The 224,978-nt window shown below is 58.3% G+C and carries 219 protein-coding genes and 2 tRNA genes (2 of these 221 cut by a window edge); 108 read left to right on the forward strand and 113 right to left on the reverse strand.

Features of this window, described 5'->3' with window-relative positions; all coding sequences use genetic code 11:
* Nucleotides 1-201: the 5' portion of a response regulator gene (locus B0E33_RS00255; protein ID WP_006934912.1), read on the reverse strand. The gene continues 171 nt to the left of window position 1, outside the view; the window shows 201 of its 372 coding nt (coding positions 1-201); the start codon lies at nucleotides 199-201; its stop codon lies off the left edge, out of view.
* A gap of 161 nt (nucleotides 202-362) precedes the next feature.
* Here B0E33_RS00255 and B0E33_RS00260 point away from each other — a divergent pair, with 161 nt between their 5' ends.
* From B0E33_RS00260 to B0E33_RS00270, 3 genes are read left to right on the forward strand one after another with little or no spacing between them, the layout of a single operon-like run.
* A complete protein-coding gene (locus B0E33_RS00260) occupies nucleotides 363-638 on the forward strand; it encodes a DUF3572 domain-containing protein (protein WP_436839708.1) in 276 nt (91 codons plus the stop codon).
* Nucleotides 631-1,323, forward strand: a complete 693-nt coding sequence (locus B0E33_RS00265; protein WP_023004045.1) for an HAD family hydrolase — start codon at nucleotides 631-633, stop codon at nucleotides 1,321-1,323. Before B0E33_RS00260 ends, B0E33_RS00265 begins: the two co-directional genes overlap by 8 nt.
* A 34-nt stretch (nucleotides 1,324-1,357) precedes the next feature.
* Entirely contained in the window at nucleotides 1,358-2,671 is a 1,314-nt protein-coding gene (locus B0E33_RS00270) for a DNA polymerase IV (protein ID WP_075281596.1), read from the forward strand.
* A 42-nt stretch (nucleotides 2,672-2,713) separates the two neighbouring features.
* Here the strand turns inward: B0E33_RS00270 and B0E33_RS00275 are convergent, their stop codons facing one another.
* On the reverse strand, nucleotides 2,714-3,586 hold the full coding sequence (locus B0E33_RS00275; protein ID WP_208997737.1) for a cell envelope integrity EipB family protein: 873 nt from the start codon (nucleotides 3,584-3,586) through the stop codon (nucleotides 2,714-2,716).
* Between the two features lie 276 nt (nucleotides 3,587-3,862).
* On the opposite strand from B0E33_RS00275, the gene B0E33_RS00280 reads away from it, so the two are divergent.
* The 3 genes from B0E33_RS00280 (at nucleotide 3,863) to B0E33_RS00290 (ending at nucleotide 6,614) form a co-directional block, all read left to right on the forward strand.
* Nucleotides 3,863-4,330, forward strand: coding sequence for a RidA family protein (locus B0E33_RS00280; RefSeq protein ID WP_023004042.1), 468 nt, complete (start codon nucleotides 3,863-3,865; stop codon nucleotides 4,328-4,330).
* Nucleotides 4,331-4,417: 87 nt separating this feature from the next.
* Nucleotides 4,418-5,197 carry a glycerophosphodiester phosphodiesterase family protein gene (locus tag B0E33_RS00285; RefSeq protein ID WP_023004041.1) on the forward strand — a complete coding sequence of 260 codons (780 nt, stop codon included), beginning with the start codon at nucleotides 4,418-4,420 and terminating at the stop codon, nucleotides 5,195-5,197.
* Nucleotides 5,198-5,288: 91 nt separating this feature from the next.
* Nucleotides 5,289-6,614 carry a GNAT family N-acetyltransferase gene (locus B0E33_RS00290; RefSeq protein ID WP_206051399.1) on the forward strand — a complete coding sequence of 442 codons (1,326 nt, stop codon included), beginning with the start codon at nucleotides 5,289-5,291 and terminating at the stop codon, nucleotides 6,612-6,614.
* Nucleotides 6,615-6,628: 14 nt separating this feature from the next.
* Here the strand turns inward: B0E33_RS00290 and B0E33_RS00295 are convergent, their stop codons facing one another.
* From B0E33_RS00295 to B0E33_RS00305, 3 genes are all read right to left on the reverse strand, one after another.
* A complete protein-coding gene (locus B0E33_RS00295; RefSeq protein WP_077290074.1) occupies nucleotides 6,629-7,483 on the reverse strand; it encodes a GNAT family N-acetyltransferase in 855 nt (284 codons plus the stop codon).
* Between the two features lie 125 nt (nucleotides 7,484-7,608).
* Entirely contained in the window at nucleotides 7,609-7,929 is a 321-nt protein-coding gene (locus B0E33_RS00300; RefSeq protein WP_055653719.1) for an antibiotic biosynthesis monooxygenase family protein, read from the reverse strand.
* A 139-nt stretch (nucleotides 7,930-8,068) separates the two neighbouring features.
* Nucleotides 8,069-8,998, reverse strand: a complete 930-nt coding sequence (locus tag B0E33_RS00305) for a LysR substrate-binding domain-containing protein (RefSeq protein WP_077290075.1) — start codon at nucleotides 8,996-8,998, stop codon at nucleotides 8,069-8,071.
* Between the two features lie 122 nt (nucleotides 8,999-9,120).
* Between B0E33_RS00305 and B0E33_RS00310 the strand changes: the two genes are divergently transcribed.
* From B0E33_RS00310 to B0E33_RS00320, 3 genes are all read left to right on the forward strand, one after another.
* Nucleotides 9,121-9,306 (forward strand): YdcH family protein, encoded by a 186-nt coding sequence (locus B0E33_RS00310; protein ID WP_031270751.1) that lies wholly within the window; start codon nucleotides 9,121-9,123, stop codon nucleotides 9,304-9,306.
* Between the two features lie 32 nt (nucleotides 9,307-9,338).
* Nucleotides 9,339-9,542 (forward strand): hypothetical protein, encoded by a 204-nt coding sequence (locus tag B0E33_RS00315; RefSeq protein WP_055653717.1) that lies wholly within the window; start codon nucleotides 9,339-9,341, stop codon nucleotides 9,540-9,542.
* 192 nt (nucleotides 9,543-9,734) lie between these two features.
* Nucleotides 9,735-10,562 carry a bifunctional allantoicase/(S)-ureidoglycine aminohydrolase gene (locus B0E33_RS00320; protein ID WP_077290076.1) on the forward strand — a complete coding sequence of 276 codons (828 nt, stop codon included), beginning with the start codon at nucleotides 9,735-9,737 and terminating at the stop codon, nucleotides 10,560-10,562.
* Nucleotides 10,563-10,813: 251 nt separating this feature from the next.
* On the opposite strand, the gene B0E33_RS00325 is transcribed toward B0E33_RS00320, so the two are convergent.
* The 4 genes from B0E33_RS00325 to B0E33_RS00340 form a co-directional block, all read right to left on the reverse strand.
* Nucleotides 10,814-13,918, reverse strand: coding sequence for an efflux RND transporter permease subunit (locus tag B0E33_RS00325; protein ID WP_077290077.1), 3,105 nt, complete (start codon nucleotides 13,916-13,918; stop codon nucleotides 10,814-10,816).
* 33 nt (nucleotides 13,919-13,951) lie between these two features.
* Entirely contained in the window at nucleotides 13,952-15,046 is a 1,095-nt protein-coding gene (locus B0E33_RS00330; RefSeq protein WP_077290078.1) for an efflux RND transporter periplasmic adaptor subunit, read from the reverse strand.
* A gap of 13 nt (nucleotides 15,047-15,059) precedes the next feature.
* Complete coding sequence (locus B0E33_RS00335; protein WP_023004031.1) at nucleotides 15,060-15,623, reverse strand: TetR/AcrR family transcriptional regulator; 564 nt, start codon at nucleotides 15,621-15,623, stop codon at nucleotides 15,060-15,062.
* Between the two features lie 235 nt (nucleotides 15,624-15,858).
* Nucleotides 15,859-17,586 (reverse strand): EAL domain-containing protein, encoded by a 1,728-nt coding sequence (locus B0E33_RS00340; protein WP_023004030.1) that lies wholly within the window; start codon nucleotides 17,584-17,586, stop codon nucleotides 15,859-15,861.
* A gap of 77 nt (nucleotides 17,587-17,663) precedes the next feature.
* Here B0E33_RS00340 and B0E33_RS00345 point away from each other — a divergent pair, with 77 nt between their 5' ends.
* Both B0E33_RS00345 and B0E33_RS00350 read left to right on the forward strand, forming a co-directional pair.
* Nucleotides 17,664-18,563, forward strand: coding sequence for a sugar kinase (locus B0E33_RS00345; protein WP_023004029.1), 900 nt, complete (start codon nucleotides 17,664-17,666; stop codon nucleotides 18,561-18,563).
* 177 nt (nucleotides 18,564-18,740) lie between these two features.
* Nucleotides 18,741-19,916: an aq_1923 C-terminal domain gene (locus B0E33_RS00350; protein WP_023004028.1), complete on the forward strand. Its 1,176-nt coding sequence runs from the start codon at nucleotides 18,741-18,743 to the stop codon at nucleotides 19,914-19,916.
* A 72-nt stretch (nucleotides 19,917-19,988) separates the two neighbouring features.
* On the opposite strand, the gene B0E33_RS00355 is transcribed toward B0E33_RS00350, so the two are convergent.
* From B0E33_RS00355 to B0E33_RS00365, 3 genes are all read right to left on the reverse strand, one after another.
* Complete coding sequence (locus B0E33_RS00355; protein WP_077290079.1) at nucleotides 19,989-21,776, reverse strand: ABC transporter ATP-binding protein; 1,788 nt, start codon at nucleotides 21,774-21,776, stop codon at nucleotides 19,989-19,991.
* Nucleotides 21,777-21,896: 120 nt separating this feature from the next.
* Entirely contained in the window at nucleotides 21,897-23,678 is a 1,782-nt protein-coding gene (gene aspS, locus B0E33_RS00360; RefSeq protein ID WP_077290080.1) for an aspartate--tRNA ligase, read from the reverse strand.
* 163 nt (nucleotides 23,679-23,841) lie between these two features.
* Nucleotides 23,842-24,468, reverse strand: coding sequence for a nucleotide-binding protein (locus tag B0E33_RS00365; protein ID WP_077293086.1), 627 nt, complete (start codon nucleotides 24,466-24,468; stop codon nucleotides 23,842-23,844).
* 146 nt (nucleotides 24,469-24,614) lie between these two features.
* Between B0E33_RS00365 and rnd the strand changes: the two genes are divergently transcribed.
* Nucleotides 24,615-25,799, forward strand: a complete 1,185-nt coding sequence (gene rnd, locus B0E33_RS00370; RefSeq protein WP_023004024.1) for a ribonuclease D — start codon at nucleotides 24,615-24,617, stop codon at nucleotides 25,797-25,799.
* Nucleotides 25,800-25,846: 47 nt separating this feature from the next.
* Here the strand turns inward: rnd and B0E33_RS00375 are convergent, their stop codons facing one another.
* The 5 genes from B0E33_RS00375 to B0E33_RS00395 form a co-directional block, all read right to left on the reverse strand.
* Entirely contained in the window at nucleotides 25,847-27,367 is a 1,521-nt protein-coding gene (locus tag B0E33_RS00375; protein WP_077290081.1) for a Ppx/GppA phosphatase family protein, read from the reverse strand.
* 1 nt (nucleotide 27,368) lies between these two features.
* A complete protein-coding gene (locus B0E33_RS00380; protein WP_055656448.1) occupies nucleotides 27,369-29,591 on the reverse strand; it encodes an RNA degradosome polyphosphate kinase in 2,223 nt (740 codons plus the stop codon).
* Nucleotides 29,592-29,724: 133 nt separating this feature from the next.
* Nucleotides 29,725-30,405: a P-loop NTPase family protein gene (locus B0E33_RS00385; protein WP_055653703.1), complete on the reverse strand. Its 681-nt coding sequence runs from the start codon at nucleotides 30,403-30,405 to the stop codon at nucleotides 29,725-29,727.
* A gap of 3 nt (nucleotides 30,406-30,408) precedes the next feature.
* Nucleotides 30,409-31,506 carry an AI-2E family transporter gene (locus B0E33_RS00390; protein ID WP_077290082.1) on the reverse strand — a complete coding sequence of 366 codons (1,098 nt, stop codon included), beginning with the start codon at nucleotides 31,504-31,506 and terminating at the stop codon, nucleotides 30,409-30,411.
* Between the two features lie 133 nt (nucleotides 31,507-31,639).
* On the reverse strand, nucleotides 31,640-31,831 hold the full coding sequence (locus B0E33_RS00395; protein WP_077290083.1) for a hypothetical protein: 192 nt from the start codon (nucleotides 31,829-31,831) through the stop codon (nucleotides 31,640-31,642).
* A gap of 103 nt (nucleotides 31,832-31,934) precedes the next feature.
* Here B0E33_RS00395 and purM point away from each other — a divergent pair, with 103 nt between their 5' ends.
* Both purM and purN read left to right on the forward strand, forming a co-directional pair.
* Nucleotides 31,935-33,011: a phosphoribosylformylglycinamidine cyclo-ligase gene (gene purM, locus B0E33_RS00400; RefSeq protein ID WP_055653699.1), complete on the forward strand. Its 1,077-nt coding sequence runs from the start codon at nucleotides 31,935-31,937 to the stop codon at nucleotides 33,009-33,011.
* Nucleotides 33,008-33,655, forward strand: coding sequence for a phosphoribosylglycinamide formyltransferase (gene purN / locus B0E33_RS00405; protein WP_077290084.1), 648 nt, complete (start codon nucleotides 33,008-33,010; stop codon nucleotides 33,653-33,655). The genes purM and purN overlap by 4 nt, the downstream gene beginning before the upstream one ends.
* 86 nt (nucleotides 33,656-33,741) lie before the next feature.
* Here purN and B0E33_RS00410 read toward each other — a convergent pair whose 3' ends face one another.
* Nucleotides 33,742-35,238 carry a phage tail sheath family protein gene (locus B0E33_RS00410; RefSeq protein ID WP_077290085.1) on the reverse strand — a complete coding sequence of 499 codons (1,497 nt, stop codon included), beginning with the start codon at nucleotides 35,236-35,238 and terminating at the stop codon, nucleotides 33,742-33,744.
* A 219-nt stretch (nucleotides 35,239-35,457) separates the two neighbouring features.
* Here B0E33_RS00410 and B0E33_RS00415 point away from each other — a divergent pair, with 219 nt between their 5' ends.
* A complete protein-coding gene (locus B0E33_RS00415) occupies nucleotides 35,458-37,074 on the forward strand; it encodes a Na/Pi cotransporter family protein (protein ID WP_077290086.1) in 1,617 nt (538 codons plus the stop codon).
* Between the two features lie 32 nt (nucleotides 37,075-37,106).
* Here the strand turns inward: B0E33_RS00415 and B0E33_RS00420 are convergent, their stop codons facing one another.
* From B0E33_RS00420 to B0E33_RS00430, 3 genes are read right to left on the reverse strand one after another with little or no spacing between them, the layout of a single operon-like run.
* Nucleotides 37,107-37,865 carry an ABC transporter ATP-binding protein gene (locus B0E33_RS00420; RefSeq protein WP_077290087.1) on the reverse strand — a complete coding sequence of 253 codons (759 nt, stop codon included), beginning with the start codon at nucleotides 37,863-37,865 and terminating at the stop codon, nucleotides 37,107-37,109.
* The gene (locus B0E33_RS00425; RefSeq protein WP_062489027.1) at nucleotides 37,859-38,923 is read right to left on the reverse strand and encodes a FecCD family ABC transporter permease; all 1,065 of its coding nucleotides are present in this window, start codon (nucleotides 38,921-38,923) and stop codon (nucleotides 37,859-37,861) included. The genes B0E33_RS00420 and B0E33_RS00425 overlap by 7 nt, the downstream gene beginning before the upstream one ends.
* A gap of 1 nt (nucleotide 38,924) precedes the next feature.
* A complete protein-coding gene (locus tag B0E33_RS00430) occupies nucleotides 38,925-40,004 on the reverse strand; it encodes an ABC transporter substrate-binding protein (RefSeq protein WP_156912500.1) in 1,080 nt (359 codons plus the stop codon).
* Between the two features lie 187 nt (nucleotides 40,005-40,191).
* On the opposite strand from B0E33_RS00430, the gene B0E33_RS00435 reads away from it, so the two are divergent.
* On the forward strand, nucleotides 40,192-40,989 hold the full coding sequence (locus B0E33_RS00435; protein ID WP_075281578.1) for a class I SAM-dependent methyltransferase: 798 nt from the start codon (nucleotides 40,192-40,194) through the stop codon (nucleotides 40,987-40,989).
* Between the two features lie 446 nt (nucleotides 40,990-41,435).
* On the forward strand, nucleotides 41,436-42,281 hold the full coding sequence (locus tag B0E33_RS00440; protein ID WP_167579473.1) for a FecR domain-containing protein: 846 nt from the start codon (nucleotides 41,436-41,438) through the stop codon (nucleotides 42,279-42,281).
* A gap of 30 nt (nucleotides 42,282-42,311) precedes the next feature.
* On the opposite strand, the gene B0E33_RS00445 is transcribed toward B0E33_RS00440, so the two are convergent.
* On the reverse strand, nucleotides 42,312-43,049 hold the full coding sequence (locus tag B0E33_RS00445; protein WP_077290090.1) for a GntR family transcriptional regulator: 738 nt from the start codon (nucleotides 43,047-43,049) through the stop codon (nucleotides 42,312-42,314).
* 259 nt (nucleotides 43,050-43,308) lie between these two features.
* Between B0E33_RS00445 and B0E33_RS00450 the strand changes: the two genes are divergently transcribed.
* From B0E33_RS00450 to B0E33_RS00470, 5 genes are all read left to right on the forward strand, one after another.
* A complete protein-coding gene (locus B0E33_RS00450; protein WP_077290091.1) occupies nucleotides 43,309-44,301 on the forward strand; it encodes an ABC transporter ATP-binding protein in 993 nt (330 codons plus the stop codon).
* Between the two features lie 65 nt (nucleotides 44,302-44,366).
* Entirely contained in the window at nucleotides 44,367-45,677 is a 1,311-nt protein-coding gene (locus B0E33_RS00455; protein WP_023014488.1) for an ABC transporter substrate-binding protein, read from the forward strand.
* A gap of 103 nt (nucleotides 45,678-45,780) precedes the next feature.
* A complete protein-coding gene (locus tag B0E33_RS00460) occupies nucleotides 45,781-46,710 on the forward strand; it encodes an ABC transporter permease (RefSeq protein ID WP_023004007.1) in 930 nt (309 codons plus the stop codon).
* A gap of 2 nt (nucleotides 46,711-46,712) precedes the next feature.
* On the forward strand, nucleotides 46,713-47,552 hold the full coding sequence (locus B0E33_RS00465) for an ABC transporter permease (protein WP_055653687.1): 840 nt from the start codon (nucleotides 46,713-46,715) through the stop codon (nucleotides 47,550-47,552).
* An 8-nt stretch (nucleotides 47,553-47,560) separates the two neighbouring features.
* Entirely contained in the window at nucleotides 47,561-48,223 is a 663-nt protein-coding gene (locus B0E33_RS00470; protein ID WP_023004005.1) for an aspartate/glutamate racemase family protein, read from the forward strand.
* Between the two features lie 15 nt (nucleotides 48,224-48,238).
* Here B0E33_RS00470 and B0E33_RS00475 read toward each other — a convergent pair whose 3' ends face one another.
* Nucleotides 48,239-49,132, reverse strand: a complete 894-nt coding sequence (locus tag B0E33_RS00475; RefSeq protein WP_055653685.1) for a LysR family transcriptional regulator — start codon at nucleotides 49,130-49,132, stop codon at nucleotides 48,239-48,241.
* Nucleotides 49,133-49,358: 226 nt separating this feature from the next.
* On the opposite strand from B0E33_RS00475, the gene B0E33_RS00480 reads away from it, so the two are divergent.
* The 7 genes from B0E33_RS00480 (at nucleotide 49,359) to B0E33_RS00510 (ending at nucleotide 57,326) form a co-directional block, all read left to right on the forward strand.
* Complete coding sequence (locus B0E33_RS00480; RefSeq protein WP_077293087.1) at nucleotides 49,359-50,171, forward strand: HAD-IIA family hydrolase; 813 nt, start codon at nucleotides 49,359-49,361, stop codon at nucleotides 50,169-50,171.
* Complete coding sequence (locus tag B0E33_RS00485) at nucleotides 50,165-51,091, forward strand: ABC transporter permease (RefSeq protein ID WP_167579474.1); 927 nt, start codon at nucleotides 50,165-50,167, stop codon at nucleotides 51,089-51,091. The genes B0E33_RS00480 and B0E33_RS00485 overlap by 7 nt, the downstream gene beginning before the upstream one ends.
* Before the next feature lie 4 nt (nucleotides 51,092-51,095).
* Entirely contained in the window at nucleotides 51,096-51,998 is a 903-nt protein-coding gene (locus B0E33_RS00490) for an ABC transporter permease (RefSeq protein ID WP_077290092.1), read from the forward strand.
* A 63-nt stretch (nucleotides 51,999-52,061) separates the two neighbouring features.
* Complete coding sequence (locus tag B0E33_RS00495) at nucleotides 52,062-53,609, forward strand: ABC transporter substrate-binding protein (protein ID WP_077290093.1); 1,548 nt, start codon at nucleotides 52,062-52,064, stop codon at nucleotides 53,607-53,609.
* Nucleotides 53,610-53,678: 69 nt separating this feature from the next.
* Nucleotides 53,679-54,551, forward strand: coding sequence for a metallophosphoesterase family protein (locus B0E33_RS00500; RefSeq protein ID WP_077290094.1), 873 nt, complete (start codon nucleotides 53,679-53,681; stop codon nucleotides 54,549-54,551).
* On the forward strand, nucleotides 54,548-56,230 hold the full coding sequence (locus tag B0E33_RS00505; RefSeq protein ID WP_077290095.1) for an ABC transporter ATP-binding protein: 1,683 nt from the start codon (nucleotides 54,548-54,550) through the stop codon (nucleotides 56,228-56,230). The genes B0E33_RS00500 and B0E33_RS00505 overlap by 4 nt, the downstream gene beginning before the upstream one ends.
* A 121-nt stretch (nucleotides 56,231-56,351) precedes the next feature.
* Nucleotides 56,352-57,326 (forward strand): DUF808 domain-containing protein, encoded by a 975-nt coding sequence (locus tag B0E33_RS00510; protein WP_023003997.1) that lies wholly within the window; start codon nucleotides 56,352-56,354, stop codon nucleotides 57,324-57,326.
* A 155-nt stretch (nucleotides 57,327-57,481) separates the two neighbouring features.
* On the opposite strand, the gene B0E33_RS31595 is transcribed toward B0E33_RS00510, so the two are convergent.
* The 3 genes from B0E33_RS31595 to B0E33_RS00520 all read right to left on the reverse strand — a co-directional run bounded on the left by B0E33_RS31595 (nucleotide 57,482) and on the right by B0E33_RS00520 (nucleotide 59,225).
* Nucleotides 57,482-57,595 (reverse strand): hypothetical protein, encoded by a 114-nt coding sequence (locus B0E33_RS31595; protein ID WP_369126932.1) that lies wholly within the window; start codon nucleotides 57,593-57,595, stop codon nucleotides 57,482-57,484.
* A 168-nt stretch (nucleotides 57,596-57,763) separates the two neighbouring features.
* Entirely contained in the window at nucleotides 57,764-58,486 is a 723-nt protein-coding gene (locus tag B0E33_RS00515; RefSeq protein ID WP_077290096.1) for a type 1 glutamine amidotransferase, read from the reverse strand.
* A gap of 40 nt (nucleotides 58,487-58,526) precedes the next feature.
* Nucleotides 58,527-59,225: a GNAT family N-acetyltransferase gene (locus B0E33_RS00520; RefSeq protein WP_077293089.1), complete on the reverse strand. Its 699-nt coding sequence runs from the start codon at nucleotides 59,223-59,225 to the stop codon at nucleotides 58,527-58,529.
* Nucleotides 59,226-59,461: 236 nt separating this feature from the next.
* Between B0E33_RS00520 and B0E33_RS00525 the strand changes: the two genes are divergently transcribed.
* The 3 genes from B0E33_RS00525 (at nucleotide 59,462) to B0E33_RS00535 (ending at nucleotide 62,820) form a co-directional block, all read left to right on the forward strand.
* A complete protein-coding gene (locus tag B0E33_RS00525; protein ID WP_077290097.1) occupies nucleotides 59,462-60,619 on the forward strand; it encodes a WD40/YVTN/BNR-like repeat-containing protein in 1,158 nt (385 codons plus the stop codon).
* A 226-nt stretch (nucleotides 60,620-60,845) separates the two neighbouring features.
* Nucleotides 60,846-62,240: an aminotransferase-like domain-containing protein gene (locus B0E33_RS00530; RefSeq protein ID WP_077290098.1), complete on the forward strand. Its 1,395-nt coding sequence runs from the start codon at nucleotides 60,846-60,848 to the stop codon at nucleotides 62,238-62,240.
* A gap of 172 nt (nucleotides 62,241-62,412) precedes the next feature.
* A complete protein-coding gene (locus B0E33_RS00535; RefSeq protein WP_023003992.1) occupies nucleotides 62,413-62,820 on the forward strand; it encodes a DUF983 domain-containing protein in 408 nt (135 codons plus the stop codon).
* Between the two features lie 271 nt (nucleotides 62,821-63,091).
* On the opposite strand, the gene B0E33_RS00540 is transcribed toward B0E33_RS00535, so the two are convergent.
* From B0E33_RS00540 to ndk, 4 genes are all read right to left on the reverse strand, one after another.
* Nucleotides 63,092-65,191, reverse strand: coding sequence for a molybdopterin-containing oxidoreductase family protein (locus B0E33_RS00540; RefSeq protein WP_077290099.1), 2,100 nt, complete (start codon nucleotides 65,189-65,191; stop codon nucleotides 63,092-63,094).
* Between the two features lie 104 nt (nucleotides 65,192-65,295).
* Entirely contained in the window at nucleotides 65,296-65,733 is a 438-nt protein-coding gene (locus B0E33_RS00545) for an EF-hand domain-containing protein (RefSeq protein ID WP_077290100.1), read from the reverse strand.
* 82 nt (nucleotides 65,734-65,815) lie between these two features.
* Nucleotides 65,816-66,961 (reverse strand): YHYH protein, encoded by a 1,146-nt coding sequence (locus tag B0E33_RS00550; protein WP_077290101.1) that lies wholly within the window; start codon nucleotides 66,959-66,961, stop codon nucleotides 65,816-65,818.
* A 170-nt stretch (nucleotides 66,962-67,131) separates the two neighbouring features.
* Nucleotides 67,132-67,554, reverse strand: coding sequence for a nucleoside-diphosphate kinase (gene ndk, locus B0E33_RS00555; RefSeq protein ID WP_031270733.1), 423 nt, complete (start codon nucleotides 67,552-67,554; stop codon nucleotides 67,132-67,134).
* 245 nt (nucleotides 67,555-67,799) lie between these two features.
* Between ndk and B0E33_RS00560 the strand changes: the two genes are divergently transcribed.
* The gene (locus B0E33_RS00560) at nucleotides 67,800-68,693 is read left to right on the forward strand and encodes a DUF4344 domain-containing metallopeptidase (RefSeq protein ID WP_077293090.1); all 894 of its coding nucleotides are present in this window, start codon (nucleotides 67,800-67,802) and stop codon (nucleotides 68,691-68,693) included.
* Here the strand turns inward: B0E33_RS00560 and B0E33_RS00565 are convergent.
* Nucleotides 68,678-69,706, reverse strand: coding sequence for a helix-turn-helix transcriptional regulator (locus B0E33_RS00565; RefSeq protein WP_077290102.1), 1,029 nt, complete (start codon nucleotides 69,704-69,706; stop codon nucleotides 68,678-68,680). The two genes, B0E33_RS00560 and B0E33_RS00565, sit on opposite strands and share 16 nt — an antisense overlap.
* Before the next feature lie 153 nt (nucleotides 69,707-69,859).
* Between B0E33_RS00565 and B0E33_RS00570 the strand changes: the two genes are divergently transcribed.
* The 4 genes from B0E33_RS00570 (at nucleotide 69,860) to B0E33_RS00585 (ending at nucleotide 75,032) form a co-directional block, all read left to right on the forward strand.
* Nucleotides 69,860-70,930 carry an alpha/beta hydrolase family protein gene (locus tag B0E33_RS00570; protein ID WP_077290103.1) on the forward strand — a complete coding sequence of 357 codons (1,071 nt, stop codon included), beginning with the start codon at nucleotides 69,860-69,862 and terminating at the stop codon, nucleotides 70,928-70,930.
* Between the two features lie 113 nt (nucleotides 70,931-71,043).
* Nucleotides 71,044-72,927, forward strand: a complete 1,884-nt coding sequence (locus B0E33_RS00575) for an ABC-F family ATP-binding cassette domain-containing protein (protein WP_077293091.1) — start codon at nucleotides 71,044-71,046, stop codon at nucleotides 72,925-72,927.
* The gene (locus B0E33_RS00580; protein ID WP_077290104.1) at nucleotides 72,927-73,625 is read left to right on the forward strand and encodes an HAD family hydrolase; all 699 of its coding nucleotides are present in this window, start codon (nucleotides 72,927-72,929) and stop codon (nucleotides 73,623-73,625) included. The genes B0E33_RS00575 and B0E33_RS00580 overlap by 1 nt, the downstream gene beginning before the upstream one ends.
* A gap of 162 nt (nucleotides 73,626-73,787) precedes the next feature.
* On the forward strand, nucleotides 73,788-75,032 hold the full coding sequence (locus B0E33_RS00585; protein WP_077290105.1) for a hypothetical protein: 1,245 nt from the start codon (nucleotides 73,788-73,790) through the stop codon (nucleotides 75,030-75,032).
* Between the two features lie 25 nt (nucleotides 75,033-75,057).
* On the opposite strand, the gene B0E33_RS00590 is transcribed toward B0E33_RS00585, so the two are convergent.
* The 3 genes from B0E33_RS00590 to B0E33_RS00600 form a co-directional block, all read right to left on the reverse strand.
* The gene (locus tag B0E33_RS00590; RefSeq protein ID WP_077290106.1) at nucleotides 75,058-75,450 is read right to left on the reverse strand and encodes a rhodanese-like domain-containing protein; all 393 of its coding nucleotides are present in this window, start codon (nucleotides 75,448-75,450) and stop codon (nucleotides 75,058-75,060) included.
* Nucleotides 75,451-75,537: 87 nt separating this feature from the next.
* Nucleotides 75,538-75,990 carry a DNA polymerase III subunit chi gene (locus B0E33_RS00595; protein WP_023003980.1) on the reverse strand — a complete coding sequence of 151 codons (453 nt, stop codon included), beginning with the start codon at nucleotides 75,988-75,990 and terminating at the stop codon, nucleotides 75,538-75,540.
* A gap of 516 nt (nucleotides 75,991-76,506) precedes the next feature.
* Nucleotides 76,507-78,006, reverse strand: coding sequence for a leucyl aminopeptidase (locus tag B0E33_RS00600; RefSeq protein ID WP_077290107.1), 1,500 nt, complete (start codon nucleotides 78,004-78,006; stop codon nucleotides 76,507-76,509).
* Nucleotides 78,007-78,243: 237 nt separating this feature from the next.
* Between B0E33_RS00600 and lptF the strand changes: the two genes are divergently transcribed.
* From lptF to rsmA, 6 genes are all read left to right on the forward strand, one after another.
* Nucleotides 78,244-79,431, forward strand: coding sequence for an LPS export ABC transporter permease LptF (gene lptF / locus B0E33_RS00605; protein WP_023003978.1), 1,188 nt, complete (start codon nucleotides 78,244-78,246; stop codon nucleotides 79,429-79,431).
* Complete coding sequence (gene lptG, locus B0E33_RS00610; protein ID WP_023003977.1) at nucleotides 79,428-80,522, forward strand: LPS export ABC transporter permease LptG; 1,095 nt, start codon at nucleotides 79,428-79,430, stop codon at nucleotides 80,520-80,522. Before lptF ends, lptG begins: the two co-directional genes overlap by 4 nt.
* 58 nt (nucleotides 80,523-80,580) lie before the next feature.
* A complete protein-coding gene (locus B0E33_RS00615; protein WP_077293092.1) occupies nucleotides 80,581-82,902 on the forward strand; it encodes an LPS-assembly protein LptD in 2,322 nt (773 codons plus the stop codon).
* A gap of 148 nt (nucleotides 82,903-83,050) precedes the next feature.
* On the forward strand, nucleotides 83,051-83,971 hold the full coding sequence (locus B0E33_RS00620; protein ID WP_077290108.1) for a peptidylprolyl isomerase: 921 nt from the start codon (nucleotides 83,051-83,053) through the stop codon (nucleotides 83,969-83,971).
* A 6-nt stretch (nucleotides 83,972-83,977) separates the two neighbouring features.
* Nucleotides 83,978-84,997 carry a 4-hydroxythreonine-4-phosphate dehydrogenase PdxA gene (gene pdxA, locus B0E33_RS00625; RefSeq protein ID WP_077290109.1) on the forward strand — a complete coding sequence of 340 codons (1,020 nt, stop codon included), beginning with the start codon at nucleotides 83,978-83,980 and terminating at the stop codon, nucleotides 84,995-84,997.
* Nucleotides 84,998-85,011: 14 nt separating this feature from the next.
* Complete coding sequence (gene rsmA, locus B0E33_RS00630) at nucleotides 85,012-85,863, forward strand: 16S rRNA (adenine(1518)-N(6)/adenine(1519)-N(6))-dimethyltransferase RsmA (protein ID WP_077290110.1); 852 nt, start codon at nucleotides 85,012-85,014, stop codon at nucleotides 85,861-85,863.
* Here the strand turns inward: rsmA and B0E33_RS30745 are convergent.
* Nucleotides 85,841-86,128, reverse strand: coding sequence for a hypothetical protein (locus B0E33_RS30745; protein WP_156912296.1), 288 nt, complete (start codon nucleotides 86,126-86,128; stop codon nucleotides 85,841-85,843). The two genes, rsmA and B0E33_RS30745, sit on opposite strands and share 23 nt — an antisense overlap.
* A 14-nt stretch (nucleotides 86,129-86,142) precedes the next feature.
* On the opposite strand from B0E33_RS30745, the gene B0E33_RS00635 reads away from it, so the two are divergent.
* Nucleotides 86,143-87,093: a LysR family transcriptional regulator gene (locus B0E33_RS00635; protein WP_077290111.1), complete on the forward strand. Its 951-nt coding sequence runs from the start codon at nucleotides 86,143-86,145 to the stop codon at nucleotides 87,091-87,093.
* A gap of 44 nt (nucleotides 87,094-87,137) precedes the next feature.
* On the opposite strand, the gene gmk is transcribed toward B0E33_RS00635, so the two are convergent.
* The 7 genes from gmk to fabD all read right to left on the reverse strand — a co-directional run bounded on the left by gmk (nucleotide 87,138) and on the right by fabD (nucleotide 93,634).
* The gene (gene gmk / locus B0E33_RS00640; RefSeq protein ID WP_023003971.1) at nucleotides 87,138-87,845 is read right to left on the reverse strand and encodes a guanylate kinase; all 708 of its coding nucleotides are present in this window, start codon (nucleotides 87,843-87,845) and stop codon (nucleotides 87,138-87,140) included.
* A 5-nt stretch (nucleotides 87,846-87,850) separates the two neighbouring features.
* Nucleotides 87,851-88,744, reverse strand: a complete 894-nt coding sequence (locus B0E33_RS00645; protein ID WP_077290112.1) for a YicC/YloC family endoribonuclease — start codon at nucleotides 88,742-88,744, stop codon at nucleotides 87,851-87,853.
* 54 nt (nucleotides 88,745-88,798) lie between these two features.
* Nucleotides 88,799-89,929, reverse strand: a complete 1,131-nt coding sequence (gene mltG, locus B0E33_RS00650; RefSeq protein ID WP_023003969.1) for an endolytic transglycosylase MltG — start codon at nucleotides 89,927-89,929, stop codon at nucleotides 88,799-88,801.
* 124 nt (nucleotides 89,930-90,053) lie between these two features.
* Nucleotides 90,054-91,319, reverse strand: coding sequence for a beta-ketoacyl-ACP synthase II (gene fabF, locus B0E33_RS00655; RefSeq protein WP_031270725.1), 1,266 nt, complete (start codon nucleotides 91,317-91,319; stop codon nucleotides 90,054-90,056).
* An 84-nt stretch (nucleotides 91,320-91,403) separates the two neighbouring features.
* Nucleotides 91,404-91,637, reverse strand: coding sequence for an acyl carrier protein (locus B0E33_RS00660; RefSeq protein ID WP_006931822.1), 234 nt, complete (start codon nucleotides 91,635-91,637; stop codon nucleotides 91,404-91,406).
* Nucleotides 91,638-91,882: 245 nt separating this feature from the next.
* On the reverse strand, nucleotides 91,883-92,620 hold the full coding sequence (fabG, locus tag B0E33_RS00665; RefSeq protein ID WP_031270724.1) for a 3-oxoacyl-[acyl-carrier-protein] reductase: 738 nt from the start codon (nucleotides 92,618-92,620) through the stop codon (nucleotides 91,883-91,885).
* A 69-nt stretch (nucleotides 92,621-92,689) separates the two neighbouring features.
* Nucleotides 92,690-93,634 carry an ACP S-malonyltransferase gene (gene fabD / locus B0E33_RS00670; RefSeq protein WP_023003966.1) on the reverse strand — a complete coding sequence of 315 codons (945 nt, stop codon included), beginning with the start codon at nucleotides 93,632-93,634 and terminating at the stop codon, nucleotides 92,690-92,692.
* 575 nt (nucleotides 93,635-94,209) lie between these two features.
* On the opposite strand from fabD, the gene rpsF reads away from it, so the two are divergent.
* The 12 genes from rpsF to B0E33_RS00730 all read left to right on the forward strand — a co-directional run bounded on the left by rpsF (nucleotide 94,210) and on the right by B0E33_RS00730 (nucleotide 104,978).
* Entirely contained in the window at nucleotides 94,210-94,656 is a 447-nt protein-coding gene (rpsF, locus tag B0E33_RS00675; protein WP_023003965.1) for a 30S ribosomal protein S6, read from the forward strand.
* Between the two features lie 5 nt (nucleotides 94,657-94,661).
* Nucleotides 94,662-94,910 (forward strand): 30S ribosomal protein S18, encoded by a 249-nt coding sequence (gene rpsR / locus B0E33_RS00680; protein ID WP_023003964.1) that lies wholly within the window; start codon nucleotides 94,662-94,664, stop codon nucleotides 94,908-94,910.
* A gap of 116 nt (nucleotides 94,911-95,026) precedes the next feature.
* The gene (gene rplI / locus B0E33_RS00685) at nucleotides 95,027-95,611 is read left to right on the forward strand and encodes a 50S ribosomal protein L9 (protein ID WP_023003963.1); all 585 of its coding nucleotides are present in this window, start codon (nucleotides 95,027-95,029) and stop codon (nucleotides 95,609-95,611) included.
* A gap of 366 nt (nucleotides 95,612-95,977) precedes the next feature.
* Nucleotides 95,978-97,462, forward strand: a complete 1,485-nt coding sequence (locus B0E33_RS00690; RefSeq protein WP_023003962.1) for a replicative DNA helicase — start codon at nucleotides 95,978-95,980, stop codon at nucleotides 97,460-97,462.
* Nucleotides 97,463-97,740: 278 nt separating this feature from the next.
* Nucleotides 97,741-97,941 (forward strand): PilZ domain-containing protein, encoded by a 201-nt coding sequence (locus tag B0E33_RS00695; protein ID WP_158514193.1) that lies wholly within the window; start codon nucleotides 97,741-97,743, stop codon nucleotides 97,939-97,941.
* A gap of 157 nt (nucleotides 97,942-98,098) precedes the next feature.
* Entirely contained in the window at nucleotides 98,099-99,241 is a 1,143-nt protein-coding gene (gene alr / locus B0E33_RS00700) for an alanine racemase (protein ID WP_077290114.1), read from the forward strand.
* 28 nt (nucleotides 99,242-99,269) lie between these two features.
* Entirely contained in the window at nucleotides 99,270-100,664 is a 1,395-nt protein-coding gene (gene radA / locus B0E33_RS00705) for a DNA repair protein RadA (protein WP_023003959.1), read from the forward strand.
* A gap of 74 nt (nucleotides 100,665-100,738) precedes the next feature.
* Complete coding sequence (locus tag B0E33_RS00710; RefSeq protein ID WP_023003958.1) at nucleotides 100,739-101,347, forward strand: CvpA family protein; 609 nt, start codon at nucleotides 100,739-100,741, stop codon at nucleotides 101,345-101,347.
* A gap of 221 nt (nucleotides 101,348-101,568) precedes the next feature.
* Nucleotides 101,569-103,041, forward strand: coding sequence for an amidophosphoribosyltransferase (gene purF, locus B0E33_RS00715; protein WP_023003957.1), 1,473 nt, complete (start codon nucleotides 101,569-101,571; stop codon nucleotides 103,039-103,041).
* Nucleotides 103,042-103,123: 82 nt separating this feature from the next.
* Nucleotides 103,124-103,852, forward strand: a complete 729-nt coding sequence (locus B0E33_RS00720) for an SDR family NAD(P)-dependent oxidoreductase (RefSeq protein ID WP_077290115.1) — start codon at nucleotides 103,124-103,126, stop codon at nucleotides 103,850-103,852.
* A gap of 92 nt (nucleotides 103,853-103,944) precedes the next feature.
* Nucleotides 103,945-104,559, forward strand: a complete 615-nt coding sequence (locus B0E33_RS00725) for an HAD family hydrolase (protein ID WP_075281550.1) — start codon at nucleotides 103,945-103,947, stop codon at nucleotides 104,557-104,559.
* Nucleotides 104,560-104,606: 47 nt separating this feature from the next.
* Nucleotides 104,607-104,978 carry a VOC family protein gene (locus tag B0E33_RS00730; RefSeq protein WP_077290116.1) on the forward strand — a complete coding sequence of 124 codons (372 nt, stop codon included), beginning with the start codon at nucleotides 104,607-104,609 and terminating at the stop codon, nucleotides 104,976-104,978.
* 6 nt (nucleotides 104,979-104,984) lie between these two features.
* On the opposite strand, the gene B0E33_RS00735 is transcribed toward B0E33_RS00730, so the two are convergent.
* From B0E33_RS00735 to B0E33_RS00775, 9 genes are all read right to left on the reverse strand, one after another.
* On the reverse strand, nucleotides 104,985-105,782 hold the full coding sequence (locus B0E33_RS00735; RefSeq protein ID WP_077290117.1) for an inositol monophosphatase family protein: 798 nt from the start codon (nucleotides 105,780-105,782) through the stop codon (nucleotides 104,985-104,987).
* Between the two features lie 107 nt (nucleotides 105,783-105,889).
* A complete protein-coding gene (der, locus tag B0E33_RS00740; protein ID WP_023003952.1) occupies nucleotides 105,890-107,311 on the reverse strand; it encodes a ribosome biogenesis GTPase Der in 1,422 nt (473 codons plus the stop codon).
* A gap of 47 nt (nucleotides 107,312-107,358) precedes the next feature.
* Nucleotides 107,359-108,711 carry an outer membrane protein assembly factor BamB family protein gene (locus tag B0E33_RS00745; protein ID WP_077290118.1) on the reverse strand — a complete coding sequence of 451 codons (1,353 nt, stop codon included), beginning with the start codon at nucleotides 108,709-108,711 and terminating at the stop codon, nucleotides 107,359-107,361.
* On the reverse strand, nucleotides 108,708-109,391 hold the full coding sequence (locus B0E33_RS00750) for a tetratricopeptide repeat protein (RefSeq protein ID WP_023003950.1): 684 nt from the start codon (nucleotides 109,389-109,391) through the stop codon (nucleotides 108,708-108,710). The genes B0E33_RS00745 and B0E33_RS00750 overlap by 4 nt, the downstream gene beginning before the upstream one ends.
* A 201-nt stretch (nucleotides 109,392-109,592) precedes the next feature.
* Nucleotides 109,593-110,177 carry an NnrU family protein gene (locus B0E33_RS00755; protein WP_062489062.1) on the reverse strand — a complete coding sequence of 195 codons (585 nt, stop codon included), beginning with the start codon at nucleotides 110,175-110,177 and terminating at the stop codon, nucleotides 109,593-109,595.
* Between the two features lie 100 nt (nucleotides 110,178-110,277).
* Nucleotides 110,278-111,417: a Gfo/Idh/MocA family protein gene (locus tag B0E33_RS00760; protein WP_077290119.1), complete on the reverse strand. Its 1,140-nt coding sequence runs from the start codon at nucleotides 111,415-111,417 to the stop codon at nucleotides 110,278-110,280.
* An 86-nt stretch (nucleotides 111,418-111,503) separates the two neighbouring features.
* Nucleotides 111,504-111,911: a Fur family transcriptional regulator gene (locus tag B0E33_RS00765; RefSeq protein ID WP_023003947.1), complete on the reverse strand. Its 408-nt coding sequence runs from the start codon at nucleotides 111,909-111,911 to the stop codon at nucleotides 111,504-111,506.
* Nucleotides 111,908-112,735: a zinc ABC transporter permease subunit ZnuB gene (znuB, locus tag B0E33_RS00770; RefSeq protein WP_023003946.1), complete on the reverse strand. Its 828-nt coding sequence runs from the start codon at nucleotides 112,733-112,735 to the stop codon at nucleotides 111,908-111,910. Before znuB ends, B0E33_RS00765 begins: the two co-directional genes overlap by 4 nt.
* Nucleotides 112,725-113,555 carry an ATP-binding cassette domain-containing protein gene (locus tag B0E33_RS00775; protein WP_077290120.1) on the reverse strand — a complete coding sequence of 277 codons (831 nt, stop codon included), beginning with the start codon at nucleotides 113,553-113,555 and terminating at the stop codon, nucleotides 112,725-112,727. Before B0E33_RS00775 ends, znuB begins: the two co-directional genes overlap by 11 nt.
* A gap of 171 nt (nucleotides 113,556-113,726) precedes the next feature.
* On the opposite strand from B0E33_RS00775, the gene B0E33_RS00780 reads away from it, so the two are divergent.
* Together B0E33_RS00780 and pcaF are read left to right on the forward strand one after the other, a co-directional pair.
* The gene (locus B0E33_RS00780; protein WP_077293093.1) at nucleotides 113,727-115,130 is read left to right on the forward strand and encodes a mannose-1-phosphate guanylyltransferase/mannose-6-phosphate isomerase; all 1,404 of its coding nucleotides are present in this window, start codon (nucleotides 113,727-113,729) and stop codon (nucleotides 115,128-115,130) included.
* Between the two features lie 118 nt (nucleotides 115,131-115,248).
* Nucleotides 115,249-116,451, forward strand: a complete 1,203-nt coding sequence (pcaF, locus tag B0E33_RS00785) for a 3-oxoadipyl-CoA thiolase (protein WP_077290121.1) — start codon at nucleotides 115,249-115,251, stop codon at nucleotides 116,449-116,451.
* Between the two features lie 11 nt (nucleotides 116,452-116,462).
* Here the strand turns inward: pcaF and B0E33_RS00790 are convergent, their stop codons facing one another.
* Both B0E33_RS00790 and B0E33_RS00795 read right to left on the reverse strand, forming a co-directional pair.
* The gene (locus B0E33_RS00790) at nucleotides 116,463-116,888 is read right to left on the reverse strand and encodes a hypothetical protein (protein ID WP_156912297.1); all 426 of its coding nucleotides are present in this window, start codon (nucleotides 116,886-116,888) and stop codon (nucleotides 116,463-116,465) included.
* 539 nt (nucleotides 116,889-117,427) lie between these two features.
* Nucleotides 117,428-117,814 (reverse strand): hypothetical protein, encoded by a 387-nt coding sequence (locus B0E33_RS00795; RefSeq protein ID WP_075281543.1) that lies wholly within the window; start codon nucleotides 117,812-117,814, stop codon nucleotides 117,428-117,430.
* 307 nt (nucleotides 117,815-118,121) lie between these two features.
* Here B0E33_RS00795 and B0E33_RS00800 point away from each other — a divergent pair, with 307 nt between their 5' ends.
* The 4 genes from B0E33_RS00800 to B0E33_RS00815 all read left to right on the forward strand — a co-directional run bounded on the left by B0E33_RS00800 (nucleotide 118,122) and on the right by B0E33_RS00815 (nucleotide 124,477).
* On the forward strand, nucleotides 118,122-118,679 hold the full coding sequence (locus B0E33_RS00800; RefSeq protein ID WP_023003940.1) for a helix-turn-helix transcriptional regulator: 558 nt from the start codon (nucleotides 118,122-118,124) through the stop codon (nucleotides 118,677-118,679).
* Between the two features lie 27 nt (nucleotides 118,680-118,706).
* Entirely contained in the window at nucleotides 118,707-119,810 is a 1,104-nt protein-coding gene (locus B0E33_RS00805) for an efflux RND transporter periplasmic adaptor subunit (protein ID WP_023003939.1), read from the forward strand.
* Entirely contained in the window at nucleotides 119,807-123,370 is a 3,564-nt protein-coding gene (locus B0E33_RS00810; RefSeq protein ID WP_077290123.1) for an efflux RND transporter permease subunit, read from the forward strand. The genes B0E33_RS00805 and B0E33_RS00810 overlap by 4 nt, the downstream gene beginning before the upstream one ends.
* A gap of 153 nt (nucleotides 123,371-123,523) precedes the next feature.
* Nucleotides 123,524-124,477, forward strand: a complete 954-nt coding sequence (locus B0E33_RS00815; protein WP_077290124.1) for a helix-turn-helix domain-containing GNAT family N-acetyltransferase — start codon at nucleotides 123,524-123,526, stop codon at nucleotides 124,475-124,477.
* 97 nt (nucleotides 124,478-124,574) lie between these two features.
* Here B0E33_RS00815 and B0E33_RS00820 read toward each other — a convergent pair whose 3' ends face one another.
* The 4 genes from B0E33_RS00820 to B0E33_RS00835 form a co-directional block, all read right to left on the reverse strand.
* Nucleotides 124,575-125,324 carry an SDR family oxidoreductase gene (locus tag B0E33_RS00820; RefSeq protein ID WP_077290125.1) on the reverse strand — a complete coding sequence of 250 codons (750 nt, stop codon included), beginning with the start codon at nucleotides 125,322-125,324 and terminating at the stop codon, nucleotides 124,575-124,577.
* Between the two features lie 81 nt (nucleotides 125,325-125,405).
* Nucleotides 125,406-126,191: a CDP-alcohol phosphatidyltransferase family protein gene (locus B0E33_RS00825; RefSeq protein ID WP_075281646.1), complete on the reverse strand. Its 786-nt coding sequence runs from the start codon at nucleotides 126,189-126,191 to the stop codon at nucleotides 125,406-125,408.
* A 94-nt stretch (nucleotides 126,192-126,285) separates the two neighbouring features.
* On the reverse strand, nucleotides 126,286-126,990 hold the full coding sequence (locus B0E33_RS00830; protein WP_265733508.1) for a phosphatidylserine decarboxylase: 705 nt from the start codon (nucleotides 126,988-126,990) through the stop codon (nucleotides 126,286-126,288).
* Between the two features lie 137 nt (nucleotides 126,991-127,127).
* Nucleotides 127,128-128,069 (reverse strand): LysR family transcriptional regulator, encoded by a 942-nt coding sequence (locus B0E33_RS00835; RefSeq protein WP_077290127.1) that lies wholly within the window; start codon nucleotides 128,067-128,069, stop codon nucleotides 127,128-127,130.
* A 96-nt stretch (nucleotides 128,070-128,165) separates the two neighbouring features.
* Here B0E33_RS00835 and B0E33_RS00840 point away from each other — a divergent pair, with 96 nt between their 5' ends.
* Complete coding sequence (locus tag B0E33_RS00840; protein ID WP_156912298.1) at nucleotides 128,166-128,357, forward strand: hypothetical protein; 192 nt, start codon at nucleotides 128,166-128,168, stop codon at nucleotides 128,355-128,357.
* A gap of 171 nt (nucleotides 128,358-128,528) precedes the next feature.
* On the opposite strand, the gene B0E33_RS00845 is transcribed toward B0E33_RS00840, so the two are convergent.
* The 3 genes from B0E33_RS00845 to B0E33_RS00855 all read right to left on the reverse strand — a co-directional run bounded on the left by B0E33_RS00845 (nucleotide 128,529) and on the right by B0E33_RS00855 (nucleotide 132,762).
* Nucleotides 128,529-130,412, reverse strand: a complete 1,884-nt coding sequence (locus B0E33_RS00845; protein WP_062491729.1) for an ABCB family ABC transporter ATP-binding protein/permease — start codon at nucleotides 130,410-130,412, stop codon at nucleotides 128,529-128,531.
* A gap of 111 nt (nucleotides 130,413-130,523) precedes the next feature.
* Complete coding sequence (locus tag B0E33_RS00850; protein WP_062489073.1) at nucleotides 130,524-130,922, reverse strand: ArsR/SmtB family transcription factor; 399 nt, start codon at nucleotides 130,920-130,922, stop codon at nucleotides 130,524-130,526.
* Nucleotides 130,923-131,166: 244 nt separating this feature from the next.
* Nucleotides 131,167-132,762 carry a LysM peptidoglycan-binding domain-containing protein gene (locus tag B0E33_RS00855; protein ID WP_077290129.1) on the reverse strand — a complete coding sequence of 532 codons (1,596 nt, stop codon included), beginning with the start codon at nucleotides 132,760-132,762 and terminating at the stop codon, nucleotides 131,167-131,169.
* 243 nt (nucleotides 132,763-133,005) lie between these two features.
* On the opposite strand from B0E33_RS00855, the gene B0E33_RS00860 reads away from it, so the two are divergent.
* Both B0E33_RS00860 and B0E33_RS00865 read left to right on the forward strand, forming a co-directional pair.
* On the forward strand, nucleotides 133,006-133,641 hold the full coding sequence (locus B0E33_RS00860) for an LOG family protein (protein ID WP_439126678.1): 636 nt from the start codon (nucleotides 133,006-133,008) through the stop codon (nucleotides 133,639-133,641).
* 125 nt (nucleotides 133,642-133,766) lie between these two features.
* On the forward strand, nucleotides 133,767-135,020 hold the full coding sequence (locus tag B0E33_RS00865; RefSeq protein WP_055653596.1) for a GGDEF domain-containing response regulator: 1,254 nt from the start codon (nucleotides 133,767-133,769) through the stop codon (nucleotides 135,018-135,020).
* A 40-nt stretch (nucleotides 135,021-135,060) separates the two neighbouring features.
* Here B0E33_RS00865 and rarD read toward each other — a convergent pair whose 3' ends face one another.
* The 6 genes from rarD to cysS all read right to left on the reverse strand — a co-directional run bounded on the left by rarD (nucleotide 135,061) and on the right by cysS (nucleotide 140,703).
* Nucleotides 135,061-135,966: an EamA family transporter RarD gene (rarD, locus tag B0E33_RS00870; RefSeq protein WP_055653595.1), complete on the reverse strand. Its 906-nt coding sequence runs from the start codon at nucleotides 135,964-135,966 to the stop codon at nucleotides 135,061-135,063.
* Nucleotides 135,967-136,006: 40 nt separating this feature from the next.
* On the reverse strand, nucleotides 136,007-137,602 hold the full coding sequence (gene cimA / locus B0E33_RS00875) for a citramalate synthase (protein ID WP_077290130.1): 1,596 nt from the start codon (nucleotides 137,600-137,602) through the stop codon (nucleotides 136,007-136,009).
* A gap of 32 nt (nucleotides 137,603-137,634) precedes the next feature.
* Nucleotides 137,635-138,132 carry a GFA family protein gene (locus B0E33_RS00880; RefSeq protein ID WP_077290131.1) on the reverse strand — a complete coding sequence of 166 codons (498 nt, stop codon included), beginning with the start codon at nucleotides 138,130-138,132 and terminating at the stop codon, nucleotides 137,635-137,637.
* On the reverse strand, nucleotides 138,129-138,623 hold the full coding sequence (locus B0E33_RS00885) for a GFA family protein (protein WP_077290132.1): 495 nt from the start codon (nucleotides 138,621-138,623) through the stop codon (nucleotides 138,129-138,131). Before B0E33_RS00885 ends, B0E33_RS00880 begins: the two co-directional genes overlap by 4 nt.
* Nucleotides 138,623-138,991: an endonuclease domain-containing protein gene (locus B0E33_RS00890; protein ID WP_077290133.1), complete on the reverse strand. Its 369-nt coding sequence runs from the start codon at nucleotides 138,989-138,991 to the stop codon at nucleotides 138,623-138,625. Before B0E33_RS00890 ends, B0E33_RS00885 begins: the two co-directional genes overlap by 1 nt.
* 296 nt (nucleotides 138,992-139,287) lie before the next feature.
* Nucleotides 139,288-140,703 carry a cysteine--tRNA ligase gene (gene cysS / locus B0E33_RS00895; protein ID WP_077290134.1) on the reverse strand — a complete coding sequence of 472 codons (1,416 nt, stop codon included), beginning with the start codon at nucleotides 140,701-140,703 and terminating at the stop codon, nucleotides 139,288-139,290.
* Nucleotides 140,704-141,142: 439 nt separating this feature from the next.
* On the opposite strand from cysS, the gene B0E33_RS00900 reads away from it, so the two are divergent.
* The 3 genes from B0E33_RS00900 to B0E33_RS00910 all read left to right on the forward strand — a co-directional run bounded on the left by B0E33_RS00900 (nucleotide 141,143) and on the right by B0E33_RS00910 (nucleotide 143,591).
* Nucleotides 141,143-142,750 carry a L,D-transpeptidase family protein gene (locus tag B0E33_RS00900; protein ID WP_077293095.1) on the forward strand — a complete coding sequence of 536 codons (1,608 nt, stop codon included), beginning with the start codon at nucleotides 141,143-141,145 and terminating at the stop codon, nucleotides 142,748-142,750.
* A 139-nt stretch (nucleotides 142,751-142,889) separates the two neighbouring features.
* Nucleotides 142,890-143,078, forward strand: a complete 189-nt coding sequence (locus B0E33_RS00905; protein WP_023003917.1) for a hypothetical protein — start codon at nucleotides 142,890-142,892, stop codon at nucleotides 143,076-143,078.
* A 171-nt stretch (nucleotides 143,079-143,249) separates the two neighbouring features.
* A complete protein-coding gene (locus B0E33_RS00910; protein WP_062489081.1) occupies nucleotides 143,250-143,591 on the forward strand; it encodes an ArsR/SmtB family transcription factor in 342 nt (113 codons plus the stop codon).
* A 27-nt stretch (nucleotides 143,592-143,618) separates the two neighbouring features.
* On the opposite strand, the gene B0E33_RS00915 is transcribed toward B0E33_RS00910, so the two are convergent.
* Nucleotides 143,619-144,134 carry a CreA family protein gene (locus B0E33_RS00915; protein WP_023003912.1) on the reverse strand — a complete coding sequence of 172 codons (516 nt, stop codon included), beginning with the start codon at nucleotides 144,132-144,134 and terminating at the stop codon, nucleotides 143,619-143,621.
* A 136-nt stretch (nucleotides 144,135-144,270) separates the two neighbouring features.
* Nucleotides 144,271-145,521, reverse strand: coding sequence for an MBL fold metallo-hydrolase (locus tag B0E33_RS00920; RefSeq protein ID WP_208997739.1), 1,251 nt, complete (start codon nucleotides 145,519-145,521; stop codon nucleotides 144,271-144,273).
* Nucleotides 145,522-145,891: 370 nt separating this feature from the next.
* On the opposite strand from B0E33_RS00920, the gene B0E33_RS00925 reads away from it, so the two are divergent.
* Both B0E33_RS00925 and B0E33_RS00930 read left to right on the forward strand, forming a co-directional pair.
* Nucleotides 145,892-146,392 carry a MarR family winged helix-turn-helix transcriptional regulator gene (locus B0E33_RS00925; protein ID WP_077290135.1) on the forward strand — a complete coding sequence of 167 codons (501 nt, stop codon included), beginning with the start codon at nucleotides 145,892-145,894 and terminating at the stop codon, nucleotides 146,390-146,392.
* A 136-nt stretch (nucleotides 146,393-146,528) separates the two neighbouring features.
* Nucleotides 146,529-147,869: a DUF2865 domain-containing protein gene (locus tag B0E33_RS00930; RefSeq protein ID WP_077290136.1), complete on the forward strand. Its 1,341-nt coding sequence runs from the start codon at nucleotides 146,529-146,531 to the stop codon at nucleotides 147,867-147,869.
* Here the strand turns inward: B0E33_RS00930 and gltX are convergent.
* From gltX to B0E33_RS00955, 5 genes are all read right to left on the reverse strand, one after another.
* A complete protein-coding gene (gene gltX / locus B0E33_RS00935) occupies nucleotides 147,832-149,193 on the reverse strand; it encodes a glutamate--tRNA ligase (protein ID WP_062489084.1) in 1,362 nt (453 codons plus the stop codon). The two genes, B0E33_RS00930 and gltX, sit on opposite strands and share 38 nt — an antisense overlap.
* 52 nt (nucleotides 149,194-149,245) lie before the next feature.
* A complete protein-coding gene (locus B0E33_RS00940) occupies nucleotides 149,246-150,463 on the reverse strand; it encodes an MFS transporter (RefSeq protein ID WP_075281526.1) in 1,218 nt (405 codons plus the stop codon).
* A 178-nt stretch (nucleotides 150,464-150,641) separates the two neighbouring features.
* A complete protein-coding gene (locus B0E33_RS00945; RefSeq protein ID WP_077290137.1) occupies nucleotides 150,642-152,309 on the reverse strand; it encodes an NAD+ synthase in 1,668 nt (555 codons plus the stop codon).
* Between the two features lie 144 nt (nucleotides 152,310-152,453).
* Nucleotides 152,454-152,987, reverse strand: coding sequence for a response regulator (locus tag B0E33_RS00950; RefSeq protein ID WP_082809771.1), 534 nt, complete (start codon nucleotides 152,985-152,987; stop codon nucleotides 152,454-152,456).
* 165 nt (nucleotides 152,988-153,152) lie between these two features.
* On the reverse strand, nucleotides 153,153-154,535 hold the full coding sequence (locus B0E33_RS00955; RefSeq protein ID WP_023003903.1) for a class II 3-deoxy-7-phosphoheptulonate synthase: 1,383 nt from the start codon (nucleotides 154,533-154,535) through the stop codon (nucleotides 153,153-153,155).
* Nucleotides 154,536-154,813: 278 nt separating this feature from the next.
* Between B0E33_RS00955 and B0E33_RS00960 the strand changes: the two genes are divergently transcribed.
* Nucleotides 154,814-155,545, forward strand: a complete 732-nt coding sequence (locus tag B0E33_RS00960; protein ID WP_031270701.1) for a VIT1/CCC1 transporter family protein — start codon at nucleotides 154,814-154,816, stop codon at nucleotides 155,543-155,545.
* Nucleotides 155,546-155,559: 14 nt separating this feature from the next.
* Here the strand turns inward: B0E33_RS00960 and B0E33_RS00965 are convergent, their stop codons facing one another.
* The gene (locus B0E33_RS00965) at nucleotides 155,560-156,156 is read right to left on the reverse strand and encodes a gamma-glutamylcyclotransferase family protein (protein ID WP_077290138.1); all 597 of its coding nucleotides are present in this window, start codon (nucleotides 156,154-156,156) and stop codon (nucleotides 155,560-155,562) included.
* A 53-nt stretch (nucleotides 156,157-156,209) separates the two neighbouring features.
* On the opposite strand from B0E33_RS00965, the gene B0E33_RS00970 reads away from it, so the two are divergent.
* From B0E33_RS00970 to B0E33_RS00980, 3 genes are all read left to right on the forward strand, one after another.
* On the forward strand, nucleotides 156,210-157,403 hold the full coding sequence (locus B0E33_RS00970; RefSeq protein ID WP_062489088.1) for an aminotransferase class V-fold PLP-dependent enzyme: 1,194 nt from the start codon (nucleotides 156,210-156,212) through the stop codon (nucleotides 157,401-157,403).
* A gap of 92 nt (nucleotides 157,404-157,495) precedes the next feature.
* On the forward strand, nucleotides 157,496-159,031 hold the full coding sequence (locus tag B0E33_RS00975; protein ID WP_156912299.1) for a diguanylate cyclase domain-containing protein: 1,536 nt from the start codon (nucleotides 157,496-157,498) through the stop codon (nucleotides 159,029-159,031).
* A 202-nt stretch (nucleotides 159,032-159,233) separates the two neighbouring features.
* On the forward strand, nucleotides 159,234-160,781 hold the full coding sequence (locus B0E33_RS00980) for a sensor domain-containing diguanylate cyclase (RefSeq protein WP_208997740.1): 1,548 nt from the start codon (nucleotides 159,234-159,236) through the stop codon (nucleotides 160,779-160,781).
* Between the two features lie 58 nt (nucleotides 160,782-160,839).
* On the opposite strand, the gene gor is transcribed toward B0E33_RS00980, so the two are convergent.
* The 3 genes from gor to rpiA all read right to left on the reverse strand — a co-directional run bounded on the left by gor (nucleotide 160,840) and on the right by rpiA (nucleotide 163,737).
* Nucleotides 160,840-162,216, reverse strand: coding sequence for a glutathione-disulfide reductase (gene gor / locus B0E33_RS00985; protein WP_077293098.1), 1,377 nt, complete (start codon nucleotides 162,214-162,216; stop codon nucleotides 160,840-160,842).
* Nucleotides 162,217-162,473: 257 nt separating this feature from the next.
* The gene (locus B0E33_RS00990) at nucleotides 162,474-162,989 is read right to left on the reverse strand and encodes a DUF2059 domain-containing protein (protein ID WP_031270696.1); all 516 of its coding nucleotides are present in this window, start codon (nucleotides 162,987-162,989) and stop codon (nucleotides 162,474-162,476) included.
* Nucleotides 162,990-163,044: 55 nt separating this feature from the next.
* On the reverse strand, nucleotides 163,045-163,737 hold the full coding sequence (gene rpiA / locus B0E33_RS00995; protein WP_023003895.1) for a ribose-5-phosphate isomerase RpiA: 693 nt from the start codon (nucleotides 163,735-163,737) through the stop codon (nucleotides 163,045-163,047).
* A gap of 353 nt (nucleotides 163,738-164,090) precedes the next feature.
* On the opposite strand from rpiA, the gene B0E33_RS01000 reads away from it, so the two are divergent.
* Nucleotides 164,091-165,734: a methyl-accepting chemotaxis protein gene (locus tag B0E33_RS01000; RefSeq protein WP_208992146.1), complete on the forward strand. Its 1,644-nt coding sequence runs from the start codon at nucleotides 164,091-164,093 to the stop codon at nucleotides 165,732-165,734.
* Nucleotides 165,735-166,058: 324 nt separating this feature from the next.
* On the opposite strand, the gene B0E33_RS01005 is transcribed toward B0E33_RS01000, so the two are convergent.
* Nucleotides 166,059-166,490, reverse strand: coding sequence for a hypothetical protein (locus tag B0E33_RS01005; protein ID WP_156912300.1), 432 nt, complete (start codon nucleotides 166,488-166,490; stop codon nucleotides 166,059-166,061).
* A 412-nt stretch (nucleotides 166,491-166,902) separates the two neighbouring features.
* Between B0E33_RS01005 and B0E33_RS01010 the strand changes: the two genes are divergently transcribed.
* The gene (locus tag B0E33_RS01010; protein WP_167579475.1) at nucleotides 166,903-167,565 is read left to right on the forward strand and encodes an HAD hydrolase-like protein; all 663 of its coding nucleotides are present in this window, start codon (nucleotides 166,903-166,905) and stop codon (nucleotides 167,563-167,565) included.
* An 18-nt stretch (nucleotides 167,566-167,583) separates the two neighbouring features.
* Here B0E33_RS01010 and B0E33_RS01015 read toward each other — a convergent pair whose 3' ends face one another.
* The gene (locus B0E33_RS01015) at nucleotides 167,584-169,539 is read right to left on the reverse strand and encodes a DUF4139 domain-containing protein (protein ID WP_077290141.1); all 1,956 of its coding nucleotides are present in this window, start codon (nucleotides 169,537-169,539) and stop codon (nucleotides 167,584-167,586) included.
* Between the two features lie 387 nt (nucleotides 169,540-169,926).
* Between B0E33_RS01015 and B0E33_RS01020 the strand changes: the two genes are divergently transcribed.
* The 3 genes from B0E33_RS01020 (at nucleotide 169,927) to B0E33_RS01030 (ending at nucleotide 172,661) form a co-directional block, all read left to right on the forward strand.
* Nucleotides 169,927-170,001, forward strand: a tRNA-Val gene (locus B0E33_RS01020).
* A 243-nt stretch (nucleotides 170,002-170,244) separates the two neighbouring features.
* Nucleotides 170,245-170,679: a hypothetical protein gene (locus B0E33_RS01025; RefSeq protein ID WP_077290142.1), complete on the forward strand. Its 435-nt coding sequence runs from the start codon at nucleotides 170,245-170,247 to the stop codon at nucleotides 170,677-170,679.
* Between the two features lie 125 nt (nucleotides 170,680-170,804).
* Nucleotides 170,805-172,661, forward strand: coding sequence for a tetratricopeptide repeat protein (locus B0E33_RS01030; protein ID WP_077290143.1), 1,857 nt, complete (start codon nucleotides 170,805-170,807; stop codon nucleotides 172,659-172,661).
* Between the two features lie 72 nt (nucleotides 172,662-172,733).
* Here B0E33_RS01030 and B0E33_RS01035 read toward each other — a convergent pair whose 3' ends face one another.
* The 6 genes from B0E33_RS01035 to B0E33_RS01060 form a co-directional block, all read right to left on the reverse strand.
* Complete coding sequence (locus B0E33_RS01035; RefSeq protein ID WP_077290144.1) at nucleotides 172,734-173,636, reverse strand: class I SAM-dependent methyltransferase; 903 nt, start codon at nucleotides 173,634-173,636, stop codon at nucleotides 172,734-172,736.
* A 116-nt stretch (nucleotides 173,637-173,752) separates the two neighbouring features.
* Nucleotides 173,753-174,934: an acylneuraminate cytidylyltransferase gene (locus B0E33_RS01040; protein ID WP_055653552.1), complete on the reverse strand. Its 1,182-nt coding sequence runs from the start codon at nucleotides 174,932-174,934 to the stop codon at nucleotides 173,753-173,755.
* Nucleotides 174,935-174,965: 31 nt separating this feature from the next.
* Nucleotides 174,966-175,715 carry a class I SAM-dependent methyltransferase gene (locus tag B0E33_RS01045; protein ID WP_077290145.1) on the reverse strand — a complete coding sequence of 250 codons (750 nt, stop codon included), beginning with the start codon at nucleotides 175,713-175,715 and terminating at the stop codon, nucleotides 174,966-174,968.
* Between the two features lie 64 nt (nucleotides 175,716-175,779).
* Entirely contained in the window at nucleotides 175,780-176,643 is an 864-nt protein-coding gene (locus B0E33_RS01050; RefSeq protein ID WP_023003886.1) for an N-acetylneuraminate synthase family protein, read from the reverse strand.
* Nucleotides 176,644-176,887: 244 nt separating this feature from the next.
* Nucleotides 176,888-177,700 (reverse strand): ferredoxin--NADP reductase, encoded by an 813-nt coding sequence (locus B0E33_RS01055; protein WP_023003885.1) that lies wholly within the window; start codon nucleotides 177,698-177,700, stop codon nucleotides 176,888-176,890.
* Nucleotides 177,701-177,913: 213 nt separating this feature from the next.
* Entirely contained in the window at nucleotides 177,914-178,354 is a 441-nt protein-coding gene (locus B0E33_RS01060; RefSeq protein WP_023003884.1) for a hypothetical protein, read from the reverse strand.
* A gap of 106 nt (nucleotides 178,355-178,460) precedes the next feature.
* Between B0E33_RS01060 and B0E33_RS31065 the strand changes: the two genes are divergently transcribed.
* Together B0E33_RS31065 and B0E33_RS01070 are read left to right on the forward strand one after the other, a co-directional pair.
* A complete protein-coding gene (locus B0E33_RS31065) occupies nucleotides 178,461-179,306 on the forward strand; it encodes a LysR family transcriptional regulator (protein ID WP_077290146.1) in 846 nt (281 codons plus the stop codon).
* Nucleotides 179,307-179,423: 117 nt separating this feature from the next.
* Entirely contained in the window at nucleotides 179,424-180,458 is a 1,035-nt protein-coding gene (locus B0E33_RS01070) for a GlxA family transcriptional regulator (RefSeq protein WP_023003882.1), read from the forward strand.
* Nucleotides 180,459-180,710: 252 nt separating this feature from the next.
* Here B0E33_RS01070 and B0E33_RS01075 read toward each other — a convergent pair whose 3' ends face one another.
* Both B0E33_RS01075 and B0E33_RS01080 read right to left on the reverse strand, forming a co-directional pair.
* Nucleotides 180,711-181,478: a sulfite exporter TauE/SafE family protein gene (locus tag B0E33_RS01075; RefSeq protein ID WP_077290147.1), complete on the reverse strand. Its 768-nt coding sequence runs from the start codon at nucleotides 181,476-181,478 to the stop codon at nucleotides 180,711-180,713.
* A 37-nt stretch (nucleotides 181,479-181,515) separates the two neighbouring features.
* Nucleotides 181,516-182,322: a substrate-binding periplasmic protein gene (locus B0E33_RS01080; protein ID WP_167579476.1), complete on the reverse strand. Its 807-nt coding sequence runs from the start codon at nucleotides 182,320-182,322 to the stop codon at nucleotides 181,516-181,518.
* A gap of 212 nt (nucleotides 182,323-182,534) precedes the next feature.
* On the opposite strand from B0E33_RS01080, the gene B0E33_RS01085 reads away from it, so the two are divergent.
* Entirely contained in the window at nucleotides 182,535-183,752 is a 1,218-nt protein-coding gene (locus tag B0E33_RS01085; RefSeq protein ID WP_077290149.1) for a winged helix-turn-helix domain-containing protein, read from the forward strand.
* 64 nt (nucleotides 183,753-183,816) lie between these two features.
* Here the strand turns inward: B0E33_RS01085 and B0E33_RS01090 are convergent, their stop codons facing one another.
* Nucleotides 183,817-185,223, reverse strand: coding sequence for a nicotinate phosphoribosyltransferase (locus B0E33_RS01090; protein ID WP_077290150.1), 1,407 nt, complete (start codon nucleotides 185,221-185,223; stop codon nucleotides 183,817-183,819).
* Nucleotides 185,224-185,279: 56 nt separating this feature from the next.
* Nucleotides 185,280-186,344: an NUDIX domain-containing protein gene (locus tag B0E33_RS01095; protein WP_077290151.1), complete on the reverse strand. Its 1,065-nt coding sequence runs from the start codon at nucleotides 186,342-186,344 to the stop codon at nucleotides 185,280-185,282.
* A gap of 253 nt (nucleotides 186,345-186,597) precedes the next feature.
* Between B0E33_RS01095 and B0E33_RS01100 the strand changes: the two genes are divergently transcribed.
* Nucleotides 186,598-186,801, forward strand: coding sequence for a YgaP-like transmembrane domain (locus B0E33_RS01100; protein WP_031270681.1), 204 nt, complete (start codon nucleotides 186,598-186,600; stop codon nucleotides 186,799-186,801).
* Nucleotides 186,802-186,925: 124 nt separating this feature from the next.
* On the opposite strand, the gene tdh is transcribed toward B0E33_RS01100, so the two are convergent.
* The 4 genes from tdh to B0E33_RS01120 all read right to left on the reverse strand — a co-directional run bounded on the left by tdh (nucleotide 186,926) and on the right by B0E33_RS01120 (nucleotide 190,364).
* On the reverse strand, nucleotides 186,926-187,966 hold the full coding sequence (gene tdh, locus B0E33_RS01105; protein ID WP_062489103.1) for an L-threonine 3-dehydrogenase: 1,041 nt from the start codon (nucleotides 187,964-187,966) through the stop codon (nucleotides 186,926-186,928).
* A complete protein-coding gene (locus B0E33_RS01110) occupies nucleotides 187,963-189,150 on the reverse strand; it encodes a glycine C-acetyltransferase (protein WP_077290152.1) in 1,188 nt (395 codons plus the stop codon). The genes tdh and B0E33_RS01110 overlap by 4 nt, the downstream gene beginning before the upstream one ends.
* Nucleotides 189,151-189,307: 157 nt before the next feature.
* On the reverse strand, nucleotides 189,308-189,934 hold the full coding sequence (locus B0E33_RS01115) for a LysE family translocator (protein WP_075281506.1): 627 nt from the start codon (nucleotides 189,932-189,934) through the stop codon (nucleotides 189,308-189,310).
* A gap of 46 nt (nucleotides 189,935-189,980) precedes the next feature.
* The gene (locus B0E33_RS01120) at nucleotides 189,981-190,364 is read right to left on the reverse strand and encodes a RidA family protein (protein ID WP_077290153.1); all 384 of its coding nucleotides are present in this window, start codon (nucleotides 190,362-190,364) and stop codon (nucleotides 189,981-189,983) included.
* Between the two features lie 84 nt (nucleotides 190,365-190,448).
* On the opposite strand from B0E33_RS01120, the gene B0E33_RS01125 reads away from it, so the two are divergent.
* The gene (locus B0E33_RS01125) at nucleotides 190,449-190,979 is read left to right on the forward strand and encodes an Lrp/AsnC family transcriptional regulator (RefSeq protein WP_077290154.1); all 531 of its coding nucleotides are present in this window, start codon (nucleotides 190,449-190,451) and stop codon (nucleotides 190,977-190,979) included.
* Nucleotides 190,980-191,003: 24 nt separating this feature from the next.
* Here the strand turns inward: B0E33_RS01125 and B0E33_RS01130 are convergent, their stop codons facing one another.
* A complete protein-coding gene (locus B0E33_RS01130) occupies nucleotides 191,004-191,564 on the reverse strand; it encodes a helix-turn-helix domain-containing protein (protein WP_075281503.1) in 561 nt (186 codons plus the stop codon).
* 132 nt (nucleotides 191,565-191,696) lie between these two features.
* On the opposite strand from B0E33_RS01130, the gene B0E33_RS01135 reads away from it, so the two are divergent.
* Nucleotides 191,697-192,065, forward strand: coding sequence for a hypothetical protein (locus B0E33_RS01135; RefSeq protein WP_062491737.1), 369 nt, complete (start codon nucleotides 191,697-191,699; stop codon nucleotides 192,063-192,065).
* A 146-nt stretch (nucleotides 192,066-192,211) separates the two neighbouring features.
* Nucleotides 192,212-193,882, forward strand: coding sequence for a formate--tetrahydrofolate ligase (locus tag B0E33_RS01140; protein WP_077290156.1), 1,671 nt, complete (start codon nucleotides 192,212-192,214; stop codon nucleotides 193,880-193,882).
* Between the two features lie 185 nt (nucleotides 193,883-194,067).
* On the opposite strand, the gene B0E33_RS01145 is transcribed toward B0E33_RS01140, so the two are convergent.
* Nucleotides 194,068-194,580: an anthrone oxygenase family protein gene (locus tag B0E33_RS01145; protein ID WP_077290157.1), complete on the reverse strand. Its 513-nt coding sequence runs from the start codon at nucleotides 194,578-194,580 to the stop codon at nucleotides 194,068-194,070.
* A gap of 88 nt (nucleotides 194,581-194,668) precedes the next feature.
* Here B0E33_RS01145 and B0E33_RS01150 point away from each other — a divergent pair, with 88 nt between their 5' ends.
* The 7 genes from B0E33_RS01150 to B0E33_RS01180 all read left to right on the forward strand — a co-directional run bounded on the left by B0E33_RS01150 (nucleotide 194,669) and on the right by B0E33_RS01180 (nucleotide 201,416).
* Nucleotides 194,669-195,286, forward strand: a complete 618-nt coding sequence (locus B0E33_RS01150) for a TetR/AcrR family transcriptional regulator (RefSeq protein WP_055653522.1) — start codon at nucleotides 194,669-194,671, stop codon at nucleotides 195,284-195,286.
* 177 nt (nucleotides 195,287-195,463) lie between these two features.
* The gene (locus tag B0E33_RS01155; RefSeq protein ID WP_031270674.1) at nucleotides 195,464-196,168 is read left to right on the forward strand and encodes a corrinoid protein; all 705 of its coding nucleotides are present in this window, start codon (nucleotides 195,464-195,466) and stop codon (nucleotides 196,166-196,168) included.
* A gap of 5 nt (nucleotides 196,169-196,173) precedes the next feature.
* Nucleotides 196,174-196,842 (forward strand): DUF1638 domain-containing protein, encoded by a 669-nt coding sequence (locus B0E33_RS01160; RefSeq protein ID WP_077290158.1) that lies wholly within the window; start codon nucleotides 196,174-196,176, stop codon nucleotides 196,840-196,842.
* A gap of 113 nt (nucleotides 196,843-196,955) precedes the next feature.
* Nucleotides 196,956-197,258 carry a virulence factor gene (locus B0E33_RS01165; protein WP_031270670.1) on the forward strand — a complete coding sequence of 101 codons (303 nt, stop codon included), beginning with the start codon at nucleotides 196,956-196,958 and terminating at the stop codon, nucleotides 197,256-197,258.
* On the forward strand, nucleotides 197,251-198,144 hold the full coding sequence (locus B0E33_RS01170) for a methylenetetrahydrofolate reductase (RefSeq protein ID WP_077290159.1): 894 nt from the start codon (nucleotides 197,251-197,253) through the stop codon (nucleotides 198,142-198,144). The genes B0E33_RS01165 and B0E33_RS01170 overlap by 8 nt, the downstream gene beginning before the upstream one ends.
* The gene (locus B0E33_RS01175) at nucleotides 198,145-199,101 is read left to right on the forward strand and encodes a methyltetrahydrofolate cobalamin methyltransferase (protein ID WP_023003861.1); all 957 of its coding nucleotides are present in this window, start codon (nucleotides 198,145-198,147) and stop codon (nucleotides 199,099-199,101) included. It abuts the gene before it with no gap.
* Between the two features lie 278 nt (nucleotides 199,102-199,379).
* Nucleotides 199,380-201,416, forward strand: coding sequence for an ASKHA domain-containing protein (locus B0E33_RS01180; RefSeq protein WP_077290160.1), 2,037 nt, complete (start codon nucleotides 199,380-199,382; stop codon nucleotides 201,414-201,416).
* 54 nt (nucleotides 201,417-201,470) lie between these two features.
* On the opposite strand, the gene B0E33_RS01185 is transcribed toward B0E33_RS01180, so the two are convergent.
* Nucleotides 201,471-202,343, reverse strand: coding sequence for a DUF1194 domain-containing protein (locus B0E33_RS01185; protein ID WP_228148047.1), 873 nt, complete (start codon nucleotides 202,341-202,343; stop codon nucleotides 201,471-201,473).
* A gap of 111 nt (nucleotides 202,344-202,454) precedes the next feature.
* On the opposite strand from B0E33_RS01185, the gene B0E33_RS01190 reads away from it, so the two are divergent.
* Together B0E33_RS01190 and B0E33_RS01195 are read left to right on the forward strand one after the other, a co-directional pair.
* Nucleotides 202,455-203,276: an enoyl-CoA hydratase gene (locus B0E33_RS01190; RefSeq protein WP_077290161.1), complete on the forward strand. Its 822-nt coding sequence runs from the start codon at nucleotides 202,455-202,457 to the stop codon at nucleotides 203,274-203,276.
* A gap of 35 nt (nucleotides 203,277-203,311) precedes the next feature.
* Nucleotides 203,312-203,746 (forward strand): DUF3052 family protein, encoded by a 435-nt coding sequence (locus tag B0E33_RS01195; RefSeq protein ID WP_077290162.1) that lies wholly within the window; start codon nucleotides 203,312-203,314, stop codon nucleotides 203,744-203,746.
* 42 nt (nucleotides 203,747-203,788) lie between these two features.
* Here B0E33_RS01195 and B0E33_RS01200 read toward each other — a convergent pair whose 3' ends face one another.
* A complete protein-coding gene (locus B0E33_RS01200; RefSeq protein ID WP_077290163.1) occupies nucleotides 203,789-204,661 on the reverse strand; it encodes an AraC family transcriptional regulator in 873 nt (290 codons plus the stop codon).
* A 183-nt stretch (nucleotides 204,662-204,844) separates the two neighbouring features.
* Here B0E33_RS01200 and B0E33_RS01205 point away from each other — a divergent pair, with 183 nt between their 5' ends.
* From B0E33_RS01205 to B0E33_RS01215, 4 genes are all read left to right on the forward strand, one after another.
* A complete protein-coding gene (locus tag B0E33_RS01205) occupies nucleotides 204,845-205,375 on the forward strand; it encodes a CoA-binding protein (protein ID WP_055653510.1) in 531 nt (176 codons plus the stop codon).
* Nucleotides 205,376-205,479: 104 nt separating this feature from the next.
* Entirely contained in the window at nucleotides 205,480-205,665 is a 186-nt protein-coding gene (locus B0E33_RS01210) for a hypothetical protein (protein WP_023003853.1), read from the forward strand.
* A 398-nt stretch (nucleotides 205,666-206,063) separates the two neighbouring features.
* Nucleotides 206,064-206,189 carry a hypothetical protein gene (locus B0E33_RS31490; RefSeq protein WP_023003851.1) on the forward strand — a complete coding sequence of 42 codons (126 nt, stop codon included), beginning with the start codon at nucleotides 206,064-206,066 and terminating at the stop codon, nucleotides 206,187-206,189.
* Between the two features lie 159 nt (nucleotides 206,190-206,348).
* Nucleotides 206,349-207,629, forward strand: coding sequence for an O-acetylhomoserine aminocarboxypropyltransferase (locus B0E33_RS01215; RefSeq protein WP_023003850.1), 1,281 nt, complete (start codon nucleotides 206,349-206,351; stop codon nucleotides 207,627-207,629).
* A gap of 177 nt (nucleotides 207,630-207,806) precedes the next feature.
* Here the strand turns inward: B0E33_RS01215 and B0E33_RS01220 are convergent, their stop codons facing one another.
* Nucleotides 207,807-208,901, reverse strand: coding sequence for a COX15/CtaA family protein (locus B0E33_RS01220; protein WP_077290164.1), 1,095 nt, complete (start codon nucleotides 208,899-208,901; stop codon nucleotides 207,807-207,809).
* 150 nt (nucleotides 208,902-209,051) lie between these two features.
* Between B0E33_RS01220 and B0E33_RS01225 the strand changes: the two genes are divergently transcribed.
* Entirely contained in the window at nucleotides 209,052-209,267 is a 216-nt protein-coding gene (locus B0E33_RS01225) for a DUF2842 domain-containing protein (protein ID WP_077290165.1), read from the forward strand.
* Here the strand turns inward: B0E33_RS01225 and B0E33_RS01230 are convergent.
* Nucleotides 209,227-210,321, reverse strand: coding sequence for a polysaccharide deacetylase family protein (locus tag B0E33_RS01230; protein ID WP_208997742.1), 1,095 nt, complete (start codon nucleotides 210,319-210,321; stop codon nucleotides 209,227-209,229). The genes B0E33_RS01225 and B0E33_RS01230 overlap by 41 nt on opposite strands.
* Before the next feature lie 205 nt (nucleotides 210,322-210,526).
* Here B0E33_RS01230 and B0E33_RS01235 point away from each other — a divergent pair, with 205 nt between their 5' ends.
* A complete protein-coding gene (locus B0E33_RS01235; RefSeq protein WP_156912301.1) occupies nucleotides 210,527-211,696 on the forward strand; it encodes a GNAT family N-acetyltransferase in 1,170 nt (389 codons plus the stop codon).
* A 33-nt stretch (nucleotides 211,697-211,729) separates the two neighbouring features.
* Here B0E33_RS01235 and B0E33_RS01240 read toward each other — a convergent pair whose 3' ends face one another.
* Entirely contained in the window at nucleotides 211,730-214,210 is a 2,481-nt protein-coding gene (locus B0E33_RS01240) for an exopolysaccharide transport family protein (protein WP_077290168.1), read from the reverse strand.
* A 197-nt stretch (nucleotides 214,211-214,407) separates the two neighbouring features.
* Between B0E33_RS01240 and B0E33_RS01245 the strand changes: the two genes are divergently transcribed.
* The 5 genes from B0E33_RS01245 (at nucleotide 214,408) to B0E33_RS01265 (ending at nucleotide 219,329) form a co-directional block, all read left to right on the forward strand.
* Nucleotides 214,408-214,965: a polysaccharide biosynthesis/export family protein gene (locus B0E33_RS01245; RefSeq protein ID WP_023003844.1), complete on the forward strand. Its 558-nt coding sequence runs from the start codon at nucleotides 214,408-214,410 to the stop codon at nucleotides 214,963-214,965.
* Nucleotides 214,966-215,071: 106 nt separating this feature from the next.
* Nucleotides 215,072-216,301, forward strand: a complete 1,230-nt coding sequence (locus B0E33_RS01250) for a glycosyltransferase family 4 protein (protein ID WP_228148048.1) — start codon at nucleotides 215,072-215,074, stop codon at nucleotides 216,299-216,301.
* Nucleotides 216,301-217,908, forward strand: a complete 1,608-nt coding sequence (locus B0E33_RS01255) for an undecaprenyl-phosphate glucose phosphotransferase (RefSeq protein WP_077290170.1) — start codon at nucleotides 216,301-216,303, stop codon at nucleotides 217,906-217,908. Before B0E33_RS01250 ends, B0E33_RS01255 begins: the two co-directional genes overlap by 1 nt.
* Nucleotides 217,905-219,173 (forward strand): O-antigen ligase family protein, encoded by a 1,269-nt coding sequence (locus B0E33_RS01260; RefSeq protein ID WP_077290171.1) that lies wholly within the window; start codon nucleotides 217,905-217,907, stop codon nucleotides 219,171-219,173. The genes B0E33_RS01255 and B0E33_RS01260 overlap by 4 nt, the downstream gene beginning before the upstream one ends.
* 79 nt (nucleotides 219,174-219,252) lie before the next feature.
* Nucleotides 219,253-219,329: transfer RNA gene (locus B0E33_RS01265), tRNA-Pro, on the forward strand.
* Between the two features lie 138 nt (nucleotides 219,330-219,467).
* Here the strand turns inward: B0E33_RS01265 and B0E33_RS30755 are convergent.
* The 9 genes from B0E33_RS30755 to B0E33_RS01295 all read right to left on the reverse strand — a co-directional run bounded on the left by B0E33_RS30755 (nucleotide 219,468) and on the right by B0E33_RS01295 (nucleotide 222,722).
* Nucleotides 219,468-219,701 (reverse strand): hypothetical protein, encoded by a 234-nt coding sequence (locus B0E33_RS30755; RefSeq protein WP_156912302.1) that lies wholly within the window; start codon nucleotides 219,699-219,701, stop codon nucleotides 219,468-219,470.
* Nucleotides 219,702-219,718: 17 nt separating this feature from the next.
* The gene (locus B0E33_RS01270; RefSeq protein WP_156912303.1) at nucleotides 219,719-219,970 is read right to left on the reverse strand and encodes a hypothetical protein; all 252 of its coding nucleotides are present in this window, start codon (nucleotides 219,968-219,970) and stop codon (nucleotides 219,719-219,721) included.
* A gap of 17 nt (nucleotides 219,971-219,987) precedes the next feature.
* Complete coding sequence (locus tag B0E33_RS01275; RefSeq protein WP_206051402.1) at nucleotides 219,988-220,311, reverse strand: hypothetical protein; 324 nt, start codon at nucleotides 220,309-220,311, stop codon at nucleotides 219,988-219,990.
* A 13-nt stretch (nucleotides 220,312-220,324) separates the two neighbouring features.
* On the reverse strand, nucleotides 220,325-220,720 hold the full coding sequence (locus B0E33_RS01280; RefSeq protein ID WP_077290173.1) for a hypothetical protein: 396 nt from the start codon (nucleotides 220,718-220,720) through the stop codon (nucleotides 220,325-220,327).
* A gap of 129 nt (nucleotides 220,721-220,849) precedes the next feature.
* A complete protein-coding gene (locus tag B0E33_RS30760; RefSeq protein WP_156912304.1) occupies nucleotides 220,850-221,017 on the reverse strand; it encodes a hypothetical protein in 168 nt (55 codons plus the stop codon).
* Between the two features lie 12 nt (nucleotides 221,018-221,029).
* Nucleotides 221,030-221,290: a hypothetical protein gene (locus tag B0E33_RS01285; RefSeq protein ID WP_077290174.1), complete on the reverse strand. Its 261-nt coding sequence runs from the start codon at nucleotides 221,288-221,290 to the stop codon at nucleotides 221,030-221,032.
* 11 nt (nucleotides 221,291-221,301) lie between these two features.
* Nucleotides 221,302-221,478 (reverse strand): hypothetical protein, encoded by a 177-nt coding sequence (locus B0E33_RS30765; RefSeq protein WP_156912305.1) that lies wholly within the window; start codon nucleotides 221,476-221,478, stop codon nucleotides 221,302-221,304.
* 432 nt (nucleotides 221,479-221,910) lie between these two features.
* Entirely contained in the window at nucleotides 221,911-222,105 is a 195-nt protein-coding gene (locus B0E33_RS01290) for a hypothetical protein (RefSeq protein WP_077290175.1), read from the reverse strand.
* Nucleotides 222,106-222,116: 11 nt separating this feature from the next.
* Nucleotides 222,117-222,722: a hypothetical protein gene (locus B0E33_RS01295; RefSeq protein ID WP_077290176.1), complete on the reverse strand. Its 606-nt coding sequence runs from the start codon at nucleotides 222,720-222,722 to the stop codon at nucleotides 222,117-222,119.
* 141 nt (nucleotides 222,723-222,863) lie between these two features.
* On the opposite strand from B0E33_RS01295, the gene B0E33_RS01300 reads away from it, so the two are divergent.
* Both B0E33_RS01300 and B0E33_RS01305 read left to right on the forward strand, forming a co-directional pair.
* Nucleotides 222,864-223,184, forward strand: coding sequence for a hypothetical protein (locus B0E33_RS01300; RefSeq protein WP_077290177.1), 321 nt, complete (start codon nucleotides 222,864-222,866; stop codon nucleotides 223,182-223,184).
* A 16-nt stretch (nucleotides 223,185-223,200) separates the two neighbouring features.
* On the forward strand, nucleotides 223,201-223,545 hold the full coding sequence (locus tag B0E33_RS01305; protein WP_077290178.1) for a hypothetical protein: 345 nt from the start codon (nucleotides 223,201-223,203) through the stop codon (nucleotides 223,543-223,545).
* A 38-nt stretch (nucleotides 223,546-223,583) separates the two neighbouring features.
* On the opposite strand, the gene nusG is transcribed toward B0E33_RS01305, so the two are convergent.
* The 4 genes in view from nusG to B0E33_RS30770 are tightly spaced (each overlapping or abutting the next) and all read right to left on the reverse strand, a layout consistent with a single transcriptional unit that may run on beyond the window.
* A complete protein-coding gene (nusG, locus tag B0E33_RS01310) occupies nucleotides 223,584-224,117 on the reverse strand; it encodes a transcription termination/antitermination protein NusG (protein ID WP_156912306.1) in 534 nt (177 codons plus the stop codon).
* Nucleotides 224,114-224,662, reverse strand: coding sequence for a deoxynucleotide monophosphate kinase family protein (locus tag B0E33_RS01315; protein ID WP_077290180.1), 549 nt, complete (start codon nucleotides 224,660-224,662; stop codon nucleotides 224,114-224,116). The genes nusG and B0E33_RS01315 overlap by 4 nt, the downstream gene beginning before the upstream one ends.
* Complete coding sequence (locus B0E33_RS01320; RefSeq protein ID WP_077290181.1) at nucleotides 224,659-224,844, reverse strand: hypothetical protein; 186 nt, start codon at nucleotides 224,842-224,844, stop codon at nucleotides 224,659-224,661. Before B0E33_RS01320 ends, B0E33_RS01315 begins: the two co-directional genes overlap by 4 nt.
* A protein-coding gene (locus tag B0E33_RS30770; RefSeq protein WP_156912307.1) for a hypothetical protein crosses the window boundary here: on the reverse strand, nucleotides 224,841-224,978 show its 3' portion. Its footprint extends 30 nt past the window's final position; only the last 138 of its 168 coding nucleotides appear in the window; its start codon lies off the right edge, out of view — the gene reads right to left on this strand; its stop codon occupies nucleotides 224,841-224,843. Before B0E33_RS30770 ends, B0E33_RS01320 begins: the two co-directional genes overlap by 4 nt.

Raw genomic sequence — 224,978 nt, forward strand, 5'->3', positions numbered from 1 at the left:
CCATTTCGTGACTTCCAGCCCCGACACTTCCGGCAGCTGAATATCCATCAGGATCAGATCGGGATGATGCTCACGGGCCAACTGCAAGGCTTCGATGCCGGTCCGGGTCTGCAATGTATTATAGCCGTGCGCTTCGAGCAGATCATGAAACAGCTTCATGTTCAGCTCGTTGTCTTCGACGATCAACACGGATTTTGCCATATGTCCGGCCCTTTACCCGGCCTCTTGCCGGTCCCATTTTATCTTCGCAGCACATTTTAGTCCGCGGTAGAACCCTTCCCCGGTCCGCATTAAATTTCTTCTAACCCGGAATCGTTTCAGAAAGGCAAAAAAACACAATGAAAAATATACAGAGCAAGTCATTGTCCGTTGAAGAAGCACAAGGAATTGCTACTGAAGCTCTTCTCCAGCTCAGCCGTGACCCGGAACAGATCGGCAGGTTTCTTGCTTTTTCTGGAATTGGACCGGAAATGATTCGAGAAGCGGCGGGAGAACCTGGGTTTCTTGCCGGTGTGCTCGAGTTCTACATGATGGACGAAGCGCTGCTGCTTGCCTTTTGTGAAAATGCCGGGATACGGCCAACGATGATGGCCGCTGCACGCTACGCAATTGCCGGCGAAGACGAAGACCATGCCTGAACCGACGCAAGTGCTGCCCGAAGTTCTTGCGCAGATCCAGGCACTGCCGTTTTCGAACCGCCCTTTGATCATCTGCGATGTGGATGAAGTGATTTTGCATCTGATCGCTCATCTGGAAGACTATCTTCACGCTCGTGACCTGGCTTTCCTGAAGTACGAGTACAGGCTGACCGGCAATATTGGTCGGCGGGACAATGGTGAACCTCTGTCGTCCGACGACGTTCGCAGACTGCTTCTGGAGTTCTTCGACGAGGTCAGCCATCGTCAGGACATGGTCCCCGGTGCAGGCGATGCGCTCAATGCACTTGCACAGCAATGGGACGTTATCCTGCTGACCAATCTGCCCGGAGGTCACAACAAGCCAGTGCGGGAAAAGCTGCTCACCGGGCTCGGTATCACCTTTCCGTTGCTGACGAATTCCGGTCCCAAAGGTGGTGCGGTTGCTGCTCTGTCTCGTGGACGTCCGGAGCCGGTTGTCTTCATTGACGACAGTCCGACCAACCACACCTCCGTAAACGCGACCCTGCCGTCTGCTGTCCAGATACAGTTCATCGCTGACGCCAGATTTCTGCAGACCACTGAAAAGGCAGGTTACATCGATCTGTTGAGCAGCGATTGGCAGGAGACGGCCGCCTTTATCGGAGCTATTCTGCAGGGCTCGAACCGAAACCAGCAGAGCGGCTGATTGCCCATCCGCACCGCAGCCGATTGCCAACGCCGTGTCCCAACCCGTTCCGCCCTTACGTGCCCTTTGCCGAGACTGCGGTGCACGCCTCGCCCCGTCGGCAGCCAGGTGTACCCGCTGCGGCAGCCCGAGGCTGGTCAAGCATCCGGAACTCGACACGCTGGCCATTGCCCACATTGATTGCGACGCCTTTTATGCTTCTATCGAAAAACGCGACAATCCGGAGCTGCAGGACCAGCCGGTAATCGTTGGCGGAGGTCAGCGCGGTGTGGTTTCCACATGCTGCTACATCGCCCGCATCTACGGTGTGCGGTCCGCAATGCCCATGTTCAAGGCGCTTGAGGCTTGCCCGCAAGCGATCGTGATCAAGCCTGACATGGCCAAATACGCGAGCGTCGGCAAGGAGATACGTGAACGCATGCGTGCGCTCACACCCCTGGTGGAGCCTTTGTCCATCGACGAAGCCTTTCTTGATCTGACGGGCACCGAACGCCTTCACAAGAAGTCTCCGGCGGAAACACTCGCCGGCTTCATACGCGACATGGAAGCCGATATCGGCATATCGGCGTCTGTCGGCCTTGCCCCCAACAAGTTTCTGGCAAAACTTGCGTCCGATCTCGAAAAGCCGCGTGGTTTCTCCGTCATCGGCGCAGCGGAAGCCGAAGACGTGCTGGCGGCCATGCCTGTGGGCCGCATCTGGGGTGTCGGCAAGGTGTTCCAGCAGAAACTGGAGAGGGACGGCATTCGGACAATCGGACAGCTGCAGGAAATGGAAGCGACGGATCTCGCTCGCCGATACGGCACCATCGGCCTGCGTCTGGCGCGTCTTTCGCATGGAGACGACAGCCGTGAAGTCACTCCTGAACGGGGTGCAAAAAGCGTTTCTGCGGAAACCACCTTCTTCACCGACATCTCGAGTTTCGATACCCTGCGCCCCATTCTCAGAAACCTGGCCGAGAAAGTGTCTGCGAGGCTCAAGAAGGCGGAACTCTCAGGGCGCGGTGTGACTTTGAAACTGAAAACCGCCGACTTCAAGACGATCACCCGCGCCAGGCATTTTTCCGATCCGACCCAATTGGCCGACAAGATCTACGCGGCGGGTGAAAATCTTCTTCAGATCGAAGCCGATGGCCGCCGTTTCCGGCTTATCGGCATAGGCGTCAGCGATCTGGAAAATGCGGACCGCGCCGATCCGAGAGACCTGCTCGACCAGTCAGCCGAACGACGGAAGAATGCGGAACTTGCCGTGGATCGGCTTCGGGACAAGTTCGGAACGTCAGCTGTCGAACTCGGCCTCACGCACGCAGCGCGCGCGGCGAAGGAAGCCAAGAAGCAGGGTGACAAGTAGTCCGCCTGTCACCCGATTATTTCAAGAAGCGGTCTTGCCCGGTTACTGCTGCGGGCACTCGGTCTCATCGTAAAGCTCCAGCGATGCCATCTTGCCTTGGATGGTGAAATCGCCGTAGTCGAGCTTCAGGTGTCCGCTGATGCCGTTTTCATACAGCCAGAATGACAGCTGATAGACCGGCAGAAGCTCTCCACTTGCGTCTTCGGCACTCGGGTCGAAGTAGGCGACGGTAACGGGCCAGTAGCCCTTGCCGGACAGCGGTGCATCCACGTGGTCAGCATCGGTTTTTGCGTCGTTGACGGCTTTGGCACCGATCACCGTCGTCGTGGCATAAACCTTTTCCCCGGTTTCGGCGCCGTCATAGATGTCGGCTGCAACAAAATGGACGCCCGCCTCGGCCGACTTCATGATCGTCAGAAGATGCTCCGTCGGAAACAGCACTTCCCGGCCAATCTCCAGCGATTTTTCCGAAGGTTCCTTCAGTTCGACAGTGCGTGCTTTCTTTCCGCTCCGTGCCGTTCCACGGGTCGCTTCGACCAGTTTCTGATCGACAAAGGTCTTGGAGAGGAACTGGTAGCTCTCGGCGCGTGGCTCTTCGAAGGAAGTCGTCTGCAGATCAGTGATCTGTGAACCACCGTCGGTATTCTGGAACTCGGTGACAAAGCGGAAGTTTACGCTGTAGCCCTCGCAGGCGCTTCCGGAGAAATCGTAGACCATGCGTCCGTTGAGGCCCGCGATCCCGGCTTGCTCCTCGCTGTCTCCCAGGTTCATGTCGTAAACGGCGCGATGGGGCACGAGTTTAAAGCCGACAGTGCCGCTCGCATCGGCGTCGGTCGCGCCAGACACCGCAAAAGCTGCGGTGGCCAAAACGATCGCACCAACGGTCGAGGACACGGACTTCGGAACGCATTGCATCAAAAAAACCTCATTCTCGTCCTGGTGGAAACGCCACCTGGACCGGTTCCACACATTATGCGGCAAACTGCACATTCCGCCACCGCGAATGTGCAGCCATGCCCCAAGCCCCACTGGCCTGTTATTTCACAAATCGTCCTTCTCAAGTGGTGACCGTGGCAATCGAAACCAAGCTCCTCCACAGTTTCCTTTTACCGTACACACCCCATTTTGACCTTGTCACCTGTGACGAATTACGCCAAGACACGCTGAAAGCTCTCAAACTTGGAGACCCCCATGAGCAGCGCGATCGAAGCCCGGCTGAACGAACTTGGCATCACCCTTCCGGAAGCGGCGGCACCCGCGGCCAACTACGTGCCTTTCCTGCAGACCGGCAATCAGCTGTTCGTTTCCGGCCAGTTGCCGATGGCAGGCGGCAAGCTTCAGATCTCCGGCAAGCTGGGTGACGGTCTGGGCATCGATGAAGGCAAGGCCGCTGCCAAGCTGTGCGCCATCAACCTGCTTGCTCAGGCTAAGGCTGCCACCGGAAATCTCGACAAGGTTGCCCGACTGGTGAAGATCGTCGGCTTCGTGAACTCCACGGCCGAATTCGTCGACCAGCCGCAGGTCATCAACGGCGCATCCGACTTCCTGGTAGAAGCGATGGGCGAAAAGGGCCGCCATGCGCGCTCCGCCGTCAGCGCCGCGTCCCTGCCCTTCGGTGCTGCTGTCGAGATCGAAGCGATTTTCGAAATCGAAGACTGACTACTTGCGGGGAGCCTGGCCTCCCCCACTCTCTTCCCGAAGCCACACCGGCCGGTGAGGCATTTTCCTTCCTGACGAGCCCCCGCCATGACACCGGAACTCGAAGCCATCTTCGCCCGCCCGATCGCCCATCGGGGTTATCACGATGCCGACAACGGCGTCATTGAGAACACGCCTACCGCAATTCAGCATGCGATCGACAAAAATTTCGCGATCGAGGTGGATGTTCAGGAAACGGCAGACGGCGAAGCTCTTGTGTTCCATGACTACACGCTGGAGCGCCTTGCGGAGGGAACCGGCAGGGTTATCGATCTGGCCGCATCCGAGCTCACCAGCATTCACATGAAGACCGGCACAGACAAGCTCTGGCTCCTGAAGGATCTGTTCGATCTTGTCGACGGCCGCGTCCCGCTGGTGGTCGAGATCAAGTCGTTGATGCGCCGTGATGCGCAAATGGACTTTGTCCGGCACGTGACGGACCAGGTGGCGGGCTATAAGGGCCCTGCATGCATCAAGTCATTCGATCCGGACATGTTGTCCATAGCAAAGGCACGCAACGCCTCGGTGCTGCGCGGTATCGTCGCCGACGGCGCCGAGCCCGGACCTGACTATGCCCGCTACAGCCGTGTCGACCGGTTCATCCTGCGCCATATCCTGCATGCACCGCGCACGCGCCCGCATTTCATTTCCTACGGTGTCAAGGACCTGCCAAAGGCCGGACCCAGTCTGCTGCGCTCTGTGTTCAAGGTGCCGCTGATGTCCTGGACGGTGAGGACCACCGAACAACGTGAAAAGGCTGATCGCTACGCAGACCAGATCGTTTTCGAGGGCTTTGATCCGGACAGGAGCGCAGCCCGTTCCCTTTAGAAATAACCATTACACGACATCAACCTCTTGCACTGCAAAATGCCAGCGCTACATCAAGAGTATGGTTTCAAACTTTGGTTTCTTCTGACGCATGACCTCCTCCCGGTCCACGGACGGCAACTCCCCGGCTACAGATGACGGCGGACAGACAGCGACCTTGCGAATCCTGTCTTCCTTGAAGGATGTCACTGCCTCCAACTGGGATCAGGTGGCCAATCCAGGCTGGCAGCTTTCCGGACGGGGGCTCTTGAAGAAAGACCCGAAATGCGAGGCGCTGGCCGAGCTTTCCGGGGCACTTGGCGGCAGTTCCGAATTTGCCGGTGAGGACATCGATTTCAACCCGTTTCTGTCCCACGCTTTTCTGGAGGCTCTGGAGGCTTCCGGATGTGCAACGGAAGCGACAGGCTGGCTGCCCAGACACATGGTGCTGGAAGATAGCGGCGGCGAGGTCCTCGGTGCCGTGCCGGCCTATCTCAAGAGCCATTCGCAAGGCGAATATGTGTTCGACCACGGTTGGGCCGACGCCTTCTACCGTGCAGGCGGTGACTATTATCCCAAACTTCAGATCAGCGTGCCCTTCACGCCGGCAACCGGACGCCGGTTTCTGACAGGTGCCGGCGTCAACCGTGAAGCGGGCCTGCAAGCGCTTGCCGCCGGTCTGGTACAGGTGTGTCAGCGCTCCGGGGCTTCATCCGTGCATGCCACTTTCCTGACCAAACCGGAATGGGACAGTCTGGGTGAACTAGGATATCTGCAGCGGACCGATCAGCAGTTTCACTGGGAAAACCACGGTTACGACAATTTCAACGGCTTTCTGGCAGATCTGGCGTCGCGCAAACGCAAGGCCGTCAAGAAAGAGCGGCGCGAAGCCCTGAGCGCAGAGGGCATTGAGGTGGAATGGGTCACCGGGTCCGATCTGACCGAGGCCCATTGGGACGCCTTCTACAAATTCTACATGGACACGGGTTCACGGAAGTGGGGCCGCCCCTATCTGAACAGAAAATTCTATTCGCTGATCAATGAGAGGCTGGCTGACCGCACCTTGCTGGTTCTTGCCAAACGGCATGGCCAATACATTGCCGGGGCCCTCAACTTCATCGGCTCGCACACCTTGTTCGGGCGCCATTGGGGCTGCACCGAGCACCATCCGTTCCTGCATTTCGAGCTCTGCTACTACCAGGCGATCGACTTTGCCATCGCCAACAAGTTGAAGCGCGTTGAAGCCGGCGCTCAAGGCGCCCACAAGCTGGCGCGCGGCTATCTGCCGACCACAACCTATTCCGCCCACTGGATCGCCCATGAAGGGCTACATCAGGCTGTCGCCGATTTTCTGGAACACGAACGCCTTGCCGTCGAACGCGAGAACGAGGCGCTGGCCGAACACGCACCATTCCGCAAGATCAACCAAGAGACCTGAACCTTGGTGTGCACTTAGCAATCAAGCCGCATTTCGTATTGTTGCAGCAGCTCTTCCGCACCTGACAGGCGCAGGAATGCGTTGGCGCTTTGCGCAGCGGTGTCGACGTTGACAAACCGAAGTTCGGATCCGCCCAGGGCCTCCATCAGCCCCTGCAACAAGGCTCGGCCAATGCCTTGGCGACGATGGTTCTTGTGAACGGCGATCTGCGCGACCGCGCCATCGGCAAAACTCGCCCCCCACCCCAGAATTTCATCGTCCTGACGAACAGCCAGAAGATGGATATCCGGGCTCAAACCACGAAGCCCGGCAATACTGTTCTGGGGGGTCGGCAAGGTATCGAAATAGGGGCCGGTATCATCGGGAAGATCGTTCAACCCGATCCGCTCCAGCACCCACTTTCCGACATGCGCCTTGAGCGCCTTGCTGTTCACGAGCCGAAAGACACCAAGTGTCCTTTCGCGGCGAAAGCCAAAGGCTTCATAAGCAGCAACCGCCTTTTCGTTTGTCGTGATGACCTCAAGCTGCAGACCTTTCGCGCCGGCCTCAAGCTGCTTTTCGATGACCGCTGCAAGAAGCTTTCTCGACAGGCCTTTGCGACGATGCGCAGGACTGGTCCCGACGGACAACGTATAGGCCCTGTCGCCATATCTGGAGTTTGGCAAGCTCGAAAGCCAGAAGGCTGCAATCTCTTCCCCTGCCATCGCCACGAAGGAATGCTCTGCCGAAAACCCGCGCTGGCGCTGAAACTCACGGAAATCCTTCTCGCTCAGATGCAGTGGCGTGACGTAATCCGAGAAAGCAGTGTTCAAGGCCTCGCACAGCTGGTCAGCACCAAACGAGCGGCAATCGACAATCTGGTAGGACATGGAAGTTTCCGAGAAATGCGGGAGGTCGCAAGGAACCTCCGGTCCCTGTTCCAGGAGCCCGGAGCAATGTGCAACGTCGGTCGTTCATGACCGGCGCCATCACGATTTCTGTCATGAAGGTGAGGTCAGTCGTAGGCGTCCACGACGTCGTACATCACCGGTTCGAAACTCTTGCACAATGAACTGATACGCCGGTTGCGCTCACGCATTTCCGGTGAACGCAACATGGCCAGGAAATCCTCCCGTCGCCGCCACTGCGAATAATTGGCGATACGGGTTTGAGCATCGTTGACATGCAGCCCGGCACCAATGAAGCCCGGCTGATGGCTAATGAAATTCTCGTAGGCGTCCTTCAGTTCGTCCAGAAGGTCGTAGCATGTGCCCGGTGTCATTTCGAAAGTGGTAATGACGGTCTGGCAATCGCGGTCGCTTGAAATTTCAGGCATGGGGCTCTCCTCCTCCGCCGGTACCTCCGAGGCTGGCACGTTTTTAGCGGACCGGCAATATGGGGAGGATTACGTGGCACGGTGGATCATCCATCCTGCTTTACGGCTTTACGCTTCCAATTACCTTTGTGAGCCTCTTTCAGGCCGGCTCGACCCCCTCAACTTTCATGCTGTTCACCGCCTGGAGCGCAAGGGACAGCAGGTTTTCGAAATGGGTGGTTCGGGAAGACCCGCATCGCCAGACGAGATGCATCGTCCGGCGCATCGGCAAGCCCTCGATCTTCTTCAACAGAAGATCCGGCTCCTTTCCGAACTCGGACGCAATGTAAGCGGCGGGAAAGAGAGCCAGCCCCATGCCGATCGAAGCCATCTGGCGCAAGGCATCAAGGCTTGTGCCTTCATAGTCCTGCCGGAAGTCCGCTCCCGCGGCATGTGCCAACGCCTGAACATCGTTGTGGAGGCGAAACCCCTGACCGAGTGCAAGCAGCTTCTCGCCGCGCAACATATCCACCGGGATCACTTCGACGCCAGCCAAGGGGTGCGACTTCGGCACGGCAAGTGAAACGCTTTCCCGGCACAGCACCTGTGCCGTCCACTGATCCGATGACGCAAAATCCGGTGTCAGAATGCAGTCGAGCGCACCGGACATCAGTCCCTCTTCCAGGAGATTGGGCCTGTCTTCGCGGATGTAGAGCTCGAGAAGTGGAAATTCACGTTTCAGGATTGGCAACAGGTAGGGCATGAAATACGGCCCGAATGTGGGCGAGACCCCAAGGCGGATCAGACCGCCGAGATTGGATTGCCCTGCCTGGGCGACAGTCACGATTTCGTCGAGATTTTCGAGGGTACGCCGTGCAAGCGGCAGCAGGCGCTCACCGGAGGCCGTCAGGCTGATCCCCCCACTGCCGCGCTCCAGCAAGGTGCAGCCAAGTTGCTCTTCAAGCAGCTTGAATTGCGCCGAAAGCGTCGGCTGCGAGACGTGGCAGCGAGAGGCAGCCCTGCCGAAGTGCAAGGTTTCTGCAAGTGCAACGAAATAGTCCAGCTGCCGTGACGATGGCCGGAACCGCATGTCGCCTCCCTGTATGATAGATAAATTCTATCAATTCAATCGAAACAATGTATTTCATCTATTCTCTCCTCGTATCCATATCAAGGGTGTCGAAGACACAGCCCACGAAAGAGGAGCAGGCGATGTACAACAGACTGAAGTCGCTGCGCAGCCAGCACAACACCCTGGATTCTCTGATCCGCAGAGAGGAAATGCACCCTTATCCGGATACGCAGCACATACGGTCGTTGAAGAAATTCAAGCTTCGGTTACGGGATGAGATTACCCGGATCGAGACCAACCTGAGCTCCTCTCAGCTGGTCTATTGACCGGCAACACAACGCCAATCGGGAGGTTTTGAATGAATCCGTTCCTGCCATTCTTTTCACCCTTTGCAGCCCTGCAGCGCACGCCTTCCAGACAGTCCCGCCTGAAGGATATCGATGCTCGCATGGCTTCGTTCCTGCGCGAGAAACAGACGTCGGGCGCCGCCTGCCCCAAGGTGCTCGACAACGTCAAGACCGCAAGGAGCACAGTCCAGCGCGAGATGGTCTCGGCACGTTAGAACCACGTCCCGAAAAGAGGACGGGTTCTCGGCCCCAACCGGATTTCCGCCATCCGGACCACGCTGACCATCCAGCTGGACATCCCGCCCGCAGGCCTCGCGGGCGGGTTTTCTTTTTCGTTGCCTTACCGTAAGCCGCGCTTTCTAATTCAGCTCGAAACAGTGTTTCGGCAACGGCTCAGGGAAACCCGCATGACCTCATCGCCCTACTACTCTCCAAGCGGCGGTCACCCGCCACAAACCCAGCTGCTGACCGACCGGGCCGTCTTCACGGAGGCTTATGCCGTCATCCCGAAGGGAACGATGCGTGACATCGTCACCAGTTATCTGCCGTTCTGGGAAAAGACCCGGCTTTGGGTGCTGTCACGCCCCCTCTCCGGATTTGCAGAGACCTTCTCCCAATACATCATGGAAGTGCAGCCGGGCGGCGGCAGCAAGAACCCGGAGCAGGACGCCGATGCAGAAGCCGTTCTCTTCGTGGTGCAAGGAAAACTGACACTGACAATCGAGGGGACTGTGCACGTACTGGAAGACGGTGGATACGCCTATCTACCGGCCGGTTGTGCCTGGACGGTCGAAAATTCGGCCGATGCTCCAGTCCGGTTTCACTGGATCCGAAAAGCCTATGAAGCAGTCGAGGGACTGGCTGCCCCGGATGCATTCGTAACGAACGAAAAACAGATCAAGCCGACCGAAATGCCGGGGACGGACGGCAAGTGGGCAACCACCCGTTTCGTCGCGCCGGAAGACCTGCGTCATGACATGCATGTGACCATCGTTACCTTTGAACCGGGTGCCGTTATCCCGTTTGCCGAAACCCATGTGATGGAGCACGGGCTTTACGTGCTGGAGGGCAAAGCCGTCTACAGGCTCAATCAGGACTGGGTCGAAGTTGAAGCCGGTGACTACATGTGGCTGCGCGCATTCTGCCCGCAAGCCTGTTACGCCGGCGGGCCAGGCAAGTTTCGCTATCTGCTCTACAAGGACGTCAACCGGCACATGAAACTCAGTCGTGGCTGAAAGGCAGACTGAGAAAATGAGTCCGGATACGTCGACAAGATATTGATATCACGAGACTAGATGCCTCTAGAGGCCATAGTGAAACCCGGAACTGCATTTCCGTGTTTCCTGCACTCCCTGGCGTAACGGGTTGGGTCCCGTGATCAAGCCATGGGGGGCCGGTGTTGGTTGGCGTTGGGATGTCATTTGAGAGAAAGACAAAAGGCGGCTCGAAGGCCGCCTTTCAAGTTTGTGAGTGAACGCGTTCGGGGTTACTTCGCCGGAACAGCATCCGCCGGAACTGACGGCTCCGCCTTCGTCTTGTTTTTCTTCGGCGGGCGAACCCGGAAGAACAGGGCATAGAGCACGGGTGCGGCAATCAGGGTCAGCACTGTAGCAAACGCCAGACCGCCCATGATCGTCACTGCCATGCCCCGGAAGAAGGCATCCGACAGGAGCGGTGCCATGCCGAGGATGGTAGTGATCGCCGCCAGCATCACCGGCCGCATACGCGAGACGCTTGCATCGACGATTGCCTGGTATTTGTCCCTGCCCTCGCCAATCAGAAGATCGATCTCTTCCAGAAGCACGATGGCATTCTTGATCAGCATGCCGGAAAGCGACAGGAAGCCAAGCAGCGACATGAAGCCGAAGGCTGTGTCCGTGGCGAGCAAGGCAATGGCAACACCATTGATCGACATGGGCACCATCAGCCAGATGATCAGTGGCTGCCGCACGGAGCCGAACAACAGGATCGAGATGATCAGCATGACCAGGAACCCAAGCGGCAACTGCGCACCCAGAGATTCCTGCGCATCGTTGGTGCTTTCATATTCACCGCCCCACTCCAGCGCATAGCCCGGCGGCAGCTCAATTGCCTCGATTTGCGGACGGACCCTTGCAAGAGCAGCAGTCGCGGTTTCGCCCGCAGTCGTCTCAGCCTTCACCGTAAGCGTGCGCACGCGATCACGGCGATGGATGAGCGTATCCTGAGGCTCCATCACGAATTCCCGCACAACCTGCTCGATTGGCACATAGCGGCGTTCATTGCTGCTCAGGACCAAAGAGTCCGACACGCTCTCGTTGACGGAGATGCCGTTCTGTTCGGCCTTGCGGGCGACAATCGGAATGCTCTCGTCGACATCTCGGTAGGAGCCGACACGAATGCCTTCGGTCGAAAACTGCAGGGCGACCGACAGCTCCTCGCGGGTCACACCGGAAATACGGGCACGGTCTTCATCGAAGATCGGCCGCACGACAAGTTCGCGCTGGCGCCAGTTCGTGTTGACGTCTGCAAGCTTGTTGTCAGGCATCGCGAAGATCGCCTGCGCCTCGTTGCCGAGCCGCTTGAGCTCATCCGCATCCGGACCGGAGAACCGTGCCTCGATCTTGGCACCGCCACCGGGACCGAACACCAGGCGCTTGGTGATGATCTGAGCAGACGGGAAACGTTCGGCGAACTGCTCCCTCAACTCAAGCGCCAGCATGTCGATCTCTTCACGATCATGCGTCCGGATGATCATGTGGCCATAGGCCGGGTTGGCGTCTTCCGGTGCGTAGGTCAGCATGAAACGCGTTGCACCACCGCCCGCAAAGCTTGTGACGGTTGCGACCCGCTCATCCGAAAGGACGATTTTCTCCATCTCCTTCAGGTCCGCCTCGGTCGACCGGATATCGGTTCCCTGGGGTGACCAGTAATGGACATAGAAGATCGGTGTGTTGCTGTCCGGAAAGAAGGCCTGCTTCACGTTGCCGAAGGCCATGACACAGACAACCGTTATCCCGACAAGGGCGGCAACGGTCAGCAGCCGGACATGCAGGGAACCGATCAGAATCCCGCGATAGGCCTTGTAGAGAATGCCCTTGTAAGGATCATGATCGTCCAGATTGCCGGTGGCGGTTCTGAAGAAGTACTTGCCGAACAGCGGGGTCACAGTGATCGCGAAGACCCACGACAACAGCAGCGATATCCCGATCACGGCAAACAACGAGAACAGAAACTCACCGGTAGCATCCGGCGACAGGCCGATGCCGGAAAATGCCATGATGCCGATGACAGTTGCCCCCAGCAACGGCCACATGGTCTGAGCGACGACGCGGCTGGCCGCCTCAATCGCCTTCTGGCCACGCTGCATGTTGATCATCATGCCTTCCGCCACCACGATGGCGTTGTCCACCAGCATGCCCATGGCAATGATAAGCGCACCGAGCGAGATGCGCTCCATCTCGATAGCGAAGATGCGCATGAACAGAACGGTGGCCATCACGGTCAACAGAAGCACAGTGCCAACCACGATTGCCGCGCGCCACCCCATGAACAGCGCCAGAACACCGATCACGATCACGACGGAGGCCGCAAGGTTCATGATGAAGCCGTTTACGGATTCATCGACCACGATATTCTGCTCGTAGATGGGATGGATCTGCATGCCGACCGGCAATTGCGCTTCGACGGCGGCAAGCTTCTCGATCACCCGTTCGCCGACTTCGACAATATTGGTGCCATCGACCTGAGACACGCCAATCGTCACTGCCGCGTGGCCATCATGGCGTATCAACCTGTCCGGCTTCTCCGGCTCGCCCAACTCCAGCGTCGCGATGTCGGACAGGCGGATCATTGCCGTCGACCCTGCCCTGCCGATGACGAGATCCTGAATGCCGCGGAAGTCGTCAAAGGCGGAAGCCGTCATGAGGCGAATGCGTTTGTCACCTGAAACACCCGACCCGTTGGTCTGAATACGGTTTTCCGCATCCAGCACACCGATCACATCGGTGAAGGTGATGCCGAGCCCGGCCATCTTGTCCTGATTGACATTCAGGTAGATGACATCCTGCGGTTCGCCGGCAACTTCCACCTTGCCGACCCCGGGAACCGTCAGGAGTTCGCGCCGGATACGCTTGACCGTGTCGCGAATGTCCCGGTTGGTATAACCGTCAGCAGTGAAGGCGTAGAAAAGGCCATAAACATCGCCGAAATCGTCATAGACCAGCGGCGTTCCCGCCCCTGTCGGCAGGTTCCGGACCTCGTCATTGACCTTGCGCCGCAATTCGTCCCAGACCTGAGGTAATTCCTCGCCGTCGTAGGTTGGCTTGATTTCGACGCTGATGCGCGACAAGCCGGGCTCCGACACGGATGTGATCAGATCCAATTGCGGCATCTGCTGGATAGCCGTTTCAAGGTTTTCGGTAATTTCGTTTTCGACTTCAGCCGCAGTTGCGCCTGGATAGCTGGTGATCACCTGAGCCTGTTTGATGGTGAACGCAGGATCTTCCAGCCGCCCCACAGTGGACAGGCCCCAGAGCCCGCCCAGAAGCGACATGATCACGATCATCCAGGTGTTGACCGGCTTTTGAATGGAGTAGCGTGCAATATCCAAGGTTTCTGATCCTCTTGCCTGTCCGGAACCGGATCAGTTCAAACGCCGTACGACCTGGCCGTCGCTGAGATAGGCGACGCCGGCGGAAACGATGTCATCGCCTTTTTCCAGGCCGGAGCGGACCGGAATGAAGTCGCCCATGACCGTGCCGATTTCGACCGGGTTCTTGGACACGGCGCCCGTGTCGGCATCGAATTTCCAGACGTAGGCGCTGCCATCACCGTCGACGGCAATTGCACTTGAGGGCACCAGGAACTGTTCTCCCAGTTCCAGACCTTCCGGCAGAAACTTCACGGTGACAGAAGCCGTCATGCCGGGTGACAGCTGCTCTGCGCCGTCGCGAGGCATGGCAAGGGTGATACGATAGGTTTGCGCCACATCGTCGACCTGGCTGGAATGCTCGCGGTAGGTCAGCGGAAACAGCTTGTCGCCATAGGCCGGGAACCTTGCCTCGATCGAGGCCACTTCAGACTCGGATACCCGTCCGAACAGCGCCTCGGCAACGTTGATGTCCACCTGCACTTCCGACACATCGTGAAGCCGCACAACCGGTGTTCCGACACTGACCGTGGTGAAATTGTCGACCAGTCGTACAGAGACGATCCCGTCGAAAGGTGCTTTCAACGTGGTGTATTCGAGGTTCTGCTTGGCTTCCTTCAACGTCTCAAGCGCAAGGTCGTGCTTGTTCTTCTGTTCGTCGTAGGCGGACTGCGAGATCACGGAGCGTTCGCGCAGGGTTTCCAGCCGGTCGAGTTCCCTCTTTGCCTGCTCGGCATTGATCGTCGCCTCGCGGACGGCACGGTCGTAGTCAGTCGTGTCCAGCGTGGCGATCAGGTCGCCCTCTTTCACGCGCTGGCTTTCTAGAACCGGAAGCGCCACAAGCTTGCCCGGCACCTGAAAGGACAGGTCGACGGTCTTTACCGCCGCAACCCGGCCCGCGAACCGCCGCTCCAGCAGACCTATCTGGTCTGTCACCGTAAAGATCTTCGCAGGTCTCGGCGCGGCGTGAAGCTTTGCTTCTGCTTCGGAAACCGGATCAACTGCGTCTTCCTGGCAGGCCGCGAGTATCCCCGCAGCAAACAGGAGGGCGACCCAACGGCGGATTGGGGCTTTGTGAAGTGCCAGCATTTGGTCTTCCGTTCTAGTCTTGGAGTTGGGTCAGACGCTTGCGCAGTTCCTGAAAAACCAGCGCGCGTTCTTCATCTGTGAAAATCGTGACGCAATGCGCCTCGGAGAAATGCAGACCTTCCAGGCACGCCCAGATTGCCCAGGCTTTGCCGCGGTCGGAAAGTTCGGCTTCGATGGCCGCCTTCATACGGGATTTCACGCCCATGAAGGGTTCACTCAGGTCGGGACGGTCTGCTTTCGTGGCCAGCATGGCCTGCGCAAGATCCCGCTGCTCACTCAGCCAGCCTTCGGTGACTTCGATCATGGCGCTCAAGGTCGGGCATTCGGAAGAAAGGTTCCGCTCCCGCGCAGCGGACACTTCGGCTTCGAACTGGCCCGCAAGGAATTCCACCATGCCTGTAATCAGCGCGTCCTTGGTGGGAAAGTTGTAGAGCACCCCACCCTTCGAAAAGCCGCTTTCCTCGGCCACGGCATCCATGGTGAGGCTTTGCGCTCCCGAGCGTCTCACGACTTCGAGTGCAGCCTTCAGTATTTCCGATTTCGATTCATGCGAGTTGCGTGTCGAACGCGCGGCCATTTCTATACCGTCCAGTCAGTACAGTTTCGCGCTATTTATACCGTCCAGCCGGTACAGACAAGAGGGCACACTGGCATAAGTTCGCCAGCTTTTTCATCCTGCTCACACTCAAAGTGCGTCCAGGCAGCCGGACACTCCAAAAACTGGCACGGGCAAGAGCCTGTCCCAACCGACAGAACCTGATTTTTTTCGAGATCGATCCAGGTAAAAAACAAGAGCCAGCCGGAAGGCAGGATCAGGCTGCAGCGTTCTTGCGCATTGCAGCTTCGTTTGCCGCCTGTTCTGCGGCGGCAGCTTCCGCTGCAAGCCGCGAACGCTCATTGGCTTCTTCATCGGTACGTTCTGCGAAGGCGATGAATTCATCGGCCGGCATGGGGGCTGCGAAGAAGTACCCTTGGGCAGCGGTAACGCCAAGTTCAAGCAACCGGTCGATCTGCTCCTCCATCTCGACACCTTCGGCAATGATGCCCATGCCCAGATTGTCAGCCAGTTCAACCATGGAATCGACAATGGTCGTCGAGTTGTCGTCCGACCCGATGGTATCGATGAACATCTTGTCGATCTTGATGATATCGACGCCCAGTTTCTGCAGGTAAGCCATGCCGCCGTGGCCGGTGCCAACGTCGTCCAGCGCCACACGTACACCCAGGGCCTGCAGTTCCGCGATGATCTTGCGGGCGAGTTCCATATCTTCCAGCGGATGGCGTTCGGTCACTTCCACGACGATCTGCTGGAAGGAAATCCGGGACTTTTCGAAGATCGAACGGATGTCGGAAATGATTTCGCGATCCAGGAAGTGCCCCGCGAAAAGGTTGATCGACAGCTTCAGGTCCGGATTGTCGCCATAAAGATCGCCGATTTCCTCCGACGATACGCGCATCATGTGGCGGGTCATGTCGAAGATATGGCCGTTGTTTTCGGCATAAGCCATGAACTGGCCCGGTGAAACAATCATGCCGTTTGGACGGCGCCAGCGCATCAGGATTTCGCAGCCGCGCAACCGGCCACTCTCGATGTCCATGACAGGCTGATAATAGGGAATGAATTCGCCATTGCGGATCGCGGCGATGAATTCGTCGTCGGCCTCCCGCTCCGGACGCCAAGACAACCAGACGCCGATGGCAACGAACAGAAGTGCAATGCCGGCACAGGCGGCGGCCGCAACAACCTTCAGATCCTGCACGACATTGCCGGCGGCCGAAATCGGTGCGGTGATCGTCGCGACCAGCGGATAAAGCTGCGAGGAGACCTCGACAGACAGGATTTGCGAAGGATCGGTCGCCTCGGAGTTATAACCGCCGATACTGTACCAGAGAAGATTGTTGCCGAGGCGCAGTTCGGCTCTGCGATAGGAGCGCAGATATTCCGGGCCGGGATCGATGGCAATGACGGCGGGCGTAACTTCCGCGAACAGACGGGTCTGGTCCTTGAGATCCCAGCTGATTACCGCTGCGCGAGCCCCGAGGTAGTTGCGGTCCAGCATGCCGATACCGACCAGCGGGCCGTCTTCGCGCATCGGAGGAAGAACGACCTTCCCGGCCAGATCTCGATCCGGAATGATGCACATGCGTTGACCGGCCGCGTCCGCCAGCCCGATGGCGTCAATCATGCCGTGCTCTACGATCTGTTTTTCGTAGATACCCCGGTCTTCGGCGCTACAGGTTTGCACGTCGTCACGGTCCAGTCGCTGCAGCAGCGAGACGGTCGTGGAAATTGCCTCTTCGGCGCGATGGATAGCCACATTTCCCATGGCTTCCATTTCGACGACAGCGCGGCGTTCCGCATATTGGTTGAGGATGACATTGATCGCAAAAAGCGGAGCAGTCGCCAGCGCAAGGGCGATCAGCACCGTTTTTACAAAACCAACATAGCGGAAAGACAAGTCGCAGGCCTGTTCGTGAATAAACTCTTTCTGACCATGGCTGATCTGGGTAAACAAGGACTGAAGATTCAGCAGTTTCATTCAGATCAAAGCGACCTGCCTCATTGCCGTGTTAGCTGCAGGACAGACGAGAAAAAGCCGGACTTCGGGAGGGGTACATGCAGGCATTGTTTATTGGACAAGCCTATATCGACGTTACGTTTTTGACCGACCAGCTGCCGACGGGCGACGAAAAGACAATTGCCCGGGATTACGCGATCAGTTTCGGCGGCAATGCCGTAACAGCAGCGTTCTGCTGCGCCAAACTGGGTGGCAAGCCGGAACTGTTATGTTCGCAGGCGGATGACTGGCTGGCGCGGATGTTCCTGGACATGGCCGCGGCCTACGGCATTTCCATTCACGGGCGCAAGGTGCGCGAGAGTTCGCTCTCCTTCATCATGCCGAAGGGAGGCAAGCGTGCCATCGTGCGCTGCCGCGACAACGAATTCCTGCATCCTTTCCCTCCCCTCACGCTTACCGGCATGAAGGCATTGCATCTGGATGGCCACATGCCGGATGCAGCCCTCCACTATGCGACCACATGCAAGAACCTCGGTATTCTGACGTCTCTCGACGGAGGTGCGGTGCGCGAGAACACGGACGAGCTTTTGAACCAGATCGACATTGCGGTCGTTTCCGAACGGTTCTGCCAACAGCTTGGCATGTCGACCGGCGAGACCCTGGCGTATTTGCGTACCAAGAACTGCCCTGTCGGCGCTGTCACGCTCGGCGACGAAGGCATGGTCTGGTACGAAGCCGGCGGTCCGGACAAGGTTATGCCGGCCTTGAATGTACCCTTGTCGAAAGTGGTCGATTCCAATGGGGCCGGCGATGTGTTTCACGGCGCCTATGTTGCATCCTACCTGCAATGGCCGGAAAGAAGCTGGGATCAACACTTCCGCTTTGCACGTGGTGCCTCGACCCATGCGATCCAGCACCTGGGCAACGAAGCCAGCCTGCCGACACTGGAAGACATCGAACGCGCCAACAGCACCTTCCTGGAAAAGGCAGCTGCCTGACACAATCAGCCCCGGTAAAGCACTGGCTACAAGGCCTTCGCGTTTCAACCGGGGAAAGTGTGACGCAGGACATATTTTGTTCGAATAAGCCCGGCTATTGCTTCAACCGGCTTTCGCCTTGCCACACTGTGGAACTTACCCCAGAGTGGGATCACCTCTATTTCGTGGAGATTTTCAATGATGTTTTCCCGTTCGCCCCGGATCGCAGCCGGTCTGACAGCCGCTGTCAGTCTGCTCGCTCTACAAGCCTCTCCGGCTCTTGCCTTCGATCCGTCCGGGAACGAGATTGCCGATGCGTTCCTGTCGCTGCTGGACGCTGAAAAAGGCACCGTCGAGAGCTACGGTTCGGTTGACGAAGCAGGTGGCGCCGTCACGCTCAGCGACATCGTCATCAGCAAGGAAGACGAGGAAGGCGCCAGCGTCACCATCGCTTCCACCGTCCTGACAGGCGGCGAAATCCAGGCTGACGGCCGGCTCAAACTGGCAAGTCTCGACATGAGCAACCTTCAGCTCACGGCGGAGGACGGCGGCATGTCGCTGGCAGACCTCAAGGTTACGGAACTTCTCCTGCCCACACCGGAAGAAGCTGCGTCCGATACGCCGCCGGTAGGGCCCGGCTACAAGACGTTTGAAGCCAACAGCATCCAGATCCGCGATGAAGACAACCAGATTGCCGACATCGTAAAAATCTCCTCTTCGATCGATGCCATGGACGGCGATCTTCCGACGGCCGGCAGTTTCGCCGTGACCGGCGCCACGATTGATGTGAAGGAACTGGAATCGAAGGAAACCAAGTCGCTCACGGATCTCGGTTATGAAACCCTGACTGTTGATGTTGCCGGGTCAGGCAAATGGGATCCGGAAGCAGCCACGCTTGTGGTGCCGGAACTCAAGATCGATGCCAAGGAAGCCGCCAGCCTGTCGCTTTCCTTCTCCATGGGCGGGGTTACCCGCGAAGTGGTCACCCAGCTCAACGAAAAGTCGGAGAAGCCGGAAGAAGCGATGGCGCTTCTGCAGAACGTGACCATCGAAAATGCCAAGATCCGGCTGGACGACGCCTCTTTGACCGGACGCGTTCTGGATCAGGAATCGAAAAAGGCCGGTGTTGACACGCCGACCTATGTAGCTGGCCTCACCGGCACCCTGCCGATGATGCTTGGCATGCTGCAGAACAAGGAACTGGAAGGCAAGGTCGCTCAGGCTGTGACCCAGTTCCTGAACACCCCAGGTTCGCTGGAACTGACGGCGGCACCTGGTGCACCGGTTCCCCTGTCCCAGATCATGGGAACGGCGATGTTCGCGCCCCAGATGATCCCGCAGATCCTTTCGGTCGGCATCACCGCCAACCAGTAACTCTGCCTTCAAACAGCAAAAAGCCCGGACCTTGTCCGGGCTTTTCTTGTTTGTGCGTTCAAGAATGTAGGTTTACTCGGCTGCCTCGTTCCGGCTCTGGAACTGCAGTTCGCACAGGCGCCGATATATGCCGTCATGCTCGAACAATTCGTCATGCGTGCCGCTTTCAAGGACGCGCCCCCTGTCCAGAACGAGTATCTTGTGCGCGTGGCGAACCGTGCTGAGCCGGTGGGCGATCACAAGCGTTGTGCGGCCTTCCATCAGTGTTTCGAGCGCGGATTGGATCTTGGCCTCGGATTCAGCGTCGAGAGCGGAGGTCGCCTCGTCCAGCAACAGGATCGGCGCATCAAGCAGCATGGCGCGCGCGATGGCAACTCGCTGACGCTGACCGCCGGACAACCGGCCGCCACCGTCGCCTGCCAACGTGTTGTAGCCTTCAGGCAATTCGAGGATGAAGTCATGGGCGTTTGCCGCCTTTGCCGCCGCCTCGATCTCTTCCTGCGTCGCATCGGGCCTGCCGATTGCGATGTTGTCGCGGATGCTGATGTTGAAGAGGTAGGAGTCCTGACTGACGTAGGCAATGTTACGGCGCAGGGAACCCATCGTCACCGATTTGATCGGCTGACCGTCAACGGAGATCGTACCTTGCTGCGGATCGTAGAAACGCTCGATCAAGGCAAAGACCGTTGATTTCCCGGCGCCGGATGCACCAACCAGTGCCGTTGTCTTGCCGCCCTCAGCCGTCAAGGTCAGCCCGTTCAGGGCAGCACCTTCGCCATAGGAGAACTTGACGTCCTTCAGTTCGATCTGCCCGCTATCAACCTTGAGGTCCGGTGCATTTTCGACCTGCTCCAGGTCCGGCTGCTCGTCGATCAATTCGTACATCAGACGAACCCCGACCAGTGCCTTGCTGAGATTGACATTCAGGCGGGCCAGACGGCGCGCCGGATCATACGCAAGCAACAGGGCGGTGATGAATGCGAAAAACGCGCCGGGATCCTTGCCCAGTTCCACCACCGAATATCCACCGTAGAAGATAACCAGTGCAATCGCGAACCCGCCGAGGGATTCCATCAGCGGGGATGTCCGCGCCGTTAGCGCCGCAATCTTGTTGGACTGGCGTTCGACTTCAGAGACGGATGTCGCCATCCGCTGCTGCATCGTCTGCTCCATTCGGAATGCCTTGACGATGCGAATACCCAGCACGGTTTCCTGCAGGGTCGAGCCGATCTTGGCGTTCGAAACCACCTGCCGCTTGGCGTAGGTCTTCACCCGCTTGACCAGAAAACTGACACCGACGACGATCGGCGGCATGATCACCAGTGCGAGCAGGCTCATCAGGGGATCCTGGACAATCATCACGCCGACGAGACCGATCAGGGTCAGAATATCCCGGCCAAGGCTGAGCACGATCATGTCGATGACCGAACGGGCACTGCCCGCACCCGTGTTCACGCGAATGCCCAGTTCCGGCAGGGACATCCGGTCGTAATAGGCCTGGTCCTGCATGGTCAGCCGCTTGAACAAGCGGTTCTGAAGGTCGGCAACAATCGCATTGCCTACCCTTGAGAGAACAACCATCTGACCGTAGGTCGAAGCGCCCTTGAGGGTGAAGATGCAGATGACCGCTCCGGCGATGACATAGATCATCGCCTTGTCGCGGTTGATGAACACCTCGTTGATGACATCCTTCATGATCCAGGCACTTGCGGCGGTCGTCGCCGCTACCATGCCCATGAAAACGAAGGCCACCATGTAGCGTGGTATGTAGGCCCGGAGATTTTCGCTCAACAGGCGCTTGATGACTTGGACCGTGCCATCCGGATCGTTCCAGATCTCCCATTTTGCAGGGTTGAGCACTGTAAGCCGCCTTTCCAAAAACTCGCTAAGCTTAGCATGACTGAGGCCGGCTAGGCCGGCCTCAAGCCTCTGTTGCAGAGGGTTATCCCTATTTAACGGTTACCCGCAAGTAGGTTGTTATCAGGCGTCCGGCAAGTTCAGACGCAAATGCAGATCGCGAAGCTGAGCCGATGTCGCTTCGCTCGGTGCGCCCATCATCAGGTCTTCCGCCTTCTGGTTCATCGGGAAGAGCATGACTTCACGGATGTTGGCTTCATCAGCCATCAGCATGACCATGCGGTCGATGCCGGCCGCGCAGCCGCCGTGCGGAGGAGCGCCATACTGGAATGCATTGACCATGCCGCCGAAGCGCTTGTCGACTTCCTCAGCCGGATAGCCGGCAATTTCGAAAGCCTTGTACATGATCTCCGGCTTGTGGTTCCGGATCGCGCCGGAAACCAGCTCGTGACCGTTGCAGGCCAGATCGTACTGATAACCGCGAACCTCCAGAGGATCGCCTTCCAAAGCTTCCATTCCGCCCTGAGGCATGGAGAACGGGTTGTGTTCGAAATCGATCTCGCCGGTTTCCTCGTCGCGCTCGTAGATCGGGAAATCCACGATCCAGGCAAATTCGAACCGGTCCTTGTCGGTATGGCCGAGCTCTTCGCCGATGATGACACGGGCCTTGCCTGCGACCGGCTCGAACTGCTTCGGCTTGCCGCCGAGGAAGAAGGCCGCATCACCGACGTCGAGACCCAGCTGGGTGCGGATCGCTTCGGTGCGTTCCGGACCAATGTTCTTGGCCAGCGGACCGGCAGCTTCCATGGAACCGTCTTCAGCCTTGCGCCAGAAGATGTAGCCCATACCCGGCAGGCCCTGCTCCTGGGCGAACTTGTTCATGCGGTCGCAGAACTTGCGGCTTCCGCCCTTCGGTGCCGGGATAGCGCGGATCTCGGTGCCCGGCTGCTCCAGTAGCTTGGCAAAGATTGCAAAACCGGATCCTGCAAAATGCTCGGAGACGATTTCCATCTTGATCGGGTTTCTGAGGTCCGGCTTGTCGGTGCCGTACCAGAGCGCTGAATCCTTGTAGGAAATCTGCGGCCAGTTGCGGTTGACCGGACGGCCGTTGCCGAAACGCTCGAAGCAGCCTGCAATCACTGGCTCGATGGTATCGAACACGTCCTGCTGGGTGACGAAGGACATTTCCATGTCGAGCTGGTAGAAGTCGGTCGGTGAACGATCGGCACGCGGGTCTTCATCGCGGAAACACGGCGCGATCTGGAAGTACTTGTCGAAGCCGGAGACCATCAGCAGCTGCTTGAACTGCTGCGGTGCCTGCGGCAGGGCGTAGAACTTGCCGGGGTGCAGACGAGAGGGAACCAGGAAGTCACGCGCGCCCTCAGGGGAAGAGGCCGTGATGATCGGCGTCTGGAATTCGTTGAAGCCGATGTTCCACATGCGGTCACGCAGATCGCGCACCACATTGGAGCGCAGGATCATGTTCTGGTGCAGCTTCTCGCGGCGCAGATCCAGGAAACGGTACTTCAGACGAACTTCTTCCGGATAGTCCAGATCACCGAAGACCGGCAGCGGCAGTTCCTTCGCCGCACCCAGGATTTCCATCTCGCGGATGAAGACTTCAATGTCACCGGTCGGAAGTTCGGCGTTGATGGTTTCGTCGGTGCGCTTCTTCACGTTGCCGTCGATGCGGATACACCATTCGGAGCGCACGGATTCGGCCAGTTTGAAGGCCGCAGAGTCGGGGTCGACCACGCATTGTGTGACACCGTAATGATCGCGCAGATCGATGAACAGCACCCCGCCATGATCGCGGACCCTGTGGACCCAGCCGGAAAGACGGATAGTCTGGCCTTCGTCGGACAGACGGAGGTCACCGCATGTGTGACTACGGTAGGGGTGCATTCTAATTCCTCGACATTTTTCTTGGCATAGAAAATCGTTACGGCCCGCTGGAGGCAGGCCGAGTCCGGCTGCACAATCCATGTTGCGGGACGAAAGTCAAGGGAAAGGCTTGCGGTAGGCTTGCCTCTCCCCTTTTGAACGCGAAACGGTTCGGGAATTTCTCTCAGGCGTCGACTGCTTGCAACAGTGGATGCCACTGGCCGCGGATCTCGTGGGAACTGGCATCGGAATAGTCGAAAACGCCAGACCCGGCTGCGGCATGGCGGGCATATATCACCCGATCAGAAATCCGGGCAAGCAGCGGATAGCCCTTCTTGGCGAGCAACTGCTCGAGATCGGCAACCTGGTTTGACCGACGATCGATCCGGTTTGCAACCACGTGAATATCGGCCTTGCCCTTGCGCACGCGCTTTATATCGGAAATGCCGTCGAGAAACTTCAAGGTGGCGTCCCAGTCGAAGGCGGACGCAAGCACCGGAACGATGATATCGGACGACTCTGCGATCAGGTTCTTGGCCAGCTCCGATCGAAGCCCGCCGGGTCCGTCGATGACAATAGCGTCCAGATGCTTGTCCTTGTCACCGATAGCGTCCTCCTTGCTCCAGTTGAGACCTTCGATCTGCGCCAGGTCCTTTGGGCGGCGCTTGACCCAGGAAAGGCTCGACTTCTGCCGGTCCGCATCGGCAAGGGCAACATCTTCGCCACGGGCGGCGAGCGCAACGGCAAGATTCGTGGCGAGGGTCGTCTTGCCGCAACCGCCCTTTGAATTCACCACCAGTATCTTGCGCATTTCCACTCCCATGTGTGTTCTTTTGCGGACGCTCGCCTAAGCTTCAACATAGGCGCACAAAATGCGCCTTTTCAAGAGCTTCGAGCGCGAAAATTACCATTTCGTGGCGACAAAGCGGCAGAACTCGGGTATAGCTGTCCGTCACCATGCATGTGATTACAAAAACAAAAGATCTCGCCGCTGCGTGCCAGCGTCTTGCCGCTCATGATTACGTGACTGTCGACACGGAGTTTCTCCGTGAGACAACCTTTTGGCCCAAGCTCTGCGTCATCCAGATGGCAGGGCCTGACATGGCCTTCATCGTCGATGCCCTGTCCGAAGGGCTGGACCTTGAGCCCTTTTTCGAGCTTATGCGCGACGGCAATGTGACAAAAGTTTTTCACGCTGCCCGCCAGGACATTGAAATCATCTATCATCTGGGAGAACTTATCCCAGCCCCGCTGTTCGACACTCAAGTCGCGGCCATGGTTTGCGGCTTTGGTGATTCCATTTCCTACGACCAGCTTGTCTACAAGGTGACCGGTGCCCGGATCGACAAGTCGTCCCGCTTCACCGACTGGGCCCGCAGGCCGCTGACGGCAAAGCAACTGGATTATGCGCTGGCGGACGTCACGCATCTGCGCGACGCCTATCAGTTCCTGAAAGCGAATCTCGCCGAACAGGACCGCAGCCACTGGGTTCAGGACGAAATGCAGGTGCTGACATCCATCAACACCTACCGTACGGATCCCGAACAGGCCTGGAAACGGCTGAAGCTTCGAGTGCGCAAGCCGGTTGAACTGGCCGTGATGATGGAAGTTGCAGCCTGGCGCGAACGGGAAGCGCAATCACGCGACGTTCCGCGCAGCCGCGTCATCAAGGACGATGCCATCTACGAACTCGCAGCTCAGCAGCCCCAGGACGCAGAATCGCTCGCGCGCCTCAGGACCATTCCGCGCGGCTTCGAGCGTTCAAAGTCCGCAGACGAGATCCTGAAAGCCGTCAGACGGGCCGTTTCGCTTCCCAAGAACGAAATGCCGAAACTGCCGAAAGGTCGACAGGCACCGGACGGTTCAGCCGCCGCTGTCGATCTCTTGAAGGTTCTTCTGAAACTTGTCAGCGAAGCACATGGCGTTGCTGCCAAGGTCATAGCCACGGTGGATGATCTTGAAAAGATCGCTGCGGATGATGCTGCCGATGTGGCAGCCATGAAGGGCTGGCGGCGCGAGCTTTTCGGCGAAACCGCGCTCAAGCTGAAGCGCGGTGAAGTCGCCCTCGCCTTCCAGGATCGTCAGATCGTCGCGATTGATCAGCCGCGGCAGGCGAACGTTGAATCGGAAGCGGCAGAGTAAACTCTGCCGCCTGCCTTCTCAGTCTCAGTTCCGCAGCACCCCAGAAATTAGCCGGCGTTTACAGCAACATCGACATCGATGACCTTGCTGAGCTGGTTCGCACGCTTGCGCAGACGTTCACCGTCGAGATCGGCAAGGTCCTTGCCGAGATCCAGTGACAACCCTGTTTCCGATTTGGTGATGCCGACCTTCGGCAACATGCCGGCAATGGAAGCACTCAAAAGAGACGCCACCCGCATGGTCGCGCCAAGAACCTTGGCACGGATGCGCAGACGGTCGGTAAACAGCTCCCGGATGACCGGCGAAAGATCGCCCTCGCGCAGACCCTGGTGGCGATAGAAAACGGCTGCTGCAAGATAAGCGCGACTGGCATGATCCAGCCCGACGAAAGATGCGTTCGAAATGATATTGAGGCTCTGCTCGCCGCGATAGTCGGGATGGGCGCGCCAGCCGATGTCGGAGAGAAGACACGCCGCGTGGCGAAGCCGTGTCTCGTTGGCGGTTTCCTCGATGCCAAGTTCCTTGAACAGCTTGTCCGTCCAGACAATCAGCTCTTCCGCGTGCGCAGGTGAGCGCGCACGCAGCGTGCACAGTTCACGCGCGGCTTCAATTACCGGGTCATGAGCCTGCATTTCCAAAGGCAGCTTTTCATGGAGCAGGCCTTCACGAACACCGGTTGCGGAAAAGACCAGGCGCTCCGCCTTCATCGACGTCAGCACCTGTTCCAGCACGACTGCACCGATCGGCACCAGAGGACGGCGCTGTTTGGAAACGATCTCCGCCAGTTCCACCCCTTCAAGGTTGGGAATGGCGATACGCTTGCAGAAGGCAATCGCCTCTTCCGCACTGATTTCATAATTGTGCATCACGTGCAGTGGGTAATTGTTCTGCATCAGATGCAGACGGCCCAGCGAACGCCACGTGCCGCCAACGGCATAGAATGTCCGTTCACCGGGAGCCAGGTCAGGCCACTGAAAGTCCTTGAGAGCCGCTTCAGTGATCTTCTGTGCCTTGGCAATCTTGCCTTCGGCCTCTTCCGAAAGCCGCAGCCCGCCAAGGGGGAACGTCGCTCCCGTGCCGGGCTTGTTGTCGGCAATTTCCACCAGCTCCAGACTGCCGCCCCCCATGTCGCCGACAATGCCGCGCGGCTGCCAGAACCCGGCAATCACACCAAGAGCGGAGTAATAGGCCTCTTCATTGCCATCGAGGATGCGAACCGGTGCCTCCAGAAACCGTTCGACCTCGCGCACGAAATCAGGCCCGTTTTCCGCATCGCGCGCCGCAGCCGTCGCTACGATATAGATGTCCTGACAGCCGGTATGCTTGATGAGGGTCTTGAACCGGGTCAGTTCACCGAGGGCCAGGCTGACGGAATCGTCGGCCAGACGGCCGGTCGCCGCAATGCCCTTGCCAAGCCCTGCCAGCAGCTTTTCGTTGAACAGCATGGTCGGTGTGCGGGCCTTGCGCTCGTAAATCACGAGGCGCACGGAGTTGGAGCCGATGTCCACGACTGCGACAGGTCCGGACCCGTTGAGCCGGCCACGTGCCGGATGAAACTCAGCAGTCATGCTAACCTCGTTTTTGCCGTTCCAGGAACGGCCTCGGCCGATCGCTCTTCAATGATTTGCCTCTGCCGGAAAGCGAGGGGTTCGTCATGAAATACTGATGCGCATTGAAGGGTTCCTCATTGGCGTTCGGAACGATGCGCTCATGGCTGCCGTCCGACAGAATGCGCCAGCTTTGCTGGTTGTCCTTCAGGTTGGCCACCATGATCTGGTCCAGAACCTGTTCGTGCACGGTCGGTGTCTTGAGCGGTGCCAGGACCTCGACCCGCCGGTCGATGTTACGCGGCATCAGATCGGCTGAACCGATATAGACGTGAGCCTCGGGAGACGGCAGTCCCTGGCCGTTGCCAAAGCAGTAGATGCGAGAATGCTCCAGGAAACGTCCGACAATGGATTTCACCCGAATGTTGTCGGACAGACCCGGAATGCCCGGACGCAGGCAGCAAATGCCGCGAATGATCAGATCGATCTGCACACCTGCCTGGCTTGCGCGATAAAGGGCATCGATGATCGCCGGATCCACGAGGGAATTCATCTTCCACCAGATCTGCGCGGGGCGGCCTGCGCGGGCGTGCTCGATCTCGTTCTCGGTCATTTCCAGCATGCGCTGACGCAGGTTGACCGGAGACACCATGAGGTTGTTCAATTCCGCCGGTTGAGCGTAACCGGTGATGAAGTTGAACACCCGGGCCGCATCCTCGGCAATGCCGGGATCATCGGTGAAGAAGGAAAGATCCTCATAAATCCGCGCCGTGATCGGGTGATAGTTTCCTGTCCCGATGTGGCAATAGGTCTTGAGCTGACCGTGCTCGCGCTTGATGACCATGGAGAGCTTGGAGTGCGTTTTAAGCTCGATGAAGCCGAAGACAACCTGCACCCCTGCCCGCTCCAGATCGCGCGCCCACTTGATATTCGCTTCCTCGTCGAACCTGGCCTTGAGCTCCACCAGTGCGGTAACGGATTTGCCGGCTTCGGCCGCCTCAGCCAAAGCCTTCACGATGGGGCTGTCGTTGGAGGTACGATAGAGCGTCTGCTTGATCGCCACCACATCCGGATCACGCGCAGCCTGCCGCAGATACTGAACCACAACGTCGAAGGATTCATACGGGTGGTGGACGATGATGTCCTTCTGGTGGATCGCCGCCAGACAGTCGCCGCCATGTTCGCGAATGCGCTCCGGAAAGCGGGCGGTATAGGGCTGGAACTTCAGGTCAGGCCGCTCAAGGTCTACGATCTGGGACAGGTTGTTGAGCGCAAGCAACCCGTTTGCAAGGAAGATCTCGCTTTGCCCGACATGCAGCGCCTCCCCCACGAACTCACGCAACGCCGGCGGTGTGGTTTCCTGGATTTCCAGACGGATCACCGAGCCCCGGCGGCGGCGGCGCAAAGCGCTTTCGAACAGACGCACGAGGTCTTCCGCTTCTTCTTCGATTTCAAGATCGCTGTCACGAATGACGCGGAACGCCCCCTTGCCCCGGATCTCGTAGCCTGGAAACAAGCGCCCGATGAAAAGGCTGACGACTTTCTCGATTGCGATGAACCGGGCAGCGCCATCTTCGCCGTTTGGCAATTGAACGAAGCGATCAACCTGGCTCGGAATTCTGAGCAGAGCAATCATGCCGCGCCCACCGGAAGTTGGCGCCAGTTCAAAGACGATGGAAAAGCCAAGGTTCGGAATGAACGGGAACGGATGCGCCGGATCGATGGCAAGCGGCGTCAGAACCGGGAAGACATAAGCAAGGAAATAGTCTTGCAGCCAGGCCTTGTCCGCCTGGTCGAGCGTGTCGCCCTGCGGGATCTCGATACCCTTGTCGGCAATCTCCCGGCGCAGCTCCACCCAGATCTTCTGCTGGGACGCCTGGAGATCACGCACTGCTTCGCTGATCTTCTGAAGCTGTTCGGTCGGCGTCAGGCCGTCGTCGGACAGATTGGTAACGTCGGCCCGTTGCTGGCCACGCAGGCCGGCCACACGCACCATGAAAAATTCGTCGAGATTGTTGGCGGAGATCGACAGGAACCGAACGCGCTCAAGCAGCGGATGGTTCGGGTTCATGGCTTCTTCCAGAACCCGGAGATTGAACTGGAGCCAGGACAGCTCCCGGTTCATGAACCTGGCCGGAGATGTAGCCAGCTCACCTTCCGGTGTCAGTTCCGGCACGGCTCCCTTTGCATCGGAAGCAACGGTGGAGGCAGGCAGAATGTCCGAAAGATCAGGGGCTTCGTTCATGGCATCATCCCTTGTTCCGCGCAGCTTCCGCTTCAATCCGGCAAAACCGGGCACGCCCATTCTGCCTCAACGCCGCCGTGACTAACATGAACTTCTGAGCGGGCAAATGACAGTCCTGTGGCAGCATCGGCGATTATTGGCCTTTATGCACATTTTCCAAGACCCGCCCGGCAAGTGGTTTCGTGATCTTGACCCGCCCGGCAAGAGCCTCCTGATCGATCGCCTCCACAGCGCGCATGGCGACCTCTAGCGAACGTTCCATTCGCACCACAAGATAGTCGACGACACCTTGATCGACCGCAATCTGCCGGTCGGCAAACAACTTCACCAGAACACGGCGAAGGAGATCATCGTCCGGCTCCAGAATTTCGACAGGAGTGGCCGCGCGCAGGCGGGACTGCAGATCGGGAAGAGAAATTTTCCAGCTGGCAGGCCAGGTGCGGCTGGTGATGAGCACCGTCTTCCCCGCCTGACGTGCAGCGTTGAGAAGGTGGAACAAAGCCGTGTTGTCGATGCCCAGGTGCGCATCCTCGATCACGGCAGCGGGTGCGGCAACGAGGGTTTCCACGGACTGCGGATCGAGCTTGGAAGCAGCCAGAACGGCAGCGCCGGTCTCATCCTGAAAGGCCTGGACAAGATGGGTTTTTCCCGCGCCGACGGGGCCTGCAAGGACAACGACCGGAGAAGGCCAATCCGGCCAGCGTTCCAGCAATTCGAACGCAGCCCGGTTGGAGCCTCCAACCAGATAGTCGTCACGGCTCAAGGCCGCTTCATGCGGCAATTCCAAAGGCAACTGGCGCGGTGTTTCCACCATTTTCTACTCTGATACCTGTTCTTCTTGCCCCGATACGGGATGATCGGTTCCCTGATAGACCGGGCTTGCGAGATACTGCTTCAGGGCAAAGCGTGCAAGCACGCCGATCATCGCGGCGGCTGGAACCGCAATCAGCATCCCCACAAATCCAAAGAGATATCCAAAGGCAAATAACGCAAACATAAGCGTAACAGGATGCAGGCCCGTGCTTTCGCCAACAAGTTTGGGCTGCAGGATATTGCCCTCCAGAAACTGACCGACGCCAAAGATCGCGGCAACTGCGATAATCCAGGGCCATTCCGGCCAGAATTGGACAAGCGCCACACCGATGGACAGGACAAGCCCCAACCCGGCCCCGACGAAGGGAATGAAACTGACGAGACCAGCCACCATTCCGATCAGGAGACCGAAGTTCAGCCCGATCAGGGCCAGAGAAACAGCGTAAAACGATCCCAGGATAAGACAGACCGACACCTGCCCGCGCACGAAACCGGCAACAGCCTGATCCATTTCCTTTGCAAGGCCGCGGATTTCTGCCAGATGATCACGCGGCAGCCAGCTGTCGATACGCGCGACCATACGGTCCCAGTCGAGCAATAGATAGAATGCAACGACCGGCGTAATGACGAAGAGCGACAGGATCGACAGCAACGCCTGACCGCCGCTCCAGAGCGACTGTGCCAGCTTGCCGACGAAAGAAGCCCCCTGCCCGATGAGATTGGACATGGAGGACTGGAGGTCTTCCGCATTGATGCCCGCAACGGACGCAAGATCGGCCGGAAAGTTATCCGACAGCAATGCCTGCAGCTTGCGGATCAGCTCCGGGAACTTTTCCAGGAAAAGGGCAAGCTGATTGCCCAAAAGTGGCAGAAGCAGGATGAAGAACATCACGAGGATGAGGACGAAGGCGAACAGGATTGTCAGCGTCGCCCACATCCGCCCCATGCCCAGCTTTTCCAGCCGGTCGCAAACCGGATCCAGCAGATAGGCCACCGCCATGCCGGCAACGAAAGGGAGAAGCACGCTGGAGAAGACATACAGAAACAGGCAAAGAACAACGAGGGAAATCAGCCAGAACTGGACCTGACGGCGAAGGGTCATGTATGGCGCTCCTCGGTTGTGCCGGTGCGTAGGAATGGCTTTCTTCCGGACATGGAATTAAACCCCGCCTCCGGTCAAGTCCAGAAGAAGTCGGCTTTTCGCGGCATTGGGCCATCAAGGAGCCACTTCTGCCTCATGAGGCAAAGCCTATGACCACGTTTTCAAACAGGCCAGCAAGACCGATTTCCGGCAACAGGCTGTCTGCAGCACTCTTGCGCTGAAGGTTGATCCAGATGCTCCATGACCTCTTTTTTCGCCGGCAATACACTTTGAGCCATTCAAATTGGCCTGGTTTTGAAGAAAAATGCGGAAGTTGGCCTGCCATCTGTTCTTAAGCCCTGCGCAGAACCGCTCGCCTCTTGTGTTCCTTGGCGGCAGACTGTAATCCGCACTGGCACAGCCAACCGCACGCAGTCTCGGAGTGCCCCATGAGCGAATCCTCTGGTCCCAACGGCCTGACCTATGCCGATGCTGGTGTCGATATCGACGCCGGAAACGAACTGGTGAACCGCATCAAGCCGCTGGTCAAGGCAACTTCCCGCCCCGGGGCCGACAGCGATATCGGCGGTTTCGGTGGTCTTTTTGACCTGAAGGGCGCAGGGTTTCAGGATCCGATCCTTGTTGCCGCCAATGACGGCGTCGGTACCAAGTTGAAGATTGCGATTGAAACCGGCCAGCACCGCACTGTGGGCATCGACCTTGTTGCGATGTGTGTCAACGATCTGGTGGTCCAGGGCGCTGAACCGCTGTTCTTCCTCGACTATTTCGCGACCGGCGCGCTGGATGTGACCACTGCAACGGATGTGGTTGCCGGCATTGCAGACGGCTGCAAGATGGCAGGCGCCGCGCTGATCGGCGGCGAGACAGCTGAAATGCCGGGCATGTATGTGGAAGGCGACTACGATCTGGCAGGCTTCTCCGTCGGCGCCGTTGAGCGTGGCGGGATCCTGCCGCGCCCGGACGTTGCCGCTGGCGACGTACTGCTTGCTCTGGCCTCCTCCGGCGTTCATTCCAACGGCTATTCCATGGTGCGCAAGATCATCGAACTGTCCGGCATGAACTGGTCGGACGCGGCACCGTTTGCAGCCGGCAAGACACTGGGCGAAGCCCTGATGGAACCGACCAGGATTTACGTCAAACCGCTGCTGGCCGCACTGAAGGAAACCTCCGGCATCAAGGCCCTTGCCCACATCACCGGTGGCGGCCTGCCGGAAAACCTGCCGCGCGTTCTGCCGAAGAATTGCTCCGCTCGCATCGATCTTGGCCAGATCAGCGTCCCGCCGGTGTTCGGCTGGCTCGCGAAATCGGGCGGCGTTGCCGAGAAGGAAATGCTGCGCACGTTCAACTGCGGCACCGGGATGGTGATTGTCGTGTCTGCGGACCAGGCCGATGCGGTTGCCGACGTCCTGCGCAATGCCGGTGAAACGGTCAGCAAGATCGGCGTCATCGAAGCTGAAGGCGCTGCACCGGTGCTGTTTGACGGCAGCCTGGACCTTGGCGCATGAGCCGCAAGAAGACTGCCATCCTGATCTCGGGACGCGGCTCCAACATGGGCGCGCTGATTTCCGCGGCAATGTCTCCCGACTATCCCGCCGAAATCACGCTTGTCCTGTCCAACCGGCCTGACGCCAAGGGACTGGAACGGGCCGCTGAGCTGGGCATTGCAACGGCAGTTGTCGACCACAAGGACCATGCGGGTGATCGGGAAGCGTTCGAAAAATCGGTAGATGCCGTTTTGAAGGACCACAAGATCGACCTGGTCGCCCTTGCCGGTTTCATGCGTATCCTGACCCCCTATCTGGTCAATGCCTGGGCGGGCAGGATGATCAACATCCATCCGGCTCTCCTGCCCTCTTTCAAAGGCCTTGCCACACATGAGCGGGCCTTGCAGGAAGGTGTCAAGTTGCATGGTGCCACCGTGCATTATGTGTCTGCTGAAATGGACGATGGTCCGATCATCATGCAGGGAGCCGTACCGGTTCTGGACAATGACACCCCTGACACGTTGGCTGCCCGTGTGCTGGACGTTGAACACCAGATCTACCCCAAGGCTCTTTCCATGGTTGCCAGCGGCAAGGCCAAGGTGTCGGGAGCACGGGTAACCGGCAGCGGCAACACCAACGAGACGGAAACGCTCATCTGGCCGTAGCCCGGACGGCTTTCTCCGCTTGCAGCAAAACGATCGCAGATTTTTCAGACCGATCCTGACGCGCCTAACGGATCGGTTTCCTCTGGCTAGCCTTTCCGGACCTTCTGCTGGAACGACAGGACAATGAATTCCGCCGGCCGCAAGAGCGAAACCTTCACCACGACGTTCATGCAACCGGCCTGAACATCGGCGCCCGTCATCGTCGTCCCAAGGCCGACTTCGACACCGTAGGCATCTTCTGACGAAGCGCCCGCGAGAGCCCCTTGTTTCCATAGCCCGTTCAGGAAATTTTCGATCACCGATTTCACCATAAGCCAGGTCGGAGCGGCGTTTGGCGCAAAGACAAAAGGATCCAGCGCCGCCTTGATCGATTGTTCCAGCATGATCGCGGTTCGGCGGATATTCACATAGCGCCATTCCGAGCTGTTACCGTCCAGCGTGCGTGCTCCCCAAACCACATTACCTCGCTCGGGAAACGACCGGATTGCGTTCACGGCTTTTCCGTCCAACGGAGTGTTCAGGTCTTCCTGCTCAGCATCGGAAATAGATACGCAAGGCGACACGACTGAATTAAGGCTGAGATTTGCCGGCGCTTTCCAGACACCATCCTGGGCGTCTGTCGCTGCATATGCACCTGCCAACGCGCCTGACGGAGGCATGGCACTTACTGCTTTTACAGCTTGCGAGAGAAGCTCGTTGTAGCGCTTTGAAAGACCCCGCATGATCTTGTGAGTAGTGCATTTCTCCTCTTCGGAGATGTCGTCGCCCTCCAGTGATTTCACCGCCTTATCGAAAGCGGCTTTCCGGGCCTCATTGGCCTGAATGGCAGTCTCCTGGCCAACATGTTCGAAGAAGGCCTTGCGCGTACCAGCCGAAACATTTTCAAAGGTTATCGATCCCGCACCGAAGTGAGACGTATTCAACCAGGGATAATAGGCGGCAGCAAAGCTCATATCTTCCGCTGCGACCAAGGTGCGCAGGCCGCTTTTTCCCGAGATCACGTCATTCTCGTCTAAAGTTCGCTCCCTTTCCCCATCGAACACGTCGACAATGGCGAAACGGTTTTGCAAGTCTGTACAATGGGCAAGGCATCTATTGCTGACGGTCTTGTAATCTTCTGACGACAACAACACCGCGTCGGGTATCACGATGACCGACGGCTCCTGCAGCTTGGCGAGCTCTCGCCAGACAGGTTCACCGAAATCCTCCACGGACTTGACGAGAACGGGCTCTCCCGCGCCGTAACATCCAACCGACAAGATCCAGCAACCATGTCCTCCATTTTCGAAGAAAAGTCCCATGGCCGCATGCAAATTGAAGCGGCTTGCTTCCTCCAGGTCCAGAGCCGGCTTGCCATCCTGCAGGCTGAAGTCGAAACGAAACATGGGCCCCACGCCGAAACGGGCCTCGAATTCCGACATCGAGGAGATCCGCACCGGAATGCCGGTCACATCCTTGCCATCCACAATTGCTGTTTCCGTGTAGCCGACAAAGACCGCAACGCTCGTCGGGACCTGCACGACGGTGTTTGGGAAGGAGTTCAGCTCGGTGACATAAACACCCGGGGCCTCATACTTCTTCATTTCTCTCTTCCTCGTAGCGCGTCATCCGGCAGAAGCTTGATAAGCCTGACAGGTTCAAGCTCCCACAGTCGTGCCGGCGAGCAAAGGACTTTCTGCCTCAAGTTGCAGATGCTCCATGAAGCACCCTTCGCTTCAATCTGAAGCTCAAGGATCGCAAATGCGAAGCCGATAGTATCTTGACTGATTGTGGGCGCTTAACCTGTCGGATAACGTGCCTGCATGTTTTTGAGTTTCATGTCCGCGCTTGGTGGCGTCGGGTTGTTTCTGATCGGTATGCTGCTACTGACCGACGGGCTGAAAGCCCTGGCGGCACAGCGCATGCGCGACGTGTTGTCCAGGTTTACCTCAACGCCCTTGTCGGGCGCCGTGACGGGTGCTCTCACCACTGCAGTCATCCAGTCATCCAGTGCAACCACTGTTGCCGCTGTCGGCTTTGTCGCTTCCGGCCTCCTCACCTTTCCCCAGGCGCTCGGCGTCATCTTCGGTGCCAACGTCGGCACAACCCTGACAGGGTGGCTGGTTGCGGTTCTCGGCTTCAAGCTGGATCTTGGCCAGATCGCCCTGCCCTTCGTTTTTTTTGGCGCGATTGCGCGGCTGGCATTCCGGGGCCGGATCGCACTCGCAGGCCAGGCGCTCGCGGGCTTTTGCCTGATCTTTATCGGCATCGAACACATGAAAGACGGTCTGGACGCCTTCAGTGGCGTGGTAACCCCGACCGACTTTCCGCCGGACACACTCTTCGGCCGGCTGCAGCTGGTGTTGATCGGCATGCTGATCACCGTCGTGACACAGTCCTCCAGCGCAGGCGTTGCAACAGCGCTGGCTGCGCTTGGTGCCGGTGCGATCAACTTTCCACAAGCAGCGGCGCTGGTAATCGGCATGGACGTCGGAACCACATTTACGGCAGCTTTGGCGACCATCGGCGGCGGTACCATGGCCCGACGTACGGGCTATGCGCATGTGATCTACAACGTCATGACCGGTGTCATGGCGTTTTTCCTTTTAGGGCCGTTTCAGCTTGTGGCCGGGGCGTTGACCGGAAACGGCGACAGCCAGATTGCGCTTGTCGCTTTTCACAGTTTCTTCAATGCGCTTGGCGTCGTCTTGGTGCTTCCACTTGCGCGGCCATTCGCCCGGCTGATCGAACATCTCGTTCCCGAAAAAGGCTCCGATCTGACCAGCCGTCTGGATCCGCTCGTATTGCGGGACCCGCACGCAGCCGCGTCCCTGGCGGGGCAGACCGTCGCACATCTGGAAACCTTGATCATCGAACGCCTGCGCAGTCGGTTGGGCGCAAAGTCATCTGCTTATGAAGAACTGGATCGGGAGGACCTGGCCAAGGCCATCGCAGAAACACGGACATATCTGGACAAGATCATCGTTCCGCCGAACGACATGGCCTTTCAGGAGGAACTGAAAGGCCTGTTTCACATTCTCGACCATTTGAGCCGCCTTCTCTACCGTTGCGACCAGCGGCAGAGGATCGACGAGCTGTCTTTGGATCACCGGCTCAAGCGCCTGGCGGGCCTGCTTCTCGGCGTCACGGACATTTCCACCAGACAGAAGGACGCCAAGACACAGGAGAGGACGCTGGACCGGTTGCGGTTGCTGATGCGCCGACAACGCCGCCTCAATCGTGACCGGCTGATTGCAATGGCCGCTGCCGATGCAGTCCCGGCGGAAACAGTCTGGCTGAAGCTGGATGCCCTACGCTGGCTGCACAGGGTGTCCTATCACCTGTGGCGGATCCGATTGCACCAGAATGTGCTTCTGGATGCGAACCGGGATCTGGCCTCGACCGTCGAAGAAGCCCGCATAGACGTCGACCAGGATTAATCGGCGTTGGCCATCGGCCGATCCACACACCGTCAGGCAGCGGACCGGTCGATGATGACGTGATTTTCGCCGCGCGAACAGGCCTCCACGCGCGCCTCCACACGGTAGATGTCACGCAGCATCGCTGACGTGATGACATCTTCGGACGGGCCGGCGGCAACGAGACGCCCTTCGGCAATCACCATGGTGTTCCGGCAGAACCGCAGGGCATGATTGAGATCGTGCAAGGCAATCAGAACCAGGGTGCCCTGGCGGCGTGCCAGATCGCGCATAAAGTTCAGCACCTCGACCTGCCGGTAGAGATCCAGCGCGGAGGTCGGTTCGTCCATCATCAAAACTTCCGGACGGCGTACCAGTGCCTGCGCAATCGAAACCAGCTGACGCTGACCGCCGGAGAGTTCGCCAAGGTTCCGGAACGCCAGGCTATCAATCTGAAGCGCCTTCAGGATCTGGTCGATTTCGACGAGTTCAGAGTCCTTTACACGCCAGCCCTCACCCTGTTTGGCAGCGAGCAGAACGGATTCATAAACCGTCAGGACGGCATTGGCGTGGGTATCCTGGGGCATGTAGCGGATGGCATCCCGGGGTGCTGCCCGGCTGCCGGCCAGCACGACATCGCCAGGGCCTTTCAATAGACCGGAGATGCGCTTGAACAAGGTCGATTTGCCGGCCGCGTTGGGACCGATCACCGCCGTCAGTTCACCGCCGGAGAAGACCGGCGTCGTGACCCCTTCGACCGCAAGAGTGGAGCCATAGCGTGCGCCAACCCCTTTCAGCTGCAACGTTACCATGACTGCCTCCGGTCGGCGAAAATGAGCGCGAAGAAGAATGGAACCCCGACAAGCGCGGTGATGACGCCGATGGGCAGGATCGCCCCCGGAAGTATGATCTTGGAAACGACCGATGTTGCCGACAGCATCAAGGAACCGCACAAGATGGCCGCAGGCAGGAAGAAACGCTGGTCTTCTCCGACCAGCATCCTGGCAATGTGCGGTCCGACAAGCCCGACAAAGCCGATCGTCCCGACAAAGGACACGGGGATCGCCGCCAGCAGGCTGACGCCGAGCAGCGTTTTCAGCCGAAGCGACCTGATGTTGACGCCGAAACTCGCCGCCTTGACGTCGCCGAGCCGAAGGGCTGTCAGAGCCCAGGAATGCCGTGCGAAGAACGGAACGCAGACAACAAGAATGATGAAGGTCGCCAGAACTTTGCCCCATGTCGCCTTGGTCAGCGACCCCATGGTCCAGAAGACGACCGCAGCCAGCGCCTGTTCGGAAGCAAGATATTCCAGCAGCGACAACAGAGCGTTGAACGTGAACACCAACGCGATCCCCAGAAGAACGATGGTCTGAACAGTCACGCCCCGTACCGTGGACAGCAGATAGATGAACAGCGAAGCCGCCATGGCCATCAGGAAGGCATTGATCGGGACCATGTATTGCACTGCGGCCGGAAAGATCGCGACGCCGGCGACAAGTCCCAGGGCCGCGCCAAAGCTGGCAGCAGCGGAAATGCCTAGCGTGAAGGGGCTGGCCAGCGGATTGGCAAGGATCGTCTGCATCTGCGCACCCGCAAGGGACAGGCAGGCCCCAACGGTGATCGCCATCAGCGCGATCGGCATGCGAATGTCCCATAGGACGACGCGTGTCTGAAGATCGGCGCCGGACGGATTAACCAGGGCGGAAAGCACTTCCGACAGCGGATAGCGGGCCGGTCCGAGGGCCAGATCCAAAGAAAAGCTGAACGCCAGAGCGACGATCAGCCCGCAAATAACCAGAATGCGCCTGAACGCAAGGGCGCGGTAAAGACCGCGCCCCTCCTCAGCCGGAATGATTTCCGAAACCGCCATCTTATTTACTCGAGTTCAGCGAAACGAAGTAGCCTGGCCGGTAGTCGATCGGCAGGAAGCGGTCGTGCAATTCCTGGAAAGTCGCTTCCGGGTCAAGGTCAGCAAAGAGCTCCGGATGCAGCCATTTGGCGATCTGCTGAACAGCGACGAACTGGTAAGGGCTGTTGTAGAACTGGTGCCAGATGGCATGGACATTGTTTTCCCGGACCGCCTTGACGCCTGTAAAGCCCGGACGTTCCATCAGGCCCGCCAGCTTGTCTGCAGATACTTCCGGATCCGCGCCGGCGCCGACACCAACCCAATTCCCTCCGGGAACATACAGCTCCCAGTTTGCACCGGTCACGATGATCTGGTCCGGATCGGACGCGATGATCTGCTCCGGGTTGACGGTGCCGAAGGTGCCGGGAATGATCTCGGCAGCCATGTTGATGCCACCGGCCATTTCAACCATCTTGCCGAAATTCTCGTTGCCGAACGACATGCAGCAATCATCGGAATAGCCGCCTGCACGCTCCACGAACACAACGGGTTTGGCGAGGTCTGACTGTGCCGCCAGCTTGTCAGTCACCTTGGCGATCTCGGATGCCCGGAATTCGATGAATTCCTCGGCCTTGTCTTCCTTGCCGTAGAGCTTGCCGATCAGGCGCATGGACGACTCGGTGTTTTCCATCGGCTTTTCGCGGAAGTCGACATAGACAACCGGGATGCCGACCTTGCCGAGTTTCTCGATGTAGCCGCCTTCTTCGGTGGCAACCTTGGCGTCGAGGTTCAGGATGATCACGTCAGGCTGGAGTGCAACGGCCTGCTCGACATCGAAAGTGCCGTTCTTCATGCCGCCGAAAGTCGGCAGATCGGCCATTTCCGGGTACTTCTCGAGATACTGATGGTACCCGTCGTTGTCCGCCTTCTCGAAATCGTCTCGCCAGCCGACGACACGTTTGAAGGGGTCTTCACCATCCAGCGCGGCGGTGAAATAGATCTGGCGCCCCTCGCCCAGGATGACCTTTTCCACCGGCACTTCGACCTCGACCTCACGGCCGGTAATATCCGTGACCGTTACCACGTCGCCGGCAAGTGCCATTGCCGGAAGAAAAGTAGCCGTTACCAGCAAAGATGCTGCCAAGCTTCTGATTTTGCTCACATCCGCCTCGATTTTTTATTGAGGTTATAAGTTGAGTTTTAAATTCTTGTTTTTCGTATTTTTCCTGAGTATATGAGTCAAGAATTATCTTTTGGAATGGTTCCAAGCAACCGGAGCAATACGCCTGATGAGCGACGCAGACACACTCTCGAATTTCGATCTGCGTGAAGAAATCAAGGAATACTGGGGCAAGCGGGCCGAGACCTTCGACACCCAGCCGGGCCACGAGATTTTTTCCGACGAAGAGCACACCGCCTGGATAAGGCTGTTCGAAAAGCATCTGGGCCCGGGCGGCTCCAGACGCGTTCTTGACCTTGCTTCCGGAACCGGCGTTATCTCGCACCTGCTCGACGACCTAGGCTTTGAGGTGACCGGCATGGACTGGGCGGAACCCATGCTTGCCAAGGCCCGAGAAAAGGCAATGAAACGCGGGCGCACGATCCGCTTTCTGCTTGGCGATGCCGAACGCACGATGGAAGCGTCCGAAAGCTACGATGCCATAACGTGCCGGCACCTTGTCTGGACCCTGGTCGATCCTGCGGCCGCCTTTGCGGAATGGCACCGGGTGCTGAAACCGGGAGGACAGCTGCTCGTCGTCGACGGAGACTTTGTCAATCCTGGCTGGTTCGCAAAGTTGCTTGCAACGTTTTCAAAAACTCGTGCTCGCTTTGGATTGCTCGCGCAACCGGACGCAAAACCGGCAGACATGATGGAAACACATCGCAGCATCCTGTCCCGCGTTCATTTCTCGAGGGGAGCAAGGGCAGAAGCAGTCGTGGAACTATTGCGACAGGCCGGCTTCACTCAAATCGTTGTCGATACGGACCTGAAAGCCGTTCACCGGGCACAACGGCGTCACCTGCCTTTCTTCAAGGGTCTGGAAAGGGCAACGCAGCACCGCTACGCAATCTGTGCCAGGAAATGAACCACCCGACCTGGGTTGCCGATTTGAATACCAAACCAACTATTCTTGACATGATGAAAGAATTATTACCTTCAGTACAGCAGAAGAAATAAAATCAACTCAAAAAATCTAAGCCAAACTATTTAAACTTACAATTGCAAGAATAAATTGAACCTTTATTCTTCACCCTACGTTAAGCCGGTATCGATAAGAGTGCATGACAACACAACTATCGAGTATTGCCGATGCACGCCGGCCACGCTGTTTACTGCCTTCCTTTTAACAGCCTTCCGGCTTTGTGCAGGACGCTGAAAACTCGTGCCGCAGCTGTTCTGCTGGCTCTGCTGCTTATTCCCCTGTCTGCAGGACTGACAAAAGCTTGTGCAGCCGAATGGGTGATCACACGGATTTCCGGAACGGTTTATCTCGTAGCACCAGGCATTCAAGCGCATCGGGCAAGCAAGGGGATGACACTTCACAAGGGCCATACCATTGCGACGCGAAAGGGCGCACGCGCCGTGCTTCAACGAGGCAAGGACAGCATCACAGTCGGCCCGAACACGGAATTTGCGCTTTCGCAATTTCGCAGCAACGACAGCCAGACCACGCTGCTTCAACGCAAGGGAACAATCGATGTCGATGTCGAGACGCGCGGCAGACCGTTTTTCAGGGTTGAAACGCCTTATCTTGCAGCCGTCGTCAAGGGAACCCGCTTTTCGGTAACCGTAACCGGCAACGAAAGCCGGGTTTCGGTTCAGCGCGGAGTCGTTGGTGTTCAGGATCTTGCATCCGGGCAGCAAAGCGACCTGCGTGCAGGCCAAACCGTCCAAAGCGCACCGGGGAGGTTCAACGGTCTCAAATCCGTCGGCAAGAGCCGCGCCGCCATCCAGCAAGGTACACCTGGCAAGCCCAGCTTCGGCGATACCCCGGCAAGCCTCTCACCTGCGGGCTCAAAAGCTCAGAACACCACCACCAGCGGGCGTGACAATGCCGCTAGCGGTAACGGCAACGCAAATGCCTCCTCCGGCAACTCAGGCAATCGCGGGTCGAGTGGCAACGCCAATGAGAATTCAAGCGGGAACTCGGGCGGGAACTCGGGCGCAAATTCTGGCGGAAACTCTGGTGCAAATTCCAGCGGAAGCTCTGGTGGTAACGCCGGCTCAGGTTCTGGTAACGCCGGTTCCGCAGGCGCTTCAAACAGCGGCGGGGCAAGCGCCGGCGCGTCAGCTGGCGGGGCCAGCGCAGGCGCATCCGCCGGAAACGGTGGCGCAAACGCAAATGCCGGTGGCGCCGGAGCTTCTGCCGGACGCTAACCTTCTCTCGCTTCTTCCGGGTTCCGCTCTTCAGCCGTTGCCGAGCGCTTCTCCAAGAGAGCGGCCGAGAGCTGACTTCTCTCGCAAATCCAGACCGGAATGCAGATCGACGATGTGGCTCTTCTGGATCTTCTCGGCTGCTGCGCCGTCGCGCTTTTCAAAGGCATTCATCAGGGCGTGATGAGAGTGGCTTTCACAGGCAGTGTCCGAGCGCTTCCAGTAAAGAGCGATGATCAGCGAAGAGCGCGAGATCAGCGATCGGATCATGCCGGCGAACACCCGATGGTCGGCGATATCGGCAATCTCCGTATGAAAGCTTCCGGACAGGAACAGTGCCTTGCCCATGTCACCGGCATGAAGAGCTGCATGTTCCGCATCCAGATGTGCGTGCAACTGCGCGAGCTGCCTGTCGGTGATGACATCGGCTGCCAGCCTGGCCACGGCAGGCTCGATCAGGGCACGGGCCTGAAACACCTCGTGGGCTTCGCGGATCGACGGCTTTGCGACGAAGGCACCACGGTTCTTTTCCATGGCGACAAGCCCGGAATGGGCGAGCGCCTGCAACGCAGCGCGCACGACGGTACGGCTGACGCCATAAATTTCGCCCACCTCATCTTCAGACAGTTTCAGCCCCGGTGTCAGTTTGTGTTGCAGAATGGCAGTCTGAAGCTTCAGGCAGATTTCAAGGGCCCGGCCCTGAGGTAGGGCAAAGACTTCATGCAGCTTGCTGCGTTGATCAAGATCGGCTGTGGTCAAAGGTTTGGTCATTTTTCTTGAAGTGCCCAATGGGGGTTGAGCGGTGCCATGATCCTACTCCCCTCCACCCGAAGCGGCAATCTAGGATCGTATACAATTTTTGTTCATATCGTATTTAATTTGCCAAAATATTGTGCACTTTTACCGATGAGAATTTGCTCATTGCTCCGCCTTCTCATCAGGATCTCCGGAATTCCGCCAGTTTTTCGCGTTGGCACGGCACTTGCTGTCTCAGGAGCCGAAAACGGTTTTCTGAAGGAGACGTCCGGCCATGGCGAAGTCCCTGGACCTTGAACTGGCAGCCACCACCAAGATCTATGGCGAGACCATTGCGGTCGACGCGATCAATCACAAATTTGCCGCCGGCACCTATTCCTGCCTGCTGGGGCCATCGGGCTGCGGCAAGTCTTCAACCCTGCGAATGATCGCCGGCCATGAAAGCGTCTCTATCGGCGACATCGTTCTGGGCGGCACCAACATCACCGATCTTCCACCCGCCCGGCGCGGCACGGCGATGATGTTCCAGAACTATGCGCTGTTTCCGCATCTGTCCGTGGTCGATAACGTCGCCTTTTCCCAGAAGATGAAGGGTGTCGAAAAACCTGTCCGGCTGAAGAAGGCCCGTCAGTTGCTGGAACTGGTGGATATGGCAGCCTATGCGGAACGGCTGCCTTCGCAGCTCTCCGGCGGTCAGCAACAACGTGTTGCCCTGGCCCGTGCCCTGATCACTGAACCTTCCGTGCTTCTGCTTGACGAACCGCTGTCGGCACTCGATCCGTTCCTGCGTATCAAGATGCGGCTCGAGTTGAAGAAGCTGCAGCGCGAGCTCGGCATTTCCTTCATCCACGTCACGCACAGCCAGGACGAAGCCCTCGCGCTGGCAGACGACATCATCGTCATGAACGGCGGCAAGATCGAGCAGGCAGGCAGCCCGCGCGACGTGTTCAACACGCCAACAACCGAGTTCGTCGCCCGCTTCATCGGCGGCCACAACGTGCTGCAGCAGAAAGGCGCTGCGGTCGCGCTGAGGGCAGACAGGTTGAGGGTGAAAAAAGCGGCCGGAGAGGACGGCGCCGTTCTGACGGCCTTCGTCAAGGACGTCGAATACCTCGGCTCCACCGTCAATCTCGCGCTTGATGCGGGGGGCGCCGGCGATCTGACGGCCGCACTCACCGACGAAGCCTTTTTCCAGGACCCGATCGAAATCGGCGCAACCGTCTTCCTGACATGGAAGCCGGAAGACGCACACCAACTGGCTGCCTGAAGGCTGCCGATCGCAGGCCTTCTCCCGAGGCCGAACAAACTCCAGAGGGGAACAGGAGTAAGAACATGACAGATACAGTGGGAAAAACTGAACAGATGACCAAGAAAGGCGTCAGCCGCCGCAGCATCCTGAAAGGCGGCGCTGCTGCTGCCGGTGCGGCCCTGGGTTCGGGAGCCATCACCGGCTTCCCGACCATCTGGGCACAGAACATCAAGGACGTGACCCTGCGCCAGTTCGGCACCGGCGTGTCCAACCTCAACGAAGTAGCGCAGAAGGTGAAGGAAGATCTCGGCTTCACCCTGGAAATGACCGCTCTGGACAGTGACGCCGTCACCCAGCGTGCGGCGACCCAGCCGGACAGCTTCGACATTGCGGACATCGAATACTGGATCTGCAAGAAGGTCTGGCCGACCGGCAACCTGCAGGCTATGGACACCTCCAAGATCAAGAACTACGACAAGATCGTCGGCATCTTCAAAAGCGGCAAGCTGACGCCGGAATCCGTGATCGCACAGGGCACCGCGCCGCATACGGTCGGCTTTGTCGACGGTCCGGACGGCAAGGCGTTCGCCACCGAAGAAACCGGCTGGATGACACTCATCCCGACCATCTACAACGCCGACACACTCGGCATCCGTCCGGACCTGATCGGCCGCCCGATCGAAAGCTGGACCGAACTGCTGAACCCGGAATTCAAGGGCAAGGCATCGATCCTCGACATCTCTTCCATCGGCATCATGGATGCGGCCATGGTTTGCGAAGCCATGGGCGAAATCCAGTATGGCGACAAGGGCAACATGACCCGCGAAGAGATCGACAAGACCATGGCGATCTTCACCGAAGCCAAGAAAAACGGCCAGTTCCGCGCCTTCTGGAAGACCTTCGACGAAAGCGTCAACCTGATGGCGTCCGGCGAAGTCGTGATCCAGTCCATGTGGTCTCCGGCGATCACCGCCGTGAAGTCCCGCGGTATCGATTGCGTCTATCAGCCGCTCAAGGAAGGCTACCGGTCGTGGGGTGGTGGCATTGGTCTTTCCAAGAGCCTGACCGGCCTCGAACTGGAAGCAGCCTACGAATACATCAACTGGTATCTCGACGGCTGGGTCGGCGGCTTCCTGATGCGCCAGGGCTATTACTCGGCCGTGCCGGAAACCTCCAAGAACCACATGGACGAGAACGAGTGGGGTTACTGGTTCGAAGGCAAGGAAGCCACCGGCGACATCACCAACCCGTTCGGTGACGTTCTGGCGAAAGCCGGCGAAACCCGCGACGGCGGCTCGTTCTACGAGCGCATGGGTGCCGTTGCCTGCTGGAACGCTGTCATGGACGAGAACCAGTACATGGTTCGCAAGTGGAACGAGTTCATCGCCGCCTGAGGCTGAGCCGACACACTGGTGCCCGGGAAACTTTTCCCGGGCACTTCAAGACACCCGGGGCTAGCATGACACCCGCCTTCTCTACTTACCGGACCCGACCTTCATGACGGATCAGACACAGTCCATTTCCAGCGTGGCCCCGGCTGCGAAAGCTCGTGCAAAGGCTCCCTTCAGCCTCAGTCGCCTGCCCGATGCCATGACCGGCTGGCTACTGTCGCTGCCTCTGGCGCTGGTGCTGTTCTTCTTCCTGGTTCTGCCGATTGCCATGATCGTCGTGGTGAGTTTCTGGGGGGCGACGGAATTCTCGATCTACCCGGCCTTCCAGTTCGACAACTACGAATTCCTGCTGACGTCTCCAGTGACCTACCAGGTGTTCTTCAACACGGTGAAATACGCGTTGATCACCTGGGCGATCACACTGGTGATCGGATTTACCGTTGCCTATTTCCTCGCCTTTCACGTGCGCACGCTGACCTGGCAGATCGTTCTGTTTCTGTTGTGCACGATCCCGTTCTGGACATCCAACATCATCCGCATGATCTCCTGGATCCCGTTCCTGGGCCGCAACGGCATCGCCAATTCCACGTTGATCTCGATGGGCGTCATAGACGAGCCGCTGGATTGGCTGCTCTTTTCCGATTTTTCGGTGATCCTGGCCTTTGTCCACCTCTACACGCTGTTCATGGTGGTTCCGATCTTCAACACCATGATGCGTATCGACCGCTCGCTGATCGAGGCAGCCTATGACAATGGCGCCACCGGTCTGCAAACACTCACCAACGTCATCATTCCGCTGACCAAACCCGGCATCATGATCGGTTCCATTTTTGTCGTCACGCTGGTGATGGGCGACTTCATTACCGTGCGCTTCATGTCCGGCAGCCAGAAGGCCAATGTCGGCAGGTTGATCTCCAACGACATCGCGCTTTTGCAATATCCCTCTGCCGCGGCAACAGCGGTCATCCTGCTGATCACGGTGCTTCTGGTGATCTCGATCCTGCTGCGCTTCGTCGACATCCGGAAGGAGCTCTGATCATGGAAAAACGTTCCCGCTCCTTCTATGCGCTTGCCGCGTTCTTTGGCCTTTTCCTGGTTTTCCTCTATGGCCCGACAGTCACCATCGCGATCCTGAGTTTTCAGGGACCGCAGGGCGGGCTGACCTTCCCGATGCGCGGCGTCTCGCTGCACTGGTTCCACGACCTGTTCGAACAACAGGCCGTCGGGGATATCTGGGGCAGTTTCTCGCGCTCGCTCGTGCTTGGTCTCATGGTCATGGTGACAACGGTCGTTGTCTCCGTCATGGGCGGCCTTGCCTTCCGCAAGCGGTTTCCCGGGTCCGGTGCGATCTTCTATCTGATCATCACCTCGCTGGTGATCCCGTCGATCCTGGTTTCTCTTGGTGTCGGCCTGATCTTCTCCCAGTCAGGCCTTGCCGTGCATTGGTCGACCTCGGGCTTCGGCGCGCAGCTGACGTGGACCTTGCCCTTCGGTCTGCTGATCATGTTCGCGGTTTTCAACCGTTTCGACAAATCCTACGAGGAAGCCGCGCGCGACCAGGGCGCAAGCGCCTGGCAGACTGTCCGTCATGTCGTGCTGCCGATAATCGCGCCGATGCTGATCGGGGTCGCCCTGTTCGGTTTCACCCTGTCCTATGACGAGTTTGCCCGCACGCTTCTGACGGCAGGCAGCTACAACACGCTGCCGCTGGAAATCTACGGCATGACAACAAACGTCACGACGCCAGTGATCTTTGCTCTCGGCACTCTGACAACCGCCTTCTCCTTCGGCATCATCGGCCTGTTCCTGGCCATTGTCGTCATCCTGAACAAACGCAGGTCACGGCACGGCTCGGATGCCGGAAAGGGCATGGTCTAGGGCCTTACATGCGCGACATACACATCCTCGTCATCAATCCGAATTCCACGGCTTCAATGACGCAGAAGATCGCGGCGGCTGCTCGCGCCGCAGCCGGTCCCTTCAGCCGGATTACGGCCATCAATCCACTGGAGGGACCGGCAGCCATTCAGGGACCAGCGGATGGCGAGGCTGCCCTGCCCGGCCTGTTCGATCTCTTCGAGCGCTCGCTGAAAACCGACCCAAGCATCAGCGCGGTCATCATCGCATGTTTCGACGATACCGGCCTGTGGGAACTGAAGGCGAAATCCCGTGTCCCGGTGGTTGGCATCGGCGAGGCGGCCTACCATGTTGCCTCCGTGGCGGCCGAACGGTTTTCGGTGGTTACCACCTTGTCCGTCTCCGTACCGGTGCTGGAAGAGAACCTGCAGCGCACCGGCCTTGCCGCCCGATGTGTCAGGGTGCGTGCATCGGACGTGCCGGTTCTGGAACTGGAAAACCCCGAGAGCGATGCCCGCCACAAGATCGAAGCGGAAATCCAGGCCGCTCTCAGACTGGACGGCATCGGCGCAATCGCACTCGGTTGCGCGGGCATGGCGGATCTGGCCGCCGACCTGACGGCACAATTCAAGGTACCCGTCATCGACGGTGTAGCGTCCGCTGTGCGTCTTGCAGAGGCGATCACCGCCTAGGCGTCCCCTCGCCTGCTAGTGGTCCAGAATGACGTCCGCCTCCGTGCGGAAACTTTCCACGGCCGAAAAGAAGACGTCGAACAGCATACTGCGCTCGTCGCCGAGCGAGAAAACCACTTCCTCGTATTGGCGCTGCATGTCCGAGACCGGAACCCGGTGAACGACATCGGTTCGCCCGGTTCCGAACCGCCACATGAAACCGACCCCAAGGCCATTGACCACTGCTTCATAGACCGCGTCACGTGTGTCCAGGGTCAACAGCGGCGACGGCTCGAACCCGGCGGAACGAAAGGCCCTGTCGACCACCCGTTGGGTGGAAGATCCCCTTGTTCGGAAAATCAGGGGTTCGGCCATCAGCCGTTCGCAGGTCACGGCCGCCTCCCGGGACAGCGGGCTGTCGGGATGGACGATGGCAACGACATTCTGCCTTGCAAGCAAGGCGCGCCGGAAGCGGCCATCCGCAGGCACATCCGGCAGCACACCTATGTCGACTTCGCGGGTCAGCACTGCCCGCGTGATCCGCTCATGCGAACCTGTTTCCACCGCGATTTCGATGCCTGGGTGCCGCTTGAGAAACTGCGCGATCAATGCCATGCCCGGCATCGAATTTCCCAACCCGATTTTCAAACGACCGTTCAGCAAGGTGTTGTGACGGGTCAAAAGCCGTGTTGCAGCGCGTTCGGCTTCTGCCATGCGCTCGGCGACGTCACATAGCTCGTTGCACAGCGGTGTTGGCGACAAGACACCGTTTTTCCGGTCGAACAGGCGTACGCCGAATTCCGCTTCAAGGTCTTTCACATGACGCGCGACGGCCGGCTGCGAAATCTTCAGCGCCCGTGCCGCTGCAGCATATGAGCCTCCGGACGCGACCGCGTTGACGGCCCGAATGCGCGACAGGGAAAGGGTCATTCCAGGTTTTCTCCGATTAGCAAAGCCAAAGGTTTGATCACCTCAAACCATAGGTTCGCTCTGTTACGGCAGCGTCACAGAGTGACGACAATTTGATTGCGACTTCAGCGGGCCACGCCAACGGAACACGGCCCTTCCTGACCAGAACAATCCGCCTGCCGTACCGGCGGATCCTCAATGCCGATCGGTGGTACCGAAAGGCAACCGGACAGATATGGACTTCGCAATGCGGGCTCGCAAAACAACAACAATTCAATGGCTTGGCGCCGCGGAGATTGACGGCTATGCCGCAATCCTGTGCGATCTGGACGGCTGCCTGATAGCCGCCGGACGAGCATTGCCGGGCGCGGAAGATTTTGTCCGGGCTGCCGGCAAAAGACTATCGATCGTTTCAAACAACTCGGCCGACACATGCGTCACGCTATCGGCAAAACTGAACGCAATCGGCCTGTCGTTGCCGCAGGAAAGCATCTTTCTTGCAGGTGAGCTGGCTGTGCGCACGATCGCAGCGGAACGTCCGGGCGCGCGCATCCACGTAATTGCCGAACAGCCGCTTCACGCTCTTGCAGCGGAACTCGGCCTTGAGCGCGCAAACGACCGGACAGACGTCGTCCTGCTTGCCCGCGATACAAAGTTCACCCTGACCGGACTGGAAAAGGCGTTGCGACTGCTGGAGCAAGGCGCAGAGCTGGTCGTGACCAATCCGGATCTTTCCCACCCGAATGCGGACGGTCGCCCGGTGCCGGAAACCGGCTCCCTGCTTGCAGCTTTCAAGGCGTGCTGTCCGGAGATCGCACCAAGGGTTATCGGCAAACCTCAGCCGTTCCTCATCGGCGCGGCACTTGAAGCTGCGGGCGTTCCGGCGAGCGAGGCTGTCTTTGTGGGCGACAACGCCGCGACCGACGGCGCGGCGGCAACCCTTGCCGGTCTTGATTTCATTCACCTCGTCGCAACGCCCTCGCCGATCGTGAACGGGGCTCCCGTGAAAGAGCCGATACCGTCCGCTCACCCATCGCCAGTGGAGGCGAGCGCATGCTGACCTACGTTCTGCGAACCCTTTTGCGGATGGCGATCACCCTGTTCCTCATCGTGACGCTCGTCTTCTTCGCGACCAGGCTTTCCGGAAATCCGGTCGATTTCGTTCTCGGCGAAGGCATCACCAAGGAAGACCGGGCTCTCCTGATCGCTTACTACGGTCTGGATTCCTCCATCGGCACCCAATACTGGCGCTATCTCAGCTCCGTGTTTTCCGGCGAGTTCGGACTGTCCTTCCTGGAAAGGCGGCCGGTTTCGGAAATCGTTCTCGAACGTGCCTGGCCATCCTTGAAACTGCTGCTGAGCGCGGTGTGCTTCACACTGATAGTTTCCATACCGCTTGGCATTTTGGCCGCCATCTATCGCACCAGCATCGTCGGCAGCGTGGTGATGGTGGTCGCCTTCCTCGGATATGCCGTGCCGTCCTTCATAATCGGCATCCTGCTGGTGCTGATCTTTGCCTACACGCTCAACTGGCTTCCCGTCATCGGTGATGGAACTGCGCTGCATTTCATCATGCCGACGCTTGCCATTTCCGGCACGCTGGTTGCTGCGATCACCCGCTTCACCCGCAACGCCATGCTGGACGTGCTCGGCCAGGACTACATGCGCACAGCCCGTGCCAAGGGCCTGCCGGAGTGGATCGTCATTCTGAAGCACGGACTGCGCAACGCGTCGATCACGCTGCTTTCCGTGGTCGGACTACAGATCGCCAGCCTCGCGGCGGCGGGTAGCGTTGTCGTGGAATCGATCTTCGCATGGCCCGGTATCGGCGATCTCCTCGTCCGGTCCGCCATCCTGCGTGACTACCCCGTCCTCCAGTTCGGTGTCCTGTCCGTCGCTGTCGCGGTCATCGTGATCAACGCAGTGGTCGACATCGCCTACGCCTTCGCGGATCCGCGCATCCGCCTTGCCAAGGGATAAGCGCATGACCGACGCAACGCACAACCTGTCTTCGCCGCGTAATACCGGCACAAGAACATACCGTCTGCCGATCTGGTCGGATGCGAACTGGATTGTCCGGATCGCGTTTCTCATCGGCCTGATCCTGATCGTGACGGCACTCGCCGCACCCTGGGTAGCCCCCTTCGACCCGAATGCCCAAAGTCTCATTTCCCGGCTGCGTCCGCCAATCGGGTTCGAACGCTACAAGGACGGCTTCTATTTCGGCACCGACGAACTCGGCCGGGACATCTTCTCCCGCTGCATCTACGGCCTGCGGCTGACCTTCGCACTCGCCCTTGCGGGAGCCGTCATAGGTCTTCTGATCGGCGGTACATTGGGTCTGATGGCCGGCATCATCGGCGGTGTTTTCGAAGAGGTCATCATGGGCCTGGTCGACGCGCAGATCGCCATTCCCTTCACCCTGATCGCCCTTCTCATTCTGGCAGTCATGGGCTCATCCCTGGACGTGATGATCCTCGTGCTCGGTGTCTACGGCTGGGAGCAATACACGCGGATCGTGCGTGGTGAAGTGAAGAAGCTGATCCAGATGCCCTTTGTCGAAGCGGCACGTGCAGCAGGTGCAACGCCGCTCCGGATTGCGGTGAGGCACATCCTGCCCAATGTCGTCTCGCCGATCGTCGTCCAGTTCACACTGAACTTTTCCAACATCGTCATCCTGGAATCGACCCTGTCTTTCCTCGGTCTCGGCGTTCAACCGCCAACCGCAACGCTCGGATCGATGGTCGGCATCGGCCGCGATTACTTGCCGACGGCCCCCTGGATCGTTCTCGCCCCCGCGATGGTGATCCTGCTCCTCACATTCGCAGTCCAGATCCTTGGCGACTGGCTGCGCGACAAGGCGGATGTCCGTCTCAGGTCCCGCTGACCGAACCCAACCACAGAAGCCGGAACGGCCGACGCTCCACCCTAGCAGCCTTGGAGGCTCGATATGACCAAACTACTGGCAACCACCGCTCTTGCTTCGCTCATGGCGACAAGTGCCTTCGCAACAGAACTCACCGTTGGTGCAGCCAACGTGTCCAGCTACCTGGATCCGGGCCGCGATCACTCGAATGTCGGCTCACAGTTCTACTACAACGCCTTCGATACGCTGATCGCAAAGAACCACGACACCACCGACACTGAATGGCAGCCGGGCCTTGCGACTGAGTGGAAACTTGTCGAACCGACGATCATGGAACTGAAACTGCGTGAAGGCGTGAAGTTCCACAATGGCGCCGACATGACCGCCGACGACGTCGTGTTCTCGCTGAACCGGATGTATCAGGCCGACTTCCCACCCTATCAGGTGCGTGCCCGGGACCGTCTTGAAAACTTCGAGAAGGCCGAGAAGGTCGATGATCTCACCGTACGCATCCATGCAAAGCGCCCGGAGCCTCTTTGGGAAACACTGCTGAACCTGCAGCAGGTCATGATCATTCCGGAAGCTTACACCAAGAGCCTTGCAGGCGACCCGGACAAGCTTGAGCATGATGACTTTGAAGCCTTTTCCCTGAAGCCGGTCGGCACAGGCCCATACAAGGTTGCCGAATTCGTGCCGGGCGAAACAGTGGTCTGGGAACGTTTTGACGACTTCTGGGGCAAAAAGGCACCCCTCGACAAGGTCACTGTCCGGCATATGCCGGAGACTGCTTCACGCATCACGGCCCTGAAAACAGGTGAAGCCGACATCGTCACCAACATCGCACCTGACCAGCTTCAGCTGATCGAGAACGATCCGGACATGAAGGCCGCCGGCAGCGCCACTGCCCTCTTCCACGTCATGATCATGAATGTGAACCATCCGAAACTGAAGGATGCCCGCATCCGTCAGGCCCTGTCGCTCGCCATCGACCGTGACACGCTGAACGAAGCCCTGTGGGGTGGCAAGGCCGTGGTTCCATCCACGCACACGCTTGCGGAATTCGGCGAACTGTACCAGCCGGAGCTGACCACCTTCGAATACAATCCGGAGAAAGCCAGGGAACTGCTCAAGGAAGCAGGCTATGACGGCTTCGAAATCACCTACGACACCGCGCCGGGCTACTACACCAACGGCCTTCTGGCGGCCCAGGCCATCATGGAGATGTGGGCGGAAGTCGGTATCAAGGGCAAGGTCAACGTCCAGGACAAATGGAGCGGCAACTCACCGGACATGATGACCCGCAACTGGTCCAATCCGATGTATTTCGCCGACCCGTTCGGCAGCTTCGGCGTCATGTGGGCTCCGAATGGTCCGTCTGAATCCGAAGGCCGTTTCAACACCGACGAAGACTACGCCAAGAGCTGGGAGCAGTTCCGCTTTAACGGTGATGTCGAGTTGCGTCGCGCAGCCTATGCGGAGCTGATGGAGCGCATCAAGCAGGATCCGCCGGTGCTGCCGCTGTATCGCCCCTATGAAAGCTGGGCGATGAAGACCAACGTCAACTGGGCTCCCAAGCCGGGTCACATTCCCTACGTGCTCGACTTCCGCGCCGGCTCCATTTCGTTCAACTAAGCAAAAAAAAGCGCCGCCGGTACACCGGCGGCGCTCTCCCTACCCTTTGATCAATTCAGGAATTTCAACGTGTCCGTACGCATTGCTGTTGTCGCCGACATCCACCACGGCAAACCTTCCGCGACCAAGCGCGGTGACACTGCCCTCGAGCTGATGGCCGAGTTTGCCCGTTTCGCCAACGATGTTGCCCCCGATTTCGTCGTCGACCTGGGCGATCGGATTTCCGATATGGACCGCGACACGGACCTTCAGCTGGAACGCGAAGTCGCAGAGGCCTTCAAGGCCGTCAATGCTCCGGTCCACCACATCAACGGCAATCACGACCGCGATCACCTGGATGTTTCGGACAACGAGGAAATCCTCGGTCAGTCCCTCGCCAACGCGACCTTTGATGCAGGAGACTGGAGAATTGCGCTGTGGCGCGCAGACAGCAAGATCCATCGGACGCCGGAGCATTCCGGGTTCATTCTCCATGAGGCCGATCTCTTGTGGCTGTCACGCGTTGCACAGAACACGGACAAGCCTCTTCTGGTTATCAGCCACGTTCCCGTTTCCGGTCATGGCCAGATCGGCAACTACTACTTCGAACGCAATCCGTCAGCTTCGACCTACCCGATGGCAGAACGTGCCCGCGCGGCACTGGCGCAGTCCCGGCAGCCGGTGGTCTGTCTGTCCGGCCACGTTCACTGGAACACAATCACCACGGTGGACGGCATTACCCATCTGACACAGCAGTCGCTCACCGAAAGCTTCACCACCAAGGGCCAACCTGCCGGTGCCTTCGGTTTGCTTGAGCTTGGCGAAACCGTCTCCTGGCAGGTACAGGGCCTCGACCCGATTGCCCATTCGTTCAAGCCTCATGCCGACCGCTGGACACCGCCGCTACCGGACTTCAAGCAGCATCCGGAATTTGCCGCAAGACGCCGCGGAGACCTCAAATGACCAAGCCGGTACTGGACGTTCAGGACCTCAGGATTTCTTTCGGTGCTCATGAAGCCGTGAAGGGAATTTCCTTTGCAATTCATGCGCGCGAGACACTTGCGCTGGTCGGAGAGTCCGGTTCCGGCAAATCAGCCACGGCACTTTCCATCCTGCGGCTGATCGAACGAGAAGGTGGAACGATTGGCGGGGGCAGCATCCGCCTGAACGATGGTGATCGCTCCCATGACTTGCGAAGCCTGTCGGATGCACAGCTGACAGCTCTGCGGGGCAATGCCATTTCCATGGTTTTTCAGGAGCCGATGACCTCACTCAACCCGGTTCTGAAAATCGGCGACCAGGTTGGCGAGGTCTTCATCCGCCACCGGAAGTTCGACAGGCGCAAGGCCATGCAAGCCGCAGAAGAAGCCCTCGATCAGGTACGCATTCCGGATCCGGCGCGGCGGCTGCAGCAATATCCGCACGAACTTTCCGGCGGCCTGCGTCAACGGGTGATGATTGCAATGGCGCTCGCCTGCAGGCCCAAACTGCTGATCTGCGATGAACCGACAACGGCTCTGGATGTCACCACCCAGGCAGAGATCCTGACACTGATCCGGAACCTTCAGGCCGAAATCGGCATGGGCGTTCTGTTCATCACCCACGACATGGGCGTCGTTGCCGAGATTGCCGACCGAGTCGTCGTGCTTCGCAACGGCGAAAAGATGGAAGAAGCCAGCGTTCACGATCTTTTCGAAAGGCCGAAGGCTGCCTACACAAAGGCGCTGATGGCGGCAACGCCGAAACCGGGTTCCGGAACCAGCACGCAGCAGGCCGGGACCGAGACAGTGCTGGATGTTGAGCAACTGTCGACACGATTTGCCGGCAAATCCGGCCTGTTTTCAAGGAAATCCGGCGGCGTTCTGGCCGTGAACCGCGTTTCGCTGAAGGTTGCGCGTGGTGAGACACTTGGTCTGGTAGGCGAGTCCGGTTGCGGCAAGTCGACCCTGGCGCGGTCCATTCTGCACCTGATCGAACCTGAAAGCGGATCTGTCAGGCTTGACGGCAATGTTCTGAACAGCTCCTCCCGGCAGGCGCTCCGCGAAACGCGGAAGGACATGCAGATGGTGTTTCAGGACCCTTACGCGAGCCTCAATCCGCGGCTTCCGGTACATGAGCTGATCACGGAGCCGGCGCGGATCCACGGCCTTGTCTCGCGGAAGGACCAGAAGGAACTCGCAGCGGATCTGGTTGAAAGGGTTGGACTGGAGCGCGATGCCATCAATCGCTTCGTGCACCAATTCTCCGGCGGACAACGTCAGCGTCTGTGCATTGCGCGTGCCTTGTCGGTGGAACCGAAACTCATCATTGCGGACGAAGCGGTTTCCGCGCTGGATGTTTCCATTGCCCGGCAGATCACTGATCTGATGCTGGAACTGCAACGCACGGAAGGTCTGTCGTTCCTGTTCATCTCACACGACATCGGCGTGGTGGAGCGGGTCAGTCACCGCATTGCGGTGATGTACAAGGGCGAGATTGTCGAAACCGGTCCAACCGAACAGATTCTGAAAAACCCGCAGCACCCGTACACGCGGCGCCTGTTGTCTGCCGTTCCAAACCCGATGCCGAAGCAACGCCGCAAGTCTGCGGAGGCCTTCACGGCATTTCCGCAGGAAAGCACGACACTGGTGGCGATGGCCTAACCAACATCGGGCCAATTCGTTCCGGTGCAATCTGTTTCAGGAATATGGGGTCTCTTTACTGGCCCCTCACCCGGCAACACGCTATATCCTTGCGCCGGACGGACACAGACCTGGAGCTGCCATGAGCGGATTGCTTGCCCTACTCGATGACGTTGCCGCAATCGCCAAGATTGCCGCGGCCTCCGCGGATGACGTGATCGGCCAGGCGGCCAAGGCGGGCGCGAAAGCGGCCGGAGCCGTGATCGACGACGCAGCCGTCACTCCGAAATATGTCGCCGGATTTTCCCCTGCACGCGAAATTCCGATCGTCTGGCGGATCGCGAAGGGATCAATCAAGAACAAGCTGATTTTCCTGCTTCCTGCCGGCCTCGTACTCAATGAGTTTCTACCAGGCATCATTACACCGTTGCTGATGCTGGGTGGCGCCTACCTGTGTTTTGAGGGGGCGGAAAAGATCTATCACATCTTCAAGCCCCATCATCATGACGCCGACGAGCCGGAAGGCTTCGTTGCCGACCCGTTGCATCTGGAAGAACAGAAGGTTTCCGGCGCCATCAAGACCGACTTCATCCTGTCGGCGGAAATCATGACGATCGCCCTCGCCGAGATTCCTGAAAGCACCATCTGGATGGAAGCCGCCACGCTTGCAGTGGTCGCAATCGGCATCACCGTTCTCGTTTATGGCTCCGTTGCCTTGCTGGTAAAGGCGGACGACTTTGGCCTGATGCTGACGCGCAGAGGCCGCCTGTCGCTGACCCGCGCCATCGGCCACGGCATTGTGAAAGCCATGCCCGGCTTCATGAAACTGCTGATGACAGTTGGTACCGCCGCCATGCTTTGGGTCGGTGGCTCCATCGTGCTGCATGGTATGGACGTTCTGGGCTTCGGGCAGATCTACGGCATCATCCACGACATTGCCCACAACGTGGCTCATTCGGTACAGGTCGCTCAAGGCTTCCTCACATGGGTGGTAACGGCAAGCCTGGACGGTCTGTTCGGCCTCGCACTCGGCATGCTGCTGATCCCGGTCACCAGCAAGGTGATCCTGCCGGTCTGGCGGCTCGTCAGAGGCAAGTCAGCCGCGAAGAGCCACTGACGTTCCAGCGGTCGGCCCGGAAAAAACAAAGGCAATCGACAGGAGCCAGTCGATTGCCTTTTTCGTGAGAGAGCAAAGCGTAGGATTTTCTGTACGCCGACGAAACCGGGACATGTCAGCCCGACAGCCTGCTCCCAGTCGCTCAAGGTCAGTTCCTAAAACGTATTGAAGCTTGAGGGGCCTTCTGGTTGAGCAAACGTGGTGTAAGGCGCAACGGTAAGTGCCGTACCGACGAAGCCAGACTTCATGATAACATTGGCATAGGCCATGAAGGTGCGGTCATAGGGCACCTACGGGTCCTTGTCGCAGTCAACGATCCGCCACGCCCTTAAACACCTGCAAGCGCGAGAAGTTCAAATTAGCGTTTAGATCCAAATAAAATTCTACCTTCGCAAATTCGAGCATTGCGATTGAACGGGCATGGTTGGCTCTGCAGATCAGGCTTCGGCGTTACCGGGCAACAGCATCCCGAGTTCTTCGCCCGACAGGAACATTGCAAAGAGATCTGCCGCCTTGCTCGCATCAAGAGGCATGGTCTCGATCCGTTTCGGCAGATCAGCGCGCTGCGTGTCGTTCAAAACATATCCGCGCAGCTTCACAATGCCCGCAAGATAGTCCGGATCTATTTCCGGATGCGGTTGGCATGTCAGGATCTGACCAGGCAGATGAAGCCCGGCAATCGGGCAACCTGAACTGCTTGCAACAACTTCAAGCCCCTTGGGCGCCATTGTGACCTGGTCCTGATGCCAGGCATTGAGCACCAGTTTTTCGTGACCGAAACCGCGATAGGTTTCCGGTCCGGCGGTAAATCCCCTGGGCGACCTCTCCACTTTACCACCAAGGGCCTGAGCAATGATCTGGTGACCGAAGCAAACACCGATCAGAGGGCGCTCGCTCTGGTGGATAGCGCGGATAAGTTCCTCAAGCTGCGGAATCCAGTCGTGGTCTTCGTAAGCTCCGTGGCGGGATCCGGTTATCAACCAGGAATCCGCTGCTTCCGGCCCATCGGGGAACTGGCCTGCCTCGACATCATAGGTCGTGAAGGAAAACCCGCGACCGGCCAGCAACTGCCGGAAGCATGCGTCGTAGTCGCCCAATTCCTGTGCCAGTTCGTCGGGGGCATGCCCGGGCTGCAAGATGCCGATATGTCTGGAGTTCATCGATAGGTCTCGTCTGGCGAATCCGGCTGGCGCCGATCGCTCATGATTGACCGCTCTTTGCAGCATCCGCAAGACACGCGCCAAGTTTGCGCTTCTGCTCTCCGGATGGCTCGAAATTCTCCGCGGCCAACCAGGCTTCATAGCCCTTTTTCAGCGCCGGCCATTCCTTGTCGATCATGGAGAACCACGCCGTATCGCGATTGAGACCCTTGACGACAAGATGCTGCCGGAAGACGCCCTCCTCGCTGAAACCGAAACGCAAGGCGGCCTGTCTGGACGGTATGTTGTCGTTGTTGCACTTCCATTCGAAGCGCCGATAACCGAGATCATCGAACACATATTTCATGAACAGATAGAGGGCTTCGGTCGCCCCGCGTCTGCGCGAGATCAGCGGCCCCCAATAGATATTTCCAATTTCGATGACGCCGTTGGCCTCGTCGATCCGCATAAGCGTCTGCCGCCCGGCAACTTTACCGGTTTCCTTGTCCACGATTGCAAAAAACAGCGGATCCTTGCTGGCTGCAGCCTTTTCCACCCACCCGCGGAATTCAGTCTCCGTCTCAGGCGGACACTCAGGAAGCCAGCGGAATTTCTGATCGCCGTCCGGCACATCGGAAGCTTCGAATAGCCCGGACGTATGATGCACCGGGTCAAGCGGCTCCAGAACAACGTAACGGCCCTCAATCGGCTTGTGCTCCGGCCGGGGACGTGCGGTCCAATGGCTAAGGTTTTCAGGCATGATCATCTCCGGAAAGGGCATGGCTTGCTTGCATGTGCCGGCAGTTTGCTACCGGCAGGCTCCCACTGTCTACCGTTTCACTGGTACCGCGAGAAGATCCAGTTCCTCGAGACCAACAGAACCAGTTAGACGTCTCTTTTCCTTTAGGCCACACCACGCCGTAAAGGAGCAACGAAGCCCATCTGCAACCAACAAAACTCGTGTTAAGCTCCACCGGTTTCTGGAGGAGGCAAACCATGACTTCGGGTGTAACGGTGCTTGTCGGAACCACCAAGGGAGCGTTTCTGCTGAACGGTGGAAGTGACCGTGGAGGCTGGAAGGTAAAGGGACCTTTCTGCGATGGCTGGCCGATCAATCACGTGATCGGCGATCCGGAAAGCGGCACGATCTGGGCCGGCGGCGGCGGCGAATGGTCCGGCGCGGGCGTCTGGCGTTCTGTCGACGGCGGCGAGACATGGGAGGTCACCCGACTGACCAAAGGGACGCTCGACGACTGGGCAGCCAATGACCCCGAGACGGCCAAGTTTCTGAATTGGACACCTCAGAACCTGCCTTTTGCGGACGACTTCTCGCAAATCTGGTCGCTCGGGTATGCACACGGCACGCTCTACGCCGGCACCAAGCCTGCAAGATTTCTCGCCAGCCGGGATGGCGGCAAGAGCTTCGCGCATCTGGAGGGGCTTGCCAATCATCCGTCCGCAGACAGCTGGAACCCGGGTGCGGCCGGCCTTGTGCTGCACACGATCGTTTCCGACCCGGACAATCCGAAAAAGCTCTGGATAGGCATTTCTGCCGCAGGCGTTTTCGCCAGCGAAGATGGCGGCATGACGTGGGAGCGACGCAACCGGCTGTCCAACGCGGCCGCCTGTGAGGGACATGATCACCCTGCCTCCCCGCGCGACGGCGAGACCGGCCATTGCGTTCACAACATGATGCGTGCACCTGGCGACAATGACCTGCTTTATCAGCAGAACCACCACGGCGTCTGGCGATCCGCAGACGGCGGGCTCAACTGGGACAACATTACCGACGGCCTGCCCTCCACCTTCGGCTTCCCGATCCGCGTTCATCCGCGAGATCCTGACACCATCTGGACGCTCCCGCTTAACGGAGACACCGAAGGCCGGTTTCCCCCCGGTGCGGCGGCAGCCGTCTGGAAGTCCGATGACGGTGGCCGAACCTGGCGGGACAAGCGCGAGGGCCTTCCGCAGGAAGCCTGCTTCTTCACGGTTCTGCGTCAGGCGATGGGCGGCGACACACGAGACCCCGCCGGGCTCTACTTCGGCACAAACTCAGGCTCGGTTTTCGCCAGCCTGGATGAAGGTGAGACCTGGCAGGAAATTGCCCGCCATTTGCCGACTGTGCTGGCCGTCGAGGTTTTGGACCGAGCATAAAACCAGCTGATATCGGGAAGGCCCTGCTGCCAACTCGCTGCCACGCGTGCGTTTGCCTCGACCACATCTTCCTGGAAACAAAGACCGTTCAGCACGCGCGCTGTTCGCCAGCCGTCCATTGTTCGCAAGCTCCACTGGGTGCCCCACCCTGAAGCGAATGATTGGTGACATTCCGGCACGAGCTCTGTATACAGTCAATATCCAGTCAATTTGAAAGCAATTCTTCATGACCGAATGGTGTCCGGACCTTTCCGCCAGCAGTGCTCCGCGCTATGCCGCGATCGCGGACGCCATTGAAGAAGATATTCGCGCCGGACGCCTTTCGCCTGGAGACCGGCTTCCAGCGCAGCGCCAGTTGGCAGCCCGGCTCGGGCTTGACTTCACCACCGTTGCACGCGGTTACACCGAAGCCCGCAGGCGTGGCGCTATCTCCTCCATGGTTGGCAGCGGCACATTCGTCACCGGCCCCGACAGCGTGCTGGGCGGCGGCGTTGCAACACGTGATGCCAAGCGGCTGTCACCTCCGGACTTTTCCATGAACCTGCCGCCGGAAGTCAGTGACCCTGGCCTGATTGCCCGTATGAAAGAGGGGCTCGCGGCGCTTTCGGCCGACCTCATTCCGCTGCTTCGATACCAGACAATTTCTGAAAAAGACCCGGACCGCCAGGCTGCAGCACGCTGGCTTGCCGGGGTTGGCCTCAAACCCGACCCGGAAGATATTCTGTTTGCTCCCGGCGCTCAGGCAGCCCTTGCCGGCATTCTTGCAACGCTTTGCGAGCCGGGTGACCGGATCGCATGCGAAGCCGTCACCTATCCCGGGATCCGATCCATCTGCGGACAACTCAGACTGGAGCTTTTCGGCTTGCCGAGCGACGAAGAAGGCATTGATCCGGAGGCCTTTCGCAAAGCCTGTCTCGACGGTCGCCTGAAGGCACTCTATCTCAATCCTACTCTGCACAACCCAACCACTCGCACCCTCTCCGAGCAGCGGCGCCGCGACCTTGCAACCGTCGCGCAGCGCCACGGCGTGCCGATCCTGGAGGATGATCCCTACGGCCAGCTCAGCCGCAAGCAGGTCCCGTCGATAGCCGCTCTTGCTCCGGATATCACCTGGTACATCGGCTCTCTTTCGAAAAGCGTTGGAGCCGGTCTCCGGCTCGCCCACGTCCTTGCCCCGGACCGGAGCGCTGCATGGCAGTTCGCTCGTTCACAGCGCACGTCCAGCGTCATGATTTCCCCGCTCACGACAGCCCTGGCCACGCGCTGGATCGAAGATGGCACTGCCAGAGCGCTGCTTCGGCACATCCGAAGCGAAAGCTCGGCCCGGCAGGAGCTGGCCGCCCGCTATCTGAAAAGCCAGAAGTTTGAAGCCGACCCTGACGGATTTCATATCTGGCTTGCCTTGCCTGAAGGCTGGTCTCGTCCGGCCTTTGTCAGCCAGATGAGGAACCAGGCTGTCGGCGTTGTGGAAAGCGACGCCTTCACGATTGCCGGAAAGGCGGATGAATCCGTGCGGCTCTGTCTGGGCGGACCACATGATCGCGCTCAGATCGATAGCGCGTTCAGGGTCATTTCCGAGGCATTGGCGTCAACGCCGGACAAGACCTCCACCTACTTCTGAACGAAAAGGCAAAGACTGCACACATCCCTCTGCCAATCTGCCGCAGGCGATTGGCTTGCCATGCAAGCAATTTGCTTTATCTTTGACTGCAAACATATCCATTCATTCAAATATTGACTGGATTAACGTCTCCGGCTCGAACCGGAAGACCTCGCGCAGGAAAAGGTGTTCCATGACCACTCCACAAAGCTGGCCGCAAATTCCGCCGATCCGCACCGGCATCAAGGGCCGCTGCCCGCGTTGCGGCGAAGGTTCCATCTTCGACGGCTTCCTGAAGCTGAAGCCGAAATGCGACCACTGCGGACTTGATTACAGCTTTGCCGACCCTGCGGACGGGCCCGCGTTTTTCGTGATCTGCTTCGGCTGCATTCCCGCAGTCGCCTTTGCGATCTGGCTCGAAATCGCCTTTACAGCCCCTTACTGGGTGCATTTGGTGACGACCCTGCCGCTGATCCTGGTGACTTGCATTCCTATGCTTCGACCGCTCAAGGGCTGGCTGGTCTCAAGCCAGTATTTCTACAAGGCGGAAGAAGGCAAGCTGGCCACACCGGTTTCCCAATCCTCGGAAAGCCAGGTCTGACATTCGGAAGCCCCAAGCCGGACCGACGACCAGACTTTCCCGAGGCAGGCGGTGACATCGGACGGGCGATGCACCGCCTTTTCTTTTCTTAAATTGAGAGGCTATGGAGCAAGTGGCCCATCCTTCGAGACGGTGCTTCACACCTCCTCAGAATGAGGATGAGTGTGTTGCTCTGCTTGCGTCTGAATGCACGTCCGCCTCATCCTGAGGAGCGAGTTTGCTCGCATCTCGAAGGATGGGCCGCAATTACCTGACAAACCGGCAGTCAGCGTCAGACGGCCCTCACCCACACGGCCGTGTCGTGAAACGCCGCGCCGCCATAGGGCGCCACTGGGTCGGCCCCGGTGAGCGTGTTGATGCCGCGGCCATCCTCGAATGCATCGTTCGGCCAGATCCCTTCCGAGATCACGGTTCCGGGCGCGACGGTCGCAACATATCGCGCATGCAATGTCACGACACCGCGCCGGTTGCCCATCTTCACCTTGGCACCGTCTTCGATGCCGAAACGCTCTGCCTCTTGCGGACGCAACCAGACCTCCGGTCGGCCTTCCTTCTTCTTCGAGCTGTCGGTCTCGTTGAACGTGGAATTCAGGAAAGAGCGAGCTGGCGATGTCACCAAGCGGAACGGATGCTGCTCGTCTGCAAGTTCGATGCTGTCCCATTGGTCCGGCAACTCCGGCATCGTCTGCCAGGGACCGAAAATTGTGCCATCTTCCGGCTTGTTGGGAGCAGAGGAACGACCCCAGTCAGCCTTGAAGTGGAACTTGCCGTCTGCGTGACCGAAACCGTTGAGATAATGCGCCGTTTCGAAATCAGGCTGCAGATCGATCCACTTTCCAGCTTCCAGGTCTGCGAGCGTTCCATAGTTGGAATTGCGCAACAGCCAGTCGATATGGTCGCGTGCGCTCATATCGAATCCGGGGTGAGGTTTTGAGTCAACGCGTCTGGCTATCTCGTTGATAACAAATATATTTTCCCTAGGACCTTCCGGCGGCTCAACAGCTTTGGGACCCAACATCAGATACTGATGTCCGCCGCCTTTATAAAGGTCGTCATGTTCCAGAAACTGAGTTGCCGGCAGCACGATGTCTGCCATCTGCGCTGTCTCTGTCAGGAAATGCTCATGGACGACGGTGAAGAGGTCCTCACGCGCGAACCCCTGCTTTATCAGGTCCTGCTCCGGTGCCACGGAAACCGGGTTGGTATTCTGAATCAGCATCGCTTTCACCGGCGGACCACCAAGCAACGCCGCTTCGTCGCCCGTGAGAATACGGCCGACCAGGCTCTGGTCGAGGGCACGCACAGCCGGATCCTTCAGCGAGCCGGCTTCGATCATTTCCTTGTTGAGCTGATAGATTGCACCGTTGTTGTGGAAGGCGCCGCCACCCTCTTCCTTCCAGCAGCCGGTGACAGCGGCAATGGAACTGGCAGCATGCATGCCGACTGCACCATTGCGGGACCGGGTGAAGCCGTAGCCGAGCCGGAAATAGGTCTTCTTGACCGAACCGATCAGCTGCGCCAGCTCCTCGATTCTTGAGACGTCCAACCCCGTGATCGAGGCAGCCCACTCCGGTGTCTTCGTTTTCAGATGCGCTTCCAGCTCGGCTGGACTATCCGTGTAGGTTTCCAGGTAATCCCGGTCGGCATGGCCGTCGCGGAAGAGCACATGCATGACAGCGCAGGCAAGCGCGGCATCCGTGCCGGGTTTCAGGATGATGCCGATGTCCGCCTGCTTCATCGTCTCGGTCTCATAGACGTCAACAACGATAATGCGCGCGCCGCGTTTCTTGCGGGCGGCAATGGCATGGGTCATCACGTTGACCTGGGTCGCGACCGGATTTGTGCCCCAGATGACGATCTGGTCGGAAACCGCCATTTCACGCGGATCAGGCCCTGCCAACTTGCCGGTGCCGGCAACATAGCCTGTCCAGGCCATGTTGGTGCAGAAACTGTCGAACTGACGCGAGTAGCCCTTGGTATGACGCAGCCGGTGGATACTGTCCCGCTGCACCATCCCCATCGTACCGGCATAGTGATAGGGCCAGACGCTTTCGGCTCCGAATTCGGCTTCCGCAGCCAGGAACTTTTCAGCGATCAGATCCAGCGCCGCATCCCAGGAGATTTCCTCGAAACGGCCTTCACCTTTCTTGCCGGTGCGCCGCAGCGGCTTCAATAGCCGGTCCGGGTGGTAAAGCCGTTCGGGATAACGCGCGACCTTGGCGCAGATAACGCCTGCGGTATAGGCATTGTCCTTGGCACCATTCAGCCGGCGTACGTCGCCATGCGGATAAAAATGCACCTCCAGCGCGCAGGTCGACGGACAATCGTGCGGACAGGCGGAAAAAGTGCTCTTGGGCGGCTGCTGGGTCATGATGCCTTACTGAATTCCTCGAACATGAGCCCGGCAAGGTTCCCCCAGCGCGGCCACCTGTCAAGTCGGATGGCCGCTTTTACCCATTATCCGGGTGGTTCGTTTCACCCGCGTGGGCCGAAATCCGCAACTGTTACGACCCCGTCGCCGTTGCGGTCGATCATTTTGATCCAGGAGGCTGCGTTGTCGAGAAACTCGACTTCAGAAACCTTGCCGTCGCCGTCGGTATCATTGACTTCAAGGCGCATGCCGTTTGCCGGGTTTCTTGCACCTTTCCCCATTCCCTTGGGCTCATTCTCAGCCTGATCCTGGGCTCTTGCTTCATCGAAGAGGACATATTCCTCTGCATCCAGAAAACCATCGTCGTTGGCGTCGAAACTGGCAAAGACATTGCCGCGCCGTTCCCGTGCTTCTTCAGCGGTCACTGCACCGTCACCATTCAGATCCCAGTTTTCGATGAAATGCGCCCCAGGCCCTTCTGCGGCAAAACATGAGCCCACGGTTGCCAGAATGAGGGCGGCTCCGAGCGTGATCGATTTCATGTGATTTCCTTTCTTTCCAAGTTTCGAATTTTTGAATGTTTTATTTCCAAAAAAAGTGCGTGGATGTCACGCACTTTTCCGTTCAGCTGCCGCTGCAGGGAGACCTCCCCCCACGCCCGGCTTCCGGCCTTGCGCCGGGTGGAGGACCTCCGTTGCGCGAGCCAAAGCCTGGTCCATGGCCAGAGCCAAGGCCCGGGGGCGGTGGGCGACCTCCATGCAGAAAACGTGGTGGGTGTCCGCCCTGCGCCTGAACAAGCACGACGGCAGCCTCGCTATTGTCCGACAGCGCCGCAAAATCGACCGTGGGAAGATCGCTCTCGTTCTGGATCTCGCCTCTCATGCCACCGCGTTTCAAGCGCATGAAGCTGCTGTCGGGATTGCCCATCCAACAGCGCGGAATGAAAGGAAATGCATCCGTCAGCACATAGTGATACGTGCCGTTCGGATATTCCGGCGTAACCGCAAAACGCCCGTTGCACTGGTCAAGATCGCCGGCGCCGGCAACATAGGCCCAATCCTTTGTGAACTTGCCGTTGTAGCGCCCGCCCGGCCCGCCCGGCCGATTGCCTTTCTTCACCCTGTAGCTGCTGTTCAGCTTCTTGAGACCCGAATTCCGCTTGGGGTCGGAATAGCCGTAAGGGCCGTAGATGGGAAAGCCGTCCGCGGCAAACCCCAGAAGGGCGGGCACTGACCTGCCATCCTTGGAGGCCATGACCCCGGTCGGAATGCCATGATAATGGTAGGTGCCATCCGGTTGGACATGGGCGTTGTACCGATCAAGACCCAGCTTGCAAGCACCGCCCAGCGCCTCGTAGTTCCATCCCGAGCGACGGTCGTTTTGCCAGAACTCCGCCGTGCCAGGGTCCATGACCACACCGTTCACCGCAATGCCAAAAACCGCCCCCTGCGCCCTGGTTGCGCTGGAGTTCTTGTGCGGCACCAGAGGGACCTTCAGACTGTAGTTCTTTTTCGAAATGGAATGCGGGTTCCCGCGGTTGGGAAATTTTCCGGGTGGTTTCACCGGATAGCCGTCGGCATGAATATGGCGATAGTTGCTGTCGACTGAAATGTCTGCCGACGCTTCGGCCTTCGGCAACAAGAGGTTCCAGACTTCCTCCAAAACATGCGGCTGCTCGACGGCTTGTTCACCTTCCAGTGGCGCCTTGCTGTCATGCGCGGCGGCCGGTGCTGCAATCAGCGCTCCGGCCAGCGCTATGGATATGCGCATCGCTCTCTCCCGATCTCTTCGCCCACGAATTGAGTATGAGGCCTTTGGAAGCAGAACGCTGTCAGACAATCGCATCAAAGTGTAACGCGATGTAACGGTTGGGAGGCTGCACAAACAGAAAAAGCCGGCCCCGTCGGGACCGGCTTTCAAGTCAACTCATCGCCCGCAGGTTAGCCGACGAGTTCAACACCGGAGAACCAGAACGCGATTTCTTCAGCAGCGGTTTCAGCTGCATCGGAACCGTGTACGGAGTTTTCGCCGATGGACAGGGCATAGGACTTGCGGATTGTACCTTCTGCAGCGTCAGCCGGGTTGGTTGCACCCATGACTTCACGGTTCTTGGCAATGGCATTTTCGCCTTCCAGAACCTGAACGACGGTCGGGCCAGAGGACATGAATTCAGTCAGTTCGCCGAAGAACGGACGTTCCTTGTGAACCGCATAGAAAGCTTCAGCTTCGCGCAGGGACATCCAAACGCGCTTGGAAGCAACGACGCGCAGGCCGGCTTCTTCAAGCTTGGCGGTGATGGCACCGGTCAGGTTGCGCTTGGTGGCGTCCGGCTTGATCATGGAAAACGTGCGTTCAATCGCCATGGTTTCATCTTTCTCGTTTCAGCAGCGGGCCGGCGGAGTGCCGGTTCCGGATTTTTAAAAATTTCGCGGCCTTAATAACGGGGTGCCGTCACGCCCGCAAGGGGGCCGGGTCATGACATTTTGATGTCGGTAACCGGTTTGTGGCTCAATATGGTGCTGGCCAACATACGAACGGCTGCCTAGTCTGCGCGCAAATGCAAAGGTCGAGCGGACGGTTTGCGGCGCTCCTCTTCGGGAATGACACCATGGTCGAACTCTTCGCCATCCTGCCGACGCTGCTTTATGCGGCCGTCGCATCGCTCTGGCTCAGCCTTGCCGCACCCTCGGTGGCGGCCAATACACATGGGACCGATAGCCCGCAAACTTTCCCCACTTTGGCAGGGCAACTTGCCGCCCTTTCACCCGAACAGCTGGAAGAGCTCTTCGTTTTCGTTGCGGGCAACACGCTGTTCACGCTCTACCACGAAAGCGGACATATGCTTGTCTCGGAACTGGAACTGCCCGTTCTGGCCCAGGAAGAAGATGCCGTCGACAATCTGGCCACCGTTTCCATGCTCGGCGCGGACACCGACGACATGGATCTTTATCTCACACAGGCGATGATCGGTTGGTTCCTGATTGCCGAGGAAGACTACGACGACCTGGTTTTCTACGATGAGCACGATCTGGACCAGCAACGCGGCTACAAGATGCTGTGCCTGATGGTAGGGGCCGACGAAGACGCCTTTCTGGATCTTGCAAGAGACCTGGAGTTGTCGGAGGAGCGGATCGAAAGTTGCGCCTTCGACTATGAACAGGCCTCGGCTTCGTGGGAAATCGTGACCGATCCTTATCTGAGGGACAGCGATACGCCTGGGGGCAAGATCAAGGTCGTCCACGATCCGGCAACAAGAGACCTGGAAGCCATGGCCGTTTTCCTGAAGGAAAGCGGACTGGTGGAGATGGTCGCCAAGGAATTCGACACTTTCTACGAGCTGCCGAAGACAGTCACCTTCCGCTCGACCGCCTGTGGCGAGGAAAACGCCTTCTGGGATCCGGAGACTCGGGAAGTGATCCTCTGCCATGAACTTCTCGCCGGCCTGGCCGAGATCTATCTGAGTGTTCCGGAAGAAGATGAAAAAGCTCAGAGCGAGGACTGAGCATTCTTGCGATAAGCGCCTGGCGCTTCGCCATATGCCTTCTGGAATTCCCTGTAGAAGTTCGAACGGGTCAAAAATCCGGCCCGCTCCTGTATCCGGCCGACAGGTTCATCCGTCGTGACCAGCAGTCGTTCCGCTTCCGTGAGGCGGACCAGATTGACGAACTGGCTGACATTGACGCCTTCAACTGCGTTGACGGCTCTGGATAGATCCCGATCAGGAACCCCGACCCGCCGGGCCAGCCGCGTAAGTGTGAGCGATGGATCCCGGAAGAACTCCTGGTCGATCAGAACCGTTCTAGCAGCTTCAACCAGTTCTGCCTGTCGCGCTTCGCTTGCAGCAAACTCCTTCCCAGTATTCCGGGATCGCCCGAACCGAGTGCCTAGAAATCCAATGGCGGCTCCCACTGCGATCACCAGGAAAAACAGGCTTGCCCCGGAAATAGCCAGAGCTGCTGCGCCCTGTTTTTCTTGCGCAAACAGATACGCGACGAGAGCATCGATCAGGAGCGTGGCCACCATGACCAATATGGAGAAGAGAAGCAGCTTGTGCAGCAGACCGCCCATGTTGGTCGGCGCCTCGGCAAAGACGTCCTGCCCGTTGATCCAGATTCGTGCGAGAGCCAGCGAATAGACCGCATAGCTCATCCCGATCACCCCATCGACATACCCGGTCACCGGCACCGGCAAATTCAACGCTACCGTCAAAATGGCTGCCGCCCCAAGGTTCCAAGCAATCAGTCGCCGGGCTCTTTCGGCGAGTACCGTGAGGGAAATGAAGGCCAGATAAATGAGCGGCGCTATCCACACGGGCAGAACCCGTTGAACCGCAAGAAACTCGAAATGCCCATAGGCAAAACGCATTCCGACCAAGGACGCCTCGACCGCCATCAGGCAAAACACCCCGGCAAACATTCCGCGTGCCTGTCCAGGCAGAGACCGCCAGGCCAGAGTCGCCAGGGCGAGCCCTCCGAACAGTGCGGCTAGCAGGAAAGACACCGGAATGCTGATCATCTTTGGTCCAACGCGCTCGACTGTGGAGACACAACAACCTGTAGGTTCTGTCCTTTATCACGATTGAGGACAGGACATCGCCTCCGAGGCAATTGTCAACTGGTCTGGCGCAGAGCATCTCCAGGACTTCCTGCTAACACCCCTGGAGGTTCCATGTATCCGTCATCCAACCGCCTCTTTTGGCCCATCCGGCTGTGCTGGTTTGCTGCGTCACTTGCCGGTGTCTTAGGGCTCGCGTCAAGTGCGCTTGCCGAGGACACACTTCGCTACGGGCCGGGTGTCACCAAGATCACCGTCGAAGATGCGCGCAAAGACCGGCCCCTTGAAGGTGACATCTGGTATCCAACCGCAACGCCAGACATTCTACCCCGGGCAGACACGAGCAAAGTCTGGCAAATGGCGCTGGCCGATCCTGACGGCAAAGCCGCCGAAGGCATATTTCCGCTCGTTGTCGTATCGCACGGTATGTACGGCAACACGTTCAACCAGGCCTGGCTCGGCTCCGAACTTGCCCGGCGCGGCTATTTCGTTGCCATGGTCAATCATCCGGGCACCAGCTCTTTCCTGCGCGATCCCGACCAAACCCGCAAGCTCTGGGAGAGGCCCGTCGATCTGTCTCGCCTTATCAGCTTCCTGATCGAGGACAGCCCTTACAAGGACAGGATCGACCCGGAACGGATCTATGCGGCCGGCCATTCCCTCGGCGGCTTCACAGTCCTGCTTTTAGCTGGCGCTGAATTCGAACCTGACCGGTATGAGCGTGAGTGTTCGGGTGAGAAACTGCCGGTTGCCTGCCAAGTGCTGACCGGTTGGTCTATCGCGAAAACGGAGGCCGACCGGAGCGAGATGGCAAAATCTAGAAAGGACCCGCGGCTGACCAAGGTCATCAGTCTGGATCTTGGTGGAACTCCGGTCCTTTCCCGCGACAGCCTGAGCGCCATCGACATCCCGGTTCTCGTTCTGGGTTCGCAGCGTGCCGACATGCTGAACCAGGAGATCGAGTCGCGAGCGCTGGCCGCTGCCCTGCCGGCCGACAAGGTCCACCATGTGGAAATGTCTGATGCCGGGCATTTCGACTTCATGGGTGTGTGCAAGCCGGAAGGGTTTGCCATCCTGGAAGAATATGAGCCGGGCGACGAAATCGTATGCATCAAAGGCAACAAGGAACGCGAAGAGCAACATCAACGTATCCTCGCGGAAATTCTTGCCTTCCTGGAACATTGAGACAGGGCGCGGCGGGCTCAAAAGTGCAGCAATGCCACAGCCTGCTGCCCGAACGAGGTTTTGCTCCGGTTTCCGCTTGCATCCGCAGGGGCGCTCCGCCAAACATCCGCTTCATGTTGCAGATTACGGACCTTACATATCGGATCGGAGACCGCCTCCTGATCGACAGAGCCAGCGTTACGCTTCCCGGCAAGGCCAAGACAGGTCTTGTCGGTCGAAACGGTGCGGGCAAATCAACACTTTTCAAGATCATCACCGGTGATCTTTCCACCGAGACAGGCTCTGTGCAGATCCCGAAGCGTGCGCGCATCGGTCAGGTCGCACAGGAAGCGCCGGGGACGGAAGAAACCCTGATGGAAGTGGTGCTGGCCGCGGACAAGGAACGCAGCCAGCTGCTGGCAGAAGCCGAAACACAGACAGACCCTGCCCGGATTGCCGAAATCCACACACGGCTCGCCGACATCGGCGCCCACACGGCTGAAGCCAGGGCAGGCTCGATCCTGTCCGGCCTTGGCTTTGATGCCGCCGCGCAGCAAAGGCCGTGTTCGTCGTTTTCGGGCGGATGGCGCATGCGCGTTGCCCTGGCTGCGGTTCTTTTTTCCGAACCCGACCTTCTTCTGCTCGACGAGCCGACGAACTATCTCGATCTTGAAGGCACGATGTGGCTGGAAAACTATGTTGCCCGCTACCCGCATCAGGTGCTTCTGATCTCCCACGACAGAGACCTTCTGAACAAGGCTGTCGACAGCATCGTCCATCTCGACCGGGGCAAGATGACCTACTACTCCGGTGGCTATGACAGTTTCGACAGGCAACGTCGCGAAGCGATGATCCTTGCCGAAAAGGCAAAGGAAAAGCAGGACGCCCAGCGCAAGCACATGCAAGCGTTTGTCGACCGGTTCCGCTACAAGGCCAGCAAGGCCCGGCAGGCGCAGTCACGCCTGAAAATGCTTGAAAAGATGCAGCCGATTGCCGCCCTCACGGATGAGAGCAGCAAGCCGATCCATTTCCCCGATCCGGACAGCCAGCTGGCGCCGCCCATCCTGAAACTCGAAGGTGTGGCGACCGGCTATGGCGATACCAAGATCCTGTCGCGGCTGACGCTGAATATCGACACCGACGACCGGATTGCGTTGCTGGGCGCCAACGGCAACGGCAAGTCGACATTCGCCAAACTGATTTCCGGACGCCTGGGCGCCATGGATGGTGAGATCACCAAGGCGTCGAAACTGAAAATCGCCTTCTTCGCGCAGCACCAGCTTGACGAGCTCAAGCCTGCTGAAAGCGCCGTTGCGCATGTGCGTGCCCTCATGCTGGATGCGCCGGAGGCAAGGGTTCGGGCTCGTGTTGCACGCATGGGTCTTCCGACCGACCGGATGGACACGCCCGCGAAAGATCTGTCTGGTGGTGAAAAAGCCCGCCTGCTCCTGGGGCTGGCGACATTTGACGGTCCGCATCTGCTGATCCTCGATGAACCGACCAACCACCTCGACATCGACAGCCGGGAAGCGCTCGTGATGGCGCTGAACGACTTTCAGGGAGCCGTCGTTCTGATCAGCCACGACAGGCATCTCGTCGAGGCTTGCGCCGACCGGCTTTGGCTGGTGGCAGACGGCAAGGTGGAACCCTATGACGGCGACATGGAAGACTATCGCCGACTGATCCTGCAAGGTCCCGAGGCGGTTCAGAAAGCCCGTGACAAGGCCGCCGCGGAAGCCGACAAGGCAAATGCGCAAGAAAAACGCCGCGATGCTGCCGTCAAACGCGAACTTCTGAAACCGTTGAAACAGAAGATCGATGCCGCTGAAAAGGAAATGAAGCGTCTGCAGGAAAAGATCATCAAGCTGGACGAGGCCCTTTCCGATCCGGAATTCTTCACGAGGGAACCCGAACGGGCTGCGAAATTCGCCAAGGAACGAGCCTTCTGCGAGAAGAAGCTGATCAACACCGAAGAGGAATGGCTGGAGCTTTCCGCCGAATTCGAGGAGGCTTCCTGATGGCCAAGATCACGACACTCGGCTTCGATGCAGACGATACGCTCTGGCACAACGAACGGGTGTTCAGGCTGACGGAAGAACGGTTCGCCTCATTGCTCGGCGACTACACCGACAAGGATCACCTGGCCGAGCGGCTGCTGGCCGCGGAAAAACGCAATGTCCTGCATTACGGCTACGGCGTTAAGGGCTTTACCCTTTCCATGATCGAGACAGCGATCGAGGTCACCGACAGGCAGGTGCCCGCCGATGTCATCGCCGAAATCCTGGAAGCCGGGCGAGAGATGATGTCCCATCCCGTCGAGCCTCTCCCTTACGTCGAAGAAACGCTGAAAAAGGTGAAAGCGTCTTTCAAGCTGGTCCTGATCACCAAGGGGGACCTGTTCGACCAGGAACGCAAGGTGACGGCCTCCGGCCTCGATGTCTATTTCGACGCAATCGAGATTGTCTCTGAAATGACCGACGAGACATACCGCTCACTGTTTTCGCGTCACGGCAGTGGCCCGGGTGAAGCGCTTATGATCGGCAATTCACTGAAATCGGACATCCTGCCGGCGCTGGACGCAGGAGCATACGGTGCTCACGTGCCCTATGACCTGACCTGGGCACTGGAAGAGGCGGACGAGCCACGTGGCCATGACCGGTTTTACCGATTGGACCACATCGGCAAGGTGCCGCAACTGCTCGCTCGTCTGAGTTGAATTGCGGTTTTTCGACCGAAAAATTCCTGTCGGAAGTGAAACCAATTAAAGTCTGACGGGTTGTCGTAAGCGAACATTCAGACACTGCGGGCACGTTTGCGGAGTTACCGCGGGCGTTTTCGCAAAGCTCGATTTTTCGCACGCTTCAGACCAGGATACGTAATGTCTCTCTCCAGAACCGTCACCCTATTCCTTGGCGCAACAGCGCTCGTTGTTGCCCCTTCCCTGTCGCCGGATGTGCCTTCGCTTTCCTTCCATGTGGACAAGGCGTTCGCCAAGAATGGCAACGGAAACGGCAATGGTGGTGGCGGCGGCGGAAATTCCGGCGGCAATGGTGGCGGCAACAAGGGAAATTCCGGCAACAAGGGCAATAGCGGCAACTCCAACCGCGGTGGGAACTCCGCTTCCAACGGCAACGGCAACGGCAACAAGGGCCTTGGGATCTTCAACCGCGGCAATGGTTCCAAGCAGGCCAAGTCGAACAACGGCAACGGAAATGGAAAAGGCCTCGGTGGCTTTCTGAATTCCGTATTCGGAACCGAAAATTCAAAGAGCTCCGGCAAGCGTCAGACCGCCTCCAGAGGCAATAGTGGCACCGCGAGCCACCGGCTACCAAAGGCTGAACGCGCGACACTGGCAAGCATTGCCGTGACCCCACAGGCAAGCCCTGCAGGCAAACCGAAGAACTTCAATGCAAAGCTTGGTCGGTTGAATTCCCTCAATCGCAATTACCACGCCTATATCAATTCCAACGACCCGCATCTGGCTGCCATTCAGGCCTACATAAATGACAGCCTTGCCTACGAGCGACTTTCCGCAGATCTGGAAGGCCTCGAACAGGACCTCCTGACCGCACGTACGCTGTTCGACGGGTTGCTTCAGGACGTGGACAGCTATGACGGCTTCGCCTACGAAGGCCTGACCTCGCAACAGCTCGAAGACCGGCTTGCCGAACTTGAAAGCCTTGATACGGCTGAATTGTCAGATGACGAGCTGACCGCTCTCGAAACTGAAAGACTGGCGCTTGAAACTGCTCTTCAGAGCGACGCCTATTCGGATTTCAAAACGGCTGAAACCAACTACGAAACGGAAAAGACCGGCCTGGATGGGCTGGCCGCTGATGTTTCTGACGAAGCGCTGGAAGAAGCACTTCTGGCGATGGCAAACGAGAACCGCGTCCGGGAATATGGCGACGACTACGTCGACGAGGAAATGCTCGACTGGGCCAAGCAGGTTCTCGGGGTTGGCGATTACGACGGCAAGATCGATGAAATCCGCGAAGCAACCGAGACCCCGGACGACGGCACGGACCCGATTGATCCCGAAGAAACCGCCGTCAACGACGATGGTACGGACGGTTCGGACGCCGGTCCGGATGAACTGCGCCTGATCTCGACGTCCAACTAGCACCAATACGGCGGGGCGGTCTGTTTCAGTCCTTTTGCTCGACAGGACCGCCCTTCTCGACCCAGTCTGCGAACCCATCGGTCAGATGGGCAGCTTCAAAGCCCATATCCTGAAGCGCCGCGACAGTGAGTGCAGAGCGCCACCCTGCGGCGCAATGGAAGATGAAGCGTTTTTCCTGCGAGAAGACCTCCTTGTGATAGGGGCTCTCCGGATCCACCCAGAACTCGATCATGCCGCGTGGACAATGAATGCTGCCCGGAATGAACCCGAGCTTCTGACGTTCACGCACGTCTCGCAGGTCCACGAACACCACATCCGGGTCTCCTACCAGGGCGATGGCAGCGTCGGTGTCGACTTCCTCAATCCGCGCCTTGGCTTTGGCGACCATGTCGGCCGATGACATCTTCAGCTTCTTCATGAGGCTTTCCTCCAATATTGGCATCTCACACCGGTGCGCGTCTCACTTTTTAAAAGATTGCTCGCCCATCTCAGGGTCTGTGCCGGCCTAGGCCTTGCGTTCCCAACCGCCGGCTTCGGTCTGCTGCCAGTAAGCGATTTCAAACCCTTCCGCCTTGGCTTCCTTCCAGCGATTGCGCGCTTCCTGAACAGCCTCGGTATCGTTGCCATCAAACATGTAGATCGCCCGCTTGTAGGCGCTCAGCGGTGGCGGCGCTGCCCTGTCCACCAGGAAGCGCACGTCGGCTTCGTTCGGATTATCCTGTTCGGACGTGAGATATATCGGCTGATGTTCGGCGTAACCGTCTGCCTTGGTGCCATGTGGCAGAAAACCGTCGTCGGTGAAAGTCCACAAATGGGCATCAAGGGCGCTGCATCGCTCCTCGGTTCCCGTTTGCACGACAACTTTCCAATCCCGCTCCAGGCACTTTTGCAGAAGCTGCGGCAAAGCCATCTCCAGCGGCTTGTGCAAAAGGTGATAGAATACAACTTCAACGCTCATGCCGGACCCTGTCTAGACACATCCTTGTACCTTCGCTTTCCGTTTTCCACCGCCATGCCGGAATGTGGTGCAGGCCTGCAACACTTGCCTGTTCAAATTCCCCCGACGGCAAACATGACATGGACAGGCCATAAGACTCGTATCATTAACCCTTCGAAAATGTCGATTGGCTAGGGTTCGTCCCCGGGGACGATCCAATGATCATTTGATTTGGCCATGGATCAAAAAATTTGGCTGGTGAGCGGTTTTCCCGAGCCGGCGCAAAAGGGGATTTGGTGAATGCTTGCGCGTGTCGTTGTGTTTTTCGCATTGGTTGCTGTCGTTGCAGGCGCGACACTTGGCATGGGTCTTCTGGTTGAACCGGCAACGGCCTGCCAGACCTACAAGACCTGCTGATCCAAGGTCGACAGTCAGTTACGAAAAACCCGCCTTCCCGGCAGGTTTTTCTTTGCCCAGCGGCATTCCAGTCCTGGCGCCCTCCACCAGTAGAAAATGCGAAGGGCGCCACGATGGACCTCAGCCTTCGTAGTGATCTGCGACAAGCTGGTTGAGCAGACGCACGCCATAGCCCGAAGCCCAGCTCTGGCAGATATCGTCCTTCGGAGCGCCGAATGCGGTTCCAGCGATGTCCAGATGCGCCCAAGGCACGTCATTCGTGAAACGCTGCAGGAACTGGGCAGCGGTGATGGACCCAGCCCAGCGGCCACCGGTGTTCTTGACGTCTGCGTTGGGCGTATCGATGATCTTGTCGTATTCCTTCGACAGCGGCAGGCGCCAAAGCGGCTCACCGCTCGACTTGGCAGATGACAACAACTTGTCTGCCAGAGCGTCGTTGTTGGAAAAGAGACCGGCATTCAGGTTGCCGAGAGCGACAAGCACGGCACCTGTGAGCGTTGCCAGATCGATCATGATCGCCGGTTTGTACTTTTCCTGCGTGTACCAAAGCGCGTCGGCAAGAACCAAACGGCCTTCCGCATCGGTATTCAGGATCTCGATCGTGGTTCCGGACATGGCCGTGACGATGTCACCTGGTCGTTGCGCGTTACCGTCCGGCATGTTTTCGACGAGGCCGATGACACCGATCACGTTTGCCTTGGCCTTGCGCCCCGCGATCGCATGCATGGCGCCGATGACTGCGGCAGCTCCGCCCATGTCGCCTTTCATATCTTCCATGCCCGCGGCCGGCTTGATGGAGATACCGCCAGTGTCGAACACAACGCCCTTACCGACGAACGCAACCGGGGCGTCACCCTTCTTGCCTCCGTTCCAGCGCATCACGGCCAGCTGCGGTGGGCGGGTCGAGCCTTGGGACACGCCAAGCAAAGCAGCCATCTTAAGCTTCTTCATTTCCTTTTCGCCGAGAACCTCGACTTCGACACCAAGGGCCGTCAGTTCCTTGGCCTTCTCGGCAAACTCCACCGGACCCAGCACATTCGCCGGTTCGTTCACAAGGTCGCGGGCCAGAATCACGCCGTCGGCAATAGCTTCAGCAGAAGACCAGGCCTTCTTTGATGCCTTGGGATCGGCAACGGCCAAGGTCACCTTCATGTTCTTGGGTTTGTCATCGTCTTTCTTGGCAGTCTTGTAGGTGTCGAAGGCATAGGCCCGTAGCTTCACGCCCATTGCAAACTCTGCCGCCAATACACCGGACGGATCTGCATCGCCCGGGACATCCAGAAGCACCGTTGCTGCGTCTGCCTTGGTCTTCTGCAATTCTGCAAACACCGCGCCGCCAAAAGCCCGCCAATCGTCGCCAGTCAGCTCGCCGGCATCGCCAACGCCGAATACGATCAGCCGGTCGAGACCCGATCCGGCAGGAGCGACCAGATCAAGACTTGCCTTCTTCTTCCCGGTGAAACCTGCGATACCGGCCGAACGTTGCAAGCCTCCCTCGAGACCCGAGACAACTTCTGCAGCAACCGGCCCGAGGCTAAGGTCGCTACCGGCCAGGATTACCGCCACCCCACCCTTCGGCGTTTCGGCCTTGGAGAAGTTCAGTTTTGCAAGCTTGGTCATGCTTCGGTCCCGTTGGTTTTTCTGGTTGGAGCGGTTGGGCAGTGGAAAGAAAAGGCGCCCTAACCCGTAGATTGTGATTTTCCTGTCAAATCATGGGGTTTCAACAGCTTTTCGGCAAGGGCGACAAAAATTAATGTATATTTACCATTCTTATTCATGAGCCATTCACCACATTCCGTGTTATTCGGTCTCAGGCCGATTATCGTCATTTTTGCAGGGACATGTACCGGCACCGTTATGAAAACGCTTGAACGTTACATCATCCGCCGGACTGTTTACGCTTTCACCCTCACGATTGCAGCGATGACGGGTGTGGTTTGGGCAACCCAGGCCTTGCGCCAACTGGACCTGGTGACCTCAAAAGGTCAGACCATCGTCCAGTTCATTGGCATAACCATGCTTGCCCTGCCCTTCCTGATCGTCATCGTGGCTCCGTTTGCCCTGATGATCGCGCTGATACTGGTTCTAAACTCCTTGTCCGGCGACAGTGAGCTGATCGTGATCGATGCCAGTGGCGGCTCCAGGTTCCTTGTCTTGAAACCGGTCATGCTCTTTGCCTTCGTGGTCATGTTGCTGACCGCGAGCATGTCACTTTATGTGGCTCCGACAGGACTGGCTCAGCTACGCACCGAGATTACCCGCGTGCGCGCAGACCTTGTTGCCAACATCGTCAAGCCGGGCCGCTTCATCACCGTCGAGGACGGATTGACGTTCCATATCCGCAACCGTTCAGGCAAGGGCACTCTTGACGGTCTTTTGATGCACGACACCCGTGACCCGGAGACGGCCTTTACCTATCAGGCAGACACCGGGCTGATCGTCGAAGCTGCCGATCGCACGCTTCTTGTCATGCAGAACGGAACAATTCAGAGACGTCCAAAGCAGCAGGGCGATATTTCGATCGTTCGCTTCCAGTCCTATGCATTCGATTTGTCGAACCTTATTCCTGAAGCTGGCGAGCCAGTGTTCAAAGCCAGTGAGCGGACCACCCTTAACCTGATGTCACCAGGCAGGAACGACGAATATGCGCTGAAGAATCCGGACAAGTTGGCGCAGGAACTCCACGAACGCTTCAGCCAGCCGCTTTACTGCCTTTCCTTCGGCCTGATCGTGTTCGCGTTTCTTGGCAAGGCCAGAACGACACGCCAGGGGCGCGGGTTCGCCGTGCTCGGGGCAATCTGTTCCTGTGTCCTGTTGCGGACCACGGGCTTCGGCGTAACCGCCATTTCCGGTGGTTCCACCGCGCTTCTCAGCCTGCTTTACATTGTTCCCGTTGCGGGCGCGGTGTTCGCCCTCGTCTCCATCTTCCGCGAACAAGGCGGGTCGCAGCCACGCTGGCTGGTCGATCTGCAACATTCTGTTCAGGACAGGATTGATGCACTGAGTGATCGCTTGAACGGTCGCAAGCCGGGAGGCGTCGCATGATCCTTGGACGGACCCTGTCGCTGTATTTTTCAGGGCGTTTCCTGAAGGCTATCCTCGGTCTCTTCCTGTTTGCCGCCGTCCTGATCTATCTGTTCGACGTCCTGGAACTGGTTAGACGTGGTGGTGACCGCGAAGGATTTTCCGTCCTGCGCGTTGCCATGATCTCGGCCTTGCGGGTGCCTCTGCTGCTGGAACAGGTTATTCCCTTCACCGTCCTGTTCGGTGCAATTGCTGCCTTCGTGACGCTGAGCCGAGGCCTGGAACTGGTCGTGGCACGGGCTTCCGGCATCTCGGTCTGGCAGTTTTCTCTTCCCGCCATCCTTGTCGGGATCGTTCTCGGTATCCTGTCCATTACTGTCTACAATCCTGCGGCTGTCTGGTTTCAGCAGAAATCGGACGAGGCAGCTGCCGGTTTGTTCGGCTCGGAACAAAGTTTCCTTCTGCAGTCCTCGAACGACGTCTGGGTTCGGCAGGACGGCCTGGACGGAGAATCGGTGTTGCTTGCCAAGCAATTGCTGGAAGGCGGCACGCTGCTGCAGGGCGTCACCATTTTCACGTTCGACAAGGACGGTACCTTCCGCGAGCGGATCGAAGCTGACGAAGCGCGGCTCGGAGACCAGATCTGGTACCTGGACAATGCCATCGTCTACACGACCGAACAGGATCCACAGCCTTACGGGCAATATCAGATCAGCACATTCCTGACTGCGACTGAAGTTCGTGAAAGCATCGGATCCCCCGAATCGATTTCGTTCTGGAATCTGCCTCGTTTCATCGAACTGGCCAGAAACGCTGGGTTACCTGCCTATCGCTACAATTTGCAGTATCAGACTCTCCTCGCCCGCCCGCTTCTTTTGGTCGCTATGATTTTGATCGCAGCGGCGGTTTCCCTTAAAGTTTCGAGGTTTGGCGGTTTGGGAAGTATGATTCTGGGTGGAATCCTTTCCGGGTTCGTGCTTTACGTTCTAACCGAACTTGCCAAGGACTTCGGGGGTGCGGGTATTGTCCCTCCCTTGGTGGCGGCCTGGGCGCCGGGAATATTTGGAGTACTCATGGGTTTGACAATTCTCTTGAATCAGGAAGACGGGTAAAGCGATGACTTTTCCGGTTTTTCTGACAACAGAGACTTGGGCCAAAAAAGGCAGACTGTTGGCTGCGGCGAGCTTGTGCGCCATTGCAGCAACCCTTTGCCATGGGTACGGATCACCCGCCGCGGCACAGGACCTGACAGCAGGTCTGGCCGGTCAAGTCGATCCCGATGCCGAACTCCTGCTTGAATCAAGTGAGATCACCTACGATTTCGACCGCGATCTCATCGTCGCGACCGGAGATGTGCAGGTCTACTACGACGGCAGCACCGTGCAGGCGCATCAGGTTGTCTTCGACCGCAAGAGCCAGCAGCTCAAGGCGTCGGGCAATGTGATCTTCATCGAATCCAACGGCAATGTCGTGCGCACGGAAGAAATGGTCCTGTCCGAGGACTTTTCAGAAGGCTTCGCACGTGCCCTTCAGATCGACACGACGCGGCGCACACGCTTCCTGGCCGAGCAAGCCCGGCGCGAAGGCAACAACATCACGACCATCGATAACGGCGTCTATACGGTCTACACCAAACCGACCACCCCGCCGGACAAGCCGCCGCTCTGGCGCGTGCGGGCCGAGAAGATCATCCACAATCAGCAGGAAAAGATCATCCGGTTCGAGAACGCAGCCTTCGAGGTCTACGGTCAGCCGATTGCCTACCTGCCCTATCTGTCGATGCCGGATCCGTCCGTCACCCGAAAGTCCGGTTTCCTGATGCCCAGCGGCATTGTGTCCGACAAACTCGGGTATGGCGTAAGCGTTCCCTATTACTGGGCGCTCAGCCCCTATTACGATGTGACGACCATTCTGACGCCGCTCACCAAGCAGGGCGTGTTCGGCGATGTCGAATATCGTCATCGGTTTGCCGCTGGCGAAGTGAGTGTTTCTGCGGCTGGCCTGTTTCAGGCACAGCCGAGCAATTTCACGACGGACCGCGCTGACGATCGCTGGCGCGGTGCGGTCAATTCGACCGCCTCCTTCAGCATAGCGCGCGACTGGACCCTCGGCTGGAACCTGACCTACAAGAGTGACCGTCAGTTCTTCAAGGACTACTCGTTCACCAGTTTTGGCGACAACGGCGAGACCTCCACGATCTATCTGGAAGGCAAGACCGACCGTAACGCGCTGTCTGTCAAAGCCTATGCGTATCAGATCTCCCAGGAGGACTATACGGACAGCCAGTTCAACGCCAATGGCTTCTCTCCGGTCGGCAGCTCCCTGCAGGACAAGCAGCCGCTCGTTCTGCCTGTGATCGACTATGACTATGTGTTCGCGGATCCGATCCTCGCCGGTGAGTTGGCACTGACTGCCAACTTCACCTCGCTGACACGCGATGAAACGGATGCTTTCTCCATTGATGGCGGCACAACCGCGAAATTCCGTGGTATCGACGGCACCTTCTCGCGCGTATCCGTCAAGGGGAACTGGCGCCGCACATTCATCGATCCGCTTGGACAGTCGTTCACGCCGTTTGCCTATATGCGCGGTGACCTGTTCTTTCTGGCCTCACCCGATTCTGATGTGACCGCTCTCACTGGCGAAAGTTTCGTCGGCCGTGCAATGCCCGCAATCGGCCTGGAATACCGCTATCCGTTCATTGCAACCTTCAACGGCGGCAACCAGATCCTGGAGCCTGTCGCCCAGGTTGTGGCCCGTCCGAACGAGCAGCGGATCGGCGAACTGCCGAACGACGACGCGCAAAGCATCGTCTTTGATACGACGACCCTGTTCGACTACGACAAGTTCTCGGGCTTTGACCGCGCCGAAGGCGGCACACGTCTTAACGTCGGCCTGAACTACAAGCTGCAACTGGACAGTGGCTACTATGTCAGCGGCCTGTTCGGCAGGTCCTATCAGCTTGCCGGCGACAACTCCTATGCCATTCCGGACATACTCGGTGCGACGCAGGATTCCGGTCTGGAAACTTCCTTGTCCGATTACGTCGGCAGCCTCTATCTGGACACGCAATACGGTGTGAAGGTCGGCGCCCAGGCCCGGCTCGACAAGGAAGATTTCACCGTGAACCGGATACAGGCACAGGCCAGCGGTATCTACGGCCCGGTCGTATCTTCCCTTGCCTATGCGTTCCTGAACGCTCAGCCGGATGTCGGGATCGATGATCCGCGCGAGGAACTGCTAGGCTCCGCAAGCCTTCGCCTTGAGGAAAACTGGCGCATTTTCGGCTCCATGCGATACGATCTGCAAAACAGCAACATCGTGCAGGACGGTCTCGGGATCGGTTATGACGACGAAGGTTTTTCGCTGTCCGTCACCTATGCTGAAGACCGCAGCCGCAACGATGGCGATGACGTCAACCGGACGCTTTATTTCCGCATCGGGTTGAGGACCATCGGCACGACACAGGTTTCAAGCGGCGCTCTCAACTAGGCCATCTGACTGACCGTAGGTCATCATGCCGCCATGAAAAAAGGCATGATGCGTGGAACCTTTGAAATTTCGGGCATGATATGCGAAACATCATGTCATAAAACAACGAACTTCGGTTTGGCCTCAAGCCAGCACGGATGGTTATTCAATGCGACTTCGTATCGTTCCGGTATTCTTTGGACTAGCTTTGATCCTGGCAGCGCCGCTGGCAACGCCTTCACATGCAGCGATCAAGATCATCGTCAACGATGTGCCGATTACCGACTACGACATCAGCCAACGCGCCCGGCTGATTACAATGACACAGCGCAAGTCCGCATCCATCGCCAAAAAACAGGCGGAAGAAGAACTGGTCGACGACCAGGTCAAACTTGCCGAAGCCGAGCGTGTCGGCGTTGACGTCAGCCAGTCGGATGTCGACAACGCTTTCAACAACATTGCCCGCAATGTGAAGATGTCTCCGGCCCAGCTTTCCAAGGCGCTTCGCAGTGGCGGTGTTCAGCCGGATACCTTGAAGGAGCGCCTCAAGGCGCAGCTTGCCTGGAACCAGGTGTTGCGGTCCCGTTTCAGTGGCCGGATCGAAGTGGATGAATCCGACGTGATCGCGGCCCTGAAGAAGACCGATGAGGAAGACCGTCAGAAGTCCGTGGAATATGACCTCAAAAGGGTCATTGTCGTGGTACCGAAGAACTCTTCCGGTGGCTTCAAGTCCAAGCGCAAGAACGAGAGCAACCAGATCCGGGCTGCTTTCAACGGCTGCGATGAATCCGGCGCCATTCTCGGCAAATACAGCGAAGTGGTTGTGCAGCCTATCGGACGCCGGCTCGAAACCGAGCTTCCGGAAAACATGCGCGCCGAAATCGAAAAAATGACACCGGGCAAGTTGACGAAACCGTCCACCACGCCCGTCGGTTACGAAATGATCGCGGTTTGCGGAAAACGCGAAATCGCCTCGGACATAGCCGTTCGCACGGAACTTGAAAACGAGCTGCGACAGAAGGAAGGCGAAAGCCAGTCCCGTCGGTATCTCCTGGAAATCCGCCGTCGTTCCACCATCATTTATCGCTGATCCTACATGCGCTCCAACCAGAAGCCGATCGCCGTCAGTATGGGAGAACCTGCCGGGATCGGCCCGGACCTGGCTCTGATTGCATGGGCTAATCGCAAAGCGCTCGGATTGCCGCCATTCTACATTCGCGGTGACGAAGCCCTGCTGCAGGAACGGGCACAGAAAATGGGCCTGAACGCGCGGCTCAGGCTGGTGGCGCAGGACGAAGCCGTTGCGACTTTCACCAAAGCTTTGCCTGTTGTACAGACCGGGCCGGCCCTACTCGACCAGCCGGGTGTGGAAGCACCTGAAACGGCAGCTTCCGTTGTTGCTGCTATTGAAGGGTGTGTCGACGATATAAAGTCCGGCCATGCCTGCGCCCTCGTGACCAGTCCGATCAACAAGGCTGCGCTTTACCGAACCGGCTTCGCCTTCCCCGGCCATACGGAATATCTCGGCTCCCTTGCAGAGATGCACTGGCCCGGAGAACCGGCAAAACCCGTGATGATGATTGCCGGACCGGAGTTGATGGTGGTTCCGGTCACCATTCACATTCCAATTCGCGATGTTCCGACATCTCTAACGACTGAACTTATCGTTGAGACTGCGGAAATTACCGCACGCGACCTCAAGACCAGGTTTGGCTACACGTCGCCACGATTGGCGATTTGCGGGCTGAACCCTCATGCGGGTGAAAACGGCTCGATGGGAACAGAAGACCGCGACATTATCGAGCCAGCCATTTCTCGCCTGCGAGCGATGGGCATCGAGGCGACAGGTCCGCATCCAGCCGACACTCTGTTTCACCCGCCCGCACGGCAGCATTATGACTGCGTGCTTGGCATGTACCACGATCAGGTGTTGATACCGGCGAAGACCATCGGTTTCGACGAGAGCGTCAATGTCACGCTAGGTCTGCCTTTCGTGCGCACCTCTCCCGACCATGGCACGGCATACAACCTGGCTGGAACCGGCACCGCCCGGGTCGACAGTTTCGCTGCGTCCTTGCGCATGGCGGATGTGCTTGCCAACCCCGAGCGGTTCTAGGGCGACAGCGATCAATGGCTCAGATAGACGACCTGCCCCCGTTGCGCGACGTCATCGCCGCTCATGGTCTCAATGCGAAAAAGTCACTGGGACAGAACTTCCTTCTCGATCTCAATCTCACCTCTCGCATCGCCCGATCTGCCGGCAGTCTTGAAGATTGCACCGTTCTGGAAGTCGGCCCTGGTCCCGGTGGGCTGACACGTGCCCTTCTGGCCGCCGGAGCGAAGCGGGTGATCGCGATTGAAAAGGACAGCCGCTGCCTGCCGGCTCTTGCCGAAATCTCGGCACACTATCCAGGGCGCCTGGAAGTCATCGAAGGCGATGCCCTTGAAATCGATCCGGTGGCTCTGACTGGAGGAGACAAGGTCCGCATTGCCGCGAACTTGCCTTACAACGTTGGCACCCAGCTGCTTATCAATTGGATCACGACACCGCAGTGGCCGCCATTCTGGTCGTCGCTGACGCTGATGTTCCAGAAGGAAGTCGGTGAACGGATCAGCGCGCCCCCCGCGTCCAAGGCCTATGGCAGGCTTGCAGTTCTGGCAGGCTGGCGCTGCAAGGGCGGGATCCTGTTCGACATCAGCCCAAAGGCGTTCACGCCGCCCCCGAAAGTGACGTCGGCTGTGGTTCATCTGACGCCAAATCCTTCGCCCCTGCCCTGCGACCTGAAAGCCCTTGAAAAGATTACCGCTGCGGCCTTTGGCCAGAGACGCAAGATGCTGCGTGCCAGCCTCAGGTCACTGACACCGGACGCAGAAGACCTCGTCACGAAGGCCGGGTTGAAGCCGACGGCCCGTGCCGAAGAAATCGACATCGCAGGGTTCGTTGAACTTGCCAACACGTTCAGGGCCGCTCAGGCAGTTTGACGACTGGCAGGATGCTGGAAAGTTCCGGTTTACGGCACTTGCCCGCCTGAACGGCTTTCAGGTTGTCCGGGTTATCCAACCCGAGATCCCGCATCATCCAATCCGGCATTTGGTTTCTTCGGTCAGCCTTGTCCGGACCGGTGTACCAAACGTTTCGTTTTCTTGAAAACAGGACCCTTAAAAAGCTGACCATTGTCTCATCTCCCGTTGATGACGGGCAGAAGATGTCAGAACCTTTTCTGAATGTAATTGAATGATGCTGCATGATATCATTCAAAAATGAATGAAATCGATTTTGACTGGGATGCCGTACGCGTCTTTCTTGCTGTTGCCGAGAATCAGAGCCTCAGCAAAGCCGCCCAGGTTCTTTGCCTGTCCCAACCAACCGTCGGCCGCCATATTGCGCGGTTAGAAGAACAGTTGGACGTACAATTGTTCGATCGACGCCAGACCGGCTACGAACTGACGGGTGGTGGCCGACGTTTGATCAAGATTGCCAGATCCATGGCACGCGGAGCGGCGGACTTCAGGCGCGCGGTTGATCTGGAAAAGGTCGGCTCAAAAGAGCAGGTCTGCAGGATCACGCTCGGTGAATGGGGGCAGCATTATCTGACACGGCACGTCGACCAGATAACCGATGGTCTTGACGGTGTCCGGATAGAATTTTTCGCGGACGATGCCTTCTGGGATCTCAGCCGGAACTCCGCCGACATCGCCATCGGGAACAGACAGCCTAAACATCCGCACCTGATTGTCCAGAAACTGGGTGAGATCCAGTTTCACGTCTACGCCTCAAAGGACTACTGCCGAAAGCGGCCGGACGCTGTTGACCCCTCGACCTGGCAGGAACAGATCTGGGCGGGATATTGCGGCAGCCGGGCGCGGCTCAAGTCCTCGCAGTTGCTCAACGCCATTCTGCTGGGCAAGACATGCCGCTACGCCGTCAACAATTCCGTATCGCTCTGCAATATTCTGAACGCCGGGCACGCCATGGGCGTTCTACCAGACTGGATCGCGGAAACGGAGGGGCTGACACGCCTGACCGCTTCCCCACTCGCTCAGGGAGAGTCATGGATGAGCTTTCACGAAAGACTGCGTTTCCACCCGATGCTGTCGGAGGTCAAGGATCGCGTCGCCAAGCTCTTTCGGCAGAGGTTTTCAGAGACAGCCTCTCGAGCAGAGCAAAGGGATACAGCTCATGTCGCAGGTGCAGGTTCTTCGTCTTCCTAGCTTCTATTGACGCTGAATGGCCAGTCCAAACAGCGCTTGAGACGTCAGGATTTTTCGGCCAGCTCGTTTTCCAGATCATCGACCATGCCCTGAATGAGCGGACCGATTTTCGGCGAGCGGAACTGCTTCAGTCTTTCTGCTTTCAGGATTGCACGAACGTTTTCGTAAGCGCGTTCCAGGTCGTCATTCACCACAACATAATCGTATTTCGACCAGTGGCGCATTTCACCGACCGCAGTCTTCATCCGCTTGAGGATAACAGTGTCCTCATCTTCAGCACGCCGCTTCAGCCGTGATTTCATTTCCGCGATGGACGGCGGCAAAATGAAGATGGAAACGACATCGTCACGCATCTTTTCATAGAGCTGGAAGGTTCCCTGAATATCGATGTCGAACAGGATGTCCTTGCCATTTTCAATAGCATTTTCGACCGGTCCACGCGGTGTGGCGTAGTAGTTGCCATGCACCTCGGCCCACTCCAGAAGCTCATCGTGCTCGCGCATCTGCTCGAACCTGCCGGCATCAATGAAGTGGTAGTGCACGCCGTCAACTTCGCTGGACCTGCGTGGCCGCGTGGTCACGGAGATCGACAGGGCAAGATTGTCTTCGTTCTGCAGCAGGAGGCGCGCGATCGTCGACTTTCCGGCTCCGGACGGTGACGACAGCACCAGCATCAGGCCACGGCGCTGCTGCTCGGCCTGTTCCGCACTGACAGTGGTTCCCGTTGAGGTACCGGCAGGTGCGTCGGTCATGTGGCTCACTCCAGATTCTGTATCTGCTCACGCATTTGATCGATAACGGACTTCAGGTCCAGCCCAATGGCTGTCAGGTCCACGTCGTTGGACTTTGAACACAAAGTGTTGGCTTCCCGGTTAAATTCCTGAGCCAGGAAATCCAGGCGCCTTCCGATTGCTCCACCGGTGTCCATCAATTCACGCACGGCTGCCACATGGGCATGCAGGCGATCCAGCTCCTCACGGATGTCAGCCTTGGTTGCCAGGAAGACAGCTTCCTGATGCACGCGCTGTGGATCCAGTTGACCGTCCGAGGCATCCATCAGCTCTGCGAGCTGTCGCTTCAGCCGTGCCTTTATGGCGTCCGGTTTGCGCGCAGGCAGATCCTCGGCGGCCTGGGTCAGTTCGGCGATCCTGTCGATCTGATCTCGTACCACCCTGCCAATTGCCTGCCCCTCGCTGTGGCGCATGTCGACAAGGTCAATCAGCGCAGCATCCAGGGTCGTCAGAAGAGTGTTGTGAAGCGCTGCCTGAACCGCTTCGTCTTCTTCGGGCTCCTTGAGCTCAAAGACGCCTTTTTGCGCCAGAATGGCGTCAAGCGACGGCGGAGCAAGATCAGGTACCCGGTTCTTGAGGAGATCGATTGTCGCAAGGACAGCTTCAAGAGCCGATTCATTGACCTGGAGCTGCTGTTCGGACTGGTCTCTCTGCATGGAGAGCCCAACGGAAACATTTCCGCGCCGAAGAAGCTTGCCGCAACGCTCGCGGATCTTCGGTTCGAGCGTCTCCAAACCCGTCGGGATGCGGATACGAAGGTCAAGGGACTTGCCGTTGACAGATCTCAGTTCCCAGGTCCAGCGAACCGATCCGGATTCTCCAAGGGCCCGTGCAAAGCCCGTCATGCTGGCAAGTGCCATGTGCCCCCCTTTGCGAATGTGCCGCCACCGGCCCGCCGCAAAGGCGGGCTCCTGTCAATTGGATGTGGCTGGCTGCGTTTCCTGGTTCTGCTCCGCCTGACGACGGTCTCTTTCCACCTGACGCCACTTGCGGACGTTTGCCTGGTGCTGCTCGTAGGTCTCGGCAAAGATGTGGCCACCGGTTCCGTCGGCCACGAAATAGAGATCCTGCGTGCGGGAAGGATTGGCGACCGCTTCCATGGCTGCGCGGCCCGGATTACCGATCGGTCCTGGCGGCAAGCCGTCGATCTGGTAGGTGTTGTATTTGTTGTCCGCCTTCAGCTCGGATTGCTTGATTGCCGAGCGGTCCTTGAGCCACGCTTCACCGCCATAAAGACCGTAAAGGATCGTAGGGTCGGACTGCAGGCGCATGTTCTTGTTGAGACGGTTCACGAAAACACCGGCGACACGCGGTCGCTCGTCTGCCAGGGCTGTTTCCTTTTCCACGATCGACGCGAGAATAACCAGGTCTTCCGGCGTTTCGACCGGCAGGCCTTCCGTCCGGCGACCCCAGATTTCGCTCAGCAGCTTGGACTGCGCCGCTTTCATCTGGTTGAGAACTTCCTGGCGCGAGGCGCCGCGTGCAAAGGTATAGGTTTCGGGAAGCAGTGCACCTTCTTCCGGAACTTCGGTAATCTCGCCTACAAGCACTGGGTGCTCGCGCACGCGCTCGATGATCTGGGCGGTGGTCCAGCCTTCCGGGATCGTTACCGAATGGGTGACGGCATTGCCTTCCACCAGATCGGTCATGATCTCCTGCATCGAGACGCCGGGCGCAAAAGCGTATTCACCGGCTTTCAGTTTGGTGGCGTTCTTGTAGAAGCGGATGCCCAGGTTGAAGATCCACTCGTCCAGCAGATTGTCGCTGATGACGCCCTGCCCTGAAAGCCTGTCGGTAATACCGGAAAGCCCGGCACCTGAAGAAATCACCACGGTGGCGTCCTTCTGCAGCGGGCCTTTTTCCTCGAATTTCTGTTTGCCGAAATAAAGCGCGCCCCCGAACGCGGCAAGTCCGAACACGGTCAATGTGATGACCATGTTGATCAGAATGACGAAGGGGTTGCGTACGTGCCTGGAGCGTTGCGGAGGCGCAGGCGCCGGTTCCGGCTGCAAGGCTTCACGCGGGCTTTTGGGCTTAATGCGCATATTGGGTCGCACCTCCAAGATTGAGCCCCCAAATCCCTGACTTAGGCTCAAACGGACCAGTTGTCACAATCAAAGTTTCAGGCCGGCCCGAGAGAATCGGACCGGCCTGAAGAACTTGAATGGGTTATGCGGCAACTTTGCGGAAGACAAGCGAGGCATTTGTGCCGCCGAAGCCGAACGAGTTCGAAAGGGCGACATTGATATCCAGCTTCTTCGGCTTGTGCGGCACCAAGTCGATAACCGTCTCGACAGACGGATTATCGAGGTTGATCGTCGGCGGAGCCATACCGTCACGCATGGCCAGAACCGAGAAAATGGCCTCGACCGCACCAGCAGCACCGAGAAGGTGACCGATGGAGGACTTGGTCGATGACATTGTCAGATCGGCGGCATGTTCTCCCGCAAGCCGGGTGACAGCGCCAAGTTCGATCTCGTCACCAAGCGGCGTCGAGGTTCCATGAGCATTCACATAGTCGATGTCGGCCGGCGTGACCTGGGCGCGCTTCAGCGCAGCTTCCATGCAACGGTAGGCACCATCCCCATCAGAGGACGGAGCGGTGATGTGATATGCATCGCCGGATAAGCCGTAACCGATGATCTCACCGTAGATCTTTGCGCCGCGGCGAACTGCATGCTCGTATTCTTCGAGCACGACGACACCGGCACCTTCGCCCATCACAAAGCCGTCGCGGGCGACGTCGTAAGGGCGGGAACCTTTTTCGGGAGTGTCGTTGAAAGCCGTGGAAAGCGCACGGCAGGCAGCAAAGCCCGCGAGTGCAAGACGACAGACCGGAGATTCCGTACCGCCGGCAACCATGACATCCGCATCACCGAAGGCAATCAACCGCGATGCATCGCCAATGGCGTGCGCGCCGGTCGAACACGCGGTCACGACAGCGTGGTTCGGGCCCTTCAGGCTGTGACGGATCGAGACATACCCGCCGGCAAGGTTGATCAGACGGCCGGGAATGAAAAACGGAGAAATGCGGCGCGGGCCTTTTTCGGCCAGCAGATTGGCGCCCTGCTCGATGCCCTGAAGACCACCGATGCCGGAGCCGATCAAAACGCCAGAGCGCACCTGTTGTTCGTAAGTCTCGGCCTTGTAGCCGGAATCGGCCATTGCCTGATCGGCAGCCGCCATCGCGTAGACGATGAAATCATCGACCTTGCGTTGTTCCTTGACGTCCATCCAGTCATCCGGATTGAACGCGCCTTCAACGGACGAGTCACGCGGGATCTGACATGCGATCTGGCAGGCCAGATCGTCAACTTTGAAATTCGTGACCTTGTTGGCCCCGCTCTGTCCTTCAAGGATCTTTTTCCAAGTGACATCGACACCACAGCCAAGCGGCGTCACCATGCCCAACCCAGTTACGACAACTCGCCTCATACACCCGCACTTACGTTGGAAGGGCCAGGCGGGGTTTCGCCCCGCCGGCCCGATCTTCAAACATTCACAAGAAAGGGGTTACCCTTACTTGTTGGCTTCCAGGAATTTGACAGCATCGCCAACGGTCAGGATGGTTTCTGCTGCGGTGTCCGGGATTTCTACGCCGAATTCTTCTTCGAACGCCATGACCAGCTCGACCGTGTCAAGGCTGTCTGCGCCCAGGTCGTCGATGAAGCTTGCACCTTCAACAACTTTGTCAGCATCTACGCCGAGGTGCTCAACGACGATTTTCTTTACCCGATCCGCGATATCGCTCATCTTTCACTTCCTTAGTTTTCATCTATTCGTCACTCGCGAAACTGCCCCCATCCGGTTTGCAAACAAGCGGTGGCGCGAACTCGCGGTCTTTAAGATGTCGCCGCACACCAGGCCAGTTTATTTGGCCAACTGTGCAATTCGAAACAATCGGCGGGTTGGTAACACACTTTGTTGACCTTTACCAGCCGATCCAGACCGCTTGTGAGCGGCCCGGATTCTTTTTGCCTGCTCGGCAAAAATTCCTTTTAAATCATAGCCATGCCGCCATTAACGTGCAGGGTCTGCCCGGTCACGTAAGCGGCTTCATCGCTGGCCAGGTAGACGGCGGCTGCGGCAATCTCTGCGGAAGTGCCCAAACGCCCTGCAGGCACGCTCGTCAAAATCGATTCTTTTTGCTTGTCGTTCAGCGCATCGGTCATTGCCGTTTCGATGAAACCGGGCGCAATCGTATTGACCGTGATGTTGCGGCTGGCGACTTCCCGGGCAAGCGACTTGTACATGCCGATCATGCCGGCCTTGGCCGCCGCATAATTGACCTGACCGGGGTTTCCGGTGACGCCAACCACGGACGTGATGCCGACGATGCGGCCAGACCGACGCTTCATCATGCCCTTGATTGCGGCGCGGCACAGACGGAAGCCGGACGACAGGTTCACTTCCAGAACCTGATCCCACTCTTCATCCTTCATGCGCATGAAGATGTTGTCGCGCGTGATCCCGGCATTGTTCACCAGGATGTCGACAGAGCCCATTTTCTCTTCAGCCGCCGGCAACAAGGCATCAACAGCCGCGCGGTCGGACAGATTGGCCGGCGTCACATAGGCGCGTTCGCCGAGATCAGCAGCAAGCGCTTCCAGCTTTTCAGCCCGCGTGCCGGACAAGGAGACGGTTGCGCCCTGTGCATGGAGCGACCGGGCGATTGCTTCGCCGATCCCACCGGTGGCACCGGTGACAAGCGCGTTTTTCCCTTCCAAGCTGAACATTTGGGATCCTTCCATTGTTCCTGTTTGGGTCCGCGACGGACCAAATCGTCGCCTCGGCCGATATAAGCCTTATCCGGAGATCTTTTCCATAAGGGCGTCGATGTCTTCCGGAGAATTGACCGCCATGCCGGTGGCTTCCTTGGCGATCCGCTTGACCATGCCGGTCAGCACCTTGCCTGTCCCAACCTCGACAAAGGTGTCGACACCGTTGTCGGCAAGCCAGGTGATGCTTTCGCGCCAACGCACGGTACCGGTCACCTGCTGAACAAGACGATCGCGAATTTCATTTGCGTCAGTGATCGGGCGCGCCAGCACGTTTGCGACCAGCGGCACGACAGGAGAACGGATTTCGGCATTCGCCAGAGCTTCGGCCATCTTGTCGGCAGCCGGGCCCATCAGGGAACAATGGAACGGCGCGCTGACCGGCAGCATCACCGCACGGCGCGCGCCCCTGGCCTTGGCAATCTCGACGGCGCGCTCGACGGCGGCCAGATGCCCGGAAACAACCACCTGCCCCGGCGCATTGTCGTTCGCGGCCTGGCAGACTTCGCCCTGTGCGGCAGCCTCGGCCACTTCCGCGGCAACATCAAACTCCAGCCCGAGCAACGCAGCCATTGCGCCCTGACCGGCCGGAACCGCATCCTGCATGGCATCTCCGCGCACGCGCAGGAGCTTTGCAGCGGTCGCAATATCCAGGCTGCCGGCAGCAGCCAGCGCGGAATATTCACCAAGAGAATGTCCTGCGACAAAGGAAACACTGCCGGCAAGGTCGAGGCCGCGGGCTTCCAGAACGCGCATGGTCGCAAGGCTGACCGCCATAAGTGCAGGCTGAGCATTTGCTGTCAGCGTCAGCGTTTCTTCCGGACCAGTCCACATGACATCGGACAGCTTCTGGCCAAGCGCCTCGTCGACTTCGTCGAAAACGGCTTTTGCCTCCGGGAACGCATCGGCAAGGGCTTTGCCCATTCCAACGCCTTGACTGCCCTGGCCGGGAAATGTGAATGCAATGGTCATCTGGAAACGCCTCCGTGACTCGTGAGCGGACCTTGTTGTTCTTATAGCGAAAGGTCGACGGCTTATTAGAAAGCGGAGAAGACAGCCCGTGCAGGCTGAAATCGAACTTGGCGCGAGGCTATGATACGGTCTTGACCAAACTGTCAAGGCCCACAGGGCAATCATTTCCGCTTTTCGGGCGGTTTTGCCGGTTTTCCTTTGTCCTGATTATCCCTGAAATGCCCGGCAACCCGATGGGCGTTGTCTTGCGCGCGAAACCGGTCCTCCCCTTACCTGCTTCGGGAACTCGATATATATAGACAGTCAGGCAATCTTCCAAATCGGGAGCGTTCGTGTCGTCTTCCGATTTTCGATCCTTTCGGGCGTATGCTGCTTGCAATTTCCGCAAAACAGAGTATAGAGCGCGCTTCATCCGGGGTTTGGCCGGGGGCTGAACGGAAGGGCATGACGCCAGGATCCTTGATCGGATCCGACTTCCCGTGTTCCCGCTCTCGTTAGAATTCTCGTGCCTTTCCGGGGCTACGAGGAGGCTCTGCGCCGATCCCGCGTTGTCAACACGAAGAAAGGCTATTTCCATGCCTCTTTACGAGCACGTATTCCTGGCTCGCCAGGACGTTTCGGCCCAGCAGGTCGAACAACTCGTCGAACAGTACAAGGGCCTCATCGAAGGCGCTGGCGGTACTATCGGCAAGGTGGAAAACTGGGGTCTGCGTTCCCTCGCATACCGCATCAAGAAGAACCGCAAGGCTCACTACACCCTCATGAACATCAACGCTCCGCACGCCGCGGTTGCCGAGATGGAGCGTCAGATGGGTCTGAGCGAAGACGTTCTGCGTTTCATGACCTTCAAGGTCGATGAACTCGACGAAGAGCCGTCTGCAATGATGCAGAAGCGCGACCGTGACGACCGCCGTGGTGGCGATCGTGGTGGCCGCTTTGGTGGTGGCGATCGCGGCGGTGACCGCGGTGGACGCGGTGGCGACCGCGGTGAGCGCGCTCCGCGCCGCGCAGAAGGGGAGTAAGATTGATGGTTGATATTGCACAGCTCCCGAGCCGCCGTCCGTTCTTCCGTCGCCGGAAGACCTGCCCGTTCTCCGGCACCAACGCGCCGAAGATCGACTACAAGGACATCCGTCTGCTGCAGCGCTACATTTCCGAGCGCGGCAAGATTGTTCCGAGCCGCATCACCGCGGTTTCCGCGAAGAAGCAGCGTGAACTGGCCCGTGCGATCAAGCGCGCCCGCCTGCTCGGCCTGCTGCCGTTCGTGATCAGCTAAGCGTTTCTCGAAAATCTTGAGACGTTTCTTTCGGGGCTTCCCGGAAGACCCGAATTGGGGCCGCGGGCAAACGGCCTCTAACCATCCTCAACGGGTGGGACAGTAGGAGAAATGACATGCAAGTTATCCTTCTTGAGCGCATCGCCAAGCTCGGCCAGATGGGCGACACCGTTCGCGTACGCGACGGCTATGCCCGTAACTTCCTGCTGCCGCAGGGCAAGGCACTGCGCGCCAACAAGTCGAACCTCGAGCGTTTTGAGCGTGAACGCGTTCAGCTCGAAGCTCGTAACCTTGAGCGCAAGAACGAAGCTGAAGGCGTTGCCTCCAAGCTCGACGGCGAATCCCTGGTGATGATCCGTTCCGCTGGTGAAACCGGCCAGCTCTACGGTTCCGTTTCCACGCGCGATATTGCTGACGGCCTGACCAATGCCGGCTTCTCCGTTTCCCGCAGCCAGGTTGAACTGCGCAACCCGATCAAGACGATCGGTCTGCACAGCGTTCTGATCCAGCTGCACCCGGAAGTCGAAGTCGCCATCAGCGTCAACGTCGCCCGTTCTGAAGACGAAGCTGTCCGTCAGGCTGCCGGCGAAGATCTCTCCACGCCGGAAATGGACGTCTTCGAATTCGAAGAAGACGAAGAAGCAGAAGACACCGAAGAAGGTGCAGAAGCTTCCGAAGAAGCAGCGGAAGAAGAAGCCTAAGCACTTCGCTTCCCTTGTGGACTTTAGAAAACGGCGCTGGCTTCAGCGCCGTTTTTTTTGTTTGCCGGCAACTTTTTGGAATGATGGCAAGCCACGCCTAATCCTGGCTTTTCAGTTTCCGGTTTAAGGCCTTGAAACTGCTCGAAAATTCATTAACCAGCTATTAATCTTCTCGAAAATATCATAAATTTCAATAACTAAGAGGTAGGCCCTTGAGTCTTCAATCGAGTTCAGAGTCAAGCTGGATTCGATTCTTTCCCCGCTGATTTGTCCAAGCCGGTGGGAATCGAAATCAGCCATTTTTGAACCTTGAGCCCTCCCCCGTCACAGAGTATTCCCAATGAACTTGGGTCAACGGGGGTCGTTATGAAGGGCACGCTACAGAAGGTCGAAACGGAAGAAGACATCCAGCGCTTGGCACCACACAATGCCGAAGCGGAACGTCAGCTTCTGGGAGCGATTCTCGTTAACAACGAGACGTTCTACCGGGTCTCAGACTTTCTGGAACCACATCATTTTTTCGTGCCTGCTCACCAGGATATCTACGAGAAGATCAGCCATCTGATCCGCGCCGGCAAAACCGCGTCGCCAATCACACTGAAGACCTTCTATCCCGCCAACGCGAAGATTGCGGATCTGTCCGCGACCCAGTTTCTTCTGCGACTGGCCGGTGATGCCGCCTCGATCATCAACGCCGAAGACTACGGCCGGACCATCTACGACCTGGCGATCCGTCGCAATCTGATCCGCATCGGCGAGGACATGGTCAATATCGCCTTCGACGCCCCGATCGATGTGCCCCCCTCCCAGCAGATCGATGATGCCGAGCGCCGCCTGTTCGAACTTGCAGAAACCGGCCGCAGCGAAGGCGGGTTCGTCGCGTTTGGCGACGCCCTGACCGAAACCATCGAGATGGCGCACGCCGCCTATAACCGCGAAGGTGCCCTTTCCGGTATTTCCACAGGCCTGCGCGAACTGGACCGTTTGATGGGTGGTCTGCAGCATTCGGACTTGATCGTGCTTGCCGGTCGTCCCGCGATGGGCAAGACCTCCCTGGCAACCAACATCGCCTACAACATCGCCCAGTCCTACAAGTCCGAAGAACAGCCCGACGGCTCGATCAAGACCGTCAACGGCGGCGTTGTCGGCTTCTTCTCTCTGGAAATGTCGGCCGAACAGCTGGCCACCCGTATCATTTCCGAACAGGCGGAAATCTCGTCCTCGAAAATCCGCCGCGGCGATATCACCGAAGCGGAATTCGAGAAGCTGGCCGCCTGTGCCCAGACCATGCAGGCCGTCCCGCTTCATGTGGACCAGACCGGTGGTATTTCCATCGCCTCGCTGGTTGCCAAGGCGCGGCGTCTGAAGCGTCAGCGCGGTCTCGACCTGCTCGTGGTCGACTATATCCAGCTATTGTCGGGCTCGAACAAGAACTCCGGCAACCGCGTTCAGGAAATCACCGAAATCACAACGGGTCTGAAGGCGCTTGCGAAGGAACTTCACGTCCCCATCATCGCGCTGTCACAGCTCTCCCGTCAGGTGGAATCGCGTGACGACAAACGACCGATGATGTCGGATCTGCGTGAATCAGGCTCCATCGAGCAGGACGCCGACGTGATCCTGTTCGTGTTCCGTGAAGAATATTACCTGTCCAAGACCGAGCCGGAATTCGGAACTGTCGAACACGAAAACTGGCAACGGGACATGGAGCGGCTCAAGGGCAAGGCAGAAGTCATCATCGCCAAGCAGCGTCACGGCCCGACCGGTACGGCGAACCTGCACTTTGAAGGCCAGTACACCCGCTTCTCCGATCTTGCCGAAGAAGATCACCTGCCCGAACGCTACGAATAACAGGCGTCTTCGCGATTTCGGACGGTCCTTGAGACAAGATGCCCCGATAGCCGCCTGATGCTGCGTTCAAGCTCTCGTCTGCGGCTCACTTGCGGCATTTGGCAATGGACACGCCGTCGCTCACGATTAAGCCACTGTTAAAACTCCTCACTTACTTTAAGTAGAAAGAATTTCGCCTAAAATCTTTTCCAGGTGACCGCATCTTGTATTCGTCGGCACAAAAACTCCTCGAAGAAGCTCGCATCTTTCCGCGCAAAAGATGCAAGTGGTCCGGCCTTTTGAAGCAGGACGCGACCCATCGCCCCTGTGTGGTCGAAGACATCAGCGTCGGTGGTTGCCGCGTTGCGACCAACACCAAGGGTCTTGAACGGCATCAGCGTATCACCATCGAAATCGAAAGCCGGAAATTGCGGTTTTACGGTGAAATTCGGTGGGTGCGCTCCGGCGAAGCCGGCGTCGAATTCCTCTATATGGATTGAGCTTCCGCTCTTCAGCGCACTTCCCGGGGGGAGCGCTGCAGTGCGCTTCACTTGGTCACGGTTTTGGCGGTTTGGCCGTTGGTGCAAATGCGCCTCGATGCGCTAAGCTCACTCTCGAATTTCAGACATTGATTCTGACTGGAGAGATATCCGGACCGTGCCTGCGACGATTGAACAAGCCTTCCCATCTGATCTTTACGGCGGACGACTGACGATCGACCTCGATGCGATCGTGTCGAACTGGTCCTTGCTGAAAGGCAAGGTAAGCGACAGCACCGATTGCGCTGCCGTTCTGAAGGCCGATGCCTATGGAACCGGACAGGACAAAACCGCTGCAGCCCTCTACCAAGCGGGATGCAGGACGTTTTTCGTCGCGGTGCCGACCGAGGCCCTGACGTTACGTGCAAGTCTTCCGGACGCCGTCATCTACGTGCTCGACGGGCTGTTTCCGGGAACGGCCGACCACTTTCTGACCCATGACATCCGTCCCGTCCTCGGCAGTCTGGAAGAACTCCTGGAATGGGCAGAAGTCTGCAAGGCGTCGGGCAAGAACAATGCCGCCGCTGTCCATGTCGATACCGGCATCCACCGTTTGGGCCTGTCTCCGGCTGAACTCACCCGCGCTCTGGGTGACAACGCCGTTCTGGGGCCGTTCCAGCCATCGCTGGTGATGAGCCATCTTGCCTGTGGCTCGACGCCCGACCACGAAATGAACCGGCGACAGCTCAAGCTGTTTACAGAGACAACCGCCCCCTTCCCTCATATTCCGCGGTCGCTGGCAAATTCCGCCGGGGTGCTGCTTGGTCCGGATTACCACTTCGACCTTGTCCGTCCCGGGATCGCGCTTTACGGCGGGCTGGCCATCGAAACCGAGCCCAACCCGATGAAACCGGTCGCCAAGGTGGAAGCACGCATCATGATCGTGCGCGACGTTCCACAGGGCGATACGATCGGCTATGGCGCGAAACAAACCGCAAGGCGCCCCTTGCGCAATGCCGTCGTGGCCGCCGGTTATGCCGATGGCATGATCCGCCGTGCCGGCTCCACGGACGACCACCCGGGCGGCTTCGGGCTGATCGGCGGTTACAAGGCGCCGATCCTCGGCCGGATTTCAATGGACATGATCACGCTCGACGTGACGGATGTGCCTGAACACCTGCTTCAGCGCGGCGCGTTTGTGGAAATGCTGGGGCCAGGTGTTGCAGCTTCCGATCTTGCCGCTTATGCGGAAACCATCGACTACGAATATCTGACAAGCCTCGGACGTCGGTTTGAGCGCGTCTATGCGCCCCTGACCTGACCGGAGCCGAGAGCGAAAGGCAATTTGCATGGCACGGCGCTCCACATCCTTCGTCTGCCAGTCCTGCGGCGCGGTTACCGCCAAGTGGGTTGGCCGTTGTGAAAGCTGCGGTGAATGGAACACCATCGTGGAGGAGCAGACCGGCGGCGGCGTCGGTGGCGGCCCCGGCAGGGCTTCCCGCAGCAAGGGCCGTGTCATTCCCCTTGTCGGCCTTTCCGGCGATGCCAAGGAAGCCCCGCGCATCCAGACGAAGGTGCCTGAACTTGACCGGGTGACCGGTGGCGGCTTCGTACGAGGGTCTGCCCTGCTTGTCGGCGGCGACCCCGGCATCGGCAAGTCCACATTGCTGATCCAGGCGGCTGCGCAACTGGCCAACCTCGGGCACAAGACCGTCTATATTTCGGGCGAAGAAGCCATTGGACAGGTTCGGCTCCGGGCCGAAAGGCTGGGTCTCGCCCAGGCACCCGTGGCACTGGCTGCGGAAACGAGCGTTGAAGACATTCTGGCGACGCTGGAAGCCGACACGGCGCCGGCCCTACTCATCCTCGACTCCATTCAGACGCTCTGGACAGACCAGGTGGAATCTCCTCCCGGCACCGTGACGCAGGTGCGTGCGTCCGCCCAGGCGATGGTGCGTTATGCCAAGAAGAACGGCACCACCCTTGTTCTTGTCGGCCATGTGACCAAGGACGGGCAGATTGCAGGTCCGCGCGTGGTTGAGCACATGGTCGACGCCGTGCTCTATTTCGAGGGCGACGGCGCTCACCAGTATCGTATCCTGCGCTCGGTCAAGAACCGCTTCGGCGCGACGGATGAAATCGGCGTTTTCGAGATGACCGGCAAGGGGCTGCAGGAAGTCCCCAATCCTTCCGCCCTGTTCCTGGGAGACAGAAACACGTCTGCGCCCGGTGCAGCCGTTTTCGCCGGTCTGGAAGGCTCAAGACCTCTCCTGATCGAGATCCAAGCACTGGTGGCGCAGTCTTCGCTGGGAACACCGCGCAGGGCCGTCATTGGCTGGGACAGCGCGCGGCTTTCCATGATCCTGGCCGTGCTTGAAGCGCGGTGCGGCGTCCGCTTTTCACAACATGATGTCTATCTGAACGTCGCCGGTGGTCTCAAGATCAACGAGCCTGGAGCCGATCTTGCCGTGGCAGCAGCGTTAATCTCCTCACTCAGCGGACTTGCCCTTCCGGCCAATTGCGTCTATTTCGGCGAAGTCAGCCTGTCGGGGGCCATCAGGCCGGTCGCCCAAGCCCCTTCCAGACTGAAAGAAGCCGAGAAACTCGGCTTCGATCAGGCTTACTGTCCGGAGGGCAATCTCAAGGACGGCACCGTGTCTTCGTTCAGGACGACAGGCGTGCCGGAACTTGGGGACTTTGTTGCCAAACTTTCGGCGGAGGCTAGTGCTACGGGGCAGACCTGACGCAAGATGGTGACGGGTTTGGGCAAAAAGTTTAAGCTCTTGAAAGAGCGCCAGACAGAGGATTTTTCAGGAACATGCCGATAACGCTGCTGGACGGACTGCTCTTGGTCATCATGTTCATCTCGGCGGTCCTTGCGATGATCCGCGGATTTGTCAGGGAAGTTCTTTCCATCGTTTCCTGGGTGGCTGCGGCAGCTGCGGCATTCCTGCTGTACGAACGGGTTCTTCCTTACACCAAGCAGTATATCAACCATGACCTGGTTGCCATGGGCGTATCTGCCGCGGCAGTCTTTCTGGTCACGCTGCTTGTTGTCAGCTATATCACCATGCGGATTTCCGATTTCGTGCTCGACAGCCGGATCGGCGCCCTCGACCGGACCCTCGGGTTCGTGTTCGGAGCTGTGCGCGGTCTGCTGCTGGTCGTCGTCGCGATGATGTTCTTCAACTGGTTCGTCCAGCCGGAACAGCAGCCGAACTGGGTCAAGACCGCCAAGTCGCGGCCGATCCTGCTGTCCATCGGTGAACGGCTGGTGGCTGTGCTGCCAGAAGACCCGGAAAAGGCGATCCTGGACAAGATCCGGCAGAACAACCAGGCCGGAGGGGGAGCAACCCCGACTGATGAACCGGCCTACAGCGATTCAGAACGTCAGGGACTTGAACAGCTGACGACGGATAGTAACTAACAGGCCTTGGGCATAAACCAGGGACACTAACCGAGACTGGGGCAGTAACGGGCACCGCTTGAGGTGCAGCGTTGAATGAGGCATCCCGCACCCAAATATGTGCGGGACGATGTACCATTTGCAAAGCGGCCAATGTTTCGTCCACCTGAGTGACGATGACAGACTTTTGACCGCAAGACCCGGCCGGTCCTCCCACCGGCCAGAACGAAGGAGTGTTCGCCATGGCTGGCGGAACCGACGTGCACGAACCGTTCGACATCAATGCAGATACCTTGCGCGAAGAATGCGGTGTTTTCGGCATTCTGGGTCATGAGGATGCCAGCGCGCTGACCGCGCTCGGGCTTCATGCGCTCCAGCACCGCGGGCAGGAAGCAGCGGGGATCGTCACCGTTGACAACGAGCAGTTCCGTGCGGAACGCCATCTCGGCCTTGTGGGCGATCATTTCTCCGACGCCGACACCATCGAACGGCTGAGCGGAAAGGCCGCTGTCGGCCACGTTCGGTACTCGACGACCGGTGAAACCATCCTGCGGAACGTGCAGCCGCTCTTTGCCGAGCTGGACGGTGGCGGCATTGCCGTTTGCCACAACGGCAACTTCACCAACGCCCTCACCCTGCGCCGCCAGTTGATCCGAGACGGAGCAATCTGCCAGTCGACCTCCGATTCAGAGGTGGTCCTGCAGCTCGTTGCCCGCTCGCGCAAGGGGAAGATCGTCGAACGTTTCATCGATGCGATCACCCAGATGGAAGGTGCCTATTCTCTGGTGGCTCTGACGTCGAAGAAACTGATCGGCGCGCGTGACCCGCTCGGCATTCGCCCGTTGGTCCTGGGCGACCTGAACGGTGCTCCGATCCTGGCCTCGGAGACATGCGCTCTCGATATCATCGGGGCAAAGTTCATCCGCGAAGTGGAAAACGGCGAAGTTATCGTTTGCACGTCAACAGGGATTGAATCCTTCTTCCCGTTCGGCAAACGCCCGGCTCGTCCGTGTATCTTCGAATACATCTACTTCTCCCGCCCCGACAGCGTTGTCGGCGGTCGCAGCGTCTACGACGTTCGCCGGGAAATGGGGCGCCAGCTGGCCCGGGAATCCAACGTCGAAGCCGACGTGATCGTTCCGGTGCCGGACAGCGGTGTGCCGGCGGCCATCGGCTTCAGCCAGGAAAGCGGCGTGCCGTTCGAACTCGGCATCATCCGCAACCACTATGTCGGCCGCACGTTCATCGAACCGACCCAGCAGATCCGCGCACTTGGCGTGAAGATGAAACACTCCGCCAACCGGGCTCAGATCGAAGGCAAGCGCGTCGTGCTTGTGGACGACAGCCTTGTGCGCGGAACAACATCGGTCAAGATCGTGCAGATGATCCGCGAAGCGGGTGCGAAGGAAGTTCACTTCCGCCTGGCCAGCCCGCCGATCAAGTATTCCGACTACTACGGCATCGATACGCCGGTGCGTGAAAAACTGCTGGCTGCAAAATACGGTCTTGAGGAAATGCGCGCCTATATCGGTGCCGACAGCCTGGCCTTCCTGTCCGTCGATGGCATCTACAAGGCCATGGGCTACGATGGCCGCGACGATGCCAACCCGCAGTTCACGGATCATTGTTTCACCGGCGATTACCCGACACCGCTGACCGATCTTTCCGAGGATCAGGACTTCGTCAGCGCCCCTCGCCTGGTCGAGGTCGGCTAAAGCGCTCAAAACTCTTTGGACCGCTTCAATTTATGCCTTTCGGCGGTACCGCCGGAAGGCAAATTGATCTAAGAGATCACGCATGATCAAAGACTTTGAAGGCCGGGTCGCTCTCGTCACCGGCGCCTCCCGCGGAATTGGCTATCAGATCGCAAAGCAGCTCGGCGAACGTGGTGCACATGTCATTGCGCTTGCGCGGACTGTCGGCGGCCTGGAAGACCTCGATGACGAGATCCGCTCCGCAGGCGGGGAAACAACGCTCGTCCCGCTTGACCTGACCGACTTCGACGCGCTCGACCGGCTTGGCGCCGCGATCTACGAACGCTGGAAGAAGCTCGATATCTTCGTTGCCAATGCCGGCATGCTGGGTGTTCTGTCGCCGATCGGCCACATCAGCCCGAAGGACTTCGAGAAAGTGACAGCGGTGAATGTCGTTGCCAACTGGCGGCTGATCCGCTCTCTGGACCCGCTCCTGCGCCAGTCGGACGCGGGCCGTGCACTGTTCCTGTCTTCCGTTCATGCAAGCACCTGCACACCTTTCTGGGGCCTTCAGTCCATCAGCAAGGCTTCCGTGGAAGCCATGGCGCGGACCTGGGCGAATGAAAGCCTGAAGACGAACATGAAGATCAACCTGGCCGACCCGGGCCCTACCCGTACAGGGCTGCGTGCCAAGGCAATGCCGGGCGAGCTTGCCACCAATCTTCCGACGCCAGATTATGTTGCGGCAGATCTTCTGCCCTTGCTGATGCCGGACGTTCTGGAAACCGGCCGCCTGTACGACCGCGTCAGCGGAGAATGGATTCAGCCCTAAGGCGGATCCTGCTGGGCTGATCCAATCAAGGGTTGCATAGCCCGTTCATTCGCTTTACGCCTTCCGGTCGATGATCGGAAGGGAAGCATGCCATGCGGTCAGATATCAGTGTCATCGCCTGGGATTTCGACGGCGTTCTAAACCGCAATGTCGTCGACGGCAGGTTCATCTGGGCTGACACGCTGGAGAGCGACCTCGGAATTGCACTCGATGCATTCGAACGCGGCGTGTTCGATGCCTCCTTCCTGCAAGTCATCTCCGGGAAACGGGACATAAAAACTCACCTGCAAGACTGGCTTGACCGGAGCGGCTACCTTCTGGATGCGGGAGAACTTCTCGACTACTGGTTTGCCAAGGATGATCTGCGGGATCCCTTCACCTGCAGCCTGCTTGAACATCTGACAAGCCATGACGTCGTTCAGGTGATTGCGACGAACAATGAAGATCGCCGCTCCAGCTACATCGAGCACCAGTCCGGCTTCGGCTCGCTGGTTAGCCGGATTTTCTCTTCCGGCCGCATCAAGTCAGCCAAGCCGGACACCGCGTTCTTCGCCCATGTCAGCGACACTCTCAAGGTTGCCCCGTCCGAGATCTTGCTGATCGACGACAGCGCCACAAACGTTCGCGTAGCGAAGGCGCTTGGCTGGAAGGGCTTTCATTTTACCGAGAAGACCCGCCTGGAACTTGCTTCCTTTCTGGAACTTTGAAAGCATGCAGGGTATCCAGCGGCGGTCGCTGCAGAGGAGCCAGGAAGATGAAACTCGGCGCGTTCTCGGTCAGTCTGGCCGTCAAGGATCTCGAAAAATCGAAGGCGTTCTACGAAGGACTTGGCTTCGTGGATATCGGCATCTCGGACGCGGACAACTGGTCGGTCCTGAAGAATGGCGATACCATCATCGGGCTGTTTCAGGGCATGTTCGACAAGAACATACTCACCTTCAATCCCGGCTGGGATCAGGATGCCAGGACACTGGAAGATTTTCAGGATGTACGGGACATCCAAAAGGTGCTGAAGGCGAAGGGATACACTTTCGCATCCGAAGCTGACGAGGCCGGCAGTGGTCGGGCCAGCTTCATGCTGGTCGACCCGGATGGAAACCCGGTTCTTGTCGACCAGCATGTGTGAGGCTGATTAAGCAGCTTCGAAAGGCGCAAAGGAACTTTCGGCGATTTCCTTCAGATCGGCAAAGACGCCGGGAGCGCCAACAACGACACGTGCGCCGTTGTAAAGGGACTGGTTGATGTCCTGTTCCAGAACTTCACCACCGGCTTCCTTGGTGATCAGCATGCCTGCAAGGCAGTCCCAGGCGTTCATGTGGGATTCTACATAGCCGATTAGGCGCCCGGAAGCCGCGTAGGCAAGCATCAGACCGCCCGAGGCGTTGCGGAAGAACACACCGCCCTTGGAGACCAGAGCACCGACGACGTTGACCGCATCCGTAACGGCAGTGCGGCCATTGAAACCAACACCGACTGAACCGTGAGAAAGGCTTTCGCTGTCGGAGGCACGGATCGGCTTGCCATTGAGGAACGCACCGTGACCGGCGGCAGCCTTGAAGGTTTCCTTGGACACCGGATCATGGATCACACCGACAATCACCTGGCCCTGATGAACGCAGGAGATGATGACGCACCACTGCGGAATGCCGGCAACGAAATTTGCCGTACCGTCGATCGGGTCGGTAACCCAGGTGTAGCCCGAAGACCCTTCTTCCATGCCATGCTCTTCGCCCAGGATACCGTCGTCCGGATAGCTCTTTGCGAGTTCCGCGCGGATGAGCGTTTCCACATTGCGGTCCGCTTCCGAGACGAGGTCCTGATGACCCTTCTGCGTAATCGTCAGCGTGTCCAGCTTGTGAAAATAGTCGAGACCGAGCTCGCCAGCCTTTTCGGCAAGGGCAACGGCGAATTCCAGCCGGTCGATGGACATGGTTCAAACTCCCTTAAGTGTCGATAGCGCGGCGGGAAGCTGCTTTCCCGCCAGGAAAGAAGAATACTGGCTGGCAGCCTGGCAAAATGGCAGGCTGCCCTCCCCACTCAGCCCCGTTTTCTCTTCGGGGCGTAAGGGTTTTCGCCTTTGCGATAGGACAGGCGAATGGGAGTTCCGTGTATGTTGAAGGTCTGGCGCAGCGAGTTGACCAGATAGCGCGTGTAGCTTTCCGGCAATTGTTCGGGACGCGAACAAAAAACCACGAAATGTGGCGGCCGCGTCTTGGGCTGGGTCATGTAACGCAGGCGCACCCGGCGTCCGGCAACTGCGGGGGGCGGATGGTTCGCGGTAACCTTGTCCAGCCAACGGTTCAGTTTGGCGGTCGAGACACGCGAATTCCAGGCCTCGTAGGCGGTAAAGACGCTTTCGATCAGGCGATCGACGCCCTGCCCTTGCTGGCCGGACAAAGTCGCGATCTGAACACCGCGGATCTGGTTGAAATACCGCTCGTTGGCATCCTTGATTTTCTTCCAGGCTTCTTCCCGGTCTTCGATCAGGTCCCACTTGTTGATCGCAATCACCAGCGCGCGGCCTTCGCGCGCGACCAGATCGATGATCTGCAGGTCCTGCTTCTCGAAGGACATGGTGGCGTCCAGCGTGACAACGACCACTTCGGCGAACTTGATCGCACGCAGAGCGTCAGCCACGGAAAGCTTTTCGAGCTTTTCCTGAACGCGCGCCTTTTTCCGGATACCGGCCGTATCGAACAGCTTGATATGCCTGTCGCGCCAGACCCAATCTACCGAGATGGAATCGCGCGTGATGCCTGCTTCCGGTCCGGTCAGCATGCGGTCTTCACCCAGCATGCGGTTGATCAGCGTCGACTTGCCCGCATTCGGGCGGCCGACAATGGCGACGCGCAGCGGTCTTTCAATGGTGCCAACCGGCTCTTCGTCCTCGACGAATTCACCGTCCTCGTCGACATCCACATTGGTGATCGCCTCTTCGCGCTTTGCCTCTTCTTCTTCCGTGACCCGGTCGACATGAGGTTTCAGAGCGTCATAGAGATCAGCAAGCCCTTCGCCGTGTTCAGCGGAGATTGCAATCGGATCACCAAGACCAAGCGAATAGGATTCGTAAAGTCCGCTCTCTCCAGCCCGGCCTTCCGCCTTGTTGGCCAGCAGGATCACCGGACGGGTGGTCTTGCGTGCGACTTCGGCAAAATGGGCATCAAGCGGCGTTACACCAGCACGAGCGTCAATCACGAACAGAACCGCGTCGGCGGTTTCGATCGCCTCCTCGGTCTGCCGGCGCATGCGGCCCTCAAGGGATTCCTTGTCCGCATCTTCGAGACCGGCGGTGTCGATGATCGTGAAGCGCAAGTCGCCCAAACGGGCATCGCCCGGCCGCCGGTCTCGCGTCACACCAGGTGTGTCGTCTACCAGCGCCAGGCGCTTGCCCACAAGGCGATTGAACAGGGTGGACTTGCCGACATTCGGCCGTCCGATAATGGCGACAGTAGCGCCCACAGCAGATTCTCCTGATAGGCGGGCCTCTTCGGGCCCTGCCTCAAATGCTAGTTGAAGGCAGCGACGCCGTCATTGCCTGTCAGCACGATAATCCGGCCTCCGGCGACAATCGGTGTCACATAGACATCCGTATTGGTCCGCTGCGTCAACATGGTTTTTCCAGAAGCGGCATCCACGATTGCGATCTGACCGTCGCTGGAAAAGGCAACCAGTGCCCCATTTGCCAGGATCGGGCCAGCCCAGTTGCGGCGCTTCTTCTTCTTTTCCGGACGCGGCAAGGCCGTTGCCCAGAGGGTTTCCCCGTTTTTCAGATTGAGGGCGACCATACGGTCGTCGAGATCAACCATGAACAACGCGCTGCCGGAGACAACCGGCGTGTGCACGCTGCCGAGATCCTGTTCCCAGCGACGCTGGCCGGTGCGGGCATCCACCGCAACCGTGCGGCCGGCAACACCAGTGGCATAAACCGTACTGCCGGAGACAACCGGGCTCGCAGAAACGTCCGCGAGACCTGACAGGGCAAGTGTCCTGAAGCCGCGCGACACGCCATCGATCCAGGCCGGTTCGCCCGACTTGATGTCGATTGCCATGATTTCACCGGAGGAGAACGGCACGATGACACGGTTGCCGGAAATGGCCGGATTGGCCGCAGACAACAGACCAGCGGTTTCCTCGATACCTGCATAAGTCCAGGCAACGCTGCCGTCAGACTGCTTCAGGGCATAGACTTCGTTGGACTGGGATACAACGATGACATGACCGGCACCGGCAACAGGCGCACCGCGAGCCGGCGTGTCGATGTCGACTTTCCAGATTTCCCGGCCGGAGCCCGCTTCAAGAGCCGCCACCTGACGATAGCTGGTGGCTGCGTAGACAACGCCGCCTTCAACGGCGACACCACCACCAGGCCCCACATCCCTTTCGCCTTCCGGACGCAGGTTCTGGGTCCACTGGCGTCCACCGCCCGTCGACAACGCTACGACTTCGCCATTCGGCTTGTAGACGTAAATACGGTTGCCATCGCTGACCGGACGGGAAGACACCCGAAGTGCGGATGTTGTCAGCCCGCCGCCGGACGAGCCGACCTGAGCGCGCCAGGCACGATTGCCGGAGACGGATATGGCGACGTTGCCCGGATCGTTGGTCAGGCCACCACCGGCTGTTGACCAGGACTGCCCGCCGGTCGCAGAACCGACCTTTGCTGCCTGGCCAAGCGCTTCGGCTGCCGGATCGGCACCGTCGAAAACGGGCTGGCGCTCACCCTTGAGGATTTTCTCGCGAGCAAACGGGTTTATGTTCTCGGTAAATTCGCTGACCGACCCGCAACCGGTGAGGACGAGCGAAAGCGCAATGGCACCAAAAACACCGCGTCTGCGGAAAGAAACGGTTACAAAACTCACTGGTTGTTTCCTTCACTGTCCGCCTTGGCTTCGCCGTTGCTGGACCGGATCACGTCACTCAGGATCGACACGCGTCGGCTCACGTCTGCCGGTGTTTCCGCGTCGTCTTCAAGAGCGGAAATCCACTGACGGGCTGTTTCAATATCGCCGGCTTTCCATGCACTTAGGGCAAGAAGTTCGCGTGCAGCTGCACGGAACGGACCTGTGTCGCCGGTCAGCTTCTCGACCCGGTCGGCAATATCGCCGTAGCCTTGGGTGTCGACGGCAAGATAAGCAGCACGCAGCGCTGCAACATCACGCAGAGCATCCATGATGCTGGTATCGCGCGACAGGGCATCGAATTCGGCCAGGGCTTCTTCAGTCTTGCCGGAATTGGAAAGATCGGTTGCCTGACGCAGTTTCGCCAAGGCCGGGTATCCGCCAAGGGCGTTGTCCAGTTCACCGTAAAGAGCTGCTGCTTCTTCGTAGTTCTGGGCTTCGGAAAGCCTCACGGCTTCAAAGAACGTGTCGCCAGCGCTCTGGGACTGCTGTTCCTGCCAGTAGAGCCAGCCGCGATAGCCGCCGGTTCCGACAATGATCAAGACCGCAACGCCAAGCACCCACGGACCGAAGCGGTCCCAAAGCCGACGGTATTTTTCCTGGCGGATATCTTCATCGACTTCACGAAAAATGTCAGACATGCGTGTCTATTTCCTGCATTCACTTCTTCGGCCCGGCACGTCTGCCCGGGCACGGCCCCTTCATGAGTGGCGCACATTATCCACTTGATCCGGCTCGGGCAATTCCCTGAAGGGGCTTAAATCGGTCCTTCATGGCGCAAGTGGGGCAATCCGGCACGGAATGCCGGATTTCTAACGTAATTTCAAGCTCCGCGACCGCTATCAGGCCACCGGAACGCCGATCAACAAGGCGTGCAGCTTCCACGCAAACAGTCCGTAGAGAACCAAGCCCAACAGAATCACGACAAAATCGGAGTATTTTCCGGGCTTGGCCGTTGCCAGTGCACCTATCTGCCCGGCGCCGGGCCCGCGGCGCTTGACCGAAATCCGGTCTGCCACTGCCCAGGCGAGAAAACCGCCAAACAAAAGCACCGAAGCCAGATCGCCATTTGCCAGAAGGTGAGCCAATGCCCAAAGCTTTACGGCTACCAGCATCGGATGTTTCAGGACTGTCTTGATCCGCGACGGCACATAGGCAGCGACAAGGAAAATGAAAACAGGAACCATGAACAGCATGGTGACGTGGCGCAGCCAGAACGGCGGATCGTACAGCACCGGCGGGCCTTCAAAACGGGCCACGCCATAACCGTAAACGATCAGCCCCAGACCGACGAACGACAAGAGCGTATATAGCCCCTTGTACGGTGTTTCGCCGAGCCTTGAGACCAGCCCATTGCGCGTTGCCGGAAACATCGGCAACGTGTGAATTCCCAAAAACAGCACAAGGCCGGCGATCAACAAGGCCATTCCCGCTCTCCCTCTTTTGCCCGCAAGCGGCCGGGTGCCCTCAGACCCGGACATCCCTTGCGGCGAAGATAGGTGGCTGGCGGTACACCTGCAACCAGCTTCAGACGAGCAATTTGACTGCCTCAGCGGCAGCAAGCGCCTGTGGACGGCTGGCCTGGTGTTCGATTTCGACGAACGTTCCCGTTTCGGCGGATTTCAAAATCGACACCATGACATCGACCGCATGCAGTGCCCGTTCGAGCGAACAGCGGAACTCGGTATCGTCTCCACTCAGGATCGACTGGGCCATGTCTGCCAGGCCGGCAGCGCGGTAGTTCGCACGCGGCAGGCCGTTGTCGTCGACATTCGCCAAACCGAACGGGTGCATCGCATCGTCCAGTGCTTTTGTCGCTCCATCTTCGGTGACCAGGCTGACGTCTCCGCCGAAATAGTTCGGATCAGCCAGAAAAAGTGTTCCCCGGGTTCCGTAAAGCTCCATAGGCTGGTGCCTGTGTGCCCAGACGTCCCAGCTCGCCGTCAGCGTTACTTTTGCACCGGACACGAACTCAAGAATCGCATGGATCGTGGTGAGGGTGGTGACATCGATCTTTTCACCAATTCGAGTGCCGCTCCCGATCGTCCGGGTCTTGAACGGCATGGCTGACATGGCGCACACACGCTTTACCGAGCCGATCAGATTGAGCAGAGCGGCAATATAATAAGGTCCGAGGTCGAGAACCGGGCCCCCTCCCGGCTTGAAGAAGAAGTCCGGGTTGGGATGCCAATGCTCCATACCGTGGCTCATGACATGGCACGTGCCGCCAACGATTTCTCCGATCAGTCCTTCGTCAACTGCCTTGCGCGCAATCTGATGTGCCCCTCCCAGAAACGTATCCGGTGCACACCCGACCCTCAGATGTTTTTTGCGTGCAAAATCGGCAAGCGCCTGCCCGTCCCGGATCGACAGAGCCAGAGGTTTTTCCGAGTAGACATGCTTCCCGTGTGCCAGGATTTCATGGGAAACGAGATAATGGGCATCGGGAACAGTCAGATTGACAATCAGATCGACATCATCCGCCAGAAGCAGGTCGTGCACGGTGAGTGCACGCACGCCGTATTCGGATGCGCGCTCTTCCGCAGCATGACGGTTCAGATCCGCACAGGCCCTGATTTCAAGGCCATTGAACTTTGGCGCCAGATCAAAATAAGTCTTTGAGATGGTGCCGCATCCGATGATGCCGATGCCCAGTTTGTCTGCCATGAACCTCTCCGCGGATTCGATGCAGACATCCTAGAACAAAGACAGTGTCTCGGAAATCAAATGGATGCCGGGAAACACCGCCAGGGTTACATCGGCATGGTGCACTGCCGGCAGGTGCCGCGCAGTTCGATGGTCGTCCGGGACAACTGGAAGCCTTCGCTCTGCGTCCATTCCCTCAGGAGGGAAATGGCCTTGTCCGGCGTAAACTCGCTGACGACACCACATTTTTCACAGATGGCGAAGGCAGCCGTGCCATGACCGGAGCAGCCCTTGTGGGAACAGGCCACAAAGGCATTGAGGCTTTCCAGCCGGTGGACCATTCCGTATTCCACCAGCTTGTCGAGAGCCCGGTAGACCTGCAGCGGCGCACGGAAACCGCTGTCGCGCAACAGATCGAGAATCGCATAGGCCGTCAAAGGTCCACCCGCGTCCGACAACGAGCCGAACACCAGGGCCTGGTTCTTGGTCAGTTCGGGATGTGTCTCAACGCTCACGGACGATCTCCTTTCGTGCTCGATCTCACCCTTCTCACGATTTGCACGCCCGGGACAAGACTGACGACAAACAGCGCCATCGCCGCAACGACGATGGAGGGGCCGGACGGGGTATCATAGGCCAGCGAACTATAGAGCCCGCCGACGACGGCGGCGGCTCCGGTCAGAGCTGCAATCACCGCCATCTGTTCCGGCGATGCCGACAGGCGCCGGGCGGCGGCGGCGGGAATGATCAGCAGCGCGGTGATCAGCAGCGCGCCGATGATCTTCAGAGAAATGGCAATGACGATTGCCGTCAGCAGCATGAAGATCAGCTCGGTCCGCTCAGGCTTCAGCCCCTCGCCAGCAGCAAGGTCCGGACTGACCGTTGCTGCGAACAGGCGGCGCCAGATGACCACGAGGACACCGAGCACGATCGCACCGCCAGCGTAGATCATGGCAATGTCCATGGGTGTGACGGCCAGGATATCGCCGAAGAGCAGCCCCAGCAGATCGACCCGGACCCATGTCATGAAGGCCAGACAGACCAATCCCAGGGCGAGCGCGGAATGGGACAGCAAGCCAAGCAACGCATCGGAAGACAGCGTGTCGCTACGCCTCAGTGCCATCAGCACGATCGCCAGAAGGATGGAAACAACCCCGACGGCCAACGTGGTGTTGACATTGAGGAGCAGCGACAGGGCAACGCCCAGCAAGGCTGCGTGCGACAGCGTATCGCCGAAATAGGCCATGCGACGCCAGACGATGAAACAGCCAAGCGGTCCAGCAACAAGTGCCACACCTATGCCGGCAATGAGTGCACGGGTGAAGAAATCATCCAGCATTTCGAATGCCGCCTTCTTTCTCCGCAGGTGCGTGATGATGCTCGCCGGAACAGGAGGAACACAGCGAACCGTCCGCGTGGCGCACCTTTCCATCCGGCAGATGCACGTGGTCATGGTGATGTTCATAGACGGCAATCGCCGCATTGCGCCGGTTGCCAAACAGCGCATGATACCGGTCGTCACGGCTGACGTCAGAGGGGGTTCCGCGGCAGCAAACGTGACCATTGAGGCAAATCACCTGATCTGCTGCGGCCATGACGACATGAAGATCGTGAGAGATCATCAGGATGCCGCAGCCAATCGTGTTGCGGATTTCGGAAATGAGGTCGTAGATCGCGATCTCACCGGCATAATCCACGCCTTGCACCGGTTCGTCCAACACCAGCAGCCCGGGATTGCGGGCAATCGCGCGCGCCAGCATGACACGCTGCATTTCACCGCCGGAGAGCGTGCGCATCTGAGAAGTCATCAGCCTTTCAGCGCCGGTGCGCGCCAGCGCAGCGCGGCATTCGGCATCGGACAAGGGGTTCGTCAGCCGCATGAACCTGGCGACCGTCAGCGGCAACGTCCAGTCGATGGCGAGCTTCTGCGGCACGTAGCCAATCTTCAGGCCGGGCTTGCGTTCGGCACGGCCTTCGCTCGGGCTCAGGATACCAAGCGCCATCTTGGCCGTTGTCGACTTGCCGGAACCGTTGGGCCCGATAAGCGTTACGATTTCACCCGGAGAAACCGATAGATCTACGCCGCGCACCAGCCATTCACCGCCCTTGCGGATGCCTGCGCGGTCAAGCTGAACAAGCCTGGTATCCGAATTTGTCATAGTCCTGAAAGCCTGTTGCGCTCTTTGGGAACCAACGCCCTGGCGTTACGTTATTACGTATGTAGCGTTCAAGCCACTTGCTTGCAACTTGTCCCGGTGCTGATTAACACTCAAAGCAACACCGGCGCGCCCGCAAGCGCCCGAATGTGCCAGCAGAACAGGAAGCAAAGCATGATTTTCCCTTGTATTTTGTCCGGTGGTGTCGGTTCGCGGCTGTGGCCGCTGTCACGCACCGACCGGCCAAAACAGTTTTTGCCACTGTTTGGCGGGGAAAGTCTGTTCCAGAAGACCTGCAAGCGCGTCAATCGGCCGGACTTTGCCGCTCCGATCGTGATCGGCAGCAATGCCCACCGGTTTCTGATCGGCGAGCAGCTCAACGAACTGGGGCTGGAAGCCCAATCGATCCTGCTTGAGCCTGTCGGCCGAAATACAGCGCCCCCTGCCCTGATGGCAGCGTTGATTGCCGCTGAAACCGACCCGAACTCCCTGATCCTGCTGTTGCCCTCCGACCACCTGATCCGGAAGGAAGATCTTTTCCTGACTGCCGTCCATCAGGCGGAGACAGCCGCTCGCGCAGGCAAGATCGTGACCTTCGGCATCGAACCCAGCGAAGCCAATACCGGATACGGATACATCAAGGTTGCAAGTGGCAGCGAGCCTGTGCGGCCTGTGGAAGCCTTTGTCGAGAAGCCTGACCAGGACCGTGCCGATGCCTTCCTGAAAGACGGCAGCTATGTCTGGAATGCCGGCATCTTTCTTTATGCCGCCAACACGATGATTGATGCTTTCAAGAAGCACCAGCCGGAGCTTTACGAGACCATCGTCGCCGTCATGAAGACACGGCATGGGGATCTGGATTTTACGCGACTGAACCAGGAAGCCTTCGAAGCACTGGACAACATTTCCATCGACTACGCCATCATGGAAAAGGCGGACAACGTCGTCTGCGCGCCCGTTGCACCGGAATGGGACGACCTGGGTTCCTGGTCGGCGATCTGGACGGTCCTGGACAAGGATGCCCAGGGCAATTCCGGATTGGGCGATGCCCGCTTTCTCGATAGCAACAACTGCCTGGCCTATGCTGAACGCGGGCTCGTATCCGTTATCGGCCTTGAGGATGTCATGGTGATCGCCACGACCGACAGCGTTCTTGTTGCCCACAAGGACAAGGCGCAAGACGTCAAGACCGTTGTGGAGCAACTGAAGGCAGAAGGCAGGCATGAGGTGGATCGGCACCCGAGGTCCTACCGTCCCTGGGGCTATACCGAACGCATCAACGCCGGCGAGCGTTTTTCCGTTCAGTCGATGATGATCAAGCCGGGCAAGAGGCTCAGCCTGCAAAGCCACCTTCACCGGACGGAGCACTGGGTGGTGGTGTCCGGTACGCTCGAGATCACGATCAACGGCGAAACGCGCCTGCTCAGCGAAAACCAGTCCGCATATGTGCCGCTTGGAGCGCAGCACACTTTGCATAACCCGGGCAAGATTCCGGTGCGGATGATTGAGGTGCAGTCCGGAACCTACTTGCAGGAAGACGATATCCGGCGCCATCCAGAAACATCACAAAAACTCTGACGAGATCGATTTCTCTGTGATGCGTTCTTGCCCTGCCAGATGATTTCCGGCAAGACTTCACGTCAATTCGCGACCATGCCCCAGAGGCCAACGCCACGCGACGGAGAGGAAAACGCTCATGCATCATGTCTTCATTTGCGATTATGTCCGCACCCCCATCGGACGCTATGGCGGCATGCTGTCCTCTGTCCGCGCTGACGATCTAGGTGCAATCCCCATCAGCGCCCTCATGGAGCGCAATCCGGACACGGACTGGGCCGAGGTAGATGACGTCTTTTATGGCTGTGCCAACCAGGCCGGTGAAGACAATCGAAACGTCGCGCGCATGTCGGCACTGCTGGCGGGCCTGCCGGAGACAGTTCCCGGTCTGACGCTCAACCGGCTTTGTGGTTCGGGAATGGACGCCGTTATGACTGCGGCCAGGGCGATCAAGGCCGGCGAAATCGATCTGGCCATCGCTGGCGGCGTTGAAAGCATGTCCCGCGCACCTTTTGTCATGCCAAAGGCAGACACCGCCTTTTCCCGCTCGGCTGAAATCTTCGACACGACAATCGGCTGGCGCTTCGTCAATCCGCTTCTCAAACGCCAATATGGTATCGATTCCATGCCGGAAACGGCGGAAAACGTTGCCGAACAATTCCAGATCTCGCGACAGGACCAGGATGCCTTCGCGCTGCGCAGCCAGCAGCGAGCCTCCGCCGCTCAGCAATCCGGTCGGTTCGCTGAAGAAATCGTTCCCGTCATGATCCCGCAACGCAAGGGCGACCCTATTCTGGTGGACAAGGACGAACACCCCAGGAACACAACCCTGGAGGCCCTTTCGGCACTCAAGACGCCGTTCCGTGAAAATGGTTCGGTGACCGCCGGCAACGCGTCCGGTGTCAACGACGGTGCTGCGGCTTTGCTGATCGCGTCGGAAGCTGCGGTGGCCAAGCACAATCTCACGCCGATCGCCCGCGTCGTCGGTGGAGCCACCGCCGGCGTTCCGCCGCGGATCATGGGCATTGGCCCCGCGCCGGCGACGCGCAAGCTCTGCGCGCGCCTCGGAATCGCGCTGCCGGAGTTCGACGTGATCGAACTCAACGAAGCTTTCGCTGCCCAGGGCATTGCGGTCATGCGAGACCTTGGCCTGCCCGAAGACAGCGAAATCCTCAATCCGAATGGCGGTGCGATTGCACTCGGCCATCCGTTGGGGATGTCTGGCGCCAGAATCACGGGAACAGCAGCCCTGGAACTGAAAAAACGGGATGGAAACCTGGCGCTTGCCACCATGTGCATCGGTGTCGGCCAGGGTATAGCGCTGGCTCTGGCATCAGCGTAAGGCGTTTCTGATCAGATCGACAGTTTGGCGTGCCGGTCTTCACCAGTGCGCCAATACCGGCTCGGGCCAGTCCCCACCGGCACCGGCCGATCTTTTGCGGCAGTTGTTGCTGTCTGAGGAAAAGGCGCTGACTGCACCCTCTTTTCCATCGTGTCGCTGACTTCGCCCAGTTCATCCGACAGCCTTTCGAAGAGCAGGCTGGGCATGCGCAGCGTCGCGACATAGTAGGAAATCGCCTCATCTGCCGCTTTTTCCAGGTCCAGTTGACCGATCTCGCGCAGGGCATTTTCCGCCATCACATGAAGCTCGACCGCGTCTTCGACCAGTGGCTGCGCAACCTCTACCGCCTGGTCGGAATGGCTAGCAACCCAAAAGGCGATTGACGCTGAAAGGCTAACAAAAACAAAAACGTGCAAGTTTCTAAAAAGAAATCGCATTGCAACCCCAATGAATAATTAACAAAACGTTAATCTACCATTGGTCGTACAGGGCGCGTGTGAGATCTGCAACCTGTCCTTGCAGTTCTCCCTTTTTTTCGAACGCCATGGTTAACAGCGGTCTGCGCTGTTCGGAGACCTACCCTTCTTCGCTTCCCGATCCTGGAACGGACCACTGCGGACGTACTGACAGTCCTTCAGCTACATGACCTGGCCGCCCCTTCCCGGCACCGGAAATGGGGCACTGTCAGATTTGCCTGTAGGTATTTGCAGGTACGTAAAATTTTACATGCGGTATTACCGGGACTTTAGATCCTGCGACTGTATAAGCGCGGCATCAAAACGGAGGACGTCATGATCGAAAGGACCGGTGAGATGAGGCTCTCATCCCTGGGATTGCTGCTACTTTTAGCAGCTGCGGCCATGACCTTGTTTGCTGATTTGGGGCCACAGCCCTCGACTTCCGCCAAGGCCAAGTCAGTTTACCAGCAACTCGCTCATTGACCGTTTACGCAAGGTGCCGAACTGACCGAGAAGGTTCACCGGCGCAGATCGTGCCCGCGATTTGCTCTGGCTGGAACCGGCACCGGTTTCATTTGCCCGGTGAAAGATATCGGCAGTCTGCGCCTTGCGGCCCCACCTCCGCCTTTTCCGCTTCGGCCGGTTTCACCCAACAACATGATGGCTGAGCCCATGACCACGGACCCGAGCGTGATGAACAGGCCGAATGCCAGCATGATGACCGGCAGCACCGGGTCCTCTGCCGACATGACAAGCACTCTCAGATTACCGATATTGCCGAGGAAAATGCCGCCGAGCACGAGGCCGGCAATTGCCGTTCCCGCCAGGCCGTTGACTGCAAGCAGACGAAACAAGGGATCTCTCGGAAGCTTCAAGCGAACCGGCCCCTTCATCGACAATGCCATGGCGCGCACTCCTCGCTCTGCGATTGCTGTTGCGATGCATGATCAGCCTAGCGCCGATCGATACCTGCCAACAACCTGTCAAATAGACCGATTAAGATCATTTTGAAGATCAGCTCATAGTTTATTCATCTTCGACGCAAGATTTGTGCAGCGCACTCTTGATTACAAATGCGTGAGCATATATTTGTTCGATATATCGAACCAACATATGACACTTCTTACGATGCCTATAGCGTCATCCGGATCGCAACCGGGCTCGTATGAAGGCCGTCATGCCGGGAGGACGCTCCCAGGCACGGAGTTGTCAATGAGTGTACGCAGTCTCTGCCTCGCAATCCTTTCTTTCGGGGATGCCACCGGATACGAAATCCGGAAGGAGTCGACCGAAGGCCGGTTCAGCTATTTCGATGATGCGAGCTTCGGCTCGATCTATCCGGCGCTGGCGCGTCTGGAATCGGAAGGGCTTGTAACCGTGCGCGAGGAGCCGCAGGCAGGCAAACCTGCCCGCAAGGTCTATTCCATCACCGATGCCGGCCGGGAAGACTTCATCCAGTCCCTGTGTGATCCACAGGCGCCGGACACTTTCAAATCACCCTTTCTGCTGATCGCCCTCAACGCCGCGCAACTGCCTCCCGAGGTCATCCGCCGCGCGGTCGAACGGCGCAAGGCGCAGGTACACGCTGAGTTGCGCCTGCTGACAGACAACGAAAAAGACCAGGAATGTTCGCACCCCGGGTCAAACTGGACCCGTGAATACGGCATTGCCTGCATGAATTTCACCCTCGCCTATCTGGAAGAACATGGCGAGGCACTGATCAGGATTGCTGAAGAAGCGGCGCAGCCGGTTGCGGCAGCCGCAGAGTAAGCGCAAGACGTTTCGGAGCTTTAGACAATGCGAGTGAAGTTTTCCTACCTCCTGGCGACCGGCATCGCGGCCGGTATCGGTTTCTGGATGTATAGCGGCACGATGGTGATCGGTGGTGTCGGCGACAGCGAACATGCCACCCCGCCCCCGGCGCTCAGGGTCAGCCAGGCGTCCACGGAGACCTTCCGTGTTCAGGTGGAACGTCTTGTGGCGCAAGACCGTCGAGCCGTTCTGGAAGTGCGCGGGCGCACCGAAGCCGAAGCCACGGTGGCTGTCAGATCCAAGACAACCGATGATGTGGTGGAGCGCCCGGCGCAGGAAGGCGCGCATGTCGCCGCCGGCGATGTGCTTTGTGTCCTCGACAAGGGATCGAGACAGTCACGCATTCTGGAAGCCAAGGCTGCCCTGGCTCAGGCGCAACTGGACCATGAGGCAGCAACTCAGTTGAACAGCAAGGGCTTTACCGCTCAAACCCGTGTGGCTGCCCTGCAGGCCCAGCTCGATGCTGCAAAGGCACGCCTGATAGAGGCCGAGCAGGAGCTGGAACACACAGTTATCCGGTCGCCGATTGCCGGCGTCATCCAGAGCCCCATGGCTGAAATCGGCGCACAGCTTGAACAAGGCGGCATCTGCGCGACGGTGGTTGATGCGGATCCGATGATTGCCATCGGCGAAGTGTCGGAACTGAATATCTCCGAGATCTCGCTGGACATGCCGGCAACGGTCACGCTCGTGACGGGTGAATCGCTCAACGGCAAGGTGCGTTACATCTCGCCGACGGCAAATCCGGACACGAAAACCTTCCGTATCGAGATCGAGCTTCCCAATCCTGATGGCAAGGCCAGGGACGGCGTGACGGCAGTCACCAAGCTGGAGCTGGCTGCGGAGAAAGCACATAAGATTTCGCCAGCAATTCTGACGTTGAACGACGCCGGCCAGGTCGGCATTCGTGCAGTCGATGAAAACAACAAGACTGTCTTCTACCCCGTCAAGGTGCTGGGTGGAGAACAGGACGGAATGTGGATCGGCGGTCTTCCCGACGAAGTCGTCGCCATCACCGTGGGGCAGGAATACGTCTCGGATGGAGAACTCGTGCAACCGGTCTTTGAGACGGCAGAGGTGAGTCAATGATAGACATGCTTGAAGGCGTCCTTCGGCGCCCCAAGACGGTATTCGTGATGATGCTGGCGCTGATCGTTGCCGGTGTCGCCACCTATATCTCGATCCCGAAAGAAGCCAGCCCGGACATTGATCTGCCGATCTTCTACATTTCGATCACCCAGCAGGGCATTTCTCCGGAAGACTCCGAGCGCCTGCTCGTGCGGCCGATGGAAACGGAGTTGCGCGGCCTTGACGGGTTGAAGGAAATCACCGCGATCGCGTCGGAAAGTCATGCCGGCATCGTGCTGGAGTTCGACATCTCGTTCAACAAGGACGAGGCGCTGGCGGACGTGCGCGACAAGGTCGACCAGGCCAAGAGCAAGCTGCCGGACGAGGCTGAAGAGCCGACGATCACGGAAATGAACTTCGCACTTGCGCCGACCATGATCATCGCCTTGTCGGGCAACGTGCCGGAGCGCACGCTCTACAAGCACGCCCGGCGTCTCAAGGACGAGATCGAGGCTATCGACACCGTCCGGTCGGCGGATCTGACCGGGCACCGCGAAGAGCTGCTGGAAGTCCTGATCGACACCCAGAAACTGGAATCCTACTCGATCACCCAGCAAGAGCTCCTCAACTCGCTGCAGCTCAACAACCAGCTTGTTCCTGCGGGCTTTATCGACGGCGGCAAGGGTCGCTTCAACGTGAAGGTACCCGGCCTCGTAGAGACCGCAGAGGATGTCTACACACTTCCGCTGAAACAGAGCGGTGAAGGTGTGGTGACCCTTGCAGATGTCGCCGAGATCCGGCGCACCTTCAAGGATCCCAACGCCTACACACGCGTCAACGGCAACCGGGCAATTGCTCTTCAGGTCGTCAAGCGTATCGGCACCAACATCATCGAGAACAACGCGGCAGTCCGTGAAGTTGTCGAACATGCCTCCAAGGACTGGCCGGAAACCGTTCGTGTCGACATGATGCTCGACCAGTCCAACAACATCTTCGAAGTGCTTGGCTCGCTGCAATCTTCGATCCTGACGGCGATCTTCCTGGTGATGATCCTGGTTCTGGCGGCGCTTGGCATGCGCTCCGCACTGCTCGTGGGTCTGGCGATCCCGACCTCCTTCATGGTTGGCTTCCTGATCCTTGGCGGCGTTGGCTACACGGTCAACAACATGGTCATGTTCGGCCTCGTTCTGACCGTTGGCCTGCTGGTCGACGGCGCCATCGTGATGACCGAATATGCCGACCGCAAGATCCAGGAAGGCATGGAAGACCGCGAGGCCTATATCCGTGCCGCGAAGCTGATGTTCTGGCCGATCGTCTCCTCGACGGCCACCACACTTGTAGCGTTCCTGCCCATGCTGCTGTGGCCGGGTGTTGCCGGCGAGTTCATGAGCTACCTGCCGATCATGGTGATCATCGTCCTGACCGCCTCGCTGTTCACCGCCATGGTGTTCCTGCCGGTGACAGGGGGCATCCTGGCCCAGGTCTCGCATTTCCTGAACAGGTATGCCGCTGGACTTCTGGCACTGACATTTGGCGTTCTGGCCGCCGTCATTGTCGGATTCGGCCCGTTCGTACCGATGGCTCTCGAAGGCGTCGTGCCAGCGGTGGCTGCAACCGGCATCGCCATCCTGTGCGGCCTGGTGGCCCTCGCCCTTGTCGGCTTTGTTTCCTACAAGCTGCTGCGTCCGTTTGTGCGCTGGTCTCAGGCACGAGCTGCCAAGAGAGCCGAAAAGGAACGTGCGGAAGCTGCCGCCCTTTCCGGTTCCGAAGCTTTCGATGTCAAGAAAGTAAGCGGGTTCACCGGCATCTATGTTCGCATCCTGAAGATGTTTGCAGGCAACCCGATCGGCAACATCGCCGCCATCGTGCTGCTGATCGGCAGTTGCTTTGCGATCGTCGGCGCGTTCATGGCGAACCCGACCGGTGTTCAGTTCTTCATCGATGAAGAACCGGAACAAGCGGTGGTTCTTGTTTCCGGCCGTGGCAACATGTCTGCCTCGGAAGCGCGCGATCTCGTTGTGCAGGTTGAAGACAGGATCATGTCCATTCCGGGCGTCGACAATGTCATCACCAACGCGTTCACACCCGGCGGTTCGTCCGGCGGCCCCTCCGTCGGCGACGTCCAGGACAAGCCTGCCGACGTGATGGGCGAGATCAATATCGAGCTTGCAGACTTCTGCTGCCGCCGGGTGGCGAAGGAGATCTTCGCCGACATCCGTAACGCGACCAGTGACATCCCCGGCATCAAGGTGGAGACCCGCAAGATCGAAGGCGGTCCGCCAACGGGCAAGGACGTTCAGCTGGAGATCAAGTCCACCGATTACAACGACATGGTTGCTGCTGTCGCCCGCATTCGCGAGCACATCAACGGCATGGATACGCTGATGAACCAGGAGGACGACCGTCCCCTGCCCGGCATCGAATGGCAGATCTCCATCGATCGGGAACAGGCCGGCCGCTACCAGGCAAGCATCGCTTCCGTTGGCAACATGGTCCAGCTGGTCACTAACGGTGTTCTGATCGGTACCTATCGTCCCGGAGACAGCGAGGACGAGGTGGACATTCGCGTGCGCCTGCCGGAGAACGAGCGGACCATCGACCGGTTCGACCAGCTGCGGCTGCAGACCTCGCTTGGACTCGTGCCGCTGGCGAACTTCGTCAGCCGCGAGCCGGCCCAGAAGGTGTCGGAAATCGTGCGTCGTGACGGGCTCTATTCCATGTTCGTGAAGGCGGCGGTCAATCCGGAAAGCGGTTCCACGCCGACAGAACAGGTTGCAGCTCTTCAGAAGTGGCTGGATACGCAGGAATGGCCTGCCAACGTGTTTCTGAAATTCCGCGGCGCGGATGAGGACCAGCAGGAGTCAGGCGAGTTCCTGATGAAGGCGATGGTGGCATCGCTGTTCCTGATGTTCCTGATCCTGCTGACCCAGTTCAACTCGTTCTACCAGACGATCCTGACGCTCTCGACGGTGGTTCTGTCAGTGTTCGGGGTGCTGCTCGGAATGCTCGTCACCAATCAGCCGTTCTCGATCATCATGACCGGAACCGGGGTGGTGGCGCTTGCCGGGATTGTGGTCAACAATGCCATCGTTCTGATCGATACCTACAACAGGTTCCTTCATGACGGCCTTCCCCCGCTGGACGCGATCCTGAAAACATCCGCTCAGCGTATCCGGCCGATCCTGCTGACCACCATCACGACCATCGCCGGCCTGGTGCCCATGGCAACCATGATCAACTTCGATTTCTTCAATCAGGTGATCACCTATGGCGGCATCACGGCGGTTTGGTGGGTGCAGCTGGCAACGGCGGTCATATCCGGCCTTGCTTTCTCCACCTTGCTGACGCTGCTGATGATCCCGGTCATGATCGCGCTGCCGAGTGTATGGTCAAGCACCTTCTGGAAGGTGGTGTCCTCTGTCCGGCGCAAGCCAGGTACTGCCACCGAGGAGGTAACTCCGGAACCTGTGGCTCTTGGCGATCAGCCCGAACAGCGCCCGGCTGCAAAGGTGGTTTCCATGCCGAAGCCGTCGCAACCGAAAATCCCCCCGCAGGAGGAACTGCCGCACGCGGCAGAGTGATCCTAAGCACCTCCAAGCAGAAAGGCCGCCGGTATCCGGCGGCCTTTTTGTTTGCAACATGCAGCGTGTCTTCACTCGAATTCCAACCACTGCCCCTTGAATTGCGGCCCATCAATCAATATAGTTGCAATATACAACTATATAGGCTTTTGCATGTCCCAGCATTCCCCCTCCCTCGTCAACGATATCCGTGCAGCGTCCCGCCAACTGGTCCGGGAATTCGGCTTTCTGGACAAGACCATCGCCGGTACGGATCTGTCCGGTTCAGGTGTCCATGCAATGATGGAAATCGGTTTGAACCCCGGCATTACCGCCAAGGAAATCTCGACGAGACTGAAGCTCGAGAAATCGACCATCAGCCGTTTGCTGAAGTCACTCGAGGCCCGCGGGGAAATCACGCAAACCCGGTCTGACAGCGATGGCCGATCATTCGGACTGACTTTGACCGGAACCGGTAAGGCCACCTTTGCGAAGATCGACAACTTTGGCGACGCCCTTGCCCGAAGGGCGCTCAACCGGATCAACGGGGACAAGGCACAAGAGATTTGCGATGCCATGTCCGCCTATGCGGAAGCGCTCGCCATGCCGCAGGAAACGCCGGCAGATTACCAGCCACAATTCACGGTCGCTGAAGGTTATCAAACCGGAATGATCGGCGACATTGCCGGAATGCATGCCCGCACACACGGCCACATCGTCGGTATGGGGCCAACCTTTGAAAGTGTGGTCTCAAACGCCATGGCCGAATTCATGCCGCGCATCGGCAAACCGATGAACAACAGCTGGAGCGTGCTCGAAAACGGAGCCGTTATCGGATCGATCACCATCGATGGCGAAGACCTTGGCAACAACATCGCACATTTGCGCTGGTTCATTTTGTCCGAACGCCTGCGAGGCAAAGGACTGGGAAAAGTGCTGCTCCAGAAAGCCCTGGAACACTCGGATGCGCTTGGCTTCGATGAAATCCACCTTTGGACGCTCAAGGGGCTTGAAGCCGCACGCGTGCTCTACGAAAGGAACGGGTTCACCCTTGCGGAGGAATATGTCGGCGACCAATGGGGCAAGGCCGTCACGGAACAGAAATTCATTAGAATTCGCCCGAAATAAATTCGTAGCCCCGCAGGCCCCCTATCACTGAGCCAGATGAGCCTTTCAGCCCAAAAGGAACGGTTCGGGTCTTCGCCAGAACCGTTCCTGTGTTGACTCATCCCTTGGAGATGGAGTTCCCGCCATCACAGAGCATGGCGGAACCGGTAACGAAAGAACTGGCGTCGGACAGCAGAAACGCAGCCGCCTTGGCGATCTCTTCGGGTTCCGCCATCCGCTTCAACGCGTGGAGGCCGGCGATATACTCGCGGAATGCCGGGTCATCGCCCCCCATCTCGGTCTTCGTGCCACCTGGAAGAAGCGCATTGACCCGGATGTTTTCCGGTCCGTGTTCCACGGCCAGAACCTGTGTCAGGCCGACAAGCCCCGCCTTCGCGGCCGCATAAGCGGCCATGCCCGGAAAACCGATGGTATGGCCAACGAACGACGAGGTGAACACAATCGACCCGCCTCCCCGTTCGCGCATGGCCGGGATCTGGTATTTGGCCGCGAGAAAGGCGCTGTTGAGATTGGTGGCGACAACATGGTTCCAGGTTTCCATGCTCATGTCCGGCACCGGCCCCATCTCTCCAAGGGTGCCTGCATTATTGAAGGCTCCGTCGAGGCCACCAAAGGCGTCGAGCGTCGCTTTCACGGAAGCTTCGGAAAATGTGGTATCGCAGACGTCGCCAACGAACAGTGCGATCCGGTTGAATGCATGGGGCAATGACGACCGCAGCTCTTTCAGTCGCTCTTCCCGTCGGGCAGCCAGCATCAGGTTCGCACCGGTGTCAGCCAGAAGACGCGCGGCAGCCGCTCCGATGCCACTGCTGGCACCGGTGATCAGAATTGTTTTTCCATCAAGCATGAGAAGGCTCCTCATTTGTCGAGGAGGCCTAATTGAACCAGAAAAGCGCCTGCTGAAACCCGATTTGCGATCAGGCGCGCGTCAGCCGCCGTGGTCCTTGTCCCTGTCCGCGATATTGTCGAGATCGGTATCGCATTCGTCACCGTCGTCATCGAGGCCCAGCGAGGCGTCTGCGAGCACCAGTTTCCTGTGCGCACGCCAGGACAACGGAATGGTCAGCAGGTAAAGGACCGCTCCTCCCGCCAACATCCGGAAGGGATAGGAAACGGTCAGCGCCACCACCAGAACCGCAACCAGGAACAACGGCAATACAAAGTCGCGGCGCACCCTCGTGCCCAGCGTCTTGCCGGAATAGGTCGGCAAACGGCTGATCAGCAGGAAGGCAACTCCGATTGTATAGGCTGCAACAAAAGCTGAATCTGCGAACCAGTGCGGAAACAGGCCGAGAAAATCGAGATAAAGCGGCAGCAGCACGGTCAGCGCTCCGGCCGGTGCAGGCACGCCTGTGAAGAAACGTGACGCCCAGGCAGGCTTGTTCGGATCGTCCAGGGCCACATTGAAACGCGCCAGACGGAGTGCGGCGGAAATCGCGAAGATAAGGCCTGCGATCCACCCCATGTTGCCTGCATCCTTGAGGATCCAGAGATAGAGCATCAAGGCCGGCGTGACGCCGAAATTGACAAAATCCGAGAGGGAATCCAGTTCCGCACCGAAACGCGACGTCCCCTTCATCATGCGGGCGACACGGCCATCGAGCCCGTCCAAGACGGCTGCCACGAGAACGGCACCGACCGCGAATTCCCAGCGGCCCTCGAAGGCCATGCGCACAGCCGTCAGACCGGAGCACAGCGCCAGCAACGTCACCATGTTCGGAATGATCAGGCGCAAGGGTACGCGCCGGAAGCGCGGTGTTCTGCGGGTGTCGGCCGGTCCTTGATCGGGCGTCTCGTTCACGGTGGCCTCAGCTTACACGGGTCAGGGACTGAGCCGGGCTTTGCGGTGCCGACAGATCGGCCAGCACGGTCTCCCCGGCAATCATGGTCTGGCCGAGGGCAACCTTTGGCTTGGTTCCGACCGGAAAGTAGACATCAAGACGCGACCCGAAACGGATCAGACCAAAGCGCTCGCCGGCAGAGAGATTTTCTCCTTCACGAACGAAGCAGACAATACGGCGGGCAACAAGACCGGCGATCTGCACGACACCAATCCGGCCGTTGCCGGTATCGATGACCAGTCCGTTGCGCTCGTTGTCTTCACTGGCCTTGTCCAGTTCCGCGTTCAGAAACTTGCCGGCACGGTAGGCGACGCGCTCAATGCGCCCGCCGACAGGTGCCCGGTTCACATGGCAGTTGAACACGTTCATGAAGATGGAGACCCGCATTAGCGGTTCAGAGCCGAGTTCCAGCTCGGCAGGCGGGCGTGCCAGGCCAACAAGGCTGACGACACCATCTGCCGGAGAAATCACCAGCCCTTCGCCGACAGGCGTCACGCGCTTGGGATCGCGGAAGAAATAACAGACCCACCCTGTGAGGAAGAGGCCGATCCAGAACAGCGGATCGATGAACCAGCCGATAACGAGGGTCGCCACCAGAGCAATCGCGATGAAGGGCCAGCCTTCACGATGGATCGGCACCATGGCCTTGGAGACGGAATCGACTATCGACATCTTCTTTTCTTCGCTTTCCATTGCTGCCCGGCGGCAGGCGTATTCCCGGCCCGGGACTGAACGCACCCGTTGCGCTTTAGCTTCTGCCCCGCTTCTAGTGGCTTTTCAAGGCAAAGAGAACCTGCTTTTCATGAAAATCACACGGTTTGCGACCCATTTGAGCCAGTGGAAGCCGTCCGATAGTCGCTCTCCCAGTAGGGCGGTCGACCGTACTTTGAAATCAGGAAATCGACAAAGGCGGTCACCTTGGGCGGAACGAACTGGCTTGGCGGATAAACGGCCCAGATCGCCCCGGTGCGGGCAATCGTATAGTCTTCCATGACGGCGACCAGTCGCCCGTCGCGAAGGTCTTCCCAGACATGTGCCAGTGACTTCAGGCTGAGGCCAAGGCCGTGAAGCGCGGCGTCGTAAGTCAGGTCGCCGCTATCGCCCTTGATGACCGGCTTCTGGATTTCGAAGGCGACCTCCCCCTCCGGCCCGTTGAAATACCAGAACGGCATGGAGGCCATGGCGATGCAGTCGTGGTTGGCAAGGTCTTCCGGTGTATGGGGCACGCCCTTGCGAGCAAGGTAGGCCGGTGATGCACACAGGGCCCTTGGATTTCCGCCCAGCTTGCGGGACAGCAGAGAGGAATCGGTCAGTGGCGCTCCCCTCACCGCCATGTCATAGCCTTCCTCGATCACGTCCACGATCCTGTCGGAAAAGTCCATTTCCAGCCTGATATCCGGGTAGAGTTCGCGGAACTCCACCAGATACGGCAGAATGTGCTTTCTTCCGAAGAATGTGTTGCAGGAAAACCGAAGCGAGCCGCGCGGCGCTTCTGTGGAGGCTTCCAGGATCGAGCGGGCCTGTTCGATCTCACCAACTGCGGTGCGCGCGTGTTGCAGCAAAACACGACCGGCTTCCGTCAACATCGTGCGTCTGGTGGTGCGGGCAAAAAGCTGGGATCCGAAGGACTTCTCAAGGCCGGTCAACCGCGTGCTGGCAGCTGAAGGCGACAAGCCGATTTCCCGACCGGCTGCAGCCATGCTGCCCAGTTCCGCAATGCGGACAAAAAACTGCAGGTCTTCCAGTCTCATTATTCCAATCTTTCGAAGAATTAATTCTACACTAGCCTCATTCTTCGAAGGAACGCAATATGAGACAAATGCTCATCCCAAGCGATGGAGAGCACCATGACACATACAGGAGACGACTACGAAGCCCGCGCCCGCGCTGCCCGCCACCAGGAACTGCGCCGCCTTGCCAAGGCACTCTCAAGACTGTTGTTCAAAAGGGGTGAAGCTGCCCCAAACAACAATGTGCCGACAACAGGCCATGTGGCCTGCGACAATGATCAGGCACCGCAAACAATTCGTGCGGCCTGACCTCCGGCAAGTTTCTGCCTCTTTGTCATACAGGAAGACCGGTGGTGGAGATCCGGGATCAGTGAGCCCAGATCTCTTTCAAGGGTCAGCGTCATACCTTGAACAGGAGCATCCCCTCTCCCGGCCAGGGCTTGGCCAGGCCCGGATGACCAGAAATAGCTGTTGCTAGACCTATTTCGCCGGTACGTAATCAGCCCTCTGACCACGTGTGACGATACCAAGATCGTCATTTTCCCTTGCGGCTCGCAGCCGTTCCTCGGCCTCGTCCGCTTCGCGCTGGCGCGCCCACATGGAGGCGTAAAGACCGTCTCTGGCCAGAAGCTCCTGATGGGTGCCGCGCTCGGCAATCTCGCCACCTTCCAGAACGATGATCTGGTCCGCGTTGACCACGGTCGACAGGCGGTGGGCAATCACCAGCGTCGTCCGATCCTGCGAAACCTCATCCAGCGCCGACTGGATCTCGCGTTCGGTATGTGTGTCGAGCGCCGATGTCGCCTCATCGAGGATGAGGATCGGCGGAGATTTCAGAATGGTGCGTGCAATCGCAACACGCTGCTTTTCACCGCCCGACAGTTTCAATCCGCGCTCGCCGACTTCCGCGTCATAGCCCTGAGGTAGCCTTTCAATGAAGTCGTGGATCTGCGCCATGCGCGCAGCCTCCCGCACTTCCTCGTCGCTGGCGTCCGGGCGGCCATAGCGAATGTTGTAGGCAATGGTATCGTTGAAGAGCACCGTATCCTGCGGAACCATGCCAATGGCCTGACGCACGCTTTCCTGCGTCACGTTTCGGACATCCTGACCATCGATCTCGACTGAACCGTCGGTGACGTCGTAAAACCGGAACAGGAGACGGGAGATCGTCGATTTGCCCGCACCGGAGGGACCGACGATGGCGACGGTCTTGCCTGCTGGAACCTCAAAGTCGATCCCCTTGAGGATCGGCCGGTCGGGATCGTAGTGAAAGCGGACGTCCTTGAACGCAATCTTTCCTTCAACAGCCTTCAACGGGCTGGCGTCGGGCCTGTCCTCGATTTCGGCGGGCACCATCAGCAGGTCGAACATGGATTCGATATCCGCAAGACCCTGACGGATTTCCCGGTAGAGGAAGCCGATGAAGTTGAGCGGAATGGAAATCTGCATCAGCAGCGCGTTGATAAGGACAAAGTCGCCGATGTTCTGCTCGCCCGCCAGAACAGCCTGTGCAGACAGCCCCATGCAGGCCGCCATGCCAATGCCGAGGATAACCGCCTGACCGAAGTTGAGCCAGGAAAGGGACGTCCAGGTTTTCGTCGCAGCGCTCTCATATTTCGCCATGGAGACATCGAAGCGCGCAGCTTCCATGTTTTCATTGCCGAAATACTTGACCGTTTCGAAGTTGAGCAGACTGTCGATGGCCTTGGAGTTGGCATCCGTGTCGCTGTCGTTCATTTCGCGGCGAATGCCGATCCGCCAATTCGAGGTCTTGATGGTGAACCAGACGTAGGCAACGATCATCACTGCGACGATGACAACATAAAGGAAACCGAACTGGTACCAGATCACGGCTGCCATGATGGCAAATTCCAGAACCGTCGGAATGCCGTTCAAGATGGTGAAGCGGACAATCGCCTCTATGCCCTTCACCCCGCGCTCAATCACCCGGCTGAGCCCACCCGTCCGCCGGGCGAGGTGGAAACGCAGGGAAAGCTGGTGCAGGTGGCGGAATGTCAGGATTGCGAGCTGGCGTACGGCATGCTGGCCGACCCGGGCGAACAGTGCGTCGCGCAGCTGGTTGAAAGCCACTGCCAATACACGGGCTGCATTATAGGCAAGCACCAGCATGACCGGAGCTACCAGGAAAGCAGGCAGGTTGGAGCCTTCACCCGTCAGTGCATCCGTCGCCCAGGCGAAAAAATACGGCGACAGGACCGTCACGATCTTGGCAATGATCAGTGCGAAAATGGCCAGAAGCACGCGCTGCTTGAGATCCGGCCGATTAGACGGCCAGATGTAGGGCCACAGGTTGGCCAGCGTCGTGAAGGTGCTGCCTTCGTCTGCATTGACAGGCTTGCGGATGTGCGCTTGAGCGGAATGGCTGCCGGCAGCCGCAGCCGAGGGCTTTTGCGGCGGGGTCGCTGTCTGATCGGTCACACAAAATCTCCAGGCCGCGGAAGGCGGCCACTTGGGTTAGTCTGAAGCGGAAACCACTTGCGCACCGGCTGACTGTCCTGACTGGTCCGGCTGCGCCGCGTTCAGGCGCTCCCAGAAGTCCTTGGTCCGGCACTCCGCCAGACTGAGCACTTGCCAATTGAGCGCGTAGTGGCAATTCCTGCCCCGCGTGTCACAGCACAAGAGCCCGGCGTCCTTCAAAACCTGCAAATGCTGAGACACGGTCGACTGAGCCAACGGCAGGTGACTGACGATCTCACCGCAGCAGGCGCCCTGACGGCTTGCGAGCTGCTTGATGATTGCCAACCGGGCCGGATGTCCAAGTGCACGGAAGATAGCCGCGAGTTCCTCGCAACTTGCCAGACCTTCCTTGGAGGTCATGCAATTTCCACCGGCCGGCAGATCCGTCCCGCTCATGGGGCGGTTTCCTCATTCACGATTGTTTGTTTCATCGTTGATATGCGATGAATCATCAAAAAAACAAGGGGCTGATGCAAAAAGGCAGAGGATCATTCCGATCCCCTGCCTTCATTTTTGACATTCGACCAAGGGGTAACTGACAGAGATAAGCAGCGACAACAGCCGAGAATTTTATAAATGCCCATGGCCGTTTTCAGACGTGCCGACAACGCCCGAAGTGCCGACAGAGGCCGGTGTCACCTCAGCCGTTGTTTTCGTCAGGTTTCGGCCAGCTCAGATCGCCTTCTGGTGTCAGGAACACTTGCCCCGGGTAAATCAGATCAGGATTGCGGATCTGTTGCTGGTTGGCCTTGTAGATCGTCGTATAGCGAACGCCCTCTCCATAAAGACGCCGGGAGATCCGCCACAGGTTATCCCCCTTGCGGATGATCACGACGGGAAGAGATTTTTTCACTTCCGCGCCCTGGCCGTCGGCTCCTGCACCCTCACCGCTTGCGACGACCTTGGTCAGCACAATCTGCTTGTCCTGTTCCTTTTCAAAGGTAACGGCTGCACGGGCGTCGACCGAGCTGCCATCCTCACCGATCAAATCGGCGCGAACCTCGACATTTCCTTCAGAAATATTCTTGCCGCCTTCAATCAGCCACTTCCCGCCCGAACCGACCTTAGCCTCACCCTGAAACTCGTCGCCAACGTAGACACGAACCGATGACCCAGGTTCGCCGGTACCGGCGACAAAGACCTTGTCCTTTTCGGATTCCACGGCTTCCACGGTCACCGTCGGCGCATCCGGTGCTGCTGTGGGAACATCAGCCGGTTCATTCTGGCCGGCTTGCGCAACGTCTGCGCCACTGTCCTGTGTCGCTACAGCTGCCGGCGCTGCCCCTGATGACGTGGAAGCAACTTCGGTTTCTGCTGAAGCCGCCTGTCCCGATGCCTCAGCCGTTGAAACGGCGGCCCCGTTGCCGGCCGTTTCCGGCTCTGCGGTGCCTGTTGCAGATGAAGTCGTGTCGGCAGACGCAACAGCGGTCTGCTCAGAGGTACCGGCGGGCTGGTCGCTCGTCTCCCGGGAGGCCGTCTGCTGGCTTGCAGAGGTCCCTGCGGCAGGTTCCGCAGAAGCAGTTTCAGTTGCGGACGTCGACCCGGAGGCCTCCGCGGCGGTGCCTTCTGCAGAATCCGTTGTCGCAGCTGTTTGCGAACCTTCGCCAGTCGAAGTGATGGAAGCCACCTGCTGCTCGGCCTCAGGCTTTTGCAAGACGTCCGACGGACCGTCAGGCGTGTTCAGAACCACAAGAGGCTGTTCCTTGCCGCCTTCCGGCAGAGAAACGGCAAGCCGTTCTTCGGACGTGGCAATCGCTTTGCCGGTATCGTCATGAACTTCCAGGCCAACGTCATAGTCGCCCGGCTTCAACGGCTCATCCAGAATGATGGTCCATTCACCGACCTCATTGGCAATGCTCTTGCCGACAACCTTGCCGTTGGCAGTCAAGGCAACGATAGCGCCTGCGACAGACCGGCCCGCAACGACCGTTTCACCGGTCGGCTCAACGCCGACAACGTCAAAACTTGGGCCTGCGCTTGCCGTTTCCGCGGCAGGCGCCTCATCTGACGCATCAGCCTTATCTGTTTCCGCGGATTGCGTCTTTGTGCCTGTATCAGAGCCTGCAGCCGGTTCGGTCGTGGCACTGTCGCCGGAGACCGATGGCGTCGCGGCAACTTCGGGACCGCTCTGGAAAGGCAGACGCCCCGTATCGCGATAGATGTAGCCCGTCACGAGAGCGGCCAGCCCAACAGGCACGGCTACGATCAAAGTCCAGATGAGTGTCTTGTTATTCATTGTGTGTCCTGCCGGGAAAGCAGCCAGGCGATGCGGCGCTTTCCAAATCCGTTCCCCTGTTTGCGCCCTTTCGGGTGCTGCCTGTCTCAGCCGAACTCCTGACCTTGATGGCCATGTTTCCTTTGCCGTCGGCTCTTCTTCAGATCGTGGTTCATGCATAGCCGTCTTTTCCAGGCGCGGCAAGAAAACCCGGTTCAGAACCAAGGCCTTTCAAACAGAATGCTTGACCTTGTGGCAATCTGAATGCCACATCTTTGCGTCATGAATACGGTTTCTCAAAATCAGCTTACAAGCGTCTGTGTTTACTGCGGGTCCAGCTTCGGTTCGGACCCTGCACACGAGGCATCCGCCACCCGTCTGGGCCAGCTAATTGCCGAGGCTGGCCTTCGACTTGTCTATGGCGGCGGCTCTGTCGGTCTGATGGGAACCGTGGCCAATGCCGCCCTTGAAGCCGGCGGCAAGGTGACGGGAATCATTCCGCGTTTCCTGGAAAAACGCGAGGTGATGCTGGACACCCTCGAAGACCTGATCGTCACGCAGGACATGCACGAGCGCAAACACCTGATGTTCGAGAAAGCTGACGCCTTCATCGCGTTGCCCGGCGGAATCGGCACCCTGGAAGAAGCCGTCGAAATGATGACCTGGGCCCAACTCGGACAACACCGCAAGCCGGTGGCACTGGCCAACCTCAACGGCTTCTGGTCGCCTTTGCTGGAACTTCTGGATCATATGCGGGCACAGGGATACATCCGTCCGGACACTGAAGTTCCTTATCTTGTTGCCCGAACCGTGGACGATATCCTGCCCATGCTGCGCCGCGCGATCAACGGTGAACCCCTGCCGGCACAAGAAGCATGCGCCTCGGTAACAGATCTCTAAAACTCTACTGTGTATAGAGGTTGGGAATACGTTCCCATGACTGTGAATATTGGAACCAAATCGATTTGCAGTCTGAGGAGTTGAATAGTACCGTCGCACGAAACGCAGGAAGAACAGGCCACTAAATGCAAACTACCCTTCTTGTTGAAGATGCGGCGTTTTTCGAGAAGGCAATCGTCAAGAAACTGCATGAGGTCGGACGTCACCAGATCATGGTGGCACGTAGCTACGAAGAGGCCGAGAACTGCCTCAATCTGCCGATCGGTGAACCCGACCTTGCTCTTGTCGACCTGACCCTTCCAGACGCCCCCGACGGCGAAATCGTCGATCTTTGCGAGAAGTGGAATATTCCCACGATCGTCTTCACCAGCCGCTTCGACCCGAAAACCCGAAGCAAGTTCCTGGAAAAAGGCGTTATTGACTACGTCCTGAAGGATTCTCCCGGCAGCCTGAACTATGTTGCGGACCTGATCCGGAAACTGGCCCAGAACCCCAAGATCGGCATTCTCATTCTGGACGATTCCGCGGTGGAGCGGGACGTGATCTCCAAGATCGTCGGCAAGCACCTTTACAAGATCTACCAGGCCAGCTCTACGGACGAAGCCCTCCAGACCCTGAAGGATTACAAGGACATCAAACTTGTCCTGGCGGACTATTTCATGCCGGACAAGGACGGCTTTGCCTTTCTGAAAGCCGTCCGCAGAGTGCATGACCCGGAGAAAGTCGGCGTCATCGGCATGTCGTCCTACGCCAATCCGGACAACCGGGTGCGGTTCCTGAAATACGGTGCAGCGGATTTCGTCGACAAGAACTGCCCTCCGGAAGAGCTGCTGCTGCGCGTGTCGCAGAACCTCGACTACATCTACCGGATCGAGGAACTCAACAACATGGCAATGAGGGACTCCCTCACGGGTCTCTACAACCGCCGTTACCTTCTGGAACAGGCCACCAAGGCAATCGCGACCTGGCCGGTGTCCGAAGGACGTGCGCATTGGCTCGCGCTCCTCGACCTGGACTCCTTCAAGGCAATCAACGATTCACTCGGCCACGATTTCGGCGATGCGGTTCTGATCAGTTTTGCCCGCCACATGATGAAGCTCGCAAAGGAAGACGATATCGTCTCGCGGCTCGGCGGCGACGAATTCTGCATCGTGTTCCGGGACAAGGAAGAAGCCGAGGTTGTCGACGGACTGCAAAACCTTCTGGACAACGTTCTGGCCTCGCCCGTGCGTCACGACGGCGAGGAACATCTGATGAAGACGAGCGTCGGCGTCGCCCCGCTCGAAAGCGGCAGGTTTGGCGACGCCCTGAAGACCGCCGACCACAGGCTTTATGCCGCCAAACGCAGTGGCCGCGGCCAGCTGGTTTCTTCGGACTGACCGCATCTTCCACAGTGCTCTGGCTGCGACTAACCCAGTTTCAGCTCCGGTAGCGCCGCCAGCTGTCGTAGGTAAACACCACCAGCGCAGCCCAGATCATGCCGAACGTCATCAGCTTGGTCGGGTCCAGCGGTTCGCCCCAGATATAAATCGCCATCAGGAAGTGCATGGACGGCGCCATGTACTGCATAAGCCCCAGCATGAAGAGCGGCAGGCGCCGGGCAGCAGAAGAAAAACAGATCAGCGGCAAGGCCGTGACAATGCCTGTCCCCACGAGGGCGAGCAGAACCGGCGGATCGTTCAAGACCATTGCGTCGACACCCCAGCTGAGGCTCAACAGCATGTAGCCGGCGGCGAGCGGAAACAGCACAAGCGTTTCCACGAACAGTCCCGGAGTTGCCTTCACGGGCGTCACTTTTCGCACATAGCCGTAGCCTGCAAAGGAAAACGCCAGCACCAGAGACACCCACGGCAAACCGCCTGCCAGGATCGCCTGCAGAACCACGGCAATGGCGGCAACACCGACAGAAATCCCCTGCCAGGTCGTCAGCTTTTCCCTCAACACGAACAGGCCAACCAGAATGCTGACCAGCGGATTGATGAAATAGCCGAGCGAAATATCGAGCACGTGATTGTTGGAAATTGCCCAGACGAAGGTCAGCCAGTTGACGGCAATGAAAGTGGCAGACGCCGTCAGCCCCATGAGCACCTTCGGCTGGCGAAAAACCTCGCGCACTTCCTGCCAGCGGCCGCGCGAATAGAGAAACAGACCGACAAAAAGCACCGACCAGAGGATCCGGTGAGACACCACAAGATCTGCTGGCACGGTATCGGTCAGTTTGTAATAGGCCGGGAGGAAGCCCCACATGCCGTATGCCGCCAGGCCAAACAGAAGGCCCTGACGGAATTCGGCATTCGCTTCGGTGCTGGTCACCGTCTGCGACATGGCATTGCCTTTCTGGCGCCCGAAAGGCGCGTGACCAGGATCAGGCCACGTTGGCTTTCATCAGCGCGAATGTAATGGAGTCGACCAGGGCCTGGAAAGAGGCGTCGACGATGTTGGAGGATACCCCGATCGTGAACCAGCGCCGGTGCGTGACTGTGTCCTGGCTTTCGATCAGAACGCGCGTGACAGCGCCCGTGCCACCATTGAGGATGCGCACCTTATAGTCAATCAGTTCCAGGCCGTCGATGGCAGACTGGTATTTGCCCAGATCCTTTCGCAGTGCCATGTCCAGCGCATTGACCGGGCCGTTGCCTTCAGCAACCGACATTCGGGTTTCGCCGTCGATATCGACCTTCACCACGGCTTCCGAAACCGTGACCAGATCACCGATTGCGTTAAACCGGCGTTCCACCATCACGCGGAAGGATTCAACTGCGAAGTAACGCGGCACCTCGCCCAATGCCCGGCGCGCGAGCAGCTCGAACGACGCGTCGGCAGCCTCGTAGGCATAGCCTTCGGCTTCCCGTTCCTTGACCTTCGCCAACAGTAGGTCAAGACGCGGATCTGACTTGTCGACTTCGATGCCCACCCGGGCCAGCTCTCCCAGAAGGTTGCTCTTGCCGGCCTGGTCGGACACCAGCACCCGCCGCTGGTTGCCGACACTTTCCGGTGCGACGTGTTCATAGGTCTGCGGATCCTTCAGGATCGCGGAGGCATGAATACCGGCCTTTGTGGCGAAGGCGGTTTCGCCCACGTAGGGGGCCTGCCTGTCCGGCGACCGATTGAGGATTTCATCGAACGCATGGGAGATTGAAGTGATCTCTTTCAACTGAGCGTCGCTGACACCGATTTCGAACCGATCGGAGAATGCCGGTTTCAGCTTGAGTGTCGGGATCAAGGTGATGAGGTTGGCGTTGCCGCAGCGCTCACCCAGACCGTTCAAGGTTCCCTGGATCTGCCTTACGCCGGCATCCACTGCCGCCAGTGAGTTGGCGACCGCGTGACCGGTGTCATCGTGGGTATGGATGCCGAGATGCGTTCCGGGAACAACCTCCTGCACCTTGGTGACAATGTCGAAGATCTCATCGGGCAGCGTGCCGCCGTTGGTGTCACACAGAACGATCCACCGCGCGCCTGCATGGTATGCCGTGCGGGCACAATTGAGCGCGTATTCCGGATTGGCCTTGAAGCCATCGAAGAAATGCTCGCAGTCGATCATCGCTTCCTTGCCGGCAGCAACGGCTGCGGTAACGGTCTCGTAGATCGAATCGAGGTTTTCCTCGTTGCTGCAACCAAGCGCAACCCGGACATGGTAGTCCCACGCCTTGGCCACGAAGCAGCAGGCATCGGAACTTGCGGACAGCACGTCCTGAAGCCCCGGATCGTTCGCAGCCGAGCGGCCTGCGCGCTTGGTCATGCCAAACGCTGTGAACGTTGCCTTGCGCGTCCGCTTTTCACTGAAGAACTCACTGTCGGTCGGGTTGGCACCCGGATAGCCACCTTCGATGTAATCGACGCCAAGCCGCTCCAGAAGTTCGGCAACCACAACCTTCTCGTTGACAGAGAAGTCGACCCCGCTGGTCTGGGCGCCGTCACGCAATGTCGTGTCGAAAAGAAAAAGCCGTTCCTTGGTCATATCCGTATCCTGAGCAGCGTCGGGGCTGTCTTTTATTCGTTGTCATTTGCCCCGGTGCGAACCGGTGGCCAGGTTTCCGTGTCGTGATCGGGGTGCTGGAACGAAACGAGCGACGCCAGAAAAGGCGCTGCCTCCATATCGTCTTCCGTCACCCTTTCGGGAATTTGAGCCATGCTGTCGGCATAAGGCAGCTTTGCCTCGACGCCGAACTGGATGCTGGGCGGGATTTGCGATGGATCGTCAAAGGTCCCGATGGCCAATGCAATGCCATCCGGCGCTTCATAGGTCAGCGGCGTACCGCAATCGGCGCAAAAGCCCCGGTTTGCGTGATTGGAACTCTGGAAGTGCTTCAACGATCCACGTGTCCAGACAAGTCTGGATGTTTCGGGAACACTGACCAGTGGCGCGTAAAATCCACCAAAGGCCTTCTGGCACATGCGGCAATGACAAATGGAAGCCTCGCCCAGTGGCCCTTCCACCCTGAACCGCAAGGCACCGCACTGACAGCCGCCGGAATGGATCTCCGTCATCCGCCCCTCACTTCCCAATGATCCGTATCATGATCGGGGTGCTGATTGTTGGTTGCCGTGACATCATTGATCCCACCTGGCAGGTCGTCCCGATTTGACTGCGTTTCGTTCAGTTCGAAAAGATGCCCATAGAATGACACTCGCCCCTCGACACCGGACTGTTCAACCGGCGTGACCGCGGCGACATCGTCCAGGCTGCCATGGGTAAAGGAAATGTGGTCGTCGCCAATCGTATCAAAGGCCAGAGGCGTGCCGCAGGTTCCACAGAAACCCCGGCGGACAGGCTTGGAAGAGTGGAACCAGGAGGGTTCGCCGCGGGTCCATTCAAAATCGGACTTCGCAGCACCGATCAACGGCAGAAAGAAATTCTCCGATGCCTTCTGGCACATGCGGCAATGACACAGATGCGGATGACCGACCTCTCCCGTCACCTGATAACGCACGGCGCCGCACTGGCAACCGCCGCTCAGCCTTTGAACATTATCGCCCATCAGAAATTCTCCTTGCCACAAGCGTTCAGGATCTTGCGGCAGACACCTTCAAGGTCGTGCGTCACCTCCGCATTCCAGAAGCGCAAGGTCGTCCAGCCGAGAGCCTGAAGCTTGCGGTCGCGCGCGATGTCACGCGCCTGGCCCTGCAGTTCTGCGTGCTGGGATCCGTCCAGTTCCACGATCAAGCGATGAGCAGGTGCCGCGAAATCGACAATGACCCCTTCGATCGGCATCTGCCTGCGAAAGGAAATCCCCTCCAACCGATGCGCCCGGATCACTTGCCAGAGCTTCTTTTCAGCGTCCGTCATTTGCGAGCGCAGGCGTTTGGCGTTGTATCTGAGTTGCTTGGGAACAGTCTGGTGCGGCATGTAGCGACCTCTTAGCGATAGCCCGAAACCAGTGTTTGTTACACAAGCTGTATCCCCCCCTCTGTCCGCTTGCGCGGACATCTCCCCCTCAAGGGGGGAGACCGGAGCATGCGGGCTGATATGAGAAAACTCATACAGCTTTGGAGAGGTCTCCTCCCTGAGCAGAACTCCGGTCTTGCGCCATAGCCGGTTCAAAAATGCATGGCGGCGCGGCATACGCCCCTCTCCCCCCTTGCGGGGGAGATGTCCCCATAGGGGACAGAGGGGGGTATCCCGTCTTTCCACCTGGCTCCGTCTCACCGCTTGACTTCCCAGGTTGTCACGCGGGCACCGGTTTCTGAGTCTTTTGAATCCTTTAGAAGAATTCCCTGAGACGTCAGTTCATTGCGGATCGCGTCAGCTTCGGCCCAGTTCTTGGCATTGAGGGCCTCCAGGCGTTTTTCGATGGCTGCCAAAATGCCGGCCTCATCAACGCCAGACAAATCCGCCTTGACCGGATGAACGCCGAGGAGCGCGGCAGATGCCGAGTAAACATCCAGCTTGGCAGGGTCCTTGGAAGCCTCGACGGCGAGCGCATGGAGCGCCTGAATGGCCCCTGCGGTGTTCAGGTCGTCCAAAAGGGCATCAAGCACCTCGGCGGCAGGGGCTGCATCCGCTTCGACCGGATCCGGCCAACGGGCGAGAAGGTTTTCCGCTTCTTCAAGCTTGCGTTTGGAGAAATCGATCGGCTCTCGATAGTTGGTCATCAACATGGCAAGGCGCAGCACTTCGCCCGGCCACATGCGGCCGCCGAAACTGTCCGTTTCCAGAAGCTCCTGAATGGTGAAGAAGTTGCCCTCGGACTTGGACATCTTCCGGCCTTCCACCTGCAGGAAGCCGTTGTGCATCCAGTAGTTGGCCATGACCTTGGTGCCATGGGCGCAGCGGGACTGGGCGATTTCGTTTTCGTGGTGCGGGAAGATAAGGTCCAGCCCGCCGCCGTGAATGTCGAACACTTCACCCAGATGGTGCGCACTCATGACAGAGCACTCGATGTGCCAGCCCGGACGCCCCCTGCCCCACGGGCTGTTCCAGCCGGGCTCTTCTTCAGAAGACAGTTTCCAGAGCACGAAATCTCCGGGGTTCTTCTTGTGAGCATCAACCGCAATGCGAGCCCCGGCCAGCTGCTCGTCCAGCTTCCTCTTTGACAGGCCGCCGTAGTCGGGCATGGACTGGGTGTCGAATAGAACTTCACCGCCCGCCTGATAGGCGTGTCCTTTTTCGATCAGCGCCGCGATCATCTCGACCATGCCGCTGATATGCTGTGTCGCCCGAGGCTCGATGCTCGGCTCCAGCACACCCAGAGACCTGATGTCCTTATGGAACTGGTCCGCAGTCTTCTGCGTCACCCGGGCAATGGCTTCATTGAGCGGCAGATCGGGAAAGTCACGAAGTGCGCGTGCGTTGATCTTGTCGTCAACGTCAGTGATGTTGCGCGCATAGGTGACGTGGTCGGCACCATAAAGATGGCGCAGAAGCCGGAAGAGCACATCGAAGACGATGACCGGTCGCGCGTTACCGATGTGGGCAAAGTCATAGACGGTCGGTCCGCAGACGTAGAGACGCACATTCCCGTCATCGATCGCCCGGAAGTCCTCCTTCTGGCGCGTCAATGTGTTGGTGAGCTTCAAGCCCTTGAAAGTGCCGGATTTCTCTGTCTCAGCGGCGCTCATGTCAAACGGTCTCCTGGCCGGCTGGCCGGGCGGTCCGTCTCAAAGGAAATTTTGCCAAGAGGGAACGGCCACAGCCAGCGGTGTCGCTAGCTGCAAATAATGGTGATCGAAATGATGTTCCGTGTGGCCGTCATCATGGAGCGCTTTATGGACCGGAAAACAGAACCCGGTCAAGGCTGCAGTTGCCGCTGAAACGCCAAATTCCGTGCCTTGTGGCCGCAACGCGTCACTCCCACGAGCGTTATCGGATCGCGCGCTTTTCCTGTAGCGGCAACAAATGGGATCGGCTTTGCAATGGCAAGGAAGCTTAACGCAGTTCAATTATGCGCAAGATGCACTAGACTTTCCCCGTTGGGAATCAGAGGGGGTATTTCCGATGGGAATATTTTGCACGTGCCGTAACAGACATCTTGGTCTTCTTTTCACGCTGGCAGCGTTTTTGTCCGGACCACTTTCGGCACCATATGTCCAGGCACAAACAGCGGCACCGGCGACCAGCGAGACCCAGGTCGTTCCGCCCCCTGTTTTCGAGGAACCGCAGACGCCGATCGCCAGGGCCATTCAGGCGCAAGTTTCTACGAACCTGCCCGAAGGTCTTGCACTCTATTATGGCGAGCGCGCTTTCGCACCGGTCTGGTTCAACGAGAATGGCCTCACGGAAGACGCTCATCTGACCATTGCGGCCATGGCGGCGGCGAACGACCATGCGCTCAACCCCAACAATTACGATCCCCTCGGCTTCATAAAGCGTTCGGAAACCTCCCAGAGCGAGCAGGAATGGGCCCAGTTCGATCTGGACCTGTCCGTACAGTTCCTGCGCTATGCGACCCACCTCTCCTCCGGCCGCGTTCAACCCAACAAGGTCAACAAGGCGCTGAACGTGTTTCCGGATCGGCCTGATCCGAAAATGCTTTTTGAAAATGCCGAACAGGCCGTGGACTTCGGGGCCTTTCTGGAAAGCCTCGCACCCCAGACCGACAATTATGCCCGCCTGAAGCGGCGCCTTGCCCAATACCGGGAGAAGGCTGCTGCCGGCGGCTTTACCCAGGTTCCGGATGGTGAGGTTCTGAAACCAGGCATGAGCGATCCGCGCCTGGAGGTTTTGCGAACCCGGCTCATGGAAGAAGACATTATCGTTGCCGGAGATCACACCGGTGATGTCTATGACGGCGCCCTGGTGGAAGCCGTCAAGCTGTTCCAGGAGTACCACGGCCTTGAAACCGACGGTGTCATCGGCAAGGCGACAATTGCCCAGCTCAACATTCCGATCCAGGAAAAGCTCATCCAGATGGAGCTCAACATGGAGCGGCGGCGCTGGATGCCGGATGATCCGGGACAGTTCTACGTCTTCGTCAATCTGGCAGACCAGAACCTGAAGGTGGTGCGGGACGGAAAGACCATTCACACGGCGCGGGTCGTTGTAGGCAAGCCCTACCACGCAACGCCGGTGTTTTCCGACCGGCTGGAATATGTGGAAATCAACCCGTACTGGAACGTGCCCTACTCCATCGCGACGAAGGAGTATTTGCCGAAACTCAAGCAGAACCCCACGGCGCTCAGCAACAAGAGCATCCGGATCTTCCAGGAAGGCAACGAGGTCGCGCCGACACAGGTTGCCTGGAACAGCTATTCCGGTGGCAATTTCCCGTTTCGGCTGCGCCAGGACCCGGGTGAGGACAATGCGCTTGGTCGCATCAAGTTCATGTTCCCCAACCAGTTCAACATCTACATTCACGACACCCCGTCGAAATCCCTGTTCACCAGAGCGGAGCGCGCCTTCAGCCACGGCTGCATTCGTGTATCGGATCCTTTTGCCCTGGCGGACGTTCTTCTGGTCGATTCCGACGCCACTCCGGGTAAATGGGAAGCCATTCGCGACAGCGGCGAGCGTACGGTCGTCAAAACCAAGGTCGAAATCGACGTGCACCTCACCTACCTGACCGCGTGGATGAACAAGGACGGATCAACACATTTCAGAAAAGACATCTACGACCGCGACAAGGTGCTGCTGGAAGCGCTTCGCAGAGCGATGACAGAGAACCTCTAGATGCATAACATACTGTTCTAATTGAACTTTACTTCCGTTTAGATATCTGAACGGTAGCTGAATGCGGCACTCAGCATGGGTTCAAGCCGGCCCCACTAATCTCCAGTCAATCGAAACGGATTGCCATCTGGAGTTACCCATGCTGAACCGCCTCTTCGTCATCTTCTTCCTGGCCCTCATCCTGGGTGGCCCGTTTGCAGCCATCATCGCAATCACCGACGGCACCAAGGCGTTTGGCCAGGAAGCCCAGCAAAAGGGCATGTGCCTGACCACCGGCACCGGCTGCGGCAACGGGAATATCATTGTCACGGTGGCCAGTCGGATATAAAAGCGCGCTCGCAGGCATTGCGGGAACCGGTGAACGTTCACCTGAAAGCGCGTGTACCTTCAAAGTTGTTTCCACTTGAAAAGAGTGGGAATCTTGTCTGAGATTGGTCGCACACAGGACATTCCAGCCTCTTTGCTTGCAGTTTACTCCGATGTTTGGCAAGGTTGTCCCATGGACTACAAAGCACTTGAAGATAAAGCAGAATCCGCGGCGGAATTCTTGAAGATGATGGCATCCGCGCCGCGATTGCTGTTGATGTGTCTTGTCCTCGACAACGAACGCAGTGTTGGCGAACTTGCGGAAAAAACCGGCATGCGCATGCCGACCGTCTCGCAGCAGCTCGCTCTTCTGCGCGCGCAGGGTCTCGTCTCGACCCGTCGCGAAGGCACGACCATCTATTACCGGCTCGCCAGCGAACCGGTCAGGGACATCATGTCCGTGCTTTACAAGAACTTCTGCGCGGATGCCGAACTGCCCGGCCCAAAGCAGCTGGAAGCGCTGGACGCGGACTGATCCGCGTCCTTCGAGTACTCCCCGGCCTTAGTCCTGGACGAAATCACCGCATTTCGGAGGCTGCTGATCTCCCCAGGGCATCAACGGCACGGTTGAGGTCGAGTTTTTAGGGCTGCCTTCAATCAGCTTGTCGGAATAGACCAGATAGACAAGAACATTTCGCTTGGCATCGCAGCCACGGACGATCCGCATTTTCTTGAACATGAACGAGCGGCGCTGGCGGAACATTTCCTCGCCCTGTTCGAAGTTCTCCTTTATGGTGACCGGGCCAACCTGACGGCACGCCAACGATACGTCAGAGACTTCTTCCGCAACGCCGAGCCAACCGGAAACGCCGCCTTTCTCCGGAACGGTGAAGTGGCAGGAGACACCGTCGACAATCGGGTCGTCTATGGCGTAGGTCGCCAACTTGTGGTCGGGCGTCAGGAACTTCCAGACGGTTGATTTCTTGAAGATCAGATCAGGCTCATCCGCCGCAAGAGCAGCGCCCACGCCTTGCAGCAGCAAAGATGCGCCAAGAGCGGCAGCGACCAGAAAACGCATTAGAAATCCTCCAGATTTTCAACCGCCCAACATGTGGGGATCACGAAAGCGCGATCAAGCGTCAGACGAAAAACAAAGCGCGCGCCCATCAGGCGCGCGCCTCATAACTTCATCTTACCGGGTTTTCGACGCGATGTTAGCGAGCGTCTTCAAGAACCTTGTCTGCGGCCGCCTTTTCTTCAGGAGCCGGCGTATCTGACGGCTTTTCGTCCTCGACGATGTCCTCGGCCGATAGCTCCATCTCTTCGCTGTCTTCCGGCTGCTCCTCTTCAGAACCGAGTGCAAGCGAGGCAGCAAAATCGCTGTCCGAGACCAGATCGGATGCTTGTGCTTCACCGCCCGTTGCCGAAGCCTCTTCCGAGACTTCCGCCGCGGGCACATCGGAGACAGCCATTTCCGCCGCAACCTGCTCCGGTGCCCCCTCACTCAGGCCGGCTGTTCCGTCCAGCGCATCGTAAAGATCGGCGATCCGTTCCCGTGTCCATATCTGGGGCTGGTCGAGGCCAAGAGCTTCGTCGTAGGCCCGGGCAACGCTTATGGGCAGATGAAATTCAAAGTCGGCCTTCGAGCCGAAACGGGCAGCAAGCGCGTCACGAACAGCCTGGAAAGTATCCTTCAGACCAAGGCTCTGCTCGACACATGCAGCTGCTGCGTCCCGCAAGGTCACGACAAAATCGCGGGTGGTTTCAACAGCCGTTGCCACGGCTTGCGTACCGATGGCGGATTTCCCGCGTCCCGGCATCAGCGCAGTCGGACGAAACGCCGTGATGCGGTCGAGCGCGCGCGGCCAGTCGGCCAGATGGGCATCTCCGCAATAAGGAACAGCGGCTTTCTGAACCAGATCTCCTGCGAAGATCACGCCACTTTGCGGAACCCATACGACCAGATCGCCCATCGTATGGGCGCGGCCCAGATGCATCAGCCGGACGTCCAGCCCGCCAAGGTCGATGGTCATTGAAGATGCAATGGTCATGGACGGCATGCTAACACCGGTGTTGCCGGGTAGTCCGGCGAACAGTGCCGCATCCCGCTCCCGGGCCACACGGATTTCCTCGACGCCGCGGGTTTCCATCATCCGCCTGGTCAGATCGGAAGCAATGACCTCGCCCGGCTCGAATGCCAGGGCACCAAGTGTGTTGTCTGAATGGAAGTGCGTCAGAACGACCTGTTTGATCGGCTTGTCCGTGAGCTCGCGAACCTTCTGCAGAACCTTTTCCGCAAGGGCCGGTGTTGCCTGGGCATCGACAATCAGAACGCCTTTTTCGCCGATGACCACACCGGTGTTGGAACAGCCATCCGCGCTATAGGCATAACAGCCGCGTCCAAGCTCTTCGAACCGTTCGTTTTCACCCGGAACGGCTTCGGACCTGTTTGTCATCTCTACCATAACGGTCTCGCTTTCCTGCCAGATGTCTGACTGCCTGTTTCGGCCTGCGCGAACTTTGCCGCGCTTTTTCCTGTTGACTGAAGCGTCTCAGTTTCGGTGTCTGATTCGCAATTTTTCACGCGCCAATTCCTTAACTATTCTCTCTTTATCAACAGATAGGTCAGCTCTTTCGCCGTATTTTGACTGCACCTGACAAAGCTCTTCGCCATACTTGCTTTCAATCCTGCTACTTTTTCGTAGCTGCCCGGGGTGTCTTTCCGGGGTTATTCAACCGGATATACTTGCTAGTCACAGAAAATGGCCGGATAACGGCATTGTTCATCTGCCTGCTCAATCAGGCTTAACGAATCTCCAAGGCGTCGACTTATCCATGTCCGATCAGCAAGGATCCAAATCCACTGTTTCCCCAGGCAAGGTACCTTCCAAACCTGTCCTGAAGCTGAGCGCATTCCTGCCTTACAGGCTCAACCATCTGGCCGAGACCGTCAGCAGGTCCTTTTCCAGAATCTATGCCGACACCTACGGCATCGGGATTCCCGAATGGCGGGTGCTTGCCACTCTTGGCGAATACAAGGCCATGACTGCACGAGATATCAGCCAGGCAACCTCCATGCACAAGACCAAGGTCAGTCGGGCTGTCGCCGCCCTGGAAAAGCGCGACCTTATTGTGCGCGACAAGAACAGGGACGATCAGCGGGAACAGACCCTGTGCCTCTCTGACCAGGGCAATGCCATGTACGAAGAAATTGTCCCCCAAGCCCTCGCCTACAGCAAGAGCCTGGAAGACGCGCTGACAGAGGAACAGAAATCGGTCCTGGACGAGATTTTCGACCGTCTGCACGAGGCCACGCGATCCGGGGAAAACGACTGAAATCCTGCGTGGTCCTGCCGCTCCGCCATTAACCTAACGTGAGAGCTTTCATTGCTATTGATAGGTCCAGCAGCGATAGTGCCGGGGTCGGTTTAAGGCCGATACGGCGTGGCAAAAACGCTGTAGGGGATGGGTGATGAGACGTAGCTGGTCTGCCGGGTCCAAGGTTATGGCACGCGCTGTCGCGTTTGGTGCCGGGCTTGTGCTGTGCGCACATACTGTGAGCGCGGCCACCTGCTCCAGCCTGAAGGCTGAACTGCAGCGGCTGGAATCGCGTTCGACGGCACAGTCTCCCGCAGCCCAGAAATGGACCACCGCCAAATCCCAGCAGCAAAAGGCCATCAATGCCGCAGAACGGGATGCAAACTACTTCGGCTGCGCATCAAACGCATCCCCCAAATGCAGTGGTCTAAATGACAAGATCAAGCGCATGAAGGCCAACCTTTCTGCAATTGAACGTCAGCTTGCGAAGTCCGGTGGCGGATCGTCGAAGAATGCAAAACGTGCAAGGCAGGTCCGGGCCTCGCTGGCAAAACAGAAATGCGATGCCTCGACCCGCGAAGCACGACAACAAAATGCCAGCGGTGAGGACAAGCCGCAGTCTCTCCTGGCCCGCATCTTCAACCCGCAGCCGCGCGTCGAACTTGCCTCCGTAACGACGGGCGACCGGGAAATCGCTTCGGTGCGCCGGCAAGCCCGCAGCGAAACCAAACGATATTCCCTGCCTTCCGGTGGCGCATTCCGGACCGTATGTGTCAGAACCTGCGACGGCTATTTCTTCCCGGTAAGTTTTTCGACGGGCAAGAGCCAGTTTGCCAATGACGAAGCAAGATGTTCGGAAATCTGTCCGGCTGCGGAAACCGAGCTATACGTCTATCGCAACCCGGGTGGCGACCAGGCCCAGATGATGTCTCTGGCTGGCAACCTCTACTCCGAACAGCCCTTCGCCTATCGCTACAAGAGCGAATTCGTTGAAGGCTGCAGTTGCCGGGCAACCCGGCAATCGAAGGCACAATCGGCCTGGACGGATCTCAGCACCGGCTCGGGAAACAGGGTATTCTTCACCGACATCAGCGCCGGCCTTCCCAGGCGGACACTTCAGCCAAGCCGCGGTGGAACCTACGAACACGAAGAAGACCTTCCCTCTCCGCTGACCAGAACTCCGCTGACCAGAACGCAGCTTCCGCGCTTTGAAGATCCCGACACGCTCATGAACATGGAAAAGGGCTTCGACGTGTCGGCGCGGCTTGATCTCGCCGCGACACGACTTGAGCGCGACGAGGACAAGGTTGCTTCGAGTTCCGGTTTCAAGGACGGTTTCCCGGTCCTGTCGATCCATTCCCCGAAGGAAACGGATGACGAGGAACTGGCGGCTTTTTCGCCTGTGTTCAAGGCAGAAGACGACGGTTTTAGCGCAGCGCCGGACCGAAAGGCCCCTGTCAGGGTAGTCGGTCCAGAATATTTTGTCGCCCAATAAGAGGTAGCAAGGCCTTCATGTCCGGACCGTGATCCATCCCGGTCAGCACCCTGCGCAACGGCATGAACAGGCCACGACCCTTACGGCCGGTTTCAGCCTTCAGAGCAGACGTCCACTCTCCCCAGGTCTCCAGGGTGATGTCGCCCTCGGGCAGCAAGGCCTTTGCACCTGAAACGAATTCCTGGTCTTCGTCCTCGATGCGGCTTTCCACGGGACCCGTGACGACCTGCCAATAGGCACGCGCGTCGTCAACTGTTTCACAGTTGCCACGCACGGTATCCCAAAAGTCAGCCCCCCCACTGATGCCCATCGCTGCAAGACGGCTCTCCACCGCCTCGAAGGGCAGATCATGTACGAGGCGCGCGTTGAGGGATTTCAGCTCTTCCGGATCGAACTTAGCGGAGGACCGCGAAACGCTGGTCAGGTCGAATTTCTCGATCAGGGCATCCATGGATGCAACCGGCTCGACTGCCTGACTGGTTCCGGTCAAAACGGCCAGGGAAGCGACCGCCATTGGCTCAAGCCCGGCCTCGCGCAGCGAACCTATGGACAATGCCCCCTTGCGCTTCGAAAGGCCTTCGCCATCGATCGTCGTCAGGAGGTTGTGATGACCGAATACCGGCGGCTTTGCCCCCATCGCCTCGAAGATGGCAATCTGGACGCCTGTGTTGGAGACGTGATCTTCGCCGCGGATGATGTGGGTCACATCCATGTCGATGTCATCGACAATTGAGGTGAAGGTGTAGAGATACGAACCGTCCGCACGGATCAGAACCGGATCGGACATGGAGGCCAGATCGATCGTCTGGTCGCCGCGGCACAGATCCGACCAGGCGACATCCGTACGTCTGGTTTCAAACGGGTTGCCGTCGTGGTTCGGCAGGACAAAGCGCCAATGCGGCTTGCGGCCTTCGGCTTCGAAAGCCGCCCGCTCTTCCGCGGTCTGCTTCAGGCCTGCACGGTCGTAGACCGGAGGTCTGCCGAGCGCTCGCTGGCGCGATCGGCGGCGTTCCAGTTCATCCGGCGTTTCGTAACACGGGTAAAGCAGGCCCGCATCTTTCAGCTTCTGCGCCGCTGCATCGTAGTTGGCGATCCGGTCCGATTGCCGCTCCTTCAGATCCGGTTCGATCCCGAGCCAGTGAAGGTCGGTCTCGATGGAATCGGCATATTCCTGCTTCGAGCGGACGAGGTCCGTGTCATCGAAACGCAGGATGAACCTGCCGCCCATCTTCTTGGCAAAAAGCCAGTTGTAGAGCGCAGGACGGATGTTGCCGATGTGGATATGGCCGGTCGGCGACGGCGCGAAGCGAACAGTGACGGTCATGGCGATGAGTTAGCCGGGGTTGAACCGGACGGCAACCTCAAACTACCGGACCTTACGAAGAATGTTCGGAAGACCGGTAGGTGCGCGACACGAACCCGAGCACACCGCAGAAAACGAGGCAGTAGCCCCCCATTGCCATGACCTGCAGGTCGAACGAGACACCTTTGTCGATCAGCCAGCCGACGAGACCCGGACCTGCCGCGGAAGCAAACACCATCACCGAAAACGCGACAGACCGAATGGCCCCCATGTGCCGCGTGCCGTAAACCTCCGGCCAAAGCGCGCCCACCAGCGTGCTGTTGAAACCGTTCGAGATGCCGACAAGCAGCATGAAAACGAAAGCAGCTGCTGGCGCGTGGAAATTGGCCAGCACGAAACAGGCCAGCGTCAGGGGAACAAGGGTGAAAGGCAGCAACTGACGCGCGGAAAACCGGTCGATCAACGGGCCTATCACCAGGGATGCACAGACCACGCCGGATGCCATCAGCAGAAAGGCGCTTGCAAACAATTCCAGCGTCCACCCTCTCAGTTCCACTAGATAGACCTGGTGGAAGAAGATTGCCGTTCCGATAAAGGCCGGCGCGTTGACACCGCAGTTGACCAGCCAGAAGCGGACATCGCGCAGCGCTTCCCCTCGTGTCCACTGGCGGCCTTCCGGTTTGGCCGAGGCCGTTTCGAGCGCGGAAGGGATGCGGTCCTTTGCCAGGAGCGTCAACAAGACCGGCAGAGCGACAACAGCCAGAACGATGGCCGATACCGTCCAGGCACCGCGCCATCCGAAGGCATTGGCCAGGACGACGAAGCAAAGCGGAAACAACGCTTCAGCCGTCGGAAAACCGAGAACGGCGATCGACACCGCCCGGCCCCGCTGCGCCGTGAACCATCGTCCGGCAGCGGTCACCGACGTGTGGGTCATCATGCCCTGCCCGCACAGCCGGAGGCCATAAAAGGCAAGTCCGACCATCCATACGGAAAACGTGTTGGCCATCGCCAGGCAGAACAGGGCGAGACCGGTCATCACCACCGCTGCGATCTTCTGTACCGGGAAGTGATCAAGGCTGCGACCGACATAAGGCAGGGTCAGGGCACTGCCGAGGGTCGCCACCATGTAAAGCAGGCCAATGTCACCGTGACTGAGACCAAACTCCGCCCTGAGGTCCCCCGCCGAGAGCGAGATGAAAAACGTCTGCCCGAAGCCGGAAAAGACCGCGAGAAGGTAACTGGCGGCAAGCCAGCGGGCGTTTTCACGCAGGAAGGAGAAATAGGTCATCGAGGCAAAAGCCCACTTTCAACAAACAACTGACGATCCACAAAACAACCCACCCCGCGGAAGCGCGAAGCACTGTCTCGAAGGGTGAGGCGGTAGCTTTCTGCCACGCCCGTTCAAATTCAAACGATCAGATTCTGCGAAACATCAGCCAGGCAAGCACTTATGAATGCCCTGCCCCTCAAGAGCGATCGCGGAACCTGTTGGTGATGGGATATCGCCGGTCCTTGCCGAAGTTGCGCTCGGTGATCTTCACCCCCGGAGGCGCCTGCCGGCGTTTGTATTCGGCAATATAAAGAAGATGTTCGATCCGGTGGATCAGTGCCCGGTCGTGACCGCGTTTTTCAATGTCGCCCACCGACATCTCGTCTTCCACCAGACATTCCAGGATGTCGTCGAGAACATCGTAAGGTGGCAGGGAATCCTGGTCGGTCTGGTTTTCACGCAGTTCGGCAGTCGGCACCTTGGTGATGATATTGGACGGAATAACCTCTCCACCCGGACCAAGCAGCCCTTCCGGCAGGTTGGCATTGCGCCATGCGGCCAGGTGATAGACCTGCGTCTTGTAGAGATCCTTGATCGGATTGTAGCCACCGTTCATGTCGCCATAAAGCGTGGCGTAGCCGACCGACATTTCCGACTTGTTGCCGGTGGTCATGACCATGCGCCCGAACTTGTTGGAAACTGCCATCAGGATGACACCACGCGCACGCGATTGAAGGTTTTCTTCGGTCGTGTCTTCGTTCGTGCCGGCAAACAGATCGCTCAGCGCCGACCTGAAGCCTTCGACCGGTTCGGAAATCGGCACAGTGTCATAGCGGATACCCAGCGCGTTGGCGCAGGCGGCCGCATCGGTGATGCTTTCTTCCGAGGTATAGCGATAGGGCAACATGATCGCATGGACCTTGTCGGCGCCGAGCGCATCAACCGCCATTGCCGCGCAAATGGCCGAGTCGATACCACCGGAAAGACCCAGTACGACCCCCGGAAAGCCATTCTTGGTGACGTAGTCTCCAAGGCCCATGACGCAGGCCCGCCAATTCGCTTCATCGAGTTCCGGAAGCCTTGCAAAAGTGCCGTTCTCGCAAACCCAGGTCTCGCCCTCGCGCTTCCAGTCACTGATACCAAGAGCAGCTTCAAACTGGGGCATCTGGAATGCCAGCGAGCGATCAGCATGAAGCGCGAAAGATCCGCCGTCGAAAACAAGCTCGTCCTGCCCGCCAAGCTGGTTGCAGTAGATCAGCGGCAATCCGGTCTGGACCACACGCGAAACAACCACCTGCAGACGGTGCTCCGCCCGGTGTTCCCAGTAGGGAGAGCCATTGGGAACCAGCAGCAGCTCCGCGCCGGTTTCCTCCAGACACTCGCAAACCTCGTCGTTCCAGATATCCTCGCAGATCGGCAAGCCGATGCGCACACCGCGGAAGTCGACAGGCCCGGGCAAGGGGCCGGCAGCAAAAACCCGCTTCTCGTCAAAGACGCTATAGTTGGGCAGGTCGTACTTGTAGCGAACGGCCTTGATCTCACCCTGGTCCAGCAGCAGGGCTGCGTTATAGACTTTGCCTTCCTCGCTACGCCAGGGAGACCCCAGCACGATGCCCGGACCGCCATCCGCGGTTTCACCGGCAAGGGTTTCGGCCGCCTCCATGCAGCGCCTGACGAAAGCCGGTTTCAGAACAAGGTCTTCCGGCAAATACCCGGCGAGCATCAGTTCGGAGGTCAAGACAAGGTCGGCCCCTTGAGAGACGGCTTCCTGACGGGCCTTGCGAACGAGCTCTGCGTTGCCGGCCACATCGCCAACAGTCGGGTTTAGCTGCGCGACAGCCAGTCTGAAACGGTCTGAAATCATCGGAAAATTACCAGGAAGTGACATTGCTTTCTGGTGTAGCCGCTAGATCGGCGAACGTCCAATCTGAATTTGCATACGTCCAGAAGTAGATTTGCCGGCACCTGTCAAAAGCCCGGTCGTGATGGGCCATGCCCGTAGGCATCGTCAGAGCAAGGCGAGCCCGGCTTGATCGGCTGAAGGGTCCGATGCTGCCGTGGACGAGATGTCCGTGACATTCAGTTTGCGCAGCGGCTGCTGATGCCCGGGGCCGAGAAGACCTTTCGAGCGCCCATGCATCTCCTGCCGTTCAAGGATTTCGCCGATGTGACGATACAATATGGCAGGAGCGATCGGTTTGGCGACGAACCCGTGAATACCGATCTCGATGCCTTCCAGGATTGTCGCGCGCTTGGCATGGGCAGTCACGATCAGAACCGGCGTGGTGCTGACCACAAGGTCCCTGTCGGCACGAAGGATGCGGAGAAACTCATTGCCGCCAAAGGGGCTCATCACCCAGTCGCAAAGCACAATGTCCGGCTTGCGGTCAACGACCATTTCCAGGGCTTCCGCACCATCGCTGGCTTCATAGGCCGAACGGATGCCGAAGCCCGCCAGCACGGAGCGGAGGATCGAGCGCATATGGGGATTGTCTTCCGCAATCAGGCAGGAAACCTTCGTCAGATCCCACTTATCGCGCACAACTCAAACTCCCCACTACACCCGTTTCCCTAAAAAGAAGGTATGCGCGTCGAGCGTTAAGCGAGGCTTACCTCAGGGCACGTTCATCCGGAAAATTCCGGAAAAAACGCAAAAGGGCGGCAAATGCCGCCCTTTCAGATAACGTTACGGAAGAGGCAATCCTCTTTATGCGCTTGCCGCAAGCGGCTCAACCTGCCGGCCGTCGCGTTCCTTCTTCAGGTTTTCCGCGATCAGGAATGCAAGCTCCAGCGCCTGATCCGCATTGAGGCGCGGATCGCAATGGGTGTGGTACCGGTCGCCGAGCTGGTCTTCGGTCAGGGCGCGCGCCCCGCCCGTGCACTCGGTCACATTCCGGCCGGTCATTTCGATGTGAACACCACCGGCATGCGTGCCTTCCGCCCGATGAACCGCAAAGAAGGCTTCAACTTCTTTCAGGATCCGGTCGAACGGACGGGTCTTGTAACCGCCAGCGGAAATGGTGTTGCCATGCATCGGATCGCAGGACCAGACAACCGTCTTGCCTTCCCGCTCGACAGCGCGAACGAGCTGCGGCAGGTGGTCGAACACCTTGTCGGCGCCGAAGCGGGCGATCAGCGTCAAGCGGCCCGGTTCGTTTTCCGGGTTCAGGATGTCGATCAGCTCCAGCAGGCCATCCGGTGACATGGACGGGCCACACTTGAGGCCGATCGGGTTCTTGATACCGCGGAAGAATTCCACATGGGCGTGGTCCGGCTGACGCGTCCGGTCGCCGATCCAGATCATGTGGCCGGAAGTCGCATACCAGTCACCCGAGGTGGAATCGACGCGCGTCAGGGCTTCTTCGTAGCCAAGCAGCAGAGCTTCATGGCTGGTGAAGAAATCGGTTGACCGAAGCTGCGGAACGCTATCGGCGTTGATGCCGCAGGCCTTCATGAAGTTCAGTGACTCCGAAATGCGGTCGGCCAGTTCCTTGTAGCGATGGCCTTGCGGGCTATCGGAAATGAAGCCGAGCATCCAGCGATGAACCTGGTCGAGGTTTGCGAAACCGCCCTGCGCGAAAGCGCGCAAAAGGTTCAGCGTGGCTGCCGACTGACGGTAAGCCATGGCCATGCGGCCCGGATCCGGGATACGGCTTTCCGGGGTGAAATTGATGTCGTTGATGATGTCGCCGCGGTAGCTCGGCAGCTCGACGTCACCCTTCTTCTCGAAATTGGAAGAACGCGGCTTGGCGAACTGACCAGCGATCCGGCCGACTTTCACAACCGGCTGGCTGGCGGCATAAGTCAGCACGACAGCCATTTGCAGGAAGACGCGGAAGAAATCACGGATGTGGTCGGGATGATGCTCGGCAAAGCTTTCGGCGCAGTCACCGCCCTGGAGCAGAAAACCGTTGCCCTGCGCGACATTTGCCAGCTGGCTCTTCAGCGCACGTGCCTCACCTGCAAAAACCAGCGGCGGATAAGTCGACAGGCGCTGTTCAACATCCGCCAAAGCCTCTTGATCCGGGTATTCCGGAACCTGCAAGATCGGCTTCGATCTCCAGCTGTCCGGGCTCCACTTCTCCGCCATACTTCCTACTCCTCACTGGACCCGCAGGTTCGTTTCACACCCTAGATCACGCGGTCCGCGACATTTTCGTTCGTTTGGGCCTGCCAATTGAAGGCAAACGTGCGGCCTTATACACTTCATGGGCCGCCAAGGCCACAGGGCAATCCCCCAAAATATACCCTGTTTCAAGGATCATTTTCGCCACTTCTGCGTGGACACGAAATCCTTGCCTTTGAGGCGGATCATTGCGGGTGGTGATCCGGGGATGCATCGTGTGCGAAATCACACAGGATGACCTCATGCCGACACCTCGTCTGGAGCATAGCCACAGGCCCGATGACATCGCGAACCGGCTCGCTTCAGGACCGGACGCAAGCTACCTGAGAGACTGGGTCTACGGCGGCATAGACGGCGCCGTCACCACCTTTGCCATTGTTGCAGGGTCCGTCGGCGCGGATCTCTCTCCAACGATTATCCTCATCCTGGGAGCTGCCAACCTGTTTGCCGACGGGTTTTCCATGGCGGCAGCCAACTACACCGGTTCCAAATCCGAAATCGAGGATTACGCCCGCCTCAAGGCGGTCGAGGAAAAGCACATCGCCGTGGCGCCAGATGGCGAACGAGAGGAAATCCGGCAGATTTTCCGCGCCAAGGGTTATGACGGACCAGACCTGGAAACCCTGGTCGAGCTGGTTTCCTCCAACAAATCCATCTGGATCGAAACCATGATGCAGGCCGAATACGGTCTGTCGAACACGGCGCGATCGCCAATGAGGGCAGCGCTTTACACCTTCGCCGCCTTCGTTCTGTTCGGCTCGATCCCACTGCTGCCGTTCGTCATTCCGGTGCCAGCCAGTGCAGAAACCGCGACAATCCTCACGATACTCGCCTTTTTTACCATCGGCTCCCTGAGGGCGCGCTGGTCGCAGCGGCATTGGTTTTCCTGCGGGCTGGAAACAAGCGCAATCGGCACCCTGGCCGCGGGCATTGCCTTTGCAGTCGGATACGGCCTGCAAACGCTGCTCGGCTGACGGTTCGATAATGCCTAAGTGGCCGGGGAAAGAAAGTTGACCCCGAGGTCTTTCAGCTTGCCGTCGATCAGCTTCGCCACTTCCGGATCGAGCACAATCTTGCGCGGATAGAGCGGATTTGCCCGGTCCGGCAGTACAGGCACATGCCAGCCGTCAGTCGTTTCCAGAAAATGGTCGATCCCTGCTTCGCCCCAGAAACGGTGGAACCCGGCCAGAACACAATCCAGGTAACTTTGCAGGATCGGATGTTTGTCCGTGCCCCAGCGGCAATGTTCTGGCGCAGCTCTGAATAGAAACAGTTCGTCAGGCCCCGGCCGCATTGACGCGTCGCAACGAAATGCGCCGCCGACAGCTTCGACCTTCAGGTATCGTTTCTCGCGCAGTTCCAGCTCGGCAAGGCGGGTCTTGGGTTCACGCGCCATCACCCCCAAGATGCGTGATCCTTCCTTTTCCCGTACAGTCAGGGCGCAGCGCCCCTGGCCGTCCGGGCTCTCGCCGCACACCTTCCATTCCCGCACCCAACCGTGGAGGGTTCCGGGCGTCACTTCAACGCCAGCGGGAATAGTGTCAATATTGACTAGGGAACCATAACCAAAATATGTGATCGTCATCTGGTGCTTGTCTAGCGCTTGTATGTTTTTCTTAGATTGTTTCCGAGGGTTTCATGATCGTTCCGTCTCTTACCCAGCAGGATATCGACCTCATGAGGGACGATACTCCGGGTGTACGTCAGCTCATTCACTTTAACAATGCGGGAACGGGGCTGGCCCCCACTCCTGTTCTTGAAGCAGTTAAGCAGCATCTTGATCTTGAAGCGACCCTCGGCGGATATGAAGCCGCAGCGGCCGCCAAGACCGCAATGGACACCTTTTATACGTCTCTGGCAGCTTTGATCGGCAGCAAACCGCAGGAAATAGCCTATATCGAAAATGCCACCCGGGCCTGGGACATGGCTTTTTACGGCATCGACTTCCGCGAAGGAGACCGGGTTGTCACCGGCCGCGCCGAATACGTCTCCAACTACGTTGCCCTGCTGCAGATGAAACGCCGCAAGGGGATCGAGATCGATATTGTCGAGGACGACGAATTCGGGCAAATCGACCTGAAGGCCCTGAAAGCCGCGATTGGTCCGAAAACGCGGCTCATCGCCCTTACGCACGTCCCGACCTTTTCCGGACTGATCAATCCTGCTGAAGAGGTTGGAGAGATCGCGCGGCAAACGGGTGTCCTTTATCTTCTCGACGCGTGTCAGTCCGCAGGGCAGATCCCGCTGAATGTCAACGAAATCGGTTGCCATATCCTGTCCGGCACCGGGCGCAAATATCTGCGCGGTCCGCGCGGCACCGGATTTCTCTACGTCAGCGACGCCGTGCTTGACCAGGTAGAACCGCCGTTTGTCGATCTTCAGGCAACGGAGTGGATCGACGAGGATCGTTATGAACTTGTTCCCCACGCACGCCGTTTCGAAACCTGGGAACGCTATGTCGCGGGGCAGATCGGCCTGGGTGTTGCCGTCAGCTATGCCATCGGCTTCGGCATGGAGCGGATCGGCAACAGGATCTGCGGGCTTGGCGCTCAGCTCCGGTCTGAGCTATCTGCACTTCCCGAGGTAACCCTTCACGACAAGGGCCAGCGCAAGGGCGGCATCGTCACGTTCTCGCTGGCCGGTGAAAGCCCGGCACAGACCAAGCTACGGCTCGGGCAAGCCGGTATCAACGTTTCGGTCAGCCAGGCCAGCTCAGCCCGGATCGACTTGCCGCTCCGGGGTCTTGATGCCGTGGTGCGGGCGTCGGTCCATGCGTTCAATTGCGAAGAGGAAATTGAACGCTTTGTTAAGTGTCTCGGTAGTTTTCGCTAGGTGAGCACCCCAGAAAAGCGTCTCCCCCACCCGGTGTTAAAGTTCTTCGGCTAAACAGCTGTCGCATCCGGGTAAGAGGGGATGGCGGTTTCTTGTTCCGTTTAAAGAAAAAGACGTCTGAAGCAACACATCCAGGGCTGGAGGCTCCAGAAGCCGGCCGGCAGATCACGGTGTGGATCTACAGCCTTGCCGCGCTCGTGATTTTCCTGTCGACCGCTTCCCTCACCTTCATTGCCCACATGGCCTGGGGCGAAGCCGACAGGCGCGCCCTTGAAGCCGAGCAGATGCGCCTGACCAACACCTTGAAGGACATCCACCGCCAGGTCGCGCGAGACCAGGTGACGATGGCTCAGTGGGACGATACCTTCAACGCCCTTCAGGCCCCTCTGGACCGCGAGTTCATCGAAGACGAGCTGATCGGCGACCTTTGGGAAGATTTCAACCTCGACCGGACTTTCGTCGTGATGCCGGACGGGACCTTGATCGCGCAGGCAATAAGGGACGATGTCCTGATTGAAAATCGGCAATTGCCGGCCGAAAATCTTGTTCGGAAGCTTGCCGAACAGACGGCTGCGGCTTTCGGGAAGCGGCAGGACGGTTCCAACTCCGTTTTTGCCGAATGGTACATGCCGCAGTCCGCGTTGCTGGAAACGTCTCAATCCGCCTTTGCCCTGATCGACGGATCCCGAGCATTCCTCAGCGCCATACCGGTTCTACCCGATGAAGGTCATGTCCGGCTGGAAGGCGACTATCCGGCAATCCTGGTCAATGCCGTCTACATAGATCAGGACTGGCTGACCGGACTGAACGAACAACTCGGCTACAGGGATTTCCGGTTTTTCCCAGGTGAACCTGAACGCAAGCACCCAACGAATTACCTTGTGCAGGCGGCAGACGGGTCCACGTTCGGCTATTTCAAATGGGACCATTCCAAACCGGGTCGCGAAATCTGGATCATGGCCCTGCCGCTGATCGTCCTGTTGGCATCCATCATCGCAATCGTCGCCTTCGCGCTTGCAACGAAGATCAGCCGTCTGTCGGCCTCGCTTGAAGAAAGCGAACGGAAGAACCGCCACTTTGCGCGACACGACGCTCTGACAGGGCTGCCGAACCGGCATCATTTTTCCGACTGCCTCACTTTCTCGCTGGATGGCCTGCCGGATCGTGGATTTGCGATATTTGCTTGTGATCTCGACCGCTTCAAACCGGTGAACGACACATATGGGCATGAAGCCGGTGACCGGGTCATCTGCACTGTTGCCGACCGTATGCGGCTTCTGGTCGGCAAGGATGGTGTCGTCAGCCGGATTGGAGGAGACGAATTCATTGTCCTCTTCACCAAGCATACAGACAGGGACAGGCTTGCAGCACTGGCCGAGGAAATCCGCCGGTCGATTGCCGAGCCGATAGACATTGGTGGAGGTCAACAGGTCGACATCGGTGTCAGCATCGGCATTGCCAGCGCGCCAGAGTCCGGCACAAGTGAGAAAGATCTGATCCGCATGGCCGACATGGCGCTTTACCGGGCGAAGGAAAAGGGCCGCAATGCTTATGAATTTGCGGGCCCGCACAGTCTCGAGGCTGCCAAGGCCCGCAAGCAGATGGACCTGCAAGCATTTCCGGCGTAACGCTAACGCGCACTGCCGGAATCATCAAATTACATTGTCATTAATACTATAAAACGCTGAGCCCACCGGGAATATACCTTACTAAAACTCTCAAGTTTTTTAGTACTCCCACTTCCTGTTAAGGTATTCGTTGATACAATCACTTTACTCTTTAGTGGCAAGAATTCAGAATAACAGGCAAAGACCCAATCGGGATCGCAACTTGACCGAGTTTCGGCGTAGATATAGCGACCAGGCCGCGAAAATTCCCCGGCAGCATATTTCCCGGCTGGCGTTTCTGCTTGCCGGATTGCTGATTGCCGTCACGTCTGTTTCGTTGCTGTTCGTCGGTTTCGTTGCCTCTCAAGCTTCCCGGCAGCAGGCCATCGCCAACGAGCAACGTCTGTTCCAAAGCGCGCTGGCAGATCACCTTCGCACCATCGTTCGCGAGCAGATCGGCATCGCGTCGTCGGACCAGTCGGTGCTCAAGCTGGTGCGCAATTTCGATCCCGACTACGTTCGAAGCAGCTTCGACACCCTCTGGTCAACCTATCGTCACAGCAAGGTTATGCTGATTTCCGGAAACGGAGATGTTCTGGCTGAATCCTTCGCCGACTATACCCACATCATCCGGCGTCCGGTTTCCGAAACGCCGGAGCTTGAAATTGTTCATGAAAAACTGAAGGCGCTATACCTGCAAAACCGCGTGCGGGTGCCTGGCGGTTTCGGTCACAAGTCCCTGCAAGGAGCAGATCCCGGGGAATATGCCGTCATGGGTTTTGTCCATATCGACGGCAAACCGGCCATATTCGGCGCAATGCCGATCATTCCGGACGACTATGAAGAGACTTTGCCCGACGGGCCTCCCACCGTGCTGCTGTCAGCCCATTATGTTGACGCCTACTTGCTCGGCCAGCTCAACGCGCAGCTGAATTTCGCCAATTTCGGTTTTGAGGAAGATGCAGGCGTGCCCGGCAAAGGGCCGCGCCATCTTGTCAAGGATCAGAATGACAACCCGCTCGGAACCTTTCGCTGGGACAGCCAGACCGTCGGCGAATCTATCTGGCCAACCATCGTCCCTGTCATCGTGGTTCTGAGTGTTGCCCTTGGCGCCCTCGCCTTCGGCATTGCCTGGCGGATCGGCCAGCTGACCACATCCCTTCAGGCGAGCGAACACCAGAACAGGTACCTCGCTCTGCACGATACGTTAACGGGGCTCGCTAACCGCCTGCAGTTCAACCGTGTCCTGGAATCCTCGGTCAAAACCTTGCCGGACAAGCCCTTTGCCGTCATTCACTGCGATCTGGACAAGTTCAAGGCGGTGAACGACACCTTCGGGCATGCCGCGGGCGATATCGTCATCAAGACCATGGCGGAGCGCCTGAGCAAAGCCGTCGGCAAACCCGATCTGGTTTGCCGTATCGGCGGCGACGAATTCATGGTGATCTATCGTGGCAGTGTTGTGCGGGAAACCTTGAACACACTTTGCCGAGCTCTTGTTGCTGCCGGCGAATTGCCCGTACCGATCTCAAGTGGCGATATTGCGCAGATCGGCCTTAGTGTCGGCATCGCGATCGCCCCGGAGGACGGAACGACTTCCGAACAACTCGTCACCCGATCGGACGCCGCGCTATACCAGTCGAAGAAACTCGGCCGGGGCCGGTATTCCTTCTATTCCGATTCACTCGATCTGGAAGTCGGACCGGACGGCGTGTTGACTGACCCTGAAGACGAGCTGCTGCGCCGGGCAGCGTCAGGGCCTGCAGAATGAAACCGCTGCGGGACAAGTTGCCCCGCAGCGGCTCCTGACTTTCTGAATTGCCGCCGAACTACCCGCGCAGACGCTCGGTCGGTTCACGCATCGTGACGAGTTCTTCAGCAGCGGTCGGATGAACGGCGATCGTCCTGTCGAAGTCGGCCTTGGTCGCGCCCATCTGCAAGGTTATGCCGAGGATCTGAGCCAGTTCGCCGGCGTCCGGTCCCATGATGTGGACACCGAGCACTTTCTGCGTATCTGCATCGACGATCATTTTCATGAGCATCTTTTCATCGCGGCCCGACAAGGTGTGCTTCATCGGACGGAAGCTGGACTTGTAGATATCCAGATTGGGCGTCCGCTGCAGTGCTTCTTCCTGTGTGAGACCGACCGTGCCCATTTCCGGCTGCGAGAACACGGCAGTGGCAATCAGGCTGTGGTCGACCGTCCAGGGCTTGTTGCCGAAGACCGTGTCTGCAAAGGCATGGCCTTCCCGGATCGCAACCGGCGTCAGGTTAGCCCGGTTGGTGACGTCGCCAACGGCATAGATGGATGCCACATTGGTGCGGGAGTCCGCACCAACCTTGATCGCACCCGCCGCATCCATCTCGACACCGGCCTTCTCAAGACCGAGGTCACGGGTATGCGGGTTGCGGCCGATGGCGAACATGATCTGACCTGCGTCCAGCGCAAGCCCACCCTTGGTGTGACCTGTCAGAGTGCCGTCTGCCGCCTTCTCGATCCTGGAGAACGTGTCGTTGAGCACCACCTTGATGCCCTTCTTCTCCATTTCCTGGCGAACCGCGGTCCGAAGCTCACCGTCGAAGCCGCGCAGAATTTCCTCTCCGCGATAGATCAGCGTCGTATCGACCCCCAGCCCGTTGAAGATACCGGCAAACTCGACCGCGATGTAACCACCACCGGCAACCACGATCTTGCTCGGCAGTTCGGCAAGGTGAAAGGCTTCGTTCGAGGTGATGACATGCTCGCCACCCGGCAGACCTTCGTCCACGTTCGGAGACGCGCCGACAGCCACGAGAATATATTTCGCGCTCAAGGTCTGTCCGGTGGACAGCAGGCGGACGGTGTGGGCATCTTCGATCACCGCGCGGCTGTCGTGGACTTCCACGTCGGTCCGCTCGAGATTGCGCCGGTAGATCCCTTCGAGGCGCGTGATCTCCTGATCCTTTGCCGCAACAAGCTTGTCCCACGAGAAGGCGCGTTCGCCGACCGTCCAGCCGAAGCCTTCCGCATCTTCGAATTCTTCGGAAAACTTCGAGGCGTAGACAAACAGCTTCTTGGGCACACAGCCGCGAATGACGCAGGTACCGCCGTAACGGTACTCCTCGGCGATACCGACCCGGGCGCCGTGTGTCGCGGCAATTCTGGCAGCGCGTACGCCGCCGGAGCCGCCGCCAATAACAAAGAGATCGTAATCGTAGTCGGTCATCAGTGCCTCATCGTGATCAAAAGTCCGCCGGCTGCCGTCCGGCAGAGCCTTGCCAGCCCCGCAGATAGGCAACCGAAGCTGCGGTACAAGTCCGGATGCCCGGTCGGGCCAGGCCATCAGGGACAGCCAAAACGGGCCATTTCCAAAAGAATTGGGCCGCTTGCGCGGCCCGAAAGCCGGACATGACCCCGGCCTCACTTATTCGTGTGAAAGGCGTGTTCCCTGCCATCGGCATGGCCGACGCGGGAGCCCTGCCCTTACTGAGCTGCGTTCAGCTTGGCCAGTTCTTCCTGAACCATGGTCACCATTTCGGTGGAAACCTTGTCCTGCCATTCACGGGCAGCACCAACGGAATACTGCGTGATGGTCGGGATCTTTTCGGTCAGCTTCTGGCCGAGTTCCGTGCTGTAGAATTCAGCCAGCTGGTTCAGCTCTTCTTCGGTGAAGGCGTCTGCCCAGGCCTTGTAAACCAGATTGTTGAGCTCGGTCCGCTTCGGCGCCAGCGTCAGCGCGACATTCTGAACGACTTCGGCGATTTCTTCCGCACGGGTCGGGTCGGACTGAATGAAAGCCGTCCGGGTCTGTTCAGCAAGGATCGGAAGAATATCGTCAAATGGTTCCAGGACCTTGGTAACAACGGCAACCTGCTTGGCTGCGGCAAGGTGGCTTTCAGAAACGGCATCCTGTGCGGCTGCGCCCGAGGCGACAAAACCAGCGGCCATCATGGCTGCGCCCAATACAGCTGCCCGCGGGAAAGATTTGATAAGCTTCATTTTTCTACTCCTAGGCGGCTTTCATCTTTAGTCTGGAAAGCCAAATCCACACCACTTAGATGGGCAAGACGGTCTTTACCCCATCTGTGCCGGCCACGTAAGCTTTTGTTGCAAGTTCAATGAAGAGGCCGTGTTCGACAACCCCCGGGATGGCAACCAGCCGGTCGCCCAGGGTCTGGACCTCGGGTATGCTTTCAAGCTGCGCATCCAGGATGAAGTGACCTCCATCCGTGACGAAAGGCTGAGCCGATCCGCCGCGCAAAGCCATGTTCAACGGCAGTCCAAGATCCCCAAACACTTTCAGGATCGCGCGCCGCGTTGCTTCCAGACCGAAGGGAACGACTTCGATCGGCAGGGGAAAGCGGCCAAGCGTCGCAACTTCCTTGCTGCCGTCTGCAATGACGATCATGTTGGCCGACGCTGATGCCACGATCTTCTCGCGCAGCAAGGCTCCTCCACCACCCTTGATGAGCGACAGGTGCGGGTCCAGTTCATCGGCGCCATCGACGGTCAGATCAAGTTCCGGCAATTCATCAAGCGTGGTCAGGCGAATGCCGAGGCTCGACGCCAGTTCCCGAGTGCGCTCCGAAGTCGGCACACCGATAACGTCCAGGCCATCCTGTACCCGACGGGCAAGTGCATGGACGAAGAATTCCGCGGTCGAACCGGTCCCAATTCCAAGACGCATTCCGGATGTGACATCGTCGGCAGCGCGCTCCGCCGCCAGTTTCTTGTACTGGTCGCTCATTTACCGTTCCTAGGGCCAACCTGTCGGCGGAGAAGACCAAGCAATCATCTCCATCCGGCCGCCGGGTGCTTAACATGGCCGGCGTCCGCCGGTCCAGTGACATTCCCCCTCTTCAACGGGGAAACACCGCCATAGTGCCCATATCCGCGGTTTATTAACCATCATTTCAGACCAACAATAGATAATGCTTTCAATTGTCTAGGGTTTGGAAAGCACAGAATCAAATGAACATTCTTCGACTTAGACCAAGGCAGAAAGACGAATACAATAATTTAAACAACAAGATACCTGCCCCTGAGGAAACTGACAATACTTCCGGAAACCAGCCGGAAGCGCAGCTGGCGGCCAGCCAGATGAGCTTCGTTCTGGACAGCCTGGAAGACGATCTGCAAGTCGCGGCCAAGACCATCAACGCCGCGGCGGAGAAGGTGCAGGACCGGCTCGTCAGTCAGATGGACAAGCTGGAGACCATCCGCAGCGACAGTCAGTCTCTTGCGGACCAATCGGCCGTTGCCAATGAGAACGCTTCGGGACTGGCCACGTCCATTCAGGATCTCACCACCTCCAGCAGCGAAATCGGACAGCAGGTCGGTGTGTCCAACCAGTTGGCACAAGAGGCCCGCGACGTCGCGGCCCAGGTCAACCAGGGTGTTCTGGAGCTCAAGAACGCGATCGATGACATTGCCAATGTCGTCAGCCTGATTTCGGACATTGCCAAGCAAACAAACCTGCTGGCCCTGAACGCCACCATCGAAGCTGCCCGCGCAGGCGAAGCCGGCCGTGGCTTTTCCGTTGTCGCGAGTGAGGTGAAGGCGCTGTCGGTGGAAACCCAGTCGGCAACGGAACAGATTGTCGCCAACATCGACCGCCTCAACCAGTCCGCGGAACTCAGCCTCGGCTCGGTCAACCAGATCATCGATGTTATCGGCAGGATACGGCCCAGCTTTGCCGCTGTCGAAGATGCGGTTCAGACCCAGGTTGAGACCACGAACCGGATCGGTGACCAGGCACAGCAGACGGCGGACTTCGTTCAGGAAGTGCTGCGCACCGCGCAGACAATTACGGAGTCTGCTGCGGCAGCAGAAGAAGGAGGCATGCTGGCGCGCGAAACCGGTGCGGAAATGAGCACGGCTTCCAAAGCGCTGCAGTCCCGCTTCACCATGATGATCCGGCAGACCGAAATCGGCGATCGTCGTCAGCACGACCGATTGCCGATCAAGATTTCCGGATCGGTGACAGCAGGCGGAACATCCGCACAGATCGAGACCCACGACATTTCGGAAGGCGGCACGCTGTTCCGGCCCGAAGGTGGCTCCAACTTGAAACAGGGCATGAATGCCCGTCTTGATCTCACCGGGATCGGCCAGGTGGAAGTCCGCATCGTCGCCGTTTCCGAACATGGTTGCCACGGTTGCTTCGTCAACAAGGATGCCGGGTTCCAGGCGGCCCTGGAGCGCAAGATCGCATCCATTCATGAAAGCCACGCTGCCGAAGTGGAACGCGTCCAGACAGGGGCTTCACGCATATCCAACGCGATGGAAGATCTCATCGCGCAGCGTCAGCTGACCATGGACGACCTGTTCGATACCAATTACCAGCACATAGCCGGCACCAACCCGCCGCAAGTGTCGACGCGCGCGTTGGCTCATCTGGAAAAGATCCTGCCAACGATCCAGGAAGAAATCCTTGGCAAATGCAAAGGTATGGCCTTTTGTGCCTCGGTCGATCGCAACGGCTATCTGCCGGTACACAATCTGATCTACTCGAAGCCGCAAAAACCGGATGATGTTGCCTGGAACACGGCCAACTGCCGCAACAAGCGCATCTTCGATGACCGGGCCGGCCTCAGCGCGGCGCGCAACACGCGCCCCTTCCTGATCCAGTCCTATGCCCGGGACATGGGCGGCGGCAATATCGTCTGGATGAAGGAGATCGACGCGCCGATCATCGTTCAGGGCCGTCACTGGGGTGGCTTCCGGACCGCGTACAAACTCTAGCGTTTTGATCGCGGAGTATGATGGTCCAGTTTCCTCACAAGAACGGACATGGCACTATGGGCCAACATTAAATGAGATCGTCCAAACGAGAGAATAAACACGTCTTGCACTATCGATAAAATAGTGCCGATCAGGCGCAGGACCCGTTCGAATATTTTCTCTATCTATTGCGAAGCAGCTACCACACTTCGCAATGTCGACTTAGGGAGCCAGTATGGAAGCCCTGCCATTTTTGTGTTTGAGCCTGCCTTGTCATCGGCACCTTACTGACTTGGGCATACATCAGAATTGACTGCATGAACCTCTAAAGAATTAAAATAATAATTAATCAAAATAGTCAAAAATTTCATTGAAATTTGTAGTTACTTGAACCTGTATTACTCCACTATCAAAACCTCCCGCACCATTAAGAGCGACTTCATAAAGATATACAATTGATCCAGATTTCGAGAACTCAAAAAGGTACGACGACATGCTTTCTGAGTAATTCTTTCGTGCCAATATTCTACACTTATCGAAACCTTCTGGAAAATACCGCAAAAATGGTTCGACCACAGCATCGAAATTATCTTTAGGCGCCGAAATAATATTGTCAATTACGCCTATAAAATCTTCATAACTACCAGCCAAAAGCTTTTCACTGCTTCTTTTTACGTCTTCATGATCACTGTCCAACATTCCGTAGCAATCAGCTCGTGCTGACCCGATAGCTAAAGTTGACGCCAAGATTGCGGCTATCAACATCGGATATTTCATGTTCTTTCTCTCTTTCATAAACCAGCGACCGCGCAAGACTATTGGCATTGTTAGCGAGTAAATCATCCTGCGGGTAGTCTTTCACTGGCATTAAAAATGCGAAGTTACCGGCGTGACAAACCGCAAAACTATGTCAGGAAAAATGCGCGGATTGGCTGCATACCCAGCCACACGCTCACTGTATAAGGTGAAGCCATTTCGCGTCGTTTATGGGTCAATGCCATTTAACTTTCCAGCTCTGCCCATCACGCCCCTTGCGGCGGAGCGGCTATGCAGCTAGGCATTTAAGGCGGCCTGCGTTCGGGTGAATGCAGGCCTTTCCCACATTCCGGGGCCGGTTTACCTGCCCGCAATCATGCCTTTCAGCATGAATGCGTTCTTGCCGTCCCGCTCCTGCATTTCAGAGGGTCTCATGTCCGTTCTGGTTTTCGATCTGGATGGCACGCTGGTGTCGTCCATGGAAGATCTCGTCGCCACCTTGAACGTCGTCATGACCTCCGCAGGACATTCGGCCATTCCCCAGGACAACGTCGCCAACATGGTCGGCCTTGGTGCAAAGGTGCTGATCCAGCGCGGCCTGGAATTCAACGGCATTTCCTGGACCGATGAAACCGTGGCGCCGCTCTATGTGCATTTTCTGGAGCATTATGCCGCCAACATCGCGGTTCACACCAAACCGTTCGACGGCGTTGTCGCAGCGCTGGAAAACTTCCGTAAAGACGGATGGAAACTGGCGGTCTGCACCAACAAGGCCGAGCGGCTGACGCATCCGCTGTTGGCTGCACTCGATCTCGCCAGGCATTTCGACGCCGTCGTCGGCGGCGATACGTTTTCCGTGGCTAAGCCGCATGCCGAACCCGTGCATGGTGCCATCCACCGGGCGGGTGGAGAAATCGGCGGTTCCATCATGATCGGTGACAGCGGCACCGACATCGATGCCGCCCGTAACGCCGGCATTCCGGTCATCGCGGTCGATTTCGGCTATACGGTCGTGCCGGTCCGGGACCTTTCCCCGGACCGGGTCATTTCGCACTTCGACGAGCTGGCTGGTGCCGTCGCTTCGCTCAAGTCCTGAGGCTGGTTCTGTCAGACATCAGAATGTCCTGATGGCATCGCCCAGGGTTTCACGGATTTCTTCCCGGCGCACGGATAGTGCCGCAATTTCCGTATCGACATCCTCGATCCGGGTTTCGCTTTCCTCCAGCTTTCGGGCGGCACGCTTGTAGAGATCGGCCCCCGGCTCCAGAGCCGCCAGGTTGGCCCGGTGGCGTTCCTGGTCCCGGCTCTCCTCATCCTTTTCCAGCCGCAAGCGCTGGATCTGGCGCTCGATCTGGGCGATCTCGTTCTGCAGCTCAGACAGTTCCTTCAGCTTTGCAGCGGTTTCCTTGTCCGGCGAGCGCCTGGAGAGATAAAGCAGCTGGTTCGCATCGGTGGAGATCAGTGAATAAGTCTCCGACAAGGTCCGCTCCTGCAGGGCGGAAACCGTTTCCGTTGCTCCCGCTGGCACTTCCACCTTCAAACGGTGGTGCGTTGCGGTGCTGTCCAATTCCTGTTCGGAGGAAAACTGCCACCCGGGACGTTTGGCATGCTCGATGACGATCGTGCGGTCACCGTCCGGGGCTCCCTTGATCGCATATTGCGTCGAGGATCGCTCGCGCACCATCGCGTTCAGAACCCCGTCATTGACCTTGATCGAGACGATCTGGCTGTCTGCAGATGTTGACTGTGCAATCCTGACCTTCTTGTCGGTCGCAAAGCTTGCCATGCGGCTTTCGCCCGAAGGCATGCCGCTGATCTGCGCGTCGCCGACATATCCTTCCTTTTCGTCATAAACCGTCAGGATGCCCTGCGGCAGGCTGGTTTCGGTCTCGTTCTTGATCAGAATTGCAGCAATGGGATGCTGCAGGCCGCTTTCCGGCTGGAATACGGAAACCGTTTCGGCGGATACGACCTTGTCGACGATCGGCGCCGACAGGGTTTCCCCGCTTTCAAGGTCGACAGGCCATGGAATTGTGAAGGACGCGGTGACCGCGCCTTCGCTCACCTCGCCGACATTGGCAGCGGCCATGTTGAGAACCATTTCCGGCGCAACCGCCGAGCCAATGAAGCTGGAACGCGCCGCGCCCGGCATGCGGGCCTCGCTCTCGGCAACATCAAACTGCGGTTCCGCCCCCATGTCGACAGGAGGCACGTAGCCACTGGACACATCCACCGGCACTTCCTGCCGTTGCTTCCAGTAAAGATCGTGGAGCCGCTGTTTCAGCGTTACCGGAGCGCCGGAAGACAGCGTTATCCTGACATCGTCCCAGTCCTCGCCGCTGGCGTTTTCAAGTACGGCCCAGGCCTGCAGCCGGGCCTTGTCATCAGCCATCGTCACCACGCGGTAAGCCGTCTTCCAGATGGGCGCCGGCACGACGTAGGAAACCGCAACCTCGCGTTCGCCCTCGCCTGCCACTTTCAAGGCAACGGTTCGCGCGCCGTCCGACTTGCCGTTGCCAACGGCCGACAAGGCCTTTGCAACCTTCTGCTGAATGTCTTCATCGAGAAACGTGACTTCGGTATCTGCGGACAGGCCGACACCGGTGATGCGACCATCACTGAGAACCGAAATGACAAAGGACTGCCCCCTGTCGCCGTCATCCTGCGCCGACACGCCGAGAACGAGCCCCTCGACCGTGGACCCGGCCTTTTCCAGACGCACGCGGGTCCCTTGCAGTTTTGCCAGAAGGCGTGCGGGCGACTGCAGGTCCTCAACGGTGAATGGCAGGTTCTTGAAGGTTTCCGCCAGCGGGTTCGGGCCGGGAAGAGTAATGCCCTCGACAACGCCTGCCTCGTCGAACACGACAATGCTCTTCAGCACATCGTTCACCTGTTCGAGCGGGACCGTCATGTTGATCAGACCGCTGCTGTCAATATCCGCCTTGCGCACCACTTCGGCGAGACCACCCGAAGACAGCGTGATGCTGGTAATGGGCCCATTGTCGGCGCCAAACGCCCCGGCAGGCAGGAAAAGGCCCACGAGTGCGAGAGAAGAAACGCGTGCAATCATTTAAAAACACTCCAAAAAACAGTCAGCGGAAACGATCGTCTGCTTTAAATACGGCCTTTTCGCGAAGACTGATAACGGCTCCTGACATAATCTGTCACGCGATACGACAGCCTTCCGGATCCGACCGCTTGATGAATACCTCACCAAACGGAAGACCGCGCCGACAGGAAACCGCCCCACATGACGGCACCCCCGATTTTCCAGACATTGCCGGTCAGACGACAAATATTTTCGCCCGGGACAGCGGGTCACCTCTTTCCGTCGCATCAACACAAAAAGCAATTAGCGACGACCGGCGAACACAGTAAGCAGACGTCGGCTCCAGAAAAAGGGTGTTGCGCAAGCCGTTGATTTGCCCTAGATACGCGCCACCAGCCGCCAAGGCATGGGCGATTAGCTCAGCGGGAGAGCACTCCCTTCACACGGGAGGGGTCACTGGTTCAATCCCAGTATCGCCCACCATTTTCCTTTGATTACCTCCAGATCCGGTTTCCGCAATTTTCACTACTTTGCCGTGATCCGATTCACCACAATTGCAACTCTTGCCAGAAATCTGGGCAAATTCTCCTGAAAACCAGCCCTGCAAAAGGTGAGCGTGTATATTGGTCAGATCCGTTCCGTTGAGCGGATCCTGATGATCGGGCGAACCGGAAGTGATCCGGTTTCGTGTTGCCCGCCAGCAAAGCCCTGGCTCCGGCACTGGGCATGGATGACATGTTTCGCTCCGCGACCAAAAAAGCTGCGGCACTTTTCCTGTTGTTTGCGGTCCTTGCGCCCGCAACGGTCGCTCGCGCGCAGTCCTCGCAGAACATCCAACTGCCGTCAGCTCCTCTGCTCACCGACGAGCAACAGCGGCTCAATCAATCGCTTCTGCAGCAGCAGATGTTGATTCTGGAACTCGAGCGACAACGACTGGCGCAGGAAAGGCTTGAACTGGAAGAAGCGCAGCGCGTTCAGCAATTGCGCGAAGAAAGAGTTCGCCTTTTACAACTGGAAAGACAACGCCGGCTGGGCCAGCCGCAAAACAGGTCTTACTATCGGCGCCAGCAATACCAGCGCGAAGACTACCGGCCGCAGCGGGGCCAGCCACAACAATACCAACGCCAGCAATTCCAGTCACAGCAGTTCCGACGGCAATAAGCTCTTTCGAGCAAGAAATTCAGGTTCAATCCCCAAGGTAATCCGGACAGTTTGGCTTGTCGGCCTGCCTTTGAGACCCCTTCCTGCTATTGTTCTTCAAGTGATTCCCGAAGAGCAGATAGAAGATGGCCACGCAAACCGCTCCAAATCCTTTACGCGAAAAGCTCGTCAAGGGGCTGTCCTATCATCAGTCAGGTGAGATTGAAAAGGCGCAGCGGTGCTACAAGCTGGTATTGAAAAAGGCGCCGACCAATCCGGATGCGCTCAATCTGCTAGGCGTGACCTACAGGCAATTGGGATCGCCCAAAAAGGCCGTTGAATACATCCAGAAGGCGATTGCCCAGAACCCGAACCAGGCGTCGTTCTATGCCAACCTCGCCCGAGCGATGATGGACATCGGAACGGATTCGGAAAGCATGCTCGCCGTTTCGGAAAAAGCCCTGTCGCTCAACCCGAAAGAGCGCGAGGCACTCAACATCAAGGCAATTGCGCTGACCGGGCTGCAACAGTTTGAAGAAGCGGAAGCAATCTTCAAGAGCTTGCTTGTCTCCAATCCGAACCATGGTGAAGTCTACACGAACTATGGCCTGCTTCTGCGCAAGAACAACCGATTTGAAGAAGCGCTCACCTTCTTCAAACGCGCGGAAATGCTTGCACCGGACAACGTGGAAAACTGTATCGAACAGGCCCGTTGTCGCCTTGAACTGAAACAGTTCGACGCCTCGCTCGAGGCGATCGACAAGGCCTTGGAGCGCTTCAAGAACAACCCGCTCCTGCTCCACGAAAAGGCCCGTATCCTGTTCTCGATTTCCAGGGCACACGAGGGCTTGAAATACGCCGAAGAGGCCGTCAGAGGCACACCGGGCAACTATCACTGCAAGGTTACGCTCGGGGTTCACTACCTCATGCTCGGCCGCGGACAGGACAGTATCGACATTCTCCAGAAGGCAAAGGAGGAAGCACCTGGCGGCGTGATTTCCGGCCTCGACTGGAACCTGTCGCTCGCCTATCTGTCGATGGGCAACCTCGAAACGGGTTGGGACATTCACGCGGCCCGCTTTGAAGACAAGAAAGCAACCTCCCAACGACGTGAGTTTCCAAAGCCGGAATGGGAAGGCGAGGATATCTCGGACAAAACGGTGTTGCTGTGGGGCGATCAGGGGCTTGGTGACGCGCTCAAGTGCGGCACGATGTTTCTCGATATCCAGGCGCGAGCGAAAAAGCTCATTCTCGAAGTGTCGGCGAAGTCGGTTCCCTTCTTCCAGAATTCGTTTCCGGAGATCCTTGTCAGGCCCGGCACGCCAAAGGACGACCAGGCCCCGGAGGATGCGGATTACGACATAACGGCCAACATGGTCGATCTAGCGCGCTATTTCCGGCGGGATTTCGAGAGCTTCAAGAAGGCCCCCTACCCGGTTTACAAATTCAACCAGGAAAAGGCCCGCGAATATCTCGGCAGGCTGCCGGACGCCGACAAGAAACCGATTATCGGCGTCTCCTGGCGCTCACGGAACCTGGAAAAATACCGCGCGCGCTATTACCTGTCCGCGCCTGATTTTGCGCCGATCCTTGATGCTGAAGACGCGATCTACGTCAATCTTCAGTACATGGCCCTGCAAAAGGAGCTCGACTTCCTGGTGGCCCGCTCGGAAGGAAAGTTCACCTATTTCCCGGACGTCGATCTCTTCAACGACCTGATGGCGGCCGCCGACCTGACCGCCATTTGCGATGTTGTGGTTTCGGCAAATACCAGTGTTGCAGACATGGCGGGCATTCTTGGCGTTCCCTGCGTGCGCTTCGGCCCGGTGGAACCCGCCCTGTTGCTCGGCCAGGCCAATCCTCCCTGGTATCCAAGCATGAAGTACATCTACATCGACGAGACGCATCCGACGGTGGAGATGGTACCGCAGGTCATTCAGGTCATGCGTGAAGAACTGGCAGCCGGTTATCCTGGCAAACGGAACGAACGGCTGGGCCTGTAGAAAGCTTTGCAGGCGCTGCCAGTGAACCTGCGGCAAAGCAGTGCGAACGTTTGTTGAACTGGCCGCTCCGCCTTAGCGAGCCTTTCTGGCAATCGCAACAAGCGTATCGGTCGCGTCGATCTTGCGGAGCGCAGCCTCGTAAGCCGACCTGAGTTCCGGTGTTTCCAATGCGGACAGGCTTGACTTGTGGCCACCGGGCTTGCCGTTGGCAAGCCAGCCGAGATGGTTGGAAAGCGGATACCGCTGCACCCCTTCAATCACGACATCCGCAAAGCCGGCAGCGACAAGCAGCCGCCTCAGGCTTTCGCGTGTGTGGAGAATAAGGTGCTGGCTCCAGAGGGTGAAATTCTTGAAAGCTTCGTTCTGAAGATTGGACAACAGGAAATCGGAAGCATGCGGAACCTCGACAATCAGTGTTCCGGTGTCCGTCAGCAGTGCGCGCAACTCTCGCAAGGTTGAAAGCGGGTCGGGAAGATGCTCCAGCACATGAAAGGCAAAGACCGCATCCTGCGTTGCCGGAGAGATCTGGTTTGGATTGTCCACGCAGCGATAGCCATCGGCAACCAGCGCCTCGATGTAACCCCTGTGCAGCTCGATCCCCGTGACATCGGCACCACGACTGGCGGCCTCTCTCAGGAAAAGCCCTTTCCAGCATCCAAACTCGGTGACTGTCTTGCCCGTATAAAACTGCTTGTAGGCATCCAGACGCCGGTACTGATCCTGTTGGTATTCGTAGTCCCAGTCGATGCGCTTGTAGAAGTCGTCCTTGCGGTGTTCAGCGCCTTCGTAGGTCTCGTCGCCGACATAGTAATCATTGATATAGACAACACCTGAAACCGTGTCGCGATAGACGGTCAAACCCTCCTTGTCGCGGGTACGGGGTGCAAAAACACTCTGGGTTTCAAGGGATGCAAGGCCGAGCTGCTGCAGCGTATCGAACACCGAAAGGTTCTTTTGCAGTGGGTCTACGGCCATATTTCACCTTCTCAGTCGCAAGGTGCCCGGGGAGCGAAGACGTTTGCAGATTGCACGTATCGCGAACCCCGAACCCAAATTCTTCCATGTCACCACCTGGAGTGATGACGGTCCTGTCAGTTGGCAATCATGCCCCGTGCAATCAGCAGCTCGGAGACTTCATTCAGCACACCGGCACCGCCGGCACTTTCCAGAACCACCGTTGCCGTTGCCTTCACTTCAGCAGGCGCATTGCGCGGCGCGATGCTCAGACCGCAAGCCTTCATGCAGTCGAGATCCGCAATGTCTGCGCCGATATAGGCAATCTCGGACCACTCCAGCCCCTTTTTGGTGCGCCAGTCCGAAAGGGTTTCCATCTTGTCGAACAGATGATGCTTGTAATCCATGGCAAGCTTGCGGGCGCGCTGGACAGCGAGACTGTCCTCTTCCCGATCCAGCATCAGCAACATCATGCCGCGGCCAAGCAGACGGTCGAGACCGATTTCATCATACCGGTTGCAGACGATTGACTCCGTGCCGTCTCGATTGACGAAAACCGTATTGTCCGTGTGCACACCGGCAAAGGCGGTCACAACCGCCCGCAAGGGCTGGGTCTCAGTCTCGGTCAGGAAGCCGGTGAAGGGTTCTGACCGGATGAAAGCCTCGGCCATGTCCCAGTCCTGTGAAGTATCGATCTCGATCCAGGTCGAATCCACCGGAACCAGGATCGTCTTTCCGCAGTAACGGTTGCCCGCTTCCAGGAATTCGGGAACACGCATGGCGTAGACGGCACCGTTTTCCCTGTATCTTGCAGAGATATCCTGCCGGCGAACGCGTTGTTTGCTCGGATCATGGTTGAGACCGACGCCTTCGCCGCTGGGGCCGACTTCCCAGTAGAAGCCATGGTCATCGACCACCGAGATCGCGCTGGTCGCGTTCTTGGCCAGCAACGCTTCCACAACATGATCGACATGATGTGCCTGCGTGAAAGGGGCCGTGCACTGCAGGAAAACCAGAATGTCCGGCGGTTCGCTGACAAGGCTTGGCTCGTTCTGCAGAAGATGGATCAACGCGGACTCCGAGCTCGCGGTCGGTCCGGAAAGTTCGGTCGGGCGCAAAACGGATTTTGCCCCGTATTTCTCACCGACTGTCAGAATTTCCGCTGAATCGCTCGAAACGAATACTTCAGACACGAAACGCGACCCGCGTGCAGCACGCACAGTCCGGCCGACAAGCGGAATGCCGTTCAAGGGCCGGATGTTTTTGCCCGGAAGACCGACGGAACCGCCTCTGGCAGGAATGGCCGCTACTATTTTCATTTTCTGCTCAACCACCTCGGAGAAGCTGGGGTCACTCTGGTTTGCGCGCGAACACGGTTACGAAAGATCCCCAGAACGCCGGCGACACATCCGCGTCGGCCCGTGCCATGCTGTCGAACGTTTCGCGCGTGGCAAAACGCGTTCCGAAATAGGGATATTCGACCATTTCGATGCGGAATCCCGTGTCACGCAGCAGCCTGACAAGAGAATCGTCAGAGAACAGGCTCACATGAGTTGGGTCATGCAGCAACCGGAAACGATCACCGTAGACCCGGGCGGCCGCAGAAGCGAAATTCGGCGTGCCACAAATGAAGTCACCACCCGGTTTCAGGATCTCGAAGATGGTTTCAACAAAGGGGATCGGCTCGTCGACATGCTCGATAACATGGTTGGCGGTCACCACATCGAACGTGCTTGAAGGAAACGTACCCTTCTCCAGAACACCGTGCCGAAGCTCTGCCGAACACCATTGGCGAGCGACCTCTACCGCCTTCTCGGAAGGATCCAGGCCGAAACACTCGTTCTTGCCCGTGAGTTGCTCAAGCAATTCGCCAAGGCCGAAGCCGATATCAAGCACTCGTCCCGGCGACCGTGCGTTGACGTAGTCCGCGATATAGCGAACATCTTCCTTGCGCTGATCACGCTCGGCTTCAATGTCCCTGACCTTGCCGTCCGGATCCGTCTTTGCTTCCCAATAGTCCTGCGGGAGCGGCCGGGCTGGATAAGCCACATAATAGCTCTCCCCCCGGTAAAGATTCAGGCAGCGGTCAATGATGGACATAAATGGCTCTTGAACAAAAAAAGGGCCGACCGGTTCCGGTCAGCCCACCAATACCTCAATCGTCTCACGCCGCCTGCAGCGTGACTTTCCGGCGAAGCTTTTCCGCGATCGGCTTCTCGTCTTCATAGAAGCGCAGAACCCCGTCGCCCCGGACCACTTCCACCCGGCGCACCTGCGAAACCAGCTCAGCGACTTCCGGCATTTCAAGCGACGCCTTCTGGTCGGACCCCCAGTCCGAGCGATCCAGCGTGACATGCCGTTCAATGGAACACGCCCCAAGAGCGGCGGCACAGACGCTTGGCAGGATACCTTCTTCGTGACCGGAAAAACCGATCTTCAGATGGGGGAAAGCGTCCTTCAGGGTCGAAATGCCAAGCAGATTGATCTCGTCATCGCGCGTCGGATAGGTGGAGGTGCAGTGGTACAGGCAGGCGATCTCGCCGCCGGAGCGCTCGATCACGTCAACGAAGCTCTTCACCATTGCCATGTCGCTCATGCCGGTGGAAACCAGCAAGGGCCGGCCACTGCGAGCGCAATACTCCAGGAAATCCCGATCGGTCACCATCGCGGAAGCGACCTTGATATAGGGGGTGTCGTAGTCCAGCAGGAAATCGACTGACCCTTCGTCCCATGGCGAGGCAAACCAGTCGATGCCCAGTTCCTTCGACAGCTTGTCGATGCGGTCGTAGTCGGCCTTGCCGAATTCCAGACCGCGCTTCAGATCGCCGTTCGTTGCGCCGAAGACGTTTTCACGGGGACGTGCCAGCTCTTCAGCGGAATAGACGACGTCGATCGTACGCTTTTGAAACTTGACTGCGTCGCACCCGGCCTCCTTCGACTTGCGGATCATTTCGAGGGCCTGGTCGATATCGCCATTATGGTTGATACCGATTTCGGCAATCACATAGGTTCGACTGTCGGAGATCATGGCTCAGTACCTTGATGTTTGGCCTGCAGCGTTCAAGTGGCCCTGCTGACTTGCCATTTTTAAGACAGATTCTTGCCACTGCAGGCAATGTCTGTCCACCCGCGAACCCCATATTAGGGTGTATTGACCCTGCTTTCTTTGGAAAACCCAAAATAGATCATTAATAAAGCCGCGGGGGCACGTGTTAAACACGCGCCCCCGGCCAAAGATCTAAGCATTAATAACAGATTAAGCCGTTGCCGACTCAGCCGACAAACGCACGCTCGACAACGAACTCTGCCGGCTTGTTGTTTGCACCTTCGGTGAGGCCTGCTTCTTCCAGAAGCGCCTTGGTGTCCTTCAACATGTCCATGGAACCGCAGATCATGCCGCGGTCAACGGCGGGATCGAGCGGCGGCACGCCGAGGTCTTCAAACAGTTTGCCGGACTTGATCAGATCGGTGATACGGCCCTGACGCGGAAAGTCTTCCCGGGTCACGGAGGTGTAATGGACCAGCTTGTCCTTTGCGAACTCACCGATCAGCGGATCGTTGATGGTTTCCTGCACAAGGTCCTCGCCGTATTTCAGCTCGGAAACTTCACGGCAGGTATGGGTCAGGATCACCTGGTCGAATTTTTCGTAGGTGTCCGGGTCACGGATCAGGCTCGCAAAAGGTGCGATGCCGGTTCCGGTGGAGAACATGTAGACGCGCTTGCCGGGGATGAGCGCATCGTTCACCAGCGTGCCGGTCGGCTTCTTCTTCATCAGCACGGCATCACCCGGCTGGATCTTCTGAAGATGAGACGTCAGCGGGCCGTCCGGAACCTTGATGGAGAAGAACTCGAGCTCTTCGTCCCATGCCGGGCTGGCGATGGAATAAGCGCGATAGAGCGGCTTGCCGTCGATCATCAGACCGATCATCACGAATTCCCCGGAGCGGAAGCGGAAGCTCGCCGGGCGTGTCATGCGAAAGCGGAACAGGCGGTCCGTGTAATGCTGGACGGATTTCACTTCCTCGACGAAAGCGCCAGCCGGGGCGGCAGCTTCGAGGTCGGCGGGTTTGGCAAGTACGTTCATGTCAATCTTGGTCCGTATGTCAGCGCTCGTATTAGATTGTGCCTCATGTAGCACTAGTCCAGCCTTGACTTGAAGCAACTGCGATCCACTAAACGCACTTAGTTCAAAAAAATCATTCTAAAAATGTTCAAGATTCCGTCCTACAGGCATTCGCAGGCCTACCCTGACGGGCCATCCGGCGATGCCGGACGGCCACGCCACCTGCATTACACGTCAGCGTCTTTCTTCAATTGTCGTCACGGTTTCCCGAAAGAAATCGAGCTTTCCGTTGTCTTCGTGGCTGAGGATATAGGTGATGCTTTCACATTCGCAGTTCCTGACAGGATAGAAGAACCGTTGCTCGAAACGGGTCAGGAACCATCCCTGCCCCAATGCCTGGGAGGCGAGAGCGAGAATATGTGTTCCCTTCGGAAAAACGTCCTGTGCAAGGCGCTGCAGGACACCAGCCATTTCCTCCAGCCCGGAGGCCACCTGCCAGGCAACGTCGGTTTCATCGCGGTAGTGGTCGATACGGAAGTCCAGTTGTTCCGACAGTTCGCCGAAGAGTTCCGGTGACCCTTTTTCAAACAGATCAAGCACACGATGAATGGCGATCGGTTCGGTTCGAGGCAGCGGAAAGGTTTCTGACGGAGACAGGGGTATTGCGGAATTCATTCGGGAGTTCCTTCGGTACGGCGTTGCAATTGACCGCCCGAGTTGTGCCCTCAGCTTGTTTCGCAGTATACTCCTATGATTTCTATCGTTGATATAGGCAATTCCTATGCTTGAAGTGACCCCGCTTCGCTATTTCGTCAGCGCCTTCGAATTGGGAACGATCAGCGCAGCAGCGATGGGACACGGTATTTCCCAACCGTCCTTGTCCCAGGCCTTGCAGAAACTTGAAGACGCGATTGGAACGTCGCTGTTTGTCCGTTCCCGCACCGGGTTACGCCCGACACCGGCTGGCCGCGATTTGTATCACCATGCCCAGTCTATCCTGCGGGCTGTCGGAGAGGCCGAGAACCGCTTCCTGAAAGAACCCCCACTTCGCCTGAGCCTCTATACGGCGCCCGATATTCTGCTTCCCGCGTTTCAGGGGGCGTTCCATGCCCTGCGCACCACTTATCCGACACTGGAAATGCGTTTCGAGCAGGCAGCGGCGGACGCGGAACTTTCTCTGGTCGACAAGGCCTGTTCCCCCAGGAGCCACAAGTACCGGGAACTCTACAGCGAGCCTTATGTACTTGCCGTTGCAAGGTCTCATCCGCTGGCCGGACGCAACAGGATTTCCATGAACGACCTTCAGTCCGTTTCCCTGATCTCCCGCAGGTATTGCCCGAATTATGATGCCCTGCTGGCTGAATTCGCCCTGGCGGGCCTGCCGTTGAACGTTTCAGCTGAAGCTGTCAACGATCAGCAGGTACTGGAATTGGCCGGATTAGGCTTTGGCGCTGCCATCCTTCCAGCCGGTCATTTGAAGATGAAGGATACTTTGACGGGCGTCCCGCTCGACCATGAAGGCCTGGAGCGGCGCAGCGTCGGCATCGCGGTGAAAAAGACAGCATTTGCCGATGAAATGTTCCGCACCTGGATGACGGGCTGGGCAACGCTGCCAATTCGTTTGTGACATTTACGAGAATATCAGGTCTGTAAGCGTTTTTTATTTGACAGATAAATACAAACTGCAAAACTTGCTGAAAGCCAAAGACAAATGGCAATAATACCTTCCATAGAGGCACAGTAAATGTCCGGACGCGCGCACGATGAATCAGGCCAGAAGATAGCATTCGTGCTCATGGAGCGATTTTCCATGAACGCTTTCGCCAGCGTTATCGAACCTGTCAGAATAGCAAATCGCCTTTTGGGAAGAGAGTACTACCAATGGACAACTTATTCGCTTGACGGGAATCCCGTCACGGCGAGCAACGGCTGCGAAGTCGCGGTCAAAAAATCTATTCGCGACCTGCACGATGCCGACATTACACTTTTGTGCACCGGCATCGACGTCGAGCGCCTGCCGCTGGACACGGAACTCGGCAACAAGCTGCGCCGTCTGAACGCAATGGGCCGCACCTTTGGCGCCATCTGCACCGGTGCCTATCTGCTTGCCCGGTATCATCTTCTCGACGGTCGCCGCTGCACCATCCATTGGGAAAACCTGAGATCCCTGCGGGAAGAATTTCCGGATGTCGAAGTAACGTCCGATATCTTTGCGATCGACCGCAACTGTATCACCTGTGCCGGCGGCATGGCGTCGCTCGACATGATGCTGCGCCTGATCGCGATCCAGCATGGTGCCTATCTTGCCCATGAAGTTGCCGAAGTCGCGCTCTACCAGAACATGCGTTCCGGCGAATCTGCGCAGCGCCATGACATCGAGGCCCGGACCGGCATTTCGAATGCCAAGATCCTCGACGCGATCCGGATCATGGATTTGCATATCGAAGACCCGCTGAGCTGCCAGCAACTTGCGATGACGGTCAACCTGTCGCCGCGCCAGCTGGAGCGCCTGTTCCGGCGTCATTTCAACTGCACGCCCGGCCAGTACTACTTGCGCCTGCGCCTTGAAACCGCGCGCGACCTGTTGCGCCGGACCAGCCGCCCGGTGCTGGATGTCGCTTTGGCCTGCGGCTTTGCCTCCACCTCGCATTTCACCAAATGCTACCGCGAGCGCTTCTTGTGCACACCGACGGAGGAACGTCAGTCCTACCAGTGGGCCAACACCAAGACGACATCCGGGGTCGGCACCGCCACCCCCATGCGGCTGATCGCCAAGTAAGACACGACCTGAAAAACCAGTTCTCGAACGCCGCGGTCTTCGCGGCGTTTTTTTGTAGCCCGCCATGGTCAACCAGGACGTAGAGTAGCGAAGATCCGTGATCGGTGAGCCGAGATCTGGCGAAACAAGCCGAAGACGACAGCGAACACAACGTTTCCACTGTCCCGGCTCGCGCTTTGCTTGGCCGGAATGACATTGGAAACGCAAGTCCTTGACCGTGGTCCAAAGCGCCACGAATTCTGCTGGAAAAAGCTAGAGCAGGCGCCAGAGACCCAGTGGAATGAGGTAAAGGCCAAGGGCGAGGATTGCTGCCAGCACGAGCCGGCGGAAACCGGCCTCCGACACTTTCTTGCGCGTGTGCTGTCCAAACCAGACGCCGGACAGGGCCGGTACGACCAGCGCAGCAGAGGCCACCGCTTCCTGGCCTCCCATCAGTCCGAAACCGCCAAGTGAAATGCCGAGCGCCGTCGTCGACAGCAGGAATAGGAGACCCATTGCCTGGATAAGTTCGTCTCGCGTGAGCCCCAGCGCCTGCAGATACATGACACCGGGCACCGTGTAGGACCCCGTCAGTCCCGAAAGGACACCGTTGACCAGCCCGACGACCACTCCAACCGGGACGACCCGGTTTTCCGGAATATGCAGCACCAGCCCTGCAAGCATCGGCACCGCGTAGGAAACCATCAGTATCCCCAGAAGCAGATCGGCAGCACCTTCCGGCAACTGGGTGAGGATGAAGGTTCCGGCGGCGAGCATCACCACGGCTGACACCAGAAACGGCCAGAGACGGGGCAAGAGAACGCGCAGGTAACCACCTGACAGGCTTTGCCAGAGGTTGGTCAGGAATGCCGGCCAGAGGATAAGGACCATCGCCTTTTCGACACCGACAAACACAGTCATCAGGCCAAGCCCGATTGTCGGCAATCCGAAGCCCACAAGCCCCTTGATGAACCCTGCGCTCAGAAACACCAGCACGGCAATCAGTATCAGTCCCGGACCGGCTGCGCCTAAATCCGTCACGCCTTCACCTGTTGCTGCATGGGGTCTCTTGCTTCTTCTATCCGTCGCCCGTGGGCAGAGTGTAGCCTTCGATCAGCTTGTTCAGCTCACCGGATTCACGGCGACGCTGCAGTTCCTCATCAAAGGACTCCAGCATTCTTATACACGGTGTCGCGCGGGAGAACAGGAAATGAACCGTGTTGACAGCCGCAGACCACGGCAGGACCTCGACCTTTCCTTCGACCCCGGCTTCCTGGATCATCATCTCGCCGTCCCGGCGGGCAATGACCAGATAGTCGGCCTTATCCTCTGCCAGCAGGTACATGTTGGTCTTGAAGTCGTCGAAGGGTTGCCGATCGATGGACAGTTTGGCAGCCGCATAGGTCTCGAATTCTTCGCCAAACGATGCCCCGAACGGTGCAACGCCCCTCAGTCCCGCAAGGTCTTCAAGAGATGCAGGGCGAATATCCAGGCTGGTGCGGACAAAGACACCGACATCTTCGTGCATGACCGGCAGACTGACGCCGAACTTGGCGAGCCTTTCGTCAGTCAGATAGGCCCCCGCCAGGACGTCGATCTGCCCATGCTCAAGCAATGTCAAAAGCCGTTTCCACGGCAGATCCGGCCCCATGACCAAAGGCAAATCCAATGCTGAAAAGATTTCAATTGCGAGGTCAGGAAGCACACCATTGAGGCCGACATCGGCTTCCTGGCGCATGGAAATCGGGTACCAGACACTGGAACCGTTCAACTTGACGGAGGAACAGTCATTCGTGTCGGCACGGGCAGCAGAGGACAGTGTCAAAGCCAGGCAAGCAAGACCCGAAACCAGTATTCTCTTTCTCAAATGATTGAAAACACTCATTTTATACCGCTCAAACAAAGCCATGAATGAAGTCAGGCAAATCAGTGAAACTTCTTTTGACTAATCGGTCAATCAAAAAAACACGTTTTACGTGTGCATGCGTTGTATTTGCGGTTTCATTTTGACAACGGCATCTACGGCTCTTGCAAAAATTCACAATAAGATCCCTGCGGTCATTTTCTTTGAAACCTGGAAGATGCTAGCCTTGCCGCATGAGTGCCTCCCCCCTGCCCCGGCTGCCGAATCGTATCGCTCGGCAGCTCTTCCTCGAAAGACACGGCCTTGCATCCGCCCCCAAGGGAACCGGAAAAGGCGATGATCTTGCTGCGGTCATAGACCAGATCGGCTTCGTGCAGCTCGACAGCATCAACACTGTCGCCCGCGCGCACCACATGATCCTGGCTACCCGGCGACCAGCCTACAAGGAAAAGAACCTCAAGCTTCTTGCCGAGCGTGACCGGCATCTGTTCGAGCATTGGACGCACGATGCGTCGGTCATACCGACAGAGTTCTTCCGGCATTGGCGCCTACGCTTCAGCCGGGACAAGGAAAACCTCATCAACAGATGGCGCAACTGGCACCAGAACGAGTTCGAACGGAAATTCGACGAGATTTTGAACAGGATCAGCGACCATGGTCCGGTCACGTCGGCATCTGTTGGTGAAGACGAGCAACGCAGCAATGGCGGCTGGTGGGAATGGCACCCCTCAAAGGCAGCACTCGAGTTCCTGTGGCGCACCGGCGAATTGTCGGTAACCGGCCGGAACGGGTTTCAGAAAGTCTACGACCTGACGGAACGGGTCATTCCGGCGCAACATCTCAATGCTGCTCATGACTTTGAAGAAACGACAGATTGGGCAGCCCGCTCCGCGCTCGACAGGCTGGGCTTTGCGACCTCCGGCGAGATTGCTGCCTTCTGGGACCTGATCACGCCTCAGGAAGCCAAGGACTGGTGCACGGCAGCAAAGGCTGCGGGCACGATTACCGAAATTGAAGTTGAGTGTGTCGATGGATCCTGGCGGAAGGTGTTCGCCTATCCGGAGACGCTGGATACCGTTTCCGAGCTTCCCGAACCGCCTTCGCGGGTGCGGATCCTGTCGCCGTTCGATCCTGCACTTCGCGACCGCAAAAGGGCCGAGCGCCTGTTCGGTTTCTACTACCGGATCGAGATCTTCGTTCCCGAGCCGAAGCGCCAATACGGCTACTACGTCTTCCCTGTCCTGGAAGGCGACCGTTTGATCGGCCGCATCGACATGAAGGCACTCAGGAGCGAGAACAGGCTTCATGTGCGGGCCTACTGGCCGGAACAAGGCATCAGAGCCTCAAAGGGCCGGGAGGCCAAACTACAGGCGGAGCTGGAACGCACCGCCCGCTTTGCCGGCGTTTCCGACATTACCTACGAACCGGATTGGCAACGGACGGCCCTTTAGCCGTCCGCACCACTGTTTCCAGTGCTGGCCGTCATCCGGCCAACACCATGGGTCAATCATGTGGTCAGCTCGCTACCCTTTCCAACAGGTGCTTACGGGCCAGAGCGCGTACCTCTTCGAAAGTCCAGTCCTTCACCAGCATGCCATTACGGTAGACCGTCTGCAACTGATCGGTTCTGCCGCCAACCACTTCGAGACGAACCGCGCTCAGCACGCCGTTTTCCAGGACCGTCGCCTGCCGACCGGCCTTGGAGGCCTTGCCGGGATCGGTCGCCGGGTTCTTGGAGACATCGCGCCAGGTGCCATCAGCGGTTTTCATCGCATTTGCCTTCATGGCAAAGCGCATCGTGTCCCGGTTGACCTGCTGCAACAGTCCCCCGCCCATTCCGACGGCGATGTTGTCGACCGACCAATTGCGACGCACCAGCTCTTCCACCAGTTGCCTGATGGTGTCGAGCTTCATGCCGTCACCCTGAATGACGCGAACCGACGGATGCAACACGCGCGCACCCTTGCTGTTTTCCGAGCCGCCGTAGTGCTGCCAAAGGGTTTCCATAACCTTCAACGGCATTTCGACAGGGTCGCCGGAATCCGGGCGGATGACGACCGTTGCCCCCGATTTCCGCACCTCGTCCTTCAACCGGCCGCACCACAGGTTCTCGACAGCATTGCCGAGATCGTAGCTGTCTGAAACGACCGCCACCAGAGCATTGGGACGGCCAAACTGCACCAGCATGTTCCGGTACGCGTCGACTTCCCGCTCACGGCCCCAACTCGTCATAGTCGAGTGTTCAGCAGCCGGGATGGAAAAGCCCGCCACATCCGCGCCGTACCAGGTCATGGCCGCTTCCAGAGCTTCCATGGTGTCGGTGCCTGCAAAGTTGACCAGATGGGCCATGCCGCCAAGAGCGGCGCTTTCGGCAGAAGATACACCGCGCGCGCCAAAATCGTGCAGCTTGAACGGGATCTGGCTGTCCGGATCGTCGGACGTTTCCAGAAGACCGCGATACAGGATCTCCTTGCACTTGAAAGACAACGTCGCAACCGTCGACGGGTACCAGACCGACCGCAACAAGGCGGTTTCCACCCAGGTCGTCAGCCAGGGCATGCGCTCGTCGGTGTTTTCCACCTGAACCAACGGCACACCACTCGGTGCCAGTGTTCCTTCCGGCAGCGCCTTGATCTCCAGCGGAAACAGGCCACCATGATCTGTCAGGATCTGTTCCCAACCTTCCCGGTTGAAGGGAACGCCATGGGCGGCACAGATCCGATCAGCCGCCGCAATGTCCGATGCCGTGATCGGCTTGAGAAGCACGTCCTTCAGGTAAGTTTGCAGCCCGAAGAACAGGACGCTGTCCGAAAACGGATTTGGCCTTGCTTCCAGGTAAGCAGAAATCCTGCGGGCCTCCGGAGGGTATTGCTTGAAATGCGACTGCTTGTAGCTGTCAGTCGCCAGAAGTGGATTTGTCATTGTGAACTCCTCACGTGACAGGTGCGATTGCCTGCGGGCCTCCCCCGCGGGCGCTGTTACAGGTCCGCCATCAGCTGGATGATGGACCAGTGATCTTCGAAGAACTGCTCGGACTTCAGGTCGCCAAGGCGATGCCAATTGGCTGACCTGGCATCGTCGCCACCCGTGACTGAAAACAGTTCGCGCCGTTCAGGCAGGCGAAACAGAAACGCGTGGGTGATGATGCGGCCACGCAACGACCGGTCAGGATGGTCGAAGACCCTTGTCTTGGTTCCGTCTATGAAAGACGCCAGCATCGCCGGGGGGATTTCTCCCTTGTGGTCGCTGATGGCGGTTTCTTCCTTCAACTCGCGGATCGCGGCATCCTTTATGCTTTCACTGGGATCAAGGAAACCGCCGGGCAGAGCCAGCAATCCCTTGCCGGGAGCCTGGCCGCGCTCGACCAGAAGAATGTTTCCGGACTGGATGACGACGGCATCCACCGTCACGAACGGTCCCCTTCCCCATTGCCCGGGATAGGCATCCAGGTACTCGGCCTCTTCCAGAAGTGCACGAAAGGTCTCCGTCAGAACAAAGGCTTCCAGCCACTCCACCACGCCGGCCGACAGAACCGACCGCGATATGACCGGGATGCGCTGGAACAACTGCCTGCGCACGTCTGTCGACGAGAAGGTGCCGTATTGGCTCGCCAACTGCACATTGCCCCATTCGGGAAACAGCTTGAGATAGTAACTCGTGCGGTCCTTGCCATAGCCTGCAAGCGCGATCTCGATATCCTGCAAGCCATGCAGAACGACACCGCCCTTGTTGTAATCGGCAAGCACGGTTTCATTGACGGCTCGCTGAACCTCGGCGCACCAGGCAGCATCCGAATAGGGATGATCCGAAACAGGCTTCAGGATCAGACGGCCGGTGGTCAGCTCGTGCTTGAACACCTTTGCGAACATTTCTTCGCGTTCGGCGCAAGTGAAGGGATTTCGCGGGCTGCGCGCCTGACCGGAAGACCCGATCAGCACGATCAGCGTATCGACTTGTTCCAGAGCAGATCTGATGACGGCCTCATGGCCGGCATGCAACGGCTGAAAGCGGCCGACAAAAACACCGTAGTGAAATTTGGACATTCGAGCCTCCCTCGAATTTATGGAATGCAGCCGAACTCCTCGGCTGCATCTCATCTAATACTCATTTTGAGCATTAGCAAGAGAATAATGCTCAAAATGAGTATTATTCTCTTGTCGATCCGGAATTTGCCGCAATTACGCCGGTGAGATCCCTGCTTGGCGATATGTCACCCCGGAACCAGGGACCTGTTCAACGCGGTAAAATGGGCGCATAATTTCTCTGTTTCGAATGAATGAAACTTGGGAGAATACGATGACCGTCGAACGCGCCATTCTTCTCGTGGTCGGCCTGCTGATACTTGCGTCGGTATTGCTGGCTGTCTACGTCAATCTCAACTGGCTTTGGCTCACCGGAATTCTCGGCGCCCATCTCGTCCAGGCTTCCTTTACCGGACTTTGCCCGGTGGTGATGGTCCTGAAAAAGCTGGGATTGCCGCAGAAATCCGGCTTTGCCTGAAACGGTGCAACGCCACCAGGAAAGAAACGCGCGCGAAAAGATCGCCCTCGATCTGATCGAGAGCGATCTTGCGTCACTTGATTGTTGACGTAGCTGCTGAAGTTCCCTTCGCCATTCAGCCGGCTCATGTCCAACTGAGTACTACCTTGCCGGCTTCGCCGGACTTCATGGCAGCAAAACCTTTTTCGAAATCATCGACACCAAACCGGTGCGTGATGACATTGCGCACGTCCAGACCGTTCTGCAGCATGGCAATCATCTTGTACCAGGTCTCGAAAATTTCCCGGCCGTAAACGCCCTTGATCGTGATGGCCTTGAACACGATGCGTGACCAGTCGACGGGCGACTTTCCGGGTGGGATACCAAGCAGTGCGATCCGCCCGCCCATCACGAGGTTCTCGACCATCTGATCGAGCGCTACCTGACTGCCGGACATTTCCAGGCCGACGTCGAAGCCTTCCTTCATGCCGAGTTTCTTCTCGATGCCTTTCAGATCTTCCCGGGCGACATTGACCGGCACCACGTCGGCCACCTTCGTTGCAAGGTCGAGACGCGCCTGATTGATATCGGTGATAACGACATTGCGCGCCCCGACATGACGGGCAACAGCAGCGGCCATGATGCCGATCGGACCGGCTCCGGTGATCAGAACATCCTCTCCAACCAGATCGAAACTGAGTGCGGTATGAACCGCATTGCCGAGCGGGTCGAGAATGGCGCCGATCTCATCGTCGATCTCGTCCGGCAAAGGCACAACATTGAAAGCCGGCAAGCGCAGATATTCTGCAAAGGCACCCTGCTCGTTGACGCCTATGCCGCGGGTTTCCGGATCCAGATGAAACTTGCCCGCGCGAGACTGGCGTGAGTGCCGTCCGATCAGGTGCCCCTCGCCTGAGCATCGCTGTCCGATTTCAAGGTCGGTGACGTTCTTGCCGAGTTCGACAATTTCGCCGGCGAATTCGTGACCGGTGATCATCGGCACCGGCACGGTCTTCGACGCCCAGTCGTCCCAGTTCCAGATGTGAATATCCGTGCCGCAAATGCCGGTTTTATGGATCTTGATCAGAACGTCGTCCGGACCGATTTCCGGCACCGGCGCGCGGGTCATCCAGAGGCCCTCCTTCGGTTCGGACTTGGACAGCGCCTTCATCTGGTTGCTGGTCATGACAGAACCCCCGTCGCCTTGCCGGCCTTTTCGAAGGCTTCCAGTGCGCGGTCCAGGTCGGACCGGGTCAAGGCCGCGTTCATCTGCGTGCGAATGCGGGCCTGACCGCGCGGCACCACAGGAAAGAAGAAACCGGAGACATAGACGCCTTCCTCAAACAACTTTGCCGCCATTTCCTGGGCCAACTTTGCCTCGCCCAGCATCACCGGAATGATGGGATGCTCGCCCGGCAGAAGCGTGAAGCCGAGCGCTTCAAGGCCTGCACGCCAATAGCCGGCATTGTCGAAAAGGTTCTTGCGCAGATCGTCCCCCTTTTCCACAAGGCGGATGGCCTCAAGACCGCTCATGACCACTGCCGGTGGCAGGGAGTTGGAGAAGAGATAGGGCCTTGCCCGCTGGCGCAGCAGGTCAATAACCGGCTGAGGCCCGGCAATGTAACCACCAATGCCGCCGCCCAGCGCCTTGCCGAGTGTTCCCGTCAAAATATCGACATCGACCCCGAAATGCGCCGGGGTGCCCTTGCCCTTCGGCCCCATGAAGCCGGTCGCGTGGCAATCGTCGACCATCACCACGGCATCATATTGCCTGGCGAGTTCGGTCACGCCAGGCAAGTTGGCCAGATAGCCGTCCATCGAGAAGACACCGTCGGTCGCGATCATGATATGGCGGGCTCCGGCGGCTCGGGCTTCCTTCAGCTTCTCTTCCAGATCCGCCATATCGGAATTGGCGTAGCGATAGCGCCGGGCCTTGCACAGGCGAATACCGTCTATGATCGATGCGTGATTGAGCGCGTCCGATATGATCGCGTCCTCAGGGCCAAGCAAAGGCTCGAACAAGCCGCCATTTGCGTCAAAACAGGCCGCAAACAGAATGGAATCGTCCTTGCCTAGAAACTCGGCCAGACGCTGTTCAAGCTGGCGGTGAATGTCCTGCGTTCCGCAAATGAAGCGCACGGACGCCATGCCGTAACCCTTTGGCTCAAGTGCCTTGCGAGCAGCTTCCTCAAGAGCCGGATGATCGGCCAGACCCAGGTAATTGTTTGCGCAAAGGTTTATAACCTCGCGCCCGCCAACCGCGATCACACCGCCCTGCGGCGAGGTGATCAACCGCTCGCGTTTGTAGAGCCCTTCGGCCTCGATTTCTCTAAGCGTCTCGGAAATATGCGACAGAAAGGCATCGGACACAGGGCTTCCTCCGGCAAAATGGATATTTCCTCCACTATGCCGGATATTTGTCCGGAATAAAAGATTTGATTTCCGGTATCACGGATTCTTGCAACTGCCCTTCTGTAAGATCCAGGCGATCGCGTCAGCCTTTCCGGCCAGGAAATATCCGCAGATACTAACGCATTACAGTGACACCCGCCATTCGAAAACCTGCATAGAGCAAGGCAACCCCGGCGCATTTGTTGACGAGACCTACAACCCAGTTCTTCATCTCGCCACGGGTCAGGCGATCCCCCAGAAAGGCATATGCCGTGTAGGATGTCAGGTCGATCAGGAAAGTCGTCATGCCCATGATGAGGATCTGCGGAACAATGGGTGCATTGATGTCGAGAAACTGGGGCAAAATGGCTGCGAAATAGAGCAATGCCTTCGGATTGGCGAACTCGATCACAAAGCCCTGGGCGAACAACGCCTTCAGGCTGGACTGCCGCCCGGACCGTTTGACGCGGATTGCGCCTGCCGGCGTGAAGAGTGCGGTCAGACCCAGCCAGACGAGATATCCTACACCGGCCCATTTGATTACCGAGAACACCAGGTTGGAGGCAATGATCAGTGAGGCAATGCCGGTTGCCGAAAGCGCAAAATAAACGGCATTGGCAGACGCAATACCAAAAACGCCACCAAGTGCCCGACGCCCACCATTGGCCGCCCCTTGCGACGCAACGGCCACGGCCGCCGCACCGGGAGAGAAAACCACGACAGCTGTCGTGACAAGAAAGATCAGATAGGTCTCGAACTGCATTGCTTTCTCCTGCGCTCGCCAGATTTGCCGAGAACTGCTGCTTCGCCTAAGCGGCCGCGACAATTTCGATTTCGATCATCCACTCGGGTGTCAGCGTTCGAACCACAATGGCCGTGGTCGGGACGCGTCGGGTGCCCAGCGCCTCCAGTCGTGCGGCCTGGTTCTTTTCGGCATGGCCGGGATCTGAAAGATAACTGGTGACGCGGACGATATTGTCGGTCGTCATATCCGCTTCAGTCAGGATCCGGCGCAGGTTCACCCAAACCAGATCGAGCTGCTCTTCCAGGCTCTCTGGAGCCCGGCCGATTACATCAAGCCCCATGGTGCCGCTGACGAAGAGCAACCGCCCTGCACCGGTCACTTCCAGGGCATGCACATAATCCGGTGTTGCCGGGTAAATGCCCTTGTCCGGGTTGATTGTCCGCTCCATCAAGTCGAAGATCCTTCTTCCGAAGTCTGTTTCGGATATGACTGTTCAGACGAACACGATTCACCGCAACAAGGATCTGGCCGAATGAAATCAAATAAAGAGACCATTCAGAAAAACAGCACTCCCAGCCGCCCCGTGGACGCATTCGACCGAAGAATATTAGGCGAGCTGGTGCGCAATGCCCGGCAGACCTATGCCGAGATCGGGACCAAGGTCGGGCTGTCCGCACCGGCGGTGCATGACCGGGTAAAGCGGATGATCGCGTCCGGCACCATCTCCTCCACCAACGCCGCCATTGATCCCATGTCTGTCGGCAAACCGTTTCTGGCTTTCGTGCATGTGGATGCCAGCGGATGGGGCAAGAGCGAGCGGATGATGAAGCTGCGGGACTTTCCGGAAGTGGAAGAGCTCCATTCCGTCACGGGCGACTGTTGTGTCATCCTGAAGGTGCGGACGGCCAACGCCGACGCGATGGAACGCTTCCTTGCACAGGTCTATGCCCTGCCGGGCGTAAGGGCGACCAGAAGTTATGTGGTGCTGACGACGTATCTCGACCGGCCGGTGCAGGCGGAAGTCACGGAAACCTGGCCTGATGTGCCGCTGCCGGCTGTGTGAAGGTCAAGGAAGCGCTCGCGGCCTTCAGAACTTAATCACCATCAGGATCGCCCGAGCCGGGCCGCCAACGGCTGCAATGCAATGGGGCACGTCGGCGGCGTAGCGAGCCGTGTCCCCTTTTCCGATGACACCTTTGGCCACACCGGACGTGACTTCAAGCCGGCCGTCTTCGGCTATCAGTTGCTCCCGCGTTCCACGTTCGTGCGGCTTGCTGTCGAGCTTTCCATCTGCCGCGAATATCAGCTCATAGATTTCGAACCGGCCTGTGTCCTGCGGCGGTGACAGGATGCGGATCTTGCAGCCGTCTCCCGCCCTGTCGAGCGCCGGGGTCTGATGTTCGTGCACGATCTCGACCCGATCCTCGGCTGCCTCCTCCCCCAGAAGACCTGCAAAGTCGACATTCAGGGCCCTGGTCAGATTGAGCAGGGTCGCGACAGTCGGGTTGGACTCCCCGCGCTCGATCTGGCTGACCATGGAGCGGGAAACGCCGGAAAGCTTTTCAACGGCCTCAAGCGAGAGCCCCTGGGCACGCCGCGCTTTCTTGAGGCGGGCCGGCAAACGGGAGAGAATGTCTGAATCTGTCATTACGGAACTAAAATCCGTTTCGCCAGATATTGCAATTTACTTTTCCCGTCATCCAACTGTCACAAATCATGTAAGCTTTCTCTCGGCCAGGACCTGAAAACAGGAATGGCCATCGTCTTCCGGGGGGAACACATGAAAGCGATACCACGTCTATATTTTGCCACGGCCGCACTCTTTGCCCTGATCGGCATGGCCTGGGGCATCCACATGTCCGCGACCACTGATCACACACTTGCGCCAGCGCATGGGCATCTCAACCTGATCGGCTTCGTGATGATGGCCGTCTTTGGTGCCTACTACGCCCTGGCACCAAAGGCAGCCGCCTCGCGCCTTGCGCTCATCCACTACGGATTGTCGGTTCTCACCGTCATCGTGCTGGTGCCCGGGATCGTATTTGCGATCAACGCCGAAGGGGAAATCATGGCCAAGGCCGGCTCTGTTCTGGCGGTTCTGACCATGCTGGTTTTTCTCGCAACAGTGCTGCGCAACCGCGCCGATTGAGTTGCCGTCGCTTCCGGGGCGCATCCTGTCGCTTTCGGAACATTTGCTGCACCGCCCTCTCCCATAGCGTTCCGGCACAAGTCGGGGCGGTGCAAAACCGCATCCGGAAAACAAGAAATCGGAAACGCTTCGGAGAGAGAGAACACATGGCCAGCGATATTGAAATTGCCCGTGCAGCCAAGATGAAACCCATTCAGGAGATCGGCACACGGCTGAATATTCCCGAAGACTCTCTCCTGCCCTATGGGCGCACCAAGGCCAAGATTTCCGCCGACTACATTGCCAACCTCAATGGCCGCAAGAACGGCAAGCTGATTCTGGTGACGGCGATCAACCCGACCCCTGCCGGCGAAGGCAAGACGACCACAACGGTCGGTCTTGGCGATGGTCTCAACAGGATCGGCAAGAACGCGATGATCTGCCTGCGCGAACCTTCGCTCGGCCCCTGTTTCGGCATGAAAGGCGGCGCAGCCGGCGGCGGCTATGCGCAGGTCGTCCCGATGGAAGACATCAACCTGCATTTCACCGGCGACTTCCACGCCATCACCTCGGCCCACAACCTGCTCGCCGCCCTGATCGAGAACCATATCTACTGGGGCAATGAACTGGGCATCGACATTCGCCGCGTGGTCTGGCGCCGGGTTATGGACATGAACGATCGCGCACTGCGCTCCATCGTCTGTTCGCTTGGTGGCATTGCCAACGGCTTCCCCCGTGAAGCAGGGTTCGACATCACCGTCGCCTCCGAAATCATGGCCATCCTCTGCCTGGCCACCGATCTCGAAGATCTGCAGAAGCGGCTCGGCGACATCATCGTTGCCTACCGGCGCGACCGCACGGCGATCACCGCGCGCGAATTGGAAGCAGACGGCGCCATGACCGTGCTGCTGAAAGAAGCAATGCAGCCGAACCTGGTGCAGACGCTGGAAAACAATCCCGCATTCATTCACGGTGGCCCCTTCGCCAACATCGCACACGGCTGCAACTCCGTGGTAGCTACCCAGACAGCCTTGAAGCTGGCCGACTATGTGGTGACGGAAGCAGGCTTTGGCGCAGATCTCGGTGCCGAGAAGTTCTTCGACATCAAATGCCGCAAGGCAGGCCTCAGCCCGGATGCGGTTGTCATCGTCGCCACCATCAAGGCCTTGAAGATGAATGGCGGCGTTGCCAAGGAAGACCTGGGCAGCGAGAACGTCGAGGCCGTGAAAAAAGGCTGCGCCAACCTTGGCCGCCACATCGAGAACGTCAAGCAGTTCGGTGTTCCGGCAGTTGTGGCCATCAACCACTTCACAGCAGACACGGAAGCGGAAGTTCAGGCCGTGCGGGATTACTGCGCCGAATTCGGCGTTGAAGCGATCCTGGCGACTCATTGGGCCAACGGCTCTGCAGGCACCGAAGAACTTGCCACCCGTGTGGCAGCCCTTGCCGAAAGCGGCGCGGCGCAGTTCGCACCGCTCTACGACGACAGCCTGTCCCTGTTCGAAAAGATCGAAACCATCGCAAAACGGATCTACCGGGCAGACGAAATTCTGGCAGACAAGTCTGTGCGCGACCAGCTCAAGCGTTGGGAAGCCGACGGGTTCGGTCATCTTCCGGTCTGCATGGCCAAGACCCAGTATTCCTTCACGACCGACCCGCAGCGCCGAGGCGCACCGACCGGCCACAGCCTGCCGGTCCGCGAAGTTCGCTTGTCGGCAGGGGCCGGTTTCATCGTGGTGATCTGCGGTGAAATCATGACCATGCCCGGCCTGCCGCGCGTGCCGTCAGCCAACCACATCAAACTGGACGAAAAAGGTCAGATCGAAGGTCTGTTCTGATCATTCAGGATCGATGCCGAATACCAGAAAAGGCGGGTCTCAGGACCTGCCTTTTTTTGTGTGGCGTGCGGTCAACGGTCTCTCAGCCCGCGCCGGAATGACATCGCTTCAAACGTTATACAAGAGGAACTGAAACGGCACGGATGCCATGGTCGAGCCACGCATGAAGAAAGTTGAGATTTTGGCTAGGCAGCGCGGTGTGGATGTCGGCCGAGCAGAACGAGACCGATTGCAGCCAACAACAGGGAAAGGCCAGAGAAGACAGTCCGTGTCTGGTTCCACACCTGCCAAGGCTCGGAGTAGGACCGCCAGAGCATTGCCGCTTCATTCAGGTTTTCCGGGATCGCTGCCTCAGCAAGCTCGAGGTTCATCGGCACGTTCACCAGGAACGTCAGCATGATGCCACCCAGCACATAGACGATTGCTCCACCTACAAAGGCGACCCCGGCTGCGCGCCAGCCAGACAACAGGCTGAAGACCCCGGCAAGAGCAAGAACGAAAGGCGTGCCGAAGAAAGCGGGCGCAAAAACGGCGTTGCGGACAGACGCGTTCATGGCCTGCATGGCTGCTATCGCAATGCGAGGGTCAGTGGCATCCAGGCCCCACATGGTTGAGCAGACCCAGGCATAGAAGAAACCGAAGATGGCTCCGGCAAAAACAAGCCCTAGGAGACCGGTTCCAAGCGCAAGTCGATACATCCCACCCCCTCAAAACCGTAATTAAGTGTACGGATTGTAATTTCCGTAACATCGATTACGGTTTTGAGCAAGCGACGGAGAGAACGACATGCGGGCGGAAGCCAGGGAACGACGGAAAGCATCCATAGAAGCGGCGGCGATCGAATTGCTGCTGGATCAGGGCTATGACAACCTGTCGATGCTGGCAGTCGCAAAAAAAGCAAAGGCCTCCAACGAAACGCTCTACCGTTGGTATGGAGACAAGACCGGGTTGTTCAGCGCCCTGGTGGATCGCAATGCAGAAAACATTCGCCAGTCACTTCGAGAGTGTATCGAAAACACCCCGTCTCCCACCGAAGCACTGCGGAACTTCGGCCGACGTCTCCTGGGCGTTCTTTCGAACCCGGCCGCAATCGCTCTCAACCGTGCAGCTGCCGCCGACACGACCGGCACGCTTGGAACTGCCCTCGCGCAAAGCGGTCGCGACGCGATCAGGCCGCTCGTAACCGACCTTGTCGCGAAGGTTCAGGGCGACGGACTGCTGACAGGCCTTGAAACGGAAACCGCGGCGGAAATCTATCTGTCCCTGCTGATCGGCGATCTTCAAATCCGGCTGGTGACACGCGCCGTGGCTGAATGGTCGGAAAACGACATCGACGCCCGTGCGGAAACCGCCTGGCAGGGCGTGAAGCTTCTTTCGGCAGGCAGCGCCACTGCCTTCTCGTAAGTTTAGACAGCTACAAACATTTCCCGTCACCGTACAAAATTGACATTGAACGGCCTGGCTTGATTTCCCTGTCGCGTAAACGACTAGCCGTGTCGCTTTGGAGATATCGGCGAATCCGGCTTGAGGCATAAGGTTTTGCACTAAGTTGATGGCCGTTGTGCCTGGTTGGAGCTGCCCATGTCTGACGAAGACGATATTGATCTCGCCTCCCTTTCTGACGACGAACTTGTCGAGCAGATGCATGACGACCTCTACGACGGTCTTCAGGAAGAAATCACGGATGCGGTGAACATCCTTCTGGAACGCGGCTGGGTACCTTACGACATCCTGACCAAGGCCCTTGTCGAAGGCATGCGGATCGTCGGCGTCGACTTCCGCGATGGCATCCTGTTCGTTCCCGAAGTGCTGCTTTCCGCCAACGCCATGAAAGCCGGTATGGGCATCCTGCGTCCGCTGCTGGCGGAAACCGGTGCACCGAAGGTTGGCAAGATGGTCATTGGCACAGTGAAGGGCGACATCCACGACATCGGCAAGAACCTTGTCTCGATGATGATGGAAGGCGCCGGCTTTGAAGTGATCGACATCGGCATCAACAACCCTGTCGAAAACTACCTTGCGGCCATTGAAGAGCATCAGCCGGACATTCTCGGCATGTCGGCTCTTCTGACCACCACCATGCCCTACATGAAAGTCGTGATCGACGAAATGAAGGCCAAGGGCATCCGGGACGATTATATCGTGCTCGTTGGCGGTGCACCGCTGAACGAGGAATTCGGCGAAGCCGTCGGTGCTGACGGTTATTGCCGCGACGCGGCCGTTGCTGTGGAAATGGCGAAAGATCTGATCGCCCGCCGCCACAACATGCTGGCCAACAAGGGCTGACGGCAATGTTCAAGGAGGCTGCCGAAATGTTGGTGGGCGAGCCTCTCTTTCCGGTTGAAACGGATGGGAGCGCGGACGACAAGGCCGGCCGCGTTCTTGTTATTGCCTGCGGGGCTCTGGCACGCGAAATCGTCGCCATCCGCGAAAAGAACCGCCTCGATCATCTCGACATCACCTGCCTTCCGGCGAAGCTTCACAACTCGCCGGAAAAGATCCCTGATGAAGTCCGCCGGGCCATCCTCAAGAATGCGGACACCTATTCCGACATTCTGATTGCCTACGGCGATTGCGGAACCGGTGGCCTGCTCGACAAGGTGCTGGAAGAAACCGGCGCGAGACGCATCGATGGCGCACACTGCTATGCCTTCTTCACGGGGATAGACGAATTCGACCAGATGGAAGACGACCAGCTCGGCACCTTCTACCTGACCGACTTCCTGGCCCGTCACTTCCAGACCATGGTCATCGAACCGCTCGGCCTCGACTGGCACCTGCATTTGCGGGACATGTATTTCGCTCATTACACCCGTGTTCTTTACCTTGCGCAGACCGATGACCCTGCCCTTGAGGATGCGGCGCGGCGCGCGGCAGACCGGCTGGGTCTGCCGTTTGAAATGCGCCGAACCGGGTATGGATTGCTTCAGCCGTTTCTGGACAAGGGTCAGGCGGACTGAGCGTCGCAAAATAGCATCCGGACAAGTCGGTTTTTCACGTGATGATGCCGCTATCAGGCGTCCTGGATCAGCCAGCTTCCGGCAAACATGTTTCTCAGGAGGAAAGTCCGAGAATGGCGCAGAAAATCATCGTTTATTGGCGGGACATCCCGGCACAGATCCTGGTGAAACAGGGGCGCAAATCCGCCCGACGGGAACTGCCGGCCATGTTCATGGAAGCCATTGATGCCTGCGCGATGCGGATCGGAGCGAAGGACAGCGACGCCTACATGGCGGAGTGGCGCCGGACAGACCCGGTCTCCGTCACGGACGACCTGGAAACGGAAGCGGACGCGGCCCTGACCGACCTGGTCTCGGCCTATCCGAAAGAGAGACTGAAAACCCTGCTCGCAAATGGAGGCTCGGAACATGACTGATCAGCGCCTGTTGGCCAATGGGCGGCTTCCCGCCTCTACCGAAATGTCTCCCAAGCAGGTGGTCGAAAAGACCGAGCTTCTGGAATTTATTCCGGCGGGCACGCAGGTCTATGTCACGGATCTGGGCAACTGCTCGGAAGACATGATCGTTGATGCCGCCCGCATCCTGCGCGACAACAAGCTGACCGCCGTTCCGCATATGGCGGCCCGCCGGTACGCCAGCCGCGAGGACTTCGAGCGCCGCATCACGCGTCTGACCCAGGAAGCAGGTGCGACCGAGGTTCTGGCCATTGCCGGTGAAGCAGAAAAAGCCGGCCCCCTCACCTCATCCGTCGCTCTTCTGGAGACGGGCCTCTTCGACAAGCTCGGTATCAAGAAGATCGCCGTTGCAGGTCACCCGGAAGGCGCACCGGACATCAAGCCGGACGTCATCAAGAGCTTCCTGCAGCGCAAGCACGAACTTGCCCGCGAAAGCGATGCGGAATTCCGCATTGTCACCCAGTTCGGGTTCGATCCGCACCGCGTCAGCCTGTGGCTGGACGAGCTGCGCGAATGGGGCAACGCGTTCCCGGTCCATGTCGGCGTTGCCGGCCCGGCAAAGATGACGACCCTGCTGAAATATGCCGCTTTTGCAGGTGTCGAAAATTCCTTCAACTTCCTGAAGAAGCGCGGCGGTGCCGTCGTCTCCATGCTGTCGGGCTACGATCCTGACACGATGGTCGATCCGCTGGAGACCCGCGTCACCAGCCAGCCGAACACCCAATTGGCCCAGATTCACGCCTATCCCTTCGGCGGTATCCAGAAAACCGCCGAGTGGCTGCACAGCCGCGGGAGCTGGTCTTTTCAAACCTCATCTTCAATCCTGACTGCCAATGAGAGCGCATAAATGACCCGCACTGTTGTCGCGTCCGCCACCAAGGAAATCGTTATCGGTTTCGATCAGCCGTTCTGCGTGATCGGCGAGCGGATCAACCCGACCGGCCGCAAGAAGCTGGCGGCGGAAATGGCCGAAGGCAACTTCGAAACCGTCAAGGCCGATGCGCTGGCCCAAGTGGCTGCAGGCGCGACCATGCTAGACGTCAACGCAGGCGTGACAGCGGTCAACCCGAACGAGACCGAACCGCCGCTCCTCGTCAAAACTCTTGAGATAGTTCAAGAGCTTGTAGACGTTCCCTTGTCTATCGATTCATCCGTGACCGCCGCCATCGAGGCCGGCCTTGCTGTTGCCAAGGGCCGTCCGCTGGTCAACTCCGTGACCGGTGAAGAAGAGAAGCTGGAAGCGATCCTTCCGCTGATCAAGAAATACAACGTGCCGGTGGTGGCGATCTCCAACGATGAGACCGGTATCTCCGAAGATCCGGACGTTCGTTTCGAGGTCGCCAGGAAGATCGTTCAGCATGCTGCCGACTATGGCATTCCCGCACACGACATTGTCGTGGACCCGCTGGTGATGCCGATCGGCGCCATGGGCACCGCAGGTCAGCAGGTGTTCCGGTTGCTGCGCCGTCTGCGTGAAGAGCTGAAGGTCAACACGACCTGCGGCCTTTCCAACATATCCTTCGGCCTGCCGCATCGCCACGGCATCAATGCCGGTTTCATTCCGATGGTCATCGGTGCCGGCATGACCTCCGCGATCATGAACCCGTGCCGCCCGCAGGAAATGGAAGCCGTACGTGCGGCGAACGTACTCAACGGCACTGATCCGAACTGCTCGGAATGGATCATGACCTACCGTGATCACCAGCCTGCCGCTGCAGGTGCGGTTGCAGCACCTGGTGAAGGTGGTGCGTCTGCTGGCGGTCGCCGCCGCGGTGGACGCGCGGCGCGTCGGTCCGCCGGCTGAGCCCAGATGTCATAACACGTTTGCGGTTCTCTCCCCTTCCGCAAACAGGGTGGCTTTCACCAGTTTCAGGATGGAATCTCCACCCCAATCCCCTCCCCTTACTGGGGAGGGGTTTTGCGTGTCGAGGGACACGTTTCAAATCGCGGGATCCGCGTCATTTTCACGATGGCTCCGGCTTTCGCAGTTTAGATAAAAACTCCCTCCTCCTTGTGAGTGAAGGGTCAAGGGTGGGCTTCGTCCCCGTAGTGTTTCAAAACCGGTAGTGGCAGATCGCAGACATGACCGAGACCGTCAAACAAGCCAAAGTCGTTTTCCAACCCAGCGGGCGCCGTGGAACCTTTCCTGTCGGCACGCCCCTGCTCGACGCTGCCCGCTCGCTCGGTGTCTATGTGGAGTCGGTATGTGGCGGGCGCGGCATTTGCGGGCGCTGCCAAATTTCGATCTCGGAAGGCACTTTCACCAAGGAAAACCTGACCAGCGCAGCTGAAAACCTGGAAGGTGCCACCGAAGCGGAAACCCGCTACGCGACCTTGCGCAAACTGCCCGCCGACCGGCGCCTTTCCTGTCAGGCAAAAATCCTGGGCGATCTGGTTATCGATGTCCCGACCGATGCCCAGACCAACCGTCAGGTTGTGCGCAAGCGCGCGGAAGCCCGCAACATCGAAGCCGACAGCCCGATCTCGCTGGTATCCGTCTCGATCGCCGAACCGGACATGGAAACGCCGCGCGGCGATATCGACCGGCTGCGAGAGGCGCTGATTGCCGAGACCGGCATTGCCGACCTCACGATCGACCCGGTGCTGCTGCCACGGGTCCAGACGATCCTGCGCAAGGGCAATTGGCAGGTAACTGCGGCAATCCACGAAGACAGAGGCGTGCTGCCGACACTCGTGGCGCTCTGGCCCGGAGAAAAACCTGCCGTCTACGGCCTTGCCGTCGACATTGGCTCCACCACCATCGCAGCCCACCTTTGCAATCTTCAGAACGGGCGCACAGTCTCGTCCGCAGGCACCTCCAACCCGCAGATCCGCTTTGGCGAGGATCTGATGTCGCGGGTGTCCTATGTCCAGATGAACCCGTCCAAGCTGCCGGATCTGACAAAGGCCGTGCGCGATGCCATCAACGCGCTGATCGGCAAACTGGTCGGCGATGTCGGCGCAGAACGCACGGATGTGCTTGATGCGACCTTTGTCGGTAACCCGGTCATGCATCATCTGTTCCTCGGTATCGATCCGGTGGAACTTGGCGGCGCTCCCTTCGCGCTCGCAGCCTCCGACGCCATGATTTTGAACGCGCGCGATCTGGATCTGGAACTGAACCCGGGAGCACGTGTCTACATGCTGCCCTGCATCGCCGGCCATGTGGGTGCCGATGCAGCTGCTGCAACGCTTGCAGAAAGCCCTTACAAGCTCGACGAGATAACGCTGCTTGTCGATGTCGGTACCAATGCGGAAATCGTGCTGGGTAACCGGAACCGGCTGTTGGCAGCGTCCTCTCCGACCGGCCCTGCGTTCGAAGGCGCCGAAATCTCGTCCGGCCAGCGCGCGGCACCAGGTGCAATCGAACGCATCCGCATCGACAAGGAAACGCTTGAGCCTCGCTTCAAGGTGATTGGTGTCGACGAATGGTCGGATGAAGAAGGCTTTGCCGAAAAGGTCGACACTGTCGGCGTTACCGGCATTTGCGGCTCCGGCATTATCGAGGCCGTTGCCGAGATGTATCTGGCGGGCCTCATCACGGAAGACGGTGTTATCGACGGCTCGATGGCGGAACGGACATCGCGCGTGAAATCCACCGGCCGGACCTTCTCCTATCTGATTGCAGACGACGGGGTCGAAATATCGATCCTGCAGACGGACATTCGCGCGATCCAGCTCGCCAAGGGTGCGCTTTATGCCGGTGTCAAACTTCTGCAGGACAAACTCGGCACCTATGATCTGGACCGCATTCGCCTTGCGGGGGCCTTCGGCAGCTACATCGACCCAAAGTACGCGATGATCCTTGGCCTTATTCCCGATTGCCCGCTGGAGGGTGTCTCCGGCGTCGGCAACGCTGCCGGGACAGGCGCCCGGATGGCTTTGCTCAACCGCGGCTACAGGCGCGAAATCGAGCAGACGGTGCGCGATATCGAAAAGATCGAGACAGCTCTGGAACCCAAGTTCCAGGAGCATTTCGTCAATGCAATGGCCTTGCCAAACAAGGTCGATCAATTCCCCCACCTTCGAGCTGCCGTCGAATTGCCGGTACGCAAGGAGGCTGACGCGGGGTCGGATGCAGCCGGCGGAGAGCGCAGGCGGAGACGCCGCCGGGGTTGACGGTGTCGTTCCTTCGGCTAGCAAGCATGAACGGGCGGCAGATTTGCACTGCCGCTACTGATCCCAGAAATACTGCTCACGCATACGCCGCCAGATCTTTTCTCCCACGAGGCAGTCATATGGCTCTTCGAAGGTGAATTGGGCCGGGATGACTTGTGGCTCGGGCGGCTTGACGCCTCCGATCTCGAGGATCAGCTTGCGACGAACGGCTTCGGGAAACTGTTCCCAGTCGTTCACCGGTATGACGAAGCTGGCGGGCCCGCCGATGACGCAGCGCTGATAATAGACGTCCAGGTCCGGAATGTTGAACTGGAAGCCCATGCCACCAGTAGTCATCAGCGGCAATCCATTGATCACCAGACCGGCCTCCACGGCGGCATCGCGTGCCTGAACCACAGGTGCTCCCTGGTTGTTGGGACCATCCCCTGAAATGTCGATCACGCGGCGGTCTGCCTTGAAAGGTGCATCGGCGAGGAGGGCCGAAGCATGCCAGATTGCGCCGGAAATCGAGGTTCGGCGCTGACCGTAGGTGCTGTCTGCCAGAACCTTGTCGGCGAACTCCTGGGCATCTTCCACGCCCTCGATCACCGACCACCCGACAATTTCGCGCGCATGGCTTTCGTTGGCCCATTCGAACATCATGAGAGCGATCCGGCCGTGAGCCCCGTACCCGATCGCCCGCACCACTTCCGGGCTGGCGATGGCGGCAGCATATCCGCGGCGCTGGATCTGGAGTTCTTCAGGCGACATGGAGCGGGAGACATCGACAGCAAGGACCAGAGCGACATCGACCTGTTCCTGCGCAAGCGCGGGACCGAGAGGTGCCAGCAGCAAGGCGACTGCACCTGCAAGTGAGCGGACTTCGGAAAGCCTCCACATGCCGAAAGGATAACCGAAACCGAAAGAACCGCCAGCGACTTGACGCATCGTCAGATAAACCATCTGTGATCGGCGGCAGCCACCAGCCGATCGGACACTTTCGCCGCCCTGCCCGCGTCGGCTATAACATCGGCAAAGCAAATCTTCAGGGAGCGTTCCATGTCTGAAACCGCCGCAAATGACGAGATCCAGAAACCGATGCTCGCAACGCTTCTTCATGAAGGCGTTTACCGGATCGTAATGCAGCGGCCGGAGCGGATGAACGCTCTTTCGAGCGAGATGATGACCGCTCTAGCCGGTGAACTTCGGAAGGCGGCCGAGGATCCTGCAGTGCGTGTTGTCCTGCTCGGTGCAGAAGGCAAGGTCTTCTGCGCTGGCCACGACCTGAAGGAACTAACCGCAGCGCGCGGTGAAGCGGATGGTGGCAGGGCCACCTACGAGCGGATCATGCGCCAGTGTTCGGACCTGATGCAGCAGATTGTGCGCCTGCCCAAGCCTGTGATCGCCGTGGTAACAGGTGTTGCGACCGCAGCCGGTTGCCAACTGGTTGCCTCCTGCGACCTTGCCATCGCTACCGACACGGCCACCTTCTGCACGCCAGGCGTCAATATCGGCCTCTTCTGCTCCACACCAATGGTTGCGCTCTCGCGCAATGTTGCGCCTAAACAGGCCATGGAGATGCTTCTGACCGGTGAAAGCATCGACGCATCCACCGCGAAGGATTTCGGCCTAATCAACCGCATCGTCCCGCGTGACTACCTGGAGCAGGTCGTCCAGAAATACGCGGAATCGATTGCCTCCAAGTCTGCCAAGACCGTGAAGATCGGCAAGGAAGCCTTTTACCGTCAGCTGGAAATGCCGTTGTCGGAAGCCTATGATTTCGCGGCACAAACAATGGTCGAGAACATGATGGCCCGGGATGCGGAAGAAGGCATCAACGCCTTTCTGCAAAAACGCAAACCAGAATGGACGGACAGCTGATCCCCCCTGCCGTTTGGAGGCAACAAGGATAAGACATGCCTGAAGCCGGTTATTCCGGACGTCCGCTGTCCGCAAAACTGGGGCTGAAACCGGGAATGATCTGCTGGCGTCACCGGATGCCGGAAGACATTTCCGCCTTGCTGCAGACACAGGCCCCTGGCGCGGTCATTCGTGCCGCGCCGGAACCGGGTGTTGAATGCGCTCATGTGTTTGTCACCGAACGGGTTGAGCTGACTGGACTCCTGGAAACCTTGCGGGTCCTGCTGGCCCCGGACGGCATGATCTGGGTTTCCTGGCCCAAGAAGGCCAGCAAGCTACCGACCGACGTCACCGAAGACACCATCCGCGAGCTTTGCCTGCCGATGGGGCTTGTGGACGTAAAGGTTTGTGCCGTTGACGGCATCTGGTCCGGTTTAAAACTGATGATCCGCAAGGAATTCAGGAAAGAACAGGCGGCAAAGCTGGCCTGAGTCTCTCCTGTCAACTCACCGTATTATCACTGCGGTTCCATATCATTTCAGCGGCAGGAAAATATCGGTTTGCGCTTCATGCTCCGGAACATCCGGAAAGAAGCTGAGGCGTTGAACGAACAGCGGAAAGTCCCGCAGCTCCTCGCCACTTCGTGGCAGCCAGTCGCGATAAAGGGCGCGGATTGTTTCCTCAGCTAAGTCGAGCGGACCGGAATGCCTGATTACGGCGCAGCGTCCTGCGGGCAACGTTGCGGCTATCACGCCCTCCGCATTCTCTTTGAACTGTCCTGCTACAGCGCAGCAAATGCCGAATCGGTATTCTTCAGGCAGCGCCGTTCTGGGATCGTCAAAGAGTATATTGAACGTCGCGCTTCTGGAGGGAGGGCTTGCATTTGCCTTGCGCCAGGCAATGAAGCGTCTGACGGATGCGGGCACCTCTTGCGGTGACCCGCGATGCTCAAGCAGGGCGACGGGTGTTTCAGGAAAATCGATGATCCGGACGGCCGAGACATCAAGGTGCTGATCCGACATGAACTGTCCTTTCAAATTCAGCAATGGGTCATAGGTTCTGTGCCAGACAGACCAGTCGGGCGTTGATCGGAAAGCCGACGGGCTTTGCCCAAAATCTCGTTTGAACGCACGTGAGAAGCTCTCGAGATTTTCGTAGCCCGCATCGTAGGCAATCTCAGTGACCGGCAGTTCCCCCCTGAAAGCGAGCTGCTGTCCTGCGCGTTTCAGCTTCAGGAGCCGCCGGTATTCTGCAACTCCGAGGCCAAAGAAAGCCGAGAACTGGCGCTGAAAGTGAAACTTCGAATAGGCGGCCACCCCCGCAAGCGCAGGAACGTCAAGCGGACCGTCCAGCGACCGGTCGATCGTTTCCAGCACCTTTTGAAACCGCTTTTCCAACTCACTCATAAAACGCCGCCTTCCATATGCCTGTTTAGCCTCTCCCGTTTACCGGTTTGCCGCTTATCGCGCCTGACCGTCCCTGCGCGGTTTCACAATTCTTCGAGGCGGACCGGTCTGCGGCAGAAGGCCCCTTGCAGGCGGGTGTCATTTCGCATTGGATAGCGCGACAAATCTGAGGATCTCCGTTCCATGAATCACGACACTTATCCGGACGCCTACATCAAGGGTATTCTCGACGAGGTGAAAACCGTCGCCATGATCGGCGCGAGTGCCAACAATGTCCGGCCGTCCTATTTCGTGCTGAAATACCTTTTGTCCAAGGGATACGAGGTCTGGCCCATCAATCCCGGTCAGGCGGGCAAGGAGATCCTGGGACAGAAGGTCTATTCCTCGCTCGACGAACTGCCTGCGGTTCCCGACATGATCGACATCTTTCGCAATTCCGAAGCGGCAGGCGTTATCGTCGACGACGTTATTGCCAGCGGCAAGTTGCCCAAAGTCATCTGGATGCAATTGACCGTGCGACACGACGAAGCGGCAGCAAGAGCCGAAGCTGCCGGTATCAAGATGGTGATGAACCGCTGCCCCAAGATAGAGTATGGTCGACTGTCAGGTGAAATCGGATGGGCAGGTGTCAACTCGCGCACGCTTTCCTCCAAGCGCCCTGCTCTGAAAGCAGGGTTTCAGCATCGCGGGCTTTCTGGGGAAAAAGACAGCTAATTTTCCCCATTGCATCAGCTTCGCACAATGCTCGCCGGATAGCTCGTTAGTCGAGATACCGCCGTCCGGAAGCCAACCGGATGCCATCAGTAGCGTGAGGCAGCATGACCCAGGACCCGACCCTGTTTACCGCATTTGAATGGGTTCTCATGGCTATGGCAGCTCTGGTTGCCTTGCTGCTGTTCGCATTCGTGCACAAGGCCGAACACGGATCCCCCTTCGCCCACCGTGACGAAACCTGGGCGCGAGAGCAGGCACAGTCCGGCGAGCGGGAGCAGAAGGGCGGCTGAACCGAAATCAATGTATACACCCCCACTTCTACCCCTGCGTGTTTCTGCTATACTCCGGGACTTCAGGGATGGGGTTTTGATCTGCGTTCAGGCGAATTTGCGCCTTTAACGACAGATACATGGGGGCAATACTAATGATATTCGCGCTCGCGACTGTCGCGTTCGTCGTCTGTATCGCGGTACTGATTCATCTGCAGAAACCATCTGCAAACGGCCCGCGCGCAACCAGGCGCACAAAAGATGATGCAACCGACAAAAGCTGACAATTTTAAGTTCAATTTATAAGAGCTTTCGCTCAATTTGCTCCGAATGCAGATGAATTTCTTTCCACTTTCTCCATAAGAGATCGTTAACCTTTTGCCTCGCATCCAAGTTTTCGAACCGGGAGGAAGGCCGCTGTGTTTGCAGTCTTCGGAGATACGACATTTCTGGCATGGAGCCTGCCACTGCTGGCGGCGGCACTGCTTTTTGGTGTCTATTTCGGTGTGAAGCTGGAGAACCGGAAGGACCCGTCCGACCAATAGGCAGACATGCCCCACCCTGGCAGGAGGCAATGGCCACCAATCCTGCCTAACGCTTTGACATACATAATTTCCTTTAGATCACAAAACCGCAAAATCGTTCTTTGACCTGCCCTGCTCCTTCGGTCAAACTGGCCGCCAATCCAACAGGGAGGTCTTTTAATGAGCGAAAATATTCCAGGTTTTTCCACTCTCGCGATTCACGCTGGCGCAGCGCCGGATCCTTCGACAGGCGCGCGGGCGACACCGATTTACCAGACGACCTCGTTCGTTTTCGACGATGTCGATCATGCTGCTTCCCTGTTCGGGCTGCAGGCCTTCGGCAACATTTACACACGCATCACCAATCCGACGACGGCTGTTCTGGAGGAGCGCGTTGCGGCGCTTGAAGGCGGTACCGCCGCACTTGCGACAGCTTCCGGTCATTCGGCTCAGCTTCTGTGCTTCCATACCTTGATGCAGCCCGGCGACAACATCGTCGCAGCAAACAAGCTCTATGGCGGTTCCATCAACCAGCTGAACCACTCCTTCAAGAGCTTCGGTTGGGGCGTGAAGTGGGCCGACCCTGCGGACATGTCGTCCTTCGAAGCGGCGATTGACGACCGCACACGCGCGATCTTCATCGAAAGCCTGGCCAATCCTGGCGGAATCGTTGTCGACATCGAGGCGATTGCGGCAATTGCAAAGGCAAAGGGTGTGCCGCTGGTGGTCGATAACACCATGGCAACGCCATACCTGTGCCGGCCGATCGAACACGGTGCTGATATCGTTCTGCACTCGCTGACCAAATTCATGGGCGGTCACGGCAATTCCATGGGCGGCATCATCGTCGACGGCGGCAGCTTTGACTGGTCTGCCAGCGGCAACTATCCGCTGCTGTCCCAGCCCCGGCCGGAATACCAGGGTATCGTCCTGCACGAGACCTTCGGCAACTTCGCCTTTGCGATTGCCTGCCGTGTGCTTGGTCTGCGCGACCTCGGACCGGCCATCTCGCCCTTCAACGCTTTCATGATCCTGACCGGCATCGAAACCCTGCCGCTGCGCATGCAGCGACACTCGGACAATGCCAAGAAAGTCGCGCTTCACCTCGCAGCCCACGATAAGGTCAAATGGGTGTCCTACGCAGCCCTGCCGGAAGACAAGCACCACGCCCTGCAACAGAAGTACATGCCAAAAGGCGCCGGCGCCGTGTTCACCTTCGGCGTTGAAGGCGGTTATGACACAGGTGTCGCCCTGGTGAGCAAGGTGGAACTGTTCTCGCACCTGGCCAACATCGGTGACACCCGCAGTCTGATCATCCATCCCGCATCCACAACACACCGCCAGCTTTCGGATGAACAGAAGACCGCGGCCGGCGCGGGCCCGGATGTGGTGCGTATTTCGGTCGGCCTGGAAGATGTCGATGACATCATCGCCGATCTCGATCAAGCCCTTTCCGGCTAAGAGGCACCAGCTGAACAAACGAAAAGCCCGCCGATTGGCGGGCTTTTTTTGCCTGTACACCCGATCGGGCCCGAGGCCGTAAGCGCAGCGGAAATCCTGGATCGGAGAGCCGCGGCGTTCGGAGCAAGGTGCTTCCACGCGGCTGCCCGTTTCCCCAACAGTTGAGATTTCCGGAACCTAGTTGCGAATGGCGAAAGGCCCTTTCAGCATGGCCACATAGTCAACCGCAGCCGCCAGGACGATAACCGCGAACCCCTGATGCACCAGAGCGATGGACAGCGGAACGTGCCACAGCAACGTCAGGATACCGAAGATCGCCTGCAGCAACAGGAAGCCCCCAACATGGGCGCCTGCCCGGCGCAGCTCCTTGCGCCGGCTCACGCGGAAGGTACTCCAGGCCAGCGCCACACCGGTGAACACCAGCACGTAGGCCGTCATGCGATGCTGGAATTGAACCGTCATCACGTTTTCAAAGAAATTCAGCCAGATAGGCTGGATGGCAAGCATGCCGCGCGGAATGAACTGGCCATCCATGAGTGGCCATGTGTTGAAGGTCAAGCCGGCGTTCAGGCCGGCGACGAGACCTCCCAGGAACATCTGAACAAAGACAAGGAAAAGAACCAGCTTGCCCAGCCCTGCGAGCCGCTCCTGCTCCTGAATTTCGGGTTCGGGCAAGGGGCTCAGCCGCCGGGCAATCCAGAAAAGATAGGCAAAAATGAAAAGTGCGAGCGTCAGGTGTGTGGCCAGCCGGTACTGACTGACATCCACCCGGTCCACCAGACCGGAAGCCACCATCCACCAGCCGACAAAGCCCTGCAAACCGCCAAGTGCCAGGCCGACAAGCAATCTCGGCTTCAGCCAGGGCTCTATCCTGCCGGTTGCCCAGAACGCCACCATGGGAACAAAAAACGCAACACCAATGAAGCGCCCCAGCAGCCGGTGCGCCCATTCCCACCAGAAGATGAACTTGAACTCGTCAAGGCTCATGCCTTTGTTGATGAGCTGATATTCCGGGATCTGGCGATATTTTTCCAGCTCCTCTTCCCACTCGGCTTCGCTGAGCGGGGGAATGACGCCGTGGATGGGTTTCCACTCGGTGATAGACAGCCCGGATTCGGTCAGACGCGTCGCTCCGCCGACGACGACCATGGCCAGGATCAGCGCACAAACGAAGTAGAGCCACCATCGGATCAGGGCCCTGTTCTGTCGCAATCTCTGCAATTTGGCCGGAAGCATCTGTTCGTTCTTCACACCTTCTGCAATCGCAATCATGAGCCGCTTCCGGAAATTCTTATCGTGAGTTTGACCTTTGGCTTGCGGAGATATAGGTGCAGGAGCAAGACGGCAAGCGGTCCGGGACGTTTTGCGGCAAAAGGTCCCTCATCGCGCGGATTCACACACGGTCAACGGACACGCCCGACAATGGTTCCCTCGTTTCGCAAGTTTATCGGCATGGTGCTGCTGGTTGTTTTTGTGGTGGTCTACGCCCTCACCGCGATGGTGATCGGCGACCTGACATTGCAGCAGTCCTCGAACCTGATCCGCTTCATCTACTTCGGCATCGCAGGTCTGGCCTGGGTCATCCCGGCAGGCGCGATTATCTGGTGGATGGAAAGAGGCGGGAAAAGCCGGACCTGACACCAAACCCGTTGGCGGCCCACCGGGCAACCCGGTAAAGCGCAAAGGGCGCCCCCGTCAGATACTGGTCGACAACAGCCGGGTCTTGAAACCGGCCGTTCAGGGAGACGCGTGGCAGCATCATCGGGTCGCGCGCGTTGACGGATTGAAGCACACCGGGAAGCGTCGTCACAGACGAGGCGAAGCCGATCTCCCGCAAGATATCCGCATCGCGCGGTGTAACCGCGTGTGATTTTCCATACGGATAGGCAAAGTGCTTCGGCCTGCGGCCGAGTTCTTTCTCCAGCCGCTCAAGGCCCCTGGTCACATCTTCACAGGCGGCATCTGCGTTCAACCGCGCCATGGCAAAATGATCGTGGGTGTGGGCACCGATGGTAACCAGCGGATCACCAGCCAGTTGGCGGGTCTCGTCCCACGTCATCATCTGCCGGTCCGCCAGGGCTTTAAGGTCGACGCCGTATCTTTCAGCAAGCGCCCGGATGATCTTGCGCTGATCTCCTTCGCCGACCTCCAGTGTCAGATGATCGACGATCTTTTCGAAACACGCGTTTTTTTCTACAAGTGTTCTGCACGGGATGCCGGCTGAATTGCCTGCCGCAGTAAAGACCACTTCATCGTTGTCTGCGATGATCTTCTCAAGGGCCAGCCACCACAGTTCGCTGGTCCGGTCGATCAGCCCGGTTGTGACGAACACGGTGAAAGGAGCTTCCAGTTCCTTCAGAATCGGATAGGCGACAGACAGATTGTCCCGGTACCCGTCATCGAAGGTCAGCACTGCATAACGGCGGTGCCCGTAACCGGACTTGAGCAGGTCGACGGCTTCATCCATCGATATGATTTCATAGCCGTTTGCCCTAATCCGCTCGACCGCGAGCTTCAGAAATTCGGGCGTGATTTCCAGGTGACGGTTCGGCTGGAAAGCATCGGAGCGGGCCGACCGGACATGGTGCATCATAAACACGGCACCACAGCCCTGGGTAAACGGTGCCAGCATACGGCCAAGCCCCGTTCCCTTAAGTACACTGAATGCGCGTGTTACCGTCTTGTGCCGCATGCCCATGTGGCCGAAATGCCCACCTTGCTAGAATGTGCCAGTTAGGCACGGTTTCTTTAACAATTATTGCTAAATCTATCGAGACTTAGCTTGATCTGCCAGCGCGACGTCCTGTCTTTCCTTCATGTTCGTTCAAAATGGTTTATCCGATTTTCAATAACCGTTTCAGCCTGTCTTTCACGCGCCCTGGTGCGAGGTGAGCACCGTGTCCTCAACAGACCTTGAATTGTCCATATTCACGAGGCTTAGCGAAGCACAGGCTGACTGGCAACAACTAAAGGATGTGCCGCACAGTAATCCATACCAGTCTCCTGGCTGGCTTTGCAGCTGGTTCGAGACAGTCGGCCAGAGCCTGAATTGCACGCCGGTGATCGTTGTCGGACGGTGTCGCAGTCAGGTGGTTTTTCTGCTGCCACTGCAACTTGAACGGTCTGCTGGAATCTCTGCGCTGACGTTTCTCGGCCACCAGAACGGCAACCAGAATACGGGCCTCTGGCATGCAGATTTCTATCGAGGAGCCACGGCAGACGAGATGAAAAGCCACCTGTCTGCCGTCTGCAAGCAGGTCGGTGCTGATCTCCTCAAGCTTGAAAACGTTCCGGAGACCTGGCTAGGGCGAGACCATCCGCTGGTTTTCAAAGGAGCGACATCAAGCCCGAGCCCTGTTTTCGCCCGCGCTCTGCCCTCCGATTTCGGACAGTTGTTCAACGACACACACAGCAAGTCCTCACGCAAGAACCTGCTTCGCAAGGAACGACATCTTCAGGCAGCCGGTAATTACACGATTGCCAAAGCCACCTCCCCTGTCGACAGGCAACGTGGCTTTGATGCCTTTCTTGAACAACGCTCTGTCAGGACAAGGGAAGCGGGCATTCCGAATGTTTTTTCGGCGCCCCCAGCGAAGACGTTCCTGTCCAGCGTGGTTGGACTGGATGCAACGGGCAGCGCGCAAGATCACGGCGCTCATCCCCTGGATCTCTGGTACCTGGAAACTGGAGACCGGATCAGGGCCACCTATCTGTGCGCCCAGCATGGCAAGACGCTTTATGCCTACAGCAACAGCGTTGCTCATGACGACATGCTGCCCAACAGTCCAGGGCTGGTCCTGATCAAGGAAATCATCGAACGGGCGTGCGGTGATCCGACCATCGACACACTGGACCTCGGCCTTGGCGAGGAACGCTACAAGACCACGTGGGCGGAACCAGTGCCTTTGAAGGACAGCCTTTTGGCGATGACCTGGAAAGGGGCTCTCCGCATGCGCCTGGAGGCCGCAAGGCTGAAAGCCAAAACCCACGTCCGCAATTCATCGATCCTGTGGCCGCTGATCCGGCGTTTGCGCAAGATGAAAGCTGGTTTTTCCGGCAACAGTTAGACAGTTGGCACCCAACTGTCGCCAACATCTTCCTCAGGCGGCGTGCCCGTCACCGTTTCTGCGCGGCCCCGGTCCGGTTCCACCAGAAATCACGACTTCGACCTTCGCGCCGGTGTTATGTGCCAGAAGGTTGGCCGCACTTTGCAGTTCGTGGCCGTGGTCTGGCGCCGATGCTGCAATCAATACCCTGTCCGCGAAACTCAACATACGGGCACTCGCCAGTGACCCATCGATGGCGCCAAGATCGACAACGACGGTTTCATAGGTCGACTTGATTGCCTCAAGAGCGAGCTTGAAACGTTCCGAGTTCACCATTTCGTCCGTGATCTCAACCCGCCCGGCCTCAATGATATGCGCCTTTGATCCGGCATCGCGATAGACCACCTTGGCGAAAGGCGCCGTTCCGGCGACGATGTCGGAGAACCCTTCGGCCCCCTTCAGGTTGGTCTGATCGGGAAAGACTTCCATGATGAGAGAAGACTTGCCACGTCCGGCCGCCTTCCGGATCAGGTCGAAAGCGAGCTCGTGAGACAGGGCCTCATCATCGACGCTGAGAACGACAACGCGTCCCGCCGCTTCGACATCGTCCGCGTGCGTTGTCTTGAGCTGCTCTTCCCGCTTTGCTTGTCTGCTTGTCTTGCTGGCTGAAACCACAGGAACAGGAGCGACTTCCGCGCCTGGAACCTCTGTTTCGGCTTCGTTCGAACCCCGCATGTCCCCCACCCAGTCCGGGCTGACATCGTGATCGTAACCGGTCTTCATTTTGCGACCACGAAGCTTGCCGGACAGGATCCCGATGCGTCCCTTTGGCCGCTGTGTCTTTTCCGAGGCCTGGGGTTGGGGTTGGGGTTGTGGTTCCAGGGTCTGCTCAGGAACCGTTTCTTCGGTAGGTTCATCAACGCTAGCGGCTGTTTCAGGGACGCTTGGTTCCGTGTCGCGAAGCGTGTCGGCTTTGCTCCACTCGCCGGGATCGATCCTGTAGCTGGCAACGGTCTGACCGTAGCCCCCGCCCCAGCCTGGGTTTTCAGCCCGCACGGTATCCTGAGGACCTGATTGCGGCCGCTCATCCATGCGCGGTGCAACGCGCGGCCCTTCGGACGAACCATCCTGCATCCGATAGAGCGCATTGCCGTTCAGAAATTCGCGCATGAGCACAAAGGCACATCCGAGAATAAAGGTGACAAGCGCAGCAATGATGGTGCTGGCAATGATTTTGGGCGAATCCGGTTCTACCGGCACACTGGCACGGGAAATGATCCTGGCATCGGCAGGCAGAACCTGTGCACGCAAGCGGGAATCAGCTTCCTGGAAACTCAGCAGAAGCTGGTCAAGTTGCGCCGCCTTGGCATTGGCTTCGCGCTCCAGTTCCGCGAGCCTTGCCTGATCGGCGTTGGATTTTGCCGCAGCCGTCTTCAGCTCCTCAAGGCGTGCCCCAAGTGCTTTTGCGCGCTGGTCTTGCACCTTCGCATCATTTTCCAGTCCCTGCAGGATCTTGCGTGCTTCCGATCGGATTTGCCGGTCGTAATCACCAAGCTGAGATTGAAGCGCCTTCAGTTGCGGGTGGTTGGGCAACAGTGTGATTGAGAGTTCGGCAATGTTGGACTGAATTTCGACCTGACGCTCCCGCAGACGCTGAATGAGTGCGGAATTCAGCACATCGCTGGCAGTCTCGAGAGAACCGCCAGAATTCAGCAACTCGCGAATGAGGTCGGCTTTGGCCTGCGCCTCGGCCTTGGAGGACTGGGCGTCGGAGTAAGCGGTACTCGTTTCGGCAAGTTGCTGCTGGTTGAGCGGGATATTGTCAGCGCCGATCAAAAGGTCGGCCCGGGCGCGAAAATCCGATACCGCCTGCCGGGCTGCCTGAACTTCCCGGCGCAATTCGACAATCTGAGGCTCCAGCGCCGCGGAGGCCTGCTCGGTCGTCTGCCGTTTTGCGCTGGATTGAACCGACAGATACTCATCAACAATCGTATTGGCGACCTTGGCCGCCAGAACCGGACTTTCGGCGGTGTAGTCCACCGCGATCACGCGGGATCCTTCCAGCCGGTAGATTTCCAGGTTCTCGTAATAATGCTTGAGGACCCGCTCTTCCTCGCTATTGCCTTCGGTCTCGTTTCCGAACCCGACCAGAGACAGCAGGAGATTGACGAGGCTGCCATCGTCGTTGGCATCGAACTCCGGGATCGCAGCAAGGTTGAGCTTGTTCGCGACACGACGCGCCAGATCAGCGGACTTGAGCAGTTGAACCTGGCTAACAACACCTTCGCTGTCGAGCAGGGCTCGCTCTTCTTCCTGCCCTCGCGATGCACCGGGCAGATTGTCCGTGCTCTCGATGATGAGGCGCGCTTCGCCCTTGTATTTGGGTGCTACGAACTGGAGCCCCAGAAAGACGACAACGGTGACGAAGAGCGTGAGTGGAACAAGCCAGCCCAGGGATCGGCCGATCGTCCGCAACAGACCACCCAGATCCAGCGCCATATCGTCTTCGGAATGTGTCTGCCGCTCAGCATTCATCTTTTGAAACTCCAAGATACCGGCAAACTATGTCGAATTATGGTAAGCGTTCGGTTAAGCTGGTTACAGTCTCCGGGGTCGCCCTGTTAATTAATGCATGCGCAAATTTGACAGGGTGCCGGACAGGTCTTTTTTCCTCTTCACCCTCAATTAACCATAAAGCGCGATCCTGTCTCCGAATTGTAGGAGAGTCGTTGATGCGAACGAGAGCGCTTGTTGTCCTGGGCTTGTGCCTGGGCCTTGCTGCATGCAGCGGGTACAGACAGCCGCCGACAGCGTTTCACGAAACACTGACCCAGCCTTATCGCTTGGACTCAAGCGATAAGCTGCGCATTATCGTGTTCGGACAGGATGACCTGTCCAATACTTATGTCGTTGATCAAGCAGGATATATTTCCTTTCCGCTGGTCGGCAGCGTCGCCGCGCGCGGCAAGACCCAGCAAGGCCTGGCATCCGAAATTTCGGCCAAGCTGCGTCAGGGCTATATCCGCGATCCGGACGTCTCGGTGGAGGTCGATACCTATCGCCCGATCTTCGTCATGGGTGAAGTGCAAAATGCAGGCCAATATAATTACGTTGCCGGCATGACCGTTCAAAACGCCATCGCAACAGCGGGTGGTTTCAGTTCGCGGGCGCTGCAGTCAGATGTGGATATCACCCGACAGCTCAACGGTGAAATTCTAAACGGCCGTGTGCCCATTTCGGACCCGGTGCGTCCTGGTGATACAATTTACGTCCGTGAGCGTTATTTTTAGGGTCCCGCCAAGTTAACTGTGGACTCACCTCCCTTTGTTAGGGTGCAGTTTCAGTGCCCCACAGGTTCGACAAGAAACCTGGGGGTAGCAACAGGGATACTGCATCATGACAACGACCCCCATGCGGATCGTGCATTGCGTGCGCTCGCCCATTGGCGGCATTTTCCGCCATATCCGGGATCTGGCCATGTGCCAGTCGGAAGCGGGACACGATGTCGGCCTCGTATGTGACAGCAACACGGGCAGTGCTTTCGACAATCGGCTTCTTGAAGAGCTGAAGCCGAGGCTAGCTCTTGGTATTGCACGCTTTCCCATGCAACGTCAGCTGACCGTACAGGATCTGACGGCAACTGTTTCCCTTTACAAGCACATCCGGGACCTGAAACCCGACATCCTGCATGGACACGGGGCAAAAGGTGGCGCCTATGCGCGCCTGATTGGCAGCGTTCTACGCCTGCGCGGCCAGAAAGCCGCCCGCGTCTATTGCCCTCATGGCGGCAGCCTGCACTATGATCCCAATCGCTTCGAAGGCCGGGTCTACCACACGCTGGAACGGCTTCTTGGCCGCCTGACCGACGGGCTGATCTTTGTGTCCGACTATGAAGCCGCAGCCTACGAAAGCAAGGTCGGTCACACGAAAGCCCGATCGCGCATTGTCTACAACGGGCTGACACCGGACGAATTCACCCCCGTTCCGGTGGATGAAGCAGCCGCCGATTTCCTTTATATCGGAATGCTGCGAGACCTGAAGGGACCGGACCTTTTCATTGAAGCGCTTTACAACATTCGCCTGAAGAACGGCACCGCGCCCAAGGCTCACATCGTTGGTGAAGGCCCGGACGAAGAGCGGTATCGTAACATGGTGAGGAAGCTGGGGCTTGACCGCGCAATCACGTTCCATGGTGCCCTTCCCGCTCGTGAAGCCTTCAAGCTTGCCAGGAACGTCGTTGTTCCATCACGCGCCGAAGCCATGCCCTATATCATCCTGGAGACCGTGGCGGCAGAACGTCCGCTGATTGCAACACGCGTCGGCGGCATTCCGGAAATATTTGGCCGTTATGCCAATCGGCTGGTGGAACCAGGCCATATCGGCAAACTGACCACGGCCATGGAAGAAGCACTCGCAGATCCCGCCAAGATGGCTCAGCAGGCAAAAAACCTGCGCAGCTGCCTTGCAGAGACTTTCTCGGTCGACCTCATGAACGACAGAATCACCACCCTCTACCAGGAAATCCAGGGCATCGCCCCGACCGATAGCTCGACACCGGCCCAAGCTGATAGTGTTTCAGCCGTGCCGCGTGCGCAGACTGTTCTTGCCAGATCGAGCAACCGATAATGAATACCCCAGTTTTTAAACCCTCTGGTGCGGTCGAACCGAAGCCTGTTGCGGGCGGGACATCCGCTTTGGGGCACAGATTGGAAAAGCATTTCAGACATACCGTTCATGGCGCGACGGGCCAAAGCAACGTCGAGGTTCTGTCCGCCGCCAACACCAGCCTTTCGGCCGACGCCTTTGAAATTGCTCAAGGCTTAGGCGGCAAAGGCGTTTCCGTTACCGTTCTCACCGGTATGGTGCGTCTCACGGATGTACTTCTGATCGCTGGCACGGCCCTGTTCGCAGTCTTTACCAGTCCCGAAGCGGCTGGTTTCGGACTTGGCAACCTGTTTGTCACTGGCGCCGCCATCCTGTTTGCGCTCGCCTTTTTCCAGGCCGCAGACGTCTATCAGGTTCCGGTCATGCGCCAGGGTCTGTCGCAGATCGGACGCGTTGCCGCCGGCTGGACGCTCGTGTTCGCCATGTTCGCGCTTCTGCGCACTACAACAGGCATCGGCACGGAACTGTCAGATGCCTGGATCGGCGCCTGGTTCGCGATAAGCCTGACCGGCCTTTGCCTGTCACGCTTCATTGTCTATCGGCTGGTGCGTCACTGGATGAAGTCCGGTCGCCTGGAACGGCGCGCGATCATCGTCGGCGGCGGCACGGCCGCCCAGGAACTGATCCACGACCTGGAAGCCCAACCGGACAACGACATCCGCATTTGCGGTATCTTCGATGACCGGAACAACGAACGTTCGCCGCCAGTGGTAGCCGGCTATCCGAAGCTCGGCAACATCAGCGCGCTGGTCGAATTCGCCCGTCTGGCACGCATCGACATGCTCATTGTGTGCATTCCCTTGCGCGCAGAGCAAAGGGTGCTGGAGCTTTTGAAAAAACTCTGGGTTCTGCCGGTCGACATCCGGCTTTCTGCCCACACCGACAAGGTTCGCTTTCGTAACCGCGGATCGAGCTTCATCGGTACGGTCCCATTTGTCGACGTGGTCGAAAAGCCGATAGCCGATTGGGACATGGTGGCCAAGCGGATCTTTGATCTTGTCTTCGCTTCGCTCGCCATCATCACGCTGCTGCCGGTCATGATCGCCGCTGCCATCGCCGTGAAGCTGGACAGCAAGGGGCCGATCCTGTTCAGGCAGAAACGCTACGGCTTCAACAACGAGATCATCGAAGTTCTGAAATTCCGGTCCATGTACACGGAAATGGCCGATCCGGACGCCAAGAAGGTGGTGACCAAGGGCGATCCCCGCGTGACCAGGGTCGGACGCTTCATCCGCAAGACTTCGATCGATGAGTTACCGCAGCTTTTCAACGTTCTCGGCGGCAGCCTGTCACTCGTCGGGCCCCGCCCGCATGCTGTCAACGCCCATACCAACAACAAGACCTGGGACGACGTCGTTGACGGTTACTTCGCTCGGCACAAGGTCAAGCCGGGCGTGACCGGCTATGCGCAGATCAACGGCTGGCGCGGTGAAGTCGATACACCGGAAAAGATCCAGAAGCGCGTGGAGTGCGATGTCTACTACATCGAGAACTGGTCGATCCTGTTCGACCTGAAAATCCTGATCCAGACGCCCTTCCGGTTGCTCAATACGGAGAACGCCTATTGAGCCTTGCGACCGACCATTTTGGCGGCACGCCTCATGCACGCGCGCCTATCGGTCTTCAGGCCAGGAGCCTGGGCAACGGCGCACTGTGGCTTGCAGCCTTTCTGTCCGGGTTCGTTATCGAGGAGCCTGCACCTTACGAACTCTACATGGCACTGCTTTCGGTCGTCTGGCTTGCCTGCGGCCTGAAACTTCGCCGTGAATTCGGTCCGCTGATCATCTGCCTGATGCTTTACATTGCAGGCGGCGTCGCTTCCATTCCCATGGCCAAGGAGATGGGCGATGCCATCATGTACATCGCCGTTTCCGGCTTTCTGGCAATCACTGCAATCTTCTATGCTGCGATTATCGCGGAAGACCCCGGCAGGTTCAGGGTCATCCAGAGCGGCTATATCGCAAGCGCCGTGCTTGTGGCTGCCATAGGCGTTGCCGGTTACTTTCAGCTTTTCCCCGGCGCGTCCTATTTCACGCTCTACGATCGAGCTCGTGGCACTTTCCAGGACCCCAACGTGTTCGGTCCGTTCCTTGTGCTGCCGACGGTGCTTCTGATCCAGAAGCTGCTCCGGCAATCGGTGCTGCGTAACCTGCACCTATTGGTACCGCTTGCCATCCTGCTGCTCGGTGTCTTCCTGAGTTTTTCACGTGGCGCCTGGGGTGTGCTGTCTGCATCGGTGCTGCTGGTCTATTTCCTGGCGCTCGTCACCGAAAAGGCCGCTGCCCGCCGGGCGCGCCTGGTGCTGCTCGGCGTAATCGGCATTCTTGCGGTCTTCGCGCTGATCGGCGCGGCACTTTCGGTCGATACGGTCGCCGACATGTTCGCAGAACGGGCAAAGCTCGTACAAGCCTACGACGGCGCCCGCCTTGGCCGTTTCGCCCGCTACTCGCTCGGCTTTCAGCTGGTGATGGAACACCCGCTCGGGCTCGGCCCGCTGGAGTTCAACAAGTATTTCCCTGAAGACGAACACAACGTTTATCTGAAAGGCTACACGACCTACGGCTGGCTCGGCGGCTCGATCTACATTCTGATGGCGCTATGGACGTTCTGCGCGCTGGTGCCGCTCCTGTTCAAAGCCCGCCCGTGGACCGCCTTTACCCAATCCGTCTTCGCGGTGTTTACCGCGCATCTTATCCTGTCGGTGATCATCGACACCGACCACTGGCGGCACATGTATATGCTGTACGGTCTGGCCTGGGGCCTGATTGCCGCTGAAAAGCTCGGGCATGGCTGCCCTGCACGACCGGTTCCCGCCTTCCCCTACCGCAAGTAACAGATGTCTGGAAAAGCCTCCAAAGAAGCGCAACAACCTGCTTGCGCTTGGCATGCGAACAAGCTAGGTAGGGTCCGTTCGGGCAGTAGCGCAGCCTGGTAGCGCACTTCACTGGGGGTGAAGGGGTCGTCGGTTCAAATCCGGCCTGCCCGACCAACAATTTCAAAGACTTAGCTTCTTAAAATGAAGTGTTCCATGGTTCAAGTGAACCAAACACCCACAACCCAACCCCTACCAGAACAGCAAACGAGAAGTACCATAGCGTCCAGTTGTAGCGGTTCACGGGGTGGATCTTCATTTGTCGAGTTCTTTGTGCTCTGCCAATAAATTCAGCGCTGAAGCTACTATCTCAGCATCCTCGACGCTGAACGTCTCGCAAATAGATCGGTATTCAGGACCGTAATCGTGGCCAAGATCCATGTGCTTCCCATCACCGTTTAATTCCGGTATGTGAGTATCGACAACAGTCGCCTCAAAACAACAATGCGCTGATACTGAGCAATTTCGCACCTGATACCTGTCTGCCATCGTCTCGGCTCCTCAGTTTATCCGTCATTTTTCGAACTGAGCGCCCGACTTTCAAGAAAATGTGCGATTTGAACCGCACCGGTCGCTATGCGTTTTAGATCATCGGCAGAGTAGTAGACGCTGCATCCACCGCCATCTTCTGGGTCTACGTAATAGCCCTTGACCTGCTTGTGATCAGGGTTTGCAGTTGGACCAATGTTACCCAGGGCTTCGACAGCCTCTTCAACATGCGGGTCCGCTTTTACAAGTTGCTGAAAGTCCCATGCCATCGTCTCGGCTCCCTTGTTCACACGTCTTTGATTTCCAAGCCGAGCGACCGATCCTTGATCCGCACCCGGTAGGAAAGCGATAGCGTCGACCAGTCAAATTCGTCTTTGAAGTCGCCGCAGTGATAGTCCTTCGGCGTCATGATATGGCCTGCCGGTATGCTCAGAGAGCAACTTTCAATCCCCAACATGCCGATACGCTCCGTCCCAGAAACCGGAGCGTTGCGCGTGCATTCCCCGGTATGGCTATCAATGAACCGCCACCAATCGCAGCCAGCGCAGCAAGGCCCATGCTCCATATAGAAAGCGTCCAGGAACTCGCTCTTTTCGTCTTGGCTCGACACGGCCTCGGCTCCGTTATTTCTCGAACTTGTTTCTGAATGAATTCGGCACGTAGACCGTATCCTCAAACTGGAAGCACGTTCCGTCTGGCCGTGTCATCGCGCCGTCGCGCATGACAGTAGCCGTGTCAGCTTCCGGGTCCAGGAACTTCGACACCTTCCGATGCAGTGGGTGGTGCGGGATGATTGCGACGCCGTCTGCATAGTGATCTTGCGGGAAGATGTAGTCCGGCGCGAATTGAATTTTCGGCGGCGCGGGCGGCAGACCACGGGTAAGGTCATCTATGATCCGATTGAGCTTGTCGAGCGTAAACGGCTCTTGTTCCTGCGGCTCAGCAACCGTAGTTCCATAAAGAGCCTGCGTGAACATCCGGTCAATGTCTTCCCGCATCCGGTCGGCGGCGGCTTTCATCAGCTTTCCCACGGTATCCGCTCCTTCCTTGTTACAGTGATCAGGCCCCGCGTCATTCGCACCTCACGAAGCCCGCATAACGCAGACCCCGCCTGATCGTGCCCTCTACTTTCCCTCAACTCGGCTCCTTCACTTTTCGTAGAATTTCCGCATTTCCCCATCTTGTGGAGGTGTCCAGCCTGCCTTTACGAGCGCTTCCATGTTGGCAAGCCAATGCTGCGGGCAGTCGAAATCGGAACATGGTTTACCGACAAGCTTCAGCGCTCCGCATCCGGGCTTTGCACACTTCTCGCTCATGGCCTCCGCTCCTTATGAGTCACGTTTCTTTTCAATGCTGATTTTCAGCGTTGTGATGTCGTAACCGCGAGCCTCTAACTCTTCCAGGAAGCTCGGGCCGAACTCTTTGGTCAGCGGTATGTATGGTTTCAAGGACAAGGTGTTGTGGAGCAAGCGAGCATCAGCACGAGACGTGCCTTTCCCCCACACATAACAAAGATCAGGATTGCTGTCGGCAAGCTTACCCCATTGAGCTTTGATCTGACCTTCTCTTGCACGAGGCACACCCGCCATGCGTCCGCTCCTCAGTTCGACCATTCAATTTCCAAAGGCCCAACGTAGAGCCTGCGATATTCCGGCTTGCCATCCGGTCTGACAAAGGCAAGACGCCAGCGGCGATGCAGGGCAAAGAGCAGATGCCAGAACCCGCCCGACGACTTCTGCTTGAAGCCTGTTGAGACGTAGACTTTGCCGTATTTCACGCGTCCGCTCCTTTATTGACTCCGCATCATTCCCGAAGAACGCGGAATAAAAAATGCGCGCGGCTTGATCTTTCGTTGTTTGGGCCACGGCTTGAAAAGCCTTGCCTGCCAAACGCGCGCTTGTGTCTTTGTTGGCTGAGCATTGCCCCAATACCAAGGCTTCACCGAACGCAAAAACCTGTTTGGGTTCCAGATGCTTTTCACGACTGCAACTCCTTCGTTTCACCATGGCTCTTCGTTCATCACGTCTCGACAGACACTCATTTCTCGCTCAGCGTCCGCCACTGTCGTTCCGTTCATGACTTCATTAGTCATCCAGTCACAGGGACGATCTCGACGCGATTGGCAGAGGCATTCCCCGTAGAGCCCGGCACACAGACGATACGCAGCTTCCTGCTCTTCATCCGGGTCATAAACCACGGCCTCGGCTCCTTATGAGTCACGGTTGGTTTTCGATTGAGCGTTTTCCAGTTCGCGCTCAAGCGCCTCTATTTTCAGGGCTGCATCTCGCATGGTTCCAGAGATGGCCAAAGCCTCACCAATTTCAATGTTTCCGCCTAGACTGATGAGTTCAGAACCGTTGCGCAGTCTGCCCGGCAGGTTCGTGAAACGCGCGCTGTATCGCATCCTCCGCTCCTCTATTTCACCCGGCCATGTTCCCGAAGGCTGTACCAGGTCGATTGTTTGAACTTCGGAAAACGCGGATTGCCATCTTCCCCGAGAAGCGCCCGCACTGAAGCTGTGCGGCCTGCCGGGTTTCTAACCTCAGACCCATGCCACGCGGCTTGGATAAGCTGACAATCTGCGTCTGAATAATTGTGCTCTTTCGGGCGTCCTGGACCTGCCTGCTGGCGCTTATCACCGGCAAGGGCGCTGATTGCATCCTTGTACATGTCCAGCATGTCATCACCGCTCTTGCAGTTCCGGCCAGTCTCAAATTCCTGAACAACCACGCCGATTTTGCGCAGTGCGTCCGTGACTTCGTTCAGCGTCTCACGCGGCGCTCGGTCGCCCTTCTTCCGCTTCCGGTCTGCGACAAGCTCGTATCGGTAAACGCCGAGCCAATAGCCCTTGCGGAGTATAGGCGGCGCGCCTTCTTCCGTGGTGCCGATCAGGTCTTTGATACCCATTCCGCCACGCCCTTCGATGATCCATCGATCCGGGCTGTAGCCCTCTCGGATGGCCGCGGCTTTCTGCGTCTCAGCGGACAGCCGTTTCAGCGGGCGGATGTAGGCGATTTTCATTGGTGCGCGATCATTCATGAAACCTGTTTACGGCAAACCGTGTCATGTTTCTACAATTTTTAAAAATGCATGTCAATGTTTCTTGAATAATTTGGATATGCATGTTAATGATTTCTCACACTCAAGCACCGGAGAGCCAAAATGTTGTTCGACCCCGCAACTTTTTCCGCAAACGGCAAGACCGAATACGGCTATGACGTCGGCGTTGTGCAGTCTGAGAAGTTTGGTGAATTGAAAGCCGTTCGTAACAAGTACGGCGTCAGTGTTTATGGCTTCGTTGGCCGCTATCGCACATCACCTAAGCCCTGGCCTGCTCATGTGCAGATCAGCGCGGAAAACCGCGAAATGGTGCACTTTGGCCGCGACGAGCGCTCTGGCCGCTTCAACAAACACAATGCGATCAGCTTTGAGCCTGAAATCTATGCAGAACTGACCAATCCGGCGTTCTGGGAAGCTGTGTGAAGAAAGGCCCCTAACTATGAAAATGGACCGCAATATCAACGAAGGTGGCTACGGCAAGTATGCGCTGATCAAGCTGCGCAAACTAACCGATTTCATTGATCCGAGTGACCCGTTTCAGAAGGTCAACAAGGACATCGCCGACGCGCTGGAACTGCTCGAAGAGAACGGAATTTTGGATCGCGGCCTTGTCGGCACCGAAGCGGAATTCATGGTGATCCGTCTCAAGGATAAATACGCGGCAGCAGCCCTGGAGGCCTACGCAGATGCGGCCGAAAAAGATGACCCGGAATGGGCTGCCGAGATCCGCGAAATGATCCCACGCGCTGGCGAGAATTCGCCGTGGTGCAAGCGTCCCGATTAATCAGACTTGAAAGGCCCGTCATGGATCTGGTGAAACGCCTACACGACTGGACAAGCAGCAAACTGCATGACCGCAGGCTTAAGCGCTGGGGCATGACGCGCACCTGTCCTTGGTGCCTTCAGTGCGTCGAAACCGACGGCAAGCACGAGATGAAAACGTGCGAGGAAAATCCGTTCCACATGCGACCAGCTCACCCAGGCCGGTTGCTCCTGATCGATGCTGACAATCGCAACAACGCTGTCAAGCCCGACGACAACGCCTAATGGTGGCTCTGCTGGATCAAGGCCGGCCAGAACGTAGGACGTGAACAGCGGCCGCGTGAAGTCCTCCCTGCGCCGCGCCTTGCCAACCCTGCGTTCATACAGGCCATGCGGGCAATATGCGCGAATGTTCAGCTCTAGCAGATCCTCGATGGCGCGCGCTTCCATCTTTGGTCTGGTGCGCACTGCTACCCATCGCAGCATGTGAAGCGGCAGGGATGGCGCGCGGTATGGTTCAACGCGGCGTTTCTTGGCCTGCGATTGGGCGAGCCATCGGGCGCGGTCTGCTGGCGTGTATGGAGCGCTGTTCAAGCCCGCAAACTCCCGAACGTCTCGGTATGCGCACCGCTCTGCACATGATCAATGAAGCTCATCACTTGGGCGCACAAATTATCAATCGTATCGTGATTAACGACGATGAAATCCGCCTTGAAATCCATCAGCTCAGACGGATGCAAGATTGCCTCATCGTCCTCGCCGCGCAGGATTCGCACCACAATTCCGCCGACTGAGCGCACCGCGTCTGCCTCATTCGAAAAGCGCACGTCCTCGCAAACGACATCACCAGCCGGAAGGTTTTCCTTCCAAGCGTTCGTCCAGATGTCAGGAGAGATCATTTCACGACCCCATTCCGTGCCGAGCGTCTGCATGGCAAAGCGTGGCGTCTTGCCGCCGAGCAGCGACGTTGGAACTTGCTTCAGATTGCCTTCAATATGCAGATCGGACAGCCCCAAGGTCCGCAGCATGTTCTTGAGCGGATCAGCCATGCGATGGCGCTTGAAGCCGTTCTTGCTTTCCAAGTACTCGGCAACGGTTGATTTTCCGCATCCAATGCGGCCGGCAAGTCCGATGATCATGACTTTTCCCCGCGCACAATTTCATAAGTCTCAGTTGAGATTTCCGCCTTTGCGATTGACCCAACAGCTGTGAAGTCAATTCGAAGACTTTCAGCAGAAGACTTCCTGAGCGTGTCGGTGATTGCATCCATGATCTTGTTCTGATCTTGCACATCACCAATCATTTCAAGCTTGATGATCATTTCCAGCGCCTCGCTGCATACTGGCCCCAATACATCGGCCAAACGAGAAAAGACATGACGCACGCAATGACGACGCCGAGGATGTCGTTCATTTTCTTTTGAACAATCGCATGCCCGGCCGTAAACATGGCAAC

Origin of the sequence: Roseibium algicola (assembly GCF_001999245.1) — a bacterium.
In the GTDB taxonomy this organism is placed as follows: Bacteria; Pseudomonadota; Alphaproteobacteria; order Rhizobiales; family Stappiaceae; genus Roseibium; species Roseibium algicola.

Excerpts from the sequence above, each read along its gene's own strand:
- B0E33_RS00265 (WP_023004045.1), top strand. The coding sequence starts at position 631 with ATGCCTGAACCGACGCAAGTGCTGCCCGAAGTTCTTGCGCAGATCCAG.
- B0E33_RS00275 (WP_208997737.1), bottom strand. The coding sequence starts at position 3,586 with ATGCAATGCGTTCCGAAGTCCGTGTCCTCGACCGTTGGTGCGATCGTT.
- B0E33_RS00280 (WP_023004042.1), top strand. The coding sequence starts at position 3,863 with ATGAGCAGCGCGATCGAAGCCCGGCTGAACGAACTTGGCATCACCCTT.
- B0E33_RS00285 (WP_023004041.1), top strand. The coding sequence starts at position 4,418 with ATGACACCGGAACTCGAAGCCATCTTCGCCCGCCCGATCGCCCATCGG.
- B0E33_RS00290 (WP_206051399.1), top strand. The coding sequence starts at position 5,289 with ATGACCTCCTCCCGGTCCACGGACGGCAACTCCCCGGCTACAGATGAC.
- B0E33_RS00295 (WP_077290074.1), bottom strand. The coding sequence starts at position 7,483 with ATGTCCTACCAGATTGTCGATTGCCGCTCGTTTGGTGCTGACCAGCTG.
- B0E33_RS00300 (WP_055653719.1), bottom strand. The coding sequence starts at position 7,929 with ATGCCTGAAATTTCAAGCGACCGCGATTGCCAGACCGTCATTACCACT.
- B0E33_RS00305 (WP_077290075.1), bottom strand. The coding sequence starts at position 8,998 with ATGCGGTTCCGGCCATCGTCACGGCAGCTGGACTATTTCGTTGCACTT.
- B0E33_RS00310 (WP_031270751.1), top strand. The coding sequence starts at position 9,121 with ATGTACAACAGACTGAAGTCGCTGCGCAGCCAGCACAACACCCTGGAT.
- B0E33_RS00315 (WP_055653717.1), top strand. The coding sequence starts at position 9,339 with ATGAATCCGTTCCTGCCATTCTTTTCACCCTTTGCAGCCCTGCAGCGC.
- B0E33_RS00320 (WP_077290076.1), top strand. The coding sequence starts at position 9,735 with ATGACCTCATCGCCCTACTACTCTCCAAGCGGCGGTCACCCGCCACAA.
- B0E33_RS00330 (WP_077290078.1), bottom strand. The coding sequence starts at position 15,046 with ATGCTGGCACTTCACAAAGCCCCAATCCGCCGTTGGGTCGCCCTCCTG.
- B0E33_RS00335 (WP_023004031.1), bottom strand. The coding sequence starts at position 15,623 with ATGGCCGCGCGTTCGACACGCAACTCGCATGAATCGAAATCGGAAATA.
- B0E33_RS00340 (WP_023004030.1), bottom strand. The coding sequence starts at position 17,586 with ATGAAACTGCTGAATCTTCAGTCCTTGTTTACCCAGATCAGCCATGGT.
- B0E33_RS00345 (WP_023004029.1), top strand. The coding sequence starts at position 17,664 with ATGCAGGCATTGTTTATTGGACAAGCCTATATCGACGTTACGTTTTTG.
- B0E33_RS00350 (WP_023004028.1), top strand. The coding sequence starts at position 18,741 with ATGATGTTTTCCCGTTCGCCCCGGATCGCAGCCGGTCTGACAGCCGCT.
- aspS (WP_077290080.1), bottom strand. The coding sequence starts at position 23,678 with ATGCACCCCTACCGTAGTCACACATGCGGTGACCTCCGTCTGTCCGAC.
- B0E33_RS00365 (WP_077293086.1), bottom strand. The coding sequence starts at position 24,468 with ATGCGCAAGATACTGGTGGTGAATTCAAAGGGCGGTTGCGGCAAGACG.
- rnd (WP_023004024.1), top strand. The coding sequence starts at position 24,615 with ATGCATGTGATTACAAAAACAAAAGATCTCGCCGCTGCGTGCCAGCGT.
- B0E33_RS00375 (WP_077290081.1), bottom strand. The coding sequence starts at position 27,367 with ATGACTGCTGAGTTTCATCCGGCACGTGGCCGGCTCAACGGGTCCGGA.
- B0E33_RS00380 (WP_055656448.1), bottom strand. The coding sequence starts at position 29,591 with ATGAACGAAGCCCCTGATCTTTCGGACATTCTGCCTGCCTCCACCGTT.
- B0E33_RS00385 (WP_055653703.1), bottom strand. The coding sequence starts at position 30,405 with ATGGTGGAAACACCGCGCCAGTTGCCTTTGGAATTGCCGCATGAAGCG.
- B0E33_RS00390 (WP_077290082.1), bottom strand. The coding sequence starts at position 31,506 with ATGACCCTTCGCCGTCAGGTCCAGTTCTGGCTGATTTCCCTCGTTGTT.
- B0E33_RS00395 (WP_077290083.1), bottom strand. The coding sequence starts at position 31,831 with ATGGCAGGCCAACTTCCGCATTTTTCTTCAAAACCAGGCCAATTTGAA.
- purM (WP_055653699.1), top strand. The coding sequence starts at position 31,935 with ATGAGCGAATCCTCTGGTCCCAACGGCCTGACCTATGCCGATGCTGGT.
- purN (WP_077290084.1), top strand. The coding sequence starts at position 33,008 with ATGAGCCGCAAGAAGACTGCCATCCTGATCTCGGGACGCGGCTCCAAC.
- B0E33_RS00410 (WP_077290085.1), bottom strand. The coding sequence starts at position 35,238 with ATGAAGAAGTATGAGGCCCCGGGTGTTTATGTCACCGAGCTGAACTCC.
- B0E33_RS00415 (WP_077290086.1), top strand. The coding sequence starts at position 35,458 with ATGTTTTTGAGTTTCATGTCCGCGCTTGGTGGCGTCGGGTTGTTTCTG.
- B0E33_RS00420 (WP_077290087.1), bottom strand. The coding sequence starts at position 37,865 with ATGGTAACGTTGCAGCTGAAAGGGGTTGGCGCACGCTATGGCTCCACT.
- B0E33_RS00425 (WP_062489027.1), bottom strand. The coding sequence starts at position 38,923 with ATGGCGGTTTCGGAAATCATTCCGGCTGAGGAGGGGCGCGGTCTTTAC.
- B0E33_RS00430 (WP_156912500.1), bottom strand. The coding sequence starts at position 40,004 with ATGGCACTTGCCGGCGACGTGGTAACGGTCACGGATATTACCGGCCGT.
- B0E33_RS00435 (WP_075281578.1), top strand. The coding sequence starts at position 40,192 with ATGAGCGACGCAGACACACTCTCGAATTTCGATCTGCGTGAAGAAATC.
- B0E33_RS00440 (WP_167579473.1), top strand. The coding sequence starts at position 41,436 with ATGACACTTCACAAGGGCCATACCATTGCGACGCGAAAGGGCGCACGC.
- B0E33_RS00445 (WP_077290090.1), bottom strand. The coding sequence starts at position 43,049 with ATGACCAAACCTTTGACCACAGCCGATCTTGATCAACGCAGCAAGCTG.
- B0E33_RS00450 (WP_077290091.1), top strand. The coding sequence starts at position 43,309 with ATGGCGAAGTCCCTGGACCTTGAACTGGCAGCCACCACCAAGATCTAT.
- B0E33_RS00455 (WP_023014488.1), top strand. The coding sequence starts at position 44,367 with ATGACAGATACAGTGGGAAAAACTGAACAGATGACCAAGAAAGGCGTC.
- B0E33_RS00460 (WP_023004007.1), top strand. The coding sequence starts at position 45,781 with ATGACGGATCAGACACAGTCCATTTCCAGCGTGGCCCCGGCTGCGAAA.
- B0E33_RS00465 (WP_055653687.1), top strand. The coding sequence starts at position 46,713 with ATGGAAAAACGTTCCCGCTCCTTCTATGCGCTTGCCGCGTTCTTTGGC.
- B0E33_RS00470 (WP_023004005.1), top strand. The coding sequence starts at position 47,561 with ATGCGCGACATACACATCCTCGTCATCAATCCGAATTCCACGGCTTCA.
- B0E33_RS00475 (WP_055653685.1), bottom strand. The coding sequence starts at position 49,132 with ATGACCCTTTCCCTGTCGCGCATTCGGGCCGTCAACGCGGTCGCGTCC.
- B0E33_RS00480 (WP_077293087.1), top strand. The coding sequence starts at position 49,359 with ATGCGGGCTCGCAAAACAACAACAATTCAATGGCTTGGCGCCGCGGAG.
- B0E33_RS00485 (WP_167579474.1), top strand. The coding sequence starts at position 50,165 with ATGCTGACCTACGTTCTGCGAACCCTTTTGCGGATGGCGATCACCCTG.
- B0E33_RS00490 (WP_077290092.1), top strand. The coding sequence starts at position 51,096 with ATGACCGACGCAACGCACAACCTGTCTTCGCCGCGTAATACCGGCACA.
- B0E33_RS00495 (WP_077290093.1), top strand. The coding sequence starts at position 52,062 with ATGACCAAACTACTGGCAACCACCGCTCTTGCTTCGCTCATGGCGACA.
- B0E33_RS00505 (WP_077290095.1), top strand. The coding sequence starts at position 54,548 with ATGACCAAGCCGGTACTGGACGTTCAGGACCTCAGGATTTCTTTCGGT.
- B0E33_RS00510 (WP_023003997.1), top strand. The coding sequence starts at position 56,352 with ATGAGCGGATTGCTTGCCCTACTCGATGACGTTGCCGCAATCGCCAAG.
- B0E33_RS31595 (WP_369126932.1), bottom strand. The coding sequence starts at position 57,595 with ATGGCCTATGCCAATGTTATCATGAAGTCTGGCTTCGTCGGTACGGCA.
- B0E33_RS00515 (WP_077290096.1), bottom strand. The coding sequence starts at position 58,486 with ATGAACTCCAGACATATCGGCATCTTGCAGCCCGGGCATGCCCCCGAC.
- B0E33_RS00520 (WP_077293089.1), bottom strand. The coding sequence starts at position 59,225 with ATGCCTGAAAACCTTAGCCATTGGACCGCACGTCCCCGGCCGGAGCAC.
- B0E33_RS00525 (WP_077290097.1), top strand. The coding sequence starts at position 59,462 with ATGACTTCGGGTGTAACGGTGCTTGTCGGAACCACCAAGGGAGCGTTT.
- B0E33_RS00530 (WP_077290098.1), top strand. The coding sequence starts at position 60,846 with ATGACCGAATGGTGTCCGGACCTTTCCGCCAGCAGTGCTCCGCGCTAT.
- B0E33_RS00535 (WP_023003992.1), top strand. The coding sequence starts at position 62,413 with ATGACCACTCCACAAAGCTGGCCGCAAATTCCGCCGATCCGCACCGGC.
- B0E33_RS00540 (WP_077290099.1), bottom strand. The coding sequence starts at position 65,191 with ATGACCCAGCAGCCGCCCAAGAGCACTTTTTCCGCCTGTCCGCACGAT.
- B0E33_RS00545 (WP_077290100.1), bottom strand. The coding sequence starts at position 65,733 with ATGAAATCGATCACGCTCGGAGCCGCCCTCATTCTGGCAACCGTGGGC.
- B0E33_RS00550 (WP_077290101.1), bottom strand. The coding sequence starts at position 66,961 with ATGCGCATATCCATAGCGCTGGCCGGAGCGCTGATTGCAGCACCGGCC.
- ndk (WP_031270733.1), bottom strand. The coding sequence starts at position 67,554 with ATGGCGATTGAACGCACGTTTTCCATGATCAAGCCGGACGCCACCAAG.
- B0E33_RS00560 (WP_077293090.1), top strand. The coding sequence starts at position 67,800 with ATGGTCGAACTCTTCGCCATCCTGCCGACGCTGCTTTATGCGGCCGTC.
- B0E33_RS00565 (WP_077290102.1), bottom strand. The coding sequence starts at position 69,706 with ATGATCAGCATTCCGGTGTCTTTCCTGCTAGCCGCACTGTTCGGAGGG.
- B0E33_RS00570 (WP_077290103.1), top strand. The coding sequence starts at position 69,860 with ATGTATCCGTCATCCAACCGCCTCTTTTGGCCCATCCGGCTGTGCTGG.
- B0E33_RS00575 (WP_077293091.1), top strand. The coding sequence starts at position 71,044 with ATGTTGCAGATTACGGACCTTACATATCGGATCGGAGACCGCCTCCTG.
- B0E33_RS00580 (WP_077290104.1), top strand. The coding sequence starts at position 72,927 with ATGGCCAAGATCACGACACTCGGCTTCGATGCAGACGATACGCTCTGG.
- B0E33_RS00585 (WP_077290105.1), top strand. The coding sequence starts at position 73,788 with ATGTCTCTCTCCAGAACCGTCACCCTATTCCTTGGCGCAACAGCGCTC.
- B0E33_RS00590 (WP_077290106.1), bottom strand. The coding sequence starts at position 75,450 with ATGAAGAAGCTGAAGATGTCATCGGCCGACATGGTCGCCAAAGCCAAG.
- B0E33_RS00595 (WP_023003980.1), bottom strand. The coding sequence starts at position 75,990 with ATGAGCGTTGAAGTTGTATTCTATCACCTTTTGCACAAGCCGCTGGAG.
- B0E33_RS00600 (WP_077290107.1), bottom strand. The coding sequence starts at position 78,006 with ATGACCAAGCTTGCAAAACTGAACTTCTCCAAGGCCGAAACGCCGAAG.
- lptF (WP_023003978.1), top strand. The coding sequence starts at position 78,244 with ATGAAAACGCTTGAACGTTACATCATCCGCCGGACTGTTTACGCTTTC.
- lptG (WP_023003977.1), top strand. The coding sequence starts at position 79,428 with ATGATCCTTGGACGGACCCTGTCGCTGTATTTTTCAGGGCGTTTCCTG.
- B0E33_RS00620 (WP_077290108.1), top strand. The coding sequence starts at position 83,051 with ATGCGACTTCGTATCGTTCCGGTATTCTTTGGACTAGCTTTGATCCTG.
- pdxA (WP_077290109.1), top strand. The coding sequence starts at position 83,978 with ATGCGCTCCAACCAGAAGCCGATCGCCGTCAGTATGGGAGAACCTGCC.
- rsmA (WP_077290110.1), top strand. The coding sequence starts at position 85,012 with ATGGCTCAGATAGACGACCTGCCCCCGTTGCGCGACGTCATCGCCGCT.
- B0E33_RS30745 (WP_156912296.1), bottom strand. The coding sequence starts at position 86,128 with ATGCAGCATCATTCAATTACATTCAGAAAAGGTTCTGACATCTTCTGC.
- B0E33_RS00635 (WP_077290111.1), top strand. The coding sequence starts at position 86,143 with ATGAATGAAATCGATTTTGACTGGGATGCCGTACGCGTCTTTCTTGCT.
- gmk (WP_023003971.1), bottom strand. The coding sequence starts at position 87,845 with ATGACCGACGCACCTGCCGGTACCTCAACGGGAACCACTGTCAGTGCG.
- B0E33_RS00645 (WP_077290112.1), bottom strand. The coding sequence starts at position 88,744 with ATGGCACTTGCCAGCATGACGGGCTTTGCACGGGCCCTTGGAGAATCC.
- mltG (WP_023003969.1), bottom strand. The coding sequence starts at position 89,929 with ATGCGCATTAAGCCCAAAAGCCCGCGTGAAGCCTTGCAGCCGGAACCG.
- fabF (WP_031270725.1), bottom strand. The coding sequence starts at position 91,319 with ATGAGGCGAGTTGTCGTAACTGGGTTGGGCATGGTGACGCCGCTTGGC.
- B0E33_RS00660 (WP_006931822.1), bottom strand. The coding sequence starts at position 91,637 with ATGAGCGATATCGCGGATCGGGTAAAGAAAATCGTCGTTGAGCACCTC.
- fabG (WP_031270724.1), bottom strand. The coding sequence starts at position 92,620 with ATGTTCAGCTTGGAAGGGAAAAACGCGCTTGTCACCGGTGCCACCGGT.
- fabD (WP_023003966.1), bottom strand. The coding sequence starts at position 93,634 with ATGACCATTGCATTCACATTTCCCGGCCAGGGCAGTCAAGGCGTTGGA.
- rpsF (WP_023003965.1), top strand. The coding sequence starts at position 94,210 with ATGCCTCTTTACGAGCACGTATTCCTGGCTCGCCAGGACGTTTCGGCC.
- rpsR (WP_023003964.1), top strand. The coding sequence starts at position 94,662 with ATGGTTGATATTGCACAGCTCCCGAGCCGCCGTCCGTTCTTCCGTCGC.
- rplI (WP_023003963.1), top strand. The coding sequence starts at position 95,027 with ATGCAAGTTATCCTTCTTGAGCGCATCGCCAAGCTCGGCCAGATGGGC.
- B0E33_RS00690 (WP_023003962.1), top strand. The coding sequence starts at position 95,978 with ATGAAGGGCACGCTACAGAAGGTCGAAACGGAAGAAGACATCCAGCGC.
- radA (WP_023003959.1), top strand. The coding sequence starts at position 99,270 with ATGGCACGGCGCTCCACATCCTTCGTCTGCCAGTCCTGCGGCGCGGTT.
- B0E33_RS00710 (WP_023003958.1), top strand. The coding sequence starts at position 100,739 with ATGCCGATAACGCTGCTGGACGGACTGCTCTTGGTCATCATGTTCATC.
- purF (WP_023003957.1), top strand. The coding sequence starts at position 101,569 with ATGGCTGGCGGAACCGACGTGCACGAACCGTTCGACATCAATGCAGAT.
- B0E33_RS00720 (WP_077290115.1), top strand. The coding sequence starts at position 103,124 with ATGATCAAAGACTTTGAAGGCCGGGTCGCTCTCGTCACCGGCGCCTCC.
- B0E33_RS00725 (WP_075281550.1), top strand. The coding sequence starts at position 103,945 with ATGCGGTCAGATATCAGTGTCATCGCCTGGGATTTCGACGGCGTTCTA.
- B0E33_RS00730 (WP_077290116.1), top strand. The coding sequence starts at position 104,607 with ATGAAACTCGGCGCGTTCTCGGTCAGTCTGGCCGTCAAGGATCTCGAA.
- B0E33_RS00735 (WP_077290117.1), bottom strand. The coding sequence starts at position 105,782 with ATGTCCATCGACCGGCTGGAATTCGCCGTTGCCCTTGCCGAAAAGGCT.
- B0E33_RS00750 (WP_023003950.1), bottom strand. The coding sequence starts at position 109,391 with ATGTCTGACATTTTTCGTGAAGTCGATGAAGATATCCGCCAGGAAAAA.
- B0E33_RS00755 (WP_062489062.1), bottom strand. The coding sequence starts at position 110,177 with ATGGCCTTGTTGATCGCCGGCCTTGTGCTGTTTTTGGGAATTCACACG.
- B0E33_RS00760 (WP_077290119.1), bottom strand. The coding sequence starts at position 111,417 with ATGGCAGACAAACTGGGCATCGGCATCATCGGATGCGGCACCATCTCA.
- znuB (WP_023003946.1), bottom strand. The coding sequence starts at position 112,735 with ATGCTGGATGATTTCTTCACCCGTGCACTCATTGCCGGCATAGGTGTG.
- B0E33_RS00775 (WP_077290120.1), bottom strand. The coding sequence starts at position 113,555 with ATGACAAATTCGGATACCAGGCTTGTTCAGCTTGACCGCGCAGGCATC.
- B0E33_RS00780 (WP_077293093.1), top strand. The coding sequence starts at position 113,727 with ATGATTTTCCCTTGTATTTTGTCCGGTGGTGTCGGTTCGCGGCTGTGG.
- pcaF (WP_077290121.1), top strand. The coding sequence starts at position 115,249 with ATGCATCATGTCTTCATTTGCGATTATGTCCGCACCCCCATCGGACGC.
- B0E33_RS00790 (WP_156912297.1), bottom strand. The coding sequence starts at position 116,888 with ATGCGATTTCTTTTTAGAAACTTGCACGTTTTTGTTTTTGTTAGCCTT.
- B0E33_RS00795 (WP_075281543.1), bottom strand. The coding sequence starts at position 117,814 with ATGGCATTGTCGATGAAGGGGCCGGTTCGCTTGAAGCTTCCGAGAGAT.
- B0E33_RS00800 (WP_023003940.1), top strand. The coding sequence starts at position 118,122 with ATGAGTGTACGCAGTCTCTGCCTCGCAATCCTTTCTTTCGGGGATGCC.
- B0E33_RS00805 (WP_023003939.1), top strand. The coding sequence starts at position 118,707 with ATGCGAGTGAAGTTTTCCTACCTCCTGGCGACCGGCATCGCGGCCGGT.
- B0E33_RS00810 (WP_077290123.1), top strand. The coding sequence starts at position 119,807 with ATGATAGACATGCTTGAAGGCGTCCTTCGGCGCCCCAAGACGGTATTC.
- B0E33_RS00815 (WP_077290124.1), top strand. The coding sequence starts at position 123,524 with ATGTCCCAGCATTCCCCCTCCCTCGTCAACGATATCCGTGCAGCGTCC.
- B0E33_RS00820 (WP_077290125.1), bottom strand. The coding sequence starts at position 125,324 with ATGCTTGATGGAAAAACAATTCTGATCACCGGTGCCAGCAGTGGCATC.
- B0E33_RS00825 (WP_075281646.1), bottom strand. The coding sequence starts at position 126,191 with ATGGTGACGTTGCTGGCGCTGTGCTCCGGTCTGACGGCTGTGCGCATG.
- B0E33_RS00830 (WP_265733508.1), bottom strand. The coding sequence starts at position 126,990 with ATGTCGATAGTCGATTCCGTCTCCAAGGCCATGGTGCCGATCCATCGT.
- B0E33_RS00835 (WP_077290127.1), bottom strand. The coding sequence starts at position 128,069 with ATGAGACTGGAAGACCTGCAGTTTTTTGTCCGCATTGCGGAACTGGGC.
- B0E33_RS00840 (WP_156912298.1), top strand. The coding sequence starts at position 128,166 with ATGACACATACAGGAGACGACTACGAAGCCCGCGCCCGCGCTGCCCGC.
- B0E33_RS00850 (WP_062489073.1), bottom strand. The coding sequence starts at position 130,922 with ATGAGCGGGACGGATCTGCCGGCCGGTGGAAATTGCATGACCTCCAAG.
- B0E33_RS00855 (WP_077290129.1), bottom strand. The coding sequence starts at position 132,762 with ATGAATAACAAGACACTCATCTGGACTTTGATCGTAGCCGTGCCTGTT.
- B0E33_RS00860 (WP_439126678.1), top strand. The coding sequence starts at position 133,006 with ATGCCACATCTTTGCGTCATGAATACGGTTTCTCAAAATCAGCTTACA.
- B0E33_RS00865 (WP_055653596.1), top strand. The coding sequence starts at position 133,767 with ATGCAAACTACCCTTCTTGTTGAAGATGCGGCGTTTTTCGAGAAGGCA.
- rarD (WP_055653595.1), bottom strand. The coding sequence starts at position 135,966 with ATGTCGCAGACGGTGACCAGCACCGAAGCGAATGCCGAATTCCGTCAG.
- cimA (WP_077290130.1), bottom strand. The coding sequence starts at position 137,602 with ATGACCAAGGAACGGCTTTTTCTTTTCGACACGACATTGCGTGACGGC.
- B0E33_RS00880 (WP_077290131.1), bottom strand. The coding sequence starts at position 138,132 with ATGACGGAGATCCATTCCGGCGGCTGTCAGTGCGGTGCCTTGCGGTTC.
- B0E33_RS00885 (WP_077290132.1), bottom strand. The coding sequence starts at position 138,623 with ATGGGCGATAATGTTCAAAGGCTGAGCGGCGGTTGCCAGTGCGGCGCC.
- B0E33_RS00890 (WP_077290133.1), bottom strand. The coding sequence starts at position 138,991 with ATGCCGCACCAGACTGTTCCCAAGCAACTCAGATACAACGCCAAACGC.
- cysS (WP_077290134.1), bottom strand. The coding sequence starts at position 140,703 with ATGAGCGCCGCTGAGACAGAGAAATCCGGCACTTTCAAGGGCTTGAAG.
- B0E33_RS00905 (WP_023003917.1), top strand. The coding sequence starts at position 142,890 with ATGCTGAACCGCCTCTTCGTCATCTTCTTCCTGGCCCTCATCCTGGGT.
- B0E33_RS00910 (WP_062489081.1), top strand. The coding sequence starts at position 143,250 with ATGGACTACAAAGCACTTGAAGATAAAGCAGAATCCGCGGCGGAATTC.
- B0E33_RS00915 (WP_023003912.1), bottom strand. The coding sequence starts at position 144,134 with ATGCGTTTTCTGGTCGCTGCCGCTCTTGGCGCATCTTTGCTGCTGCAA.
- B0E33_RS00920 (WP_208997739.1), bottom strand. The coding sequence starts at position 145,521 with ATGGTAGAGATGACAAACAGGTCCGAAGCCGTTCCGGGTGAAAACGAA.
- B0E33_RS00925 (WP_077290135.1), top strand. The coding sequence starts at position 145,892 with ATGTCCGATCAGCAAGGATCCAAATCCACTGTTTCCCCAGGCAAGGTA.
- B0E33_RS00930 (WP_077290136.1), top strand. The coding sequence starts at position 146,529 with ATGAGACGTAGCTGGTCTGCCGGGTCCAAGGTTATGGCACGCGCTGTC.
- gltX (WP_062489084.1), bottom strand. The coding sequence starts at position 149,193 with ATGACCGTCACTGTTCGCTTCGCGCCGTCGCCGACCGGCCATATCCAC.
- B0E33_RS00940 (WP_075281526.1), bottom strand. The coding sequence starts at position 150,463 with ATGACCTATTTCTCCTTCCTGCGTGAAAACGCCCGCTGGCTTGCCGCC.
- B0E33_RS00945 (WP_077290137.1), bottom strand. The coding sequence starts at position 152,309 with ATGATTTCAGACCGTTTCAGACTGGCTGTCGCGCAGCTAAACCCGACT.
- B0E33_RS00955 (WP_023003903.1), bottom strand. The coding sequence starts at position 154,535 with ATGGCGGAGAAGTGGAGCCCGGACAGCTGGAGATCGAAGCCGATCTTG.
- B0E33_RS00960 (WP_031270701.1), top strand. The coding sequence starts at position 154,814 with ATGCCGACACCTCGTCTGGAGCATAGCCACAGGCCCGATGACATCGCG.
- B0E33_RS00965 (WP_077290138.1), bottom strand. The coding sequence starts at position 156,156 with ATGACGATCACATATTTTGGTTATGGTTCCCTAGTCAATATTGACACT.
- B0E33_RS00970 (WP_062489088.1), top strand. The coding sequence starts at position 156,210 with ATGATCGTTCCGTCTCTTACCCAGCAGGATATCGACCTCATGAGGGAC.
- gor (WP_077293098.1), bottom strand. The coding sequence starts at position 162,216 with ATGACCGACTACGATTACGATCTCTTTGTTATTGGCGGCGGCTCCGGC.
- B0E33_RS00990 (WP_031270696.1), bottom strand. The coding sequence starts at position 162,989 with ATGAAGCTTATCAAATCTTTCCCGCGGGCAGCTGTATTGGGCGCAGCC.
- rpiA (WP_023003895.1), bottom strand. The coding sequence starts at position 163,737 with ATGAGCGACCAGTACAAGAAACTGGCGGCGGAGCGCGCTGCCGACGAT.
- B0E33_RS01000 (WP_208992146.1), top strand. The coding sequence starts at position 164,091 with ATGAGCTTCGTTCTGGACAGCCTGGAAGACGATCTGCAAGTCGCGGCC.
- B0E33_RS01005 (WP_156912300.1), bottom strand. The coding sequence starts at position 166,490 with ATGAAATATCCGATGTTGATAGCCGCAATCTTGGCGTCAACTTTAGCT.
- B0E33_RS01010 (WP_167579475.1), top strand. The coding sequence starts at position 166,903 with ATGTCCGTTCTGGTTTTCGATCTGGATGGCACGCTGGTGTCGTCCATG.
- B0E33_RS01015 (WP_077290141.1), bottom strand. The coding sequence starts at position 169,539 with ATGATTGCACGCGTTTCTTCTCTCGCACTCGTGGGCCTTTTCCTGCCT.
- B0E33_RS01025 (WP_077290142.1), top strand. The coding sequence starts at position 170,245 with ATGGATGACATGTTTCGCTCCGCGACCAAAAAAGCTGCGGCACTTTTC.
- B0E33_RS01030 (WP_077290143.1), top strand. The coding sequence starts at position 170,805 with ATGGCCACGCAAACCGCTCCAAATCCTTTACGCGAAAAGCTCGTCAAG.
- B0E33_RS01035 (WP_077290144.1), bottom strand. The coding sequence starts at position 173,636 with ATGGCCGTAGACCCACTGCAAAAGAACCTTTCGGTGTTCGATACGCTG.
- B0E33_RS01040 (WP_055653552.1), bottom strand. The coding sequence starts at position 174,934 with ATGAAAATAGTAGCGGCCATTCCTGCCAGAGGCGGTTCCGTCGGTCTT.
- B0E33_RS01045 (WP_077290145.1), bottom strand. The coding sequence starts at position 175,715 with ATGTCCATCATTGACCGCTGCCTGAATCTTTACCGGGGGGAGAGCTAT.
- B0E33_RS01050 (WP_023003886.1), bottom strand. The coding sequence starts at position 176,643 with ATGATCTCCGACAGTCGAACCTATGTGATTGCCGAAATCGGTATCAAC.
- B0E33_RS01055 (WP_023003885.1), bottom strand. The coding sequence starts at position 177,700 with ATGAACGTACTTGCCAAACCCGCCGACCTCGAAGCTGCCGCCCCGGCT.
- B0E33_RS01060 (WP_023003884.1), bottom strand. The coding sequence starts at position 178,354 with ATGAATTCCGCAATACCCCTGTCTCCGTCAGAAACCTTTCCGCTGCCT.
- B0E33_RS31065 (WP_077290146.1), top strand. The coding sequence starts at position 178,461 with ATGCTTGAAGTGACCCCGCTTCGCTATTTCGTCAGCGCCTTCGAATTG.
- B0E33_RS01070 (WP_023003882.1), top strand. The coding sequence starts at position 179,424 with ATGTCCGGACGCGCGCACGATGAATCAGGCCAGAAGATAGCATTCGTG.
- B0E33_RS01080 (WP_167579476.1), bottom strand. The coding sequence starts at position 182,322 with ATGAGTGTTTTCAATCATTTGAGAAAGAGAATACTGGTTTCGGGTCTT.
- B0E33_RS01085 (WP_077290149.1), top strand. The coding sequence starts at position 182,535 with ATGAGTGCCTCCCCCCTGCCCCGGCTGCCGAATCGTATCGCTCGGCAG.
- B0E33_RS01090 (WP_077290150.1), bottom strand. The coding sequence starts at position 185,223 with ATGACAAATCCACTTCTGGCGACTGACAGCTACAAGCAGTCGCATTTC.
- B0E33_RS01095 (WP_077290151.1), bottom strand. The coding sequence starts at position 186,344 with ATGTCCAAATTTCACTACGGTGTTTTTGTCGGCCGCTTTCAGCCGTTG.
- B0E33_RS01100 (WP_031270681.1), top strand. The coding sequence starts at position 186,598 with ATGACCGTCGAACGCGCCATTCTTCTCGTGGTCGGCCTGCTGATACTT.
- tdh (WP_062489103.1), bottom strand. The coding sequence starts at position 187,966 with ATGACCAGCAACCAGATGAAGGCGCTGTCCAAGTCCGAACCGAAGGAG.
- B0E33_RS01115 (WP_075281506.1), bottom strand. The coding sequence starts at position 189,934 with ATGCAGTTCGAGACCTATCTGATCTTTCTTGTCACGACAGCTGTCGTG.
- B0E33_RS01120 (WP_077290153.1), bottom strand. The coding sequence starts at position 190,364 with ATGGAGCGGACAATCAACCCGGACAAGGGCATTTACCCGGCAACACCG.
- B0E33_RS01125 (WP_077290154.1), top strand. The coding sequence starts at position 190,449 with ATGAAATCAAATAAAGAGACCATTCAGAAAAACAGCACTCCCAGCCGC.
- B0E33_RS01130 (WP_075281503.1), bottom strand. The coding sequence starts at position 191,564 with ATGACAGATTCAGACATTCTCTCCCGTTTGCCGGCCCGCCTCAAGAAA.
- B0E33_RS01135 (WP_062491737.1), top strand. The coding sequence starts at position 191,697 with ATGAAAGCGATACCACGTCTATATTTTGCCACGGCCGCACTCTTTGCC.
- B0E33_RS01140 (WP_077290156.1), top strand. The coding sequence starts at position 192,212 with ATGGCCAGCGATATTGAAATTGCCCGTGCAGCCAAGATGAAACCCATT.
- B0E33_RS01145 (WP_077290157.1), bottom strand. The coding sequence starts at position 194,580 with ATGTATCGACTTGCGCTTGGAACCGGTCTCCTAGGGCTTGTTTTTGCC.
- B0E33_RS01150 (WP_055653522.1), top strand. The coding sequence starts at position 194,669 with ATGCGGGCGGAAGCCAGGGAACGACGGAAAGCATCCATAGAAGCGGCG.
- B0E33_RS01155 (WP_031270674.1), top strand. The coding sequence starts at position 195,464 with ATGTCTGACGAAGACGATATTGATCTCGCCTCCCTTTCTGACGACGAA.
- B0E33_RS01160 (WP_077290158.1), top strand. The coding sequence starts at position 196,174 with ATGTTCAAGGAGGCTGCCGAAATGTTGGTGGGCGAGCCTCTCTTTCCG.
- B0E33_RS01165 (WP_031270670.1), top strand. The coding sequence starts at position 196,956 with ATGGCGCAGAAAATCATCGTTTATTGGCGGGACATCCCGGCACAGATC.
- B0E33_RS01170 (WP_077290159.1), top strand. The coding sequence starts at position 197,251 with ATGACTGATCAGCGCCTGTTGGCCAATGGGCGGCTTCCCGCCTCTACC.
- B0E33_RS01175 (WP_023003861.1), top strand. The coding sequence starts at position 198,145 with ATGACCCGCACTGTTGTCGCGTCCGCCACCAAGGAAATCGTTATCGGT.
- B0E33_RS01180 (WP_077290160.1), top strand. The coding sequence starts at position 199,380 with ATGACCGAGACCGTCAAACAAGCCAAAGTCGTTTTCCAACCCAGCGGG.
- B0E33_RS01185 (WP_228148047.1), bottom strand. The coding sequence starts at position 202,343 with ATGCGTCAAGTCGCTGGCGGTTCTTTCGGTTTCGGTTATCCTTTCGGC.
- B0E33_RS01190 (WP_077290161.1), top strand. The coding sequence starts at position 202,455 with ATGTCTGAAACCGCCGCAAATGACGAGATCCAGAAACCGATGCTCGCA.
- B0E33_RS01195 (WP_077290162.1), top strand. The coding sequence starts at position 203,312 with ATGCCTGAAGCCGGTTATTCCGGACGTCCGCTGTCCGCAAAACTGGGG.
- B0E33_RS01200 (WP_077290163.1), bottom strand. The coding sequence starts at position 204,661 with ATGAGTGAGTTGGAAAAGCGGTTTCAAAAGGTGCTGGAAACGATCGAC.
- B0E33_RS01205 (WP_055653510.1), top strand. The coding sequence starts at position 204,845 with ATGAATCACGACACTTATCCGGACGCCTACATCAAGGGTATTCTCGAC.
- B0E33_RS01210 (WP_023003853.1), top strand. The coding sequence starts at position 205,480 with ATGACCCAGGACCCGACCCTGTTTACCGCATTTGAATGGGTTCTCATG.
- B0E33_RS01215 (WP_023003850.1), top strand. The coding sequence starts at position 206,349 with ATGAGCGAAAATATTCCAGGTTTTTCCACTCTCGCGATTCACGCTGGC.
- B0E33_RS01220 (WP_077290164.1), bottom strand. The coding sequence starts at position 208,901 with ATGATTGCGATTGCAGAAGGTGTGAAGAACGAACAGATGCTTCCGGCC.
- B0E33_RS01225 (WP_077290165.1), top strand. The coding sequence starts at position 209,052 with ATGGTTCCCTCGTTTCGCAAGTTTATCGGCATGGTGCTGCTGGTTGTT.
- B0E33_RS01230 (WP_208997742.1), bottom strand. The coding sequence starts at position 210,321 with ATGCGGCACAAGACGGTAACACGCGCATTCAGTGTACTTAAGGGAACG.
- B0E33_RS01240 (WP_077290168.1), bottom strand. The coding sequence starts at position 214,210 with ATGAATGCTGAGCGGCAGACACATTCCGAAGACGATATGGCGCTGGAT.
- B0E33_RS01245 (WP_023003844.1), top strand. The coding sequence starts at position 214,408 with ATGCGAACGAGAGCGCTTGTTGTCCTGGGCTTGTGCCTGGGCCTTGCT.
- B0E33_RS01250 (WP_228148048.1), top strand. The coding sequence starts at position 215,072 with ATGACAACGACCCCCATGCGGATCGTGCATTGCGTGCGCTCGCCCATT.
- B0E33_RS01255 (WP_077290170.1), top strand. The coding sequence starts at position 216,301 with ATGAATACCCCAGTTTTTAAACCCTCTGGTGCGGTCGAACCGAAGCCT.
- B0E33_RS30755 (WP_156912302.1), bottom strand. The coding sequence starts at position 219,701 with ATGGCAGACAGGTATCAGGTGCGAAATTGCTCAGTATCAGCGCATTGT.
- B0E33_RS01270 (WP_156912303.1), bottom strand. The coding sequence starts at position 219,970 with ATGGCATGGGACTTTCAGCAACTTGTAAAAGCGGACCCGCATGTTGAA.
- B0E33_RS01280 (WP_077290173.1), bottom strand. The coding sequence starts at position 220,720 with ATGAAAGCCGCCGCCGACCGGATGCGGGAAGACATTGACCGGATGTTC.
- B0E33_RS30760 (WP_156912304.1), bottom strand. The coding sequence starts at position 221,017 with ATGAGCGAGAAGTGTGCAAAGCCCGGATGCGGAGCGCTGAAGCTTGTC.
- B0E33_RS01285 (WP_077290174.1), bottom strand. The coding sequence starts at position 221,290 with ATGGCGGGTGTGCCTCGTGCAAGAGAAGGTCAGATCAAAGCTCAATGG.
- B0E33_RS01290 (WP_077290175.1), bottom strand. The coding sequence starts at position 222,105 with ATGCGATACAGCGCGCGTTTCACGAACCTGCCGGGCAGACTGCGCAAC.
- B0E33_RS01295 (WP_077290176.1), bottom strand. The coding sequence starts at position 222,722 with ATGAAAATCGCCTACATCCGCCCGCTGAAACGGCTGTCCGCTGAGACG.
- B0E33_RS01300 (WP_077290177.1), top strand. The coding sequence starts at position 222,864 with ATGTTGTTCGACCCCGCAACTTTTTCCGCAAACGGCAAGACCGAATAC.
- B0E33_RS01305 (WP_077290178.1), top strand. The coding sequence starts at position 223,201 with ATGAAAATGGACCGCAATATCAACGAAGGTGGCTACGGCAAGTATGCG.
- B0E33_RS01315 (WP_077290180.1), bottom strand. The coding sequence starts at position 224,662 with ATGATCATCGGACTTGCCGGCCGCATTGGATGCGGAAAATCAACCGTT.
- B0E33_RS01320 (WP_077290181.1), bottom strand. The coding sequence starts at position 224,844 with ATGATCATCAAGCTTGAAATGATTGGTGATGTGCAAGATCAGAACAAG.